This window comes from Bradyrhizobium sp. WSM471, from assembly GCF_000244915.1.
GTDB lineage: Bacteria > Pseudomonadota > Alphaproteobacteria > Rhizobiales > Xanthobacteraceae > Bradyrhizobium.
In genome coordinates this window covers 2,444,097-2,667,237 of the sequence record NZ_CM001442.1, presented here as the reverse complement: position 1 = coordinate 2,667,237, position 223,141 = coordinate 2,444,097, and the positions used below count along the sequence as shown (strand labels likewise).

Sequence of the window (223,141 nt, the reverse complement as noted above, 5' to 3'; positions counted from 1 at the left end):
GCTCCGACCAGGGCGGCACCATGACGAACAACAAAGGCGGCATGAGCAACACCAAGTAATCTACGCCGACATGTCGGACAAAAGCCCCGCGAACAACGCGGGGCTTTTCCGTCCGGGAGTCGCTGACTTCACGCTGCGCTGCGTTGAAGGTGCCGGCCTTCCTTCACTTCTTCGATGATTTTGGCGCTGAAGGCTTCGAGATCGCCGGGGTTGCGCGAGGTGATGACGCCCTGGTCAGCAACCACCTGCGAGTCTTCCCATGCCGCGCCGGCATTGATGACATCGGTCTTGATCGATTTGTATGAGGTCATCTTGCGGCCCCTGGCGATGCCTGTCTCAATCAGGAGCCAAGGCGCATGGCAGACTGCCGCAACGACCTTCTTCGCGTTGAAGATGTCCTTGACGAAGCTCAAAGCTTTCGGCTCGACCCGTAGGAGGTCAGGATTAATCTGCCCACCCGGCAGAACGATCGCATCGTAGTCGCTGCTCGATACCTGATCGAGCGTCTTGTCGACCTTCACGGGCCGACCCCAATCCTTCATGTCCCAGCCCTTGATCTCGCCGGGTGCAAGCGAGACCACATGGACCGTCGCGCCTGCCTGTTTCAAGCGGTCGCGCGGCACTTCCAGTTCCGATTGTTCAAAGCCGTGCGTGGCCAAGATCGCGATCGTCTTACCCTGAAGCTCCATGGAACACTCCGTTAATGTGAGAGGAGCCCGGTCAATCGGTCGAGCCGGCTTCCGTTCCGCGCGATTGCCGGCCTCACGCGGATGTGCGGCAGGTTATGTCGGCCACAGGAAGGTTCGCCGAAAAGATCGGTTGAACCGCATTCAATCCATCGAGGTGGCGAATGACGAACGTCCGGTCATTGCTCTCGCGCCGGGCGGCGCCGCTGCTCGGCGCAATCATGCTCATCTGCGGCATCATCATCGCGATCGGAGGCGCGTGGCTGATAGCCATGGGTGGCTCGTTCTAATATCTGCCGGCCGGCCTCGGCCTCTTGATCTCGGGCGTTCTATTGCTGGGCCGGCGCTCCGAAGGTGCCCTGATCTACCTGCCTTGACGTGACGAACTCGCTTAGCTGCGTCGGGCCTCAGGTGACGTTAAGGCGCGCTGCAGGATCTGACTTCACCAGATGATCGAGTCGTGCACGCTTGCGCGCGATCAAGAGCTGGGCGGCGGCGTCGTCGAGCCCCTCGCGTTGCAGCTGCCGGATGGCAGAGCCCAGTTCGAGAATCTCGGCGCGCAGCTTTAGAATCCGGTACGCATCCGGGTCTTCCTCCACCGTGCGCTCCCAAAGCTCTCAGCGGCGCGCGATCACGCGCAGAGGACTACCTGATGTCTTCGCGGAACGAAGGCGCATCCTATCGCGGACATTCGGCAGGACATCGCCGCCACCTGCAGCCTTCCATTCGCCGATCAGCAGATTGATTTTCCGGCGCAGATCCATCTGCGCCAGGGCCTTCTCTGTGCAGTCGCGATCGCGCTCGACGAGTTCGCGGACGGACACCTCAATATCGGCCATTTCCAGCCTCAAGGCGCTGATTTTACGTCGAATTTCATTAATTCTGTTGTCCATGGCTTGTTAGAACAAAATAAGAACATATAGTCAAGTCACGATTTCAGAAGGGAGAAGCGACATGCAGGTTCAAGGTAAATACGACGCCAAGGCCTTCCTCACCGCCAAGACTTTCCTCACCGAGCAGATGACGCGCGCGCAGGGCCTCCGGCTGAAACGGCTGAGCGAAGAGGCGTATCAACCCGCGCAATATGCGCGGGATCTGTCCTCCAGCGAGGCAGCGCGGCGCATTCAGGTGCTGGAAGCCGAGATCGAGCTGGCGGATTCGTTCTAGGCCAGCTCGCGTATCCCCGACGTTGCTTGCGCGCTTCGGAACCATGCCTGTCCCGGATGGTTTTCCCCTGCCAAGGGAGAACATGCATGGCACGCAAGGCAAAGAAGCGCCGCTACTCGCGCAGCTCCGGCAGCGATGTCGAAAGCGAGATGAAGCGCTACAAGAAGGGTACCGCGAAAAGCGGACCGGGCGGTCGAGGCGGACGCGTGAAGAGCCGCAAGCAGGCGATCGCGATCGGCCTGTCGAAAGCGCGCAAGAAGGGCAAGAAGGTCCCGAAGAAAGCCGCGAAGCGGAAGACGTCCAAGAAGACGTCAAAGAAAACGTCCAAGAAGACATCCAGGAAAACCAAGAAGACGTCGAAGAAGACGTCGAAGCGCAAATCCTCCAAACGGTCGCGCTGACCTCCGTCAGATCATGCTGCCGGGCATGAAGCAGCGGATCGAAACGCCGAACGCGGTCTTCACCGGCCACACCATGGTGCGGCCGGCCCGGTTCGGCTCGGTGATCACCGCTTCGTCCGGCACCTCGACCCATTCGCCGTCGAGCCGCACGCGATAATGTCCATTGTGCGAGTCCCAGTCGGGATCGGCGACGGCAAACCCATCCGCATCCGAGCAGCACGGACCGAGATGGCTGCGCAGGCCGTCGAACCACGGCTTGAGGGGTGAGTCCGCGTAGCGGCCATCGTCACGCCCGAGAGCGTTTCCACCCCACAGCACGAATGGCGCCACGAGCAGCGCAGTCCTCAGCGAGAGCTTCAATCGATCCATGTCGGCACCGATCAAATACGAATTGCCGGCCGGCTCAGCGGCGGCAAGTTCGAAGTTCCACGCTTGCAATCGTCGGCAGCGTCATTGCCGCCGAGTCCGTACGAGATTTGCAATGGTGATGAGCGAACACGGCTTTTTCGGACGAACCGGGTCATCCTCCCTGCCGTTAACGAGAATGTTATCGGCGATCTGCGGAAATCCTGAAGGCGAACAGGAAAGGCGGCCCAAAGGCCGCCTTTTGGAGTTGCGCCGATCGACGTTCGCCCTATGCGAGCGGCACCGCCACGAACCGGGTCGCCTGTGCGCTTCTGACCTGCAGCAGCACGCTGCGCTTGCCGGACGATTTCGCCTGCGCCAGCTCCGAACGGACATCGCCGATATTGGCGACGGCCTTGCCGCCCACGTTGAGGATGACGTCGCCGGTCTGGATGCCGCGTTGCGCGGCCGGACCTTGCGGATCGACTTCAGTGACGACGACGCCCTTCTGGCCGGCGCCCTGCACGTCGCCGGCCGGAGCCAGGCTGAGCCCGAGACGCGGCGGCATGCCGGCATCTGGCTGCGACTTGCCCTCGTCGGCTCTGGCCTGCCGCTCGTTCGGCAACTCGCCAAGCGCCAGTGTCACCGTCTTGCTGTCGCCCTTGTGGACGACATCGAGCTTCACGGACGTGCCCGGCGCCAGGGTGGCGATGGTGCGGGCGAGATCGCGGGAATCCTTGATCGCGGTGCCGTTGACGGCGGTGATGACGTCGCCCGCCTCGATGCCCGCCTTCGCCGCCGGGCTGCCGTCCTGCGGATTGTCGACGATCGCGCCGCGCGCCTCCTTGAGGCCGAGGCTGTCGGCGATATCCGACGTCACCGGCTGCACCTGCACGCCGAGCCAGCCGCGCGTGACCGCGCCCTTGTCCTTCAACTGTGCGACGACGAGCTTTGCGGTCGAGGCCGGAATGTCGAAGCCGATGCCGACCGAGCCGCCGGAGGGCGAGAAGATCGCAGTGTTCACACCGATCACGTTGCCGTTCATGTCGAAGGCCGGGCCGCCGGAATTGCCCTTGTTGATCGGCGCGTCGATCTGGATGAAGTCGTCATAGGGGCCGTTGCCGATGTCGCGGCCGCTGGCCGAGACGATGCCGGCGGTCACGGTGCCGCCGAGGCCGAAGGGATTGCCGACGGCGACCACCCAGTCGCCGATGCGCGGCTTCTGGTCGGAGAATTTGACGAACGGAAAATCCTTCTTGCCTTCGACCTTGATCAGCGCGAGATCGGTCTTCGGATCGGTGCCGACCACTTTCGCGCTGTAGGTCGTGCCGTCGTCCATCGTCACTTGCACAGACTCGGCGTGATCGACGACGTGGTTGTTGGTCACGGCATAGCCGTCGGCGGAGATGAAGAAGCCCGAGCCCTCACCCGTGATCATCTGCCGGCGGTGGCGCGGCATGCCCTCCATGCCACCCGGGCCGGGGAAGCCGAATTGCCGTGAAAATTGATCGAAGGGCGATGCTTCGTCTGAATCCATTCGGTTCTGTTGCAGCATCGCGCTCTTGTCGTTGTCCTGGTCGATCCTGACCCGCACCGAGATGACGGCGGGTTTGACCTTGCTGACGAGGTCGCCGAAGCCCGGCGGTGTCGCGGCGGTCTCTGCGGCCTGGGCGGGCGCAATGAAGGATGTCGCACTGAACGGCGAAGAGCCGGGGGCAGTCGCCAGTACGGCCAGGCCAAGCGCGGCGACGGTGCCGAGCAGCGCGAGCCGGCGCGGTCTCAGTATCTTGCGGGACGTTGTGGTGTCGGAATTGACGTGATCGTTCATGTCGATATGTCCATGTTGAGAAAGTCGCCCTGCACCCAACATGGTGGTCGCCACCTTACGGCGTCCCGTCCACGTCATTAAATCTTGGCAAAGTGGCCGGGGCCGGCGACAAAAAACGAGGGCTGCACATTTGATGCAGCTCAACGCGGGCCCCGGGCAGCGTGGAAGACTGCAGCCACCGGATGATGTCCATCGGAGGCGCGTCATGTACAAAGACATTCTCGTCCACATCCCTACCGAGCGCCCGATGCGCCCGGCGATCGACGGCTCGATCTCGCTCGCGGCCGGCCTCAACGCCCATCTGGACGCAGTCGCGGTGGGTTATGTGGCAACCAGCGCGGCCTACGTGATGGAGGGCGGCGCTGCCGTGGCGGCTGTGTTCGAGATGGAGCGCGAAAGCGCAGTGCAGCGCGCCGAGGCGGCGCTCGCGGTGTTCAAGAGCGAAGCGATGAACGCCGGCATTTCCTACACATGCCGCCCGCTCGGAGAGATGCCGGGGGATGCGGTCGGCTTGCTCGGCGAGATGGCGCGGCTGCACGATCTCAGCATCGTGCTCCAGCCGGATCCGGCGCAGGGATCACTCGACAACGATGTGCCCCGCGAGATCCTGTTCCAGGCGGGCGGCCCGGTGCTTTTCCTGCCCTACACCTTCCATGGAGCGTTCAAGGCGAAACGGATCGGCATCTGCTGGGATGGCAGCCGCCTCGCAGCGCGCGCCATGCGCGACGCCGCACCATTCCTGGCCCGCGCCGAGGAGATCGTGATCATTGCGATCAATGAAACAGATACGGTTCCCGACGAAGTCTCGACGCGCAATCTGGCAAGGCATCTCGGCCGGCGCGGCCTGTCGACCCGCACGGTCAACCTGTCGGCGGCGCGCTCTGACATTCAGCCGACCATGCTGTCGCTGGCAGCCGATGAGAACCTGGATCTTCTGGTCATGGGCGGCTACGGCCATTCGCGTTTGCAGGAGCGGTTCCTCGGCGGCGTCACCCGCGCCATGCTGGAAGCCATGACCGTCCCGACGCTGATGTCGCATTAATCGAGGGCTGATCCAGGTCGGGCCGGTCGCAAGCCTTGTCGTTCGGGCTGACAACCGCGTCCTTGAGCGGTGCCGGCGTCGGCAAGTTCAGGTCATGTTCGAACAATTTGGACCGTCACGCCGCGGCGGGCCTCTCCCACGCCGTGGCCTCGACGCCGCCCTCTTCGTGTGGCGCATTGCACGCGTCGAAATGCGCCTTGAGTTCGACTTCGGCGAGATATTCGAAATGTTCGGCCTGGCCGAGCAGTTCCCAGCTCTGGAGCGGCCGGTAGGCGGCCTGCTGACGACAGAGGGACGCTAGCGCGCGGTAGCGACGTACGTTATCCATGAGACCCTCCCTCGCATTCACAAAGCTTATTGGCCTTATTTGCGTCAGGGCGATGGCGGTTGTGCAAAAGATTTGCTGCGCCCGCCGCGCGCTTGACCCGCTTGATTCTAGGCAAACGCGTGTTGGGGCGAAAGTTCCAATCAGCGCGGACTCAATATGCCCGGTGGAAAGCGGCAGACCCTGGCACAGCCATTCGGGTACCGGCTCGCTCCGCCTGTCTTCCGTAGCCTACCGGATCAGCGCGGGCTCACCGGCTCGGATCGTCTGCGCCGAACTATGTTGCCGGTTCGGAACCCTGCCGGCCTCCGCAGCAGCGCGGATGGCCGCGATGTTGCCGGCATAGTCCGCGTTGCCCCTGCCGCGAAATACGGCGGACCCCGCCACAAGCGTATCGGCGCCCGCAGCGGTCACGGCCGCTGCATTATCGCGCGTGATGCCGCCGTCAACCTCGAGCCGGATCGGCCGGTCGCCGATCATGCTTCGAATCCGCCCGATCTTCTCGAGCTGGGACTCGAGGAACGACTGGCCGCCAAAGCCCGGATTGACCGTCATCACCAGGACGAGGTCGAGACGATCGAGCACATACTCGATCGCGCTTTCGGGAGTGGCGGGACACAGGCTGACACCGGCTTTCTTGCCGAGCGCGCGGATGGCCTGGAGCGATCGATCGAGGTGCGGACCGGCTTCGGCATGCACCGTGATGACATCCGCGCCGGCCTTCGCGAACGCTTCGAGATAGGGATCGGCCGGCGCGATCATGAGATGCACGTCGAAGACCTTCTTCGTCAGCGGCCGGATCGCCTTGATGATGTCGGCGCCATAACTGATGTTCGGGACGAAATGCCCGTCCATGACGTCGCAATGAATCCAGTCGGCGCCCGCCGCGTCGATCGCCGCAATCTCCTCGCCGAGGCGCGCGAAATCCGCAGCCAGGATCGACGGCGCGATCAGGATTTCTCTCGTCATGGCTTCGCACTCCGCTGCGCGTCCGCACCGCCGCTGAACACGCGGCTCGCCAGGACGTCCATGGGATCGATCGTTTCGAGGTCCGCGATCTCGAGCATGCGATCGAGATCGGATACCAGGCGATCGGCCTGCCGCAGGCGGATGCGGTCGACGGCGTTGCGGATCGAGCGCGCATTGGAGAAGAACGGTTGGGTCCGGCGCAGTGCGATATATTTCTCGAAAGCTTGGCGCGCCGCCGCCGAGAGGCGATAACCCCGTTCCTTCAGCATCAGTTCGGCGATGACGAGCAGCTCGGCTTCCGCATAGTCCGGAAAGTCGATGTGATGCGCGATGCGCGAGCGGAAGCCGGGGTTTGACGCGAAGAAGCTCGTCATCCGCTCGCCATAGCCGGCAAGGATCACGACGAGGTCCTCGCGCTGGTTCTCCATCACCTGGAGCAGAATCTCGATCGCCTCCTGGCCGTAGTCGCGCTCGTTGTCGGGACGGTGCAGATAATAGGCCTCGTCAATGAACAGCACGCCGCCCATCGCCTTCTTCAAAATCTCCTTGGTCTTCGGCGCGGTGTGGCCGATATACTGGCCGACGAGATCGTCGCGCGTCACCGAGATCACCTGCCCGCGCCGCACGAAACCGAGGCCGTGCAGGATCTTTGCCATGCGCAGCGCGACGGTCGTCTTGCCGGTGCCGGGATTGCCGGTAAACGACATGTGCAGCGTCGGCGGCGACGAAGCCAGTCCAGCACGCTGCCGGATACGTTCGATCAGCAAGAGCGACGCGATCTGGCGCACGCGATTCTTCACCGGTTTCAATCCGATCAGCTCCTGCTCGAGCTGCTGCAGCGTGCCGATGATTCCAGCCGCTTCGGCCTCCTTGCGGAGATCGAAACTGGTCTCGCCGGGCTCAGTGGTCATTGCGTGGGGAACATCCAGCATCGGCACCTCGAAGAAAAGGGCTTCGCCGCGGGGGAGCGGCGAAGCAGTGGTCCGCCAAGGAAACGGAGCAGGGAGTGCTCCGCGCGGAGGAGAATGAGTTAGGTTGGTGGGTGCGCGGGTTGCCGGCGCACGGTGGTGTAGCGGATCGCACGTCCGCCCACCTCCTGCCGCACCAGCTCGAACTCGGCTTCCTGCGGCGGGCGGTTGACGATGAACGAGATCCGCACCGATTCCCAGTCATGGCTGGAGTCGAAGCCGCTGAGGCGGATGTAACGGTCGCCATACACTCTGCGGCATTCGGCGAGCTCCATCATCACGCCCGCGGCGTCCTGGAGATCGAACATCGGCAGACCCCACATCTCCCAATAGGTGTTGCGGGGATGCGGATCGTCGGTGAACTCGATGTTCACGGCCCAACCGTTGGTCAGGCAATACTGCACCTGCTTGGTGATCTGATCGTCGGTCAGATCGGGCAGGAACGAGAAGCAGCCTTGGGTCAGCTTCATGTCAAATTTCCTCAAACGGTTTCGAGTGCGGTCGGCACGAAGTCCGGCGCGTCGGTGGATTCATAGTTGAAGGTGACGTCCTTCCAGACCTCGAGCGCGGCTTTCAGCGGCGTGCAGGTCTCAGCCGCCCTGGCCAGGATCTCCGGACCTTCGTGGACGTAGTCGCGCCCCTCGTTGCGGGCGAGGATCATCGCTTCCAGCGCCACACGATTGGCGATCGCGCCGGCCGCGATGCCCATGGGATGGCCGATGGTGCCGCCGCCGAACTGGAGCACGACGTCCTCGCCGAGCAGGTCGAGCAGCTGATGCATCTGCCCGGCATGGATGCCGCCGGAGGCGACCGGCATCATCTTGTTCAGGCTCGCCCAGGACTGGTCGAAGAACAGCCCGTGTTCGAGCTTGGTCGGGTTAAAGTCTTCGCGGCAGACATCGTAATAGCCGCGCGTGGTGTTCGGATCGCCTTCGAGCTTGCCGACCACCGTGCCGGCATGGATGTGGTCGACGCCGGCAAGGCGCATCCACTTGGCGATGACGCGGAACGACACGCCGTGGCTCTTCTGCCGCGTGTAGGTCGAGTGACCGGCGCGATGCAGATGCAGGATCATGTCGTTGCGCCGCGCCCATTTCGCCATCGACTGGATCGCGGTGTAGCCGATCACGAGGTCGATCATAACGATGCACGATCCGAGCTCCTTCGCGAACTCGGCGCGCTCGTACATGTCCTCCATCGTTCCCGCGGTGATGTTCAGGTAGGTGCCCTTGGCCTCGCCGGAGGCCGCCTGCGCGCGGTTCACCGCCTCCATGCAATAGAGGAAGCGGTCGCGCCAGTGCATGAAGGGCTGCGAGTTGATGTTCTCGTCATCCTTGGTGAAGTCGAGCCCGCCTTTCAGCGCCTCGTAGACCACGCGACCGTAATTGCGGCCCGAAAGCCCGAGCTTCGGCTTGACGGTCGCGCCGAGCAGCGGCCGGCCGAACTTGTCGAGTCGCTCGCGCTCGACCACGATGCCAGTTGCCGGTCCCTGGAACGTCTTCACATACGCGACCGGGAAGCGCATGTCCTCCAGCCGCAGCGCCTTCAGCGGCTTGAAGCCGAACACGTTGCCGATGATCGACGCCGAGAGGTTGGCGATCGAACCAGGCTCGAACAGGTCCAAGTCATAGGCAATGTAGGCGAAATACGAGCCAGGCGTGCCCGGCACCGGATCGACGCGGTAGCATTTTGCGCGATACTTCTCGGCGGCGGTCAGGCGATCGGTCCAAACCACCGTCCAGGTCGCGGTCGAGGATTCACCGGCGACAGCGGCCGACGCCTCGATCGGGTCGACGCCCTCTTGCGGCGTGACGCGGAACAGCGCGATGACATCGGTGTCCTTTGGCACATAATCAGGCTCCCAATAGCCCATGCGCTTGTATTCCATCACGCCCGAACGATATCTTTCCTTGCCGCGGACGGTTCCTGCATGTGCATTCATGGCTCTCTCCTGCTCTTTCTCTCAGAATGATTAGGCCGCGACGGGCTCGCGGGCGTCGACGCTGGGATCGAGTTCTCCGGCGCGGTAGCGCCGCGCCATCTCGCTCAAGGGAATGACCTTGATCTTGCCGGCGTGGCCAGCGGTGCCGAACTGCTCGAAGCGGTCCCGGCAGAGCTCGCGCATCGCATCCATCGCGGGCTTGAGGAATTTGCGCGGATCGAACTCGGAGCGCGTTTGCGCGGCGACCTTGCGGAACACCGCAGTCATTGCCAGCCGGCAGTCGGTATCGATATTGACCTTGCGCACGCCGCTCTTGATGCCGCGGACGATCTCCTCGACCGGCACGCCCCAGGTCTGCGGCATCTCGCCGCCGAACTGGTTGAACATGTCCTGGAGCGGCTGCGGCACCGAGGAAGAGCCGTGCATCACGAGATGCGTGTTCGGCAGCCGGCGATGAATCTCCTCGACCACCCGCATCGCCAGAATGTCGCCATCCGGCTTGCGACTGAACTTGTAGGCGCCGTGCGACGTGCCCATCGCGATCGCGAGCGCATCGACTTTGGTGGCGCGGACGAAGTCGACCGCCTGGTCGGGATCCGTCAGCAACTGATCATGGCCGACCGTGCCTTCGACGCCATGACCATCCTCCTGCTCGCCGCCGCCATGCTCGAGCGAGCCGAGCACGCCGAGCTCGCCTTCGACGGAGGCACCGACCCAATGGGCGAGATCGACGACGCGGCGGGTGATCGCAACGTTGTAGTCGTAATCGGCCGCGGTTTTGGCGTCGGCCTCAAGCGAGCCGTCCATCATCACCGAGGTGAACCCGTGGGCGATCGCGGACGCGCAGGTCGCTTCGTCGTTGCCATGGTCCTGGTGCATGCAGAGCGGGATGTCCGGATAGGTCCGCTCCAGCGCGTCGATCATGTGCGAGAGCATGAGGTCGCCGGCATAGCTGCGCGCGCCGCGCGAAGCCTGGATGATGACGGGCGCATCGACCTCGGCCGCCGCCTGCATGATCGCGATGCCCTGCTCCATGTTGTTGATGTTGAACGCCGGCACCGCGTAACCGTGACTGGCGGCGTGGTCGAGCAGCTGACGAAGGGTGATACGGGCCACGACAATTCCTCCTGTTATTGCTTGCCGGCGCGGGCCATCGCCCGCCGGGCGGCTTCCGCAACGCTTTGCGGCGTGATGCCGAATTCGCGGTAGAGCACGGGGGCCGGCGCCGAGGCACCGAAGCCGCGCATGCCGACGAATTCGCCGTCAGTGCCGATCCAGCGATGCCAATCGCCGGCGACTGCCGCCTCGATGCCGATCCGTGGCGCCGTGCCGAGCACAGCGGCTCGGTAATCCTCCGGCTGCTCCTCGAACAGCGCGAAGCAGGGCGCGGAGACCACGGCCGCGCGGACGTGCTCGGTGGCAAGCAGGCGAGCCGCTTCCAGCGCAATAGACACCTCCGAACCCGTTGCGACGAGCGTCACGTCTCGGCCGCCGTCCGGCGAAACGATGAGATAGGCGCCTCGTGCGACGCGGTTCCTACCGCGGACATCGCTGCGGAAGGCCGGCAGCCCCTGACGGGACAGGCACAGCACGGATGGGCGATTTTCAGCTTGTAGCGCGCAGTCCCATGCTTCCAGCGTCTCAACCGCGTCGGCCGGCCGGAACACAAGCAGGTTCGGAATGACGCGAAGCGCTGCGAGATGCTCGACCGGTTGGTGCGTGGGGCCGTCCTCACCGAGGCCAATGGAGTCATGGGTCATCACATGAATGACGCGGATCCGCATCAAGGCCGCAAGGCGGATCGCCGGCCGGCTGTAATCGGAGAACGCGAGGAAGGTGCCGCCATAGGGAATGAAGCCGCCGTGCAGCGCGAGGCCGTTCATCGCGGCCGCCATGCCATGCTCGCGGATGCCGTAATGGATGTAATCGCCGGCGAACGCGTCGCGCTTGACGGGGGTCTGCGCCTTGGCATGCGTCAGGTTCGAATGCGTGAGGTCCGCCGAGCCGCCGACAAATCCGGGAATCGTCCCTGCGATGCCGTCGAGCACCTGTTGCGAGGCCTGCCGCGTCGCGAGCTTCGGACGCTCGGTGGCAAAGCGCTCGCGCAATTTCGCCGAGGCCTGGGCATAGGCGGTCGGCAGGACAACCGCTTTGCCCTCGACAAACAAATCGCGCTGCTCGGGCGTCGCGCATTCATAGCGATCGAGCCAGGCGAGACGCGCGACCTGCCCGCGTTGTCCGATCATCCGCCATGCTTTCAGGATCGTGACAGGCACCACGAAGGGCTGGTAGTCCCAGCCGAGCGCTCGCCGCGCCGCCGCCGTCTGCTCGGTGCCGAGCGGCGCGCCATGCGCCTTCTCGGTGCCCTGACGATCCGGCGCGCCATAGCCGATGACGGTGCGGCAAGCGATCAGCGACGGTCTTGCGCTCTCACGCTCCTCGGCTATCGCCTGCGCAACCGCTTCGGCATCGTGCCCGTCGACACGGCGCACCGACCAGCCGGAGGCAGCGAAGCGCGCGAGCTGGTCGTCGGAGGTCGCAAGCGACGTCGGCCCGTCAATGGAGATGCCGTTGTCGTCGAACAGCACGATCAGGCGGCCGAGCCCGAGATGGCCGGCGAGCGAAATCGCTTCCTGGCTAATGCCTTCCATGAGACAGCCGTCGCCAACGATCACATAGGTGAAGTGATCGACGAGACCGTCGCCATGCCGCGCATTGGCCATGCGTTCGGCGAGTGCCATGCCCACCGCGGTCGCAATCCCCTGCCCCAGCGGACCGGTCGTCGTCTCGACGCCCGGCGTATGGCCATATTCCGGATGGCCCGGCGTCTTCGAGCCCCATTGCCGGAAGGCCTTGATGTCGTCGAGGCTGACATCGCCGCCGGTGAGATGGAGCAATGCATAGAGCAACATCGAGCCATGACCCGCCGACAGCACGAATCGATCTCGGTCCGGCCAATGGGGATGAGCCGAGTCGAATTTCAGGAAGCGCGAGAACAGCACGGTCGCGACATCGGCCATGCCCATGGGCAGGCCGGGATGGCCGGACTGCGAGGTCTCGATGGCATCGACCGCGAGGAAGCGGACGGCGTTGGCGAGATCGCTATGCGAGACCGGCGTGAGGTCGGCGTCGGCGTGGACGGAGATGTTCATCGGATCCTCCCCTCGTTCACTTCAGGTTTCGCTTGCGCTCGATCAGCTGCATGATCAGCGGCGTCAGGATGAGCTGCATCGCAAGATCGAGCTTCGCGCCGGGGCACACGATCGAATTGGCGCGGGACATCCAGCTTTGCGGCAGCATCGAGAGCAGATAGGGGAAGTCGATGCCGCGCGGGTTCTTGAAGCGGATCACGACCATCGATTCGTCCGGCGTCGGAATCCAGCGCGCGATGAACGGATTGGAGGTGTCCACCGTCGGCACCCGCTGGAAGTTGATATCGGTCTCGGAAAATTGCGGGCAGATGTAGTGGATGTAGTCAGGCATGCGCCGCAGAACGGTGTCGGTAACGGCCTCGGTCGAATAGCCTCGCGCACTGCGGTCGCGGTGCAGCTTCTGGATCCATTCGAGATTGATGACGGGCACGACGCCGATCTTGAGGTCGGCATAGCGCGCGACGTTGACCTTGTCGGTGACGACGGCGCCATGGAGGCCCTCGTAGAACAGCAGATCGGAGCTCTCCGGCAGCCGTTTCCATTCTGTGAAGGTGCCGGGTGCGGCGCCATGGAGCGTGGATTCTTCGGCGTCGTGGACGTAGTGCCGCGTCGTCGCCGTGCCGGTCTCGCCATAGTCGCGGAACGCTCGCTCCAGCTCCTCGAACAGGTTGGTCTCGGGGCTGAAATGGCTGAAATGCCTGTTGCCGCGATCGGCTTCCTTCGCCATCTGCGTGCGCATTTCCGCGCGATCGTAGCGATGGAAGGCGTCGCCTTCGACGTAGGCGGCGTTGACCTTCTCGCGGAAGAAGATCTGTTCGAACGTCTTCTTGACCGAGGTCGTACCTGCGCCGGAGGAGCCGGTGATGGAGATGATCGGATGCTTTCTGGACATGGGATCCCTCGCTTACAGCCGGAAGAAGCCGCGACGCGCGAACAGCGGTGCGGAGACGCTGGCGACCAGCAAGGGATCGCAATGCAGTTCCTCGACGCGCTGCACCTCGTTGCTCGAGCCCATGATCAGCGGCACGCGCTGGTGCAGGCTCTGCGCCGAGAGTTCGAGGATGCGTTCGCGCCCGGTCGAAGCCGAGCCGCCGGCCTGCTCGACGATGTAAGCCATCGGGTGCGCCTCGTAGACGAGGCGCAAGCGGCCGTCGCCGTAGCCCGGCCGTGCATCGGAGGGATAGAGGAACACGCCGCCGCGCGTGAGGATGCGATAGGCCTCGGCAACCAGCGAGCCGACCCAGCGCATGTTGAAATTGTGGTTGGCCTGCCCTTCCACACCGGCCAGGCATTCGTCGACGAAGGCGCGCACCGGCTGTTCCCAATGCCGGCGGTTCGAGGCGTTGATCGCGAACTCCTCGCAGGTCTCGGAGATCTGCACGGCGCTGCGGGCGAGACGGAAGCAACCGGACTTGCGGTCAAGTGTGAAGATGTCGACGCCCTCGCCAAGCGTCAGCACCAGCGAGGTCTGCGGGCCATAGGTAACGAACCCCGCCGCGAGTTGCGCCGAGCCGCGCTGATGGAAGGCGAGCGCGAGATCGTCAGGCGCCGGCAGGATCGAGAAGATCGTGCCCACGGTCATGTTGATATCGATGTTGGAGGAGCCGTCGAGCGGATCGATCGCGACGCAGATCTTGGCCTTGCTGTCGCCGATCTGGGGTTCGCGCATCTCCTCCGACGCCAGCGCCGCGATCGGCAGCTTGCCGAGACAGCGGCGCAGGATCGCATCCGCCTGCACGTCGAGATCGCGCTGGACATCACCGTCGCTGTTGCGGCCGGTGGTCAGGCCCGATGCGTCGGCGAGGTCTCCGGTGGCGATGAGATCGGCGATCTCGATCGCGGCCGCCGCGATGGCGTCGACCGCGGCCGCTATCGCCAGCGCACGCGGCGCCGTCTCGGAATACCGCTGAAGGTGGTCGTCCAGCCTGAGTTGCCCGGTCATCTGCGTCCATCCCCTTTGCTGGTGCCGTATCCAGTTCCCTCCTCGCTGGAGGTCGGTGCGGTCAGTGCCAACAACGATGAGATTGACAGGGGAGGCTTAATAAGGAAAATTTCTATTCATAATGAGCGCCAAAGAATTATCTTATAATGCCCACACGGCGGCACAGCTCCGGCATCTCACGATCCGACAGCTTCGCTCGCTCGCAGCGCTCGCGGCCAAGGGCAGCGTCACGGCCGCCTCGACCCAGCTCGGCCTGACGCAGCCGGCCGTGACCCAGCAGCTGCGCCAGCTTCAGGATCTCGCCGGCCTGCCGCTGCTGCAGCGGACCGGCGACGGCATGCTGCTGACGGAGGCGGGCAAGGAGGTGCTTAGCCTCGCCGAGCGCGTCGAAGCTGCGATCATGGACTGCCAGGGCGCGCTCGACCTGCTTGCGGGGCGGACCGGCGGCACGGTGCATCTCGGCGCGGTCTCGACCGCAAAATATTTCGTGCCGCACGCGATCGCGGCATTCTCGAAGCGGCATCCGAAGATCGAGCTCAAGCTCACGGTCGGCAATCGCGAGGAGATCCGCGAGGCGATGCACGGCTATGATCTCGACTTCGCGGTGATGGGTCGGCCACCGGCCGACGTCAGCGTCGACGTCCGTCAGCTCGGGCGTAATCCGCACATCATCGTCGCGCGCAAGGGGCACTGGCTGGAGAAGGATTCCGGCCTCAGCCTCACCGACCTCGTGCACGAGACTTTCCTCACCCGCGAGCCCGGCTCGGGCACGCGGACACTGATGGAAGGCATGTTCCAGAGGTCGGATCTCGAGCCGATCATCGGCATGGAGATGAGCAGCAACGAGACCATCAAGCAGGCGGTGATCGCCGGGCTCGGCATCGCCTTCATCTCCGCCCACACCGTGGCGCACGAGCTCACCGAGGGCCGGCTCGTCGTGCTCGACGTCGCGGGCCTGCCGATCGTGCGGCAATGGTACGTGATCCGCCGCAGCGACAAGGTGCTGTTGCCGCCCGCGCAGGCGATGTTCGATTTCTTGGGATCGGAGGGGTCGAACTATCTGCCCGAATTGCCCGAACTCGGCGCGCGATAGCCCGCCGGAATTCAGCCCATGAGCTTCATTGCGACCGTAGCCGCGAGAATGACGATGATCTGGAGCAGGCGCTCCGTCGTGAAGATGCGGTTGAAGGTGGTCATGGCTTGCCCCGGCCGAATTGGGATTTCTCGGTCGGGAGGTTGCTAGCACAGACGGGCGTCGAGAGAACTCCGTAATCGCCCCGGGCTTTCCGTGCGCGACCCGACGACCGACGCGGGCCTGCCCCAGGCCGCGCCGATGGTTAACGATCAGGCCGCACGCGTCGCAGCGTAATCCATTCGCGCGGCGAAATAGGCTTCCAGCTCCCGCAGCGCCCGCGCTTCCCAATCCCTCGCCTGCTCGAGCAGCGACCAGCTCTGGTCGGGGCGGAATGCAGCGGTCTGGCGATAGAGCGATGCGATCCCGCGGTAGCGGCGCACGTTCTCCAAGATGGCGTGACCGGTGATTTGGCCGTTCATGTCCGAAAACTCCCTCGTCATTCCCGGGGGAGAAATTGCGGCCAAATCTTTTTCGAAAAGTTAGCGCGGCGCGGCAAGCGCGCGAATGGTTTCCGGACTGTTGCCCGCGCGCAACGTGCGCGGCCCTACAAGGCCGTCTATTGCGAATTCGTTGCCGCGCTCTCGCTCCGCGGCTTCAACCCGCCGCGGCTGATGATTGCCATCGTCGCGCGGCAGAGATCGGCAAGGCCGATCACCAGCACGGCGAGCAGGCAGAACAGCTTGATGGAATCGGCATGCGCGCCGGTCAGCGAATTGAATTCGAAGAAGGGCGGCATGAACGCCCACCACACCAGCGGAATGGTGAGCACCGCGGCGAACGCCGCCGCCGGTGCGCCCACGACAATGCCGAGCACGAACAGGCTGGGCAGGAACGCCGCGAAATAGAGTTTTGCGCCGAGCGCGACACAGGCGCCCTGGAGCGCAGCCGACATTGCGACAACGACGAAACCAAGTAGAAACGCCTGCCACGACCAAGGTCGTATCCGCGCTACGCCAACCAGCTCCGCACGCCTCATCAGCCTCCCCCTGCCGCCCGTTAACCAGGCTCGCTTGCGACCAAAGTACTACAGCGGCAGGGAAACTGCGAGGTGGAAATTGCCGGCCGGACGGCCTTGGTAAACGGGCCGAATCGCACGACTTGGGCGATCCCGGCCGCTACTCGGTGGCCGCATAGACCAGACCCGCGACGGGCAGCGCGAGGCCAATGGCCGATGCGAGCATCCAGCCGCCTTGCGCAAACGCCCAGGCGCCGACCGCCGAGCCCGCCGCGCCCGCGGTGAAGAACGTCGCCATGTAGAGGCCGTTGAGGCGACTGCGGTGCTCATGCCCCAGCGCGAAGATCGCGCGGAAGCCGAGCACGACGTTGCCCTGCACGCCGATGTCGATCGCGATCGCGGCCACGACCAGGCAGGCGAGGTTCAGCACCGATCCGGCCGCGCCGACATGCGTGATCAGGAAGCCCACGGCCGCGAGCAGCAGCGCGACCAGTGTTGCCATGCGGCTATGGCCGCGATCGGCAAGACGCCCCGCGATCGGGGCCGCGAACACGCCGGCGACACCGGCAAGCGCGAACAGCGCGATGCCGCGCTGGGTGAAGCCGAATTCGCTCGCGAGCAACAGCGGCGTCACGGTCCAGAACAGGCTGAAGGCACCGAACAGGCTGGCCTGGTACAGCGCGCGGCGGCGCAGCAGCGGCGTACTCCGCACCAGATGCGGCATCGACAGCAGCAACGCGCCGTAATGCATGCGCGCGACCGGCTTGCGCTTCGGCAGCGTGATCCAGAGCACGGCTGCGAGCGCGATCATCAGCGCGGCCGAGCAGAAGAACACTGCGTGCCACGACAGCATCGCCGTGACGAAGCTCGAAACCGGCCGCGCCAGCATGATGCCGAGCATCAAGCCGGTCGAGACGTTGCCAACGACGCGACCGCGAATCGCTGCCGGCGCAAGGTGCGCCGCATAGGGAATGATGATCTGCACCGCGACCGAGCCGAGCCCGATGAACAGCGCGGCGATCAGGAACGGCAGCGCGTGGGACGCGAACCCCGCGGCGAGCAGGGCTGCGGCGCCGAGCGTGATGACGGAGCAGATCAGGGTACGGTTCTCGACGAGGTCGCCGAGCGGCACGATGAAGAGAAGCCCCACGCCGTAGCCGATCTGCGTCATGGTGACGATCAGCCCCGCCGCCGCGTGCGACAGGCCGAGCGCAGCGCTGATCGGCGCGATCAGCGGCTGGGCGTAATAGATGTTGGCGGCGACCATGCCACAGGCCGCGGCAAGCACGAAGGTCAGTCGCTGCGACACCGCATCCGGCCCGGGCGCGGTCTCGATCGTGGCATTCATCGTCATTCACACGGTCTCCAGATATAGGAAACGTTTGTTCCCTAATATGACAAAAAATTCAGGCGAGCAGCTTCATCGCCACGGCGACCAGGCGCTTGCCGTCGAGCGACAAGCGCGCCTTGCCGACGACGCGCAGACCCTGCGTGATGCAGATCATCAGCCGCGCGGTGTCGTCGGCGGCCACATGGCGGGGTATAGAGCCGTCGGCCTGCCCCTCGCGAATGAGGCCGGCGATGAAGCCTTCGTTGGTCTCGAGCCGCGCGCTGACGAGGGCGGCGACCACCGGATCGACCGCGGACAATTCGACCGCGCTGCCGACCACGAGACAGCCGCGCCGCCCCTCGCTGCCCTGGGAGTGCTCCACATACGACAGCAGCAGGTTGCGCAGTCGCTCGCGGCCATTGGCGCCTTGCGCCGCGGCGCTGCGCGTCTGCTCCTGGCGCAACGCGACGTAGCGCTCGAAGGCGGCGAGAAACACCGCATGCTTGTCGCGAAACGCCTTGTAGACGCTGCCGGTCGCCAGCCGCATCGCCGCGGTGAGATCGCCGATCGAGGTCGCATGATAACCGCGCTCGGAAAACACGCGGACGGCCCTGTCGAGCGCCGTGTCCATGTCGAATTCCCGGGGACGGCCGGACGGACGGGCAATGGAGCGGGATTTGCGGGCGGTCTTTTGCATTGCGGGATAATAGGGAATGATTGTTTCCGAATAAAGACACTTGAAGGACACTTGGTTGTGATGGAGGTGTAAAGGGAGTGAGTGCCGTGTCCCGGACGCGCTGCAACGCGCGAGCGTTGCTGCGCAGAGCCGGGACCCAGAGGGCGACACGGAGTAATACGGCGAGATGGGCCCCGGCTCTGCAGCGCACCGTCGAAGTGACGCTGCGCTGCGTCCGGGGCACGAGAGCGGATCTTCTTCGCGTTCATCTTCGACTTGCAGACACGCCTTCTCATCCTCGCGGCGCATTTCGCCCGAGCTCTGCTTGGTCGCTCCACCCTCAAATCCAAGAGGGCGCAGGGAAGGCCGGGTGCTGACCTCGCACCCGCGGTCCGCTGCGCGAAAAGCACACGCAGGAAAACCGCACAGCAGCATACAGGTGGTGCCAATCACTCGGCCTTCCCTGCGCGATGGTTGGACGGCTTATGCCGTGCTCTCCCGGGAGCCGAACTTTCCTTCTGGCCTCCCTCACTTCCGCGAATTGGATGATGCTGTCTGCCCGGTTGGGCTCGCACACACCTCCGCAAAAGCTTGACCGTAGCAACGACGGCCAGGACCACACGGTTTTGCCGTACGCGCATTCGCCATTTCGCCGCAGGGTTCGACGGCCTCGTGCACGTGGCCATCGAAATACCGACGAGACGAACTTCACAGCGCCGCTCGTCCGCACGTGGCCACGGGCTCACAGGGACTACCCGCCCTGCCCGCACCTCTCATGCCGACGCTGTCGCGTCCACCGCAAGCCCGGCTCGCAATCAAGACGACAACGAGATCGCCCCTCAAGGATGAGCCGGGATGGGCGACATATACGACAAAACCGAATTTCGGTAAAGTGGAATATTTTTGCGGGGAGGGGTTGACGGAGGGCGACACAGGAAGAGTCTCGTAGCCCGGATGGAGCGCAAGCGTAATCCGGGAAGGTGCCGAACGCCGGGCGAGCGGCCCCGGATTGCGCTGCGCTCCATCCGGGCTACGAAGCCTCACTCCTTCGTTCGCACCGGCGTTCCGTCGGCCATGAGTGTCACGCCCTTTCGTTCGACGATCATCCCGTAGGCCTGCGGCTGACGGTGAACGTCGAAATTGAAGGTGGTGCGCTTGTAGGAATTGCAGAGATCGAGATCGCAGCGGGCGAGCGCGATCTCGTCGCCCTTGGTCGTGCATCGCGCGATGATCTCGCCGGAGGGCGCGATGATGCAGCTTCCGCCGATGTGGTCGACGCCCTCCTCGACACCCGCTTTGGCGACGCCGACCACAAAGGTGCCGTTCTGATAGGCGCCGGCCTGCATCACCAGCTGATTGTGAAACAGCGAGAGATCGTCATGCTCGGGCGCGGGCGGATTGTGCACCGGCGTGTTGTAGCCGATCATCACCATCTCGACGCCCTGCAGGCCCATCACCCGATAGGTCTCGCTCCAGCGGCGGTCGTTGCAGATCGCCATCCCCATCACGCCGCCAAAGGCCTCGGTCACGCCGAAACTGCTGCCCGGATCGAAATAGCGCTTTTCCAGATGCTGGAATTCGCGCCAGGGCTCGTGCTCGGCATGACCGGGCAAATGTACCTTGCGATATCTGGCGACGATGGCGCCGCTTCGGTCGACCAGGATGGAGGTGTTGTAGCGCCTGACAAGCCCGGCCTCGACCGTCAGCTCGGCATAGCCAAGGCAAAATCCGATGCCGATCTCGCGCGCGAGATCGAACAGGGCTCTGGTCTCCGGCCCCGGCATCTCGCGCTCGAAGAAGCTGTCGATCTCGGCCTGATCCTCGAAATACCAGCGCGGAAAGAACGTGGTCAGCGCGAGCTCGGGATAGACGATCAGGTCGCAGCCGTTGGCGTGCGCCTGGCGCGTCAGGGCCATCAGGCGCGCCACGACCGCGGTTCTGGTCTCGGTCCGCGCCACAGGGCCGAGCTGGCCGGCCGCCACAGTCACAAATCTCGCCACAAATTTTCCCTCGTCCGCTTCCCGTCAGGTCGCGGCAGAGACTATCGTGCGATGCGTCGCGCGCACAGCCTCGCTGTCCGGCACGGTGCCCAACCGAGAGGCAGCCCGACCGTCACGTGGGACGCGCCGAGGATGAATTGCGATTGACCGCATCCAGGTCGCGCGAAAATACCCTCATGGAGCGCCGCTCACCATTCTGCGGCGACGGGCTCGTTGAAGAACTGACTGCGCGCCGCCATGCGCGAGGGCTGGCGGCGACGATGCCGCTCCGCGACGCGCTTGTTCCGTGCGGCCGCCTTGGCCTGCCTGGGCTCCGCGGCCTTGGCGTCCGAAGCCTTAACGTCCGAAGCCTTGAGCTCCGCGGCGGGCTGCGCCGCCATCGCAAGTGCCTGGCGCGTACCTTCCGGCGCGGCCGGCGGCGCCGCGTCTGATGTTGACGCCACGGTTTTGGTCAACGGAATCTGTCGCACGTTGGTGTCGAAGACGATCTTCTCCGGCCATGTCTGCGCAGAATGGATCCGGGCGATCGAGAGGTCCGGCCCGGTCTCTGCAGCCGCACTCACGGGGCCGGCCATGTAGTAGTCAGCAAGGTACAGGAGGGCGAGCAGAGCGCTGCCGGTGAAGACGAAATAGCGGATGAGCGGCATGGGTCCCTCGATCGCCTCATTGTCGAGGCCCCTGCAGCAACGGGAAAGAGTGGTAATCGTTCCGGCCCGACGCCGCAGCAATCGCGGGAGAGGAACTCGCTCAGCCGGGCACTGGCATTCCGCTTGCTGCACGGGAGTCAAATCTCACAGACCCGCAGTGGGTCTGTCTCATCGTGAGGCGATCATGCATCCGACGTCCCGTTTCGAAGCGACCATGCCGACCCAGCTCCACGCATTGATCTCCGATCTGCGCTGGCGCATGCAAATGATCGACGCCGACATTCTGGAGGAAGAGCGGAAGGCTGGAATCTCCGATCCCCAGAACGTGGCCTACCCCATGCTCGCGCAGAACCTGCGGGCCCGCCGCGACAATATCCGGGTGAGCATCGCCATCCTCGAAAGCCGGCTTGAAAAGCGATCGACCGAGTGGCCGCGCGCGGCCTGATGCGCGCGACGGCGGTAGCTCCCGGTCAACGCGAAGGAACTCGCGTTGCCAATCTGCAACGGTTCCCGTCCGTCTGAAGCCGGACAAAACTAATTCCCATTGCGGCCACGAACCCCTCTCACAACGCCGTGAGACGAGCAGGGGAACTACGATGCGTGCGCAACGAGTCTGGGTGGTGAATGGGGCCGCCAGCGTCGAACAATTGCAAACCAGGTTGGACGAGCTGAACAAGCGGCTCGCTCAACTGGAGACCCAGCACCCCGAGAGCTGGAAAGTCGAAGAGCTCAGATCGAGCGCGCTTAGCCTGTCGCGCGAGATCGACGAGATCCGCTGCGCCGAGGCGACGGCCGCGCTGAGCGAGTTGCTGCGGAAGTAGCCGGCGTTCGCGATTCGCCCGTCGCGCAAGGAACCAACGCCGCCTCCCCGCCATTGCCATGCCGAGCATGGAGCAAAATCATGACCAGGCACCTGACGCGGGCCGATCTCGCGCGCGGCGTGGCCGGCGCTGTATCCACGCTGGTCCTGTGCGCGACGATGGCATTCACCATCGCGCGCCACTTCGCGCTGTAAGGGATTTGGCGCTGTAGAGCATTTGGCGCTGGGAGGTATTTGCGATGACGTCCGACCCCGAGGAATCGGTCAGGCTGCAAGGCTACGGCGAGATGACCCTGCGTACGGCCGTCACGACGATGATGCTGCTTGCGCCGCGCGAGCGCACGGAAGCCGCCATCTTCCGCGTCCGCGACGGCGCGCGGCTCGCCTCAAGCGAGATCGCCGAGCTTGCCTCCGAATGGGGCATCAAGCCAGCGCCCGAGATCAGGTCTCCGAACCTCGTCCCGGAGCAGCATTGGACACAAATCGTTCGCGGCATGGTCCGCGAGGCGCCGCTGCCGGCGCTGATGATTGCGTTTATGATCGGTGTGCTGGTGGCGCGGCGATAGGCCTCTGACCGAGGCTTGCAACGCCGAATTATCGATATCGGCCAAACGCCGAGCCATGCCGCTCGCACACGCGGCCCTGTCCGGCCAAATCGGCCGTGGACCCGCCCTGAAAATCGTTGCAAGAAGACGCTCCCGGGCGTCCGGCGGCCGGTCCGCCAAGCCTTTGGGAACGAGCCTTTAGGAAAACGTCGACTTTTGGAAGAATGGTCGGAGTGGCAGGATTCGAACCTGCGACCCCTGCGTCCCGAACGCAGTGCTCTACCGGGCTGAGCCACACTCCGACAAGAGGCCGGCTTATAGCGTCGGGTTTGGCGCACCGCAAGCGGCCGAGCTGAGGAATCTTATCCCTGTGAAAACGGGTCTTGAAACGCTGATTTTACCGGCCGGTGCGGCCGGCGCGGAAGCTGCCGCCCGGACATTGGCCGCCGGCGGGCTGGTCGCGTTCCCGACCGAAACGGTGTACGGGCTCGGAGCGGACGCCGGAAATGCCGGCGCGATCGCCCATCTCTACGCAGCCAAGGGGCGGCCGGCCTTCAATCCGCTGATCGCGCACGTCGCCGACCTCGCGGCCGCGCGGAGGATCGGGCGATTCGACGCCTGCGCCTTGCGCCTCGCGGAGGCGTTCTGGCCGGGGCCGCTGACGCTGGTGGCGCCGAAAACGGAAAACTGCCCGGTGGCCGAGCTCGCCACCGCGGGCCTCGATACGGTCGCGATCCGCATTCCGGCCCATCCGGTGGCGCAGGCAATCCTGCGCGCCTTCGGCGGGGCGGTGGTGGCGCCGTCCGCCAACCTCTCCGGCCACGTCTCGCCGACGCTTGCAGCCCATGTCGAGGGCGACCTTGCGGGGCGGATCGACCTGATCGTCGACGGCGGGCCGGTTACGGTCGGCGTCGAATCGACGATCGTCGGCTGCTTCAATGCGCCGATGCTGCTGCGGCCCGGCGGGCTGTCACGCGAGCGGATCGAGGCCGTGCTCGGCGCAGCGCTGGCGCGACTGCCTGCGGAGGCCGACAGCGACGACAGCCAGCCGCTCGCCCCGGGCATGCTGGCCTCGCATTACGCGCCGCGTGCCCATGTACGGCTCAATGCGCAGGACGTGGCGCCGGGCGAAGCGCTGCTGGCGTTCGGCCCCGCGCGCCTGCCCGGCGTGGAGGCCGCCGCTGCCGTCATGAATTTGTCGCCCACCGGCGATCTCGATGAAGCCGCCGCCAATCTGTTCGGCTATCTTCGCGCCCTCGATGCCAGCGGGCCGCGGGCGATCGCGGTGATGGCGATCCCCGAACAAGATCTGGGCGAAGCGATCAATGACCGGCTGCGCCGGGCGGCTGTGGCGCGATAAGAGCGAAGCAAGAGAAGACAATGAACATCAATCATCCCGGCACCCCACCGCTAGCGCCCGAGCTGATCGAACAATTCCGCAAGATCGTCGGCGAGAGGCACGCCATCACCGATGCGGCCGACATCGAGGCCTATGTCACCGAGGAGCGCAATCTGTTCCACGGCCGCTCGCCGCTGGTGCTGCGCCCCGGCTCGACCGCCGAAGTCGCCGCTATCTGCAAGCTCGCCTCCGAGCACAAAATCGCGCTGGTGCCGCAGGGCGGCAATACCGGGCTGGTCGGCGGCCAGACCCCGCACAATGGTGAGGTGGTGGTGTCGCTGCGCCGGCTCGACAAGATCCGCGAGATCGACACTGCGTCGAACACCATGACCTGCGAGGCCGGCGTCGTGCTTCAGATCGCGCAGCAGAAGGCCGCCGAAATGGACCGGCTGTTTCCACTCTCGCTGGGCGCGGAAGGGAGCTGCACCATCGGCGGCAATCTCTCGACCAATGCCGGCGGCACCGCCGCGCTCGCCTATGGCGTCGCGCGCGAGATGGCGCTGGGGCTGGAAGTGGTGCTGGCGGACGGGCGTGTGCTCAACGTGCTGTCGAAGCTGAAGAAAGACAACACCGGCTACAATCTGCACAATCTCTTCATCGGTGCGGAAGGCACGCTCGGCATCATCACCGCGGCGACGCTAAAACTGTTTCCGAAGCCGCGGTCGATCGAGACCGCCTTCGTCGGGCTGAAGTCGCCGGACGCCGCGCTGAAGCTGCTGGCGATCGCGCAAAGCGAGGCCGCCAATGCGCTGACGAGTTTCGAGCTGCTCTCGGAGATGGCGGTCGATTTCTCGATCCGCCACGGCATCGACGTGCGCGATCCGCTCGCGCAAAAGCATGCCTGGTACGTGCTGATGGAATTGTCGTCGCCAGGCGACGACGCACGCACGCCGCTGGAAACGATTCTCGGCCGCGCCATGGAGGACGAGATCGTCGACGACGCGGTGATCGCGGCCAATCTGACCCAGCGCGCCGGCTTCTGGAAGCTGCGCGACGAGATGTCGTCGGCGCAGAAGCCGGAGGGCGGCTCGATCAAGCACGACATTTCCGTGCCGGTGGCCACCGTGCCCGCCTTCATCGCCGAGGCCAATGAAGCCGTGGTCAAACTGATCCCCGGCGCGCGACCGGTGCCGTTCGGCCATCTCGGCGACGGCAATCTGCACTACAATGTCAGCCAGCCCATCGGCGCCAACACCGCGGATTATCTGGCGCGCTGGCACGAGATGAACGCGGTCGTGTTCGCGATCGTACTGCGCATGGGCGGCTCGATCTCGGCCGAGCACGGCATCGGCGTGCTCAAGCGCGACGAGCTGCCCGACGTGAAGGACAAGACCGCAATCGAGCTGATGCGGCAGCTCAAGGCGATGCTCGATCCGCTTGGAATCATGAACCCGGGCAAAGTGCTGTGAGTGCTTTCGCGATCGACGCGATCACCGAGGCCGATGTCGAGCCGGTGGTCGCGCTGTGGCAGCGCTGCGGGTTGACGCGGCCGTGGAACGATCCGCATGCCGACATCGCGCTGGCGCGGCGGCGCGATAATTCCACGATCCTGCTCGGCCGCGAGGCCGGCGCCATCGTCGCCACCGTCATGGTCGGCCATGACGGCCATCGCGGCTGGGTCTATTACGTCGCCGTCGATCCGGATAGCCAGAAGCGTGGTTACGGCCGCGTCATCATGGCCGCGGCCGAAGACTGGCTGCGCCGGGCTGGAATTCTGAAGCTCCAGCTCCTGGTCCGGCGCGGGAATGAGCAGGCCAATGCGTTCTACCAGTCTCTGGGTTTCGAGGAATCGACCTCGGTGATGTTCCAGAAGTGGCTCGACGGCCGCACCACAACGCCAAGCAATTGAGATCGAAGCATGACGATTTCCGACCGCGTCCGCATCAAGGACGTCCGCGTGCTCTCGGACGGCTGGACAACCTTGAAGACCACGACGTTCGAGTACCGACGCGCCAATGGCGAATGGCAGACGCAGCACCGCGAGACCTATGAGCGCGACAACGCCGCGGCCGTGCTGCCGTATAATCTGGCACGCCGTACGGTGATCCTGGTGAAGCAATTCCGCCTGCCGGCGTTCATCCGCGGCTACGACGATCTGCTGATCGAGGCGGCCGCCGGCGTGCTGGACGACGCGTCGCCCGAAATGCGCATCCGCGCCGAGGCCGAGGAGGAAACCGGCTATCGCCTGCACCACGTCCACAAGGTGTTCGAGGCGTTCATGAGCCCCGGCGCCATCACCGAGAAGCTGCATTTCTTCGTCGCCGAATACGAACCGGAGATGCGGGTCAGCGACGGCGGCGGCCTCGAGCATGAAGGCGAGGACATCGAGGTGCTGGAGCTCGGCATCGACGAGGCGCTTTCGATGATCGCGGACGGCCGCATCATCGACGCCAAGGCAATCATGCTGCTGCAATACGCGGCGCTGCATGTGTTCAGGTAGGTGCCGAGCTGCTTTCTTCCTTCTCCCCTTGCGGGAGAAGGTGGCGCGAAGCTCCGGATGAGGGGTACGTTTCCACGAGCTCAGTTGCATGCGGATAGAGACCCCTCACCCGTCTCGCCGCTTCGCGGCGAGCCACCCTCTCCCGCAAGGGGAGAGGGAAAAAAGCGAGCCTGGCTCTATCAGTGCAATTCTGACCTGCGCCACCACTCTCCCCGTTGAGCAACACCAAAACTATCTCTAGTCTGTCGCCAACAAGAACCAGGAGACGCGCCCCATGTCCGCTTCGCGCGACGACGAATTCGGCTTTGCGCCCGACTATGACGCCCCCATTCCCTATATGCAGCGCACGCGGGACTATTACGCCGCGATCGGCTACACCACGGCGTATCGCTGGGCCCACTACACCGAGGCGCCGTTCCAGCCGCTGAAGAAGCCGCTGTCGCAATCGCGCGTCACCATCATCACGACCGCCGCGCCTTACGATCCCACCAAGGGCGACCAGGGGCCGGGCGCGGCGTATAATGGCGGCGCCAAATTCTACCAGGTCTATGACGGCGACACGGCGAAGCAGCACGACCTTCGCATCTCGCATATCGGCTACGACCGCAAGCACACCACGGCCACCGACAATGGCAGCTGGTTTCCGCTGCCGCAGCTTTTGAAGGCGAGCGCTGCGGAGCGCGTCGGCGAGGTGGCCCCGCGCTTCTTCGGCGCGCCGACCAACCGCAGCCATCGCGTCACCCTCGACACCGACGCGCCGGAGATCCTGGCGCGCTGCCTTGCCGACAAGGTCGATGTCGCGGTGCTGGTGCCGAACTGCCCGGTCTGCCACCAGACCACAGCGCTGGTGGCGCGGCATCTCGAGGCAAATGGCATTCCGACCGTGATCATGGGTTGCGCCAAGGACATCATCGAGCACGCCGCCGTGCCGCGCTTCCTGTTCTCGGATTTCCCACTCGGCAATTCCGCCGGCAAGCCGCACGACATCGCCTCGCAGGCGCAGACGCTGGAGCTGGCGCTGAAACTGCTGGAGACCGCGAGCGGCCCGCAGACCACGATGCAGTCGCCGCTGCGCTGGAGCGAGGACGCCTCCTGGAAGCTCGACTACAACAACGTCGCGCAGCTCTCAGCCGAAGAGCTGGCGCGCCGCCGTGCCGAATTCGACAAGCAGAAGGAGATCGCGCGCGGCAATCGCGCCGCCTGACGTCCTCCGACAACCAAAAGAAACAGGGAGAGCGACGTGACGCGACCGTTCGAGGGCGTGAAGATCCTGGACTTCACGCAAGTGCTGGCCGGCCCCTATGCGAGCTACCAGCTCGCGCTGCTGGGCGCCGACGTCATCAAGGTCGAGCGGCGCGAGGGCGAGGACATGCGCCGCACGCCGCTCTCGCGCGAATGGGCCGAGCGCGGCCTCGCGCCGGCGTTCCAGGCCATCAACGGCAACAAGCGCAGCCTGACGCTCGATCTGCAAAAGCCGGATGCGATCGCGATCGTGAAGAAGCTCGCGAGCCAGGTCGACGTGGTCATGGAGAATTTCCGCCCCGGCGTGATGGACAAGCTCGGCATCGGCTATGACGCGCTGTCCGCGATCAATCCGAAACTGATCTACTGCGCGGTATCAGGCTTCGGCCAGACCGGTCCGGACCGGCTTCGCCCCGGCTATGATGGCAAGATGCAGGCGCTGTCCGGCATCATGGCGATCACGGGTCATCCCGAAACCGGCCCGACGCGTGCGGGCTTTGCGGTGTGCGACGTGCTGTCGGGCGCCACGGCTGCGTTCGGCGTGTCGAGCGCGCTGTACCAGCGCGATCGCACCGGCAAGGGCCAGCTGATCGACGTCTCCATGCTGGAGGCGACGATGGCGTTTCTCTCGGGGCAGGTCGCGGACTGGTCGGTCGCCGGCCATCGCCAGCAGCTGTCGGGCAATCAGGCTGTCAGCCGCAGGACCACGGCGAATTTGTTTAGATGCGGCGACGGTCACATCCTGCTCGCCGTCAACAACGAGAAGCAATATCGCGCGCTGATGTCGGCGCTCGGCCGTGAGGACACGCTCAGCGATCCGCGCTTTGCCGACTGGTTTGCGCGCAACGAGAACGAGCCGGCGCTGCGCGCCATCATCGAACAGGCACTCGCGGCCAGGCCGGCGCGCGAATGGGAGACCATCCTGGAAGATGCCGGCGCGCCCTGCGCCAGCATCTGGAAGGTCGAGGAAGTCATCGACCATCCGCAGATCAAGGCGCGCGGCGCAATCCAGGAACTCGATACGCCCTACGGCCGCCTTCGTTTCGCCGGCAGCGGATTCAAGCTCGCGCATGGCGGCGGCAGGTTGGACCGCATGGCGCCGGAGCTGGGGGCGGATACGGACGCGGTGCTGGGCGAACTGGGGTTCGACGCGGCGGAGATCGCAGCGTTGCGGGCGAGGGAGATCGTGTAAGGGCGAAGCCGCCTAAAACAACGACCCCTGCCCGTCATCGGCCGACCCGGCCGCCGCTTTCCGCACCACCTTCTTCTTCGGAGCCTCCGCCTCCATCTCTTCCGCGCTGATCGGCAACAGCAACTGGTCGTCGTCGTTGACGACGCGGTTGACGCGGGTGGAGACCGGGTGCCAGGTGAATTCGCCGATTGGTGGCGCGGTCATCAGCGGCAACACGGCATCGACGTCATCGCTGCGGCTGTCGAGCCAGCGCTCGAAATCGCGCGGACTGATGGTGACGGGCACGCGATCATGCAGCGTGGCGAGATCCTCGCCTGCGGCCGCCGTGACGATCGCGACCGTGTCGAGTTCCTCGCCGTTCGGCCCGACCCAGGTCTCGAACAATGCGGCAAAGCCGAGCGGCGCGCCGTCGGCACGATGGATGAAGAATGGCTGCTTGCGGCCATCCTCCGTCTTCCATTCGTAATAGCCGTCGGCCGGAATCAGGCCGCGCCGCCGGCGAATCGCGCGTTTGAAGGCGGGCTTCTCCAGCACCGTCTCGGAACGCGCATTGATCAGGAGCGTAAACCCGCGGGGATCCTTGACCCAGCCCGGCAACAGGCCCCAGCGCATCAGGCGAAAATGGCGCGCGCCGTTCTCGGCCAGCACGACCGGAATCGGTTGTGTCGGGGCCACGTTGAACCGGGGCGGGAAGTTCGGCTGCTCGATGTAGCCGAACAGTTGCCGCAAAGCCGCGGGGGCCGAAGTTATGACGAAGCGTCCACACATCCTTGAGGGCCTATATAGGGTCCGTTCAGGTCCTTTTAACCCCGAACGTTAACACTGCGGCAGATGAGCTCAACGGTCTCCCAGCCGGCGCGAATGCATGGACAGACGGCGCCCGAGGCCGCGGCTTGGGCCGAGCGGCTGCGCGTGGCCAACATCAACCCGCGGACCGGGCTTGCCACCGACTATCTCAACCATTTCAATGAAGCCGTGATGCTACTGGAAATGGTGCCGGACATGCCGGAATGCGCGGAAGATTTTCTGACCTGGTCGCCGCTGTCCTATGCCGAGCATTTCACCGCCTCGAATTTCAAGGCCCGGGATCTGGCGATCGAGGCCTATGAAAAGGCCGACCCGAACGTGCGCGCCCAGTTCGACCACCTCACCGACACCATGACCTCGATCCTGACGGCGGTCGGCTCGGCCATGCGCGAGGTCGAGAAGGACACGACCCGCGTTCGCCTCGCCGAGCAGGCCGCCCAGTGGGTCAAGCCGCTGATCGCGGCCTGCGGCGGCATCATCAATGGCGGCGCGGAAGCCGACATCGACACCATCATGGCGAACTAGGCCCGAGCAGGTGAAGTCATGGCTGCGATCGTTCAGCCCTCCCGTCCCCAGATCGCGGTCAGTGCCGCGATTTTTCGAGACGGCAAGGTGCTTCTGACCCGTCGCGCACGCTCGCCGGCAAAGGGGTTCTATTCGCTGCCGGGCGGCCGGGTCGAATTCGGCGAATCGCTGCACCAGGCGCTGGCGCGCGAGATCGACGAGGAGACCGGGCTCGATATCGACATCGTTGGGCTCGCGGGCTGGCGCGAAGTGCTGCCGGCCGCGGCGGGCGCCGGCCACTATCTGATCATGTCCTTTGCCGCCCGCTGGGTGGCCCGGGAGCCGGTTCTCAACGACGAGCTCGACGACTACCGCTGGATCGCCCCGGAGGCCCTGGCGAGCCTTGGCGACCTCAAGCTGACCGGCGGGCTGGAAGAGGTCATCCAGTCCGCCCGCGGGCTGATCGGCCCCTGACGGCCCCGCCTTGCGTCCACGGCCCCGAGGAGGCATACACCCGGCCGATGTCGACGCGATTTTTGGCCATTTTTGCCCTGATTCTCGCCTGCGCCTCGGTGCCCACGAGGGCTCAGGACGGGGCAGCGCCGTTTGACGGCGATTTGCAGCGGCTGGCGGAGATCCTCGGCGGGCTGCACTATCTGCGCGGCATCTGCGGGTCCAACGAGGGCAACAAATGGCGCAGCGAGATGCAGGCGCTGATCGATGCCGAAACCCCCGCCGGCGAACGCCGCACCCGCATGATCGCCGGCTTCAACCGCGGCTATAACGGTTTCCAGCAGACCTACCGGAGCTGCACGCCGGCCGCGACGGTGGCGATCCGCCGCTACATCGAGGAAGGCGCGAAGATCTCGCGCGATCTCACGGCGCGTTACGCGAACTGAACTCTCCATTCGTCATTCCGGGGCGCGACAAAGTCGCGAGCCCGGAATCCATTCTTCCACCGTCTCTGCGACCAGATGGATTCCGGGCTCGCGCTGCGCGCGCCCCGGAATGACAGCGGCGGGAACCCTGTCATCGACTTTGTACACAGCCGTTAACCGTTCCTAAAGATGTGGCCTAGCGGGCGTTAACCCGCGTGCTACACCTCTCGCACAGCGCATCGCCGTGGATCGCGCCCCAGCCCCGACGAGTTTCATGAGCCATCCAGTGTCCTACGCCCCCGCACGCGCGCCGCTGCCCGATCACGAGCAGAAACAGGCCGCACTGAGCTATCTCAACGAGGCCTGGGCCGAAGCACGCCATGATGGCGTCGACGGCGACTGCCTGGCGCAGGCGAGCCTGTTCGCGGCCCTTGCCGAGCTCGTCGGCACCTATGGCGAGGACGCGGTGGCGAAGTTCGTCGAAGGCTTTCCCGGCCGAATCCGCAACGGCGAATTCTCGGTCGACATTTCCAGACAGTAAGTCTTTCTCCAGGCAGTAAGCCTTGCCGAAAATGACCCCGCCACGCGGGCGGGGCCAGTTTCCGCTGCAAACGGGGATGCGCCCCCAGCCCGCTAAGGCTCGATCTTGAGCGTCGCTTTCATGTTGGGATGAAAGCGGCAGTAATAATCGATCGTGCCCGCCTTCTTCAAAACCAACGTCCCTGATTTTTTCGCCGGCAGGTTGACGTCGAAATCGCCGTTCCTGGCCGTCGCAGTGTGGGCGAAGACGTCCTTGTTGATCCATTCAATGGTGTCGCCGACCTTCGCCGAAGCGTCTTTCGGCGACACTTCGAGATTCTCCATCGTGATCTCTATTGTCGCAGCGTGCGCCGGGACGGCCAACGCCACGAGCAGGACCGCTGTCGCGATCGCGGACAATCGTCCCGGCATCATCGCCTCCCTATTTCAGCTCCGCCGCGACATGCTCGGCGTGCTGCTGATGGCCCTGAAAGATTTTCAGGCCGGTCTGCAGCAGGCTCTTCAGTTCGGCATTGCTGGCGGATGGAATGAGCTGGGTTTCCAGCGCGCCGTTGACCGTCTTGTGGTAGGCGACCTCGTTCGCGACATAGGCCTTGTCGAACGCCGCACCGCTCAGCTTGTCCAATTCGGCGAGCTTCTCGCTTGCCTGCTTCGACAGCGCCTTGCTGGTGTCGTTGTCTTCAGGCGTGACGTTCAGCTTCTTGACCAGCGCGAGCGCCTGCTTGTTGACGGCCTCGTGGTCGCGCAGCATGTCCTCGGCAAACGCCTTCACGTCCTTGTTCCTGGCCTTCTTCTGCGCCTGCTTGGCTGCGTTGATATCGATCACGCCCGCGGTGTAGGCGATATGGGCGATCTGCGGATCGGTCGGCTTGTCGGCTGCTCTGGCGTCTTGCAGCAGCGCGGGGCTCGACAACAAGACTGCAGCGGCGATCGCCGCGCTCCAACGAACGAACATGGTTTGACACTCCTGTGGTGCCGGACGCTTTGCCGGCGCGTTGCTTCACAGGCGTTGGATGGGACTCTGGCGCGAACGTTCCCGAAAAACTTCAGCCGCCGATGCCGAGCCGCTTCAGCACTGACACAGTGAGCCGCTCGCAGCGCCACCCGGCGAACGGGAACGCATCCATCACCACCGGACCAATCTCCTTCTCGACGTTCTCGCGCAGCATGGTCCGCGCACGGTGCAGCCGCGTCTTCACGGTCTCGGGCTTGACGCCGAGCAGCTCGGCGGTCTCCTCGATGTTCATGCCTTCCATGACGCGTGCGACGAAGACCATGCGGAAGACATGCGGCAACTCATCGATGGCGCGCTCGACGACGCGCTGGATTTCACGTTGGGCCATGGTCCTTTCCGGATCGCCTGCGGAAGAAACGGGAAATTTGATGATCTGCGCCTCGAGCATCGCTTCGGGCACCGAGCCGAGCTCGACATGCGGCCTGGCGCTTCGCGCCCGGCCAAGCGCCTCGTTGATGGCGATGCGCGACAGCCAGGTCGACAGCCCGGACTCGCCGCGGAAGCCGTCGAGATGGGTGAAGGCGCGGACATAGGTTTCCTGAACGACATCCTCGGCTTCGCTGTCGCTGCGCAGAATTCCGCGCGCCAGACGATAGAGCCTGCGGTTGTTGGCCTGCATGATCTCGCGTAACGCGGCCTCGTCACGGCCCCGCGCCCGCTCGACCAGTTCGGCTTCCAGGGTCCGGATTTCCGATGTTTTGGCGCCGGCGGATAGGCCGGCTGCGGTCCGTGGCATGGCGGTCACCTGCTCGTTTGGCTTCGTCCGGACATTGGATGCCGCCCCAAGGGAAAGGTTCCCAACTTTCTGGCCTCCCCCGGAGGCCTAATCCGTCTCGATCGGCAGCGCCGGATCCCTCGCCCACTCGCCCATCGAGGCATCGTATAGCGTCAGCTTGTCGTAACCGAGCTGCGTCAGCAGCAGCAGGTCGATCGTCGCCGAGATGCCGCCACCGCAATAGCAGATCACATTCTTGTCACGGGTGACGCCTGCCGCAACGAATTTGGCTTCGGCATCGGCGAGCGTCGTCAGCGTCTTGTCGGAACTAGTGAGCGTTGCCGCGGGAACGTTCACGCTGCCGGGAACACGGCCGGGCCGCCCGTAGCGGCTCGGCTCGAGGCCGCGATGAAACTGCGGACCGAGCGCGTTGACGATAACAGTCGCGGGATCGCCGAGCCGCGCCTTCACTGCATTCTTGTCGACGAAGAAACCTGCGCGCGGCGTGGCCTTGAAGGTCGTGGCGGGATAACCCTTCGGCGCGCCTGTTACGATCGGGCGCCCCTCGTCCTTCCATTTGTCGAGGCCGCCATCGAGCACGCGCGCATCGACGCCGAGCGAGCGCAGCATCCACCAGAACCGCGTCGACCACATCATGGTGCCGATGCTGTAGAGCACGACGGACTTGGATGCATCGAGGCCGTGGCGGCCGAAGGCGGCCTCCAACTGGGCCACATCAGGCATCATGAAGAACTGCTGCGCGGAGGCGTCGGAGAACTCGCCTTGCAGGTCGAGAAAATCAGCGCCCGGGATGTGGCCCGCCTCGAACGTCTTGTCGCCGGGCACCGCGTGATAGGGCACATCGCTGCCTGGTGGCACCGGCTCGTTGTAGGTCGTGCAGTCGTAGAGGCGCAGGTTGGGATCGCCGAGCTGGGCTGCGAGTTGCTCGGTGGTGATGAGGGGTGTCGGTTGGGTCATTCACTCCTCCCTCAGCGTCGTCCTGGCGAAAGCCAGGACCCATTGCCACAGGATCAAGTTGTGGCGCACAAGCGTAGCCACCCATCTTCGCAACGAAATGCAGCCGGGGGAATGGGTCCTGGCTTTCGCCAGGACGACACCGGGTGTGCGGGACGTTTGTGTTACCTGCAATCCCTACGCCTTCAACGTCTCCAGAAACCGCACCGGCTCACCTTGCGAGGCCGTCACGAGCTCGCCCTGCCACATCACGCGGCGGCCGCGGATGAAGGTGCCTACGGGCCAGCCGGTGACGCGCAACCCGTCATAGGGGGTCCAGCCGGCCTTGGACGCGACCCATTTGTTGGTGATGGTCTCGCTGCGCTTGAGATCGACGACGGTGAAGTCGGCGTCGTAGCCGGCGGCGATGCGGCCCTTGCAGGCCATGTTGTAGAGGCGCGCGGGGCCGGCGCTGGTGAGATCGACGAAACGCGCCAGCGACAACCGCCCCGCATTGACGTGGTCGAGCATGAGCGGCACCAGCGTCTGCACGCCGGTCATGCCGGAGGGCGAGGCCGGATAGGTCTTCTGCTTCTCTTCGAGCGTATGCGGGGCGTGGTCCGAGCCGAGCACGTCGATGATGCCCTGCTCGATGCCGCGCCAGATCCCGGCGCGGTGATCGGCGCCGCGCACCGGCGGGTTCATCTGCGCCAGCGTGCCGAGCCGCTCGTAGCATTCAGGCGCAACCAGCGTGAGATGATGCGGCGTCGCCTCGCAGGAGGCGACGTCCTTGTGGTCGCGCAAAAATTCGATCTCTTCCTTGGTCGAGATATGCAGCACATGGATGCGCTTGCCCGTCTCGTGCGCGAGCTTCACCAGCCGCTGCGTCGCCATCAGCGCCGCAGTCTCGTCGCGCCACACCGGGTGCGAGCGCGTGTCGCCCTCGATACGCAGCGGCTTGCGCTCGTTGAGGCGGTACTCGTCCTCGGCATGGAACGCGGCGCGGCGGCGGATCACCTGGAAGATGCGGCGCAGGCTTTCGTCATCCTCCACCAAGAGCGCGCCGGTCGAGGAGCCGATGAAGACCTTGACGCCGGCGCAGCCGGGTGCACGCTCCAGCACCGGCAAGTCCTGCACATTCTCGCGGGTGCCGCCGATGAAGAATGCGAAGTCGCAATGCATGCGGTGATGAGCGCGCTTCACCTTGTCGGTGAAGGTGGCCTCGGTCACGGTCAATGGCGAGGTGTTCGGCATCTCGAACACGGCGGTGACGCCGCCCATCACGGCGCTGCGCGAGCCGGTCTCGAGGTCTTCCTTCTGCTCCAGCCCGGGCTCGCGGAAATGCACCTGCGTATCCATCACGCCGGGCAGGATGTGCAGGCCCTTGCAGTCGATCACCTCCGCGGCGGAAGCCTGCGACAGCGCGCCGATCTCGGCAATGCGGCCGTTGACGACGCCGATATCGCGGGCTCCCTCGCCGTCCTGGTTGACGACAGTGCCGCCCTTGAGGATCACGTCGAAACGCTGGGTCATGGCTGAAGGCCTCTCTCGTCCCCAAGCGCAGGGCTTGAGGTCTTGTCGTTTTTGCCTTGCGGGCTTACGTTCCGGAGCAACATGTCGCAAGAGATTTTCGTATGAAATCAGCGTTTCTTCCGGACCGGGGCGTGATCAAGGTCGCGGGCGAGGATGCGCGCAACTTCCTCAATGGCCTCGTCACGACCGATGTCGACAAGCTGAAGCCGGGCTTCGGCCGATTCGGCGCGCTGCTGACGCCGCAGGGCAAGATCATCGTGGATTTTCTGATCACGGAAGCGCCTGCCGGTCATGGCGGCGGGTTCCTGATCGATTGCCCGAAGCCGCTTGCCGACGGCCTCGCCACCAAGCTGAAATTCTACAAGCTGCGGGCCAAGGTCACGGTGGAAAACCTGTCCGAGGATCTCGGCGTGCTCGCGGCCTGGGACGGCAAGCCCGCGGCCCAGCCCGATCTCGCCTTCGCCGATCCACGCAATGAAGACCTCGGCTATCGCATCCTGATCCCTGAAGACCTCAAACAGAAGCTGTCCGATCTGATCGGCGCCGAGCTCGTCGACGCCGCCGCATACGAGGCCCACCGCATCGCGCTCGGCGTGCCGCGCGGCGGGCTCGATTTCACGTACAGCGATGCGTTCCCGCACGAGACCAACATGGACCGCCTTTCCGGCGTCGATTTCGACAAGGGCTGCTATGTCGGCCAGGAGGTCGTCTCGCGCATGCAGCATCGCGGCACTGCGCGCACCCGTAGCGTCAAGGTGCTGCTCGAGGACTCCTCGCCGGAGCCCGGCGTCAGCGTCATGGCCGGCGACAAGCCGGTCGGCACGATGGGCTCGTCGGCGCAGGGCAAGGGTATCGCGCTCGTGCGCATCGACCGCGTCGCCGATGCGCTCGATGCGGGACAGACGTTGACTGCCGGTGGCCTCGCTGTGAGGCTGGCGGAACCTGACATCGTCCGCATTCCAGCCAAGCAGCCCATCGCATGAGCCGCGCCCCTCGCCTGCATGCCGACGGAAAGACGCGGTGCCCCTGGCCCGGCGAAGATCCGCTCTACGTCGCCTATCACGACACCGAATGGGGCGTGCCGGAATATGACGACCGCGCGCTCTACGAGAAGCTGATCCTCGACGGTTTCCAGGCCGGCCTGTCCTGGATCACGATCCTGCGCAAGCGCGACAATTTTCGCAAAGCCTTCGACGATTTCCAGCCGGAAAAGATCGCACGCTACAACGAGAAGAAAGTTCACGCGCTGATGAACGACGCCGGAATCGTGCGCAACAAGGCCAAGATCGACGGCGCGATATCAAGCGCGAAATCCTATCTCGACATCATGGAGAAGGGCCCCGGCTTCTCGAAATTGCTGTGGGACTTCATGGACGGAAGGCCCAAGGTCAATCATTTCAAGACCACCGCGAGCGTGCCGGCCTCGACGCCGCTCTCCATGCAGATCTCCAAGGAGCTGTCCTCGCGCGGCTTCAAGTTCGTCGGCCCGACCATCGTCTATGCCTTCATGGAGGCGACCGGCATGGTCAACGATCATCTCGTCGACTGCCATTGTCACGCGAGCTGCGGCAAGACGCAGCGCAAGCCGCGCCTCAAGTCCAAATGACGGCCAGGAAGTCGTCACGCGATGTGGCGTCCCGCGCCTGGCAGCGCATGCTGTCGGGCCGGCGGCTCGATTTGCTCGATCCCTCCCCGCTCGACATCGAGATCGCCGACGTCGCGCATGGGCTGGCGCGTGTCGCCCGCTGGAACGGCCAGACCATCGGCGCACACATCTTCTCGGTCGCGCAGCATACGCTGCTGGTCGAAACCGTGATGCGGCACGAGAGCCCGCGCGTGGATCAGCGCATGCGGCTTGCCGCGCTGCTGCATGACGCGCCCGAATATGTGATCGGCGACATGATCTCGCCATTCAAGGCCGTGCTCGACGGTCATTACAAGGCGGTCGAGAAACGCCTGCTCGGCGCCATCCACATCCGCTTTGGCCTGCCGCCGGTACTGCCGGAGGAGATCACGCTGGCGATCAAGGCCGCCGATCGCGGCGCGGCCTATCTGGAGGCGACGACGCTCGCCGGCTTCAGCGAGAGCGAGGCCAGGCGCCTGTTCGGCAAGGATCCCGGCCTCTCCGACAACGTCCGGCGCGACTATCTCACCCCCTGGACGGCTGCCCGGGCTGAGAAGCAGTTTCTGGAGCGGTTTGCCGCAGTGTTTGCGTGATCGTTGTCGTGGGTTAGAGTCCTGCAGGGCGGGTAAAGGCGCCCTTGCGCCGTGCCCACCCATTTTTCGCAAATGAGACGAAAGTGGTGGGTGCGCTTCGCTTTGCCCACACCGCCAACGCTCGCTATAATCTGCGGAAAAAGGTCCGCCATGATCCACGTCTGTTCCCTCGCCGCCCTTCCCGAAACCGTCCGCCTCACCAAGGCCAGCCACGTGCTGACCGTGATGGCCAATGTCGAGCAGGTGGCCCGGCCGGTGTCGGTGCTGCCGGCCAACCATCTCAAGGTGTCGATGGACGACATCACCGAGGAGATGGACGGCTTCGTCGCGCCATCGGAAACGCATATCGAGCAGGTGCTGAACTTCGTGCGCGGCTGGGATCGCGACGCGCCGCTGGTGGTGCATTGCTATGCGGGCATCAGCCGCTCCACCGCGAGCGCCTTCGCCGCCGTGTGCGCACTCAATCCGAATCGCGACGAGACCGAGATCGCGAAGAAGATCCGGGCGGCTTCCCCGATCGCCTCGCCGAACCGCCGCATCGTCGGGCTTGCCGACCGTGCGCTGGGGCGCAACGGCCGCATGCTGCGCGCACTCGACGAGATGGGCCCGGGCGCGATGATGGTCGAGGGCCGCCCGTTCGTGATCGAGCTCGAATGATCGTTGCGCACGAAATCGTGGGTGTGCTCCCTCTCCCGCTTGCGGGAGAGGGGTGGGGAGAGGGTATCTCCGCATCGGGACAGTCCCCTCGAGGAGAAAGCCCTCACCCGGCGCTGCGCGCCGACCTCTCCCGCAAGCGGGAGAGGTTACAGCGAGCTCGCAGCGAGACCGGCCCAATCAATTGGCACACCTGTCTCATCACTCACGCGATCGCCGTCGCATGAGCGAAAAGCTGCTGACGCCGATCGAGATCGGCCTGACTGCCGCGATCGTCGCGATCGAGAATCATGAGCCGCTGATCCTCACCGCGCGCGACAGTGACGGGCTGGCCGGCCTGCCGTTCGGCCCGTTCGATGCGCCGAGCCATCGCACCTTCGAGATTGGCCTGCGGGCCTGGGTCGAGGAACAGACGGGCCTGCGGCTCGGCTATGTCGAACAGCTCTACACGTTCGGCGATCGCGGCCGGCATGCCGAGGCCGGCGACACCGGCGCGCACATGGTGTCGATCGGCTATCTCGCACTGACGCGCGCCATCGGCGGCGACCTCGCAGCCACGCGTGCGAGCTTCGCGCCATGGTATCGCTTCCTGCCTTGGGAGGACCGGCGCGAGGGGCCGCCCGCGATCATCGCGAACGACATCATCCCGGCATTGACCGAGTGGGCTGAAGTGGAGACGCCGGAGACGACGCGCGCATTGCCGCGCAAGGATCGGGTGCGGTTCTATTTCGGTCTCGAGGGCGCGGCCTGGGACGAGGAGCGCGTGCTCGACCGCTACGAGCTCCTGTACGAGGCCGGGCTGGTCGAGGAAGCGCGGCGCGACGGCCGTCCTGCGGCATTAGCGCGCAAGGCACCGTCCGCGCTCGGCACATCCATGCGCTTCGACCACCGCCGGATTCTTGCGACAGCGATCGCGCGACTGCGTGCAAAACTGAAGTATCGTCCTGTGGTCTTTGAACTTTTGCCCGCCGAGTTCACACTTACCGAATTGCAGTATACGGTGGAGGCGATCTCCGGCCGACACCTGCACAAACAAAATTTCCGCCGCCTGGTCGAAATGGAAGCCCTGGTCGAACCGACCGGGGTGATGTCGACACAGACGGGCGGACGTCCGGCGGCGCTCTACCGCTTCCGTCGCGACGTGCTCCAGGAGCGGCCCGCGCCGGGCTTGCGCGTACGCTCCCGGCGCTAACCCGAGATATGTGTGATCGGCCCCTGCCCGCCGATTGCCTGGAGGCTTTATGTCTGACGGCCCGTTTGACGTCTTCGCGCTGATCATTGCGGTCATCGCTTTCATCATCGCGATCAAGGCCTCCAGCCAGGCGGCTGAGCTGCGACGACGGCTGAGTTCGCTCGAAGCGACGTTCCACGCGCAACGGCCCGTGCAGCCGCCGCGGATCCCGGCAGATGTGTGGGCTGAAGCGTCCGCGACGACTTCCGCAGCGCCGCCGCCGCTTGTGCCCCAAGCCGAAGCGGAAGCCGAGGCGCCGCCCCCGCCGGTCACGGGGGATGTTTCACCGCCTCCGCTCGCAGCGAGCACCGGGGCCGACGCGACGCCGCCTCTGCCCGCACCCGCGCCCGGCTTCGAGGAACGGCTCGGCACGCGCTGGGTGGTGTGGATCGGCGGCCTTGCGCTCGCGCTCGGCGGCTTCTTCATGGTGCGCTATTCGATCGAGGCCGGCCTGGTCGGCCCCGGCGTGCGCGTGTTCCTTGGCGGCGCATTCGCGCTGGCGCTGCTTGGCGCCGGCGAATGGTCGCGGCGCAAGGAGAGCATCTCCAACATCGGCGCGCTGCCGATCGCCAACATTCCCGCGATCCTCACCGCGGCCGGCACGGCGGTGGCATTTGCGACCATCTACGCGGCTTACGCGCTCTATGGCTTCCTCGTCCCCGCGACCGCCTTCGTGCTGCTCGGCCTCGTCGCGCTCGGCACGCTGGCTGCAGCTCTCTTGCACGGGCCCGCGCTCGCCGGCCTCGGCGTGGTCGGCGCGTTCGTGACGCCGCTCCTCGTCTCCAGCGGCAAGCCGGACTATTGGGCGCTCTATATCTATCTCGCCATCGTCACCGCCGCGAGCTTCGGCCTCGCGCGTATCCGACTGTGGCGCTGGCTTGCGGTCACCACGATCGCCTTCGCCGTACTCTGGATCTTTCCGGGTCTCGATACCGGCGACTTGCAGGTTGCGCCGCACGCTTTCCATGTGATCGCAGGCTTCGTTCTTGCCGCTCTTCTCGTCGTCTGCGGCTTCATGTTCGGCCCGACGATCGAGGACGGTGAGATCGAGCCGGTCTCGTCGGGCTCGCTCGGTGCCTATCTGTTCGGCGCGATGCTGATCGTGCTGTCGAGCGCGCATGCGGACCTGGCGCTGATCGCCTTCGCGGTGCTCGTCGGCGCGACGTTGCTCGTCGCCTGGCGCGCGCCGGCGGCCACCGGCGCGCTCGGCGCAGCCGCCGCGACCGTCTTCGTCGTATTCGCCGAATGGGCGGTGCGCGCCAATCCCGACATGCTGGTGCTGCCGGGCGGCCCCATCGCCGGCATCGCACCGACGGCGATCGACAGCGCGGTGACGCTGCATCTGGTGATGGCGGCGATCTTCGCCGCCGGCTTCGGCATCGCGGGCTTCCTCGCGCAGGGCCGTTCGAACTCGGCGATCATTCCGGTGGTGTGGTCGGTCGCGGGTGTCGCGACGCCGATCGCGATCCTGGTCGCGCTCTACGCACGCATCGCGCATCTCGACCGCTCGATTCCGTTCGCCATCCTCGCGGTGCTGCTCGCCGCCGCCTTTGGCGCTGCGACCGAAGCGCTTGCGCGCCGCGAGACCCGGCCGGGCGCCATGATCTCCACGGCCTTGTTCGCGACCGGCACGCTCGGTGCGCTGGCGCTGGCGCTGACATTTGCCCTGGAGAAGGGCTGGCTCACGATCGCACTGGCGCTGATGTCGCTCGGCACCGCCTGGATCTCGATGCAGCGGCCGATCCCGTTCCTGCGCTGGCTGGCCGCGATCTTCGCAGGCCTCGTCACCGCTCGGATCGGCTATGATCCGCGCATCGTCGGCGACGCCGTCGGCACCACGCCGATCTTCAACTGGCTGTTGTGGGGCTACGGCCTGCCGGCGGCATCGTTCTGGGCGGCGAGCCTGTTCCTGCGCCGCCGCGCCGACGACGCGCCGCTGCGCATGGTCGAGAGCGCCGCGATCTTGTTCACCGCGCTGCTCGCCTTCATGGAGATCCGCCATTTTGCGACCGGCGGTAACATGACGGATGCACCGTCGCTGCTCGAATGCGCGCTGCAGGTCTGCGTCATGCTCGCCATGGCGATTGGGCTCGAGCGCCTGAGGCTGCGCAGCCGCAGCGTCGTGCACAATGTCGGCGCGGTCGTGCTCACGGCAATCGGCGGGCTCATCAGCGTGTTCGGCCTCTTGATCCTGGAGAACCCGCTGCTGTGGCGCACCGACATCGGCGGCGCCGTGTTCAACCTGCTGCTGCTCGGCTACGCGCTGCCGGCGGTGCTGATGCTGCTGCTGTCCTATGCCGTGGCTGGCGAGCGCGGCAAGGCCTACGCCAACACGATTGCGGGCGGCGCGCTCTTGTTCGCGCTGACCTATGTCACGCTGGAGATCCGCCGCTTCTATCACGGCCCGATTCTCTCCGCCGGGGCGACCACGGGCGCCGAGCAATACACCTATTCGATCGGCTGGCTCGGCTTCGGCGTGGTGCTGCTCGGCGTCGGCATTCTCGTCAATTCCGAGCGGGCGCGGTTGGCGTCGGCCGTCGTGATCGCGCTGACGATCCTGAAGGCTTTCGTCATCGACATGTCGACGCTGACGGGCGTCTACCGCGCGCTGTCATTCATGTGCCTCGGCATCGTGCTGGTCGCGATCGGCTGGCTCTACCAGCGCATCCTGTTCCGGCGGCAGGTCGCACCGCCGCCGGCTCCGCAGACGAGCATTTGAGGGTCACGCCGCGCGAACCGATTCCAGGAACTGCGCGACCTCGACCTTGAGCCGGGTGCTGTCGGTCGCCAGCGATTTCGCCGCCGACAGCACCTCGGTCGAAGCCTCACCGGTCTCGATCGCACCGCGCTGCACGTTGGTGATGTTCGACGAGACCTCCTGCGTGCCGACCGAGGCCTGCTGCACGTTGCGCGAAATTTCCTGCGTCGCCGCGCCCTGCTCCTCGACGGCGGCGGCGATGGCCGCAGCCACCTCGGACAGCCGCTCGATGGTGCCGCCGATCTCCTGGATCGCACTGACCGATTCCTGCGTCGCCGCCTGGATGCCGGACACCTGCGCCCCGATCTCACCGGTCGCTTTCGCGGTCTGCTCCGCCAGCGCCTTGACCTCCGAGGCGACGACCGCGAATCCGCGGCCCGCTTCGCCCGCACGCGCGGCCTCGATGGTCGCGTTCAGCGCCAGCAGATTGGTCTGGCCCGCGATGGTGTTGATGAGTTCGACGACGTCGCCGATGCGGGACGCCGCCTGCGACAGCGCGTTGACGCGGTCGTTGGTCCGGCTCGCCTGCTCGACGGCCTCCGCCGCCATCCGCGCCGAATCCTGCACGCGGCGGCTGATCTCGGTGATGGAGGACGACAGCTCCTCCGAAGCGGATGCCACCGCCTGGACGTTGGTCGAGGCTTCCTCGGAGGCGGCTGCAACGACGGTCGCGAGTTCCTGTCCGCGCTGCGCGGTGTTGGTCAGCGTCGAGGCGGAGGCCTCGAGCTCGGTCGAGGCCGAGGACACGGTCCCGACGACCTCGCCGATCATGGCTTCGAATTTGCGGGTGATGGCGTCGACACGGCGGCCGCGTTCGATCTTGGCTTCGGCGTCGCGCGCAGCGGCCTCGTCGGCCGCCTTCTTGGCGATCAGCGCCTCTTTGAAGATCTGCAGCGCATCCGCCATCGAGCCGATCTCAGTCTTCTCGCCGCGATGCGGCACCTCGGCCGAAAGGTCGCCCTCCCCGAGCGACTGCATCGGGCGGATGATCGAGGCAATGCCACGAGAAACGTCGCGCACGAGATAATAGGCCGCGCCGATCGCGATCACGACCGAGAGCACGATGATGCCGACCAGCACGCGGAAGATCATGGCGTAGCTGTCGGCGGCCTGCTTGGTCTCCAACTCGGCGCCGCGGTTGTTCATCTCGATGCCCTTCTGGAGCAGCGGGTCGGCGGCCTGGGCCATCTTCGCGACCTTGGTCTGCAGCAGCTCGTTGGCGTCGGCCGGGAAACGGCCAACGCCCTTGCGCGACAACGCCATCACGTCCTGCACGCCGTTCAGATACTCGGCCCACGCCGTGCTCCATTGCCCATAGAGCGAGCGCTCCTCGGCGGAGGTGATCAGCGGCTCGTAGACCTTGCGGGTCTGGTCGATGCGCGCGCGCAGCGAAGCCAAGCGCTTTTCGGCGGCGTCCTTGCCCTCAACGCTGTCCTGCATCAGATGCAGACGGAGCGCGACGCGCAGCTCGTTGATGTCGGCCCGAAGCGAGCCGAGCGCGCGCACGCTGGGCAGCCAGCTCTCCGCAATCTCGACCGTATGGGAATTGATGTTCTGCATGGTGCCGATCGCCGTCACGCCGACACCGGCGAGCGAAAGGACGAGGACCGACAGCACGGCCAGAAGCTTGAAGACGATGGACAATTTCGACATCACGACAAATCCCGATGTTACCTGGCAAAGCGCAAATCACCTGCGCCGCAAATCGCCATGAAGATGACGAGACGGAGGTCAGTTCAACAATGCTGGCTGGTTCTTATCCCGAGAGATTGCACACATAGTCGCAAGCAGGCGTTAACAGGGACCTACGTAAAATTACGGGACACTTCCGACAGACGCTATTTCTCCTGCAACCATCTGTTGCAGCTCACAGCCACCTCATGCTGCCACGCGCAGCCTGCCCGCTTGCGCCGCAGCATGCGACCGACGCGGCGGCTGTCACGCCGCCCGTACCGATTCCAGGAAGCGCGCAACCTCGCTCTTCAGCCGGTTGCTCTCCTGCGACAGCGATTGCGCTGCCGAATGCACCTGCGCCGAGGCAGCCCCCGTTTCGCCTGCGCCGCGCTGGACGTGGCCGATATTCGCCGAGACTTCCGAGGTGCCATTCGCGGCGTGCTGGATGTTGCGGGAGATCTCCTGTGTGGCAGCGCCCTGCTCCTCGACCGCGGCGGCGATGGTCGACGAGATCTCCGACATCCGCGCGATGGTGTCGCCGATCTCCTTGATCGCCCCAACCGAGTCTTGCGTTGCGGTCTGGATCGCACCGATGTGCTGGCTGATCTCTCCGGTCGCTTTCGCAGTCTGCTCGGCGAGCGCCTTCACTTCGGTCGCGACCACGGCAAAACCCTTGCCGGCCTCGCCCGCCCGTGCCGCTTCGATCGTGGCGTTGAGCGCCAGCAAATTGGTCTGGCTGGCGATGGTGTTGATCAGCTCGACCACATCGCCAATGCGGGAGGCGGCCTTGGTCAGCTCGGCGACGCGCGCATTGGTGCGCTGGGCCTGCTCGACCGCGACATCGGCGACACGCGCCGATTCCTGCACCTGACGGCTGATCTCGGAGATCGAGGAGGTCATTTCCTCGCTCGCCGAAGACACCGACTGCACGTTCGCGGAGGCCTCTTCGGAGGCGGCTGCCACGACGGTGGCAAGCCCGTTGCCGCGCTCGGCGGCCTGCGTCAGCGTGTTCGAGGACGCCTCGAGCTCGGTTGCAGCCGACGAAACGGTATCGATGATCTCGCCGACCGCGCCTTCGAAATTATCGGCGAGCCGATGCATGTCGGCCTTGCGCTGCTGGCGCCCGCGCGCATCGGCTTCGATCTGCTCGGTGCGCAGCCGCTCGGCCTCTGCCATATTGGTCCTGAACACCTCGACGGCACCGGCCATCTCGCCGATCTCGTCCCTGCGCCCGATGCCGGGAACGGAAATCGAGAGCTCGCCGCGCGCAAGCCGCGTCATCGCCCCGACCATGCCGGCAAGCGCCTTCGAGATCGAACGCCCCAGAAGGAAGCCGACTGCGGCGAGCACGACGACCGTGACGCCGAAGGCGACGGCCATCCACAGACGCACGGAATCGCGGGTCGCAGCCTCTGCAGTTTCGGCCTTCCTGTAGAGGTCTTCGACTGTGTTGCGCACCTCGATCATGCCTGGTTCCAGCCCACGGAAGGTTTTCATCATGCTGGCGTCGAGGGCAGCAGTTTGCTGCGCGGTCTCCACCCAGGCCGCGAACTCGGACTGGTATTTCTGCAGCTTGGCTGTGATGTCATTCATCACGGCCGTAGGGACTGCGACGACCTCGATCGCCTTGGAGAATTCGGCTGCGGCCTTCTTCATCTCGACGGTGTATTTTTGGTCGCGCCGCAGCATGAAGTCCTTCTCGTGCCGGCGCATCATCAGCATCCAGCTCGTGGACCTGGGATCGTCGATCTCCTTGAGCTTGGCCTCGATGTCGTGCACCGCGGCGCGGAGCGAGCCGGACAGGCCCAGCGTCTCGTTCAGGCCGAGCCGGGTCTCCGCGGCCACCAATTTGCCGAAGTCCGAGGCGTATCGCTTGAAGTCGTCCTGGGCCTGCTTCATCCGGTCGGACAGCGCGCTCATGCCGCCGGCCGCCATCAGCCGCTCGACCTCCTCGAAATCGCGGTTGATCGGCCCGATCAACTCCGCGTGGGCCTTGGCGTAGCTCTCCTTGCGGCGCTGCTGGAAGTTCTTCTCGTTGCGGCGCGCCTCCAGCATCTCGATCGAGAGCTGCTTGTCGAGGTCGGCAATCGCACGAGCGCGGTTGGCAACGTTGCGGGAGGTGTCCTGGGAGAGACTGCCGATCTCATAGATCGCGCCAAAGGCCACGAGACCCAACAATCCGAACAGTCCGATCGCCATGACCTTGTGGGTGAGGCGAATGGAAGGGCCACTCATGGGATGTGCTCCAATACGATCGATACGCAATGCAAGGAGGGCGACTCGGCACCCGGAATATTGCGGAGATCATGACTGCATCGGTTTTCCGGAAGGTTAACCCTACGCGATCTTCCTCGCGGCGCCGCAATATGCACGCGCGCAAACGCCCCGCTGCTACGCGCGGCGGTTGCAGCTCTCTCAGGACATGCGCCCGTCACGCCGCGCGCACGGTGTCGAGGAAATTGCCGACCTCGAGCTTGAGGCGATTGCTGTCGCCCGACAGCGACTGAGCCGCCGCCAGCACCTGCGATGACGCCGAGCCGGTCTCGCCCGCCCCGCGCTGCACATCGGTGATGTTGGCCGAGACCTGGTGGGTGCCTTCCGCCGCCTGTTGCACGTTGCGGGAGATTTCCTGTGTCGCCGCACCCTGCTCTTCCACGGCAGCCGCGATGGTGGAGGAAATCTCCGAGAGCTTCTCGATAGTGCCGCTGATGTCCTTGATTGCGCCGACCGAATGCTCGGTCGCGGTCTGGATGCTGGCGATCTGCTGCCCGATCTCGCCGGTGGCCTTCGCGGTCTGTTCGGCGAGTGCCTTGACCTCGGCGGCGACGACCGCAAAGCCGCGACCGGCTTCGCCGGCGCGCGCGGCCTCGATGGTCGCGTTGAGCGCCAGGAGATTGGTCTGACCTGCGATGGTGTTGATCAGCTCGACCACGTCGCCGATCCGCGTCGCCGCCCTGGACAATTCGCTGACACGCTCGGTGGTGACACGCGCCTGGCCGACAGCTTCGTTGGCCACGCGGGCCGATTCCTGCACCTGCCTGCTGATCTCGGTGATAGAGGACGACAGCTCCTCGGTCGCCGACGCCACCGCCTGCACGTTGGTGGACGCCTCCTCGGAGGCTGCAGCAACCATGGTCGTGAGCTGCTGCCCACGCTCCGCGGTCGATGTGAGCGTCGACGCCGAGGCTTCGAGCTCGGTCGCTGCCGAGGACACGGTATCGACGATCTCCCCGATCGCGGCTTCGAAGCCGTCGGCCAGCTTCCGCATCTCCACCTTGCGCTGCTCGGCTGCCCGCTTCTCGGCCGCAGCGTGATCGCCGCGCATGCGTTCGACTTCGAGGCCGTTTTGCTTGAAGACTTCAACGGTCCGCGCCATCTCGCCGACCTCGTCACCTCGGCGGGTGCCTGGCACGACCGTCGTGAAGTCGCCCTTGGCGAGCCCACCCATCGCAACCGAAATGGCTGAAAGCGGGTTGAGAATCCGGCCAAAGGTGATCCAGAAACTGAGGCCAGCGAGCATCACCGAGGCGCAGAGCAACACGACCGTGAAAGCGAAATTACGGGTGCTGACGTCTGCCTGCATCGTGGCTTCGCGGTCAGCGGCCGCGCCAATGGCTTCACCGAGCTTCAGCACCGCATTGATGCCGGCAGTGGCCCGCGTGAAGTACTCGGGTCCCGTGATCTTGTAGTCCCCGGCTTCGCCACCGGCGAGCACAAGCGCCCGCGTTTCACCGTAGGCGCCAAAATAGGATTTCTCGACCTCCGTCATCGCCTCGCCGATCTGCAGGGCGAGGTCCGAGCGCAGCCGCACCGGCAATACCGTGTCCCATGCGAGTTCGACCTTGGCCCGCAGCGCCGAAAGGCGCTCATAGCCCTCCGTCCCGAGCTTCGCGCGCGCACCGACGACACCGGCCAGCAGGGCCCGCTCCCTTCCGGCGTTCTCGGCCATCTGAGCTGTCAGATGTCGCAAGCCGATGAGCTGCGCCAGCCTTGCCACGGGCGGGCTGGTGAGCGTTTCGAGCGTCAGCCGCAAGCGGTTGCTCGCGACGTCGATCACCTCCGTAATTGTTGGCACGAAGCCATCTACGAGGTCAGGCTCGCGTTGGACGCGCGGGCGCGACATTCCCGCATCGGCCTTCTCACGCAAGAGACGCAGCGCCTCGAATTTCGCCGCGGCGTCCGCAATCTGTCTTTGCCCCGCCGTCATTTCGGGAATCGCGCTGATATCGAGGATGGCTTGGCGAAAGGCCTCGTCGGCCGTCGCGCGCGCCTTTGCGATTTCGGCGCGGCGCTCGGCGCTGACGACATCAGGAGACTTCAGCACGGCGTTGGTCAGCCCGCGTTCAATCGCCCAATGTCCTGCGCTGCGCAGCAGCAGTTGGGCAACTGCATTGACCTTCAGGAAAGCCTCGGACTCTCGCCGCTTGAGGACGGCCTCATAGGCGATGAATCCGGCCGAGGCCAACCCTAGCAAGACCAGGGCAGAGATGATGATCGGCAAGATCGTGCCGATCCGGACATGTCCGAGCCGACTCCACGCGCCGGCGGCCCGAGTTCGGGCCTGCTGATGATGAGCAGGGCTCAACATGCTACGTTTCCCCCCAAAGGAAACACGCAGCCAAGTCCTTGCCGGCTGCATGGACGTTGATCGCCCTTGCCGGAGAATCTAGTCCTCGAGTTTCGCGTTCTGGTTAACGGGAGGGTTCGGAGAAATACTGAGATTTCAGCCCAAATAGTTGAAATGGAAGAGGTAATTTCGCGAGCAAGTTGTAAATTTCAGCTTGAGGTCGCCGCTGTTGGTTTTTGCAGCCGACGTTCGTCGAAATCATGCGCGAGACGTTCGCGGCGACGATCAGGATGCAAAAACGCCCCGCCTGAGGAGGCAGGCGTCTTCCCGAACTGTCTGGAACGAGGTTCTTAGGCGGCGCGCACGGTGTCGAGGAATTTCCCGACCTCGAGTTTGAGGCGGTTGCTGTCGCTCGACAGCGACTGTGCCGCTGCCAGCACCTGCGACGATGCCGAGCCGGTTTCGCCCGCGCCGCGCTGCACGTCGGTGATGTTGGACGAGACCTGATGGGTGCCTTCCGCCGCCTGCTGCACGTTGCGGGAAATCTCCTGCGTCGCCGCGCCCTGCTCCTCGACGGCCGCGGCGATCGTGGACGATATCTCGGACAGCTTTTCAATGGTGTTGCTGATGGCGCTGATCGCGCTGACCGAGTCCTGCGTTGCCGCCTGAATGCCGGAAATCTGCTGACCGATCTCGCCGGTCGCCTTCGCGGTCTGCTCCGCGAGCGCCTTCACTTCGGAAGCCACCACGGCAAAGCCGCGACCGGCCTCCCCGGCGCGCGCTGCCTCGATGGTGGCATTGAGCGCCAGCAGGTTGGTCTGGCCGGCGATGGTGTTGATCAGCTCGACCACGTCGCCAATGCGAGCCGCCGCCTTGGACAATTCGCCGACCCGGTCGGTCGTGGTGCGGGCCTGGGTAACCGCCTCGCTCGCGACCCGCGCCGATTCCTGCACTTGGCGGCTGATCTCGGTGATCGAGGACGACAGCTCTTCGGTCGCAGAGGCAACCGACTGCACGTTGGTCGACGCCTCCTCGGAGGCCGCAGCCACCACTATCGTCAGTTCCTGTGCCCGCTCCGCCGTCGAGGTCAGCGTCGAGGCCGAAGCCTCGAGCTCCGTCGCGGCCGAGGAGACGGTATCGACGATCTCGCCGACGGCGCCTTCGAAACTGTCGGCAAGCCTGCGCATATCGGCCTTGCGCTGCTCGGCCGCCATCTGGTCCTGCCGCATCTTGGCTTCCGCTTCCTCGCGCGCCTTCTGCTCCGACACGATCTTGAATTTCTCGACAGCCGCGGCGACGCCGCCAACCTCGTCCTTGCGGCCGAGACCCGGCAGGACGACAGAGAAGTCACCAGCAGCGAGCTTGTCCATGGCAACCGTGAGCGCGCGGATCGGCCGCGCGATGGTCAGGAAGGACATCAGCCACGAACCGATGAGGACGAGCACGGCGCACGCGCCGACCACCATGCCGAGACGCTCGCTCGTGGCCATCTCCTGTTGCGCTGCAGCGATTTCTTCCTCGCTTTTATGCTTGGCGAAATCGGCAATCTCGCTGGTCAAATTATCCAGTTGCGTAGCGAGCGGCAGCGTCACCTCACGGACATGGCGCGCGCCTTCCTCGGAAATCTTGGCGGCGCGGGCGGGGTCCGTGGCCGCCACGGCCATGGCCTCGCTGCGAACGGAGGCGTTCTGCTGCGCACCCTTGAGGTAATCGGCGGACGTAGACTTGAGCTTCTCCATCCGCGCGCGATTTTCCGCGGAGTGCGTCAACCTAAGCATGGAATCGACGACGCCGTTCAGCGCTTTCGACCGCTCCAGCAGAAGCTCGCTCGCCTTTTGCAAGTCGCCCTGATTGTTGGCGAGACGCATGTCTCGAACAGCGAGCTGCATGCCGCGTATCCCAAGCTTGGCTTCGGTGGCCTCGCGGACCAATTCCTGCTGCGCAATCGCTGCTTGGTTGGAATGACGCACGGTGTTGTTGCCGATGACCTGGCTCGCGATCATCGCGCCGACCAGAATAACGCCGAACGCCGAAGCGAGCGCGAGCTTGGTACCGATTTGCAGATTCTGGATGAGTTTCGACATGGGCGCGTTTCCCGGGGATTACGCGGCCAAGTCATTGTCGGCCGCCCTCGGCGTTGATCGCCCTTGCCTAAAAACTGAGCTTCAGGTGTGGTTATCCGGTTAACGACCGCCCCCGGACAAATACCGGACTCGCTAGAAATCCCTTGAAAAACGGCACGGTCCGCGCGCTTAACAGGTTAACCACACGCGGCGGTAGGGTGCTCGATTTCTAGCCAGTGCGACCAAGGGCCTTCTGGCTCTCGCCGATCAGGCTGATCCGGAACACCGGCTCCTTGTTCTCGTCTAGCAGCTCCATGCGCCATTCCGCGTTCTGCTTCAAGCTGCGCGAGATGCCGCCGAGCAAATTGGCACAGACTTCGGTCATCTCGGCCCAAGCCGCAGCGCGATCCTCGAACTCATAGGGCTGGTCGGCAGCACCGGAATAGCGGCCGGTGCTGATACGGAAGAAGTACAGCGACATCGTTGAACCCTTTGATCGGGCCGCGCCCCCCGGCCGTACGCAAACTGAGACGCGAACAGCTACCAACGCATGAAAGCCGCCGTCCGTATGACTACGGCGCGGCGGCTTCGTGTTTGATGGCAGCTCTCAACGAAAAAGTGCGCGGAGTGTCCCGCGCAGCCAACTCACTGGGTCGAGCGGCGCAGCTCCAGCGGGGCGTCGTCCCTTGCGGACTCCGATTTGGCTTGCGGCTTTACCGGCTCGAGCCGGCTGCTCTCGACGCGCGGGGTCTCGACACGCGCGGCGACTTCGGTGTTGGTCGCGCCGACCGAACCCGTGTGTTCCGAGGTGCGCAGCGAGCGCGGCCGCGCGACGGCCCGCGCCATCAGCATCTGGTTGCCGCCTTGGTGATGGAAGTCGCAATAGGCGAAGCCCATTCCCGATACCGAGCCGCGGAAACTGCGATCGTCGGTCTTTTCAAGGTTGAAACAGGGCTCGAACGGAATACCCTTGATCGAGGCGCAGACGTTCTGGCCGCGGATCTGAAGGGTGTTGCCGGGCAGGCGGAGATGTTTCACCGGACCTGCACCCGAGAACTGCACAGCGCCGGCGGCGCCGAGGTCGTCCATGATGCGGCCCGCGCCGCGGGTGCCGTCAAAGCAGGTGAAAGCAAACACCTTCCCGGCGACGAAGCGGCGCGCCTCATCGGCGTTCATGCTTCCAGCAATGGCCGGCGCAATCGTCGCTACCGCCGTGACCGCCCCCAACACAATACGCGCAAGCATGCTCAACTCCGAACCAACCCCGCAGCGGGCTATGCCTTATCTCTTTACCCGCTGCTTACCATACTAACCATGGCGACATTGAAGCAGCATGGTTGGTAAAGTCTGAACGCTGTTAGACAATTTTTACCACGGTGCGACCGCGGACCTGGCCGGCCAGGATTTTCGCGCCCCATTCCGGCACGTCGGAAAGCGGAATTTCGTGAGTAATTTCAGCTAGTTTCGTCCGATCCAGATCGGACGCCAGGCGTTGCCAGGCGGCTTTCCGCGGCTCGATCGGGCACATCACGGAATCGATGCCGAGAAGGCACACCCCGCGCAAAATGAAAGGTGCGACGGAAGACGGCAGGTCCATGCCGCCGGCCAAGCCGCAGGCGGCGATCGCGCCGCCATACTTCGTCATCGACAGCAGGTTTGCGAGCGTGGTCGAGCCGACGCTATCGACACCACCCGCCCAGCGCTCCTTGGCAATGGGCTTGGCGGCCGCCGACAATTCGTTGCGGTCGATCACCTCAGTCGCGCCGATCTCTTTCAGATAGTCCGCTTCGGACGCACGGCCCGTGGACGCGATGACGTGATATCCGAGCTTCGAGAGCACGGCGGTCGCAACCGAGCCGACGCCGCCCGCCGCGCCCGTCACCACGACCGGACCGCTGTTTGGCGACAGTCCGTGCTTCTCCAGCGCCAGCACGGACAGCATCGCAGTGAAGCCGGCGGTGCCGATCGCCATGGCGTCGCGCGCCGACAGGCCCTGTGGAAGAGCGACCAGCCAGTCGCCTTTCACCCGCGCCTTCTCGGCATAGGCGCCGAGATGGGTTTCGCCCATGCCCCAGCCGGTGCAGACGACCTTGTCGCCCGCCCTCCATTGCGGATGCGAGGACTGCTCGACCGTACCGGCGAAATCGATGCCGGCAATCATCGGGAAGCGGCGCACCACCGGCGCCTTGCCGGTGAGCGCAAGGCCGTCCTTGTAGTTCAACGTCGACCATTCCACGCGGACGGTGACGTCGCCCTCCATCAGCTCGGCTTCGTCGAACTGCGTGAGCTGCGCGGTGGTGCCCTTGTCCGCCTTGTCGATCCGGATCGCCTTGAACGTCGCCACAGCAAAACTCCCTGACTTGTTTCAGGGGATGTTTAGCCGATCAGGCAGGCTGCGCAACCGCCCGCTGGACCGGTTTCTCCACGATTGGAAGATTGATCAGCGCCGAGACCACGCCGAACAGGATCGAGAGCCACCAGATCGGCATGTAGGAGCCGAACCGCTCGAACACGATGCCGCCGAGCCAGACACCGAGGAAGCCGCCGACCTGATGGCTGACGAAGGCGAAGCCATAGAGGGTGGCGAACCAGCGCGTGCCGAACATGATTGCGACTAGCGCCGAGGTCGGCGGCACGGTCGACAACCAGGTCAGGCCGGAGACCGCGCCGAACGCAATCGCCGAGAACGGGGTGATCGGGAACGAGATGAAGGCAAGCGTCGCAAGCGCGCGGGTGAAATAGATGGCCGAGAGGATGTAGCGCTTGGGCAGGCTGTTCTGGAGATACCCGACGCTCAGCGATCCCATGATGTTGAACAGACCGATCGCCGCGATCACCCAGCCGCCGATTTGCGTGGAGATGCCGCTATCGACCAGGAAGGCCGGCAGATGCACCGTGATGAAGGCAAGCTGGAAGCCGCAGGTGAAGAAGCCGAGCACCAGCAGCACGTAGGAGCGATGGCCGAAGGCTTCCGCGAGCGCTTTGGTGAAGGTCTGCTGGTCCGCAGGCGCCGCCTTTGCCGTGCTTGCGACCGGCGGCGTCGAGAGCGCCAGCGCCAGCGGGATGATCAGCAGCATCAGGAAGCCGAACACCGTGAGCGCCTGCTGCCAACCAAAATTGTCGATCAGAGCCACGCCGATGGGCGCGAACAGGAACTGCCCGAACGATCCCGCCGCAGTGCCGGCGCCGAGCGCAAGGCCGCGTTTCTCGGCCGGCAAGAGCTTGGTAAATGCCGACAGCACCAGATTGAACGAGCAGCCGGCGAGACCGAAGCCGACCATGACGCCGGCGCCGATGTTCAGCGATAGCGGCGTCGAGGAATAGCGCATCAGGAGCAGGCCGCCGGCATAGAGCAGAGCGCCGACGCACATCACCCGGAACAGGCCGAAGCGATCGGCGACCGCGCCGGCGACGGGTTGGCCCAATCCCCACAGCAAATTCTGAAACGCGATCGCGAGGCCGAACACATCGCGGCCCCAGGCATATTCATGGCTCATCGGCTGCACGAAGAAGCCCAGCGCCGAGCGCGGGCCGAAGCCGAGCATCCCGATCGCGCAGCCGCAGAGAATGATGATCGCCGGCGTGCGCCAGGAGGAGGAACGGGAGACCGAACCGAGCTCGCCCATCTGTGTCGACATGCTGTTCCTCGTGCATCGTCGCGGATTCGCAAATGGCAGCCGCGAGCCAGCTCGTTTAATGCATCTGCATGAAACCCCCAAGTCAAAAACGAATGCATTCCGTGAAGAGCTGGCGCGGGAGCATTGCATTTCCTCGCGGCCTCAGCCGACGCGCCGAAGGGGGCCGACTTGACGGAAATGTGTGCGGCGAGATCTAGCGGCTCCCAACGCGGCGTGTTATCTTCTATTTGCTCATATCGAGCATATTAAAATGATTTCCGGCCTGTCGGCCGGATTTCTCAGGCTCTGTATATGCTCAGAATGAGTATAAATGACATGCACGGGAGGCTTGGATGCCGCTAACTGGAATTTACGGCCCCGACGACTTTGCCAACCGGCCGCAGGGCCACGTCATCACGCCGGCACGGCCCGGGCAGGCGCGAACCGGACCTTCGCTGCCGATGCCTTCGCTGGAATGGACTCCGGAGGTCGAGCGAGCCACCGCACCGCTCTACGAGCGCGTGAAACACGTCATCCCGCCGATCGAATGGCCGCTGATGGCCCCGACGATCAAGGCGATCAACGAACTGAAGCAGGCCCGGGGCGCGGTGATCCTCGCGCACAATTACCAGGCGCCGGAGATCTTCCACTGCGTCGCCGACATCGGCGGTGATTCGCTCCAGCTCGCGGTCGAAGCCACCAGGGTGAAGGCCGGCATTATCGTCCAGTGCGGCGTGCACTTCATGGCGGAGACGTCGAAACTGCTCAATCCGGACAAGACGGTGCTGATTCCTGATACGCGTGCCGGCTGCTCGCTCGCCGCCAGCATCACCGGCGCGGACGTCCGCCTGCTCCGCGAAAAATTTCCCGGCGTGCCTGTCGTTGCCTATATCAACACCTCCGCGGAGGTGAAGGCCGAGGTCGATATCTGCTGCACCTCGTCGAACGCGGTCCAAGTGGTCGAAAGCCTCGGCGCACCAAGCGTGATCTTCCTGCCCGACCGCTATCTCGCCACTTACGTGGCCTCGAAGACCGACGTGAAGATCATCGCCTGGAAGGGCGCCTGCGAGGTGCACGAGCGCTTCACCGGCGCCGAGCTGCGCAGCTACCGCGAGGCCGATCCCTCCGTACAGATCATCGCCCATCCCGAATGCCCACCGGACGTGCTGGCCGAGGCCGACTTCACGGGCTCGACCGCGCACATGATCAACTGGGTGCGCGAGCGGCGGCCGCGGCGGCTGGTGATGATCACGGAATGCTCGATGGCCGACAATGTCCGCGCCGAGCTGCCCGATGTGGAGATGCTGCGCCCCTGCAACATCTGCCCGCACATGAAGCGCATCACGCTCGCCAACATTCTGGAGAGCCTGCTGACGCTTCGTGAAGAGGTGACGATCGATCCCACGCTCGCGGACCGCGCAAGGCGCTCGGTCGAGCGGATGATCAATTTGAAGAATTGAAGGCAACTCCCAACCACAAACACAATCGTCGTCCCGGACAAGCGAAGCGAAGCGGAGCGAAGATCCGGGACCCATAACCACAGGGCGTGGGTATTGGCAGGCTGGCAGCTCCAGCTTGCCGCAACAACCCGCAGTCGGGGTTATGGGTCCCGGCCTTCGCCGGGACGACAGTTGAGAGCCTGGAGAAAGCTATGACAACAAATACCATCCACACCCTCCCCCGCTCCGACGACGTCGTCATCGTCGGTGGCGGCCTTGCCGGATTGTTCTGCGCGCTCAAGCTCGCGCCGCGGCCCGTGACATTGATCTCGGCCGCGCCGCTCGGACAGGGCGCGTCGTCCGCATGGGCGCAAGGCGGCATCGCCGCGGCAATGGCTGAAGGCGATACGCCGGAAGCGCACGCCGCGGACACGGTTGCCGTTGGCGGCGGCATCGTCGACGAAGCTGTCGCACTCGGGATCGCGCGCGAGGCCGCGCCGCGGATTCACGACCTGCTCGCCTATGGCGTGCCGTTCGACCGCGATCTCGGAGGCAGGCTCGCAGTCGGGCGCGAAGCCGCACACTCGGCGCGGCGCATCGTGCATGTGCGCGGCGATGGCGCGGGCGCCGCCATCATCGCGGCGCTGGGCGATGCCGTGCGGCGCACACCGTCAATTCGACTGATCGAAGGTTTCGTCGCCGAAGCACTGCTGACCGACGACGGCGCCGTCACCGGCCTTCAATTGCGCGAAGCGGGCAATTTCGCCGCACGGCCGGTCCTGCTCGCCGCGCGCACCGTGGTGCTGGCCACGGGCGGCATCGGCCATCTCTATGCCGTCACCACCAATCCGCGCGAGGCCAGCGGATCCGGTCTTGCGATCGCCGCACGCGCGGGCGCGGTGATTGCAGATCCCGAGTTCGTGCAATTTCACCCGACCGCCATCATGGTCGGCCGCGATCCCGCGCCGCTCGCCACAGAAGCGTTGCGCGGCGAAGGCGCGACGCTGATCAACGGCCATGGCGAGCGCTTCATGGCCGCGCGCCATCCGCTCGCCGAGCTCGCACCGCGCGACATCGTGGCTCGCGGCGTGTTCGCGGAGATCTCGGCCGGACGCGGCGCCTTCCTCGATGCGCGGCAGGCGCTGGGCGGACGTTTTGCCGACAAATTCCCGACCGTTCATGCAAGCTGCATCGCCGCCGGCATCGACCCCGCCACGCAGGCCATCCCGATCGCACCGGCGGCGCACTATCACATGGGCGGCATCGCGGTGGACGATCGCGGCCGCAGCTCGATCGACGGGCTCTGGGCCGGCGGCGAAGTGTCGTCCACCGGCGCGCACGGCGCGAACCGGCTTGCTTCGAATTCGCTGCTGGAGGCCGTGGTCTACGCCGCGCGCATCGCCGACGACATCGCCGGCCGCACCATTGCCTCGCCCGCGCGCCTTGCGGACGGGCCGACGCCGCGGGACGGCGCGCCGGATGCTGCGGCCGTGAAGCGGCTGCGGATGCTGATGAGCACCCATGTCGGCGTGATCCGCGACGGTGACGGGCTTGCGGACGCAGTTCGCAACTTCGCCACGCTCGAACGCGAGGCCACGAGCATCGCGGTCAGCAACATGGCAACGGCAGCCCTGCTCGTGGCGGCGTCGGCCTGGAACCGGTGCGAGAGCCGCGGCGCGCATTTCCGCTCCGACCATGCCGCGGACGTGCCCGCCCTGGCGCAACGCACCATGACCATGCTCACGGCGGCACACGAGATCGCGGACAGCCTGACCGAACGCCAGATACCGCGAACCGCGCAACCCCTGATCGCCTGACGGAGTCTGCCATGATCACCCCGACCTCTCTGCTCTATCCCGACGCCTTCCTCTCCCCGCTCGCGCTCGACGAGGCCGTGCTGCGCGCGCTCGATGAGGATCTCGGCCGCGCCGGCGACATCACCTCGCTTGCGACGATTCCCGAATCAACGAAGGCGCAAGCGATCCTGGTCGCACGGCAATCCGGCGTGATCGCCGGCTTGCCGCTGGCGCTCGCCACCTTGCAAAAGCTTTCGCCCGACATCGAGATACGCGCGCATGTTCGCGACGCCGCGCGCGTCGCCCGCGGGCAGCAGGTGCTGACGATCTCGGGGCCGGCACGCGCCATCCTCACGGCGGAGCGGACCGCGCTGAATTTCGTCGGCCGCCTGTCGGGCGTCGCGACGCTCACGGCGGACTATGTTGCGCGCACCGAGGGCACCCGGATGCGGATCTGCTGCACGCGAAAGACCACGCCGGGCTTGCGCGCGTTGGAGAAATACGCGGTACGCTGCGGCGGCGGGTTCAATCACCGCTTCGGGCTCGACGACGCGATCCTGATCAAGGACAACCACATCGCGGTTGCCGGCGGCATCCGGCCCGTGCTGGAGCGCGCCCGCGCCCATGCCGGCCATCTCGTCAAGATCGAGATCGAGGTCGACACGCTGGCGCAGTTGCGCGAGGTGCTCGACACCGGCCTTGCCGACGCCGTGCTGCTCGACAACATGGACATTGCGACGTTGCGCGAAGCGGTCAGGCTCAACGAGGGACGCCTCGAACTGGAGGCATCCGGCGGCGTCACCCTGGACTCGATCGCAGCGATCGCGGCGACCGGCGTCGACTACGCCTCGTCCGGCGCGCTGACGCATTCGGCGCCGAATTTCGACTGCGCGCTGGATATCGAGGCGTGAGGGCTACCGCCGCTCGGTTGCGCCCATCTCGGCGGAGCTCTTGGCTTCCTGGATGAGCTCGGCGGATAGCGCAGCGGTCTGCGCTGGCGTCCCCCAACTCGGTTCCTCGCTGCCGTCGCCCCAGGCGCGTGGGCGATAGAAGGTGTGGACGCCGGTCTTGTACATCTTCTTCATCTCGGCGACCCAGGACGGGCGCACCCAATAGGCGTGGTAGTGCGTGGACTTGCCGACCTCGGGCAGCCAGATCTGGCCGTCGAGCATGGCCTTCGAGATCTTTTTCGCACGCTCCCACATCTCGGGCTCGCGGATCACGTCGGCATTGTTGTCGCAGGCAAAGGTGAACTGGCAGGCGAGATGGCGGTGCTTGTTCTGATAGACCGCGCCGCACACGGTGTCCGGATATTTACCGGAGAACACGCGGTTCATCACCACCTGCGCAACCGCCATCTGGCCGCGCACGGCCTCGCCGCGGGACTCGAAATAGACGGCTTCCGCGAGGCATTTTTCAGACTTCGCGCGCGACTTGTCGTCGAGTGCGAGCCGCTCCGCCGGCGATCGGGCGCGCTGGTTGTCGACGTTGACCTCGCCCTTCGACGCGACGCTCTCGCCGCTCTCGATATCCTTCGCAATATCCTCCGACGGCGGCGACAGCGAGGCCGTCACCTTCATGTCGGGGTCGGGCATCACGATCAGCGGCTCCGCACCGGGCTGCCAGCTCTCGATGCTCTCGACGTTGCCTCCGAGCGAGGAGCTGCCGAAGAACAGGTTCGAGGTTTTGACGCGGAATGGATCGCGTGGCGGTGCAGCCGGAATGGTGGCCTGCTTCAGGGCTTCGAGCGGCTGGAGCGCGAGCGAGCGCGCAGCGTCGCTGGGTTGTGGCGCACTGGTGTATTGCGGCAGCGGCGGCGCGCGCAGCGCTTCCGCAAGTTCGGGATCGAGCGCGGCCGCGGACTCCGGCGACATCGCCTGTGGCAACGCGACGGTCTTGGCGCCGAACACCGAGCTGTTCGACGTCGCGGGATCTTCCTGCGCGGGCGCTGCCGTCGGCGCGCCGGCTCCGGGGGCCTGCGTCGGTGTAATCGTTGCGAGCCGATCACCTTTCATGGAGCGATCGACCTTGGGAAAATCGGCGGCCTGGTAGCGCGGCGGCGCCTGGAGCGCCGGATTGCGGCTGATCGCGCCGGTGACGTCGCGACCGTCGAGGCTCGCGAGGCGAACCATCGCACTCAGCGGAACCGAAGTGCCGATCGGCCGGGAAAAACTGTAGGTGGCGAGTTGTATGGAGGACGCAGCAGAGAACACCTGCTTCTGCCAACGCTCCGCGACGCCGGGTTGGCGCGCCAGCAGCGAGGCAATGTCCTGATAGCCGGTCTCTCTCGGCATCAATGCGAAGATGCAGAGACCGATGCCGAAGGACGCGAACCGCGCGCCCTTCGGATGGGTACGCAACAAAAACATCGATACGCTCACGCTACGCTTACGCTAGAAAATCGAGCCGCAGTACATCCGTGCAATTCGATCTTTCTCGTGAGTATCTAATTTAGGTTGCCGGGGCGTTAATCGGCGTGGCGCATGCGGCACACGCAAGCAATCGCAGGTGTTTTCACGGGGGTGATTGCATGCGTGGTAAATGTCCGCTGACGGGACGCGGTAAATATCTGGTCAACGCGAATGGTGAAGGAACTCTTGCGCGCACGTGTCATTGCGGGACGCGCGGTTCGGTTCCATCGCTACATCAACACCCGCTGTTCTGCCCCGCGAAGGCGGGGCATCCAGTACGCCGCGGCTTCTGCGTTCAAGCACTCACGTCTCGGCGTACTGGATCGCCCGGTCGAGCCGGGCGATGACAGCGAGTGTGTGGTGATCGCAAATACGATGTGGCAGCCGTCAAGCCTCAAAATGAAAGAGGCGGGGTTTTGCCCCGCCTCTCTCGCTCTCAACATTTCAACTCGCCGCTCCGCTTATGCCTGGCTCGCGATCGCCTTGCCGAGCGCAGCTTGCGCGGCGGCGAGGCGGGCGATCGGGACGCGGTAGGGCGAGCAGGAGACGTAGTCGAGGCCGATCGCGTGGCAGAAGGCGACGGAGGCGGGATCGCCGCCGTGCTCGCCGCAGATGCCGACCTTGAGCGAGGCGCGCGTCTTACGACCGCGTGCGACGCCGATCTTGACGAGCTCGCCGACGCCTTCCTGGTCGAGCGCGACGAAGGGATCGATCGGCAGGATGCCCTTGGACACGTAGGTGCCGAGGAAGCTCGCGGCATCGTCACGGCTGATGCCGTACGTCGTCTGCGTGAGGTCGTTGGTGCCGAACGAGAAGAACTCGGCGCTCTCCGCGATCTCGGCCGCGAGCAGGCAGGCGCGCGGCAGCTCGATCATGGTGCCGACTTGATAGGTCAGCTTGGTGTTGGTGTCGCGCATCACCGCCTTCGCGGTGGAGTCGATGCGCGCCTTGACGAGGTCGAGCTCCATCTTGGTGGCGATCAGCGGCACCATCACCTCGAGGCCGACGGCCTTGCCGGTACGCTTCTCGGCCTCGACCGCCGCTTCGAAGATCGCGCGCGCCTGCATCTCGGCGATCTCGGGGTAGGCGATCGCGATACGGCAGCCGCGGAACCCGAGCATCGGATTGAACTCCGACAGCTCGCGCGCGCGGTCGGCCAGGCGCCGCGGGTCGGTGTTCATGGCGCGCGCCACTTCCTCGACCTCGGCATGGGTGTGCGGCAGGAACTCGTGCAGCGGCGGATCAAGCAAGCGGATCGTGACGGGCAGGCCCTTCATGATCTCGAACAGCTCGACGAAGTCGGCGCGCTGCATTGGCAGCAGCTTTGCCAGCGCAGCGCGTCGCGACTGCTCGTCCTCGGAGAGGATCATCTCGCGAACCGTCCGGATGCGCGTCTCCTCGAAGAACATGTGCTCGGTACGGCAGAGGCCGATGCCTTCCGCGCCGAACTTGATCGCGGTGTGCGCGTCCTCCGGCGTGTCCGCGTTGACGCGCACGCCGATCTTGCGGACCTGGTCGGCCCATTTCATCAGCGTGCCGAACTCGCCGGACAGCTCGGGCTCGATCATCGGCATGCGGCCGGCGAGCACCTGGCCGAGCGAGCCGTCGATGGTGATGACGTCGCCGGTCTTGAAGGTGCGCGAGCCGATGCTCATGGTGCCGCGGCCGTAATCGACCCGGATGGTGCCGCAACCGGAGACGCAGGGCTTGCCCATGCCGCGCGCGACCACCGCAGCATGCGAGGTCATGCCGCCGCGGGTGGTCAGGATGCCTTCGGCGGCGTGCATGCCGTGGATGTCTTCGGGGCTGGTCTCGATCCGGACCAGAATCACTTTGCGTCCGTCGGCCTGAAGCTTGGCCGCCTCGTCCGAGGAGAACACGATCTCGCCGGAGGCCGCACCCGGCGAGGCCGGCAGGCCGGTTGCGATCACGTCGCGCTTGGCGTTGGGATCGATGGTCGGATGCAGCAGCTGGTCGAGCGAGGCGGGGTCGATCCGCGTAACCGCTTCCTTCTTGGTAATCAGGCCTTCATTGGCGAGCTCGACCGCGATGCGCAGCGCCGCCTTGGCCGTGCGCTTGCCGCCGCGGGTCTGCAGCATCCAGAGCTTGCCCTGCTCGACCGTGAACTCCATGTCCTGCATGTCGCGATAGTGCTTCTCGAGCAGCGTGTAGATCCGCGTCAGCTCCTTGAAGGCCTCCGGCATCGCCGATTCCATCGACGCCTTGTCGGAGCCCGAATCCTTGCGTGCTTCCTCGGTGATGTCCTGCGGGGTGCGGATGCCCGCCACCACGTCCTCGCCTTGCGCGTTGATCAGGAACTCGCCGTAGAGCTTGCTCTCGCCGGTCGAGGGATTGCGCGTGAAGGCAACGCCGGTCGCCGAGGTCTCGCCCATGTTGCCGAACACCATGGCTTGCACATTGACCGCGGTGCCCCAGGATTCCGGGATGTCGTGCAGCCTGCGGTAGGTCACCGCGCGGGCGTTCATCCAGGATGAAAACACCGCGCCAATCGCGCCCCAGAGCTGGTCGTGCGGATCCTGCGGAAAATCCTTGCCGGTTTCGCGCGCGACCGCGTCCTTGTACTTGCCGACCAGATCGACCCAGTCGTCGGCGGTGAGATCCGTGTCGAGCGTGTAGCCCTGGCTGTCCTTGAAGGTGTCGAGGATCTCCTCGAAATGATGATGCTCGAAGCCGAGCACCACGTCCGAATACATGGTGATGAAGCGGCGATAGCTGTCATAGGCGAATCGGCGATCGCCCGACAGTTCCGACAGCGCTTCCACGGTCTCGTCGTTGAGGCCGAGATTGAGCACCGTGTCCATCATGCCCGGCATCGAGGCGCGGCCGCCGGAACGCACGGACACGAGCAGCGGGTTCCTGGAATCGCCGAAGATCTTGCCGGTCAACTTGCCGACATGGTCGAGCGCCTTCTCAACCTGCGACTTCAATTCCTTCGGGTAGGACTTGTCGTGCGCGTAGAAGTAGGTGCAGACCGAGGTCGGAATGGTGAAGCCCGGAGGCACCGGCAGGCCGAGATTGGCCATCTCGGCGAGGTTGGCGCCCTTGCCGCCGAGCAAATCGCGCATCTCCGCTTTGCCCTCGGCCTTACCGTCGCCGAACGTGAACACCCACTTGCCGGCCTTGGCCGCAACAGGCGCCGCCTTGCTCGGTGCCGGCTTCACGGCGACTTTCGGCGCAACCGGCTTCGTCGGTACCTTTGCAACAGCCTTGGAGACAGCCTTGGCGGCAGGCTTCACAGCCGGCTTGGCAGCAGCCTTGGCAGCGCCCTTGGCCACGGGCTTCGGGGCGCGCTTGGCAAGTGCCTTGCGGGCCGCCGGCGCGGCTTTCGCCTTTCCGGAGGACTTTGATTTCGCTGGCATTTTCGCTGGAGTTTTCGAGGCGGCTTTGGCCATAGCTTGCACACAACCTGCGAGAGGAATGGGTAATTGCGCGCCTTACACCACTTTGGGCAGGTCCGCGCAAGTCGAAGAGTTCCGTAGAATGAAGGCCTAGAGATGGAGCCACTTCAACAATCCGAGCCCGATCGCACCATTTACGATGAGAAAAATCGCGACGATCAGGTTCAGGAGGCGCGGCATGATCAGGATGAGCACACCCGCAAGCAGAGACAGGATCGGCGAGATGTGGGCGACGGTGATGTGCATGAATTTTCTTTCCGTGGGGTGGGGGCGAATCGCGGCGGGATCATAGCGGACTGGGTTCCGCGGGTAGAGACGCACTGAGCCCACGCGAGTTCCCGGCTTCGCGAAAACTGCCCGAAAATGCCGCGAATGCGGCGGGCATTGTCCGGAACATCGCGAAGACGCATGCATTGGCAACCGGTCGCGCCATTGGCGCTTCCCGAAAACCTTCTCGAAGGAGTTGCCCATGCGGAACAGGATTCTTGCTCTTGCAGCGCTCGCGGCCGCGATCGGCTCGCCCCTTGCGGCGCAGGCGCAAAGCAGCGTCACCGTGGGACGCGCGCCCGTCGTCGTCGACAGCGGCCCGACCATTGCGGTCGAGCAGCGGCCGGCTTTCCGCGACTATGTCGTCGAGCAACGGGTGCCGGCTTTCCGCATCCCGGATCGCGTGGTGGTCGGTGCCACCTTACCTGAAAGCGGCGTCACCTATTATGACGTGCCGCAACGTTTCGGCGCCACCACCTATCGCTACACCGTCGTGAACGGCGAGACCGTGCTGGTCGAGCCGCGCTCGCGGCGCATCGTCGAGGTGATGGACTAGCGTTTTCCGGAATCAACTAGGTGTCCGGCGCGTCACATCAATCAGGCTGACGCGAGCAATAGAGTCGGACATCAGGCCCCGCCCGGTCCTCCCCCCGCCGGGCGGGGCTTTTTGTGCTTTCGTCATTCCGGGGCGCGCGAAGCGCGAGCCCGGAATCCATCATGCGGCGCGTGATGTGGAGAAATGGATTCCGGGCTCGCGCCAAGTGGCGCGCCCCGGAATGACAGTGTTGGCGGCCGCAAGACCGCGCTCAATCCTGGATCTTTGAGAAATCCGCCACCGCGCGCGTGGCGCTGCGGATCTCGTTGAGCAGCTTCAACCGGTTCTCGCGCACCTTCGCATCCTCGTCGTTGACGCGAACTTTCTCGAAGAACGCATCGACCGGCGGGCGCAGCTTGGCCATCGCACTCATCGCAGCCGCGAAGTCTTCCTTGGCGACGGCAGCGCTGGCTTCCGCCTGCACTTCGCCGATCGCCTTGGCCAGCGCCTTTTCCTCGGCAAGGCCGTAGAGCGCAGCATCGGGCGCGCCTTCAAAGCTGCGCTTGTCCTTCTTCTCCTCGATGCCGAGGATGTTGCTGGCGCGCTTGATGCCGGCGAGCAAATTCTTGCCGTCCTCGGACTCGAGGAATTTGCCGAGCGCCTCGACGCGGCGAACGATCATCAGAAGATCGTCCTGGCCGCCGAGCGCGAACACGGCATCGACGAGATCGTGCCGCGCGCCCTGCTCACGGAGTTGGACTTTCAGACGGTCAGCGAAGAAGGCAAGCAGGTCGCTCGGAAGCTTCTGCGCATCGGCAGGCTTCAAGGACAAGCCGGCGAGCGCGGACGCCGCCACCTTCATGAGGGATAGACGCAGTCCGTTCTCGGTGATCAGCCTGATCACGCCCAGCGCCGCACGACGCAGTGCATATGGGTCCTTGCTTCCGGTCGGCTTCTCATCGATGGCCCAGAAGCCAATAAGCGTGTCGAGCTTGTCGGCGAGCGCCACTGCCACGCTGACCGGATCGGTCGGCACGCGATCGGCAGGCCCCTGCGGCTTGTAGTGCTCCTCGCAAGCCGCCGCGACGGAAGCATCCTCGCCCTGCGCCAGCGCGTAGTATTTGCCCATCAGGCCCTGCACCTCGGGAAACTCGCCGACGACTTCGGTCAGCAAATCCGCCTTCGCTAGATGCGCGGCGCGCGTCGCCTTGGCGACATCGGCGCCGACCAGGGGGGCGATCTCGGCAGCGAGGCGTTCGATCCGCTTGATGCGCGCGGCCTGGGTCCCGAGCTTCTCGTGAAACACGATCTGCTCGAATTTCGGCAGGCGGTCTTCCAGCTTCGTCTTCAGGTCCGTCTCATAGAAGAACTTCGCATCGGACAGGCGCGGACGGATCACGCGCTCGTTGCCGGCGACGATGGTCTTGCCGCCGTCGGGCGCCTCGATGTTCGCGGTGAGGACGAATTTGTTGGTTAGCTTGCCCGTCTTGGGATCTTTGACGACGAAGCATTTCTGGTTGTTGCGGATCGTGGCGCGGATCACCTCGTCGGGGATCGCGAGATATTCCGCTTCGAACGATCCCATCATGACGACCGGCCATTCGACCAGGCCCGAAACCTCATCCAGCAGCACCTGATCCTCGACCAGTTCGAACCCTTGCGCGAAGGTCAGCTCCTTGGCGTCGGCAAAGATGATGTCCTTGCGCGCCTGCGGATCGAGGATGACTTTTGCGGCCTTCAGCTTGGCTTCGTAATCCTCGAAGCGGCGCACGGAAATCGCGCTAGGCGCCATGAAACGATGACCGTAGGTGGTCTGGCCGGACTCGATGCCGTCCACCGAGAATTTGACGACATCGGGCTCTTCGGTCTCAGGCCCGAACGTCGCGGTGATCGCGTGCAGCGGGCGCACCCAGCTCAGCGAGCCTGGCTTGCCGGAGCGCGCGCCCCAGCGCATCGATTTCGGCCAGGGGAACGTGCGGATGATCACGGGGAGGATTTCCGCGAGCACGTCGATGGCGTCGCGGCCGGGCTTCTCGATCAGCGCGATGTAGAAGTCGCCCTTCGGGTCGCGCTGGATCTTGGCCTCGTCCAGCGACGTCAATCCCGTCGCTTTCAGAAACCCCTGCACGGCCGCATCGGCCGCGCCGATCTTCGGTCCGCGGCGTTCGGTCTTCAGGTCAGGCTGGCGCGCGGGGATGCCGTGCACGGTGAGAGCGAGGCGGCGCGGCGTCGCGAACGCCTTTGCGCCTTCGTAGACGAGACCTTCGGCGACGAGCTTGTCGGTGACCATGCGGCGCAGGTCTTCCGCCGCCTTGGCCTGCATGCGCGCGGGGATTTCTTCGGAGAACAGTTCAAGCAAAAGATCGGGCATCAGGCCGCTCCGCCCGCTTCAGTATGGATCCAGGCCTCGCCGCAAGCCTTTGCCAGTTCGCGCACGCGAAGAATGTAGCTCTGCCGCTCCGTCACCGAGATCACGCCGCGCGCGTCGAGCAGGTTGAAGACATGGCTCGCCTTGATGCACTGGTCATAGGCCGGCAGCGACATCAGATGCGCCTCGCGCTTGCCGTCCTTCCAGCCAGCTTCTAGGTACTTTCTGCACGCGCTTTCAGCCATCTTGAATTGCTCGAACAGCATCGCGGTGTCGGCGATCTCAAAATTGTGCTTCGAATATTCCCGCTCGGCCTGCAGGAAGACATCGCCATAGGTGACCTTGGCGTCACCGTCGCGGCCGTTGAAGTTGAGGTCGTAGACGCGATCGACGCCCTGCACGTACATCGCGAGCCGCTCGAGCCCGTAGGTGAGCTCGCCCGCGACCGGCGCGCATTCGACACCCGCGACCTGCTGGAAATAGGTGAACTGGCTGACTTCCATGCCGTCGCACCAGCACTCCCAGCCGAGGCCCCAGGCGCCCAGCGTCGGGCTCTCCCAATCGTCCTCGACGAAGCGAATGTCGTGCACGGCGGAATCGATACCGATCGCGGCAAGCGACTTCAGGTACAGCTCCTGAAGGTTCGGCGGCGACGGCTTCATGATCACCTGGAACTGGTAGTAGTGCTGCATCCGGTTCGGATTCTCGCCATAGCGGCCGTCCTTGGGCCGCCGCGAGGGCTGCACATAGGCCGCATTCCAGGGCTTTGGCCCGAGCGCGCGCAGCGTAGTCGCCGGATGGAAGGTACCCGCACCCATCTCCATGTCGTAAGGCTGCAGGATCACGCAGCCCTGCTCGGCCCAGAACCGCTGGAGCGCGAGGATAAAGCCCTGGAACGAGCGTTCCGGGCGCATATGGGCGGGCAAGGAGGCGTCCATCGTCAGATCGGGCTCTCGCGGGGGGTTGAATCGCGCGGGACCGTATCGACGGCAGGGGTGGGAATCAAGGCAAAGGGGGTGGAATGGCCGTCATTCCGGGGCGCCCGAAGGGCGAACCGGAATCTCGAGCTTCTCAGGTGCGCAACTGCGCACCCTAGTTCGATGCTTCGCATCGCCCCGGAATGACCGCGTATGAAAAGACGCCCGGCTAACCCGGCCGATAGGCTCCGGTCACGGGATCCTGCTTCAGCGTCTGGACGGCCCCCCTATGGGCGGCCTCAGCGACGCGCGAGAGGCGCATCTCCTCCAGCTCCTGGTTGATCCTGACAGCGGTCTTGTAGGCCCAGCGGACCACGGCAAGCCCGCCCAGGACGCCCGCGAATGCGACGAACGGCGGCATCGGTCGATCCTTGTCTATTGCTCAGCCCCCACGCGCATTCTTGCGCAGACCGGGCCGCGCCGCAATTGGCACGGCTTCAAGTCTGCTTGGGACCAAATGGCGCGGAGGGGCTCCGTCTAGAACCCGAATTTCGCCCAGATCGCGCGCGTCTCGACCGCCGAAATCAGGTCGTCCGGCAGGCCGGCCATTGATTCCAGGACCGAAAGCTGCCCCGCGCCGGGCGATTTCCGGCCCAAAAGGCTGGAGAGCAGACCGGTCGGCTGGGCAATCACGGGGGTGAGAACCTTGTCGCCAAAGCGGGCACGAAGAGTTGAGCGGAGATCGCCGATGCTGTCGGCAAGCCCCAGCGCGACAGAACTCTCGCCGGCCCAGTATTCGCCCGTGAACAGGGTGTCGTCGGAGCCCTTCAAGCGCGCGCCGCGGCTCTCCTTCACCAGCGCGATGAAGATCTGGTGGATCTCGCGCTGGAGCGCCTTCAGCTTGGCGACGTCGTCGGGGTTTTCAGGGAGAAACGGGTCGAGCATCGCCTTGTGTGCGCCGGCGGTGTAGAGGCGCCGCTCGATGCCGAGCCGCTTGATCGCCTCCTGGAAACCAAAGCTGCCGCCGACCACGCCGATCGAACCAAGGATCGAGGACGGATCGCAAATGATCTCGTCGCCGGCGCAGGCGATCATGTAGCCGCCGGAGGCCGCGACGTCCTCGACGAACACCAGCACCGGCAGCTTCTTCTCCGCCGCAAGCTGCTTGATGCGCAGGTAGATCTGGCGCGACTGCACCGGCGAGCCGCCGGGCGAATTGATGACCAGCGCCACCGCCTTGGCGTTGCGCATCGAAAACGCCCGCTCCAGCACCCGCGAAACGGTCGCAAGCGTCATGCCCGGGCGCAGCGGCGTCACTGCGCCGATCACACCGGACAGCCGCACCACCGGCACCACGGCCGTACCGGGACGGAAGCGCGCCGGCAGATATTGCATGAGCTTGTCGGCCAGGCCGGAACTCTCACGATCGTTCAATTGTTCGGCCATGCCGTTACCTCTGATTAACCATTTCTTATCACGCGACTGTCATTGGAAGGGCCCGGAACGTGTTTTGCAGAAACCCCGTTGAGAGGCTGCAATGGGCCGGCGGAGAACACCATGAAAATCTATCTGCTGATGCTGCTGATCGGTGCGCTGTTCATGGCGATCCGCCTGACGACACCGCAAGAGCAGCAGTCGGAATCGCTTCCGCAATAGCTCAGCACGGTTCCACCAGGGGTAGAACCGCCCTTCCCTCCAGAATATCCATCACCTCTTTTTTAGGCACGCGTGATTCCTCGTTGAGTATGAGGCCCGGCAACAATCGTGTCGGAGCCCTCCCGCCCTTGATCGCGCGCACCAGCACGCGGATCGCGGGCCGCCCGGCTTCACCGTGAACCGGCAGAATCGCGAGACTGCCGAAGCCGCGAGACAGCGCCGCCAAAACGTCCGCAATCCCATCTGCGCGCCAAATCAATGTCAGCGCGCCATTCGATCGGAGGATGCGCCGCGCCGCATGCGCCCAGCCATTCAGCGTCTCATCCCTCGCCACATGCGCGATCTGGCGCGCCTGGTCGGGCGAGCCGCGATGGCGGGCGGGATCGTTGAAGGGCGGGTTCATCAGCACCACGTCGACGCTGTCGGGCGCGAGCCCGCTGGCCGCGAAGGTCTGCGCGTCCGCGGTGACGTCGAGCACGATCGTCTCGGCGGCAATCGCATTCGCTGCCGCATTGGCGCGCGCAAGCTCCGCCAGTTCGGGATCGATCTCCACCAGGCCGAGCCTGATCCCGGCCACGCGCCGAGCCAATGCAAGCCCGGCCGTGCCGATGCCGGCGCCGAGATCGACGACACGGTCGCCCGCGCTCGCCTCCGTCGCCGCCGCGAGCAGAATGGCGTCGTGCCCGGCGCGATGGCCGGACCGCTTCTGCTTCAGCCGCAATTGTCCGCCGAGGAAGGCGTCCTCGGTGAGGTCTGCCAGGGCTTCACTCATCGCCGCGCAGTTCGTGGCTGAGGCCGGCCTCGGTCAGTAGCTGCCGGGCCTCGATGGCGTCGTCCTCGTGGACCAGGATCCGCCGCGGCAAAATGCCGAGCGAGCCCTCGATGATGCTCATGTTCTGGTCCAGCACCAGATGATGGATGTTGGCGCCGTCGAGCAGCGCGCCGATCGCCGACACCAGCACCATATCGTTGGTCCGAACCAGTTCTCGCAAAACACAGGCCTCCTGCCTGACGGGGATTAAGCGGCAAATGTCAATGGTTCCACGGCCCTTGCCGCATCCCCGTCCAGTTTCTATTGTCTTTCCATCAGAATAGCCCTTCCGGGGCAAATATTGGAGACCGGCGTGGCCGTCATCGTACCTTTCGAAACTCCCGGCGCGTCGATCGAAGAGCTGGTTGCCCTTGTCGCCGGTGACATGGAGCGCGTCAACGCCACGATCCTGTCGCGGACCGGTTCGGACGTGACCATGATCCCGGAGGTCGCCAACCATTTGATCTCCTCCGGGGGCAAGCGCCTGCGGCCGATGCTGACGCTGGCTATGGCCAACCTCGCCGGCTACACCGGCGACGGCCATATCAAGCTCGCCGCCAGCGTCGAGTTCATGCATACCGCCACCCTGCTCCATGACGACGTCGTCGACGAAAGCGAGATGCGCCGCGGCAAGCTGTCGGCGCGCATGCTCTGGGGCAATGAGGCGAGCGTGCTGGTCGGCGACTTCCTGCTCGGCCAGGCCTTCCGCATGATGGTCGAGGTCGGCTCGCTCCGTGCGCTCGACATTCTCTCCGCGGCCGCTGCCACCATCGCCGAGGGCGAGGTCATGCAGCTTGCCGCCGCCAAGAACACCGCGACCACCGAGGACGAATATCTCGCCGTGATCCGCGGCAAGACCGCCGAGCTGTTCGCGGCCGCCTGCGAGGTCGGCCCCGTGATCGCGAACCGTCCGAAGGCGGAGCAGACCGCCTGCCGCTCGGTCGGCATGAATCTCGGCATCGCCTTCCAGCTCGTCGACGACGTGCTCGACTATGGCGGCAAGAGCGCCAAGCTCGGCAAGAACACCGGCGACGATTTCCGCGAGGGCAAGATCACGCTGCCCGTCGTGCTCGCCTTCCGCCGCGGCAACGACACCGAGCGTGCCTTCTGGATCCGCGCGCTCGAGCGCGGCGAGATCGGCGACACCGACCTCGACCACGCCATCGGGCTGATGAACAAGCATCGTGCGCTCGAAGACACGCGCAGCCGCGCCCAGCACTACGGCGCCATGGCCGTGGACGCGCTGGCGCTGTTCCCGTCCTCGCCGATGAAGAGCGCGCTGGAGCAGGTCGTGGCGTTCTGCCTGGCTCGGTCGCATTAGCTTCTCGCATCCCTAGCGCTTGCTGGTAGCCACACCCTCAGTGTCGTCTCGGCGAAGGCCGGGACCCATTACCCCGGTCAGCGTTGTCTTAGCGGCTGTGGCCCCCATCGTGCATCACAACAACAGTCGTGGGTATGGGTCCCGGCCTTCGCCGGGACGACATCGTTGAGGTACGCGCCACCACTGCATCAACAGCGTCATTGCGAGCGCAGCGAACGCAGAAGGACTCTAGATTGCTTCGCTCCGCTCGCAATGACGGAGCAAGGAGCGCAGGCGTCGCTCGCCAACTCGCATCCCGGATCACAGAGACAGTTTTGCAGTCCCGCACATCGTCCTGCCGTGCGGGGAAGTCGCCCTTGTCACTTGCATTTTGAAAGTTACATCCCTACTTTCGAACCATGCAGCCCAAGTCCCCCTCCATTCAGGAATGTCCGGTCGGCCGCGCCGTGGAGACGGTCGGCGAATGGTGGAGCATTTTGATCCTGAGGGATGCGTTCCAGGGCGCAACGAAGTTCGACGAATTTTCGCAAAGCCTCGGGATCGCGCCGAACATCCTGTCGCGGCGGTTGGCCCATCTCACCGAAAGCGGCATGTTCGTCCGCCGCCGCTATCACGAACGGCCACCGCGCTACGAATATGTGCTGACGGACAAGGCCCGGGACTTCTTCCCCGTGGTCGCGACCCTGCTCGCCTGGGGCAACAAGCATCTCGCACCGAAGGGCGAAGCGATCCTGCTCGCGAACCGGCACGATCGTCGTCCGTTCAATCCGGTCGTGCTCGATGCCGCCGACATGCAGCCGATCACGCTCACCAATGCGGTCATCATCGCCGGTCCCCGCGCCAGCCGTCTCATGCGCAAACGGCTGACCTCGCTCAAAGCCATGAACCCGGCCGTCGCGCCGGCTGGAGACTGACATGCGTCGTATCGTCGTGACGGGAATGGGCGCGGTGTCGCCGCTTGGCTGCGGTGTCGAACTGTCCTGGCGCCGGCTGCTGGCGGGCCAAAGCGGGCTGCGCCCGCTGCCGGAATGGTCGCAGGCGCTGCCCGCACGCATCGCCGGCCTCGTGCCCGACAAGGCCGAGGACGCCGACGGTGGCTTCGATCCCGCGCAGGCCGCCGCGCCGAAAGACCAGCGCAAGATGGACCGCTTCATCCTGTTCGCGCTGCTCGCCACCGCAGAAGCGGTTGCGCAGGCCGGCTGGACGCCGCAGGACGCGGCGGCGCAGGAACGAACTGCGACGATCATCGCCTCCGGCGTCGGCGGTTTTCCGGCGATGGCGGAGGCGGTGCGCATCACCGAACAGCGCGGACCGCGCCGGCTGTCGCCGTTCACGATCCCCTCCTTCCTCGCCAATCTCGCCGCCGGCCACGTCTCGATCAAATACGGCTACAAGGGAGCGCTGGGCACACCGGTCACGGCGTGCGCCGCCGGCGTTCAGGCGATCGGCGATGCCGCGCGCATGATCCGCGCAAGCGAGGCTGATGTCGCGATCTGCGGCGGTACTGAAGCCTGCATCGACATCGTCAGCCTCGGCGGCTTTGCCGCGGCCCGCGCACTGTCGAGCGGGTTCAATGACGCGCGCGCCTCGCGCCCGTTCGATCGCGACCGCGACGGTTTTGTCATGGGCGAAGGCGCCGGCATCCTGGTGATCGAGGAGCTGGAGCATGCATTGGCGCGCGGCGCGACCCCGATCGCGGAGATCGTCGGATACGGCACGACCGCGGATGCCTATCACATGACATCGGGTCCGCCCGACGGCGACGGCGCCCGGCGCGCCATGGAGATCGCGCTCCGGCAGGCCAAGCTTGCGCCCGCGGATCTGCAGCACCTGAACGCGCATGCGACGTCGACGCCGGCCGGCGACGAGAGCGAGCTTGGCGCGATTGCCGCGCTGTTCGGCCGTCACCGCGGCATCGCCGTGAGCGCGACCAAATCGGCCACCGGACATCTGCTCGGCGCCGCCGGAGGGCTCGAGGCGATCTTCACCGTGCTCGCCCTGCGCGACCAGATCGCGCCGCCGACACTCAATCTCGAAAACCCCGATCCCGCCGCTGACGGCATCGACATCGTCGCCGGTGTGGCGCGCCCGACGCCGATGCAGCACGCGATCTCGAACGGGTTCGGCTTCGGCGGGGTGAATGCCAGCGTGATCTTCCGCCGGATGGGCTAAACGACGGGGCCTTAATCGACGGGCCTTGCAATCGCGGCAAGCATCGCTACCAAAGCAGGATGATCAACACGAATTTCTGGCTGTTCCTGGCCGCCGCTTGTCTCATCGCCGCCGTTCCCGGCCCCGGCATTTTCTACGTCGCGGCACGAACCTTGTCGGAAGGGCGCGGCAGCGGTTTTGCATCGACCGCAGGCACCGCGCTCGGCGGGCTGGTTCATGTGGTCGCGGGCAGCCTCGGCATCTCCGCGATCATCCTTGCCAGCGCCGAGCTGTTTGCCGCCGTGAAATTCGTCGGCGTACTCTATCTGGTCTGGCTCGGCATCAGGACTTTTCGCAGCGCCAGCCGCGCGCTGTCATTCGGCAACGAGCCCGTCGGCGACAAGCGCGCCTTTCGCGACGGCGTGCTGGTCGAGGCGCTGAACCCGAAGACCGCCGCATTCTTCCTCGCCTTCATTCCGCAGTTCCTTGACCCGGCGGGATCGAACCCGACGCTGCAGTTCATCACGTTGGGCGCGATCTCGGTAACGCTGAACACACTCGCCGACATCATGGTGGTGCTGATGGCCTCCGCGACACGCACGCAGTTGATCGGATGCCCGCACCTGATGCGACGCCTCACCCAGGGCTCCGGTGTCTTCATCGCAGGGCTCGGCCTGTCGCTCGCACTGGCGCGGCGGCCCGTGAATGGATAGCGCCGCCATGCTTGCCCCGCAAAGCCGCACTTACGAGTCTCACGGCCTGCGGCTGCACTATGTCGACTGGGGCAACGACGGCGCGCCGGTCACCATCCTGGTTCACGGCGGCCGCGATCATTGCCGGAGCTGGGACGTCATCGCCCGGTCGCTGCAGCCGCATTTTCACGTGCTCGCACCCGACCTGCGCGGTCACGGTGATTCCGACTGGACCAAAGGCGGCAGCTACGCGCTGACGGAGTATGTGTACGATCTGGCCCAGCTCGTCCGTGCCGTCGCGGCGCCTCAAATCACTCTCATCGGCCATTCCATGGGCGGCATGGTCAGCCTGATCTTTACAGGGTCATTCCCCGAACAGGTCTCGAAGCTGGTCGTGCTCGACGGCGTGACGATGTTGCCGGATACACCAAAACCGCCGGTGCATGAGCGGATCGGCAAATGGGTCGGTCAGCTCGACAAGCTGCACGACCGCGCACCGCGCCGCTATTCGACGCTCGAAGACGCGGCGGCGCAGATGGTGCTTCACAACAAGCGGCTGTCTCGCGACCTCGCGCTGCATCTCGCCACCCACGGCGCGCGGCAGAACGAGGACGGCACCTATAGCTGGAAGTTCGATCCCTACCAGCGCGCCTCCGCGCCGCACCGGCTCTGGCCGGACGATCACATCGCGCTGTGGTCGCGCATCACCTGTCCGACGCTGCTCTTGAATGCCGGCGAAAGCTTTCTGGCTGGCGCGAGGGCCGCGGGCCTGGAGCGCTATTTTCCGCAGGCGCGCGTCGAGACCATCGCCGGGGCTGGACACTGGCTGCAACATGACAAGCCGCTGGAGGTGTTGAGCGAGATTCGGCGGTTTCTCGGACTGGCTGAGAACTCGTAGCCCGCATGAGCGCAGCGACATGCGGGACGCGGCAAGCAAGGTCCCGGATATCGCTTCGCTCATCCGGGCTACGCAGCTTGGGCTGGCCGCGCTATCGTATGGCGGGCAAAGGCGCGACAGCGCCGTGCCCCCCATGCATCCGGTTGACTGAACAATTGGTGGGCACGCTTCGCTCTGCCCGCCCTATACGGCGGTCGTACCTAGCTCAACGTCCCCGAGTGCACCCACCAACCGGAATGATCCCTGCGGATCTTCTCAGCGGCGGCATGCGCCTCGGCAGATGCGCCATAGATCGCAAAGCACGTCGCACCCGAGCCGGACATGCGGGCTAGCTTTACGCCGGCGGAGCCACGCAAGGCTTCCAGCACGTCGCCGATGACAGGCTCGATGCGCATCGCCGGGGCTTCGAGATCGTTGGCGACGGTCTCGAGCGTGTCGACCCAATCGGCAATGGAGGCGGCCTCGCCCGGCCAGGCCGGGGCGTCGAGGACGGAGGTGGCGCCAACCAGAAGTTCGCCATTGCGCAGGCCCAGCGCCTGGAACACATCCTTGGTCGCGACCGGCACGCGCGGATTGACCATCACGCAGGGCATGCTCGGCAACGCGAGCGGCAGCAGCTGCTCCCCGACACCGGTCATGTCGCAGGCGCGCGAGAACAGGCACACCGGCACGTCGGCACCGGTCGCAAGCGCAACCTTCTGCAGCCGCGGGTCATCGAGCGACAGATCGTTGAGACGCGCCAGCAACCGCAGCGCCGCCGCGGCGTCGGCCGAGCCGCCGCCGATGCCGGCAGCGACCGGGAGCACCTTGTCGAGCGCAAAGACGCCCAGCTTCAGGTTCGGGACGGCTTCGGCCAGGAGCTTGGCCGCCTTGAACACGAGGTTGTCGGCCATATCGCCGCAGGCCGCCGCGAGCGGCCCCGTCGTGGTGAGCTTCAGCTCGCCGCCGGGCTCCAGGGTGAGCCGGTCGGCGCAGTCGGCAAACGCGACGACGCTTTCGAGATCATGATAGCCGTCGGTACGACGGCCGACCACGCGAAGGCTCAGATTGACCTTCGCGCGCCCTTCTTCAATCAACGCCGGCATTGACGACACGCCCCCAGAACTTAGTTCTTCCTACGCATGATCTTGCCGGAAAACCGCTACACACTCTTCCGGATCATGCGCTCAACTCAGCCGCCTTTGCCGTCGTCCTTCTTCTTCTCCTTCTCCGCCTGCGCAGCCGAGGAGTTCGAATTGTCTTCGGTCATACCGTTTGCAATCTTGGCCTCGATCTTCGGAAGCTCATCCGCTTCGGGCTTGAGATCGCGGGCGTGCGCCCACTGGAACTTGGCTTCCAGCGTGCGGCCGACGCGCCAATAGGCGTCGCCAAGGTGATCGTTGATGGTGGGATCTTCGGGCTTGAGATCAATGGCGCGCTCGAGGTTCTTCACCGCGTCCTCGTAATTGCCGATGCGGTAATAGGCCCAGCCAAGGGAGTCGACGATGTAGCCGTCATCCGGGCGCTGCTCGACCGCCCGCTTGATCATCTTCATGCCTTCGTCGAGATTGATGCCCTGGTCGATCCAGGAATAGCCGAGATAGTTCAGGACGTGCGGCTGGTCGGGCTGCAGCTCGAGCGCCTTCTTCATGTCGGCTTCGGCCTTGCCCCACTGCTTGGAGCGCTCCTCGCAGATGCCGCGATAATAATACCAGACGCTGTTGGCCTTGTCGATGCCGGCCGGCAGCACGTCGACGCCTTGCGAATAGGTCGCGCCGCATTCGCCGAACTTCTTGCGGCCGCGCTCGATGTTGCCGAGCGCCATGATGGCTTCGAGATCCTTGGGATCCTCAGTGGTGACGCCCTTGAGAATCTTGATCGCCTCGTCGGTGCGGTCGGCGGAATCCAGATCGATGGCGAGCTGAATCTGGGCGTTGCGCTTGAGCGGCGAGGACGACGGCACCCGTTCGTAGACCTTGATCGCCATCTGCGGCCGCTTCACCGATTCATAGAGATCGGCGAGCGAGAGCAGCGCCAGGGGATGGGTGGGCTGGAGGTAGAGCGAGAGCTGGAGATAGACCAGCGCCAGATCCTCGCCGCCGCGGCGGGTCAGTGTGGCGCCGATGCCGTAGAGTGCTTCTGCGGCGCCGGCTTGCGCGCTATCGACCAGCGGCGGCATCTTCTTGCCGGCCTTGGTGTCGCGCAACCCTTCCACGATCAGCGGATGGCGGGCGAGCTTCTTGTCGAAAGCCTGGTAGACCGTGGTCGCGGCGGCCGAGTCCTTGTTGCGCGACAGCCAGCGCGCATAGGCCTCGGTGACACGCAACATGGAATCGTCAAGCTTGTAGGCGCGCTCGAACCGGGTGCCGGCGTCTTTTTCCTTGCCGGCGAGCTCGAGGATCATGCCGGCGTGGAGGTCCTTGAAAAGCGGATACCATTCCGGACCGGCCAGCTTGTCGATGGTGGCGACGCCGCCCTTGGCATCGCCCGCACCATAGGCAGCCCAACCCGATAGCAGCGTGGCGACGAGATCGGTGATCGGACCGCGGATCGACTGGTTGATGTTGGTCTGCGCGGCCGCGTACTTCTTGAGCTTGAGATCGTGCACGCCGACGACGAGGCGCGCAACGCGGTTGGTCTTGTCGATGGTCAGGATGCGCTCAGCAAGCTTGACGGCTTCGTCGATGTCACCGTCGGCAACCGAGGAGATGAAGGCGCGGTCGAGCAGCTCGTTGTTCTTGGGATCGGTGCGCAGGGCCGAGCGATAGAACGCGGCAGCGGAGGCCGCGTCGCGCTCGACGCTGGCGTGGCGGGCGGCGAGATAGCTGCCGGAGGTGGTCAGCGCCTTCAGATCGTTTCGGGTCGGAAACTGCGCCGCGGTGTCGGACGGATGGTCCGGCGTCTGCGCCCGGACCGCGCCGGGGACCGTCGCCATCGCTGAGCCCATGAGGGCAATGGCGGCAACAGTCCAACGGTTGAAACGATTTGAAAGCATCAGGGCTCGCCTTGAGTTGGTAGTGCCTGGGTTTGCAGAAGGCCGTATCGCATGCGAACGCGGCCGGTGGCATGGGGACCCGGAACCGTCAGGCCGACAATGCCGCTTTTGGCGCTTCACCGCAAGGATTCGGGCCGGGCGATCCCCTCCGCACGGCCCAAATCGACCAAGTGACCGGTCAAGAGCGCCCCAAGACGCCGCCAGTATGGCCTTATCGTGACCACGACCCGCGAAGGCGGCCGGGTTCTCACGCGAACGTGCGTCACAGGGCGAAGATCACGCAACTTTGGTCACATTGGGCCTTGGTCACATGGATCGTGGCTTACTGACCCCAGCCTACATCGCCTCGTAGTTCGGACCGCCGCCGCCCTCCGGGGGAACCCAGGTGATATTGCCGTTGGGGTCCTTCACGTCGCAGGTTTTGCAGTGAACGCAGTTCTGGGCATTGATCTGGAAGCGCGGGCCCGAACCTTCCTCGATCCACTCATAGACGCCGGCCGGGCAATAGCGATTCGAGGGACCGGCGAACACGTCATGCTCGGAGCTCTTCTGGAGGTTCATGTCCGTGACCTTGAGATGGACCGGCTGGTCCTCCTCATGATTGGTATTGGACAGGAACACCGACGAGAGCTTGTCGAAGGAAATCTTGCCGTCCGGCTTCGGGTAGGTCCTCGGCGCGTGGGTCTTGGCCGGATCGAGCGTCGCGCGATCGGGCTTCGCGTGCGACTGGGTGCCAAACAGCGAGCCGCCGAACAGCGTGTTGCACCACATGTCGAAGATGCCGAGCCCGGCGCCGATGAAGGTGCCGAACTTCGACAACAACGGCTTGGCGTTGCGGACAGGATAGAGGTCCTTACCGACGACGGAATCGCGCCAAGCGTTCTCGTATTCGACCAGCTCATCATTGGCGCGGCCCGCAGCGAGAGCTGCGTTAACATGTTCTGCCGCGAGCATGCCGGTGCCCATGGCATTGTGCACGCCCTTGATCCGGGGCACGTTGACGAAGCCGGCCGCGCAGCCGATCAGCGCACCGCCCGGGAAGCTCAGCCGCGGCACCGACTGGTACCCGCCTTCGGTGATGGCGCGCGCGCCGTAAGCCAGCCGCTTGCCGCCTTCAAGCGTCGCGCGGACCGCCGGATGGTTCTTGACGCGCTGGAATTCGTCGAATGGCGACAAATAGGGGTCGTTGTAGTTGAGATGAACGACGAAACCGATCGACACCAGGTTCTCGTCATAATGGTAGAAGAACAGGCCGCCGCCGGTGTTGTTGTTCAAGGGCCAGCCAACGGCGTGCTGCACGAGGCCCTTCTGATGCTTGGCCGGATCGATCTGCCAGACTTCCTTCAGCCCGATGCCAAATTTCGGCGGCTCACTTTTGGTGTCGAGCGCGTATTTCGAGATCAGCTGCTTGGTCAGGCTGCCGCGCGCACCTTCGGCGAACAGCGTGTACTTGCCGAGCAATTCCATGCCACGGGTAAAGGAGTCCTTCGGCTTGCCGTCCCGGCCGATCCCCATGTCGCCGGTGGCGATACCGCGCACTGCGCCATTGTCGTCATAGAGCACTTCGGCCGCTGCAAAGCCGGGATAGATCTCGACGCCTAGCGCTTCCGCTTTGCGCGCCAGCCAGCGGCAGACATTGCCGAGCGAGCCGATATAGCAGTGATGGTTGTCCATCAGCGGCGGCATGATGAAGTTCGGCAGCTTGATCGCGCTGGTCTCGGTGAACCAGAAGAAGCGGTCGTCCTTGACCTGCGTCTTGAGCGGACAATCGGAATCCTCGCGCCAGTCCGGGATCAGCTTGTCGAGCCCGGCCGGGTCGATCACGGCGCCGGAGAGAATATGCGCACCGACTTCGGAGCCCTTCTCCACCACGACGACATTGAGATCGGCATTGATCTGCTTCAGCCGGATCGCCGCAGCCAGGCCCGAGGGACCGGCGCCGACGATGACGACGTCGAATTCCATGGATTCGCGCGGGGGAAGTTCTTCGGTGCTCATCTGATCTCAGCCCTTGAGACGGTCCTTGGTCGATTGCGCCCTCTTGTTTCCGATTTTTCCGGGTAGGACAACCTCGGAAATGCGTTTCGCCGGGGTGCAAGGCACCCCAAACTGGACTAATAGTCGGACTTTCCGATGATCCCAGAACCCGCACCCACCGTCCGAGAGCTTCTCGCCTTCTATCTGGAGGCCGGAGTCGATTGCACGCTCGCGGAGGAACCGATCGACCGCCTGGCGGAATTGGATGTTCCACCTCCGGCCCCGCGCGCGCCGCCTCCCGTCGAGGCCCCACGGCCGGCCGCCGCGCCCGCGGTGTTGCGCGGCGAGGCGGCACCGGCGCCCGACGTCGCAATCGCCTCGGCGCGCGAGGCCGCACGCACCGCGCCGACGCTCGAGGCGCTGCGCGAGTTGATGCAGAGCTTTGAGGGCTGCGCGCTGAAGCACACGGCGACACGGTTGGTTTTCGCCGACGGTAATCCGCAGGCGCGCATCATGTTCGTCGGCGAGGCACCGGGCCGCGACGAGGACATCGAGGGGCTGCCCTTCGTCGGGCGCAGCGGCAAGCTGCTCGATTTGATGATGGGAGCCATAGGCCTCAACCGCACCACCGCCTACATCGCCAACGTGATCCCCTGGCGGCCGCCCGGCAACCGCACGCCGACGCCGCAGGAGACGCAAATCTGCCTGCCCTTCATCCAGCGCCAGATCGAGCTGGTGAATCCGGATGTGCTGGTGACGCTCGGCAATCCCTCCACGCAGACGCTGCTGTCGACCCGCGAAGGTATCATGCGTACCCGCGGCCGCTGGTTCGACTACGAGACGGGCGGGCGCACCATCCGCGCGCTGCCGACCTTCCACCCCGCCTATCTGCTGCGCTCGCCGTCGTACAAGCGGCTGGCCTGGCAGGATCTGCGCGCGATCGCGAAGGTGCTGGCAGGCGCGTGAGGAGCCGTACGGCCTCTCCCCGTCATTGCGAGTTGGGACCAGTCTTGAGGGTCTGACGCGCGCTGGATGAAACTTTTCGCGGGTTGGCAAGAGCGGTAAACTGAGGTGCCGTCGGCAAAGAGGTCGATTGCTCACTGGTGCGTGAGAGCCCGGTTGCGAGTTGGACCCGGGTTGCCTGGATGACCCACACTGGCGCGGAGGGGCAGTATGGCCCTAGAGCACGCTTCCTAGCATTCTTTTTTGACAGGCGCCCTATGCCGCCGGCGCGAACTGTTGAGGAGAGGAGCATGGATATTCTGTACGAGCGGGTGGCGGGCCTGGATGTGCATAAGGACACAGTTGTGGCCTGCCTGCGGATCATGGTCGAGGGGAAGGCGCAGCGAGAGTGCCGGACCTTTGCGGCCACGACTGAGCAGCTTGCAGAGCTGCGACGATGGCTGGAGGAAAGCCGGTGCACGCATGTGGCGATGGAGGCGACGGGCGTCTACTGGATGCCGGTGTTCCGGATTCTGGGCGAAGGCGCTTTTGAACTGATCGTCGCCAATGCGGCGCACATCAAGAATGTTCCGGGACGCAAGACCGACATGAACGATGCGATGTGGATCGCCGACCTGTTGGCCTGCGGGCTGATCAAGGGCAGCTTCATTCCGGAAGAGCGGGTGCAGGAGCTGCGTGCCCTGACGCGAACACGCAAGCAACTGGTGCGCGAACAGACGCGGCACGTTCAGCGGATCGACAAGACGCTGGCAGAAGCCAACATCAAGCTCGGCTCGGTCATCTCCGACATCATGGGCGCGAGCGGCCGGCGGATCATCCAGGCGATGATCAACGGCGAGCGGCAGCCGAACAAGCTGGCCGAGCTTGCCGGCAAGCAGATCAAGGCGTCGCCGAAGGAGCTTTACGATGCGTTGCACGGCCGCCTGACGGATCACCATCGCTTTCTACTCGCGCTTCATCTGCAGCAATGGGATGTTCTGGATGAGACGATTCGCCGGCTTGATGCCGAAATCGCCGAGCGGATCGAACGTATGGAAGCGGAGGCGGACGGTCGCAAGATCCCCTTTCGCCACCTGATCGGGTTGCTGACCACGGTCCCCGGCGTCAGCGCGGTCGCAGCGCCGGCAATTTTGTCCGAGATCGGCGCTGACATGAGCCGCTTCCGGACTGCTGGCCATCTCGTCGCCTGGACCGGCCTGTGCCCCGGGCAAAACGAGAGCGCCGGCAAGCGCAAATCCTCGCGCCTGCGCAAGGGGGCACCGTGGCTCAAGACCATGCTCGTCCAATGTGCTTGGGCCGCCAAGCGTAGCAAAAACAGCTATTACCGAACTCAGTTCTTCCGATTGCAGGCCAAGCGCGGGCCGCAAAAAGCCATCTGTGCTGTCGCCGCTTCGATCCTCACCGCTATCTACCACATACTCAAAGACGGCACCGAGCACCGCGATCTCGGTGCCGCCTACTTCGATCGCCGGCCCATGGAGGTCCAAGCAAACCGCCTCGTCGCGCGCCTCAAGAAGCTCGGCTTCACTGTCCAACTCCAGCCCACGGCGGAGGCAGCCTGACGCCAAACACCTAACCGTTTCTTCCTAGCGCAGCGAAGCAATCCAGAATCTTGCCGCGGAGGGACTCTGGATTGCTTCGTCGCTTCGCTCCTCGCAATGACGATGGAAAGAAGGACTACGTCCCCTTCGGCCGCACGATGGCCCAGCCGATACGCAGGAGTTGCTGGCGTCCAGTCACCAGCCATTCGAAGGCGCGCGGAACTTCCGGGACGATGCCGGGAAAGCGCGCGAGAATGTCTGGCGGCGGGGTGCCGGCGGTATCGGAGGCGCGCCAGACCACGACGCCGCCGGTCTCGCTGAACTTGGCCTGATTGATCCACGGCGTACGCGCAGGCTCGGCATCGATGAAGAGATGCGGCCGGCCGGAATGCAGCGTGATCAAGCTCGCAAGCTGGGTCTCGCCGGCGACCGCGCGCAGGCGATGATTGGTGCGGCGGGCAAAGCTCTCGTCGAAGAAGTCCGAAATCGCGCGCGCCGGCATCGACGTCGCGATCTCATTGGCACCGGTCCACGGTAGGAGCAGGACGGCGAGCACGACGCCGATTGCGGGCGCGATGACGGCGGCCGCCCAGACCATCCGCAGCATCCTCGCGCGGCGCATCGCGATGAGATCGCCGGCCCCCACGACCACGGCAAGTCCCGACAACACCAGCACGACGCCGGCGCCGCCGACGACGGCGTCGAGGCCCAGCAGACCCGAGATCAGCACCGCGCCGAGCGCCGGCGCCAGCGCGAAGAAATAGACGAAATTGCGCGCGAGCGGCTCGACCGGCGGGCGGTAGATGATCGGCGCCTCCTCGCTCTTGGGAACGAACAGGCCGGTGTTGAGGACGGTCAGCGCCGGGATCGCCGCCGCACCGAACAGGAGCCCCCCGAGCAGCCAGGCCGCGTGCAGCGCGCGGGCATTGAGCTGGGCCACCTCAGGCAAGGCCGGCAGGACGAGCACCTCTGCGCGCATCAGCCAGACGGCATAGGGCAACGCCAGCACGGCGACGACCACCAGCGCAAACAGCGGGTCGAATGCGCGCAACGTGCGGCGGCCGTCCGCGGTTGCGAGCGCGAAGACGACGATCAGCAGCAGCAGGAAGATCGCAGCCGGGGTCGTCAGCAGCAAGAGGCCGGCCTCGATCGACCAGGCGAACCAGGCGTTGCCGCGGCGCTGCCCGATGATCTGCCAGGAATGCAGCAGCAGCAGCGCCCAGAGCGGCCGCGCCAGCACTAGGGGGCCGAAGTCGAGTGCGGGCGAGGAGAAGGCCAGCAGTGTCATGGTCAGCAGCACGGCCAGCACTGCCTGCTGGGGGCCGACCACCGCGCGGGACAGGTGATAGAGCGTGATCAGCGTCGCGATCCCGCAGAGCTCGGCCAGCACGTAGACGCCGAACACGTGACCGCCGGCGGCGCGATAGGCGATGTCGGCGAGCCAGACCGGCAAGGGCGGGCCGAGATCGGTCCCGACCTGGTATTCGCGGCCGAAGGCCAGCAGCGTCGCGAGGCTGCCGGGCGGGCTGCGATAAAACACCAGCGCCACGAACAGCCACATCGCCGCCTGGAGCAGCACGGCGATCCAGACGATCAGCCGCGGCCGCGCGCGAATGAGCTCGATGACCAGGGAGGTAAACCGCATGCAACGTCCGAAAGATGCAGCCAACCCGTGCAGCCGGCCCTATTCGCTCACGACTATTTTGATAGAGGGCGCGGCGCGTCGTGGCAACCGAGTCTCGTCTAGAGATTTGCCGACGCGTCGACTTCCAGGCTCGTGTCCACCTGCAGCTCGATCTCGGTCACTGCAAACAGGTCCTGTGCCGGCTCGACCGTCCAGGGCATGTGCTTGGCACGGGCGGCAGCGACGGGAGCGAAAAAGCTGCGGTGGTGGACGGTGGGGCCGAGGCGGTTGAGCGCCTCGAGATGCTCGGGAACGGCGTAGCCCTTGTGCTGCTCGAAACCGTAGCCGGGACAGTCCTGAGCCAGCGCGCACATCAGGCGGTCCCGCGTTACCTTGGCAACGATCGAGGCCGCTGCGATCGACAGGACGATGCCGTCGCCGCCGATCACGGCCTCGCAATCGCATGCCGTGTCGAGCCGGTCGCGGCCGTCGACGAAGACGTGCCGGGGCTGCTCGGGCAGCGCCACCACGGCGCGCTTCAGCGCCCATAGCGAGGCGCGCAGGATGTTGTCGCGGTCGATGCGGGCGCGCGAGGCGACGGCCACCGAGACCTGGGCGGTGGCGCAGATCTTGTCGAACAGCCTTTCGCGCTCCTCGGCCGTCAGTCGCTTGGAATCGTCGATGCCGCGCGGGATGCGGTCGGGATCGAGAATCACCGCCGCCGCCACCACAGGACCGGCCAGCGGCCCGCGGCCGGCCTCATCGCAGCCCGCCACCGGCCAGACGCCGCGCTTGATCAGCGCGCGCTCGCGACGGAAGCTCGGGGCGACCATGATGGCGCCCTTGGCGCCGGCCAGCGCCTTGACGATTTTATTGGGCGCAGCCCTCCCGTTCTTAGGCGCAGCCTTCCCGTTCTTGGGCGCAGCCTTCTTGGGCGCGCCTTTGGCCGGCTTCTTGGCGGATTGATCCCGAATCATGGCCGGGATCGTGCGCAAGCGGCATGGCCTGCGCAACCGGGAACCTCGGACAATTCCCGTTATTCAAGTCAGCTGCCCTATTCCGCCAGATGCACCCGCCGGTCCTCGCCGACTTCAATGCCGGGCGCGACCACGACTTCCCAGGGATGGCCGTCAGGATCGGCGAAATAGCCGGAATAGCCGCCGTAGTCGGTCTCATGCGCGGCCTTCAGCAGCGCGGCTCCCTTGGCGACGGCGAACGCCAGCACCGCATCCACCTCCTCACGCGCGCGACAGTTCCAAGCGAGCGTCATGCCGCCAAACGTCGATGGCCTCGGATGATCAGGCAATTTGGCGTCGACCGCGAGCTGATCCCAGGGAAACAGCGCGAGCACCGGACCGCCGGTGTCATAGAACGCCACGGCCTCGCCGGTCACCTTGAGCCGGCGCGAGAAACCAAGCGCGTCGTAAAAGGCAATACTGGTGCGGATGTCGTTCACGCCCAGCGTGATGACGGTAAGTCGCGGGATTGGAGCCGGCAGTTCCTGACTCATGCGACGCCTCTCTCACTTCGTCCCTCAGAACAGGCTGAGCTGATCGCCGTTCCGCTTTGGCTTGGCAAAATGATCCGTCGTCAGCTTGGAGCGCCGCTTGTTCAGCCCGAGCCTGTCGCAGGCGATCTCGAAGCGGCGTCCGATGGTCCAGGCCATCGGGCCGGTGCCCTTCATGCGCTCGCCCCATTTCGGGTCGTAGTCACGGCCGCCGCGCATGTCGCGGATCAGCGTGAAGACGTGACGATAGCGGTCCGGATAGTTCGCCATCAGCCATTCCCGAAAGAGATCGCGCACCTCGAGCGGCAATCGCAGCAATACATAGGAGGCCTCCTTGGCGCCGGCATGGGCGGCGGCATCCAGGATGCGCTCGATCTCGGAATCGTTCAGCGCGGGGATGACGGGCGCGACCATGACGGTGGTCGGAATGCCGGCCTCGGAAAGCTGCTTCAGCGCCTCCAGCCGCTTCGACGGAGTGGACGCCCGCGGCTCCATGGTGCGCGCCAGTTTCGGATCGAGCGAGGTCACGGAGATCCCGACCTTGGCGAGATTGCGCTTGGCCATGCGCGCAAGAATGTCGATATCGCGGGTCACCAGCGCCGACTTGGTGACGATCCCGACGGGATGGCCGGCGCGCTCCAGCACCTCCAGAATGCCGCGCATGATTTTGCGCTCGCGCTCGATCGGCTGATAGGGATCGGTGTTGGTGCCGATCGCGATCATCCGCGGCTCGTAGCCCGGCGCCGCAAGCTCTTTCTCGAGCAGCGCCGGCGCCTCGGGCTTCACGAACAGCTTCGACTCGAAGTCGAGCCCCGGTGACAGGCCGAGATAGGCATGCGTCGGCCGCGCGAAGCAATAGACGCAGCCGTGCTCGCAGCCGCGGTAGGGATTGATCGAGCGATCGAAGCCGATGTCGGGAGATTCGTTGCGGGTGATCACCTTGCGCGAGGTGTCGATCCCGACCGTGGTCTTGAACGGAGGCAGTTCTTCAAGGCTCTGCCAGCCATCGTCGAATGTGACGCGCGCCTCGGCCTCAAACCGGCCGCTGGCGTTGGACTGCGCGCCCCGGCCTCGCCTGCGCTGGCGGTCGATGGCGACCGCCAGCTCAGGGAAGTCAGAAGGCGCACCCGCCGGCTCGGAGGGCGCCGTGACCGGCGGGTGCTTGAGAGCATGAGAGGATGCTGGACTCATGAACACAAGATAGCACGCCAAAGGAACAAATCAAGAACGCAAACAAAAAACGTGAAAACAACCCCATGCACAGTAGATCTGCCCAAACTTCGCGCGCCCGCTTTTGACCTCACGCAACAGTGCCGTCACGGCGATCCCGTTTGATGCTGCCGAGGATCGATCTCGCCGGAACTCGGTTGGTGACGATCCCGGGTGAAGGTCGGCAGGAACATGACAAATCAACAACAATTGGCCGCAGCGAGCAGCGACCTCGATCTGCTCGATCGCTATTGGCGCGCCGCGAACTATCTCTCCGTCGGGCAGATCTACCTTCTCGACAACCCGCTGCTGCGCGAGCCGTTGCGGCCCGAGCACATCAAGCCGCGTTTGCTCGGCCATTGGGGTACGACGCCCGGTTTGAATTTCATTTATGCCCATCTCAACCGCGTCATCCGCGCGCTGGACCTGAGCGTGATCTATGTCTGCGGTCCCGGCCACGGCGGTCCCGGCATGGTCGCCAACACCTATCTCGAAGGCAGCTACAGCGAGATCTATCCCGATATCGCGCGCGATACCGAGGGCTTGCGCAAGCTGTTCAGGCAATTCTCCTTCCCCGGCGGCATCCCGAGTCACGCGGCGCCGGAAACGCCGGGCTCGATCCACGAAGGCGGCGAGCTCGGTTACGCGCTGGTGCATGCCTATGGCGCGGCCTTCGACAATCCCGACCTGATCGTCGCCTGTGTCGTCGGCGACGGCGAGGCCGAGACCGGCCCGCTCGCGGCGTCCTGGCACTCCAACAAGTTCCTCAATCCCGCGCATGACGGCGCGGTGCTGCCGATCCTGCATCTCAACGGATACAAGATTGCCAATCCGACCGTGCTCGGGCGGATGCGCGACGACGAGATCCGCGATCTCTTCCGCGGGCTCGGCCACGAGCCGCTGTTCGTCGAGGGCGACGATCCCAAATTGATGCACCGGACCATGGCAGACGCGCTCGACGTCGCGCTCGTCAGCATCCGGTCGATCCAGCAGCACGCCCGCGACGGCCGCAAGAGCGTCGAACGCCCGCGCTGGCCGATGATCGTGCTGCGCAGCCCGAAGGGCTGGACCGGCCCCAAGGAAGTCGACGGCAAGAAGGTGGAGGGATTTTGGCGTGCGCATCAGGTACCTGTCGCGAACTGTCGCGAGAACCCGGCGCATCTGAAGATTCTCGAAGACTGGATGCGCAGCTACGAGCCGGAAAGGCTGTTCGACGCGAACGGCGCGCTCGTTGCCGAGCTGCAGGCGCTCGCGCCCGAAGGCCATCGCCGCATGGGCGCCAATCCGCACGCCAATGGCGGCCTTCTGAAGAAGGAGCTGAAGCTGCCGGACTTCTGCAGCTTCGCCGTCGAGGTCCCTCAGCCGGGCGGCGTCGTGGCGGAGGCAACCCGCGAGCTCGGCAAATTCCTGCGCGACGTCATCCGCCTCAACGCCGGGGCCCGCAACTTCCGCATCATGGGCCCGGACGAGACCGCGTCAAACCGGCTCGATGCGGTGTTCGAGGCCACCGAACGCGTCTGGATGGAGCCGACAGAACCTTACGACGTGCACCTCGCCCAGGATGGACGCGTGATGGAAGTCCTGAGCGAGCACCTCTGCCAGGGCTGGCTGGAGGGCTACCTGCTCACGGGCCGGCACGGCTTCTTCTCCTGCTACGAGGCGTTCATCCACATCGTGGATTCCATGTTCAACCAGCACGCCAAATGGCTGAAGGTGACGCGGCATCTGCCGTGGCGGCGCCCGATTGCCTCGCTCAACTATCTGCTGACGTCGCATGTCTGGCGTCAGGACCACAACGGTTTCAGCCATCAGGATCCCGGTTTCGTTGATCTCGTCGCCAACAAGAAAGCGGACATCGTCCGCATCTACTTCCCGCCAGACGCCAACACGCTGCTGTGGATCGCCGACCACTGCCTGCGGACGTACAATCGCATCAACGTGATCGTCGCCGGCAAGCAGCCGGCGCCGCAATGGCTGTCGATGCAGGAGGCAGCCACGCATTGCGACGCCGGCATCGGCATCTGGAGCTGGGCCGGCACGGAAGATGCGAATGGCGAGCCCGATGTCGTGATGGCCTGCGCCGGCGACGTGCCGACACTGGAAACGCTCGCCGCCGTCGACCTGCTGCGCAAGGCGCTGCCCGAGCTCAAGATCCGCGTCGTCAACATCGTCGACCTCATGACGCTGCAACCCAGGGAGCAGCACCCGCACGGCTTGTCGGACCGCGACTTCGACGGCCTGTTCACGCGCGACAAGCCGGTGATCTTCGCCTATCACGGCTATCCCTATCTGATCCACCGGCTGACCTATAACCGCACCAACCACGCCGGCATGCACGTCCGCGGCTTTGCCGAGGAAGGCACCACGACGACGCCGTTCGACATGGTCGTGCTCAACGAGCTCGACCGCTATCACCTCGCGATCGAGGTGATCGAGCGCGTGCAGGGGCTCGCGACCAGGGCGGCGCAGGTGAAGCAGCAATTCCGTGACAAGCTGATCGAGCATTCGCGTTATGTACGCGAATACGGCGAGGACATGCCGGAAATCCAGGAATGGGTCTGGCAGAACAGCGCCGGCGGCAACACGCCGGCAGAGGCAGGCGACTGACAGCAGCCATGTTGAACATGGTTCTCGTTCTCAACTCGGGATCGTCGAGCATCAAATTCGGCCTGTTCGAAATCTCGGCGGCCGAGCCCACCCTGCTCTGCAAGGGCCTGCTCGACGAGCACGAGACGAAGCCGCGGCTCGTCGTGAAGAGCCCCGCGGGCGAAGACCTGTTCGAGAAACGGAGGGAAGCATCGGATGCGGCCAGCGATCATCTGTTCGCCGACGTGCTCGGCTTGATCGAGGATCGCTTCGGCGACCATCGCTTGCGCGCCGTCGGCCATCGGGTCGTCCATGGCGGTCCGGATTATTCCGCTCCGGTCGAGCTGACGGAGGATGTCACCGCAAAGCTGGAGGCGTTGACGCCGCTGGCGCCGCTGCACCAGCCACGCTGCCTGGCTCCGGTCCGCACTATCACGGCGATAAGGCCCGACCTGACGCAGCTCGCCTGCTTCGACACCGCTTTCCATCACGGCATTGCGCCGCCCGCCAGCCGCTTCGCCATTCCGCGACGTTATGAAGAGCGCGGCATCCGGCGCTACGGATTTCACGGCCTCTCGTTCGAATATGTCGCGGGACGGCTCGCCCGAATCGCGCCGCAGCTCGTGGCGAAGCGCACTGTGATCGCGCATCTCGGCAACGGCGCGAGCCTGTGCGGCTTGCGCGACGGCCGCAGCATCGACACCACGATGGGACTGACGCCGCTCGACGGGCTGGTGATGGGCACGCGCTGCGGCAGGATCGACCCGGGCGTGCTGCTCTATCTGCAACAGCACGAGAAGATGTCGGTCGAAGATGTCCAGCACCTGCTCTATCACGAATCCGGCCTGCTCGGCGTCTCCCGCATCGCTTCGGACATGCGCACGCTGCTTGCAAGCAGCGAAGCTGCGGCGCGGGAGGCGGTCGAGCTCTTCACCTTCCGCGCCGCGCAGGAGGTGGCGGCGATGGCGACAACGCTTGCCGGGCTGGACTGCCTGGTCTTCACCGGCGGCATCGGCGAGCATGCCAGCGAAATCCGCAGCGCGATCGGTGAGCGTCTCGACTGGCTCGGCGTGCGCATCGATGCCGCGGCGAATGATGCGGCGCGCGAGCGTATCAACGGGGGCGATAGCGCAGTCGATGTCTTTGTCATTCCAACGAATGAGGAACTGATGATCGCACGACATTGTGCGGCGGTGCTGCGAACGATTTGAGCACGATGGCAATCTTACTTCCCTTCTCCCCTTGCGGGAGAAGGTGGCGCGAAGTGCCGGATGAGGGGTTTTGTCGTCGCTCACGTATGCATGTGAGTATGCGGAGACATACCCCTCACCCTGTGAGTTTGTGTCTCCTCGCGGTGCTGCCCTCTCCCGCAAGGGGCGAGGGCGCAGTCACGAGCATCTCAACTGCAGGGTAAATTGATCCAGTGGCCCGCGCATTCTAATGCGTCCCCGACCAAATCTGGAAACACCCGATCGCGACCTCGATCACGATCAGCACCACCACCGCGATTTCGAGCCGGAGCGAGCGCTGGGTATCGATGATGTCGGTGAGCGCGTTGGCGGTCGCGGACACGGCGGTGAGCTTGCGCTCGAGCGTGTCCAGGCGCTCCTTCAGTTCGTACTCGTCTTCAAGGCGGGCATAGAGCCGGTCGAGTTCGGGTTTCTCCCAGAGCACGTCGGGTTTCTCGGCCACCGCAACACGACCGGCGACGCGCTGCTGGACGAGAAGCGCATTGCCGATCAGTTGCAAGATGCCCTTGCGCCGGGGCGGCGTGCGGCCCTGCTCGGCGAGCTTGCGCGCAAATGGCTCGATCACGTCGAAGACCGCGGCGACGCGGCGCTCGTCACGTGCGAGCGAGGTGCTCTTGGCCAGCGCGTCCGCGATCAGCAGCAGCCGGTCGTCGGAGAATTTGGCGAGGCAGATCGGGCCGCCCGGCTGGATAGCCTCGGCGCTTTCGTCCTTGCAGAGTTGCGCATGTGCGATCTCCTCCTCGTAGGGGCTGAACTCGCCGATCACGCGGGTCTTCAGGCTGTCGATCAGCACCTTCTCCTCCGAAGGGAGGAGACCGATCAGCACCACGACGCCGTAGCGGAAGATGACCGCAAGGCCGGCATGGACGCGGAAGGCGGCCGGCGTCGAGGAGACTGTCGCGCCCATTTCGAGTCCGGAGGGATTGATGCGTTCACCCAGCATCAGGGCGCGGATCCGCAAGGTCGGCGCGCCGTCCGGCCTGGGAGATGTTGCGGGCGAGTTAACAGCAAGTTGATCGGCGTTCATTCGAAGCCTCTTCAGCAGCACCATTGCACGGTTTTCCCGTTCTCGCGCTCGTCCGCTATCGCATCCTCCTCTTGCAAGGTTGCGAACGGCCGGCGCGCCGCGCAATGTTGCGGCTCATCTCCGGACTAATACGGACAGGACAGGCTTGGGGCGACACATTGGCAATATCGCGGCCCCGTACGCGACATATTTGGATGAGAGAGCCGCAGCGGTTTACCATCGTATACCGAAGCGCGGCCGGAAAGTTGCACTCGGCAGCGCCACATGTTTTATGACGCCCTCATAATGAGCTACGCTTCTCCCGAAGTGTGGACAGTGAAGCTTCAATCATGCTGAGCGTCATCATTCCGACCGAAGGCGTCGAGCAGACGGCGGTCGCAACTCTGGCCGCGCTGGTACCCGGTGCTGCCGCAGGCATCATCCGGGAAGTGCTCCTGGTCGACGGCACCCGCAATGGCGTCATCGAGCGCGTTGCCGACGTCGCGGGCTGCCGATTCATCGGCTTCGAGGGATCAACGCAAGGCGCCGCGCTTGCCGCCGGCGCACTCCAGGCCCGTTCGTCTTGGCTGATGTTCCTCCCTGCGGGCGCCGTTCTGGAAACCGGGTGGATCGAGGAAACCACCCAGTTCATCCAGTCGGTCTCGACCAGCGGCCGGGATCGTGCGGCCGTCTTCCGCTATGCCCGCTCGCCCTACGCCGATGCCGGCTTCCGCGATATCCTCCGGGCCCTGATGCGCAAGCTCGTCGGTCCCTTCGGCGATCAGGGACTTTTGATCGCGCGTGATCACTACGACCGCATCGGCGGCTACCCGCCCCAAGCCCGCCGCTCCGAGGCGCGGCTGCTCCGGCGGCTCGGCCGCTCGTCGCGGATCATGCTGCGCAGCCGGATCGTCATGGTCGGCTGAGGCACCTCGATACTTGCCAAAGTCAAATAAGTATTTGACAATGGCAAATATCGAGGTGACCCATGTCGTTCAATCCTACCGACGACCACATCGCAGCGGTCCGCGCCTTCAACCGCTTCTACACCCGCAAGCTTGGCGTGCTCGACCAGCACCTCGGAAAAAGCCCGTTCTCGCTCAGCGAGGCCCGCGTACTCTACGAGCTCGCGCAACGGGATGACCTTGCCGCAAAGGAGATCGGCAACGAGCTTGGCCTCGATCCCGGCTATCTCAGCCGGATCGTGCAAAGCTTCGACGAAAAGGGCCTGATCACCCGCAGGCCCCTGCCCGTGGATCGCAGGCAATACCAGCTCAGCCTCACCGCCAAGGGGCGCCAGACCTTTGCCAAGCTGAACCTGGGCTCGCAAAATGAGGTCGCCGCAATGCTGGCTCAGCTTTCGGCCAGCGATGCAACGCGGCTCACGCAGGCTATGGCGACCATCGAGGCTGTGCTGGAGCGTCGAAGCCAGCCCGCGGCTTTCATGCTGCGCAGCCATCGCGTTGGCGACATGGGCTGGGTCATCTCCCGGCAGGCCGCCGCCTATGCGGCCGACTACAACTGGGATATCAGCTACGAGGCCCTGGTCGCCGAGATCTGCGCACAGTTCATCAAGAATTATGACGCCGCGCGCGAGCACTGCTGGATTGCGGAAGTGGGCGGCGAGCCGGTCGGCTCGATCTTTCTGGTCAAGGCCACGGACGAGATCGCCAAGCTGCGCCTGTTGCAGGTGGAAAAGAAAGCGCGGGGATTCGGTGTCGGCCGCGCGCTGGTCGACCAATGCATCCAGGGCGCACGCGAGAGGGGCTACGGCAAGATGACGCTGTGGACGCAGAGCATCCTGGTCGCCGCACGCGGCATCTATCAAAGTGCAGGCTTCAAGCTCGTGAAGACCGAGCCGCATCACAGCTTCGGGCAGGATCTGATTGGGGAAACGTGGGAGCGGGATCTCTGATGCTGCAACAGCGGGCGAGATGCGCATGAATGTGCCCTCGCCCCCTGCGGGAGAGGGCAGCGACGCTGCTAGACATAAGCTCACTTGGGTGAGGGGTCGACTTCGGCACATTCCGTGCCGATAGATACCCCTCATCCGGCGCCATAGCCGAAGCTTCGCTTCGGCGTTCTTTAAGAACGGCGGCCCAAGGCCGCCTATGCCACCTTCCCCCGCAAGGGGGGAAGGGGAAGCAAGCGCTCACACCGTCGCGCCCTGGGCCTTCGGCCGGCGCAGGTGCTCGTCCAGCCGTGGCATGATCTCGACGAAATTGCAGGGCCGCGTGCGGTAGTCGAGCTGGGCTTTGAGGATGCCGTCCCAGCCGTCGCGGCAGGCACCGGGCGAACCTGGGAGGCAGAAGATGTAGGTTGCGCCCGCGACGCCGGCGGTGGCGCGGCTCTGGATCGTCGACGTGCCGATCTTGGCATGGCTCAGCATGTGGAATGCGATCGAGAAACCGTCCATGCGCTTCTCGAACAAGGGCTCGATCGCCTCCGGCGTGACGTCGCGCCCCGTGAAGCCGGTGCCGCCGGTGGTGATGACGACGTCGACGCCCGCGTCCGCAATCCAGCGGCGGATGACGGTGCGGATCGCCTCGACGTCGTCGGTGACGATCTCGCGCGCGGCGAGATGATGGCCGGCCGCAAGGAGACCGTCGGCGAGCGTCTGGCCGGATTTATCATCCGCCAGCGCGCGCGTGTCAGACACGGTGAGCACCGCGATGTTGAGCGGGACGAACTGTTTTGCTTCGTCGATGGAGGTCATTGCAACACACCTTCTTCACAGACCACTGACGTCATCCTGAGGTGCGCGCACTTGCGCGCCTCGAAGGATGCGCCACGGGCTCGCCATCCTTCGAAGCTCGCCAATCGGCGAGCACCTCAGGATGACGGATAACCCCTACTGTCCGCCACCAAACGTGTTGCAGGCCTGGACGGTGCCCTGCTGGTAGCCGGTCATGAACCACTGTTTGCGTTGCGCCGCCGAGCCGTGGGTGAAGGAATCCGGCACGACCCGGCCAGTCGACTGGCGCTGCAGCGTGTCGTCGCCGATCGCGCTCGCCGTGGTGAGTGCGGCGTCGATGTCGCCCGGCTCCAGGAAGTTCGGCCGCTTCTTCGCCTCGCGATTGACCCAGACACCGGACAGGCAGTCGGCCTGCAATTCGACCTTCACCTGGAGCGCATTCGATTCCGCCTTGCTGCCGGCCTGCTGCTGCAGCCGCGTCACGCGCGGAATGATGCCGAGCAGGTTCTGGATGTGATGGCCGGCCTCGTGGGCGATGATGTAGGCGGTGGTGAAGTTACAGGCGGACTTGCCGGAGCAGCCGCGAAAACGCGTCTCGACCTCGCGGAAGAAACCGGTGTCGAGAAAGATCGTCTTGTCGGGCGGACAATAGAACGGTCCCATCGCCGACTCCGCCCGGCCGCAGCGCCCGCCATTGGTGACGTTGCGGAACAGCACGACTTTCGGACCGGTAAAGGACTGGCCCGAGGCCTGGAAGATCTCGCTCCAGCGATCGTCGATCTCGCCGAGGATGCCGGAGATCATGCTGCCCATCTCGTCGGTCGGCGCGCCGCGCTTGGCGTTGGAGGACGATTGGCGATCGCTCTGGTAGGACGGCGCCTGGCCGCCACCGGTGAGGATCTCGGCGCCGCCGATCAGGATGCGCGGATCGATGCCGAAGGCGTAGCCGACCAGGCCGAGCACGATGATGGTGCCGATCCCGAGCCCGCCGCCGCCCATGGGGAGGCCGAACCCGCCTCCTCCACCGCCGCCGCCACCATCGTCGCGACGATCCTCGATGTCGTCGCTGCGGCGGAAATCATCGTAGCGCATGGCGGCTTCCCTCGGTCCTGGCTCAACTCGGCGCAAGAGCGCGAAAGCTCAACGCGCCACATACCTAAAATTTCCATTGCGTTAATCAATATCCCGCTCGGCAATTATTGCCTAGTGCGGCAGCATGGCAATGCCAGCAATTTTTTCCGGGCATCGAGCAATTTTTTCCGAGAGGAATTTCGATTCTTTTTGCGCTCCGATCACAGCCGCAACGCGAAGAAACACGAAATACACTGCAAAACATGGAGAATGCGCGGAGCGAACCGCGTGCAAGGTGCGACGTGAGGGCTGCTCACGAAAGCGGCGGGTTAAGTCGATTTTTACTTTGCCGCTTCAATGTAACGGTCAGTCGGTTGTTTGGTCCCGCGTCGCCGACAGCGTCGCCTGAGTCAGAGTTCTTGAGTCATGGTAGAGTCGCGTCGCGGGGCGTCTGCAAGGGCGCCCCGCACAAATTTTGAGTCTCCTTCGCACAGCATCGTCCTTGGCGATTGCGTCGCCGAGATGTCGAAGCTTCAGGCTGGTTCGGTCGACCTAGTGTTCGCCGATCCACCCTACAATCTTCAGCTCAAGGGCGATCTCAAGCGCCCCGACGAATCCCATGTCGACGCGGTCGACGACGATTGGGACAAGTTCGATTCGTTCTCCGCCTACGATGATTTCACCCGCGCCTGGCTGCTTGCCGCCCGCCGCGCGATGAAGCCGTCGGCGACGATCTGGGTGATCGGCTCCTATCACAACATCTTCCGCGTCGGCGCGATCATGCAGGACCTCGGCTTCTGGCTCCTGAACGACATCGTCTGGCGCAAGACCAATCCGATGCCGAATTTCCGCGGCCGCCGCTTCACCAACGCGCACGAGACCATGATCTGGGCCGCGCGCGACGAAAAGGCCAAGGGCTACACCTTCAACTACGAAGCCTTGAAGGCCGCCAACGAGGACGTGCAGGCACGGTCCGACTGGCTGATCCCGCTCTGCACCGGCGAGGAGCGCCTCAAGGGCGCCGACGGCAAGAAAGTGCACCCGACGCAGAAGCCGGAAGGCCTGCTCGCGCGCGTGCTGCTGTCGTCCTCCAAACCCGGCGACCTCGTGATCGATCCCTTCAACGGCACCGGCACCACCGGCGCGGTCGCAAAGCGCCTCGGCCGCTCCTATATCGGCTTCGAGCGCGACAAGACCTATGCGAAAGCGGCACAAGCGCGCATCGCCGCGGTCGAGCCGTTGCCGGAGGCAAGCCTCGCCCCGTTCATGACGGCGCGCGAGGCGCCGCGGGTTGCGTTCTCGGAATTGATCGAGCGTGGCATGATCATGCCCGGCACCAAGCTGTTCGACGCCAAGAAGAAGCTCGGCGCGCTGGTCCGCGCCGACGGGGCCATCATGTTCGGCGACAAGGTCGGCTCCATCCACCGCATGGGCGCGGTGGCGCAAGGCGCGCAAGCCTGCAACGGATGGACCTTCTGGCACATCGAGACCAAGAAGGGTCTCAAGCTGATCGACGAGCTCCGCGCCGAGATTCGCGCCGGCATGGCGGCGGGGTAGCCGCCCTGTCATTTCAGACGCGCCTCCTGGCGCGACCCCGGAATGACGAGACTGGTTGAACACAGCGGCCGGCGGGACTAGATTGACCGCCTACGCCCCGTCTTGACCGGTCGAGCCATGCGACGACAGTCCGAGACATTGCTGCTGGTGCCGCTGCTGCCGATCTTCCTGGTCGGCATGTTTCCGATGTTCCTGATCGCGCTGCTGGGATTTTTCGGCCTCGCCTTGTTCGGCGTGCTCGTCGTCTGTGTCGGGCTCGCCAGCAGCAACGAGGCCCATGACAGCTTCAATCACGACGTCATCGTTCACGGCTACGCGCGCGGATCGGAGCGCGCGGCGCGGGCCTCCGACATGCATATCGCCACCCGGCTCGGGCTGCGCCTGGAGCTCGTGGGCGCGGCCATGGTCATTACGGCGGCGATCGGCCTTTGTTACGCCGGCTGATCTGCGTGACGCGCAGATACCGCCCGGCAAACTCGCCGGTTGCCCTCCCCGATAAGGTTCAGGCAAGACAAGGCCGCTTGCGGACATGTTGCTGCCTCCACTTTCAGCCAACAAACACAGGGGAGATGCCCGATGCTCAAATTCTATTTCAACGGTTCGCCGAACCCGACCAAGGTCGCGCTTTATCTCGAAGAGGCCGGCCTGCCCTTCGAGCCGGTGAAGATCGACACCCGCAAGGGGGAGCAGTTCACGCCGGACTATCTGAAGATCAATCCGAACGGAAAGGTGCCGGCGATCGACGACAACGGCACCATCGTGTTCGATTCCAACGCCATCCTGCTGTATCTTGCCGAGAAGACCGGCAAATTCCTGCCCGCCGGCAATGTTCGCGGCGAGATGCTGTCATGGCTGATGTTCGTCGCCACCGGCGTTGGGCCGTATTCGGGTCAGGCCGTGCACTTCAAGCACTTTGCGCCGAAAGACCAGAACCACGACTACGCGCATAACCGCTACCAGTTCGAGACCGATCGCCATTACAGGATTCTCGACGGTCACCTCGAAGGCCGTCGCTACATGGTCGGCGACAGCTATTCGATCGTCGACATGGCGCTGTGGGGTTGGGCCCGGATGGTGCCGTTCAAGCTTGGCGACGACGCCTTCGCGCGATATCCGAACGTGAAGCGGCTGGTGGACGAGATCTCGGCGCGGCCCGCGGCGGCGCGCGCGATCGCGCTGAAGGACAAGTTCACCTTCAAGGCGGAGATGGACGACGAGGCCCGCAGCAACATGTTCAGGCACATGACGACGAAAGTCGCCTGACGGCGTCAGGTCACAACGCAAGGCCACGCGCATGCGCGTGGCCTTTTGCTTTCGAGGCTCAGGCGGCGTGGACCGAGCTCAGGAAGTTGGCGACTTCCTGCTTCAGGCGGTGGCTGTCGGCCGACAGCGAGCGTGCCGCCGAGAGCACCTGCGAGGAGGCCGAGCCGGTCTCGGACGCCCCGCGCTGCACGTCGCCGATGTTGGACGACACAAGCTGCGTTCCCTGGGCGGCCTGCTGCACGTTGCGGGAGATCTCCTGCGTCGCCGCACCCTGCTCCTCCACGGCAGCGGCGACCGTCGACGAGATCTCCGACAGCCGCTCGATGGTGCCGCTGATCTCCCTGATCGAGCCGACCGACTCCTCCGTCGCAGCCTGGATACCCGAGACCTGCTGGGCGATCTCACCGGTGGCCCGCGCGGTCTGCTCGGCGAGCGCCTTGACCTCCGAGGCCACCACGGCAAAGCCGCGGCCGGCTTCACCCGCGCGCGCCGCCTCGATGGTGGCGTTCAGCGCCAGGAGGTTGGTCTGGCCGGCGATGGTGCTGATCAACTCGACCACGTCGCCGATGCGGGCAGCAGCCTTGGAGAGCTCGCTGACGCGCGCGTTGGTCTTGCTCACCTGACCGACGGCTTCGCCCGCGATGCGCGCCGATTCCTGCACCTGGCGCGCGATCTCCGTCACCGAGGAGGACAGCTCCTCGGTCGCGGAGGCGACCGCCTGCACATTGGCCGAGGCTTCCTGGGAGGCGGATTGCACTTCGGTGGAGAGATCCTGAGCGCGCCTCGCGGTCGCGGTCAGGGTGCCGGCCGAGCCCTCGAGCTCGTGCGATGCCGAGGATACGGTGTCGACGATCTCGCCCACCGCCTGCTCGAACTGGCTGGCGAGCCGGGCCATGTCGGCCTTGCGGCTCTCGGCCTGCCGGGCCTCGGTTGCGGTCTGCTCATGGCGCAGCCTTTCGGTGTCAATCATGTTGGTCTTGAAGACGTCGATCGCCTTGGCCATGTCGCCGATCTCGTCGGCTTTGCCGCGCGAGGGTATCTCGACGGCCAGATTGCCCCCGGCAAGCAACCCCATTGCGCGCGTCATCGAGGTCAGCGGCCCCACGATGCTGCGGGCGGTCAGGAAGGCGACGATCAGTCCGAACAGGACGGCGAGGCCGCCCGCGATACCCTGTAGCGACGTCGTGCCGTCGATCACAACATCGGCCGCGGTGCGCGAATCCTTGTAATCCGTCTTCAAGGCGGTTTCCGCGACCTTGAGCTTGGCGATGCTCGCGGAGATGAGCGGTGCGAGATCCTTGTGGTAGATCTCGTCGGACCGCAGCATCGCGGCGGAGGTCGTTTCGAACGCGGATTTGTAGATGCCGAGGGCGGTCTTCACAGGCGTCAGAGACGAGCGAAGGTCCGCCGCCTGCGGGCTCCTTTCGACGGCCGCCAGGCGCTGCACCGCCCTGTCGACATTGGTTCTGAAGGCGGTGGGCCCGTTGGTGTCGCGCAGGGCGAGGAAGCGCCAGTTCGCGATTCGAACCAGCAGGACCCGGGACTCGAGGTCCGCGACGAGCGACACCGTGTCGTCGTCGGCGGCGGCGCGGGCCACATCGACCAGCTTGGCCATCTTGACGGTCAGCTCTTCGCCACTCGGCAACAGCGTCGCCTTGCCGGTCCGCGCCTCGTTGACGGCGTCGCCGAGACTGTCACGCAGGCTTTTCATTTTGGCGATGTCGGCGATCAGATCGTTGTAGAGCTTCCGCCGCTCCTCCGAGAGGGTGCCTTTTGCTCCGAGTTGCAACAGCCCGGTCGCCGCGGTCTCTCGCTCGGCAGCCTCCCGCATCGCAGGCTCGTTGGCGTCGTAAATGTAGCGCAGATTGGCCCGCTGGATGGCCTGAAGATGGGTCGATATTTCCAGGACGCGCGCCGTGCTGTCCGACAATTTGGAGAGTTTTGCGACCTGATCCTGGACGGACCGCAAATTCCAGATGGCCACCACCGCCATCACAAGACCAACCGCCACCAAGGCCATGAAACCTGCGTACAGGCGTCCCCTGATCCGCAAACGAAAACTCGGCATTCCCACTGTCCACCCAGATGCATGTCAATTCGAGCGGCCGGCCTAATCCGGCGATCGTCACCGGCCACCCTGGCAGCCGCGCGTCGCGTTGTTCGCGACCCACGCTGCACCGCGACACAATGGGGGACACTCGTTAATTGAACCTTCAAATTGTTCGCGCGCGCACGCGTCAGATGGCACAACATCTGCTGATTTTATCGGCAGGTGAACAAGGTTTTGGCGCTAAGCCCGCAGCGCCATGCAGGCCGCTGCAGCTTGTCCGGCCAGCGCCACCGACACGACCATCGCCGGCCGCGGCGGACGGCACCGGTCGACGGACGCGACCTCGCTCGATCCGCTCAGCTCGCGGCCCTCACGAGCGTTTGCGGAAACGGACCGAGGGCCTTCTCGGTCAGCACCGAGTCGCAATATTCCCGGATCTCCTTGATCTTGCCGTCCTCGAGACGAAACACGAGACAATAGTCGTTATCGTAGCGCACGCCTTCTGGCGTGACGTTGTCGCCCTTCGCTTCGACGACGACGACATCGCCGTCGGCAATGAAGCGATGGGCGACCGTCCGCGTCCGATCGACAAGGCGGGTCCGCACATAGCCGTGCAGATCGTTGAGGATCGCATGTTTGCCCGAAAACGTGCGCGACCAGGAGTACTGGCCGGTCACGATCCATTTGGCGTCGTCGGCAAGACTTTCGGTGAACAAGGCGCGGTCGCGCACAGCCGGATCGGGACTGGCGGCGGCTGCAAAGATATCCTGCATCAGCTTCTTGTTGGCGCTCGCGTTCATGGCGGCATCTCCCTTGGTGAGAACATCGAGATCATCGCCGCCGGCTCTAAATTCTTCAAATCGATAGTGGGTATGATATCTATTCGCCTCATGAATTTGAATTCGCTCGACCTCAATCTCCTGACCGCGCTCGACGCACTGTTGCGCGAGGTCAGCGTCAGCCGCGCCGCCTTGCGGATCGGGCTGTCGCAGCCGGCGGCCAGTCATGCGCTCCAGCGTCTGCGCGACATCCTTGGCGATCCGCTCTTGGTACGCACTGGCGCGCGGATGGAGCTGACGCCGCGGGCGCAAGCCTTGCGCGCGCCGTTGGCGCAGGCGCTCGATCAGGTGCGCGGGCTGTTCCTATCGGATGAATTCGACGCGGCGCGCAGCGAGCGGCAATTCCGCCTGATGATGCCGGATCTCGCGGTCGAGCTGTTGATGCCGCCCTTGATGGAAAAGGTGACGCAGGCCGCGCCCAATGTCCGAATCGACGTGGTGCCGTGGCGGGGACCGGCGATCTTCCACGCCGAGTTCGCCCGCACAATCGATCTCGTGATCTCGATCGGCAACGCCTTCAAGGGGTTTCACCGCCAGTTGCTCTACACCGACAGCGACGCGCTGGCCGTGCGGCGCGACCACCCCATGGCTACGAAGCTGAAGCAGCGCGAGACGTTCCTGGCCGCACGCCATGTCGGCGTCATCATCCGCGGCCAGCCGGAGGACCTGATCGACACCTGGCTACGCACCAAGGGCATCGACCGGCACCTCGCTCTCGTCGTCCCGGGTTATCTCGAAGCGCTGCACGTCGCCGCCCGCACCGACCTCGTCGCCTTCGTGCCGCGCCGGCTGATCGCGGCGCTGTCCAAGCAGCTCGGCCTCGTCACGGTGACGCCACCGCTCGCCCCCGGCATCGACGAGCAGTTCATGTTCTACCCGACCCGCGCACAGATGGATCCGGGCTCGATCTGGCTCAGGCGGCTGATGCTGGAGACGGGACGGCAATTGGAGAAGAAAGGGCGCGCTGGGTAGGACGCCGCTTCAAAACAAACGGGTCGTCCCGGCCTTCGCCAGGCGAAGGCCGGGACCCATAACCACAGCACGTGGTTTGGCGAAGGCTCGCGATTGTCAGCTTGCGTCACAACTTCCCCCTGTGGTTACGGGTCCCGGGTCTGCGCTGACGCTTGCCCGGGACAACAGGGGAATATGTTGCCGCGCTCCTACGCCTTCTGCGCGTCCATCACCTTGCGCACGGCGGGGCGGTCGGACATGCGCTTGAAATGATCAGCGATTTTTGGCGTCGCGTTGATGTCGACGCTGTCGCCGTCGAGCCAAGTCGACAGGGTGTAGAGATAAGGATCGCAGATTGTGAACTGCTCGCCCATCACCCAGGGCCCCTTGTACATCTTCTGCTCGATCAGGGCGAAGCAGGCGCCCATGGTCTTCGGGATCATCGCCTTCATGTCGGCAAACGAGCTCTCTTCGCTCGCCCAGCGCGCGCCGCGCATCTTGTGGGCATGGTTGATGTGCACGGTCGAACAGAGATAGGAGTTGAACGACTGCACCTGGGCGAAGTCGAAGGGATCGTCGAGCGGCGCGAGCTTCGCCTTGGGGAAGGTCTGCGCGAGATAGGCAAGCATCGCCGGGGTCTCGGTCAGGACGCCGCGATCGGTCACCAGCGCGGGCACGCGGCCTTTCGGGTTGATCGCGAGATACTCCGCGCTGTTCTGCTGGTTGGTCTTGAAGCTCAGCCGCTCGGCCGCGTAGTCGGCGCCGGCTTCTTCCAGGGTGATGTAGGTGGCGAGCGCGCAGGTGCCGGTGGCGTAGTAGAGCTTGAGCATGTCGGACCTCATGGGAAAGCCGGAAGGTAACGGTTGCGGGCCCCGAGGTCCATAGCACGGCCTTCCCAGTGCTCTTGCTCTTCGCAGTTGCCCACCGGCGCCCGGCTGTGCCAAGACGCCCTAGTTGGAGGGGCTTTCCCATGACCGTACTCATCGCCGGTGGCGGCATCGGCGGGCTGACGCTTGCGCTCAGCCTGCACGGAATCGGCATTCCCGTGAAAGTGTTCGAGAGCGTCGCCGAACTGCGGCCGCTCGGTGTCGGCATCAACGTGCTGCCGCATGCGGTGCGCGAGCTGATCGAGCTCGGGCTGATGGACAAGCTCGATGCCGCCGGCGTGCGCACCCGCGAGCTTGCCTATTTCTCCAAGCACGGCAAACCGATCTGGAGCGAGCCGCGCGGGCTGGAGGCCGGCTATAAATGGCCGCAGTTTTCGATCCATCGCGGCACGCTCCAGCAATTGCTGCTCGACACCGCGATCGAACGCCTCGGCCGCGACAACATCCTCACCAGCCATCATCTGACCGGCTGGAGCGAAACCGTTGACGGCGTGCGCGCCGATTTCATCGACAAGGCCACCGGCAAGGCCGCGGGGACTTACGAAGGCGCGCTCCTCATCGCCGCCGACGGCATCCATTCCGCGGCGCGAGAAAAACTTTATCCCGACGAAGGCCCGCCGATCTGGAACGGCCGCATCCTCTGGCGCGGCGTCACGCCTGCAAAGGCGTTCCTCACCGGCCGCACCATGATCATGGCCGGCCACGAGATCCTGAAATTCGTCTGCTATCCGATCTCGAAGGAACCGGACGCCGCGGGCAACCATCTGATCAACTGGGTTGCCGAGCGCCACATGCCGCCGACCTATCAATGGCGGCGCGAGGACTATAACCGCACCGCCCGGCTGGAAGAGTTCTTGCCCTGGTTCGAGAGCTGGCAGTTCGACTGGCTCGACGTGCCCGGCCTGATCAAGAACTGCCCGCACGCCTATGAATATCCGCTGGTCGATCGCGATCCGGTGTCACAATGGACTTTCGGCCGCGTCACGCTAATGGGCGACGCCGCACATCCGATGTACCCGATCGGGTCCAACGGCGCCTCGCAGGCGATCCTCGATGCCCGCACCATCACCCGCGAGATCCTGGCGAACGGCCCGACGCAAGCGGCCCTGCTCGCCTATGAGGCGGAGCGGCGGCCTGCAACCACCAGTCTCGTCCTGCTCAACCGAAAGAACGGCCCCGAGCAGGTGATGCAGCTGGTCGAGGAGCGCGCGCCCGACGGCTACAAGGTCGTCACTGACGTGCTGTCGCAACAGGAGCTCGAGGATGTTGCCGCCAACTACAAGCGCGTCGCCGGCTTCCAGGTGGAAGCGCTGAACGCGAAGCCGCCGATCGTGAGCGCGGGTGCGCGCGCGACGAAATGAGTATTCGCACGAAGCGAGACGCACGTTGATGGGCCCTCGCCCCTTGCGGGAGAGGACAGCGACGCCGGTAGACGCGGACTCACTCAGGTGAGGGGTCTGTCTCCGCGAAACCAACTCGCATTAGAACTCGCTGAACCAACCCCTCATCCGGCGCTTCGCGCCACCTTCTCCCACAAGGGGAGAAGGAAGGAAGAGTGCGCGGCAGCTATTTGCCCACCACCCTCGTCGCTTCGAGCAGCCGCTCGCTCGCGCTTGCCGTCGCCAGCAGCGTCCCGTCTTCCGCCGTCAGCCTGGCCTCGACGAACGCAATCGTCCTGCCGAGCTGCGTCACCTTGGCCTCGCCGATGATCGGTCCGGGCTTTGCGGGAGCCAGGAAATTCACGGTCATGCTGATGGTGGTGGTGTAGAGCCGGCCCTCGCTCATCACCAGCACGGCGGGGCCCATCGTGTCGTCGAGCATGGCCGATAGCATGCCGCCCTGGATGAAGCCGGCCGGATTGCAGAACTCCGGCTTGCCGTCGAAGGCGAGCTTGATCCAGCCTTCCCCGGGCCGGGCGTCGAGCAGGCGCCACCCGAGCAGCTCGGCACAGGGTGGCCTTGGAAAGTTGTCGAGCGCGGTCTTGATCATGCGACCCTCCGTTGCCAGCCACAGCTAACGCAGGCCTGCTGCCAGCATGTTGTCAGCAGGATGGGCTGCTAGCGGTCCAATCCATGCGCAATGACCTTACGCATGACGTTGGGCAATGCTTCGTCGGCGAGCGTGGCGATGGGCACCCAGCGCATGCCGGCGGGTGCCCGCGTCCGCGCCCCCACCCTCGCCGTGTAGACCACCAGTTCCAACGGGAAATGCGTGAAGACGTGGGCGACCACGCCGACCTTGCGTTGCCAGCGCGACAGCCCCTTCAACTCGGGCGCCTGCTGTTTGGCCTTGGCATCGTCCTGTCCGGCCAGCCAGTCCGAGCCCGGCACCTCGGTCATGCCGCCGAGCAGACCCTTTTCGGGGCGGCTGCGGACGAGAAGCTCGTCGCCGCGCGTGACGACGAAGGCGGCGCCGTGCCGTAGCGCGCCGCTCTTCTTCGGCGCCTTGCGCGGAAACGTGTCCTGCGTTCCCAGCGCGCGCCCCGTGCAATCCTCGTTCAGCGGGCATAGCGAGCAGGCCGGCTTCTTCGGCGTGCAGATCGAGGCACCCAGATCCATCAGCGCCTGCGCGCTATCGCCAGCGCGGGAGTCCGCGAGCAGCGTCGCCGCCAATTGCTGGATCAGCGGTTTTGCCTGTGGGAGCTCTTCTTCAACTGCAAAGAGCCGCGAGACCACGCGTTCGATATTGCCGTCGACCGGCATGGTGCGGCGGTCGAACGCGATCGCGGCGATCGCTGCCGCCGTATAGGGCCCGATGCCCGGCAGCGCGCGCAGGCCCGCTTCGGTGTCCGGAAAGGTGCCGCCATGCTCGTGCGTCACCGCGACCGCGCAGGCATGGAGATTACGGGCGCGAGAATAATAGCCGAGCCCGGCCCACATCCGCAGCACGTCCTCCTGCGAGGCCCGCCCGAGCGCGGTGACGTCAGACCAGCGCGAGACGAATTTTTCGAAATAGGGCCCGACCGCCTTCACCGTGGTCTGCTGCAGCATGATCTCGGACAGCCAGACGCGGTAAGGGTCGGATGCCGCGCCGGGCGCAGCGCGCCAGGGCAATCGGCGGCGATGGCGGTCGTACCAATCGAGCAGCGCGAGCGGGCGCGACGAGGTCTCCGGCGGAACTGGTTCCGATTTCGCCCTGAGGGCGGATTTGGGGCTCATGCTCGCACTGTAGCGGCAATGCACCGATCTCTCCACGTCATGCCCACGCTGGGCGCGGGCGTCCACGTCTTTCTTCGCGGCCAAGAGCCTGTGGCCGACGCTCCGGAGTGCTATAAGGTCCCATGTCCAAGCTTCGCCCCATCAAACCCGGTCCCATCAGCGCCAAGCCGCTGTCGCTCCTGCTCAACGACGTCTTTGCCGAGGCCTACGCCAAGCAGGGTTTTGCCGCGCGCGAGCTGGTAACGCGGTGGGCGCAGATTGCCGGGCCGGAGATCGCGGCCCATGCCGAGCCGCTCAAGATGCAATGGCCGCGGCCGGTCGAGGGTCAGCCGCAGGAGCCGGCCACGCTGGTGCTGCGGGTCGAAGGTCCGATGGCGCTGGAGATCCAGCACTCCGCCGATGTGATCCTGCAACGGGTCAACCGCTTCTTCGGATGGAGCGCGGTCGGCAAGCTGGCCTTCCGCCAGGCTCCGCTGTCGCGCGCCCGACGGCCAACCCGGCCCAGCCCGCCGGACGCCAAATCGGTGGCCGAGGTGGCTGAGCGCCTGGGCGACATCGAAGATGAACAATTGAAGTCGGCGCTGGCGCGCCTCGGGGCCGCCATCAAGCGAAATTGAGCCTTATTCTGCGGCCAAACTGGACCTGTCCTTGCCGCTCGCCATTGCCTCAAACGACGTTTCAAGCTAGCGACAGGCCGTCTGAATAGGAATTTCGGGCGACACCACGCCAATCCGGGAGCCGACCTTGATCATCACCCGCCGCGCCTTCAACACGATGCTGTCGCTGACCGGGCTTGCCGCGGTCGCCGGGCTCTCACCGCTGCGGTTCATCTCGGAAGCTATCGCGCAGGCCGCTGGCGACGTCGCCAAGCCGGTGTCGCTGCCCGACATGGCGCTGGGCCCGAAGGACGCCGCCGTCACCATCACCGAATACGCCTCGATGACCTGCCCACATTGCGCGGCCTTCAACGAGCAGGTGTTTCCCAAGATCAAGTCGGAATACATCGACACCGGCAAGGTACGTTACGTCTTCCGCGAGTTCCCGCTCGACATCAAAGCCGCCGCCGGCTCCATGCTGTCGCGCTGCATCGCCAATGGCGACGCGCCGAAATACTTTGCCGTCACCGACATGCTGTTCCGCCAACAGAACGACTGGGTAGTGAAGAACACCACGGAGACCCTGACCCGGATCGGCAAGCAGGCCGGTCTCACCCAGCAGCAGGTCGAGGCTTGCCTGAAGGACCAGGCGCTGCTCGACAAGATCGCCGCCGACCAGAAATATGCCAGCGACGTTCTGAAGGTCGATTCGACGCCGACGTTCTTCGTCAACGGCGAGAAGATCAAGGGCGAGACCTCGTTCGAGGAATTCGCCAAGAAGATCAATCCGCTGCTCAAGAGCTGATTTGCACGGCACAATCCTGATTCGCATCTCGATAACCGTATCTTTCCCGGCATAAATCCCTTGGGAAAAGCGGCTTTCGCCGGTTGCCCTCGCGGCGCACCGCGGCCATTGTCCGACCGCATGAGGCGCCTCGCGCGACTCGCCCGGATAGCGACATTGCCTTTCATGGTATTGTCCCGGCAGGGGGATTCGCGCCTGCCAACAGAGATGCGTGCTTATGAAAATCACCCGCCTGCGCCTTCACGGCTTCAAATCCTTCGTTGAGGCCACCGACTTCGTCATCGAGCCCGGCCTGACCGGCGTGGTCGGCCCCAACGGCTGCGGCAAGTCGAATCTCGTCGAGGCGCTGCGCTGGGCAATGGGCGAGACCTCCTACAAATCGCTGCGCGCCGCCGACATGGATGCGGTGATCTTCGCCGGCTCCGGCAATCGCCCCGCGCGCAACCACGCCGAAGTGACGATGACGATCGACAATTCCGATCGCACCGCGCCGGCGGCAATGAACGACAGCCAGCTGCTTGAAATCTCCCGCCGCATCGAGCGCGAGGCCGGCTCGGTCTACCGCATCAACGGCCGCGATGTGCGCGCCCGCGACGTGCAGATTCTGTTCGCCGACGCTGCCACCGGCGCGCGCTCGCCGGCCCTCGTCCACCAGGGCAAGATCGGCGAGATCATTCAGGCCAAGCCCGAGCAGCGCCGCCGCGTGCTGGAAGACGCCGCCGGCGTCGCCGGCCTGCACGCCCGACGCCACGAAGCCGAGCTGCGGCTCAAGGCGGCCGAAACCAATCTCACCCGCGTCGAGGACGTGATCGGCCAGCTCGCAGGGCAGATGGAAGGCCTGAAGAAGCAGGCCCGCCAGGCCGTGCGCTATCGCGAAGTTGCGGCCAAGGTGCGCAAGGCCGAAGCGACCTTGTTTCATCTGCGCTGGATCGGCGCCCATGCCGACGTCAACGAATCCGGCCACACCCACGATCTCGCCGTCCGCGAGATGGCTGAGCGTACTCAGCACCAGGCCGAAGCCGCACGCATCCAGGCGATTCGCGCTGCCGAAATGCCGGCGCTGCGCGATGCCGAAGCGCGCGCCGCGGCGGGGCTGCAGCGCCTGACCAACGCCCGCGAGCTGCTCGATCGCGAGGAAGAGCGCGCCAAGGAGCGCGTCGCGGAACTCGAGCGGCGCCTCGCCCAGTTCGAAGGCGACATCTCGCGTGCCCAGCAGCAGACCATGGACGCCGATGTCGCGCTGCAGCGCCTCGACGCCGAAGATGCCGAGCTGAGGGAAGAGATCAAGTCGCGCGTCGAGAAGCGCTCCGGCGTCGACGAGCGTGTCGCCGAAGCCGAGGCGGTTCTGACCGAGACCGAGCAGCAGTTCGCCGAGCTCACCACCGCGCTCGCCGACCTCACCGCCAAGCGCAATCAACTCGAAGCCAACGTTCGGACCCACCGCGACAAGCTCGCCCGGCTCGACCAGGAGATTTCGAATGTCGCGGCGGAAGAGCAGAAGCTCACCCAGGAGACCGGCGGCTTCGGCGATCTCGACGAGCTGACCGCGACGGTCGAGAACGCCGAGCAGACGCTGGCAGCCTCGGAAGCCGCCGCTCAGGCCAGCGAAGCCGCGCACGTCGCCGCGCGGCAGACGCTGGAATCCTCGCGCTCGCCGCTCGTCGAAGCCGACAAGCGCGTGCAGCGGCTCGATACCGAGGCGCGCACGATCTCCAAGATCCTCAACGGCGAGACCAAGAATCTGTGGCCTCCGATCATCGACGGCATCACGGTCGACAAGGGGTTTGAAAAGGCGATCGGCGCAGCCCTCGGCGACGATCTCGACGCGCCGGTCGATCCGTCCGCGCCGATGCGCTGGACCAACGCTGGCGTCACCGACGGTGATCCGGAACTGCCCGAAGGCGTCGTGCCGCTCGCCAGCCACGTGCAGGCTCCGGCCGAGCTGAGCCGCCGCTTGGCGCAGATCGGCGTGGTGCCGCGTGAGCGCGGCGCCGAGCTGATCTCGCAGCTCAAGACCGGCCAGCGGCTGGTCTCGCCCGAAGGCGACGTCTGGCGCTGGGACGGTTTTGTCGCAGCCGCCCATGCGCCGACCGGCGCAGCAAGGCGGCTTGCCGAGCGCGCCCGCCTGATCGACATCGAGAACGAGCTGGAGCAGGCCCGCATCGACGCGCAGATCAAGCGTCAGGCGCTGGAGAACGCCGAGGCCGAGCTGCAGATGGCCGCCAGCACCGAAGGCGCGAGCCGCGAAGCCTGGCGCGCCGCGCAGCGCGAGCTCAACGTCGCGCGCGAGCGCCACGCCACGGTCGAGCGCGAGATCAGCCGCCACGCCGCGCGCAAGGCGACGCTGTCGGAAGCGCACAGCCGTCTGGCCGCCGACCGCGCCGAGGCCGAAGCCGCCTACGAATACGCCGAAGCCGGGATCTCCGAGTTGCCGTCGAGCGAGGACACCGAAACCCGTCTCGCCGCCGTCCGCAGCGATATCGAAGGCCATCGCCGCATGGCCGCCCAGGTCCGCGCCGAGGCCCAGGCGCTGGCGCGCGAAGCCGAGCTGGCCGACCGCCGCGTGCAGGCGATCCTCGCCGAACGCACCGAGTGGCAGAACCGCAAGGAGAGCGCGGCGTCCCACATCGACACCATCCAGGCGCGCATCGCCGAAGTCTCGATCGAGCGCAGCGATCTCGAGAACGCGCCGGCCGTGTTCGCGGAGAAGCGCAGCGCGCTGATCACCGAGATCGAGTACGCCGAAAACGACCGCCGCATGGCCGCCGACGCGCTCGCCAGCGCGGAGACCGCGATGGCCGAAACCGATCGCGTCGCCAAGCTGACGCTGGAGGCGCTCTCGAGCTCGCGCGAGGCCACCGCCCGCGCCGAGGAGCGCATGGAGGGCGCGCGACGCCGGCTCGAGGACATCGAGCGCGAGATCCGCGACATGCTGGAAGTCGAACCGCAGGCCGTTGCCGGCCTCGCCGAGATTGAACCCGGCACGGAGCTGCCGCCGCTGCACGATATCGAGGAAGACCTCGAAAAAATGCGCCGCGATCGCGAGCGCCTGGGTGCGGTCAATTTGCGCGCCGAGGAAGAGCTGCGCGAGGTCGAGACCCAGCACAACGGCCTGGTTACCGAGCGCGATGACCTCGTCGAAGCCATCAAGCGGCTGCGCCAGGGCATCCAGAGCCTCAACAAGGAGGCGCGCGAGCGGCTCCTGACCTCGTTCGAGGTCGTCAACAACCACTTCAAGCGCCTGTTCGTCGAGCTGTTCGGCGGCGGCGAAGCCGCGCTGCATTTGATCGAGAGCGATGATCCGCTCGAAGCCGGCCTCGAAATCATCGCCAAGCCACCGGGCAAGAAGCCGCAGACGCTGTCGCTGCTCTCGGGGGGTGAGCAGGCGCTGACGGCGATGGCGCTGATCTTCGCGGTGTTCCTCACCAATCCCTCGCCGATCTGTGTGCTGGACGAAGTCGACGCGCCACTCGACGACCACAACGTCGAGCGCTATTGCAACCTGTTGCACGAGATGACCGCCTCGACCGACACGCGCTTCATCATCATCACCCACAACCCGATCACGATGGCGCGGATGAACCGCCTGTTCGGCGTCACCATGGCCGAACGCGGCGTCTCGCAACTGGTGTCGGTGAACCTGCAAGAGGCAGTGGACATTCTCGACCAGAACGTGGCGTGATTTTTTTGGCCGTCATTCCGGGGCGGTGCGCAGCATCGAACCCGGAATCTCGCGCCACCATTTCGAGATTCCGGGTTCGCGCTACGCGCGCCCGGAATGACGGCGAACTAAGATGATCTCGCCCACGCTTCCCGCTGAGCTAAAGGCCGCCCTCGACGGCAAGCTCCAGGGCTTCTCGCGCACCGACGCTGCGCAGCGATCGCAGAAAATCTCGACCACCTATCGCGCAGGCGGCGGCTCCGGCACGATCAAGTCCGATGCCGATGCGCTCGCCTATGCGTTCGCGCGCATGCCGGCGACCTACGCGGCGGTGGCGGCAAGTCTGAATGCGCTGACCGAGATCGCACCGGACCTCGCTCCAGAAACACTGCTCGACGTCGGCGCAGGTCCGGGCACCGCGAGCTGGGCCGCGGCAGAGGCGTTTTCATCGCTGCAAGATTTCACCCTGCTCGACGCCAACGCCACGCTGAGCCGTCTCGCGCTCGACCTGGCGCGCGACAGCACGCGTCTGGCGGATTGCCGCTACCTGCCGGGCGATGCCGGCGCGAATCTCGCCGAACTTTCGCCAGCCGATCTCGTCGTCGCGAGTTATGTCATTGGCGAGCTCAGCGACGGCGATCAACGCAAGCTCGCGGAAACGATGTGGGCGAAAGCGCGCCACGCGCTGGTCGTGATCGAGCCCGGCACGCCCGCCGGCTACGCGCGCATCCTCGCTTTGCGCCAGCAACTGATCGCGGCGGGGGCCTATGTCGCCGCACCCTGCCCACACGAAAAGCCGTGTCCGCTGGCGGCGCCCGACTGGTGCCATTTCTCCCAGCGCTTGCCGCGCTCGCAGGCTCATCGCCAGATCAAGGGCGCCGAGGTGCCGTTCGAGGACGAGCGATTCATCTATGTGGCGCTGACCCGTACGCCGCCCGCAACCCGCGCCGCGCGCGTGCTGGCGCCGCCGGAGGTCGGCAAGGCCGAGATCACGGCAAAGCTCTGCAGCGAGCAAGGCGTCGAATTCGCCAAGGTCCCACGTCGCGACAAGGCCGCCTATGCAAGCGCCCGCCGCTGGCGCTGGGGTGATGCCGACCTGTCCGAAAGTTAACCTCCTCCGGGACTTTCGCCTTGAACTCGGATAGTCCCTCATCCGACCAATCCTAGCTCCCCTCTGCGCCGGGCTCTCGCTCCGCGCCAATTTGGTCTAGGCTGCGCCCGCCTTCTTCCCCCTTCAGGAGTTCTCCATGTCGACCGGCTGGATCGTTCTCGGCGTTATCGTCGTCCTCGTGTTCTTTGCCTTCGCCGCCTACAACCGGCTGGTGGCGCTGGGCCAGCGCGTCGGCCAGGCCTTTGCCGATATCGACGTGCAGCTCAAGCAGCGCCACGATCTGATCCCGAACCTGGTCGAGACGGTGAAGGGCTATGCCTCGCATGAGCGCGGCACACTCGACGACGTCATCAAGGCGCGCAATTCGGCGATGTCGGCGCAGGGACCGGCGCAGGTGTCCGCGGCCGAGAACCAGCTCTCCGGCGCGCTCGGCCGCCTGATCGCGCTGTCGGAGGCCTATCCCGACCTCAAGGCCAACGCCAATTTCCAGCAACTCGCCAGCGAGCTGTCCGACCTCGAGAACAAGATCGCGGCCAGCCGCCGCTTCTTCAACAGCGCGGTCCAGGAATACAACACCGGCATCCAGCAGATGCCGGCCGCCCTGTTCGCCGGCATGTTCGGCTTCACCAGGAAGGACTTCTTCGATCTCGGCGCCAGCCGTACCGAGGTCGAGGCCACGCCACAGGTGAAGTTCTGAGTTGAGCCGATAGGCCGGCAGGGCATCGCGTCATGGCCGCGTATGGTCTCTACACGCACATCGCCTCGAACAAGTTGCGTTCGATGCTGCTGCTCGCCGGCCTGTTCGCGCTGGTGTATGTGCTGGTCTATGCCGGCGCGCTGATCGCCGAAGTCGTCATCAATGGCGACGAGACCGTCGTCCATTATCTGAGACGCGCCTTCTATGATCTGAAAGTCGCCGCACCGGTTGCGACCGTCGTGGCAGCGGCCTGGATCGTGATCGCCTATTTCTTCCACCAGTCGATGATCGATGCGGTGACCGGCGGCCACGACGTCACGCGGCAGGAGGAGCCGCGGCTCTATAATCTGCTCGAAAATCTCTGCATCTCGCGCGGCATCACGATGCCGAAGCTGAAGATCATGGAGAGCCCGGCGCTGAATGCGTTCGCGACCGGCCTCAACCCGCGGCAATATTCGGTCACCGTCACCACCGGTCTTCTCAATGCGCTTGATGACAAGGAGATCGAGGCGGTGCTCGGCCACGAGCTGACCCACATCAAGAATGGCGATGTACAGCTCATGGTGGTCGCCGTCATCATCGCGGGCGTGGTCGGGTTCTTCGGCGAATTGTTCTTCCGCCTGTTCACGAATTTCAGCTGGAGCTCCGGCGGCTCGTGGTCGTCGGGCTCCTCCTCGTCGTCACGATCGTCCTCGTCGTCGAGCGACAGCAAGAGTTCCGGGGGCGGCGCGGTGATCGTGATCATCATCGCGGTCGTGCTGATCGTGGTGGCCTGGCTGTTGTCGCAGGTGGTGAAGCTCGCGCTGTCGCGCTCTCGCGAATATCTTGCGGACGCGGGCTCCGTCGAGCTGACGAAAAACCCGGACGCCATGATCTCGGCGCTGCGTAAGATCGAGAACCACGGCGAGCTGCCGGGCGCAACCTCGGCGGTGATGGAGCTCTGCGTCGACAATCCGCGCGAGGGTTTTGCCGATTTGTTCGCGACCCACCCCTCGGTGCAGTCGCGGGTCGACGCGTTGGTCAAGTTCGCCGGCGGCCATGATCCTGGCCCGCTGCCGCCTTCCGCCGACGAGACCGAGGAGGCCGAGGAGCCGGACACGCAAGCCGAACGGCAGAACACCCCACCGCCGCTGCGCCAGGGTCCCCGGCAAGGTCCTTGGAGCGACGCAGGCGGCACGGCCAGTCCGCCACCCGTGCCGGCACCCAGCTCCGCCGGAACGGCCGGCAGCAATCCTATGGGTCCTTGGGGCCGCCATTGAGGCGATTTGACGCCACGCGCGGCAGGATTCGTGGCGATTGGGAAAAACCTCGGGAATTGCCGTAACTGGGGCCTGCGGAATTGAATTCTCCCTTGTTTCTGCCATGTTCGCGCCCAACAGCAGACTTGGGACATCTTTGCGACATCGATTTGGGGCCCGGCCGATTGCGACTTCGCGATCGGGGGGCGCGTTAGGGGACAGCAATGGCAAAGCCGGCAGTGGTTGTGGTGGGCGCGGACAAGGGCGGGGTCGGCAAGACCACCGTGTCGCGCACCTTGCTCGATTATTTTTCCGCCAACAACGTGCCGACGCGTGCCTTCGACACCGAATCGCCGCGCGGAACCCTGAAGCGCTTCCACCCTGACATCACCGAGATCGTCGACATGACGACGACGTCGGATCAGATGAAGATCTTCGATACGCTCAACGCGACGAGCCCGTCGGTCACCGTGATCGACGTCCGCGCCGGCCTGCTCTCGCCGGCGCTCGCCTCCTTGCGCGACATCGGTTTCCTCGACGCCGCCAAGGCCGGCCAGATCACCTTTGCCGTGTTCCACATCCTCGGACCCTCGATCGCCTCTCTGGACGAAATCGCCGAGACCGCGGGCTTCATGGGGGGCGCCAAATACTTCCTGGTGAAGAACTTCATCAACGATACCCAGTTCTTCCAGTGGGATCAGGCGACCTACCAATCGTATTTCAACCGCATCAAGGACGCGACCGAGCTGACCATCCCCAAGCTCAACGAAATGGCCTATGAGCAGGTCGAGGTGTCCTCCGTCCCATTCCTGAAATTCGTCGCCAACAAGGGCATCAACGACGAGGCCGCGAACTACTCGTTCGTGCTGCGCGGCTATGTCCGACACTGGCTTGCGAACGTCTGGAGTGAGTTCGACCGGATCCGGCTGACCGATATCGTCGGCTCGACGAAATCCGGGGCCCGCAACAGCGAAAAATAGTTGCGCAAGCCGGGCGGATACGGCTGGATTGGTCGCCGAGTTCGACTGATATAGCTATCGATGTCCGCGACGCCCCTCTACATCATTTGCTCGCCCCGCCCGCAGGTCGGCAAGACCCTGCTGGCGCGGCTTTTGAGCGAATTTTTGCTGCTCAAGAACGGCAACGTCGTGGCCTTCGACGTCAACCTGAAGGAGCCGTCGCTGCTCGACTATCTGCCGAAGATCACGGAGACCGCCGACGTGATCGACACCTATGGCAAGATGCAGCTGATGGATCGCGTCATCGTCGATGACGGGGTTGCCAAGGTGATCGACCTCGGCTTCCATGCCTTTGACGAGTTCTTCAAGATGACGGAGGAGATCGGCCTGTTGAAAGAGGCGGCGCGTCGCCACGTCGCGCCGATGATCCTGTTCGTCGCCGACACCGACCGCGTCTCGGCCCGCGCCCACGAGATGCTGCGCGAACAGATCCCGCGGATCAACCTGATCACGGTGGACAACGAGCACATCGTGCGCGGTGAACTACCGGCCGCGATGGCTGCCGGACGGGTATTCCGACTGCCCGCGCTGCCCGGGTTCCTGAAGACCTATATCGGCCGCCTGAACTTCTCCTTCACCGGCTACCTGCGCCAGGAGAAGGATGCCTCGACCGAGCTGCACCAGTGGACCCGGCGGAACTATCTCGCCTTCCGCGAGCTCGAGCTCAGCCTGATCCTGCAACGGTCCTGAATATTTTACCCGGATATTATTGACGCGGAGAGGCTCTGCGGTTACGGAGTTGACGCACCAGCGTCCTCAGCAAGGCCTCTTCACCGTGACCATCGACCGGAAAGCAGCGATCGCCGCCTACAAGGAGCGGAAGACCGTTGCAGGCATCTACGTCGTCCGCTGCGCGGCCTCGGGCGAGGCCCGGATCGGCCAAGCCCCAAACCTCGAGACAATCCAGAACCGCATCTGGTTCTCGCTGCGCCAGGGTAGCCACACCTGCCGTAGCCTCCAGGCTGCCTGGAACAGGCATGGCGAGGCAGGCCTGACGTTTGGCGAATGTGAGCGTCTGGAGGATGAGGAGACCGCCTATGTCAGGAATGCGCTGCTCAAAGAGCGCACGCTGCATTGGCTGTCGGAGCTGAAGGCCGAGCCGATCTGAACGTCGCCAGCGGCGACCGCTCAGTGCCCCTCGAACGTCATCAGCGTGCGCACCGGCACGTCCATCGCGCGCAGCTTGGCGGCGCCGCCGAGGTCCGGCAGGTCGATGATGAAGCAGGCGGCGACCACATTGGCTCCGATCTGGCGCAGCAATTTCACCGCGCCTTCCGCGGTGCCGCCGGTGGCGATGAGGTCGTCGACCAGGATCACGCGCTCGCCGGGCTGGATGGCGTCGACATGCATCTCCATCTCGTCGATGCCGTATTCGAGAGAGTAAGCGATGCGCACGGTGGTGTGTGGCAGCTTGCCTTTTTTCCGGATCGGCACGAAACCGGCCGAAACCTGGTGCGCCACCGCGCCGCCGATGATGAAGCCGCGCGCTTCCATGCCGGCGACCTTGTCGATCTTGTTGCCGGCCCAGGGATTGACGAGTTCGTCGACCGCGCGGCGGAACGCACGCGCATCTGCGAGCAGCGTGGTGATGTCGCGGAACAAGATCCCGGGTTTCGGGTAGTCCGGGATGGTGCGGACGCTCGCCTTCAGATCGTGGTCAAAAGTCATGGTGCCTCTCAATCAGCGCGCGCATCCAGGCGGAACGCGTTCTCGACAATTCGTAAGCCCACCTCGCCGCTGAGCGACATCAGCGATTCCGGATGGAATTGCACGCCGGCGACCGGCAGGGTCTTGTGCTCCAGCGCCATGGCGACGCCGTCCTCGGTGCTGGCGGTGACGGATAGCACCTCCGGCATGCTGTCGCGCTCGACGTAGAGCGAGTGATAGCGGCCGATGATGATCTCGTTCGGCAGATTGCGCATCAGCCGCCCGCCGCGCACCTGCACCCGCGAGGGCCGGCCGTGGGCGGGATGCGTGAGCTGCCCGAGCTCGCCGCCGAAATATTCGCCGATCGCCTGGACGCCGAGACAGACGCCGAACACCGGCAGCTTGTTCTCTAGCGCCGCGTCGATGGTCTTCTTGATCCCGAAATCCTCAGGCCTGCCGGGGCCGGGCGACAGCACCAGCAAATCCCATCGCTTCTGCTTGAGCATGTCGAGCGCATGCACATGTCGGACCACGGTGACGTCGGCACCGACCTGGCGGAAGTAATCGGCCAGCATATGCACAAAGCTGTCGTCATGGTCGATCAGCAGCACCCGCTTGCCGCTTCCGGTGGCATCGGGCGCGAAGGCCGACAGCGGCTTCGGCGGATCACCGCGCAACGCCTGGAACAGGGCCGCGGCCTTGACCTGGCATTCGCGGTCCTCGGCGGCGGGATCGGAGTCGAACAAACAGGTGGCGCCGACACGCACTTCCGCGAGGCCTTCCTTCATCCGGATGGTGCGGATGGTGAGGCCGGTGTTGATGCTGCCGTCGAAATTCACCGCCCCGATCGCGCCGGCATACCAGCGACGCGGCGAGCGCTCGTGATCCTCGACGAACTGCATCGCCCAGAGTTTTGGTGCGCCGGTGACGGTGACGGCCCAGGCATGGGTGAGGAAGGCATCGAGCGCATCGAAGCCGGGACGCAGCATGCCTTCGACATGGTCGACGGTGTGGAAGAGCTTTGAATAGGTCTCGATCTGCCGGCGCGCCAGCACCTTGATCGTGCCGGGAACGCAGACGCGCGCCTTGTCGTTGCGGTCCACGTCGGTGCACATGTTGAGCTCGAACTCGTCCTTCTCTGAGTTCAGGAGCTGGCGGATCTGCTCGGCATCGCCGATCGCATCGGTACCGCGCGCGATGGTGCCCGAGATCGGGCAGGTCTCGACCCGGCGTCCGTCCGAGCGCACGAACATTTCCGGTGAGGCCGAGACGAGAAATTCGCCCTCGCCGAGATTCATCAGCGCGCCGTACGGCGACGGGTTGATGACGCAGAGCCGCTGGAACACTTCCGCCGGCGAGCGGTCGCAGGGCTCGGCGAAGAGCTGCCCCGGCACCGCCTCGAACAGATCGCCACGCGCAAAGGCGGCGCGCGCGGTCTCGACCGTAGCCTGATATTCGCCGGGCGCGTGATCGGCAAAACCCTGGCGCGGTGTCTTGAGATACGGGCTCTCGGCAGTCTCGTGCGGCAGGCCCGCGGTGGACTTGCCCTTCCAGGCGAAATCGTAAGTGAGCACGACGCCGCGGCCCGTGGCGCGGTCATAGGCGAGCAGGCGGTCGGGGACGTAGAGCACGATGTCGCGCTGGTCGCTCTCGCGCGCGCGCTTCTGTACGAGATCCTCGATCTGGAACACGAGGTCGTAGGCGAAGGCGCCGAACAGACCCAGCACCCCGTCGTCATTAGCGGAGAAAGCGGCGACGAGATCGCGCACCAGCGACATCACGCTGGCGCGCCGCGTGCGCTGGTCTTCGTCGATCGGGGCGTCGCCGCGGATGATATGACCGGCAAGGCGCGTGGGCGTCTTCTCGGAGATCACGACGCAGGGTTCGCGCAAGACGTCGGCCAGGAAGGAAATCAGGACCTCCCCGCGCGCGTTCAGCGCTTCCAGCTTGAAATTGACGCCGGTGGTCTCGAGCTTGAGCGGCGGATCGGAGAAGCCGAGGTCAAAACTCTCGTAACGGCCGGGCACGGTCGTACCCGACGACAGCACCACGCCGCGGCGACGGTCGAGCAGGTTGACGAGATCGTCGAGCCGGTTGGCGCCGCCGGAAAACTGCTCCGCCACGCGCGTGACCGCAAGCCTCGCGCGGGTCACATAGTCGCTTCGAGCCGGAAGGGCAAAGACGGTCCTGTTCATGGGGTCCTCTTACGAAACTTGTCGAGGGAACGCCACACAGGACAAACGATCAGGCCGCCGCACTGCGTGGGCGACCTCAGACGATTTTGGGAGAATAAATCGCACCGGCCACCTCTCAGGAGGTGCGCCACCAAAGACGGGCTGGGCGGACGGCGGTGCTCATCGGCGGATACTCACCATGGCGCGGGAACGACGTCAAGAGCCGCTGGGCAGGCTCGACCGGCAAAATGGCGCAAATCGCAACGAGCGTTATCGCCGGTCTTGCAGGCTGGCGCGCCCCACGGCCGCGTCGCCGGCATGACGCTCGATTGCGTCTCGCATGACCGTGAGCACGAGCTCGCCGTCAGATCCGATGACCTGGGCGCGGTCGCCAAAGGTTTCGACCAAAACGCTGGTCTCTCCTGTGACCGCACACCAACTCGCTCGATCGTCGCTCACACTCAAGGCCGTGATCACCGCGGCGGGATCCAGACTTAACTTCCGCAACAGCAGGTCGATCGCTTCGGCCGCAAGGTTTTGCTCGGCAATTCTCAAGAAATTCTGGATCGTGTCAGTCCCCACAGTCGACAGCCGCGCGCCCACTATCGTAGGGGGCGTCGCAAGTTCATAAAGTCGTCCACCCGCCTCGTCAAAGACGCATAGCCGCGAGCCCTTGTTGGTCCTTACGCCGAACGCCGTGCATTGCTGCCCCTCCACATCCGTGTCGAATCCTGGAAGCACCATGACCTTGAGCTCCGGGTCAGGCCTCACCGCCCCGCAGGCCGCCGCGACCGTGATCTGCAAATCGTCAGTCATCTGGAAGCTGATGTGGCGAACGCTTTGCCAGATCCGGCGGTGGGACAGATGTGGGTTAAGCTGCGCAAGCCGCTCGATTTCGGAAGCATACTGCTCCTGCGCGACGGCGTGCAATTCGGGCCAGCTCGCGATCCATCGGGCCGCGAGCGGTATCATTGGTTGCTCTCGTTCTACCGCATAGAAGCGCTTATCAAGCGCGCTGAGCGCCGCGGCGCGGTTTTCGAATCCGGTCTGCAGCGCAGCCTCGTCGGGATGTGCCTCTACCCAGGCGATCATCTCCTGCAAGATCTGGTGTTGCGCGCTCGCTCCCATCGCCTCCAATCCAGCGAGTGCGTCGCCGGACGTCGTTGGGAGCATCGCGAGCCCTGTGTTGCCGATGAACTGGCTGTGACCGCCGTTGCAGACCTGAGCGAGATAGAAGTCGGCATGATAGGCCTGTATGGCCACGGCCGGGAGTTCACCTCTCGTGTAGACGCCGAAATGCTGAATTCGGCTGACATAGTCGACCACAGCGCCAGTGAGATAATGGGCCTTCTGGGGGTCCCGAGCCGCCTCCAGCGCTTCGCGGGACACCACAACCTTGGTCAAGCGGCCGTCCACAATCATCGTGCTCTCCTGCAGTCGCATGGTGGAAACCTCTGCGACTGCACTCTATGATTGCAGTGATCGATTTTCAAACGCGATGCGGCGCTAGCGCAGATCGCGGCGCGCCGCCGCACAGCCTACCCCAGATGCTTCCGGAAAAATTCCGTCGCCCTGCCCCAGGCGAGCTCGGCGGCTTCGCGATCGTGGACGGCCTGGCGTTGCTCGTTGACGAAAGCGTGCTCGGCGTCATAGCGGAACAGCTCCAGCGACTTGCCGGCGGCCTTCATGGCCTTTTCGAAGCCGTTGACCAGTTCCGGCGTGCACCAATCGTCCTTGTTGGCGAAATGGGCCTGGAGCGGGATCTTGACGTCGGCGGGCTTGGCCGCCTGCTCGGGCGGGATGCCGTAGAACACCACGCCGGCGGCGAGCTCCGGCACATGCACCGAGCCGATGATGGTGACGGCGCCGCCGAGGCAGAAGCCTGTTAGCCCCACCTTGGCGCCGTTGCGCGACAGATATTGCGTGGCGCCGCGCACCGTCTGCGTGGTGGCGTCCATGAAGTCGAGCGAGTTCATCTCTTTGCCGGCGGCGTCGGTGTCGTGATACGGCACCACCTTGCCCTTGTAGAGATCGGGCGCCAGCGCATCGAACCCGGCCAGCGCGAAGCGGTCGCACAGGCCCTTGATCTGGTCCGACAGACCCCACCATTCCTGGATGACCACCACGCCCGGCGCGTTGCCGCGCGCGGCATTGGCGAGATAGCCCGATGCGTCCTTGCCGTCCGGGCGCTTGAAGGTGATGGCGGTTCCCATGGTGTCCTCCGACGAGTTTTTGGATTCGCGGCATTTTGGCGTTTGAGCGCGCGATAGGCAATCGCGCCTGACAACACACTCTCGTGCCCAACAAAAAAGCCCCCTTGCGGGGGCCTCTTCATTCTCGGCTCGGGCCGCTCAGTGCGAGTCGGCCCACACCTTCTTCTTGGTGAAGTACATCAGGCCGGCGAAGATGATCAGGAAGATGAACACTTGGAAGCCGAGGCGCTTGCGCGCTTCCATGTGCGGTTCGGCGGTCCACATCAGGAACGTGGTGACGTCCTTGGCGTACTGCGCGACCGTGGTCGGCGAGCCGTCGTCATAGGTCACCTGGCCGTCGCTGAGCGGCTTCGGCATCTTGATGGCGTGGCCCGGGAAGTACTTGTTGTAGTAGGACCCCTCGGGGATGGTAACGCCTTCGGGCGCCTTGTCCTCAAACCCCTGGAGCAGCGCCGAGACGTAGTCCGGGCCCTGCTCCTGATACTGGGTGAAGAAGTCGACGATGAACCAGGGGAAGCCGCGACCGTAGGAACGCGCCTTGGTGATCAGCGACAGATCCGGCGGCGCCGCGCCACCATTCGCGGCACGCGCGGCCTGCTCGTTCGGGAATGGCGAGGGGAAATAATCCGCCGGCCGGCCCGCGCGTTCGAACATATCACCGGCGTCGTTTGGGCCATCCTTGACCTTGTAGTCGGAGGCGAAGGCAGCAGCCTGCGCGACCGAATAGCCGGGACCGCCGGCTTCCGCGAGGTTGCGGAAGGCGACGTAGGACAGGCCGTGGCAGTTGGCACAGACTTCCTTGTAGACCTTCAGGCCGCGCTGCAATGCGCCGCGGTCGTACTTGCCGAACGGACCGGCGAACGACCATTTGTTGCCCGGCGGCTTGTCGCTGCCTTCGGAGGCACGCGCGCTGTCGGCTGAGCCCGCAAACAACGCGCCCGCCAGCGCAAGCACGATCGCGCTCGACACCATCGGCGTCGACCTGCTCCCGGTCTTGGCCAGGACGGCGTCCGAGATCGAGTTCGGCACCGGCCGCGGCTTCTCGATGCGCGAGAGCAGCGGCAGCACGATCAGGAAGTAGGCGAAGTAGCAGAACGTCAGGACCCGGCCGGCGATCACATAGATGCCTTCCGGCGGCTGCGCGCCGAGATAGCCGAGCAGGATGCAGACCGCGACGAAGATCCAGAAGAACTGCTTGGCCAGCGGACGGTACTTCGACGACTTCGTCCTGGCGGCGTCGAGCCAGGGCAGGAAGCACAGGATGATGATCGCCGAGAACATCCCGATCACGCCCGCGAGCTTGTTCGGGATCGAACGCAGGATCGCGTAGAACGGCAGGTAATACCATTCCGGCACGATGTGCGGCGGCGTCACGCCCGGGTTCGCCGGAATGTAATTGTCGGCGTCGCCGAGATAGTTCGGCATGTAGAAGATGAACCAGGCGTAGAGCAGCATGAAGCAGGAGACGCCGAACATATCCTTGATGGTCGCATGCGGCGTGAACGGAACAGTGTCCTTTTCCGTCTTGGGCTCGACGCCATCAGGGTTGTTCTGGCCGGAGACATGCAGCGCCCAGACGTGGAGCACGACGACGCCCGCGATCAGGAACGGCAGCAGATAGTGCAGCGAGAAGAAGCGGTTCAGCGTCGGATTGCCGACCGAATAGCCGCCCCACAAGAGCGTCACGATGCTCTCGCCGACATAGGGAATGGCGGAGAACAGATTGGTGATGACGGTGGCGCCCCAGAAGCTCATCTGGCCCCACGGCAGCACGTAGCCCATGAAGCCGGTCGCCATCATCAGCAGGTAGATGATGACGCCGAGGATCCACAGCACCTCGCGCGGCTCCTTGTAGGAGCCGTAATAGAGGCCGCGCAGCATGTGGACGTAGACGGCGACGAAGAACATCGAGGCGCCGACGGCATGCATGTTGCGCAGCAGCCAGCCGTAATTGACGTCACGGACGAGCAGCTCGACCGACTTGAAGGCGAGGTCGGCATGCGGCGTGTAGTGCATCGCCAGGATCACGCCGGTCAGGATCTGGATCCCCAGCATGAAGGAGAGGATGGCGCCGAAGGTCCACCAATAGTTCAGGTTGCGCGGGGTGGGATAGACCACGAAGGAGGAGTGCATGAGGCCGAGGATCGGCAGACGTCGCTCGATCCATTGCAGGGCCGGATTGCTCGGCTGGTAGTCGGATGGTCCGCTCATGATGCGATCCTGAGGAAATAGTACGACGAGACGGCGCGAAGCTTCGGACGAGGGCCCGAAGCTCAGCCGATCTGGATTTTGGTGTCGGAAACGAACTGGTACGGCGGCACCGGCAGGTTCGCGGGCGCGGGCCCCTGGCGGATGCGGCCGGACGAATCGTACTGCGAACCATGGCAGGGGCAGAAGAACCCGTCGTAATTGCCTTCATGGGCGATCGGGATGCAGCCGAGATGGGTGCAGATGCCGATCACGACCAGCCACTGATCATGGCCGGACTTGACCCGGGCCTCGTCGGACTGCGGATCGGGCAGGCTCGCCACGTTGACGGCGCGCGCCTCGTCGATCTGCTTCTTGGTGCGGTGGCTGATATAGATCGGCTTGCCGCGCCAGAACACCTTGATGTCCTGCCCCTCGGCGACCGGGCTGAGATCGACCTCGATCGGCGCACCGGCGGCGATGGTCGACGCATCAGGATTCATTTGGGAGATAAAGGGCCAGAGCGCAGCTGCGCCCCCTACTGCTGCAGCTGCCCCCGTTGCAACGAATAAGAAATCACGGCGTGTCGGATGGTCCGCCGAAGACGCTGTCGTCACGATTCCAACCCTTTCTTCTTATGCAGCCGGCGGAACCGCTCCAGGAGCCCCCAAGGTCCCCAGAACAGCCTGCCGGCGCCCGCGGCCCCCCGCGGCGGCAGAACTTCACGTGCCCCCACCAAAACAAGGCGAAAACAGCAGTCCAGAATCGTTCTATTGGCACCCTTGCCGGGCGAGCGCAAGCCCGCTATCGGCGCGGGAGCGTGCAATGCACGAATTCCGCGGCCAGCGATGTTTTATTGAGACATTTCCGGCCCGCACCGAACCCAATCTAGGCCTTGCACAGCCCATGCAGATCGCACTTTTCCAACCCGACATCCCCCAGAACACCGGTACGATTCTCAGGCTCTGCGCCTGTCTGGACGTGGCCGCCCATATCATCGAACCGGCGGGCTTCCCGGTCTCGGACCGGCATTTCCGCCGGGCGGGAATGGACTACCTCGATCAGGTCAGCATCGTCAGGCACGACTCCTGGTCGAAATTCGAGCAATGGCGGGCGGCGCAGGGCGCCCGCCTGCTGCTGTTCACCACCAAAGGCGCGACCGACTACCGCGATTTCCGTTACCAGACGGCGGACATCCTGCTATTCGGGCGCGAGAGCGCCGGCGTCACCGAGGCGGTGGTCGACGCCGCGGACGCGCGGCTGGTGATCCCGATCGCTCCGGGGCTGCGGTCGCTCAATGTCGCCATGACCGCGGCGATGGCCGCAGGCGAAGCGCTGCGGCAGCTCCGGAACCCGCAAGTTTGATATGTTGAGGAGAGACGGTTGAGTTACGCGGTCAAGGAAATCTTCCTGACCCTGCAAGGCGAAGGCGCCCATGCCGGGCGCGCGTCCGTATTTTGCCGTTTTGCCGGCTGCAACCTCTGGAGCGGGCGCGAGGCGGATCGCAGCGCGGCCACCTGCAAATTCTGCGACACCGATTTCGTCGGCACCGACGGCACGCTCGGCGGGCGCTATGGCTCGGCCGCGGAACTCGCCGACACCATCGCCGCGCAATGGACAGCTTCCACCGACAACCGCTATGTGGTGCTCACCGGCGGCGAGCCGTTGCTTCAGGTCGATACCGCGCTGGTCGACGCGCTCCATGCCCGCGGCTTCGAGATCGGGGTCGAGACCAACGGCACCATCGCCCCGCCCGAGGGGCTCGACTGGATCTGCGTCAGTCCGAAGGGCGGCAGCGATCTGGTGATCGGGCGCGGCCACGAGCTGAAGCTGGTCTATCCGCAGCCGCTCGCCATGCCGGAGGCCTTCGCGAGCCTCGCCTTCGAGCGCTTCTCGCTGCAGCCGATGGACGGGCCCGAGGTCGCCCAAAACACCGCGGGCGCAATCGACTATTGCCTCAATCATCCGCAATGGCGGCTCAGCGTCCAGACGCATAAGTCGCTCGGTATCAGATAGGATTGGTTTTCGAACAGATGTGGGAATTGACGAAATCGTTTCGCTTCGAGGCGGCGCACTCATTGTCGGGAACGACGTTCGGCGCGGCCAGCGAAGAGATCCACGGCCACTCCTTCCGCGCCGAGGTGACGCTGCGCGGCACGCCCGATCCCAAAACCGGCATGGTGGTCGACCTCGGCCTGGTCCAGCGCGCCATCGAAGACGTGCGCATGATTCTGGACCATAAGTATCTCAACAAGATCGAGGCACTGGGCACACCGACGCTGGAAAACCTCTCGCGCTTCGTCTGGGAGCGGCTGGCCCCTATCGGCAAGCTCACCCGCGTCAGCATCCACCGCGACAGTTGCAACGAGAGCTGCACCTATTATGGGCCGCAAGGCTGACGACAAGGCTGACGGAATGACATTCACATTGGACCCGAGCTTGATCGAAGACCGCAAGACGCGCGCACGCGCCTGGTTCGAATCCTTGCGCGACGACATCTGCGCGAGCTTCGAGCGGCTGGAGGACGATGCCCCGCAGAGCCTGTATCCGGGCGAGCCGGGCCGCTTCAAGCGCACGCCGTGGCAGCGCACCGATCATACCGGCGCGGCCGGCGGCGGCGGCGTGATGTCGATGATGTCCGGCCGCCTGTTCGAGAAGGTCGGCGTGCATTGCTCCACCGTGCACGGCGAATTCGCGCCCGAGTTTCGCGCGCAGATTCCCGGTGCGGCGGACGACCCGAAATTCTGGGCCTCCGGCATCTCGCTGATCGCTCACTTACGCAATCCGCACGTGCCGGCGGTGCACATGAACACGCGCTTCGTCGTCACCACAAAGGCCTGGTTCGGCGGCGGCGCCGATCTCACGCCGGTGCTCGACCGCCGGCGCACGCAGGACGATGCCGACAGCATCGCCTTCCACGCCGCGATGAAGCAAACCTGCACGCAGCCGAACGGCATCGCCGATTACGACAAGTACAAGAAGTGGTGCGACGAGTATTTCTATCTGCCGCACCGCAAGGAGGCGCGCGGCATCGGCGGCATCTTCTACGACTGGCATGACAGCGGCGACTGGGACGCCGACCTCGCCTTCACCCGCGATGTCGGCCGCGCCTTCCTGAAGATCTATCCCGACATCGTGCGGCGCAATTTCGCGACAAGCTGGACCGCGGAGGATCGCGAGGAGCAATTGATCCGGCGCGGCCGCTATGTCGAGTTCAACCTGCTATATGACCGCGGCACCATCTTCGGTCTCAAGACCGGCGGCAATGTGGATTCGATCCTGTCGTCGCTGCCGCCGGAGGTAAAGTGGCCATGACGACGATGAAGCCCGCAACGAGGCCGCTGCCGCGCGCCATGCTGATCGACATGGACGACACCATCCTGTCGGCCTATGCGCGGCCCGAGATCGCCTGGAACACGATCACAGCGGAGTTCGCGGAGGAGCTCGCGCCGCTGCCACCACAACTGGTCGCAAGCACCGTGCTCGCTTTCGCGAAAAACTTCTGGGCCAATGCGGACGCTTCGTGGCGGCTCAAGCTCGCCGAGGCTCGGCACCTCACCGTCAAGGGCGGTTTCGCCGCGCTCGCGGCCGCGGGTCACCGCGCCCTGCCCGACGAGCTCGCCATTCGTCTCGCCGACCGCTTCACCAGCTATCGCGAGGAGGAGATGTTCGTCTTCCCCGGCGCGCATGACGCCATCGACAGGCTCAAGGCGCTCGGCATCAAGCTGGCGCTGGTGACCAACGGCGCCGCCGACACCCAGCGCGCCAAGGTCGAGCGCTTCGAGCTGGCGCATCGCTTCCACCACATCCAGATCGAGGGCGAGCACGGTTTCGGCAAGCCCGAGGAGCGCGCCTATCTGCACGCGATGGACGCGCTCGGCGTCACCGCCGAGGATACCTGGATGATCGGCGACAATCTGGAATGGGAAGTGGTGACTCCGCAGCGTCTCGGCATCTACTCGATCTGGATCGACGTGCATGGCGACGGCCTGCCCGAAGGCTCGATCGTCAAGCCCGACCGCATTATCCGCTCGCTGACAGAACTGGTGCCGGGCTGACTGCAATCGGGGTGCACAAGCAAAAACGTCGAAAACAACCCCATGCACAGTAGACGGCCGCAGCAAAATCAAAGACTTGCGGCAAACGCAAACTGCGGATCTGACAAAATCGGTTGCTCCGTCGGGCAAAACAGGCGCATGGTGTCATGGTCGCGACGCACGGGACGGAAGAGCCCTTGCGCCATCCATCGAACAGGCGCCATTGCCTCTCGTGATGGGATCGCTCCGGCCTAAAGCTCTCTGATCGATTCAGCAGCCCGGCCGGCGCATACGCGCTACCGCAACACATCCACTGACCGAGTAGCCCGTGATCGGCATGTCATGCCGGTTTGCTAGCTTCACCGTCAATCAACCGAAAGGACCATCCATGGAACTAAAAGCCGGCGATATCGTCATGCTGAAATCCGGCGGGCAGCCGCTCACCGTCGCTGACGTGAAGGGCGACGAGGTGATCTGTCTCTGGATGGGCGCGGAAGGCGATCTGTTTCGCGAGACGCTGCCGCTCGCGGTGCTCGATCGACTGGAAGAACTCGACGACGAAGACGAGGATGAAGACGAAGACGAAGAGTAGCCCCTGGGTCGGAGTGCTCGGCTCAGTCCAACCTGATGTCCGCTCCTCTGCCCATAGCGGCACAAGAGCGGACATCGCTAGATGCTTCGAACGTCAATCCAACGGGACGTTCAAACTGGTATCTTTGGTGATAATGCCGCCGCGGTTACCGATCTCAATCGAGCCATAGCGCTGCTTGAAACAATCGGGCAGCGGCCGGTCGCCTTCCATGCTGAGCCAAAGGCGCAACAGATGACGCTTTTGGCTAGCAATGGGCCAATCGCGGAATCCGGTCCGGTCATGCAACAAAGCATGATTGTAGACGAACTGCATGTCACCCGGCTGAAGTCGCATGCCGAAATGCAGCGCGGGATCATTTGCGAGCGCGTCGAAGAGATCGAGCGCCTCGACGTGAGCCGGCATCAGTCTCGGCGCATCGGGAAAACGCTGCGCACTATCGATATACTGGCGCTGATAGAACCCGGTCAGGAACCCCGTATGCCAATTCAGCACCGGGATTTCAAGATATGGCTTTTCGTTCTCCGGCACCTCGCCTCGCCGGTCCGTCGCGATCGGATCAAACAAGAGAGCCGCAAGGTCGGGACGCCTGTCAAACATCTCGTTGTAGATTGTCGTCGTACTGACCAGGAGAGAATCCCCTCCCTCCATCGCCTCGCGAATGCATAACAATCCAACCACGTCGGACGAATCCGTGTGAAATGTCTGCCGTTCCGAAGTTTGATAAATTCGGGTGTTCGGGTCCTTCGCATCGGCGCCGGTGTCACGGACGTGACCGAGAATGTGCCCCGCTGCATTCTGGGATCGCGCCGATCCAAGGTGCGCGCCCACTCCGCAAAATATCGTAGCGGCAAACTCCTGACTGTATTTTTCCACCGGGAGGCCGCGGATGACCTCGAAACCAAGGCCAGCCAGGAGCGTTGTCTTAAGCTCTTCCAAATGCGCGCCGAAGCGGGGAAGCGGAAAGCTTTCCTTCGTGATCTCGGCGATTTTCTTGTATCTGCCAAGATATGTTTCAGCTGCGTTCTCGAGCTCGGCGATCTCGCCGGCCGCAAGCGATATCAACCATCGATCAGGATTGGCTTTCATCTCAGCGCCCTGCCAGGCGGACGGGATGTCGACCTTCCCTGGAGGGTGATGAATCCCGCCGGGCATTGAGACCATATTCATGGTGTTGGCTCCTGGGGATGGACGTCAGAAATAGGGAGGCCGGATCGACGATATTGTGCCGACCGCTTGTTTGCAACTTGGCTAAAGCGCGCCTGGGAAAAAATGGCATCAGCCGGAACGTTCGCGAAGCTGGTTGAGTTGAAAGTCATGTGCCTCACGTTGCGGACAAGGCCGCACCGCGCGGTCCTGATAAGGCTCTGCAAGAGGCGAAAGCTACTCTGCGGCGTGCTTGGCAGCACGGCCGCGCGAGGATCGCGATGTACACGACGGCGATATACGATGAGCTGAGCCAGATCGAGCGCGACGTCGTCGAAGGAGAGCGGCGGCTCGCAGAGCAAGAGGCGCTGATCATTGAAATGAAGCGCCAGAACGAGGACACAGCCAAAGCGGAAGGCGAACTCGAACGGATGCGGATCGAGCAGCGACGTCGCGATCAGGATCGGCAACGTCTGCTCTCACGGCTGCAACCCTGAAACAATTCCGCCCAATGAGGCTGATCCGCCGAAGGCGTCGCCTTTTCTGAGACGAGACACCGAGTTAGGTGCGAGAGTCCGGCAGGGGTTTACACCCTTTGTATCGCCGGATCGATGTCCGAGGACTGGTAAGCCATGGAATGGCCAAGCAGGCAAACGAGACAGTCCCACCTTCTTCGCTGTTCCAAGTAGGATTCGCACGAATGCGGAAGATCGTCGGTGACACTGACCCCAGCTTGCCGCAGCCGCCGTCGTGCGTTGTCGAACCGGACCTGCCAGAGCTGCCGATCCCCGTCGTCGGCTTCAGCCGATGCTTTCTCGTGCAGGAACACGTTATTGAGGGTCGAAAGGAGTAGCAACGCGGAGGACCATAGTTGGGTGACTGCGCCGGATTGCTTGAGCCAATCGGCGTTTTTTGGCAACGCACTTCTGATCAGCGAGACGGCATCGAGGACGATGAGTGACGACCGGGAGACGGAGTAGAACGGTTCAGGGAAGCGGAAGTAGAACAGAACGGGATAGAAGTGGTGAGCTTCTTTGGTATCGGTGACCTCTGCGGCCAACTCGGACAAATTGTTGTAGCCCGCACTCAACTGGTTATTTGCGAACAGATGCGCGAGCAGGTCCGCGGCATCGCCGGTCTCGCCGCAAAGCGCGTGAATCTTGAGGCAAAGCGAGTTCCTGCTCCTGAGCGCGCCGTAGATCTGCATCAGGTAAGTGATGGTGAGCGATATGACTGACGTACCGATCACCGAATTCAGAAGAAACAGCAATTTCGCTCCGGTGCTTTGCGGACCGAAGTTGCTGCCGCCTACGATCGAGAGGCTGCTTCCGGCGACGTAGAGCGCGGTCACGAAGTCGGTTGGGGTCTCCTGGTTGCTGCTTGTAATGCTGGTCCCGAGCTGAGGGTGCACAATCAGTGCAGCCCCAAGCGCGAGCAAAATCGACCAGGTGAAGAGCAAGGCGACCAGGATCAACGGGCCGCAGAATGAAAGCAGATGGTTGCCGTTGCCCGCCGAGGAAAGCCGGCGCAGTGCAAGCCAAACCAGTCTGGCCAGGCGGTCGCTGAGAATTCCGGTGCCGGCGCGTGCGTAGAGAACCGTGAGGAATACGTCGGCAAGGACCAGTGCCATCAGCAGCGTGCCGGCTACAGGCTCAACCCAATGGGCCATTTGTGCTCCTCGTCCTAAGCCGCCTCCCGAGCCGTGGTGCGCTTACTGCCGGTTCGGCTCGCGACTTGACCCGACGGTGTTCGCATCGCTTGGCATGAACTTGAACAGCGTGAAGTTCTTGTCCGTCCAAGCCATGTGGAACCAGGGCGAATCCTGGATGTGCGACGCGGTGACATAGATTGCGCCATCAGGACCTTGCGCGAAGGTGTCCGGCCAGCGCAGGCGCGAATCCGTCAACAGCTGTCGCACGGTACCGTCGCTGGGGTTGAGGACCTTGACGGCATTGTCGGCGATCGAGCTCAGATAGATTTCGTCATGTTCGCCGGTCCAGAGCCCATCGACGGGCTCCGTCGTTGCCACTGTTTCCGGGCGAGCGTGAGCTGCCGCGTCAGCACTCTGGATGCTGGACGTGGCGATCCGGTAGAGAGTCTTTCCGGTCAGGGCCTGCCAATAGAGGGTGTTGCCGTCCTTTGTGAGCGCCAGACTATCGGCATTGAACAAGGGCTGCCGTCCGTCCGGCCGTCGCAAAGGCTGGCCATCTGACATCACAGTGACACTCGGATCGAATTGGGTCGAAGGATCGTCGCTGAGGACACGCCAAGCCCGCCCGGACTCGATGTTGAGAACAATCAGGCCGCCGGGCGAACCGGAATCGGTCAGATAGGCGAATTTTCCGTCGGGGGCGATACGGATGTCGTTGAGATAGCTGGCCGGACCAGCGACATCCGCCGCGATCGGAAAGATCCGCTTCACAACGTTCGACTTCAGATCGACCTCGACGATCTTGGGTCCACCCTTCACGGTCTTCTCGGCATTGGGAGCCGCGGGATCGACGACCCAAAGCGATCCGCGCCGGTCCGCAACGACGCTTTGAACGCAAACGAAGTGATCATTGGGCGATACCTCGGACATTCGCGCGTTGCGCCAGCCGTTCCATTCCTCATTGGGATATGGCTTGGTCGAGCCGTCCGGCATGAGTTCGGCCACCGAAACCGGCGTATCCTCTGTCCAGCGCGGGAAGTTGACGAATATGCGGCCGTCCGGGGCGACCGTAACCCCGGTCACCTGATGCTCGAAGGTTGCGACCGATCGCAGCCGACTGTCGCGACTTTCGACAAGAGGCGCGACAAGCCGCTGGGCCTTGGACTTGATATCCTCTGTTGCGGATTGCGCATGAACCGCGGACGAGATGGATAGCACGACTGCTACGCAGGAGCTGAACGCGATTGGACGCATGAGAGGCCCTTTCCAAAAAGTTTAGGGCCCAATCCGGCTTTGCTTCGATCGTTCCTAGCGCTCGCATCGTCAACGTTGGTTCTTGAGAGCAGGCGCAGCCCATTGCTTTCGGCGCGTCCGGCCTTCAGGGAGGTTCCAGTTTCAGAACCGCGCATCCAGCCGCAGGACCGTGGGGGGTAACAGATTGACGCCTGCCTCACTTTTGCGACGAGACCGCGCAATCTCTGCTATCCCCACCTTCACTGTTCGCGACCTTCAGGTTCGTGCGCGCAAGTATTGGCAGACCGGCTATGAACATCTCGATCGCGCTCTCGTAACACTCGTCGTAGGAAGGTGTGTCGAAGAACGAGTCCATGACTTCATGCAGGACGAATCCGCGAACGAGGCTGCGGAGGATTCGCAGAGCATCGTCTGCCGCCGTGCCGCGCAATCCGCACTCGGACAGGATTTGAGTCATAAACATCCGCAAGCTCTCCAATGCCTCTCGCCATTCAGCAGTATCTGTCGTGGGAGTCCGAAACGTTGCAGCGGACATTGCCGGGCGCTCGAGCGCATACCATCGCATCGCGTGTGCTGCCGCCCTCAACGCCTCGAAAGATCGCTTGCCTTCGCACGCAGCCTGCAATCGGCCGAGCAGATCGCGATAGCCTTTTATAGCCAGGAATCGGCGCATTTCGTCAATGCTGGACCGCTTCTCACCTGAGCAGCGTTCGAGTTCGGCGACAATGTCGTTTGCGAGCTTTCGCTCCCACGGGCTCGAGAACAAGTGCCCGACGTTGATGTCTGTATTCATCGCTGATCATCCTTCATGGAATAGCACGGGGGCTGCTTGATGTATTCGACCCAGACCTCCTCGCCGTTGCAGCGGGTGCGCCTGCACAACCGCGCAACGACGGTTGGTGCCCATGCGAACTGCAGGACGAATTGGGCGGGCGGCGGATCCTTCACACGCAACTGCGCGCCGGCGTCCCAAACCGTCGTGACTTCGCATTCAGTGCTCTGGCCTTCGTCCGGGCCGACAAGTCGCGCACGTAGTGGCGGATCGAAATGCACTCTCTTTGGTTCGTGTTTTACCTGAGCCGGGAAGCCGATTGTCACCGATCTCAAGGCATCGCCTCTGACAAGTGGTTGCTGCTTCGCCGGCAAGAAAGATTTGGTTTTTAGCTGCCGCTGAACTGGTTGGTTGTGCATCGGAACCCCTCGACTTCGATGTTCGTCCTTCCGTACTTTCACGGTTTCGCGCGAGCTCTCTTTCCTTTCACGCGAGAGCCTGCAATACGAGGCTCCTGGTGCAGTCGCGAAGCTATCCGTTCCGGGGCGGCTTTGCTCGGCCAGGTTGGAACTTCTGTTCGGCTGCCGCACCGTTAAGGAAGGGTGAATTGCAAACCATCTTCACGACCAGGGACGTGCATCCTCGTGATCGCTTCGACTATTGGCACAGCGTGGCGTGCAAGGAGATCGTCGAGCACGAGTCTTTCCCCGACTCGCGGGCTCACTTCGAAGCGGAGATCGAGGTCGGATCGGTAGGGGCACTGGATCTAGTCGCCTTCCAGAATTCTCCGCTCAAGGTGGAGCACGCGCAGGCCCATATTTCCCGGATGAGTTCCGACCAATTGCTTTTCTGTCGAGAAACAAGCGGTCTTGTGAGCGTGGAGCAAGACGGACGGCAAATCACTCTGCATCCCGGCGACATGACGCTGCTCGACCCGGCTCTCCCCTATTCAGCAAAGTTCTCCGAGGATTCGAGGACCTTGGTCCTAAAGCTACCTCGACGTGAACTGCAGGCGCGGGTAGGAAAGACCCGCGGCATGCTCGCACGACAAATTCCGGTGGGCGCAACCGATGACACTCTGATCTCATCTTTCAGCGCAGCGCTGCCAAGTCTGGCCGGACAGGTGCGCCCCGTTTGCGGACGATTGGCTGCTGATTTCATGCTGGATTTGATTGCGTTCTCGCTCGCCAAAGCCGTCGAGAGCACCACGCTCCGCATCTCCTCGACCAAAGCAATGGCAATCCTGGAAATCCGCGCCACGATTAAATCGAGGTTAGCGGATCCCGACCTCGATCCTCAGTCGGTCGCCGATGCCGTGGGCCTTAGTGTCCGTTACGCAAACAACATTCTCGCTTCGCAGGATACTTCCATAGGGCGCCTGATCTTGCGGGAGAGGCTTGAAAAGTGTCGGCAGGCTCTCGAAGAACCTGTTCAATTGCGGCGTAGCGTGAGCGAGGTTGCATTCGGGTGGGGGTTCTCCGACCTGACGCACTTCGGCCGATGCTTCAAGAAAGTCTATGGAATGTCGCCCAGCGACTACCAGCTTTCTCACCGAAAAGGGTAGACAAGCTTTCGCTCAGCTTGCGGCACGAGGCCGGAGCAGAGCGAGATCATCGCCTCCGTCGCGGTCACAGTTCAAATCAGCAAATCATGATGCGCAGGTACAATGGCTTGGTGCGCGCCGTTATTGCCGTGATCGTCCGCGTGTCCGCTCAGTGCATGAGGGACGATCTTGACGAGGTCCTCCGCTTGACCAGGTGGAACGTGCGGATCGAGCAGATTATTGAGCTGTTTCAGCTCAACGACCGCAACGAGAGCAGAAGGAGTTGCGCCGCTATCGAAGCGGAACACCGGTCCTTGGTCCAGGCTGCCGGTCCCCAACGCAGCTTTGGCGGGGTGTGCGTCTTCTGATGCGATTGCAGCGGATTGCGCGGCGTGCTGCGAGTTACCGTGTGCGGGGTTACCGCCGCTTGCGACGCTTGGCTCTCCGATATCGGCTGCTTGCGATGCGTTTGCAGAGGTTGAGTGTAACTCGTTCTCCGAGTTGCCGTGGTCCACGGTGGCTGGTTCTGCCGTCTTCACTGCCCCCGCAGGCTCCGAAGCCGAAGCGTGATGCTCGGCGCCGTGGCCGACGCCGTTGCCCGGCTTGGAGCCAGCTTCAGTCGATTCTGTGGATGCCACCTTTGCAGAGCCCGGCTCCGAAGCGTGCTGCGAGTTGCCTTTGCCTGCGCTGGCGGCCGTTACGACGCCCGGATCGGTCTCAGTTGCGTCCGGTGCGTTTGCAGCGCTCGAGTGCCCGGATTTGCCGTGTTCCGTGCCGCCTGGTTCTGCCGTCTTCGCAGGTCCGTGCGCAGCATCAGAAGCCGAAGCGTGATGATGATCGGCGCCATTGCCGGCGCCGTTGTCCGATTTGGAGCCAGCTTCAGTTGATTCGCTGGCTGCCGCCTTTGCAGACTCTGGCTTCGAAGCGTGCTGCGAGTTGCCGTGGCCTGCGCTGGCAGCCGCTGCGGCGCCCGGATCCATATCGGCTGCGTCCGGTGCGGTTGAGTGCCCGGGTTTGCCGTGTTCCGCGCCCGCTGGCTCTTCCTTCTTCGCTGCCCCGCCCGCAGGGTCCGAGGCCTTATCGTGATGCTCGGCGCCATTGCCGACGCCCTTGCCCGGTTTGGAGCCAGCTTCAGTCGATTCGTCGGCTGCCGCCTTTGCAGACCCCGGCTCCGAAGCGTGCTTTGAGTTGCCATGACCCGCGCTGGCTGCGGCTGCGGCGCCCGGATCGATATCGGCTGCGTCCGGTGCGTTTGAGTGCCCCGCTTTGCCGTGTTCCGCGCCGTCTGGTTCTGCCTTCTTCGCTGGCTCTCCCGGAGCCTCCGAGGCCTTATCGTGATGCTCGCCACCATTGCCGGCGCCGTTGCCCGGTTTGGAGCCAGCTTCAGTCGATGGCTCCGAAGTGTGCTGCGAGTTGCCGTGGCCGGCGTTGTCTGCCGTTACGACGCTGGGTTGGCCGATCTCGTTCGGTGCAGTCGATGAAAAGCCCGTATTGGCCGGACCACTGTTGGATGTGACATTTGCGGCTGCCGGGGCTGTCGCGCTATGAGCAGGCTCGATGGATGATGCGTGCGCCGACGCGGCAGACGCACCATCGCTCTCCTCTGTTGCATCCGCCGACGCGTCGGTGGAGCTCCCGAGGCTCGTCGGCGTTCCCAAGCCGGTCCGATGCCCGAACTGGAAACCCGAGCCGTTGTTGGCAAGTATAGCCCAAGCTCCAGCCGTCCCGAGCGAGCTCTCGCTCCCCTCGATAGTGGTTTGGACATGGTCCTTGCTCGAAGCAGCCTCATCGGTTTCGGTCGCGGATATCAGCACTGCTTCGAGCTGCTCCAAGGTAGTCGCGACAGCGGCGCCATCTGACTCGGAGGCGACGTCCGCCTCCGCAATGGATACAATCCCCTCCAGATGGATTTCCAGCAGGCCGCGATCGCCGATATCGAGGATACGATCGGTCGCATTCACATAGACGATCGTTTCGTTGCTTGCGGAGTCGTAGACCCAGGCGAGTGTATGTGGCGGTATAGACCTGGCTGCCGCCGTCATATGCAGCCAGGCAAGCGCTCCGAAAGCCGCAAGATTGATCCTGCCCGGCCCAGATGCGAAGTCGAACACGGTGTCGGAAGCTGTCGACTTGGAGTCGATCGGGGAACGATAAACTACGTTTTCAACGTTGCCGCCTACGCCGATACTGGCATCGTGACCAAGGTCCGCGCCAACAGGCATGTGGAGATTGTCACCCGCATCGCCCGCGCCCCTTTGGCCCGGAGCGCCTTCGTGAGCGGCGTTGTCGTGTCCAGTGGTCACACCGGCGGAAGACGGATGGACATCGTGCGAAAGGAAACTTGGGGCTGAATGGTCGTCATCATTGGCGGCAGCATGAGTGATCGCAGCCAGTTTTGTGGTCGCACTCTCTTGGGTGGCGGCCAGGATGCTGTCGATCGAGGCTTCACGGAGGTCATGCGCGTGGGCGGCGAGATGGGGGTCCTGCAGTGCGTAGATCAACGCACCGGTGAGAATAGCAAAGTTGCCAGATCCTCCGTGCATCGACATCGCATTGGAAAGAAGCCGCGGGAATTGATGTTCCGGGGCCGGGTCGTCACCGATCTGGATGTCGATTGCTCCTCGCAGCAAGCGCGCAGGAAGATCGGGCGCGCTCGATCCAGCAGGAGCGTGGTGTGTCCACGGTGTCGCGCCTCCGGATTGCTCGGCCGTGCGCAGCGCTTCCATTGCCGCCGCCGGGTTCGTGATCTGGGCGGCCTTGGCGAACAAGTCTCTCTGGGCTTGCGTGGGCGTCTCGCCGGATTCCCAGACGACGAGGTGCCGGAGAATTCCTTTTTTCCAGGGCTCATACGCGGCGTGCTCGTACCCGGCGTGCTCGCCCGTGTGGCCGACGCCGTTGTCATCCGGGAAGATGTCGTTCGCTTCCGACGCCTTGAGTTCGTCCGCAATTGCGAGCGCCAGAAAGGCCAGGGAGAGCGCGGCCAGGCCGGAGGGGCGTTGCAGCAATGCGATGGTCGCGAGCACGGTTCTGTTGGTGATCTCAAGCTTCTGGAAAATATTGTACAGGTGGACCTTGACCGTGCCGTCGGAAACGTTGAGCTGACGCGCGATCTCCTTGTTCGACAGTCCTTCCGCCACGAGTCGTGCAATTTGGCGTTCGCGTTGCGTCAACAGCTCCAGCATCTTTTCGACTTTGCCGTCGCCCTCCGCTTCCTTACCGGTTGCCGAGAGATCGGACTTCGCCAGTGCCACACCGCTCTTCGTCATCAGCCGCAGTGATCGCAGCATCGTGGCGGGAGAGGCATATTTGGAAATTGCGCTGCAGGCGCCGGCTGCGATAGCGGAAGCCAGATCGTGGTCGGTGTCGGACTCGGTGAAGAACACCAGGCGCGTGGAGAGCTTCTCAGCTTTCACGATCGCGAGGATCTCGGAGACCGTCAGATCCGGCACCCTGTCGGCAAGAAGCGCGACGTCGGGTGTCAAATTCCGAATTGCTTCGAGGCAACCTGTCCCATCGCCGGACGTTGCGACGACCTCGAAGTCCGGCTGCGTCCCGAGAACCGACCTCAGTCCCTGCAAAACGATCGGCTGCGGATCGACGAGCACAAGCCGGATGGGCTTGAGTATCCCCTGCCTGGCGGATGCGTCCAACATCGATCTTGCCCTCGGCCCGGTCCTCTATGTCCTTCGGCATATGGCCGTGGCCGGGTGGGATACTAAAATCATAGGAGGCTCGGCGGTTCCCGAGCCCACACCAGATTTGGACGCATGTGAGTGAAAAATATGTCCTTTGACCCCATGGCCGTTGCTGTCGACTGGCTAGATGCCTATCGCGCGGGCGATATAGAGGCGATCCTGGAGCTCCATGCCGACAATGCCGTTGTGCACTGCGGCTGTGCCGGCCGCCAAACCATCACCGGGCGCGAGGCACTGCGTGCCTATTGGGTCGATCACCTCCGAAAATATCCGGCAGGCACGTTGGATGATCTCAATCCTTGGCACAACGACGGCACCATTATCTCGTACATCACCAGTGCCGGCGTGATGAGTGCACTTTTGGCGTTTGATGCCGCCGGCAGGATCAAGGAACTGGAGTGCAGTCCCTCACACCAGGCCTGAGGCGTGATTCAAGCCGCCAGCGGGACGCGACTTGATTAGATGAGCTGCCTCGCCGCGGCCGAGATCATCACCAGCCCGCCGGTGATCACGGCGACGTCGAGGATCGCGGTGTGGATGTGCACCGGCATCCGCTCGACGAAGGCCTTGGCCAGGAACGCGCCGGGAATCGCGATGGCGCCGATCAGCAATGCAAAGGCGAGCACCTGTGCGGTCACGGCGCCGGCAAGGCCGAACACCGAGATCTTGATAAGGCCGGTGCCGAGCGAGATCATCGCGTCGGTCGCGATCACGGCGGCGCCCTCGAGCCCCGCGGCCATCAGCAGCGACAGCAGGATCACGCCGGAGCCGGAGGTGCCGCCGACCAGCACGCCATAGCCGACCGAGCCGGCCGCAAGCCCAGTGTCGCCGATCTTGACCTGGCGGCGGCGGAGCACACGGCGCAGCGGCACGCTCAGGATCAGCATGGAGCCGATCACCAGTGCCGCGCCGGCATTGGTCAGCCGTGTATAGCCGTAGGCGCCGAGGGCGGTCGTAACCGCTGCACAGGCCAGCACGATCAGCGCGCGGCGGCGATCGGCGTAACGCAGATAGGCGATCGCGCGGCTGGAATTGGTGAAGATCGCGGAGATCGCGATGATCGGCACCACGGGCTCGGCGCCAACGAGAGGCACCAGCACCAGCGGCATCAGGGCGCCGGTGCCGTAGCCGGCGAGACCCCCGATGATCGAAGCAAACAACGCCATCAACGCGACCAGCAGAAGCTGAAAGATCGAGATGTCGGCGAAGCCTGAGACGATGGTCACGTTCTCTCGTCGCGGCTGATTCGTGCCGCAGCTTGATCGGCGATGGAAGCGATTGCGGCCTCCTCTAGGGGAAAATCCGCCGCAAGCCAAGCGTCCTCCGCGAGCGTCAAGACATGTCCGAGCGCGGGTCCTTCCGCCATGCCACGCGCGATGAAGTCGGCGGCGCGCAGCGGAAATTTCGGCGCAGTCCAGCGCTGCGGCAACTCGGCGAGCGCACGCCATCGCGACGAGCCGACGTCGCCGCCCGCTCGCGCCCAGCCCAGCACCACGCGATCGTGATAGCGCTCCGCACCGAGCCGGTAGAGCAGCCGCCGCGCATCGGCCTCGCCCTTGGTGGCCAGGCGCCACCAGCGGTGCCCCATCGAATCCAGCGCCTTGGTTTCCGCATTGGAGAGCCTCAGGCGCGTGGCGACGCGCTTGGCGTCTTCGGTCACCGCGACCGTCAGCGCGGCGAGCCGCCGCGTGCTGCTTGCGGTGAGGCCAAGCTCGCGCTCGATCGCGATCATCGCCGAGAGCGGCCCGGTGTAGACCACGCCGCCGGTCAGCGCTTGCAGCAATCCACCGTCCGCCATGGCGAGCGCGGCGGCAGAAGCGCCCTGAGCGACGAGCAGCTTCAGCATCTCCATCCGCAGCCGCTCGGCTGACAGGCTCGCCAGGCCCGCGCGTCCCCGGATGCAGGCGAGGTAGCCGTCGCGGTCGGGATCGCCGGCGCCAAAGGCGGCGTGGATGCGGAAGAAGCGCAGGATGCGCAGGAAATCCTCGGCAATGCGCTGGTCGGGATCACCGATGAAGCGCACGCGCCGCGCAGCCGCATCCGCGATGCCTCCGACATAATCGTGGACGACGCCGTCAGAATCGACCGAGAGGCCGTTCATGGTGAAGTCACGGCGTTCGGCGTCCTTCACCCAGTCGCGGCCGAACGCGACCTTGGCTTTGCGGCCGAAGGTCTCGGTATCCTCGCGCAGCGTCGTGACTTCGTACGGTTGCCCGTCGATGACGAGGGTGACGGTGCCGTGGTCGATGCCGGTCGGCACGGCCTTGATGCCGGCGCTCTTGGCGCGCCGCATTACCTCGTGCGGGAGCGCCGTGGTCGCGATGTCGATGTCCCCAGGCACGAGGCCGAGCAGCGCGTTGCGCACGGCGCCGCCGACCACCCGCGCCTCCTCGCCATCCGCGTTGAGCAATTGCAGGACGCGCGCGGTCCCGCCCGAAATCAGCCAGGGCGCATCGGCGAGCATGGGCACCGCGCTCATCGGCCGGTCCTATCTTTCCACGCCCGGCACGAGCTTGCCGTTCTCGACATGGGCGGGGACATAGGTGGAATCCGGCGCAGCGCCGGAGAAATGCGCAAAGCCGATCAGGCCCGCGATCACCAGCACGAGCGCCGCCAGCATCAGGCGCGCGACGATGATGGTCGGCCAGGACGATTGCACGAACAGGCCGGAGCGCGTGGCGGCGAGGAACAGCGCATAGACGGCAAAGGGAACGAGGAAGATTCCGATCTCGGTCAGGATCGGTCTGATCATGATGAATAGATCCGCTCGTAGAGCACACGCAGCATGCCGGCCGTCGCGCCCCAGATGTAGCGTTCCGCAAACGGCATCGCGTAGTAGGACCGCTCCATGCCGCGGAATTCCTTGCTATGCACCTGGTGGTTGGCCGGGTTCATCAGGAAGGATAGCGGCACTTCGAACGCATCATCAACCTCGGAATGGTTGATCGTCAGCTCAAAACCCGGGCGCACCCTGGCAACCGTCGGCAGGATGCGGAAGCCGAAGCCGGTGCCGTAGAGATCGAGATAGCCGATCGGCTCGACGAAGTCTCTGGACAGCCCGACCTCCTCCTCGGCCTCGCGCAGCGCCGCATCGAGCGGCGAGCGGTCGATCGCGTCGATCTTGCCGCCGGGAAAGGCGATCTGGCCGGCATGGTCGTTCAGATGCGCCGACCGCTGCGTCAGAAGGATGGTCGGCTCGGGATGATCGACCACCGCGATCAACACCGCCGCCGGCCGCACCGGCTGCTCGCGCGCGATGATCTCGAGCATCTTGTCGGTGCCGGGATCGCCCGAGGCCGGAATGATGTTGGGATCGTAGAGACCGGGCGGAACGTCGAAGCCGAGCCGCGCCGTGGAGCGGGCGAAGAAATCGGCCGCACCGATCACGGCGGGATCGTTCCTGGAGATAGGCTTGTTCAAAGCGCGGCCCTCACCTGCTCCGCATCGGCCATGGCGAAGAATTCGCCGGCCGATTCGACACCGAACATCGGCTGGCCATCGACCATCCGCTCCTCACCCATGTCAACCAGATCGTAATAGAGCGCGCGGGTGACCTTGGCCCAGAGCTCGGCGCGGACATGCAGATAGGGCGTCAGCCCGCCGTCTTTGGCCTGCTCGAAGCGCAGCCGGTGCGCCGCATCGCAGGTGACCCAGTCGTCGACATTGGTGCGGAAGCGGAGCACGCGGTGGTTGTCCTCGCCGTCCTTCTGCATCTCGACCGCCATGAACGGCGCGTCGTCGACGCGAATGCCGACCTTCTCCACCGGCGTGACGAGGAAATGCTTGTCGCCTTCACGCTTGAGGATGGTCGAGAACAGGCGAACCAAGGCATGACGGCCGATTGGCGTCCCCAAATAGAACCAAGTACCATCGGAGGCGATTCGAATGTCGAGATCGCCGCAGAACGGCGGATTCCACAAATGCACCGGAGGCAGGCCCTTTTTGGCACCTTCGGCATCGGCAGCAGTTTTGGCAGCGGCAGTCAGCCCCTCGAGACCGCGATCGGCGCTCTGCCCTTGGTTCGCCATGGTTTGCCCTGACTTTGTCATTTGGCACGATCGGTCATTTGGCACGATTGGTGCAGGTTTACGTTGTATCCGGGTGCTCGGTTCCACCCCGCATTTGTCCGGTGTGGAGGTCGCCACTTCGTGATGCCCTACATATCCCTAAGCCGATAAGGTGGGGATAGGTTAATTCAACGAATACATGGCCTTCCTGCAAGTCTAGCATAGGGCCCGCGTCTTGAGTTGAGGACGTGATGACATGACGACGCAAGCGAGCCGCATGGCAGGCTGAAGGAGCTAACGGATGGCGGAGAGTGTCGAGAAGCTCGAAGACGGTGTCGTCCGTTCGGCCGAGCAGGTGTCGAGCCAGATTCGCGCGGCAAAGGATGCGATTGCGTCCGTCATCTTCGGTCAGGATCGCGTGATCGAGAACACGCTGGTCACCATCCTCTCCGGCGGCCATGCGCTGTTGATCGGCGTCCCCGGCCTCGCCAAGACCAAGCTGGTCGAGACGCTCGGCGTCACGCTCGGCCTCGATGCCAAGCGCATCCAGTTCACGCCCGATCTGATGCCTTCGGACATTCTCGGCGCCGAGGTGCTCGACGAGAGCACCTCCGGCAAGCGTGCCTTCCGCTTCATCTCCGGCCCCGTGTTCGCGCAACTGCTGATGGCCGACGAGATCAACCGCGCCAGCCCGCGCACGCAGTCGGCGCTGCTGCAGGCGATGCAGGAGCAGCACATCACCGTTGCCGGCGCGCGTCACGATCTGCCGAAGCCGTTCCACGTGCTCGCCACGCAAAACCCGCTGGAGCAGGAAGGCACCTATCCGCTGCCTGAAGCCCAGCTCGACCGTTTCCTGATGGAGATCGACGTCGACTATCCCGATCGCGACGCCGAGCGCCGCATCCTGTTCGAAACCACCGGCGCCGACGAAACGCTGGCGAAGGGCGCCATGACACCTGACGCACTCATCACCGCGCAGCGGCTGATCCGGCGCCTGCCGGTCGGCGATTCCGTGGTCGAGGCGATCCTGTCGCTGGTGCGGTCGGCCCGTCCGGGTCCGGACGGCGGCGACACCAGCAAGTTCATCGCCTGGGGACCGGGCCCGCGCGCCAGCCAATCGCTGATGCTCGCGGTGCGCGCACGCGCGCTGATCGACGGCCGCCTCGCGCCCTCGATCGACGACGTGCTCGACCTCGCCGAGCCCGTGCTGAAGCACCGCATGGCGCTGACGTTCCAGGCGCGCGCCGAAGGCCGCACGATTCCGGACGTCATCAAGCAGCTCAAGACACGGATCGGTTGATGGCCGCAGAGAACGGGCGCGCAGCGAAGGAGATCATCGCGATCCGACGTGCCGATGGCGAAAGCCGCACGCTCGCCGCTTCGCTGCCGCGCCTGGTGCTCGAGGCCCGCCGTATCGCCGCCAACGTCATCCACGGTTTGCACGGCCGCCGTCGCGCCGGCTCCGGCGAAAATTTCTGGCAGTACCGCCGCTTCGTCTCCGGCGAGCCGTCGCAGAACGTCGACTGGCGGCGCTCGGCGCGTGACGATCTTCTCTATGTCCGCGAGCTCGAATGGGAAGCCTCGCACACGGTCTGGATCTGGCCCGACCGCTCGCCCTCGATGGCGTTCGCTTCGAAGCAGGCGCGCGAATCCAAGCTCGAGCGGACGCTGATCGTCGCCTTCGCGCTGGCCGAGCTGCTCGTCTCCGGCGGCGAACGCGTCGGCATTCCCGGGCTGATGGCACCGACCGCGAGCCGCAGCGTCATCGACAAGATGGCGCAGGCGATGCTGCATGACGATGCCGACCGCCTGAGCCTGCCACCATCCTTCGTGCCCGCGGCGCTGGCCGAGACGATCGTGCTGTCGGACTTCTGGTCGCCGATCTCCGAGATCAGGACCACGCTCGCCGGCCTGTCCGGCTCCGGTGCGCATGGCACGCTGGTGCAAATCGTCGATCCCGCCGAGGAATCATTCCCGTATTCCGGCCGCGTCGAGTTCGTCGAGCCCGAGGGATTCGGCGTGATCACCGCCGGCCGCGCCGAGAGCTGGGCGCAGGATTACACCACGCGGCTCGCGCTGCACCGCGACCAGATCCGCGCCGAGACCAACAAGCTCGACTGGCTGTTCACGACGCATGCGACCGACCGCTCGGCCGCTGAGCTCTTGCTGTTCCTGCATGCCGGCATGCAGGTGAGCAAATCGGGCGCCCGCACCACGACCATCAAGGCGGGGCCGGCCGCATGATGGGACTGCCGCTCGCCTTCACCGAACCGCTGCTCCTGATCGGCCTCGTCAGCCTGCCGGTGCTGTGGTGGCTGTTGCGCGTGATGCCGCCGCGGCCACGCCGCATCGAGTTTCCGCCGACGCGCCTGCTGTTCGACATCGCACCGCGCGAAGAGACCCCGTCGCGGACGCCGTGGTGGCTGACCGCATTGCGGCTCATGGCTGCGGCGCTGGTCATTTTCGCCGCCGCCGGCCCGATCTGGAATCCGCAAACGGGCGCGGCCACGAGCAAGGCGCCGCTGATGATCATGTTCGACGACGGCTGGAGCGCGGCATCGAACTGGGACATCCGGATCAGGGCCGCCGACGAGTTGATCGCCAGTGCCGAGAACGACCGCCGTGCGATTGCGCTGGTGCCGCTGTCCGAGCCGAACCGCGATATCACCCTGATGCCGGCGGGCGCCGCGCGCGTCGCGCTGCGGCAGCTGACGCCAAAGCCGTATTCGATCGAGCGCGTCGAGACCCTGACCGCCATCGATCGCTTCCTGAAAGCGACCGGCGACTGCGAGATCGCCTGGCTCTCCGACAGCGTCGACACCGGTCGCGGCGAGGAATTCGTGACGGGCCTCGGCAAGACCATCGGCGATCGCAGCCTGACCGTGTTCGAAGGCGGCACCTCGTCGCCGCTGGCCCTGGTCGCGGCCGAGAACGCCGCAGCCAAAATGACGGTGAAGGTGCTGCGCACCGACAGCGGCATTGCCATCGGCACCGTGCGCGCGCTGGACCAGAAGGCCTCGCCGATCGGCGAGGCCCGTTATTCGTTCGGCCCGCAGGACAAGGAAGTTGAAGCTTCGTTCGATCTGCCGGTCGAGCTGCGCAACGACATCACGCGGCTGGAAATTGCCGGCGAGCGCTCCGCAGGCGCGGTGCAGCTGCTCGACAAGCGCTGGCGCCGCCGCGCCATCGGCATCGTCTCGGGCTCCACCAGCGAGACCGCGCAGCCGCTGTTGGCGCCGACCTTCTATCTCACCCGCGCGCTGGCGCCGTTCGCCGACGTGCGGCTCGCCGACAAGGGCTCGCCGCAGCAGGGCATTACTCAGTTCCTCGACCAGAAGCTGCCGATGATCATCCTTGCCGATGTCGGCACCATCGCGCCTGAAATCCGCGAGCGTCTCAATGCCTGGATCGACCAGGGCGGCGTGCTGGTGCGGTTCGCCGGTCCGCGGCTGGCGCAGGCCGAGGACGATCTCGTCCCGGTCAAGCTGCGCAAGGGCGGCCGGACGCTCGGCGGCAGCCTGACCTGGGAAAAGCCGCAACATCTGGCCTCCTTTGCCGCCGACGGTCCGTTTGCCGGAGTCGTGGTCCCCAAGGACGTCACCATCAGCCGCCAGGTGCTGGCCGAGCCCGACGCCGTGCTCGCCACCAAGAGCTGGGCGTCGCTGGAAGACGGCACGCCGCTGGTAACCGGCGAGCATCGCGGCAAGGGCGTGGTCAGCCTGTTCCACGTCAGCGCCGACATGCGCTGGTCGGATCTGCCGATGTCGGGCACCTTCGTTGAAATCCTGCGGCGCGTCGTCGACATGTCCGGCTATACCGCCAAGCCGGGGGCAGGCGTTGCCACTGAAGGGACCGCCGAGACGGTGGCGCCGCTGCATATCCTCGACGGCTTCGGCGCATTCGGTCCGCCGCCGGCCGCCGCAAAGCCGCTGCCCGCGGATTATCGCGACCGCGCCACACCCGATCATCCGCCAGGCTTCTATGGTCCGGCAGAAGGACCGCTCGCCGTGAACACGCTTGCCAGCGCCGACCGTATCGCAGCCCTGAACACCGCGAGCCTGCGCGCCCGCCGCGCCACTTACACCAATGCCGAACCGCAGGATTTGCGCGGCTGGCTGCTGTCGACGGCGCTCGCGCTGTTCCTGATCGACGCCATCATCGTCGCGGTGCTCGGCGGCGGCCTTGCCGCGCTGCTGCGCCGCCGCGCCGCGCCCGCGATGATCGTCGTTGGGTTGGCTCTCGCGGGCCTCGCCTCGTTCGTGCCGACGCCGTCGCACGCGGACAGCGCGTCCGACGAGTTCGCGATGAAGGCGGTGTCGCAGACCCGCCTCGCTTATGTCGTGACCGGCAATGCCGACGTTGATTCCATCGTCAGGGCTGGGCTATCGGGACTGACGCTGTTCCTGGCCCAGCGCACCGCGCTCGAGGCCGGCGACCCCGTCGGCATCGATCCGGCGCGCGACGAGCTCGCCTTCTTCCCGCTGATCTACTGGCCGATCGTGCCGGGCGCGCCCAAGCCGTCGCGGGACGCCATCAACAAGATCGACGTCTACATGAAGCAGGGCGGCACCGTGCTGTTCGACACCCGCGACGCGGTCGAAGCGCCGCCCGGCGCGAACGGCGCCGCGCAGACCCCCGCCATGCAGACGCTCCGCGAGATCCTGTCCTCGCTCGATGTGCCCGAGCTGGAGCCGGTGCCGCGCGAGCACGTGCTGACCAAGACCTTCTTTCTCCTGCGCGACTTCCCCGGCCGCTTCACCACCGGCCAGACCTGGGTCGAGACCTTGCCGCGTGAAGACGATGACGACGGCGCGCAACGGCCGGCGCGCGGCGGCGACGGCGTCTCGCCGATCATCATCACCTCGAACGACCTGGCCGGCGCATGGGCCGTGCGGCCCGACGGCCAGTCCATGCTGCCGGTGACCGGCGGCGACCCCCGCCAGCGCGAATTCGCCTATCGCGCTGGCGCCAACATCGTGATGTACACGCTGACCGGCAACTACAAGGCCGATCAGGTGCACGCGCCGGCCCTGATCGAACGGCTGGGGCAGTAGGATCTATATGAATTACGGCATCGCATTCACGCCGCTTGTTCCCACGATCGTCCTGTGGCTCGCGCTGGCCGCGATCATCGTCATCGCGCTCGTGCTGCTGCTGGCACGTGCGCGCGGCGCTGCCGTGCGCGTGGCCGCGTTGGCGCTGTTCCTGCTGGCGCTCGCCAATCCCTCCTTCACCCGCGAGGACCGCGATCCCCTCACCTCTGTCGCCGCGATCGTCGTCGACAAGAGCCCGAGCCAGAATTTCGGCAATCGCAATCGCGAGGCCGCTCAGGCGCAGGAAGCGCTGGTCGACAGCCTGAAGAAGATCAAGGGGCTCGAGGTCCGCGTCGTCGATGCCGGACAGGCCGACGGCGAGACCGACGGCACCAAGCTGTTCGGCGCGCTGGCCTCGGCCTTGTCGGACGTGCCTGTCGACCGCGTCGCCGGCGCCTTCCTGATCACCGACGGCCGCGTTCACGACATTCCGGCCAACGCCGCCGGGCTCGGCTTCCAGGCGCCGGTGCACGCGCTGATCACCGGGCAAAAAGACGAGCGCGACCGCCGTATCGCGGTCATCGCGGCGCCGCGCTTCGGCATCGTCGGGCAGCCCCAGACCATCACCTACCGCCTCGATGACCAGGGCGTCAGCGGCGAGCGCGCCAAGGTCACGGTCCGCAGGGACGGCGAGGTCATCAACGAGCGCACGCTGGGAAGCGGCCAGAGCGCAAGCGTCGATGTCGACATCAAGCATTCCGGGCCGAACATCGTCGAGATCGAGGCCTCGCCGCTCGAGCGGGAACTGACGCCGGTGAACAACCGTGCCGTCGTCGCCATCGACGGTGTGCGCGACAAGCTGCGCGTGCTGCTGGTCTCGGGCGAGCCGCATTCCGGCGAGCGCACCTGGCGCAACCTGCTCAAGTCCGATGCCAGCGTCGATCTCGTCCACTTCACCATTCTGCGGCCGCCGGAGAAGCAGGACGGCACGCCGATCAATGAATTGTCGCTGATCGCATTTCCGACCCGCGAGCTGTTCCAGCAGAAGATCAACGAATTCCAGCTGATCATCTTCGACCGCTATGCGCGCCAGGGCGTGCTGCCGATCGCCTATTTCGACAACATCGCACGCTACGTGCGGTCCGGCGGCGCAGTGCTGGTCTCGGCCGGCCCTGATTACGCCTCCAACACCAGCATCTGGCGCACGCCGCTGGATTCGGTGCTGCCGGCCGAACCCGTCGGGGTGACGGAAAAGCCGTTCTACGCGCATCTGTCCGACGTCGGCAAACGCCATCCCGTCACGCGGGGCCTCGAGGGTTCGGCCTCCGAGCCGCCGCGCTGGAGCAGGTTCTTCCGCACCGTCGATACCCGCAATGCAGTCAACCCGCCCGTCATGACGGGCGTCGACGGCAAGCCGCTGCTGTTCCTGTCCCGCTTCGGCGAAGGCCGCGTCGCGCTGCTGCTCTCCGACCACATCTGGCTGTGGGCGCGCGGCTATGAAGGCGGCGGCCCGCATCTCGACCTGTTGCGGCGGATGTCGCACTGGCTGATGAAGCAGCCCGATCTGGACGAGGAAGCGTTGCGCCTGCAGGTGCAGGGCAAGAATCTCGTGGTGGTGCGCCAGACCATGGCGGACAGCGTTCAGCCGGTGAGCGTGACCTCGCCGTCGGGCGTGTCGCGCGACCTGACGCTTGCGGCCGGCGATCCCGGCGAATGGCGCGCCAGCCTGCCGGCGAGCGAGCTCGGCCTGTGGCAAGCCACCGACGGCACGCTGAAGGCGCTGATCAATGTCGGCCCGACCAATCCGAAGGAGTTTTCGGAAGTCACCTCCACCACCGAGACGTTGAAGCCCCTGACCCAGGCCACCGGCGGTGACGCCGTGCGGGTGGTCGACGGCGCCAGCGTCGAGCTGCCGCGCATCCTGCCGGTCCGCTCGGCGAGCGTCTTCCACGGTGACGGCTGGATGGGCGTGCGGATGCGCGACGCCAGCGTCGTGAAGGGCGTCGGCGTGCTGCCGATCTTTGCCGGCCTGATCGGGTTGCTGCTGCTGCTTGGCGCGTTTGCCGCGACCTGGATCCGCGAAGGGCGCTAGGCGGCTCACGCGCCTCCCTTCGCTTCAAGCGGAGTTTCTCGACCATGACAGACCCACTTCAACCGATCGGTTCTGGAGCCGAACGAACGCTCGACCAGCGCACGTTCAGCTCGCCTCGTCAGACAACGCGCTACATCCAGTGCGGGCCGGCGGACGGACCATTGATGATCTTCGTCCATGGCTGGCCGAGCATCAGTTTGATGTGGCGCGCGCAGATGGGCGCGTTTGCCGCCGACGGTTGGCACTGCGTCGCTCCCGATCTGCGCGGCTACGGCGGCTCTTCCACCCCTGCAGCCAACGACGCCTATACCATCGAGAAAATCGTGACGGACATGGCCGAACTCCATGATCACCTTGGCGGCAAGCCTGCGATCTGGGTTGGCCACGACTGGGGCTGTGTTGTGGTCGGTGAGTTGGTCGCGCATCAGCCCAAGCGCAGCCGCGGAGTCGTGCTGACCTCGCTGGCGTATCAACCCGACGGGCACGCCCTGCGCACAGTCGTCCCGCTGGTCGACCGAACGATTTATCCGGCTGACCAATATCCGGACGGCCAATGGGATTACTACCGTTACTACACCACGCACTTCGAGGCGGCAGTCGCCGATCTCGATGCAGAATTGGCAGCATCGCTGGCGTCGATCTTTCGGCCAGGCGACCCCGCCGGCATCGGCAAGGTTTCGCCGAATGCGATGGTCACGCGCAATGGAGGGCGCTTTGGCGCCGCGCACCGCGCCCCGCTGATTGAGCCCGATCCGGCTCTCTGGCCGCCGGCGGACTTCGACGTGCTGGTGCAGACGTTCAAGACTCATGGCTTCCGCCCATCCTGCGCGTGGTACCTGAACGACGACGCCAACATCGCCTATGCGCGCAAGGCACCCAGTGGCGGCCGCCTGTCGCAGCCGGTGCTGTTCGTTAACGGCGACTTTGATCAGATCTGCAGCATCACCGGAAATCGCCAAGGTGACCCGATGCGGGCCGCCTGCCCGGACCTGACCGTGACGAGCCTGCCCGCGGGGCATTGGCTGCCGCTGGAGCGCAAGGCAGAACTCATCGAGGCCATCCGCACCTGGCTCCAGAGCAAAAAGCTCTGATGCCGTAGGCGTTCAGTTGCCCGCACGACACAGCGAGGAGCCGGCCCGCTCGGGTCGGCTCGACAGCGGTTGACATCCACTGACCGATCGGGCGATGTTACATTATAACGTCGCGGGATCAGGGATGGTCCCTCGCGATGTGGGGTGGCGTTTCCAGATGAAGTGGTTTCGGTCGAATATCAGGCACGGCGCCCGGCTCGCGATCTTCGCGATGCTGGTGCAGTTCGCGCTGACGTTCGGCCACAGCCATTGGTTCGCCCAGGCCGCTCCCCTCGCCCAGTCCTCGCTGCAGCAGACCGACAGCAACCACGGACTCGCTTCGATCGACCGCGCCGCGGTCGAGCGGCAATCGCCGGTGGCTCCCGACCGGGAGCACCCGGGCGAGGACAATTGCGCGATCTGCGCATTGGTCGCGATGGCCGGCACCGTCATGTTTGCGGCGCCGCCTGTGTTGTTGCTGCCGCAGGCGATCGAGCTGCTCTACCGCACCACCGACGCCGAATTCGTCCACCTGAAATCGGCCGGCACGGCATTCCAGCCCCGCGCCCCTCCCGCGTCCTGACTTCCAACAACGCTTGATCACGCCCGGGCTCGCCGCTTTCAGGCGCGTACCCGGGAGCAGTTGAAGTCGAATTCCGTCGTGCAGCGACGGCAGGCCGCCGCCGATCAGCAGACCATCATGCGGACGGCGCCTGACTGGAATCAAGACCATGTCATTTGAATTGCGACGCGTGCAGCATCTCGCCGGAGCAAGCCTGCTCCTGCTCGGCGCCGCCGCCACATCCGCGCTCGCCCAAGAACCTGTACAACAGCCTTCGCAGGATAAGTCGTCGACGGAAATCCCTGCCGTCACCGTGACGGCGCCAAGCCCGATCGTGCGTAGAGCCGTGGTGCCGACCCGCAGCCCGGTCCGCGTCGCCCACACCGGACGATCGCGCAGCCGCCAGCCCGCGGCGGAAGCCACGCCGGCGGCAGCGGCTACCGCCGCCGCACCTCAGCAGGGCGTGCTGCCCATCGTGACCAACCAGTTCGCGACGGTCACGGTGGTGCCGAACGAGGAGATCCGCCGCGAGGGCGGCGGCCAGCTCGGCGACCTCCTGTTCTCGAAACCCGGCATCACCGGATCGAGCTTCGCGCCCGGCGCCTCCAGCCGGCCGATCATCCGGGGGGTCGACGTCAACCGCGTCGGCATCGTCGAGAACGGCACCAATGCCGGCGGCGCCTCCGATCTCGGCGAGGACCATTTCGTCCCGATCGATCCGCTCGCGACCAACCAGGTCGAAGTGGTGCGCGGGCCGGCTGCGCTGCGCTACGGCTCGACCTCGATCGGCGGCGTCGTCAGCGCCACCAACAACCGCATTCCGGACGCGCTGCCCTCCTGCGCGCCATCGTTCCAGGCCTACGGCATGCCCACCAAGGCGCCGCTCGCGAGCGCCGCGACGTCGCCTTGCGTCACCGCCGAAACGCGCAGCGCGTTCAGCTCGGTCGATCGCGGCGTCGAAAGCGGCGTGCTGCTCGACACCGGCGGCGGCAATTTTGCCTTCCATGCCGACGTCTACGGCCGCAACACCACCGATTACAGCATTCCGAGCTACCCGTATCTGAATGATCAGACGCGGACCGTCGCCAACGGCCGCCAGCCCAATTCGGCGACGCGCTCGGACGGCGCCTCGATCGGCGGCTCCTACTTTTTCCAGGGAGGCTATATCGGTGCGGCGATCACGCAGAACGACGCGCTCTACCACATCCCCGGCATCGACGGCGCCGACCACAACACGCGGATCGACGGCCACCAGACCAAGATCAACGTCAAGGGCGAGTACCATCCCGACGCCGCCGCGATCGATGCGGTCCGTTTCTGGGCCGGCGCGACGGACTACAGGCACAACGAGATCGGGCTCGCGGACACGACCGACCCGACGACGGATGGCGTGCGGCAGACCTTCACCAACAAGGAGCAGGAGCTCCGCACCGAAGTGCAGCTGATGCCGTTCAACGCGCGCTTCGCCGAGGTGACGACGGCGTTCGGCTTCCAGGCGGGCCACCAGGAGCTGACCGCGCCAAGCCCGGATGATCCCGGCGCGCTATTCAATGGATTGTGGGACCCGAACCGGAACTACCGGGTCGCGGGTTACGTCTTCAACGAGTTCAAATTCACCGAACAGACCAAGGCGCAGATCGCGGGCCGGATCGAACATGTCGAACTGCACGGGTCGACGCCCGATTTCCCCGCAGACTTCCTGCCCGACGGGACGCCGCAAACGAGCACCGTCCGCAATCCGTCTTTCACGCCGAAGAGCGGCAGCATCGGCTTGCTGCAAGACCTGCCGGGCGGCATGGTCGGCAGCATCACCGCGCAATATGTCGAGCGTGCGCCCAAGCCCGCCGAACTGTTCTCGCGCGGCGGCCATGATGCGACCGCGACCTTCGACATCGGCAATCCGAACCTCACCATCGAGACCGCGAAGTCGGTCGAAATCGGCTTGCGCAAAGCGACCGGACCATTCCGGTTCGAGGCGACCGCCTATTACACGCACTTCGACAATTTCATCTATCGCCGCCTTACCGGCGTGATGTGCGACGGCGATTTTGCCTCCTGCGGCGCGCCCGATGCAGAGCTGAACCAGGCGGTCTACTCACAACGCAATGCCAACTTCCGCGGCGGCGAATTCCAGTCGCAGCTCGACGTCGGTGCATTCCAGGGCGGCATCTGGGGCATCGAGAACCAGTTCGACGTGGTCCGGGCCACCTTCACCGACGGCACCAATGTGCCGCGCATTCCGCCGGTGCGGCTGGGCGGCGGCGTGTTCTGGCGCGACGACAACTGGCTTGCCCGCATCAACCTGTTGCACGCATTCGCGCAGAACAACGTCGCCGTGATCGCGGAGACGCCGACGGCAGGCTACAATTTGCTGAAGGCCGAGGTCAGCTACAAGACCAAGCTCAACCCGAATGCATTCGGCGCGCGCGAGATGCTGCTCGGCCTCGTCGGCAACAATCTGTTGAACGAAAACATCCGCAATTCGGTGTCGTACACCAAGGACGAGGTGTTGATGCCCGGCATCGGCGTGCGGGCCTTTGCGAACTTCAAGTTCTGAAAGCGCGATAGCTGGCCGAACTTCATCGCGCATTGGCCAAAGCTGCTGCTTCAGGGGCGTCCTCTGCCGCCTCCTGAAACAGCACGGCAAACAGCAGGGTCCACAATGTCAGGAGAGAAATGGGGATCGTGTAATATGGCGTCGCGATCGGATAGGTGAAGAAGAAGGCGAGGTTGAGCGCCAGATTGGCCATCGTGAGCAGCGCGACGCGACGCGTGCCGTTCGCCTGCCGCAACAGCCAGATCGAGCCTGCAATTCCGACCACGATCAGCAGGGTCTGGAGCGGGTCGGCGAGATAGTCCCGGACCACCACGAACGAAAAATCCAGCGGCCTGACATCGGGGTTGTTGCCGTAGGTCGACGCGAACGGACTGCCGGCGTTGACGGCGTAAGAGACGATGGTCGGCATCACGCCGGCCAGCAATGCGACGCCGAACACGGCCCCCTGCAAGAACCGGGACATCGTCCGTTCCGCAAGGAACGCGACGAGGAGAAGCACGCCGTAGCCGGACGCCAGGAAGAGATTTGCCAACCGAAAATCGACGGTCAATCCGAGCAGAAAACCGATCGGCGCCAGCAGCCAGATATTCGGTTGAAATCGTGGGCCCGCCAGCCATCGCGCCGTGAGACATCCAGCGAGCGCGCACACGACGACGGTCGGGGCCATCGAATAGCTCGCCTTGACCGGATTGACCATCAGGTAGATCGCAAGACAGCCGAAAGTCCCGGCCATCAAGACCGACCTCATGCTGCGCGCGAGAGAAAGCGCAAACAGCGCCAAGCCGAGGACGACAACGGTCGCCAGCATGTACATGGGCACCACCTGGTGACCCGGCGGAAACAACGCCAACACAAGGCCGACACCCGGCGGGTATTGAATGACGACCTTCCCCGTGGCCGGCATCAGATTGTGACAGGGCGCAGCACTCGTATCGTTCCAGTCCGGGTAGCCGATCTCCTTCAGCTTTGCTTTCTGATAGCCATCGTCGTCGCGGGTGAGGCTGGTGTCGAAGCCCTCCACCGGTCCGAACCGCTGGAACAGATGCGCCTGCCTGAGGTAGCAGATGTCGTCATAGACGCCGCGAGCCTCGTTCCATCGCATCATGGTCCAGAAATGGCCGACCAGCACCGCGAGAAACAACACGGCGAATACGGCTTTGCTGGTGTGGATTTTCTTCATCGGGATCATGCTGGGGCGGGAGGTCGCTGCTTCAGCGGAATGCAAGATAGAGATTGGACGATAGCGGGCCGAGCGACAAACCGGTGTAGCCCACCGTCGCTGACTTAGAGATGGAAGACTTGGCGGCGAGCCCCAGCAGCCGTTTTCGCGTCATGAGGATCAGGTTCTGCTCGTCGGTCCATTCCGACTTGCCGGCGATCGTGCAGGCGATCCTGAAGGTGCCGTCCAGATAATGCGCCAGCGGGATGGCCGTGTGGTGCTCGACCGGAAAGAACCTGTTGGGCACCGTGATGAACACCCGCCGCGCGACGCGGCAAAGCTCCTCGACCAGGAGCACCTGGTTTCCGTGGCTGCCGGCATGTTCGAGCACGGCATTGGACGTCGCGACGTCGAACGCATTGTCGTCAAACGGCAGCCGCGTATTCGGTTCGATCTGCACGTAACGGCAACGCGGAAAAGCCGCCTTGAATCCTATTCCTTCGCCGAGCCCGCAGGCCGTGATCTTGTGCTGATGCGGGTAGCTTCGCTCCAGCACGTTTGCGCCGTCGTTAATCACGTCGGACACGCCGACATCCAGGATCTCGTCCGCCGCAGACGGCTGCATCCGGGCGATGAAATCCTGGAAAATGCGGTCGCGCGCCGCGATCAACAGCTTTTCCGCCGTGCTCCCGGACGCCACTTCCCGATAATATTGCTGATCGACCGGCACTGCCCTACCTTCATGTGAGCTTCGAAGCGATGGCGCGTCAGGTTCGCGTCTTGCTCCAGTCGGGACCGACCGGCCCCGACACACCTTCGAACGCGCCCTCGACCAGCTCGATGACGAGGAGCCGGTTGTAGTCAACCGGGCCTGGCATCGTGACGCGGCCCTTGGCGACCTGCTTGAAGCCGACGCGGCTGTAATAGGGCTCGTCGCCGACCAGCAGCACCAAGCGATGGCCCTGCGCCTTCGCATCCTTCAGCGCGCGCTCGAGCAGCAACCGGCCGACGCCGCGGCTGCGGAACGGAGGCTCGACCGTCAGGGGTCCCAGCAGCAGTGCCGGCGTGTCGCCGACGCAGATCGGCAATTGCCGGACGGATCCGATCAGCAACGTGCCGACGCGGGCGGTGAAGGAGAGATCGAGCACATGATCCACATGCTCGCGGATGCGGTACGCGCTGAGCACGAAGCGGCCGGGTCCGAAGGTGCGCTCGTGCAGCCGCTCGATTGCCTGAGCATCGCCGGCGGCTTCCGACCGGATGGTGAGGGAGAGATCGTTCATCGCGTCGGCGGGATATCACCTTGGAGGGCAGCGGTCCATACGATTGCGCCCGGCCCCGGAGGCAATTTCAGGTCCGCCCGAGCGGCGGTTGGGACAGGTAGGCGAGCATCTTCATTTCCCGCCGGCCGCGCGTCACGGTGTCGAGCACGAGCCCCGACGAAGCCGAAAGCAGCGCCATGATCATCAGCCCCATGGAGAGCACGGCGGTCGGCAGGCGCGGGACGAGGCCGGTCTCGAGGAAGGTGATCACCACGGGCAATCCGAAAGCGATCGACAGCAGTGCGAGGACGATGCCGATCGCCGAAAAGAAGCGCAGCGGCCGCTCCGACCGATTAAGCTTCAGCATCGTGTTGAAAATGCGCAACCCGTCCTGCCAGGTATTGAGCTTGGAGAAGGAGCCTTCCGGGCGCGCGTAATAGGGCGTCTCGACCTCGGCGACCGGCAGCGCCAATTCCAGCGCATAGACCGCAAACTCGGTCTCGATCTCGAAGCCGCCGGACAGGACCGGAAAGGATTTGACGAAGCGGCGCGAGAACACGCGGTACCCGGACAGGATATCCTTGAAGGCGTGGCCGAAGGTTGATGCCAGGAAACCGGTGAACAGCCGATTGCCGATGCGATGACCGCGCCGGTAGGCGGCTTGCGATTGATCGATACGCAGACCGACAACCATATCCAGATGCTCATCGATGAGCTGATCGATCATGCGCGATGCGCTCGGCGCGTCGTAGGTCGCATCGCCATCGACGAGCACGTAGATGTCCGCCTCGATGTCCGCGAACATGCGGCGCACGACGTGACCTTTGCCCTGGCGCCGTTCGCTGCGCACGATCGCTCCCGCCTCGCGCGCGACCGCCGCGGTGCGGTCGGTCGAGTTGTTGTCGTACACGTAGACCTCGGCCGCAGGCAGTGCCTTGCGGAAATCGGCGACGACCGTCGCGACGGCGGCTTCCTCATTGTAGCAGGGCACCAGCACGGCGACCCGAAATGGCCATGACCTCGTCGATTGAGACAATCTTCATCCCTCGTCCATGCGCCGACACCGCAAGCGCGGCGATTTACTAGCACAGGCAGCCATCATCGCCACGTCGCAATCCGCGGCCTGTCGTGAAGGACTTCCGCGATCCGCAACCGCGTGCCGGGCGTGGTCCCCTCGGGCAGCGCGGTGACCGCGAAGAACCCGCACTCGGCGATCTCGCGGTTGGGCGCGGGCAGGCGATCCTGCTTGAACTGCCTGACGACGTAGACCGCGACATGGTCGCGGCGGGACACGTGACTGTTGAGGAAGATGCCGTGCAGCACGGCGTCGCCGGTGAGATCGATATCCCCCTCCTCCTTGAGCTCGCGCCGCAGCGCCTGCTCCATGGTCTCGCCGAGATCGACGCCGCCGCCGGGCAGATACCAGCCCGTGACGTAGCTGTGCCTGACCAGGAACACCCTGGTGTCGGCATCCAGCACCACGGCGCGGACGCCGAGAGTCATGCCGCGGACCAGCAGGAAATAGGCGTGGAAAATTCGCCGCAGCAGCGGCTCGAATCTCCGTCGGACGCTGTTCAGACCTTCCGCCATCGGGCTCCCTTGATGCCCCGCTTGCACCTGGCCTGCGACCTTGCCATTACAGCGGGCGAATAGCGAGGCAATCGCCCCCCATGGCCCCCTTCACGCTCGCCCATCTGTCCGACCCGCATCTGCCGCCGCTGCCGAAGCCGCGGTGGATCGAGCTCGCGGGCAAGCGCGCGTTCGGCTATGTCAACTGGACGCGCAACCGTCACAAGTACCAGCGCCGCGAGGTGCTCGACGCACTCGTGGCCGACGTGAAGGCGCAAGCTCCCGACCACATCGCGGTCACAGGCGATCTCGTCAATCTGGCGCTGGAGGCGGAGTTCGCGCCGGCGCGCGCCTGGCTGGACGGCGTCGGCCCGCCCGATCGCGTCACCACCATTCCCGGCAATCACGACGCTTATGTTCGCGCCACCTCTCATCGCTTCGGCGAAACCTTCGCGCCCTATCTTGCAGGGGACGACGGCCGTATCGGCTTTCCGAGCCTGCGCCGGCGCGGGCCGCTCGCGCTGATCAGCCTGTCCACGGCGGTGCCCACCTTGCCGTTGATGGCGACAGGTACGCTCGGAGGCGAGCAGCTCGCGTCGCTCGAAGACGTGCTCAAACGGCTCGCAGCCGAGGACGTCTTTCGCGTGCTGCTGGTGCATCATCCGCTGAAGTCCGGCGCGCGCCACAAGCGGATGACCGACTCCGCCGGGCTGCTGACGATTTTGAAACGCCACGGCGTCGAGCTGATCCTGCACGGGCACGACCACATTCATTCGACAATGTGGTTCGACGGGCCCAACGGCAACATTCCCGCAATCGGCGTGCCCTCGGCCTCGTCGCTCGCGCACGGGCACACCCCGGCTGCGGCCTACAATCTGTTCACGATCGAAAAGGACAACACCGGCTGGCGTTGCGAGCAGACGGTGCGGAGCGTGGGGACTGGACTTCAGATCGGGCAGATCAAGCATGTGAGGTTGATCTAATTTAGTTCGCCGTCATTGCGGGCGTGATCCGTAGCCCGGATGGAGCGGAGCGTAATCCGGGGCGGTGCAATCTGGAGCGAGAGGTGTCCCGGATTGCGCTGCGCTCCATCCGGGCTACGAGAGGTCACCAGCTCCGCAGGGCCGCGAGCACGGCAACGCCGAACAGCGCGGCGGCGCCGAGCACGAACCCCAGCACGAACGGCCAGAGGCGCGAGCGGCGCCGCGGCGGTGCGACCTCGGGCTTCGGCTCGGGCGGGACCACCATCGCATGCTCGCGCTCGATCATGCGGCGCGCGACGTAATCGGTCACGGCCTCGACGATGATAGCGGTGTCGTGCGATTCGGCGAGCACGATGCGGCCGAAGCGGGTGTCCTGCACGAAGCGGTACATCCGCTTGTCGCGCCCCATCACGATGTGCGCGACGACATCGATCCAGAGCCTGGGCGTATCGCCCTGACTGATGCCGCGGTCGAACAGGTCGATCTGCTCCGGCACCTGCGCGAACAGGGGATCGAGCGAATCGTTGAGGATCTCGAGCCGCGCTACCTCGGCATCGCGCAAATCGACGACGACGCCGGTCCGGTCGGCGGCCTCGATCCGCGCGCGCAACAACGCATCGCGCAGCCGCACCGGGCGCGGCTGGCTGGGATGGATCCCGCTGGTCTCGGGCTCTGACATTGGCGGCCTCGTCCTCACTTGGCGGGATTAACCTATCAGCAACCAAAGTGTCCGCAAAGGGCCTACAATTCCAGTGACTTACGGCGCCCACAAATCTTTCACCTGTGCCAAAAACAGACGGTCCCACCCGGCTTGCGCCGGATGGGACCCTCCGTCCTTGGACGTCTTCTTATTCAGATTGGCATGTTAGTCAGATTTCACGCCGAGACCCGCGACGGCTCTTCCACGATCGAGAAGCGGACGCCGGCCTTGTGGCGGTTCTCTTCCGAGACCGAGCGCCAGGCGTCCTCGGCTTCCTTGCGGGTCTTGAACGGACCCTGCACCTGGGCCGAACCTTCCACCAGCTTGTGGAAGTTCATCGAACCGAACTCGCCACCGATCACCCAGAAATTGCTGTTGGTCATTGTCAGTCTCCTGTCGATTAGCGTGATGCGTTAGCCGAACTGGTTCATCGTGTTGTGGGCGCCGCCCGCCTTCAGGGCAGCCTCGCCGGCGAAGTATTCCTTGTGGTCGTCGCCGATGTCGGAGCCCGCCATGTTCTGATGCTTGGCGCAGGCGATACCCTGACGGATCTCGGCGCGCTGGACGTTCTTGACGTAACCGAGCATGCCCTGGTCGCCGAAATATTCCTTCGCAAGATTGTCGGTCGAGAGCGCCGCCGTGTGATAGGTCGGCAACGTGATCAGGTGGTGGAAGATGCCGGCACGCTTGGCCGAATCCGCCTGGAAGGTACGGATGCGCTCGTCGGCTTCCTGCGCCAGCGGCGTATCGTCGTATTCCGGCTTCATCAGCTCGGCACGATTGTACTTGCTGACGTCCTTGCCCGCTTCCTTCATCGCGTCGTAGACCTGCCAACGGAAGTTGAGCGTCCAGTTGAACGAGGGCGAGTTGTTGTAGGCGAGCTTGGCGTTCGGAACCACCTTGCGGATCCGGTCGACCATCTTGGCGATCTGCTCGATATGCGGCTTCTCGGTCTCGATCCAGAGCAGGTCGGCGCCGTTCTGCAGCGAGGTGATGCAGTCCAGCACGCAACGGTCTTCGCCGGTGCCCGGGCGGAACTGATACAGATTGGAGGGCAGCCGCTTCGGACGCATCATCTTGCCGTTGCGGTTGATGATGACGTCGCCATTGCGGGCGTTCTCTGCCGTCACTTCCTCGCAATCCAGGAAGCTGTTGTACTGGTCACCGAGGTCGCCGGGCTTGTGGCTGACCGCGATCTGCTGGGTCAGGCCGGCACCGAGCGAGTCGGTGCGGGTCACGACGATGCCGTCTTCGACGCCGAGTTCGAGGAAAGCGTGGCGGCAGGCCCGGATCTTGGCCAGGAACACCTCGTGCGGCACGGTCACCTTGCCGTCCTGGTGGCCGCACTGCTTCTCGTCCGAGACCTGGTTCTCGATCTGGAGCGCGCAGGCACCCGCCTCGATCATCTTCTTGGCGAGCAGATAGGTCGCCTCCGCATTGCCGAAGCCGGCGTCGATGTCGGCGATGACGGGCACGACATGGGTCTGGAAGTTGTCGATCTTCTCGATCAACTCCTTCTCTCGGGTCTTGTCGCCTTCCTTGCGGGCCTTATCGAGGTTGCGGAAGATATCGTTCAGCTCGCGCGAGTCGGCCTGACGCAGGAAGGTGTAGAGTTCTTCGATCAGCGCCGGCACCGAGGTCTTCTCGTGCATCGACTGGTCGGGCAGCGGACCGAACTCGGAGCGCAACGCCGCGATCATCCAGCCGGACAGGTACAAATAGGTGCGATCGGTCTTGCCAAAGTGCTTCTTGACCGAGATCAGCTTCTGCTGGGCGATGAAGCCGTGCCAGCAGCCCAGCGACTGCGTGTACTTGGTGGGATCGCCGTCATAGGCGGCCATGTCGGCCCGCATCAGCGCCGCGGTGTAGCGGGCGACGTCGAGGCCGGTCTTGAAGCGGTTCTGCAGGCGCATGCGGGCGACGGCCTCGGCCGACACCCCGTTCCAGGTCGGCTGGGTCTCCAGGAGCGACCGGGCCGCCTCGACCTCACTTTGATACGAGGCGGGGGCCTGGAGGGTGCTGATGCCGCGGGGCTGGTAATTCATGTGCCTGATCCTTTCACCGGCGATGGCGACCAGCCATCGACATTCTTGACAATGCATTGCGAGATGCGTGTCAGAAGCTAAACGCGAGAAAGCTCAGCTCGTACAGTAGGCTTGTATTTGAATGGTGATGTCATGTAACATCGGTACTTGTAATAGATGTCACTTTGTAACTCTTGTAAATTAAACAGGTCAGCAAGGCTGTCCTTGATGCCCTCTTCTGGAGACCTGAAAATGCCCGCCGGTTCCAGCAAGAAGCTCTTTGTCGGCCCGCGCTTCCGGCGCATCCGACAGCAATTGGGGCTGTCGCAGACCCAGATCGCCGAGGGGCTCGGGATCTCGCCGAGCTATGTCAATCTGATCGAGCGCAACCAGCGTCCGGTGACCGCGCAGATCCTGCTGCGGCTGGCCGAAACCTACGACCTCGACCTGCGCGACCTCGCGACCGCTGACGAGGACCGCTTCTTCGCCGAACTCAACGAGATTTTCTCCGACCCGCTGTTCCGCCAGATCGACGTTCCCAAGCAGGAACTGCGCGACCTCGCCGAGCTCTGCCCGGGCGTCACCCACGCGCTGCAACGGCTCTATGCGGCCTATACCGAGGCGCGGCAGGGCGAGACGCTGGCCGCGGCACAAATGGCCGATCGCGACGTCGGCACCCGCTATGAGGCCAATCCGGTCGAGCGCGTCCGCGAGCTGATCGAGGCCAACCGCAACTACTTTCCGGAACTCGAGCAGGCCGCGGAGACTCTGCGCGACGAACTGAACGTGCCGGCCGAAGAGCTTTACGCGGCTCTCGCGGCACGGCTGCGCGAAAAGCATTCGATCCAGACCCGCATCATGCCGGTGGACGTGATGCGCGAAACGCTGAGGCGCTTCGACCGCCACCGCCGCCAGCTCCTGATCTCCGAGCTGGTCGACCCGCCCGGCCGCGCGTTCCAGCTCGCCTTTCAGCTGGGCCTGGTTGAATGCGCACAGCATCTGGAGACCATCATCGGCCGCGCCGGCCCGCTCGACGACACACCGCGCCGCCTGTTCCGGATCACGCTCGGCAACTACTTTGCGGCCGCCGTGATGATGCCCTACCCGGCTTTCCTGGCCGCGGCGGAAGCGCTGAATTACGACATCCATCTGCTGGCGCAGCGCTTCAATTCCGGCTTCGAGCAGGTCTGCCATCGGCTCACCACCCTGCAGCGGCCGAACGCGCGCGGCATCCCGTTCTTCCTGCTTCGTGTCGACAATGCGGGCAACGTCTCGAAGCGATTTTCATCGGGCACATTCCCGTTCTCGAAATTCGGCGGCACTTGTCCGTTGTGGAACGTGCACTCGACCTTCGACACGCCTGATCGCCTGCTGAAGCAGGTGATCGAGCTGCCGGACGGCACGCGCTATTTCTCGATCGCGCAGATGGTACGCCGCCCCGTCGCGCCGCACCCGCTGCCGCAGCCGCGCTTCGCCATCGGCCTCGGCTGCGAGATCCGCCACGCCGCGCGCCTCGTCTACGCTGCCGGGCTCGATCTGGAGAAAACGGAGGGCACGCCGATCGGCGTCAACTGCCGTCTCTGCGAGCGCGAAAACTGCGCCCAGCGCGCCGAGCCGCCGATCACGCGCACGCTGATCCTGGACGAGACGACGCGGCGCGTGAGCTCGTTCGCGTTCTCGAATGCACGGGAGTTGTGAGGGGACGGCTGCGCGCTGAGTGGCAAGCGCACGCCACTCACTCCGCTGTCGTCCTGGACAAGCGAAGCGCAGATCCAGGACCCATATGTGGACGGCCCCCGTGGCACAAGAGCTTAGTGAGGTTTGATCGGATCGCTTGCATCCATATGTCCGGCCTGTTGATGCGGCTTTGTCGGACCGCTGGCCAAGATGGTTTTCGCGACACGAGTTCCAATCACCCATGCGACCTTATTCGGCCAATGGGTCCTACGGATTTGCTCGCATCTCGAACGATCGATCGCACCATCTCCTCTGCTCTTGCAGCTCCGGTTCGGCCGGTGGGGCTAACCCGCCGGTCGGCCGAATCTTTCGATCACACGGCAGCGGCCGTTTGGGCCTCGTTTTGCGCCCCTAGCCGCGCGCGATCGTATTGCTCTCCCGTCGTCATCAGCTTCCAGGCGATGCGGGCCATCTTGTTGGCCAGCGCCACCGCCGCCAGCTTCGGTGTTTTGCGCTTCAAAAGCTCGATCAGCCAGCTCGGCCCACGAGCTTTCGATTTGGCGATCTTGACCACCGAAGTTGCCCCAAGCACCAGCAGCTGACGCAAGGTCTCATCGCCTGCACGGGTTATCTTGCCGAGCCTGGTCTTTCCCGCGGTGGAATGGTCCTTTGGGGTCAGGCCGAGCCAGGCGGCAAACAGCCGTCCCGAGCGGAAGGCGTGAGGATCGGGTGCCTTCATCACCAGTGCTGCGGCGGTGACCGGACCGATCCCCGGGATCTGAGCCAAACGACGGCTCAAGGCATTGGCACGGTGCCAGGCGAGAAGCTTCGCCTCCACTGCCTTCAGCTCGACCTGCACCTGATCATATTGGCGGGCAAGCGTCGCAAACAGTTCGCGGGCCAGCGTCGGCACCCTTTCATCGTGCTCGATTGCGGCCAGGAACGAGACCAGCTTGTCCAGCCCCTTGGCCTCGATCAGACCGAACTCCGCCGCATAGCCGCGGATCATGTTGGAAAGTTGAGTGCGTCGCACGACCAGTTGTTCGCGGATGCCCAGCAGCATCAGCGCGGCCTGTTGCTCGGCGGTTTTCACCGGCACATAGCGCATCCGCGGCCGGCTCGCCGCCTCGCACAGCCCCTCTGCATCGCGCCCATCGTTCTTATTGCGCGCCACGTAGGGTTTCACCAGCTGCGGAGCGATCAGCTTGGCTGTGTGTCCCAGCTTACCTAGCTCTCGCGCCAGGACGTGAGCCGCCCCACACGCCTCGATCACCACCACCGTCGGCGGCAGCTTGGCAAAGAACTCCAGCATCCCCTTGCGGCCAAGCCGTTTGCGCAGCACGACCTGCTCCGAGGCATCCACCCCATGCAGTTGAAAGATATACTTCGACGTATCCATCCCAATGCGGATAATCTGGCTCACGGACGGCTCCTGTGAATGAGTTTCTGACAACCTCATTCTGGCACACTGATGCCGTAGGGGGCCGTCCACACCATCACCCCGGAAGCGAGTTTGGCGAAGATTCGTAACTACGATCTCGTGCCACAACGACTCGCTGGGGTAATGGGTCCTGGCTTTCGCCAGGACGACATCGGGGAAGCAGCAATCCGCCCAATCCCTACGCCAGCGTATGCACGATCACCGGCCCCGCGGCGGCGCGGGCGTCGCCTGCAAGCAGCGCGCCCAGATCCTTCTCGATCCAGGCGATCGCACGCCTGTTCGCCTCCTCCGCCTGCTCGAACTTGTCGAAAATCGAAATCGCCGTGACCGTGTCGTCGCCGGCGTAGACGACGTAATAGGCGCGGAAGCCGTCGACGTCGCTGATGATCGGAACGGCGCCTTCCTTGATACGGCGCGCCAGCTCTTCGGCGCTCCCGCTTTTCGCCTTGGCCTGACGGATGGCGGCATACATGGCATCCTCCCTTCCGGCTATCTGGTGTGGGGCCTGGTACCCGGATCGCATGCTACGCCGAAGCGCGCGGACAATCCACGCTTGGTTAACCCGGCACTAATTCACTTCCGCGATCTGCAACCATCGATTAAGCACGCCTCAACATCGCTGCCTTAGTCTCGCCCCACTCACTTTTCGCAAACAACGGCGGCTTATTCTGCCGCGTGAAGTGACATCAGGGGGTTCATCATGCGCATTGCGTTGCTGCTGACCGCGACCGTTGTCGGCGCGCTCTTTGCCAATCCGTCCCATGCCGGGCCGCTTGATGCGTCCGCCGGCGCAGCGCAGGCGTTACCGCCGGGCTTCCAGAGCTACCGCGGCTACATGTTCGACCTCTCGGAGAATTCCGACCGCAAGGATGTCGACAAGCTCACCGAGAATGTGAAGAGCCAGATCGACGTGGTCGAGGCTGCCGGCCTCTCGCCGCGCGTGCTGCGCTTCTTTCGCACCGTCCCGATCATCGCCAGCGAGCTGGCCTGCCTCGACGAAGGCGCCGCGACCGCGTGCTACGGCCGGGTCACGCCTGATATCCAGCGCACCGCTCCCCGCACGCTGACGGTCTGGGACCCCAACAAGCAGCGCTGGAGCAATCCGAACGCCGTCGACCTCGCGGTCGATTCCGGCCTCGGCGTGATCATGCTGCGGCCGGACATGATGCGGTACGAAAAGGAAGCCGTGCTGCTGCACGAGCTCCTGCACGCCTACCACGCGCGGCTGTTGCCGGACGGCTACGCCAACAAGGGCGTGATCGGCTATTACGCCTACGCCAAGTCCAAGGATCTCCTGCCCAAGGAATCCTATGCGCTGAAGAATCACATGGAATTCTTTGCGGTGACCGCCAGCATCTTCCTGGCCGGGAAGAGCGAATTCCACGACCCGAAGTCGCGCGAGGCGCTCAAGGAGAAGTTGCCGGATTATTACAAATATCTGGTCGGCGTGTTCGGCTTCGACCCCGATCCGGCAGCGTCGAGCGGCCCGGTCGCCTCGCTGAAGTAAGACAGACAAAGCGCGCCTGCGCCCAACACACCAGGGCCGCGTCAACAACGCGGCCCGTTTTCTTTTCAAGCTGAGAGTTGTCTTTTCGAGCTGAGAATTGGCAGGCCGTGTGACAGACGGCACAGTCGCTCGATGACGTATCTGGCATCGTCAAGTTCATGAGGGCTGCATCAGGCAGCCTCAAGTGGAAAGATGCCATCATGACAAAGCTCGCCTTCTCCGCTATCGGCGCTCTTGTAACCGTCACGACGCTCGTGGGCTCCGCCCAGATCTCCCCCGCTGCCGCCGGTAGCCTGGACTGGCTCGGTAACGACAATTACGTGCGCTGCCTGAAATATGTCAGCTCGCTCGCCCATGGCGATGCCGCTGCCTACGACCGCGGCCGCAGGGCCTGCAATCGGCAATACTATCCCGGCCATCCCGGCTACGACTACTGAACGGCCAGGACCGACTGACAAAGAGCCGCGCAAACAGCGCGGCTCTGTTTTGGTCACCGGAAGCTGCGGATGACGCATGGCCGGGAATTGCCAAGGTGGGGCCCGATCTGCATAGTCCGCCCGCATCGATACTGTTTTCGAAGAGGATAGAACAACATGGCGGACGCCGACCTGGATGTCGTGATCCGGCAACTGGCCAGACAGCTGCATACGGGCCTGATGTCCCGCGCCAAGGAGCGGCGGGATCGATTCAACGGCCTTGCGGCCAAGGCCAAGGGCAAGGAGACCGGCGACCGCTTCAAGATGATGGCCAAGGCCACCATGGAGCAGGCCATTGCCGCCGCCAAGCGCCTGCAGATGTCCGCCGACAACGTCGCCGACAGCTACGCGCGCTCGATGCGGATCGCCGCCAGCACGCCGGTCGCAGTGAAGGTGGAGAAGAAGGCTGCCAAGGAGAAGCCGGTGAAGAAGGCCAAGAAGGCCAAAGCCAAGAAGGCGAAGTAGGCGCGCACTTTCTTCCTTCTCCCCTTGTGGGAGAAGGTGGCGCGAAGCGCCGGATGAGGGGTTGTTTCCGCGAATCCAACTGCAGCAGACTCACGCGCGGAGAGATACCCCTCACCCGTCTCGCCGCTTCGCGGCGAGCCACCCTCTCCCACAAGGGGAGAGGGTTGCAGCGGCGCACGCAGCTCTAGATATCTCTACCGCCCTGGCGCGGCGAGCCGGGTCGGCTCGGCGCGCGCCAGTTCGGCGAGTTTTGCGCGCGCCGCATCGCGGGTGTGGGCGTCCTTGCCGGCAGGCAGCGCCAGCGCGGCCTCGAAATCGGCGCGCGCCTCGTTCGCCTGGCCGCGGGCGAGGAAGGCGAGGCCGCGGTCGAGCCGAGGCTGGGCATCCGAGGGGTCGAGGCGGACCGCGGTGTTGTAGCTCAGAATCGCGCGATCGAGATCGCCGGCGGCCGCGAGCGCGAGACCGCGCTGGTGATAGGGCGCGGCGTGCCTGGGATCATGCGCGATCGCCTCGTCGTAATCCTCGATGGCAAGTTCGAGATCGCCGTTCTGCCGGCGCGCCAGCGCCCGATCGCGATAGAGCGAGGCGCGGTTGGGATTGAGATGGATGGCCTCGTCGAAATCCGCGATCGCCCGCCGCCAGTCGCCGTGGCGCAGCGCGATCCGTCCGCGCCCCTCAAAGGCGAAAGCGATCAGCGAGCCGCGCAGCGGCGAGAAGCCGATCACCGCCGAACAGATGTCGGGCTCGTCCTCGTCCCCGCAATTGACGACAGTGTGCGTGGACAGGCCAATCAACACGCCCAGGACAATCAACAATGGTACCGCAGCTTTGGTCATCTTCGACGGCGGCAGGCAAAGGGCCGGCCACGCATCCCCTTTCGCAGGAACTGTCACGGCAGGGTGTTAACACCGGCCGAGACCGTCCTGTGTGCGGCAGGTCACAAAGCGCGCAAATTCGGGCGGCTTCAGCGTCGGCCCCAAGGGCCGCGTGAAGACGAGCGGCCCCACGGGCTTCGCGGCGGGTAGTTCTCATTGGCGCCGACCGACGGCGACGCCTGCGCGCCGAGCTCGGCTGCGAGCTGCTGAAGCGCCGCGATGCGATTCTGCGTCGAGGGATGGGTGGCGAACAGATTGTCCACGCCGTGGCCCGACAGCGGGTTGATGATGAACATGTGCGCGGTGGCGGGATTTCGCTCCGCCTCCAAATTCGGGACCTGATGCGCCGCGCCTTCGATCTTCACCAGCGCCGATGCCAGCCACATCGGCTGACCGGCGATGCGAGCGCCGAGATTGTCCGCGGCGTATTCGCGGGTGCGGCTGATCGCCATCTGCACCAGCATGGCGCCGATCGGGGCGAGGATCATCATCAGGATCGAACCGACGATGCCCGGACCATTGTTGTCGCGGTTGCCTCCGAAGAACATGCCGAACTGCGCCAGCATCGAGATTGCACCCGCAATGGTCGCGGTCACGGTCATCAGCAGCGTGTCGTGGTGCTTGATATGCGCGAGCTCGTGCGCGATCACGCCGGCGAGCTCCTCGCGGCTGAGTTGGCGCATCAGCCCGGTGGTGACCGCAACCGCGGCATTCTCGGGATTGCGCCCGGTGGCAAACGCGTTGGGCTGCGGCTCGTCCATCAGGAACACGCGCGGCATCGGCAAGCCGGCGCGGCCCGCAAGCTCGGCAACGAGCCCGACCAGCTCCGGCGCGCTGCTGCGGTCGACCTCATGGGCGCCATACATCGACAGCACCATGCGGTCGGAGTTCCAGTAGGTGAAGAGATTGGTCGCCGCGGCAATGACGAGCGCAATCATGGCGCCGCCGGCACCACCAATCAGATAGCCGACACCCATGAACAGGGCGGTGAGGCCTGCGAGCAGCATTGCGGTACGAAGATAGTTCATGGCCGTCTCCCGGGCCGGCCGTGGCCGCTGGAGGCGCTGCGGGCCGGCAAGCATGAGGTAGGGATGACCCCGGCCCGCCCGCAAGGTTTCCGGGTGCGTCGCGGAGCCGCGGCTATTGACCCAGGCAGGGACCCAAGGGCACGATCGAAGCCATGCACTTCGAGATTCTCGGCGAGATTACCGAGATCGAAACCTTCGCCAGCGGCTCCGGCATCCGCGAGGTCGCCCGGCTGCGCCGAATCTATGGGCGAGGACGTTGGCGAAAGCGCAAGGGCATTGCCCCGGTGCGATTATCCGATGGCTCTACCCACATCGCTGAGATACATTGGTATGAGGCTGCCGGCATCGGCCGCAAGGAATTCAAGCTCAAGGGCCTGCTCTGAAAATCATGACGAAGTCGCGAAGCAAGCAATTGGTGATCTGTGTGGACAATGAGGGGTATGCGGCCTCTCTCGAGAAGCGCAAGATCTATGAGGCGTTGCGCGACCCCGCGGCCGACAAGCATGGCATGCTGCGCATCATCGATGAGTCAGGCGAAGATTATTTGTATCCGAAGACGTTGTTCCGCTCCATCGCGTTGCCACTCGCCGTCAAGCGCGCCGTATTAGCGGCCTAGCGCTCATCCACCCAGTATCAGAGATATCGATGCCGACGAACTGCCTTGGTTCTCGCCTTGCGGTCGCAACGATCGCGGCCGCCGCCCTGCTCACACTCGCCCTTCCCGCCTCCGCCCAGCTTGCACCGCCGTCCGCAAAACCTGCAGCCCCCAGGGCCACTGCGCCCTCGCCGCGCGCGGCGTCGTGCCATAACGGGGCGAATTTCGATCGGTTTCTGGCCGACGTGAAACAACAGGCCGTTGCCGCCGGCGTGTCGCAGCGGACGATCGCGGCGACCTCGCCTTACCTCGTCTACGACCAGGGCATCGTCAATCGGGACCGCGGCCAGCGCGTGTTCGGCCAGCTCTTCACCGAATTTGCCGGCCGCATGGCCGCGCCCTATCGCATGCAGAACGGCCAGCAGCACATCAAGCAACATGCGGCGGCGTTCGCGCGCGCCGAAAAGGAATACGGCGTGCCGCCGGCGGTGATCGCCGCGTTCTGGGGACTGGAGAGCGATTTCGGCGTCAACATGGGCAATCTGCCGACACTGAAATCCCTGGTGTCGCTGGCCTATGATTGCCGCCGCTCGGAGATGTTCGTGAACGAGACCATCGCGGCGCTGAAGATCATCGACCGCGGCGATTTGCATCCCGACGAGATGGTCGGCTCCTGGGCCGGCGAGCTCGGACAGACCCAGTTCCTGCCCGTGCATTACGTCAACTATGCCGTCGACTATGACGGCGACGGACGACGCGATCTGCTGCGCAGCGAGGACGACGTGATCGGCTCCACCGCGAACTACATCGCCAACGGATTGAAGTGGCGGCGCGGTGAGCCGTGGCTGGAGGAGATCAAGGTGCCGCAAAACCTGCCATGGGATCAGACCGACCTCACGGTGCAACTGCCGCGCTCGAAATGGGCGCAGTTCGGCGTGACCTATCCCGACGGCCGGCCGCTGCCGAACGACAATCTCGCGGCCTCCGTGCTGCTGCCGATGGGGCGCTTTGGTCCGGCCTTCATGGCGTACCCGAATTTCGCGGCCTACACGGAGTGGAATAACTCGCTGATCTATTCGACCACCGCGGGTTATCTCGCTACTCGCATCGCGGGCGCGGCTCCGATGCGAAAGCCGTCCACACCGGTCGCGCAGCTGCCGTTCAACGAGCTCAAGCAATTGCAGCAGCTTCTGGTCCAGGCGGGTTTCAACGTCGGCAAGGTCGACGGCGTGCTGGGCCAGCAGAGCCGCGCCGCGGTGAAGGCGATGCAGATCAAATACGGTCTGCCGGCGGATTCCTGGCCGACCGCGGAGCTTTTGGCCCGGATGCGCGGTGGCACGGCGCAGGCGCAGCCGGCGGGGGTGGTGCGGTAGAATTTTCGCACCGCACAAGCCGCTCCCGCGATTGTAATTTTCCATGAGGTTCCCATGTGAGTGGCTCAGGTTTCTCCTGAGATTCCCACCACAGAGCGAGCATCACATGTCCTTCCACGACGCCGTCGTTCCCGCCTATTTGCAAATGCTGAACAGCCTGACCGGCCTGCTCACGAAAGCCGAGGCACATTGTGCGGCCAAGAAGGTCGACCCGAGCGTCCTGCTGGGCTCCCGCCTGTTCCCCGACATGCTGCCGCTCTCGAAGCAGATCCAGCTGGTCAGCGATTTCGCAGCCAAAGGTTGCGCCCGGCTGACCCATAGCGACGTGCCCTCCACACCGGACACCGAGACCAGCTTTGCCGAGTTGAAGCAGCGCCTGGCGAAGACCATCGACTACGTAAAATCGTTCAAGCCGGAGCAGTTCGAAGGCGCTGATACCAAAGACGTCACCTTCCCGGCCGGCCCCGACAAGTCCATCACCATGAAGGGTCAGCAATTCCTGAGCGCGTTCTCGCTGCCGAACTTCTATTTCCACGCCGCGACTGCTCACGGCATCCTGCGTCACAACGGCGTCGAGATCGGCAAGCGCGATTTCATGGGCCTGAACTGAGTTCGTGGGGCGCGCGGCCGGAATCGGCTGCCGCCGCCCAAATTGCACATGATTTATGCTGCGCGGGCCCTGCCGCGCAGCTCGCCTGCAGTTTCCGTATGGCTCCTCCCTTGCGCTGATTGCCGCGATGCACAAGTGTTCCGGACCTCTCACCTCCTGGAAGCATTCCCATGAGCCGTTCGACCAAATTGTTTGAGACCTACAAGCTCGGCCCGATCACGCTGGCCAACCGTTTCGTGATGGCGCCGTTGACGCGTAACCGCGCCGTTCCCGGCACTTTCGTACCCGGCGCGCTCGCCGCCGACTATTACGCCCAGCGCGCGTCCGCAGGCCTCCTGATCACCGAAGCAAGCCAGGTCTCGCAGCAGGGCCAGGGCTATCAGGACACCCCCGGCATCTACACCAAGGAGCAGGTCGCCGGCTGGCGCAAGGTCACCGATCAGGTGCACCAGCGCGGCGGCAAGATCTTCATCCAGCTCTGGCATGTCGGCCGCATCTCGCACGTCGACCTTCAGGCCAATGGCGCAGCCCCGGTGGCGCCGAGCGCGGTCCGCGCCAAGGGCAAGACCTTCGTCAACGGCGGCTTCGCCGACGTCTCCGAGCCCCGTGCGCTCGAGCTTTCCGAAATTCCGGGCATCATCGACGATTTCAAGCGCGCCACGAAGAACGCACTCGAGGCCGGCTTCGACGGCGTCGAGATCCACGGCGCCAACGGCTATCTGCTCGAGCAGTTCGCCAAGGACGGCACCAACAAGCGGACCGATGCCTATGGCGGCTCCATCGAGAACCGCGCGCGGCTGATGCTGGAAGTCTCCAGGGCCGTCGCGGCGGAGGCCGGCGCCGATCGCACCGGCATCCGCATCTCGCCGGTGACGCCGGCCAACGACATCACGGATTCGAACCCGCAAGCCTTGTACGACCATATCGTCGACGGTCTCGCCGCGCTGAAGCTCGTCTATCTCCACGTCGTCGAAGGTGCCACCGGCGGTCCGCGCGACATCGCGCCGTTCGACTATGCGGGCCTGCGCAAGCGCTTCGCTGGCGCCTACATCGCCAACAACGGCTATGATTTCGATCTTGCCACCAAGGTGCTGGACGCGAACGCGGCCGATCTCATCGCCTTCGGCAAGCCTTTCATTTCCAACCCCGATCTGGTCGAGCGGCTGAAGACGGGCGCGACGCTGAACGATTGGGACAAGAACACGTTCTACGGCGGCGGCGCGAAGGGATACACGGACTATCCGACGCTTGCGGCTGAGCCGGCGGAGTAAGCGGGCACAGCTGTCATGCCCGCGAAGGCGGGCATCCAGTACGCCGCGGCTTCTCGATTCGATCACGACCGCCTCTGGAATACTGGATCGTCCGCCTTCGCGGACGATGACAGCGGAGAATAATCGAGAGAGTACTACGTCACGCAAAGCAAGAAAAAGGCCGGGATTGCTCCCGGCCTTTCGTCGTTATGAGACGTGCCTTACTGCAGCGAGGCGCGCTTCGGGGGCTGGGCCGGCCACGACTTGATCAGGGTGTCGTAGTCGACCGTTTCGCCCTTCGGCTTCTCGTTGGCGAGCTTGCGCTGCGGAGCAATCGTGCCGTCCTTCTGGGCCTTGGCGAACCAGAACTCGGCCGTTTCCTTCTTGTGCAGCTTCGGACCGCAGGCACCCTGCACGCCCGACTTCTCCAGACGCTCCATCACGGAGTCCTGGGCCGCGGCGAGCGAGTCCATCGCGGCTTGCGGCGTCTTGGCACCGGACGACGCATCGCCGATGTTCTGCCACCACAGCTGTGCCAGCTTCGGATAGTCGGGCACGTTGTTGCCGGTCGGGGTCCACTGCACGCGCGCGGGCGAGCGGTAGAACTCGATCAGGCCGCCGAGCTTCGGCGCACGCTCCGTGAACGACTTGTCCCAGATGTCGGATTCACGGATGAAGGTGAGACCGACATGGCTCTTCTTCAGCGACACCGTCTTGGAGACGATGAACTGGAGATAGAGCCAGGCCGCCTTGCGGCGATCCGCCGGAGTCGACTTCAGCAGCGTCGCCGAACCCGCGTCCTGGTAGCCGAGCTTCATGCCTTCCTTCCAGTACGAACCGTGCGGGGACGGAGCCATGCGCCATTTCGGCGTACCGTCCGCGTTCATCACGGCGATGCCCGGCTTCACCATGTCGGCGGTGAAGGCGGTGTACCAGAACATCTGCTGGGCGATGTTGCCCTGCGCCGGCACCGGACCCGACTCGGAGAAGGTCATGCCCTGGGCCTGCGGCGGAGCATACTTCTTCATCCACTCGAGGTACTTGGTGATCGAGTAGACCGCGGCCGGACCGTTGGTGTCGCCACCACGCTCGACCGAGGAGCCGACCGGACGGCAGCCTTCCATGCGGATGCCCCATTCGTCGACCGGCAGACCGTTCGGGATGCCCTTGTCGCCGTTACCGGCCATCGAGAGCCAGGCATCGGTGAAACGCCAGCCGAGCGAGGGGTCCTTCTTGCCATAGTCCATATGGCCGTAGACCTTGACGCCGTTGATCTCCTTGATGTCGTTGGTGAAGAACTCGGCGATGTCTTCATAGGCCGACCAGTTCACGGGCACGCCGAGTTCGTAACCATACTTGGCCTTGAACTTCGCCTTGTAGTCGGCGTTGGTGAACCAGTCGTAGCGGAACCAGTACAGGTTGGCGAACTGCTGGTCGGGCAGCTGGTAGAGCTTGCCGTCCGGCGCGGTGCCGAACGACTTGCCGATGAAGTCGTTGACGTCGAGCATGGGATCGGTGACGTCCTTGCCCTCGCCGGTCATGTAGTCCGACAGCGCGATGGTCTGGCCGTAGCGGAAGTGAGTGCCGATCAGGTCGGAATCGTTGATCCAGCCGTCGTACACGTTCTTGCCGGACTGCATCTGGGTCTGCAGCTTCTCGACGACGTCACCTTCCTGGATGAGGTCGTGCTTGAGCTTGATGCCGGTGAGTTCGGAGAACGCCTTGGCCAGCGTCTGCGACTCGTATTCGTGGGTCGTGATGGTCTCGGAGACCACGTTGATCTCCATGCCCTTGAAGGGCTCGGCGGCCTTGGCAAACCACTCCAGCTCCTTCTTCTGGTCTTCCTTCGACAGCGTCGAGGGCTGGAATTCCGCGATCCACTTCTGGATCGCAGCGTCGTCGGCGGCGCGCACCGGCGCCGAGACGGCCAGCGACACCGCGACGATGGCGGCGACGCTGGACATCGTCAGAAAGCTATTCTTGGTCAATGAACGTTCCCTTCTCCTAAACTGCCGCATGTTATTCCTCCATTGCAGCGACAAACTTTTTACAGACCCGGGTTGGTCCCGGATCTGGCCGTTCCTTCGCGGGCTAGACCGTGCGAAAAATGAGCACGGCCGTGGCCAACGAAATTCCTGATGCGATCCAAAGCCGCGAAATTTCAACTCCGTCCTCGCCGATCGGCAGCGTGGCGAGGGCGTCAGTGCCGGCGAAAGCGATCCAGAGCAGATGGATGACCGCTGCCGTGATCAGGGAGATGAACAGGCGGTCGCCGCGCGTGGTCGGGATGCGCAGCACGCCGACGCGTTCGGCTTCGGGATAAGCCATCCCGAGCCAGGTCATCACGGCAAGCGTGCAGGCGAGCGCGACAAAGAAGATCGCGGTCGGCGGCGTCCAGGCCATCCATGCAATCCATTCCATTGATGCCCCCTACACCCGACCGAGCGCGAAACCGCTCGCGATATAATTGCGGACGAACCAGATCACGAGCGCGCCCGGGATGATGGTCAGCACGCCGGCCGCAGCCAGCAGGCCCCAGTCCATGCCCGCAGCCGACACCGTGCGCGTCATGATCGCCGCGATCGGCTTGGCCTGCACCGAGGTCAGCGTGCGCGCGAGCAGCAGCTCGACCCAGGAGAACATGAAACAGAAGAAGGCGGCGACGCCGATGCCGCTCGCAATCAGCGGCACCAGGATCTTGATGAAGAAGCGCGGGAAGGAATAGCCGTCGAGGAAGGCGGTCTCGTCGATCTCGCGCGGCACGCCGGAGACGAAGCCTTCCAGGATCCACACCGCCAGCGGGACGTTGAAGATGCAGTGCGCCAGCGCGACCGCCCAGGGCGTATCGAACAGCCCGATCGCCGAATAGAGGTTGAAGAACGGCAGTGCATAGACCGCGGCCGGCGCCATGCGGTTCGACAGCAGCCAGAAGAACAGATGCTTGTCGCCGAGGAAACGGTAGCGCGAGAACGCGTAGGCCGCCGGCAGCGCCACCGAGATCGAGATGATGGTGTTGAGGACGACATATTCCAGCGAGTTGATATAGCCGGAATACCAGCTCTCGTCGGTGAAGATGCGCTTGTAGTGCTGGAGCGTCGGGGCGTGCGGCCACAGCGTCATCGTCGAGACGATCTCGGCATTGGTCTTGAAGCTCATGTTGACGAGCCAGTAGATCGGCAACAGCAGGAAGATCAAGAACAGCGCCATGATGAGGCGACGGCCGGGGATCGAATGCATCACGCGGCTCCTTCCTGCGGCTTCCGCTCGGCGCCGGCATTGGTCATGACGGTGTAGAAGATCCAGCAGACGATCAGGATGATGAGGTTGTAGACCAGCGACAGTGCGGCGGCCTTGCCGAGGTCGAACTGGCCCAGCGCGATCTTGACCAGTTCGATCGACACGAAGGTCGTCGAATTGCCGGGCCCGCCACCCGTCACCACGAACGGCTCGGTGTAGATCATGAAACTGTCCATGAAACGCAGCAGCACGGCGATCAGCAGCACGCGGTTCATCTTCGGCAGCTGGATCGCCTTGAACACCGCCCAGCGCGAGGCGCCATCGATCTGCGCCGCCTGATAATAGGCTTCGGGAATCGACTTCAGGCCGGCGTAGCAGAGCAGCGCGACCAGGCTGGTCCAGTGCCAGACGTCCATCACGATGACAGTGACCCAGGCGTCGATGTCGTTGGAGACGTAATTGTAGTCGATGCCGATGGCATTGAGGACATAGCCGAGCAGGCCGATGTCGGGGCGGCCAAAGATCTGCCAGATCGTGCCGACCACGTTCCACGGGATCAGCAGCGGCAACGCGAGGATGACGAGGCAGGCCGCGACCGTCCAACCCTGGCGCGGCATCGACAGCGCGACGACGATGCCGAGCGGCACCTCAATTGCAAGGATCACCAGCGAGAAGAACAGATTGCGGCCGAGCGAGGCCAGGAAGCGGCCGCCGAGATCGCTCGAGGGATCGAGCAATTCCTTGAACCAGCCGACACCATTCCAGAAGAACTGGTTGTTGCCGAAGGTGTCTTGCATTGAATAGTTCACCACCGTCATCAACGGCAGCACCGCCGAGAAGGCGACGACCAGGAACACTGGCAGCACCAGGAACCACGCTTTTTGGTTGACGGTCTTGTCCATCAGGCGGCTCCCTCCACCAGAAGGCTGTCGGCATAGACGTGGACGTGCGACGGGTCGAATTTCAGGCCGGCCGTGCCGTCCGGACTGATGAAGCCGGCCGGCGCGCGCGCTGCGAGTTTTGCGTCACCGAGGCGCGCGCGCGCGAAGCGGATACGGCCGAGGTCGTCGACGCGTTCAATCTTCGCACTGAGCAGGCCGGGCGCAGGCGCGACGGCCTCAACGAATTCCGGACGGACGCCGATCTCGATCTTCGCGCCATCAGGCAGCTTGTCGTAGCTGCGGTTGAGCGTGATCACGTGATCGCCGATCTTGGCCTCGCGGCCCCTCACCTCGGCCGGCAGGACGTTCATGCCGGGCGAGCCGATGAAATAGCCGACGAAGGTGTGCGCGGGCTTGTCGAACAGCTCGGCCGGCGTGCCGCTCTGCACCACGCGGCCGTCATGCATGACCACCACGGTGTCGGCAAAGGTCAGCGCTTCGGTCTGGTCGTGGGTGACGTAGATCATCGTCAGGTCGAGCTCGCGATGCAGCGCCTTGAGCTTGGAGCGGAGCTGCCATTTCAGCTCGGGGTCGATCACGGTGAGCGGCTCGTCGAACAGCACGGCGGCGACGTCGGAGCGGACGAGGCCGCGGCCGAGCGAGATCTTCTGCTTTGCATCGGCGGTGAGCCGCGTCGCCTTGCGGTTCAGATAGGGCTCGAGGTCGAGCAGGCGGCCGATCTCGGCGACGCGCTTGTCGATCTCGGCCTTCGGCACGCCGCGGTTCTTCAAAGGGAACGCCAGATTTTGCCCCACCGTCATGGTGTCGTAGATCACCGGAAACTGGAACACCTGGGCGATGTTGCGCTTCTGGGTTGACAGCGGTGTGATGTCCTCGCCGTCGAACAGGATTTTTCCCCGCGACGGCGTGATGATGCCGGAGATGACGTTGAGCAGCGTGGTCTTGCCGCAGCCGGACGGCCCGAGCAGCGCGTAGGCGCCACCCTGCCGCCAGGTCATGGTGACAGGCTTGAGAGCAAAGCTGTCCTGCGGCGCGTCATTGCCGCCGTAGGAGTGCGCGAGATCGACGAGGTCAATGCGGGCCATGTCGCATCTCCCTCAGGCTTTTTTCTTTGACGCGTTTTCTTCACGCGAACCGCTCGGCACTTCGCTTGAAAACGCTATGGGACCGGGAGCGGCGACCAAACGGTCTGCCGCATCGAAAACGAAGACGTCGTTGGGATCGAGCACGGCATCGAGTGTCTGGCCGGGCTCGAACTCGTGCACGCCGTGCAGCACGGCCACCCAGTTCGATCCGTCGCGGGTCAGATGCACGAAACTCTCCGAACCGGTGATCTCGGTCACCGTTACCGTGGCATGGAAGGCGTGGCGGTCAGTCTCGCCATTGGCAAGCGCGAGCTGATGGGCGCGAAATCCGACGCGATAAGCGCCGTCCGCGAGCGAGGAATAGAGACCAGACGCCGGCGCGGCAATGCCACCCGCATATTGCACGGAGCCGTTCTTCTTCTCGATGCCGACGAGATTGAGCGGCGGATCAGAGAATACCTGCGCGACCCGCAAGGTCTGCGGCCGCCGGTAAACGCTCGGCGTCTCGCCGATCTGGAGCGCCTTCCCCTCCCACATGCACACCGTGTTGCCGCCGAGCAGCAGCGCCTCGGTCGGCTCGGTGGTTGCATAAACGAAGATCGCGCCGGACGCCTCGAAGATGCGCGGCAATTCGGTGCGCAGCTCCTCGCGCAGCTTGTAGTCGAGATTGGCGAGCGGCTCGTCGAGCAGCACGAGGTCAGCGCCCTTCACCAGCGCGCGCGCCATAGCGGTTCGCTGCTGCTGGCCGCCGGAAAGCTGGAGCGGCGTGCGCTTCAGGAACGGCTCGAGCCGGAGCAGCCGGGCGGCTTCCGCGACCCGCGCCTCGATCTCGGCGCGCGGCTTGCCCTGCACGCGCAAGGGCGAAGCGATGTTCTCGTAGACCGACAGCGAGGGGTAGTTGATGAACTGCTGATAGACCATGGCGACCGAGCGCTGGCGCACGTCAACACCGGTGACGTCCTTGCCATTGACCAGCAGCTTGCCCGATGTCGGCTTGTCGAGGCCAGCGAGCAGCCGCATGATCGAGGTCTTGCCCGACAGCGTCGGCCCGAGCAGCACGTTGAGCGTGCCGCTCTCGAGCGTCAGCGAGACGTCGCGGATGTGTGGGATGCCGTCGACAGTCCGGGTCACGTGATCGAGTGTCACGGTCATGAGCGTCCTCCTGCTTCCAGCAGGGGACTTTGCTGCACGGCGTGGGTCCTGATCCAGTCGTCAAGCGCCGCGATCTCGTCGGCACTTAGTCGCAGGCCGAGCTTGGAACGGCGCCAGACGACGTCGTCGGCGGTGACGGCCCATTCGTTGGCCATGAGATAGCGGACTTCGCGCTCGGTCAGCGTCGCGCCGAAGGCCTGGCCGAGATCGGCCGCCGATTTAGCATCCCCAAGCAGCTTGATCGCCCTCGTGCCATAGGCGCGCGCGAGGCGCCGCGCATGCTCGTGGCTGAGGAAGGGATAACCGCGCTGAAGCTCCGCGATCAGGCCGTCGACATCGGACACGCTCATGTCGCCGCCGGGCAGCGGCCATTTGCCGGTCCAGCCTTCGCGCGCTTTCGCACTGCGAAGATAGGGCGCGAGCCGCTCCAGCGCCTCCTCGGCGAGACGGCGGTAGGTCGTGATCTTGCCGCCGTAGATCGACAGCAGCGGCACGCCGCCGGGCGTGTCGAGCTCGAACACATAGTCGCGCGTCGCGGCCTTGGCTTCGCTGGCGCCGTCGTCATAGAGCGGACGCACGCCGGAATAGGTCCAGACCACGTCATCGGGCGTGACAGGCTTGGCCAGATATTCGCTTGCCGCCGTACAGAGATACTGGATCTCCTCGGCCGTCGCCTTCACCTTGGCGGGATCGCCGTCATAGTCGCGATCGGTGGTGCCGATCAGCGTGAAATCGTCCTGGTAGGGGATCACGAAGATGATGCGGCCGTCGGCGTTCTGGAACATGTAGGCGCGGTCGTGGTCATAGAGTTTTTTCACGACGATGTGCGAGCCCTGCACCAGGCGTACCTTGGCTTTCGCGTTGACGCCGGCGCCGCGGCCGAGCACATCCTCGACCCAGGGCCCGCCGGCATTGACCAGCGCACGGGCCTGGATCGACGAGCGCGCGCCTGTCAGCGTGTCGATCATGCCGACGGTCCAGATGCCGTCTGATTGTTTGATATCCGTTGCGCGCGTGCGGGTGCGGATCTCGGCGCCCTTGTCGGCGGCATCGCGCGCGTTGAGCACGACGAGACGGGCGTCGTCGACGAAGCAGTCGGAATATTCGAATGCGCGGCCGTAGCGGTTGGGGATCAGCGGCCGGCCGACCTCGTCACGCCCAAGGTCGACCGAGCGCGTCGCCGGCAACAGATGACGGCCGCCGATGTGGTCATAGAGGAAGAGGCCGAGGCGCAGCAGCCAGGCTGGCCTTAAGCCCGCATGGTGCGGCAAGACGAAACGCAGGGGGCGGATGATGTGGGGCGCGATGCCCCAGAGAATCTCGCGCTCGATCAGCGCCTCGCGGACCAGCCGAAACTCGTAATATTCGAGATAGCGCAGGCCGCCATGCACCAGCTTGGTCGACCAGGACGAGGTCCCGCTCGCCAGATCGTTCATTTCGCACAGGAAAACCGTGTTGCCGCGGCCCACCGCGTCGCGCGCGATGCCACAGCCGTTAACACCGCCTCCAATAATGGCGAGGTCAAAAATACGCTCCAACAGACGCATCCCCCGGCGACCGCCCGTTCAATCGAGCGGTTACTTTCGTTTTTGATTAGATCACACCGGAAAACGAAAGCAAGATGAAAGAGAGGCGAAAGGAAGTGAAAGCGGAACTTTTAAGTGGGCAAATGAGGTGGAGAAATTGGCAGGCCGAGCGCCGCGATTAAGGGCAAAGGCTCGATCGAATGGCATGGGGCATGACTCGCATCAACCAGAGCGCTCGATCCCTTGAATGTAGCAACATGCCTACATATACTTGGCGGACGTATGGCACTGCTACGGCGAGGAGGCGCTGACGATGGTGACAACGCTAACCAGTCGAGAATTCAATCAGGACACCAGCGGCGCGAAAAAGGCCGCATCGCAGGGCCCCGTCTTTATTACGGACCGCGGCCGTCCGGCCCACGTCCTGCTGTCAATCGAGGATTATTTGCGTCTGAGCGGCGGGCACATGAGCCTTGCCGAAGCTCTTGCGCAAGCGAGCGCGGACTTCGATTTCGATCCGCCTCGCATGGCAGGTGAGATTAGGGCTGCCGATCTCGACTGATGTTTCTGCTGGACACCAATGTCATTTCCGAACTGAGGCGGCCAGATAAAGCTGATCGCAACGTCGTCGCATGGGCCAATGCAATTCCCGCGGCGAATTTTTTCATGTCCGCCATCTCTATCCTTGAAGTTGAACTGGGCGCGCGCTTGATCGAGCGCAAAGACGCGGCGCAAGGTGCCGTCCTGCGCACCTGGATCGATGGCCAAATTCTGGTTCGCTTTGAGGGGCGGATCCTGGCCATCGATACGGCCGTGGCGCAGCGCTGTGCGCAACTCCACGTTCCCAATCCTCGGGCGGAACGCGATGCTCTCATCGCAGCGACCGCGCTTGTTCACGGCTTAACGGTTGTCACGCGCAATGTGGGGGATTTCGAACCAACGGGCGTCCCGCTACTCAATCCATGGGACGCCGCATGAATTCTACCTCAGCCGCACCACCGGCGCGCCCTCGGGCGCTTCTTGTGCCTCGCCTTGAGCCTCATCAACATCGGCTCCCTTCGGCATCGCCGCCATCACCTCGATGCCCTTGCCGTGGCAGATGGTGGCGAGGCGCTCGGGCAATTCCTGGTCGGTGACGAAGGTCTGGATCTGGCTGATATGGGCGATGCGCACCGGCGCGCTGCGCCGGAGTTTTGTGGAATCGGCGACCAGCATGACGCTGCGGGCATTGGCGATGATGGCCTGCGCCACCTGCACCTCGCGATAGTCGAAGTCGAGCAGCGCGCCCTCCTCGTCGATCGCTGACGCGCCGATGATGGCGTAGTCGACCTTGAACTGGCCGATCAGCTGCGTCGCGGTCGAGCCGACCACGGCGCCGTCGGCGCGTCGTACCGTGCCGCCGGCGACCACCACCTCGATGCGGGGATGGCGGTAGAGCAGCATGGCAACGTTCAGATTGTTGGTGATGACGAGGAGGTCCTCGTGCGAGGTCAGCGCGCTCGCGACCTCCTCGGTCGTGGTGCCGATATTGATGAAGAGCGAGCAGCCGTTCGGGATCAGCGATGCGGCCGCGGCTCCAATCGCCTTCTTCTCGTCGGCGGCGACGAAACGCCGTGCCTCATAGGCGAGGTTTTCGACGCCGGAGGCGATGATGGCGCCGCCATGGATGCGGGTCAGCGAGCGGCGCTCGCAGAGGTCGTTGAGATCCTTGCGGATGGTCTGCGCCGAGACCTCGAACCGGCGCGCCAACTCCTCGACCATGACGCGGCCCGAGGCTCGCGCGATGTTGAGGATTTCGGCTTGGCGATGGGTCAGTCCGGTCACGGCGATGGCCTCAAGTCAGGAAGCTGCATGGTGCGGCGGTTCGCGCGCTCGGTCAATGCGCGCGCCGATCACGGTTAACGGACGAAGGTTCTCACCACGCCATTGCGGCAGCGAGGCGCGCGAGCAGGTCCGGATCGTCGAAGGCGCTGGCGGAAGCGATAGCCCCGGCGGCGACGAGATCAGCATGGCTGAGGCTGGTCCTGATGCCAATTGTCGGAATACCGGCCGCTGCGGCCGATTGCACACCGGTGCGGGAGTCCTCGAACGCGATCGAGGCCATCGCGCTGGCGCCGGCAAAGCGCAACCCTTCCTGATAAGGCAGCGGATGCGGCTTGCCGTGCGACAGCTCGGCGCCGATCACGAGCGCCTTGAAGCGGTGCGTGATGCCGAGGCCGGACAGCAGCAGCTCCGCATTGAGTCGCGGGGCGTTGGTCACGGCCACCATGGGAATACCGGCCGCATCCGCCCTGTCGAGCAGCGCCATCAGGCCCGGCAGCGGCTCGATCTGCCCGGCGACAAGTGTGCGGAAGACTTCCTCCTTCTCATCGAGGATCATGGCACGCCGTTCGGGCGCCTCGTCGGGCAGAAAGCGCTCGCCGATCGATACATTCGCGAAGCCTTGCAGCTCTCGGGAGAAGCGCGCGTGATCGAAGACGTGGCCGCGAGGGCCGAGCACCTGATTGAAGGCCTTCAGGTGCAGCGGATCGGTGTTGGCGAGCGTACCGTCGATGTCGAACAGCAACGCCCTGCCGATAGCCTCAATCATGTCCGTACTTTCCCGAATATATGACGCATCAATACGAAAGCCGTATCAATACAGCGCCAATCGCGCAATGACGCACGTGCATGACCAATACGCGACACTCGACAAAGTCGCACGTGGCTGCAACACTCCGTGCAAGATCAAAAAGGAGGAAACGATGACGATCAACCGACGCGATCTGGCTCTTTCGACTCTTGCAGTCCCAGCTCTTGCCGTCTCCACTCTTGCAGTTTCAGCGCTCACGACACCGGTGCTGGCGGCCTCGGCGGACGAGGAAGCCGTGGCGAAGAAGGTCGAGGCGTTCCGTCTCGCGCAGATCGCGGCCGATCCCAAGGCGCTCGGCGCCCTCTGCGCCGACGAGGTGAGCTACAGCCATTCCAGCGGCAAGGTCGAGGACAAGGCGACCTTCGTCGCCAACGCCACCGACGGCAAATCCAAATTCCTGTCGATCGAGTACAAGGACCCGACCATCAAGGTCGTCGGCCCCGCCGCGATCGTGCGCTTCCACTGGGTGGCGGAACAGGAGATGGCGGCCGATGGGAAAAAAGTGCCGACCAACCTTCACATCCTGATGAACTGGCAGAAGCAGGGCGACGATTGGAAGCTGCTCTCGCGGTCTGCGACGAAGTTGTGATTCGAGTTCTTACCCTCTCCCCTTGCGGGAGAGGGTGGCTCGCCGCGTAGCGGCGAGACGGGTGAGGGGTCTCTCTCAGCGAGTGAACCTCTCACAGTTGAATTTTCTGAAACAACCCCTCATCCGGCGCTGCGCGCCACCTTCTCCCACAAGGGGAGAAGGGATAACGGTGTTCGCGGCTACTACGCCGCTTCCTTCACATCACCGTTAAGCAGCTTGCGCGCGGCGCGCTCGGCTTCGCGGGCGTTGCGGAAGAGCTGGCCTTCGAGACGGTTGAATTGGTGGGACGATGCGAAGAAGCAATAACCGCCCTGGCCACGAACAACGATTCCCGCGGTCTCTGAATTAACTTCGATGATGTAGCTGTCCGGCATGGCCCGTAGATTCCTCAGTGCGGGCAAATAACCGGATCCCCGCCCGAAAGTTCCTCGGGCAAATCAGCCGGTTTCCACCCCGAATCGACAGGCAATTGGGTACGCTGGGACCTCATCCGTTTTATGACTGGTTCTTGGCAATGCCGCGACGCCGTGTCTTAGTCGCGCCGCGTTTGGTGGCGCCGCATGCGTCGGATGATGAGACGCAACGCCGCGCGCGATTAGGTCGCGATCGCAGTGTCCGTCGGGCGAACCGGTTGCGGACGACCGTGCTCGTCGATCGACACGTAGGTGAAGTTGCCGTCGGTGACGAGGAACGGTTGCTGCTCGCCGCGGCGCAGCGCCCACGCTTCCAGATGCACGGTGATGGAGGTGCGCCCGACGCGAACGAGGTTGGCGTGAACCGAAACGAGATCGCCGACATAGACGGCCTTGCGGAAATTCATCGCCTCGATGGCGACGGTCACCGTGCGCGACTTTGCGACCTTTGACGCAAACACGCCGCCGCCGACGTCCATCTGGCTGAGCAGCCAGCCGCCGAAGATGTCGCCGTTTGCGTTGGTGTCGGCAGGCATCGCCAGCGTGCGGATGCAGAGATCGCCGCTCGGCCCGGCATTGGCTTGCTCGTTCATGCCGCTCTCGCTTGAAGATTGCTCACTTGAAATTATCCCAGCCCGGATCCGGTGCAAAGCGCTCGCCGAATCTTCCGGCCAGCGCGCGCAAGGTGGATACGACATGATCGACACCACGCGTGCGCGCATAGTTCAACGGGCCGCCGCGGAACGGTGCATAACCGGTGCCGAAGATCATGGCGCCGTCGACCATGTTGGCATCATCGACGATACCCTCGCGAAGCGCCGCAACGCAGACGTTGGACATCGGCAGCACCAGGCGGTCGATCATCTGGTCAGTGACGCGCGGACCGGTTTCGGGCAACGGCGCCTTCTCGGCCTTGCCGTCGCGCCAGACATAAAAGCCCTTGCCGGTCTTGCGGCCGAGATCGCCCTTGGCGACCTTCTCGCGCAGCCAAGCCGGCGTCGGCGGCAGCAGATCGCCGAACTTGGTGCGCAGCATGTCGCCGACATCGAGACAAATATCGAGCCCGACCTGGTCGGCCAGTTCGATCGGTCCCATCGGCATGCCGAACTGCTCCGCGGCGGCGTCGATCAGGCGCTGGTCGATCTTCTCGTCCAGCATCACCATCGCTTCCAGCATGTAAGGCGTCAGCGCGCGGTTGACGAGGAATCCCGGCGAGCTCTTCACCGGCAAAGGCAGCCGATCGATCGCGCCGACGAAGGCGAGTGCCTCCTTCAGCACCTGCGCATCGTTGCCGTCATGGCTGACGACTTCGACCAGTTGCAACCGCGACACCGGGTTGAAGAAGTGGAGGCCGACCAGCCGCTCCGGCCGCGCCAGCGTGGTGCGCAAATCCTGGAGTGGAATGCTCGACGTGTTGGTCGCGAGAATCGCGCCCGGCTTCATCCGCGGCTCGAGCCCGGCATAGACCTTCTGCTTCAGCTCGAGCTTCTCCGGGACCGCCTCGATGATGAGATCTGCGTTGCGGACGCCGTCCCCGTCCATGTCGGGGATCAGGCGATCGAGCGCGTCGCGCACCTCGGTCGGCTTGCGGATGATCTTGGTGTAGAGCTCGGCGGCGCGCTTGACCGCGCCCGCAATCGGCTCCGCCTTCATGTCGGCGAGCGAGATGCGCAGCCCCTGCCCCGCGCACCAGGCCGCGATATCCCCGCCCATGGCGCCGGCGCCGATGACGTGGACATGCTTGATCGTGTTGCCGGAGCCTGCCGCCTTCTTCATCTGCTCCCGGAGGAAGAACACGCGGATCAAATTCTGCGCGGTCGGCGTCACCATCAGCTTGGCGAACGAGGCCTGCTCTGCCCTGAGCATCGCGGCCTTGCTGCCGCCATGAGTCTCCCAGAGATCGATCAAGGCATAGGGCGCCGGATAATGCTCGCGGGACGCGGCCTTCGCCGCCTCCGAGCGCATCCGCCTGGCCAGCAGCCCGCGCACCGGGCCGAAATTAGCCGCACGCGTCAGAAAGCCCGGCCGCGCCCGCTTGAGGCGGCCGAACAGCGCATCCTTGACGGCATTGCGAACGTGGCGTTCCTGCGTCACGGTGTCGAGGAGGCCGAGCGATTTGGCACGGCGGGCATCGATGGTGCGGCCGGTCAACATCAAGGCCATGGATTGGGTCGGATTGACCAGCGCGGTGAAACGCGCGGTGCCGCCGAGCCCGGGATGCAGGCCCAGCATCACCTCGGGGAAGCCGAAGCGCGCGCCGTCGATCGCGATGCGCGATTGGCAGGCGAGCGCGACTTCGAGCCCGCCGCCGAGGCAGAAGCCGTGGATCACCGCGACCGTCGGCAACTTCAGCGCTTCCAGATGGTCGACCACGGCATGGGCGGCGCGGATCCGCGTCTCCACCATCCCGGCATCATCGGCGCCGCGAAATTCGTTGACGTCGGCGCCCGCGATGAAGCCGGACGGCTTTGCGGAGCGGATCACGAGGCCGGCAGGACGCTCGGTCTCGATCGCCGCAAGCACGGCGTCGAACTCCTCCATCACGTCCGAGGATAGCGTATTGGCGCTGGCGTCAGCGCGATCGAACAGCAGCCAGGCAACGCCGTCGGCGTCGCGCGTCAGCTTGAAGTGCTTGTAGGGACCATCGGCAGCGAGCTTGGGCCCGAGCTCCAGCACGCGGTCGCCGAGCGCGGTCATGATCCTGGAATCCATGATCACACCGCCTCGATCAGCATGGCGCCGCCGAGCCCGCCGCCAATGCATTCGGTGGCAACCCCGCGCCGCGTGCCGAGCCGCTTCATCGTATTGACGAGATGCAGCACGATACGATTGCCGGAGGTGCCGACGGGATGCCCGAGCGAGATTGCGCCGCCATCGACATTGAGTTTTTCGCGGTCGATCTCGCCGGCCGCGCCGTCCAGCCCCAAGATCTCGCGGCAGAACTTGTCGTCATTCCAGGCGGCGAGGCAGCCGAGCACCTGGGTGGCAAACGCTTCGTTGAGCTCCCAGGTCTCGACGTCCTGGATGGTGAGATCGTTGCGCTTCAGCAGCGGCGTCGCCGACATCACGGGACCGAGACCCATGATGCTTGGATCAAGTGCGGCCCAGTTGCTGTCGACGATGACGGCCTTCGGCGTCAGCTTGTGCCTGGCGACCGCTTCGTCAGACGCCAGGATCACCCAGGACGCGCCGTCGGTGATCTGCGAGGAATTGCCGGCAGTGACCTGGCCCCAGGGACGCTCGAACACCGGCCTCAGCTTGGCGAGCGTCTCGGCCGTCGAGTCCGGACGCACGCCATCATCATGGTCGAAGAATTTTCCGTCGCGGGAGAACGCAGTCTCGACCTCGCCCTTGAGAAAACCTTCTGCCTGCGCATGCGCGAGCCGGCGATGGCTCTCGGCGGCATAGGCATCGGACTGCGCGCGGGTGATGCCGAAAAGATGGCCAACGAGTTCGGCCGTCTGGCCCATGTTCAGGTCGGTAATGGGATCGGTCAGCCCGCGTTCCAGGCCGATGATCGGCTTGAGATAGCGCGGCCGCAGCTTGAAGGCTTCGGCAAGCTTCGCGGCGACGCCCTTGGCGGTGGCGAGGCCGGCGAACCAGCGCACGCCGGAATTGGGCCAGACCAGCGGCGCGTGGCTCAAGGCCTCGGTGCCGCCGGCGAGGATCATGTCGGCATGGCCCTCGCGGATGTAGCGGTAGGCGGTGTCGATCGACTGCATGCCCGAGCCGCAATTGATCTGCACGGTGAAGGCGACCATGTCTTCGCCCATGCCGAGCCGAAGCGCGGCCACGCGAGCAGGGTTCATCTCGTCCGCGATCACGTTGACGCAGCCGAGGATGACCTGGTCGAAGGTATCAGGCGAAAACGGCTGGCGCGCCAGCAGCGGCCGGCCGCATTGCACGGCGAGGTCGACCGGCGTGAACGGCCCCGGCCCCGAACGCGCCTTCAAAAACGGCGTCCGGCTGCCGTCGACGATGAAAACCGGTCGTGCCATCAGCTCGCCGCCCTCTGTTCACCGAGTTCCTGGAAGAACTGATGCACGTCGCCGGATTTCTTGTAAATCGGCGACAGTGCCTCCGGCGCAAAATCGTCGACCTCGATCACTTCAGTGACGGCTTCGCGGGCCGCGGCCAGCTGCTCGCCCTCCGCCTGCGTGATCACGCCCTTGGCCACCGCATCCTTCCATTCGCTCATATGAGCCGCGCGCATGCGCCTGGCGATGGCGTCCGTGCCTGCGACCAGGTTGAACGCGCGCTCCAGCCGGGCGAAGCCGCCATCGTCGTCGACATAAGCGAGATCGGGCGTGAGGCGGTCGCGCGCGGCCGACGGCTCCAGCACGAGGCTCGCGCATTGATGCACGACCCGGTCGGAGGGACCCAGCACGCGGGCACCGAAGGGCTGGACCACGAATTTGAGAATGCCTGCGACGAAGCGGTTCGGCAGATTGGCGAGAATTTCCGCAAGCCGGTTCTCGATGGTCCGGAAGCCCGTCGCCATGCACCATTCGAGCGCGGCAAAGTCCTCCTTCTGCCGGCCCTCGTCCTGCCAGCGTTTCAGCGCGGCCGAGAGCAGATACAGCTCGGACAGGATGTCGCCGAAGCGCGCCGACAGCATCTCCTTGCGCTTGAGCGCGCCGCCGAGCGTCAGCAGCGCCATATCGGCGCAGAGGGCAAACGCCGCGGAGTAGCGCGAGAGTTGACGATAGAATGGCCTGGCGTCGCCGGCGTCGGGTGCAAGTGCGAAGATACCAAAGCTCCAGCTCCGGCCGAACGCGCGCAAGAGTGTCTCGAAGCTGTGGCCGACATGCTTCCAGAACGCCTTGTCGAAGGCGGTGAGCCCGCGCTCGCGATCGGCATCCGCGAGCGCATTCATCTCGTCGAGCAGATAGGGATGGGCGCGGATGGCACCCTGCCCGAACACGATGAGATTGCGGGTGAGGATATTGGCGCCCTCGACGGTGATGCCGACAGGGACGGCGCGGTGGAGATTGCCGAGATAGTTTTGCGGACCGTCGATCACGGCCTTGCCGCCATGAATGTCCATGGCATCGTCGACCGCGGTGCGCATCCGCTCGGTCGCGTGCAGCTTCATGATACCGGAGATGACGGCGGGATGGATGCCGGCATTCAGCGCGGCGCAAGTGAGCCGTCGCGCCGCGTCGAGCTGATAGGCGGTCGCGACGATGCGGGCGAGCGGCTCCTCGACGCCCTCGAATTTTGAGATGGAGATGCCGAACTGCTCGCGGATGCGGGCATAGGCGCCGGTGGTGCGGGCGGCATAGGCGGCGCCGGCGGCGGAGAGCGACGGCAACGAGATGCCGCGGCCGGCGGCGAGCGCCGTCATCAGCATCTTCCAGCCCTGCCCCAGCCGCGCCTGGCCGCCGATGACGTAGTCGAGCGGAATGAAGACGTCGCGGCCCCAATTCGGGCCGTTCTGGAACACCTGCATCGACGGCAGATGGCGTTTGCCGATTTCGACGCCGGGAAGGTTGGTCGGGATCAGCGCCACGCTGATGCCGAGCTCTTCCTGGCTCCCCACCAGATGATCGGGGTCATAGGCCTTGAAGGCGAGGCCAAGCAGCGTCGCGACGGGACCGAGCGTGATGTAGCGCTTGTGCCAGTTGAGCTTCAGACCCAGCACCTCCTGGCCCTCGAAGGTGCCCTTGCAGATGATGCCGGTGTCGACCATTGAGGCGGCATCAGAGCCGGCCTCGGGGCTGGTGAGGCCGAAGCAGGGAATGTCGCGGCCATCGGCAAGTCGCGGCAGCCAGCGCTGCTGCTGCTCCTTCGTGCCGAAGTGCATCAGGAGCTCACCCGGGCCCAACGAGTTCGGCACCATCACCGTCACCGCGGCGGCGATCGAGCGGGTCGAGATCTTGCGTACCACTTCCGAATGCGCATAGGGCGAGAAGCCGAGGCCGCCGAACTCCTTCGGAATGATCATGCCGAAGAATTTTTCGCGCTTGATGAAGTGCCAGACATCGGGTGGCAGGTCGCGCCATTCCCAAAAGATCTTCCACTCGTCGAGCATGGCGCAGAGCTCGTCGACGGGGCCGTTGAGGAAGGCCCGCTCCTCTTCGGTCAGCGTTGCCTGCGGGACCTTCAGCAGCTTCGACCAATCAGGGTTGCCGGTGAAGAGATCGGCGTCCCACCAGACGTCGCCGGCCTCCAGCGCCTCGCGCTCGGTGTCCGACATCGCCGGCAGCACGCCGCGCGCCCAGGAGAAAATCGGCTTTGTCAGGGTGTCGCGGCGGAAGCTCATGGCGGACCTCATGCATCGGCGCGGTGATGGGGCATTTTAGCGGAAAGTGGCCGGCGGAGGTGAACACTTCACCTGCGAAAAGACGCGAATTGACGCGGCTGGGCGGCCGCCCAGGGCCATAACGGCCGAGGCGTGGTGGCAGTTCCGGGAGAGGGCCTGGCCGCGCCAGTCCTCACGTCATTCCGGGGCGCGCGAAGCGCGAGCCTGGAATCCATGGTGCGGCAGCGTCGGTCGATGAATGGATTCCGGGTTCGCGCCTAGCGGCGCGCCCCGGAATGACGGGATGGAGAGAGAGGCGCCTAATCCGGCCGCACCATCTCGAACATGTTTTCCGGCTTGATCTCGAAATAATCACCGCTGCGGCCGGCCCGGACAATCGGGCGGGCGGCGGCGGTCTGGTAGACGCCGTCCTTGATCATGGCCTTGTCGATGTGGACGGCGACGACCTCGCCGAGCGTCAGCCAGGCATTGGCCTCCTTGCCGTCGGCGCCCTTGAGCCGGACGATATCGGACACCTTGCATTCGAAGGCGACGGGACTCTCGCCGACGCGCGGCACGTTGACGAGCCTGCCGGGCGCGGCGGTGAGGCCGGCAACCTCGAACTCGTCGACCTCAGGCCCGACGTGCGCCGCGGTCGCGTTCATGTGCCTGGCCAGGTCCATGGTGGCCAGATTCCAGACGAACTCGCCGGTCTGCTGGATGTTCTCGACCGTGTCCTTCCAGTTGGTGGAGGAGAAGCCGATGATTGGCGGGACGTAGCAGAACGCGTTGAAGAAGCTGTAGGGTGCGAGGTTGACGTGGCCCTTGGTGTCGCGCGAGGAAATCCAGCCGATCGGCCGCGGCGCGACGATGGCGTTGAAGGGATCGTGCTTGAGGCCGTGGCCCTTGGCGGGCTCGTAGAAGTGCAGGTCTTTGTCGGTCACGGGCGCTTTTCCTGGTCCTTGTAGCCCGGATGGAGCGAAGCGTAATCCGGGGCCGCAGCACAACGCTCAACCATCCCGGATTGCGCTTTGCTCCATCCGGGCTACGTCGGCCTGCTTATAGGAGGAAACCCGTCGCCGCGTCAGTGCCGCGGGGACAATCCCGCGATGACGAAATCGATCATCTGGTCGATGGTCGGGCCCGGCTTGGTAGCGCACTGGGCGATCATCTGGGGGTGGAAAAACCGCATCATCGCGGTGCAGGCGCAGAGCGCGGCCAGTTGCAGGTCCGGCGCCTCGAACTCGCCGGAAGCCACACCTTGCGCGATCATCTGGCCGACGACCCCGCCAATGCACTCCATGTGGTTGACGCAGACGTCCCAGTCCTCCTGCATCGCGATCTCGACCATCTCGTGCAATTTGGAATCGCCGACATAGCGCTCGGTGTTCATGCGATGGATGGTGGTGAGCAGTTCGCGGAAGCGCGGCAGTACCGGACCCGGCCTGGCCACGATCCGCTGTGCTTCCAGCTCGACCTCGCCCATCAGCGAACGGGCCACCGCCTGATGAATCGCCTTCTTCGATTCGAAGAAGCGATAGACGTTGGCGGGGCTCATCTTGAGCTCCTTGGCGATGTCGCCGACCGTGGTCTTGAGATAACCGATCTGGCGGAACAGCCGCTCGGCCACCTCGAGAATACGATCCCGGGTGTCGCCTTCGATATGTTCCGAAACCAGTGTCATCTGTCAGGACTCGCCAATCAGCAGTTTATCTTCACTTATTCAGCCGCCTCAGCAAGCGGAATTGCGTGCTGGTCATCGCTCCCATGCTGCGGCGCGGCAGGCTGCTCGGGCGTGCCCGCCTCGTCCAGGCTCTTGCGGAACCAGAGGGCGTAGAGACCCGGCAGGTACAGTAGCGTGAGGAAGGTCGCAACGAACAATCCGCCCATGATGGTGATCGCCATCGGCCCCCAGAACGCCGAGCGCGACAGCGGGATCATGGCGAGGATGGCGGCAAGCGCCGTCAGCACCACCGGACGGGCGCGGCGGACGGTGGCCTCGACGATCGCCTCGCGGCGGGTCAGGCCGTGCGAGACGTCGGTCTCGATCTGATCGACCAGGATGACCGCGTTGCGCATGATCATGCCGGCGAGCGCGATCAGGCCGAGCAGCGCCACGAAGCCGAACGGCGCGTTGGCGATATTGAGCCCGAAGGAGGCGCCGACGATGCCGAGCGGCGCGGTCAGGAACACCAGGATCAGGCGCGAGAAGCTCTGCAGCTGGAACATCAGCAGCGTCAGCATCACCATGACCATCAGCGGGAAGAGAATGAAGATCGAGGCGTTGCCCTTGGCGGATTCCTCGAACGCGCCGCCCGCCTCGATGCGGTAGGCCGGCTCGAGGTTGTCCTTGATTGCCTTCAGCTTCGGCGCGATCTGGCCGGTGACGTCGGGCGCCTGCACGCCGTCGACGACGTCGGAACGCACGGTGATCGCCATGTCGCGGTTACGCCGCCACATGATCGGCTCCTCGTGGGCATACTCGATCTTGGCGATCTGCTGCAGCGGCACGGCCACGCCGTTACGCGAGGTGATGGTGAGATCGCCGACTGCGCCGAGGTCGAGCCGTTCGGACGATACGGCGCGCGCGATCACGCCGACCTTCTCGATGCCGTCGCGCACGGTCGTCACCTGTGAGCCCGAGATCAGCATCGACAGCGCCTGCGACACGTCCTGCGGGGTCAGGCCCATGGCGCGGGCGCGGTCCTGGTCGACGACGAGCTTGAGGTAAGGCGACTGCTCGTTCCAGTCGAGCTGGACGTCCTTGACGCTCTTGTTCTGCCGCATGACGTCGCGGACCTGATAGGCGATCTCGCGCACCTTGTTGGCGTCGGGGCCGATGACGCGAAACTGCACGGGAAAACCAACGGGAGGACCGAAATTGAAGCGGTCGACGCGCACGCGGGCCTCGTTGAGCGCGCCGTCGGCAACGGCGTTTTCAAGCTTGGCCTTGATGCGCTCGCGCGCCTCGACGCCCTTTGCGACGATGACGATTTCGGCAAACGCCTCGTTCGGAAGCTGCGGATTGAGGCCGAGCCAGAAGCGCGGCGAACCCTGCCCGACATAGGCCGTGTAGGTCTCGATGTCCTTGTCGTCCTTGAGCATGGTCTCGGCCTTCTTCACCGCCTTTTCCGTGACGTTGAAGGCGGTACCCTCGGGCAGGCGCAGCTGGAGGAACAGCTCCGGGCGCTCGGACAGCGGGAAGAACTGCTGCTGGACGTGGCCGAAGCCGACGATCGAGGCGATGAAGACGCCGACGGTCGCGGCCACCACGGTGATGCGGTGGTTGACGCACCACTGCACGATGGCGCGCAGGCCCCGATACATGCGGGTCTCGTAGACCGCGTGCGGATCGTGATTGTGGTGCACCTTGATGTTGGGCAGCAGCATGACGCCGATATAGGGCGTGAAGATCACCGCCACGAACCAGGACGCGACCAGCGCGATCGCCACGATCCAGAAGATGCTGCCGGCATATTCGCCGACCGCGGAATTGGCAAAGCCGATGGGGAGGAAGCCAGCGGCCGTGACCAGCGTTCCCGTGAGCATCGGAAACGCAGTTGATTCCCAGGCAAAGGACGCCGCACGCATGCGGTCCCAGCCCTGCTCCATTTTCACCACCATCATCTCGACGGCGATGATGGCGTCATCCACCAAGAGGCCGAGCGCGATGATCAGCGCACCGAGCGTGATGCGGTGCAGGTCGAGCGACATCGTGTTCATGACGACGAAGACGATGCCGAGCACCAGAGGCACCGACAGCGCGACCACGATGCCGGTACGCCAGCCCAGCGCCAGGAACGACACGAACAGCACAATGACGAGGGCTTCCATGAAGGAGTGCACAAACTCGCTGACGGCGTGCTCGACCACCTTGGGCTGGTCGGCGATCAGCTTGACGTCGACGCCCTGCGGCACCGCCTTCATGAATTCAGCCGTCGCCTTCTCGACCTCCTTGCCGAGATCGAGGATGTTGGCGCCCTTGGCGGTGACGACGCCGATGCCGATCGCGGCCTTGCCTTCCTGGCGCACGATGAAGCTCGGTGGGTCGACATAGCCGTGGGTGACTGTGGCGATGTCGCCGAGGCGGAACACGCGACCGTTGCTCTCGACCGGGGTTTCGGCGACGGCCTTGGCGCCGTCGAGCGCACCGGTGACGCGCAACGGCACCCGCTGCGACGAGGTCTCGACCGTGCCGGCCGGCGTCACGTTGTTCTGCTTGGCGAGCGAATCGAACAGCGCCTGCGGCGTGATGCCGAGCGTGGCGAGCTTGGCATGGCTGAACTCGACGAAGATGCGCTCATCCTGGTTGCCGTAGACGTCGACCTTGGTTACGCCCGGCACCTTCAGAAGGCGCTGACGGAAACCCTCCGAGACCTTCTTGAGCTGGGCGTAGTCGGCGCCGTCGCCGGTCATCATGTAGAGGATGGAATCGACGTCGGAGAACTCGTCGTTGACGACGGGTCCCAAAATCCCCGAAGGCAATTGGCCCTGCACGTCGGCCAGCTTCTTGCGCAGGAGATAAAAGAGATACGGCACGTCCTTCGGCGGCGTGGAATCGCGGAAGGTGACCTGGAGCGCGGTGAAGCCGGGCTTGGAATAGGTCTGCACCTTCTCGAAGTAAGGCAGCTCCTGGATTTTCTTCTCGATGGGATCGGCGACCTGCGCCTGCATCTCCTGCGCGGTCGCGCCCGGCCATAGCACGGAGACGTTGACCACTTTCACCGTGAAGAACGGATCCTCGGCACGTCCGAGCTTCTGATAGGAGAAGAACCCGGCGACGCCGAGAATGAGCATCAGGAACAGGATCAGCGTCGGATGGCTGACGGCCCAGGCCGAAAGATTGAAGCGCTTCATCGCACTCTCCAAAGATGATCCGGTTACAAAAAACGACAGCCACTCTGTTCAACGCGTCGTCGCGAGGCAGCGAAGCAATCCAGGGGGCTGGGCAGGTTCTGGATCGCTTCGCCGCTTCAGCCAAAGCATTTGCGCTTGGGCCGAAACTCACCTCACACGACGTAACTTGTAAGCGAGACTTAAAAGGACAGTGACGAGACGATCCGCACCCTCTGGCCCGGATCGAGCTTCTGCACACCGAGGGCGACGATCTTGGCGCCCTCTTCGACGCCACCGGCGATGACGACGTCGTTGCTCTCATAGGACTTCACCACGACCGGCTTCAGCGTGACCGCGCCGTTGTCGTCGACGACGTAGAAGGACGGCTTGCCGCCTTCGTTGAACAGCGCCGACAGCGGCAGCCGCGCGACGCGCTCGGTCGCAGCGTCCGACAGCGTCAGCGTCGCAGTCATGCCGAGCGAGACCTTGTCGTCGGCCTCGGGCAGCGAAAACTTGGCGAGATAAGTGCGCGTCGCTGGATCCGCGGTTGGCGCGATCTCGCGCAGCCTGGCCGTATATTTCTTGCCCGGCTCGGACCAAAGAGTGACGCTGGCGGCGCCCGATTTGGCACGTCCGACCAGCGTCTCAGGGATCGCGACGACCGCTTCCTTTTCGGCAAAGCGGGCGACACGGATCGAGGTCTGGCCTGCGGCAACCACCTGGCCGGGCTCGATCAGCGTTGCGGTGACGACGCCACGGGCGTCGGCGTTGAGCGTCGCGTAGGAAAGGGAATTGTTGGTCAGCTCGACCGAGCGCTCGGCCCGGTTGAGGCGGGCACGGGCCTCGTCGGCGGCGGCGCGGCTCGAATCCAGCTGCGCGTCGGTGGTCCAGCCCTTGGCCTTCAAATCCTTGGCGCGCTGCTCGGCGGCGGCGGCCTGGGCCAGCACGCCGGTCGCAGCGGTCTGCTCGGCAACGGCTTGCTCGGCCTGGAGCTTCAGATCGACCTCATCGAGGACCGCGAGCGGCTGGCCGATCTCGACGGTCTGGCCGACTTCGACCAGACGCTTGGCGACCTTGCCGGCGACCCGAAAGCCCAGATCGCTCTCGATCCGCGGCTTGATGGTGCCGACGAAGCTGCGCTCGGGCTTTTCGGCATCATAATGGGCGGTGGCGACGAGAACCGGCCGCGGCGGCTCGGCCTTTTCAGCGACGGTGTCATTGCACCCCGCGAGGGCGGCAGCCATCAGCGCCAGCGAAATACCCGCCAAGAGCCTCGAATAGCTGGACAAAACGGATCGGACGAACATCGGAGGACACTCCCTCGGCTGCAATGAGAGGAATGTCGACTAATCACTGATGAAAGTCAATATTCGTCAGTCATCAGGAAAGCGTGATCGTTAAGAGCTGATGAAGCCGCAATTTGCGCAGCAGCTGACACCCAAAATTCGCAAAACCAGGCTGGCCAGCGTGGCCGGGATCACATGCCCCGCATGACGCAGGCATTCACCCGGCTGAAAGTCCGGTTATTCCGCCCGGTGTGGCCATTGTTGGAGCATTTCGCCCAGAGCGCTTCGACTTCCTTCACACTGCGCTTCTGCCCGGGCGTGCCTGACGGCGCCGGCTCGGTCGCAGCGGGGCGTTCGGCGGGTGGTTTTGCGGCGACAGGCGGGGCCTCGCGCCGCGCCGGGCGCTTCGGCCGGACGCGCTCGCAGGTGTTGTCGTCGCCGAGCTCGTAATTGGCCTCGCAACTGATCCTGACGCAGTCCTCGCCGCTCGGCCGGAAGCCATGCTCGCAGATCAGCGGGCAAACCCGTGCAGGACGCACGCGAATGGACTCCAGCGCATCGACGCTCGCAAGCTTCACATCGAATTTGGTGCCGGCGTTCTTGTTGAAAAGCTGGAGTGACTTTTGCGCTGCCTCATTCCAGGAGCCGCTGATCTCGCCTTTCAGGCAGCCGACCCGGCGCAGTTCGCCTTGCAGCAGACGAGGAATATCGGACGCAGCCTGCTGTGCCGGCTTGGCTGCACTCTCGACATCGGGAGACAAAGCAGCGAGCTGGGTCGCGGCCTTCGGATCGCGCGCCTTGCCGTCGTCCGTGCCAGGCTTCGCCTGCTCCGCAAGCTTGCGCTGAGCCTCCGCAGCCTCTTCGCGTGCCCGCTGCTCGGCCGCAAGGCGCGCCTGTTCGGCCGCCCTTTCAGCAATCTTGGCTTCTTCGGATGCCTTCGCCTTCGCAGCCTGCTCGGCCGCGAGCCTCACCTGCTCCTGCGCCTTTGCCGCAGCCACCTGCCGTGCGCGCTCAGCCTCGGCAGCCTTCTGCTCTGCGGCCTTGGCTTCTGCAGCCTTGGCTTCTGCAGCCCTGGCTTCTGCAGCCCTGGCTTCCGCAGCCCTCGCTTCTGCAGCCCTGGCTTCCGCAGCCTTGGCTTCCGCAGCCTTGACCTCCGCAGCCTTGGCGGCGTCCTCGCGCACCCTCTTCTCTGCCGCAAGACGCGCCTGTTCGGCTGCCTTGGCTTCTTCGGCCGCCTTGGCCTTTGCTGCCTGCTCAGCCACGCGCCGTGCCTGTTCCTGCGCCTTGGCCTCGACGAGCTGCCGCGCGCGCTCGACCTCCGCCGCCTTCTGCTCGGCCGCCCTGGCCTCGGCCGCCTTTGCGGCCTCCTCCTCGCGCGCCTTCTTGCTGGCTATGAGACGCGCTTGCTCGGCGACCCTCGCTTCCTCCGCAGCCTTGGCCTTCGCAGCCAGATCGGCGGCGAGCCGGGCCTGCTCTTGCGCCTTTGCCTCGGCAATCTGCCGGGCGCGCTCGACCTCCGCCGCCTTCTGCTCGGCTGCTTTCGCCTCCGCGTCCCTGGCGGCATCCTCACGCCTCTTCTTTTCGGCCGCAAGGCGCGTCTGTTCGGCGGCCCTGGCCGCTTCCGCAGTCCTGGCCGCTGCAGCCTTGTCGGCCGCGATCCTTAGCTGCTCCTGCGCGATCGCGGACCGCGCGGCGTCTTCCATCAGCTTGCGGTGCTGCGCCTTGGCCAGTTCGGAGTAGAAGCTGTGAGGATAGGTCGCAATGAAGGAGGCCCATACATCCGGCGTGCTGATCTGAAGCGCCAACTCATAGGCGCGGCGGATCTCGGGTTCGGCATCCTTGACCGGGGCTGCGGCCTCAACGAGCGCAAGATCTTCACCGCCGAGGGAGCCATACAGGAACGGCTCCTGCCTGTTGTTGGTCGCCTTCAACACGTCGTCGCGCACGAAGCCGAACGCCTTGCGCAGATCGAGCCCGGGCCGCGGCAGATACTTGATCAGCGCGGTCGTGAACGGACTGTTCTTGCTGTCGCCATCGGCCGCGGTCGAGCCGGCCTTGGCGGCAAAGGCAACCAGGGTGTTGGATCCGGCCGGCTCGACCCGCGCGAGCCCGCGCTCGATCGAGCGCGACACCACGGTGCGCTTCATGTTCTTCTTGAAAGGATTGTCCCGGCAGGCGTCGAGAATGACCAGCCGCAGCCGCTTCGCGGGCTCGATCACCGTGAGCAGCCGGTCGAGCGGTATCGCCTCATCATAGGCGTCGATATCGCGCTCCAGCAGCGCATCCGTCGGGATGATGTAGTTGGTGCCGTCGATCTCGATGCCGTGCCCGGCGAAATAGAGCACCGCGATATCGGCGTCGCGACTGCGGTCGGAGAAGTCGCGTAGCGCCCGCCGCATCTCGACAGCCTTGAGGTCGCGCCTGAGATCGACCACGTCGAAGCCGGCGCCTTTCAACGTTGCCGCCATCGCCTCGGCATCGTTGGACGGGTTCGTGAGCTTGACGACGTTCTGGTAGGTGGAATTACCGATCACGAGCGCAACGCGTTTCGCCGCCAGCGCCGGTTGGGCCAAAAGCATCAGAGCGCAAAGCGCCGACGCGAATGTGCTCACGGCCCACATCAAAAAAGGAATCCCTCAGACAGGCAATTTGGAACCGTAACATCGAATGGTTGAGAAGGCGACACGACCCTCCGAAGAAATGTGAGCGCCGTCACACTTCACAGTGCGGCGCTCACCCCCAATCCGACGAAAACGGTACAATTGACGCCGAGGGGCGCCAACGCGCGTCATCGCCCCTGTTCGGCGAACTCGTGCTTGCTGTCGTGGCCGCCGATGAAGACTAGGATGCCGGCGATCAGCGGCAGCACCGCAAGCACGAGCAGTCCGCTCGAGGTCTGGCCGGTGGCTTCCTTGACCCAGCCGATCAGATACGGACCGCCGAAGCCGGCGAGATTGCCGACCGAGTTGATCAGGGCGATGGCGCCGGCCGCCGCCGGGCCGGAGAGCCACGCGGTCGGCAGGGTCCAGAACACGCCGAAGCAGCAGAACACGCCGATCGCGGCGACCGTCAGCACGATCATCGTCAGGGTGGGGTCGGTGAGATAGCTGGAGACGCAGAGCGCGACGGCAGTGAGCAGCAACGGCGCGCCGACATGCATCACGCGCTCGCGCGTCGCATCGGAATGCCTCGCCCACAGGATCATCGCGATGGTGCCGAACAGATACGGGATGGCGGTGACGAAACCGGTCTGGGCGTTGGTGAGGCCGAACGCCTTGACGATCTGCGGCAGCCAGAACTGCATGCCATACAGCGCGCCGACGAAGCCGAAATAGACCAGGCTCAGCATGATCACCTTTGGTGAGGATAGCGCCTCACCGAGCGACAAATGCTTCACCGCCTGCTTGGCCGCGATCTCGGCATCGAGCTTGGTCTTGAGCCAGGCTTTCTGCTCGGCCGTGAGCCAATCCGCCTTCTCCGGCCTGTCGGTGAGATAGAACCAGGTGACGATGCCGAGCAGCACCGAGGGAATGCCCTCGATGATGAACAGCCACTGCCAACCCTTCAGGCCCATCGCGCCGTCCAGCCCGAGCAGCAGGCCCGAGACCGGGGCGCCGATTACGGTGGAGACCGGCACGGCAATGGCGAAAGCCGCGAGGAAGCGGGCGCGATATTCGGCCGGATACCAATAGGTGAGATAGAGGATGATGCCGGGGAAGAAGCCGGCTTCGGCGACGCCGAGCAGGAAGCGCAGCACGTAGAAGCTCGTGACGCCGCTCGTGAGCGCCATCAGCGCCGAGATGATGCCCCAGGTCACCATGATGCGGGCGATCCAGCGGCTGGCGCCGAACTTTTCCAGCGCCAGATTGCTCGGCACCTCGAAGATGAAATAACCGATGAAGAAGATGCCGGCGCCCCAGGAGAAGATCAGCGGCGTGAATTTCAGCTCGGCATTCATAGTCAGCGCGGCGAAGCCGAGATTGACGCGGTCGAGATAGGAGAAGAAGTAGGCCAGCACCAGGAACGGGATCAGGCGCCAGGAGATGGCGCGGATCGTCGAGATCTCGATTTCCGACTTGGCTGCGCCGGCGGAACCGGCATAGGTCGTGGTCTGGCTCATGGCTTCCCCCATGGTTGTTGCTTTTATGGGCTGAAAGCCGGTTTTGAATATCGCGGGCGAAGAGTCAATGGAGCAAGCAATGCAGTGGGCGCAGCGGGCCACCACGTTGCGCTACGACAGAGATCGGTGATCCACGCCGCGCACAACTACTCCGCCAATTGAAACTTCTCAAAACGATCGAGCTCCTCCTCGATCTTCCGTTTGAGCTCCTTGCGCCCTGCGGTTTTCTTTCCCTCACCGGCCCAGGTCCATTTCTGCATCAGCAGCTTCTTCGCCTGCCGGTCGGTCTTCAGATCGAGCGCGGCGACGATCTCGTCGCCGACCAGCACGGGCAGCGCGAAATAGCCGAGCTTGCGCTTGGCCTTCGGCACATAGGCCTCGAACAAATGGTTGTAGCCGAAGATGAGATTGGTGCGCTTGCGCTGGATGATCAGTGGATCGAACGGCGACAGGATATGGACGAGATCAGGTGGCGCGCGCTCGCCCGGCTCGAGCGCCACCGGCAGTGCCCAGTGCTCCTGGTTGCCGGCACCCTCGATGGCGACAGGCACGAGCTCGCCACGGCGGACGCGCGAGCCGATCAGGGCAGCCACCGCCGGCTTGCGCGGCGCGTCGAGATGGCAGACCGAATCGAGGCTCACGACACCTTGCGATCGCAGCGCGCGATCGAGCAGATAGGCCGTGATGTCCTTTGCCGACGCCGGCTTCGGCAGCTTGTCCCAGCCGAAATGGCGCGTCATCAGCTCATAGGTCTTGAGCATGCCCTGGCGCTCGCTGATGGTCACGGCACCCGTATAGAAGGCGAGCTGCAACGCCCGCTTCGAGGGTTTTCGACTTTGCCAGAGATGCTCCTTCTCGGTGAGCACGTCGTCCTCGATGTCGCGGATCGTCAGCGGGCCGGCGCGCACCAGCCGCATCACCTTGCGCGTGTCGGCAGGCTTCACCGAGGCGAACCATTTGTGCCCCTCACGGCGGTGCTCGCGCATCGCCGGCAGAAAGAAGCGGAAGTCGCCGGCCGGCACGTAGGAGAGCGCATGCGTCCAATATTCAAAGACGCTCTTGTCGACGCTCTGGGCGTGGCGCAGGTCGGCGCGGCGGTAGGACGGGATCCGGCTGAACAGGATGTGGTGATGGCAGCGCTCGATCACGTTGATGGTGTCGATCTGCACATAGCCGAGATGGGCGACCGCGTCGGAGACGGCTTGCGCGCCGTCACCGAACGGCGCGCGGTCGTCCAGCCGCTGGGCATGAAGCCAGATTTGCCGGGCCTGTTTCGTGGTGAGTGGAATCGGTTTGGGCGCGCGGGACATTGCGGAATGCAGTGTAGCGGGATTCGCATCCAGGCAAGAAGCCGATCCAGGAGCGACAAGGAAAAACCGCGCTGCCATCTACTGACAGCGCGGTCGGAAGGTACGCTACCCGCGCCTACTTCATCGACATCGCCTTCTGCGCCTTCATGTAATGCATGCAGGCGCTTTTCATCTTGCCGTTGCTCATGTCGGTGTTGGCCATGGCCATTTCCTTGTTCATGGCCGTCTTGGCCGGCGTATCCGCCGTGCCGCTCATCATGGCGGCGGACTTCATCATATTATCGCTGGTGCATGCCATCATGGCGGCGGATGCCGGTGAAAGGGAAAGGGTGAGCGCGACAAAAGCGGCGGCTGTGAGCAAGATCTTCATCGAAATGTCTCCTCCGTAAAACGAAACCGGCGTCATGCCGGCCTTCGCAATACGTATTCTCCGGCGAAGACGTTTCGTAGAGAAGACAATTTTCTTGCTGCGGTGCGAAGGCGGGGGCTCAGCGGCCGGCTTTCGGGGCTTTGGACCGGTCGCCCACGCTGCCTGTTGCGACATCTGGTTCGCACGAGGCCTTGCCGCGCTCCTCCGCCTGGCAGCGATAGACACTGCCGGTGAGACGATCGACCAGCCACATGTTCTCGTCGGTCGGCGCTTGAAGCCCGACATAGCGGGAGGTCAGCCCCGTGATCAGCGTCGACAGCAGGATCGCCACCGCGATCATCGCTGCCCCGATGTAGATGGGCATGGAACTCAGGGACACGGTCCGATCCGGCGGGCCACTGCGATAGAACTGGTAATCACTTGGCCTCGCCACTGGGTGGAACTCGGCTCCCTTCGTTTGCGCCTGTCGGAGGCTGTGCCCTGCTAGGCGTCCATCTGGCCGAAAAATTGTTCGCAGACAGGCCAACACGCGACGGCTTTGCGACAATCGGTGACCATGGGTTTCCCTGAGTGAACCGGCCCCGGCCCCCGAGCCGGCACCTGGGCGCGGCGGCCCTCAGTGATGCGGATCACGACGGGACTGCGAAGGCTCGAACGCTCGCCGGGCAGCGTGCGACCACTCTCTTCACGCGTCTGCGTCCGTCCTCCAAATGGACCGCGGGTCGGCCATCCATGAACCCGAAACCGCTTGAAATTCCCTGACATGACCCCGGACGGCCCCGTTTCCAGCGTGACCAAGATCACACCAGGGGTTTTGAACCTGCCCTATGCTTGCAGCATCAAATAGCCATCAGGCGTCACAACGAGGATACGACAATGACTGGTTTTAATAAGTCTTTTGCACTGAAGGCGATAACCCTCTCGGCAGTTCTCTCGATGACGGCCGGCCTGGCCATGGCCGGCGACGGCAATGTCTCGACCAACCAGATCCTGGATGCACTGAAGCCGAAGGCGGCGACCCGCGGTCTGTCCGCAGGTCCGCAGGTGGATCCGGCGGTGCAGGCCAAGGAATCGACCTTCCTGAACACCGTGCGCAACCGCTCGACCCGGTCGCTGTCGACGGGCGAGCGCGAGCAGATTGCCGAGCTCGCCGCGACCAAGCCGAAGATCGATCTGGAGATCCAGTTCGACTACAACTCGGCCGACATTGCCAAGACGTCGGTGCCGTCGGTCCAGGCGCTCGGAAAGGCGCTGTCCGATCCCTCGCTGAAGGGCTCGACCTTCGTGGTCGCCGGCCATACCGATGCGGTCGGCACCGAGGCCTACAATCAGGGACTCTCCGAGCGGCGAGCCGACACCATCAAGAAATATTTGGTGCAGAACTACGGCCTCACCGGCACCGATCTCGTCACCGTCGGCTACGGCAAGACCAAGCTGAAGGACGCCGCCAACGGCGCCGACCCGATCAACCGCCGCGTCCAGGTCGTGAACATGGACACCAAGACCGCGTCAAAGTAATTCACAGGTCATCGCCCATAAAGGCGCCGCCTGCCGTTCCCCGGCAGGCGGCGATATCATATCCAGCTTTGGAAGAGCATCAGCCGGTTGAAGCTCTGCATCGACGTGCCGACGAAGGCCGCCGAGATCGGCAGCATGGCGGCAAAGCCCGCTGCCGCGATCGCGACATAAGCCCACAACAGCCAGCGTGGCAGACCGTCCCGGCGCAGCACGTAGACCAGCGCGAGTGACGCCACGGTCGCGGCCGGCAGATAGTAATAAATGAAGGCCAGCGTACGCGGCAGCAACGCCCAGGCGAGCCAGGACCCGAAATAGAACACCGCGATCAGGAACGCATCCCGGCGACGCGCGACGACGAAGTCGCGCAGCACGACGGCGAGCGCGGGCAGCGCCGGCCACAGCACCAGGGGATTCCCGAGGAATACGATCGCGGAGACATTGTCGCCCGCGGTCTTGTCGAACAGGAACCACACCGGGCGCGCGAGCAGCGGCCATGACGGCCAGGCGCTCATATAAGTATGGCCGGCGATGGCAGTGGTGGTGTTGTCGGCGAAGATCCGGCGCTGCGCCTCGAGCAAATCCGGCAGCGACATGCCGTAGAGCGGGACGAAGGCCGCAAGATATGTCATCGCGGGCAGGACAATGAAGCAGAGCACGACCTGATGTAATCTGAAGGCGGGCCAGAGATCGGGCCGGTACCAATCCTCTGGCTTCGCGTCGGCAAACAGGGTGTGCCAGCCCTGCATCAGGCGGATCACCGCGACGATGGCGATGCAGATTCCGAGCGGAAAAAGGCCGCTCCATTTGCAGGCGACAGCACAGCCGAACAGGCTGCCGGCAGCCGCGAACAATGCATGGGGACGATCCTTTCGAAAACCGTGCATGAAGGCGGCAATCGCGAGCAGGCCGAAGCCGAGTGCAAAAATGTCGAGCATCGCGACGCGCGCCTGCACGTACAGCATCTGGTTGCAGCCGGCGATCAGCGCGGCGGCGATCGCAGGCCCTTGCGCGGCGAACAGCGCGAGGCCGCACAGATAGATCGCGACGATCGCGAGCGCGCCGAACAATGTCGCGGGATAGCGCCAGCCCAGCGCGGTGTCGCCGAAGGCCGCGATCGATAGCGCGATCAGCTCTTTCGCCAATGGCGGATGCATCGGATTGAGCATCGGTTGCGACATCGATGGTGCCAGCATCTGCCGCGCTGCCGGCACGTAATGCACTTCGTCGAAGACGAACTTCTCCGGCGTCGTCAAGCCGATCAGCAGGGCAAGATGCGCGACCAGGAAAATCGCGACAGCAATCACTGCGCTCCGCGACACCTTCGGAACCGCGGCCAAGTCGCGCGGCACTTGTGGGGAAGTTTTGCGTGGCAAATTTGCGTCACCGCCGAGAATAATTGAGATCGCGGTTTTCATTGAACGCATTCTGCCGCAACTGTCACTAAGCATAACGCAGGTCTCGCGCTGCTTGTGATAATTCCGCCACATCGCAAGCGCGCGTGATCCGGTACGATCAGGGACACATCGATCGGTTGCGAAATGAATTTGCGTTTCTGGCTTTTCTCCACGTTGTTGTCGACGGTCTTGTGCGCGGCGTCTTGCGCCCAAGCGCAGACGCGCGTCGGTGAAGCCGTCGTGATTCAGAATGAAGTCGTTCGCGTGGCCACAACCACGACGCCGATCAGCGTCGGCGACAGCATGCTGCGGGACGAAACCGTGCGCACCGGCGCCGGCAGCGCGGCGCGCTTCGTGATGGCCGACAGCACCAATCTGTCGCTCGGTCCGAGCGCGACGCTCAAGCTCGACCGCACCGTCTTCAACGACGAGCACAGCTATCGTGACGTCGCGATCCGCATGACGACCGGCGCATTCCGTTTCGTCACCGGACATTCCGAGAAGACCGCCTACAAGATCACCACACCGCTCGCGACCATCGGCGTGCGCGGTACCACTCTCGATATCCTGTCCCAGCGCGGCCGCTCGGTCGTCGTGCTGCAGGACGGCGCCGCCAGTGTCTGCACGACGAGCCAACAGTGCGTCCAGCTCACCCAGCCCGGCGACACCGCAATCATCACCTCGACCGGCGGCAAGGTCTCTATCAATAAGACCAATACGCCGCCCTGGACCTTTGCCGCGACCTGCGCCGCGAGCGCGGGACTGTGCGCGGTCAACCAATATGCGGACGCGTCGCCGACCATCACGCCCGCCGCCCATGACGACGGCATGCTGTGCGGGCGCTGACGATGGAAGTATTCAACGTCAGGCGCTTCATGCTCGCGAGCGTGCTGACCGCCGTGGCTGCGTTTGCGTTGATCGCGGTCGATGCCCGTCCGGCGGCAGCCGCCACGGCGTGCGAGTCCGAGTGCGGAGGTCCGACGCCCACCCCGGCGCCGAGCTATTCACCCTCGCCGTCGCCGACCCACAGCCCCTCGCCCTCGCCCAGCCCCAACCCGTCATCGTCGCCGAGCCCTTATCCGTCATCCTCGCCGAGCCCGACGCCGACTGGCGCGGATTCCAGCGGCGGCTCGATCGGCGGCCTTGCCAACCAGCGCTTCAACCAGATGATCACCAACCGGGTGCTCGGCACGGTGCTGCTCGGCGTCAACGAGCAGGTCAATTGCAGCAACTGCGTCAGCGCATTCGGCTCCGCCGGCTCGTTCTCGGCGGGCATTCATGGCCGCAAGGAGCTGACCAACAATCTGTCGCTGCTCGCCGGCATCGCCTACACGCAGTACAGCGAGGGCGGCTACAACATCACCAGCGCGCCGATCGGCGCCTTCGCGCTGCGTTATGACTTCACCGACTGGGGCTCGTCGCGTCCGTTCTTCGACGTCGGCACGATCCTGACGCCGTGGGAGAAGGCGCGCTACACCCGCAGCTACAACACGAGCCTCGGACCGGTGAGCGTCACGAGTTCGACCAACGCCGCGAACTACGCCGTCTATGGCCGTGCCGGCTGGATGAGCCGCGTGTCGCCTCGCGACGAGGTCGCCGCCTCGATCGAGGTCTGGCAGCTCTGGCAGCGCGTCTCGGGCTATACGGACAGCGCAGTGGCGTTCAATCCGTTCGACGCCAGCATCGCGACCGGCACCGACCGCACCAGCCTGGTCAAGATCGGCGGCCAGTGGACGCATCTCTACGGCAGCAATATTGAGGCCAACATCAATGGCGGCTGGGTGCAGTCATTCGCTGGCCATAGCGGCATCGTCGCCACCGTGACCGGCGACGGCGTGGTGGTGCCGACCATGGGCAACCAGGGCTGGTTCGAATATGGCGGCCGGCTCGGCTTCCGCGTGCAGAAGGGCTGGATCGTCGACCTGTTCGCCAACGGCACGCTCGGCCCGCAGCCGGTGGGTAACACCATCCATGGCGGCGTGGGGCTGCGGATCAATTATTAGCGGCGGACCTCGCCTCAAATTCCGCTGTCATGCCCCGGCTCGACCGGGGCAATCCAGTACGCCGCGGCCTATGGATTGACCCACGACCGTCTCGGCGTACTGGATCGCCCGGTCGAGCCGGGCGATGACAGTGAGTATGTGGCAAGGGCACGCGCTTCACGCCGCCGACTTGCCCTCGAACGCCCGCCGCAGCGCCTCCACATCCAGCTTGACCATCTTCATCATGGCCTGCATTGCGCGTGCGGCAGCCGCCTTTTCGGGGCTCGAGAGGAATTCGAACATCACCTTCGGCACCACCTGCCAGGCCACGCCCCAGCGATCCCTGAGCCAGCCGCACTGCTCTTCCTTGCTGCCATGGGCCAGGAACGCATTCCAGACGCTGTCGACCTGGGCCTGATCGTCGCAATGGATCATCAGCGAGATCGCGTGGGTGTATTCCATTTTCATGCCGCCGTTGAGCGCGACCAAAGGCTGTCCCGCCACAGAGAATTCGACGACGAGCACGGAGCCTTCCTTGCCGGACGGGCCATCTGAAACATTGCGCCGAACATGCGTGATCGCCGAATTCGGCACGAGCGAGACGTAGAATTTCGCGGCTTCCTCGGCGTCGCCGTTGAACCACATGCAGGGAACGACCTTGGACATCGTGAATGCTCCTCTTCGGCTTCTTGCTGTCGTGGGCTTAGATCAGGGGTTCGCCATCTCGGACTGCGCGGCGAAGGCTGCCATGTCCATCCAGTTCACACCCCACATGTGGCCGTCCGGATCCTCGAAGCTGCGGCCGTACATGAAACTGTATTCATCCTTCGGGCTGGGATCGGCGACCCCGCCTGCAGCCGCGGCCCTGCTGACGATATCGTCGACCTCGGTCCGGCTGTCCGCGGACAGGCAGAACAGCGCCTGGTTTGAGGTCTTTGCATCCGCGATCGGCTTCGGCGTGAACTGACGGAATTTTTGGTGGGTCGTCAGCATCGCGTAGATGGTCTCGGAAAAGACCATGCAGCTCGCTGTTTCGTCGCTGAATTGCGGGTTCCTCGTCGCACCGACCGCCTCGTAAAACGCAGTGGCGCGCTTGAGGTCGGTCACGGGCAGATTGACGAAAATCATCCTGGGCATCGGAGCTCCTTGGGCGGGGTTCTGCCCAAGGACGGACGGCTGGGCTGCCACCCGACAGCGCTTCCGGATATTTCTCGCTCTCTAACCTGCGGGGTTCTGTCGCATCGCCCGACGCGGTCTTGGGCCAGCCCTACTTCTTCTCGTTCGGATCGCGGTGAATGGGATCGACCCACAGCACGGTCTCGGGCTTCTCGACCGGCTCGATGTCGAGGTTGATCGCGACCGCCTCGCCGTCGCTGCGCACCAGCACGCATTCCAGCACCTCGTCCGGGCTGGCGTTGATTTCCTGATGGGGCACGTAGGGCGGGACGAAAATGAAGTCGCCGGGGCCAGCCTCTGCGGTGAATTGGAGGCTCTCGCCCCAGCGCATCCGCGCCTTGCCCTTCACCACGTAGATGACGCTTTCGAGATGGCCGTGGTGATGCGCGCCGGTCTTGGCGTCGGGCTTGATGCTGACGGTGCCCGCCCACAATTTCTGCGCACCGACGCGCGCGAAATTGATCGCGGCCGCGCGGTCCATGCCCGCCGTCGACGGCACGTTGGTATCGAGCTGGTTGCCGGGAATGACGCGCACGCCGTCATGCTTCCAGCGATCGTCGTGATCGTGGTCATGGTGCGAATGCGAATGGTCATGGCCGGTCATGGGACTTGCTTTCTATTGGTTCCGTGTGCGGCAAACTAACCCAAAGCCGCGACATCGAGCCATAACAAAAACGGAACCCCCGTAACCGTCGGACGTTGTCCCAGCGAGCAAACCGCAGGAGAGTTTCATGGGTAGCACGACCGACAAGATCAAGGGCACCGCAAACGAGGCAATGGGCAAGGCCAAGCAGGGCGTCGGTGAAGCCACCGGATCCGAACGCCTGAAGGGTGAAGGTGCGGTCCAGGAAGTGAAGGGCAAGGGCCAGCAGGCCATGGGCGACGCCAAGGATGCCGCGAAGGACGCGGTCGATCGCGCCGCGGCCGCAGCCAAGCGCGCGACGGAATAAGACGAGATAACACCGTCGCACTGAAAGCGAAAAGACCGGCCGAGAGGCCGGTCTTTTTGTTTACGGGCTCACTTCACCCCGAGCAATTCCACGTCGAACATCAGCGTCGCGTTTGGCGGGATCACGCCGCCTGCGCCGCGGGCGCCATAGCCGAGCTGCGGCGGAATGATCAGCGTGCGCTTGCCGCCGACCTTCATGGAGGCAACACCCTCATCCCAGCCGGCGATGACGCGGCCCTTGCCGATCGGGAATTCGAACGGCTCGTTGCGGTCGACCGACGAGTCGAATTTCTTGCCCTTCTGGCCGTTCTCGTAGAGCCAGCCGGTGTAGTGCATCACGCAGATCTGGCCGGGCTTCGGCGAAGCGCCGGTGCCGGCGACGCTGTCGGTGATCTGCAAACCTGAAGCTGTGGTCATGGTCTTCCCTGCGGTCTGGGCCGAGGCCGTGGTGGAAACGAAATCGGACACGCCGGCGATCACGGTGATCGCGAGTGCCGACATGATGGCGAGGAGCACGCGCTGTAAACGCTGCATAAGAGACCTTCCGTTTGAGGCGCAAGGTGTCTAGCGCAACGCCGACGCCGTTGCCACCCCTCACACCTCGATATTTTCGAGCCGCACGGGCAGCTTGCGGATACGCTGGCCCGCGGCGTGATAGATCGCATTGCAGATGGCCGCATTGGTGCCGACATTGGCGAGCTCGCCGAGGCCCTTCACGCCTGCCGGGTTGATGTGATCGTCCTGCTCGGAAAGCAGCATCACCTCGACACCGGGCACGTCGGCATTCACGGGCACCAGATAATCGGCAAGATTGTCGTTGACGTAGCGCGCATTGCGCTCGTCGATCTCGGTGGCTTCCAGCAGCGCCGAGGACATGCCCCAGATCAGGCCGCCCATGAGCTGGCTGCGCGCCGTGCGCGGATTCATGATGCGGCCCGCCGCGAACGCTCCCACCAGCCGCGGCGCACGAATTTCATGGGTAAAGCGGTTGACGCGGACCTCGACGAACTCGGCACCGAAGGCATAGGCGATCTTGTCCTTCATCTGATGGCCCCCGACGAGCCGCGCGTGCCCGCTGTGCATCGCCGTGAACGAATCCAGCGGCGCCCCCTCGGGCTTCCACTCGCCGTATTCTTCGACGATGCCGACACCGAGTGCGTCGAAGGCCTTATCGAGATCGAGTGGACGATCGCTCTGCGCCGCCTGCGTGCTCGGCGCCTGGCTGATGCCGACAGTCTCCTTGGCCTTGTCGGCAAGGCTGTCGCTCGGCATCACGGCCTTGAACAGCCTTTGACGAATCCGGTCGCACACCATCATCACCGCCGAGCAGGTGCTGGCAGTCGAGTTCGAACCGCCGGCAACAGGCGCCGGCGGCAGATCGCTGTCACCCAGGAAGACCGCGACCTTCTCCAGGGGCACGCCGAGCCGCTCGGCCGCGGTCTGGGCGATGACGGTATAGGCACCGGTGCCGATCTCGTGACCGGCGATCTCGACCCGGGTACGGCCGTCGCGCTGGAGGCGGACGCGCGCGGCAGACGGCGCCATCTGCGTCGGATAGCAGGTGGCGGCACAGCCATAGCCGATCAGCCAGTCGCCGTCCGACATCGATTTCGGCTGCGGCGAACGCTGCGACCAGCCGAACGCCTTGGCGGCCTCGTCGAAGCACGCCATCAACGACCGTGACGTATAGGGCTTGCCGCCGATCGGCTCCACGTTGGTGTCGTTGATGCGGCGGAGCTCGACCGGGTCCATGTTCAGCTTCACCGCAAGCTCGTCCATCGCGCTCTCCAGCGCGAAGAGATACGGCACCTCCGGCGGCGAGCGCATGAAGCCCGGCGTGTTGCGGTCGGCACGCACGATCGACACCAGACTGGCGACGTTCGGGCAGGCATAGAGCCGTGTCGTCGTCTTGGTGCCGCCGACGCAGTAAGCATCCGGCCGCGACGAAACCTCCGCGCCGTCATGCCTCAAAGCCACCAGCTTGCCGTCCCGACCCGCACCAAGCCTGATCTCATGGCGCGTCTCGGCGCGGTAGGTCGCGATGGTGAAACCCTGGTCGCGGGTCGGCACCAGCTTGATCGGCCGGTTCAGGCGTTTGGCAATGCCGGCGATGATGGCGGTGCGGGGTGTCATCGAGCCGCGCGAACCAAAGCCGCCGCCGACATAGGGATTGACGACACGGACCTTGTCGGCGTCGATGCCGAGCTGCTCGGCGACGCCGTTCTTCAGGCCATAGACATACTGGCTGCCCTCGTAGATGACGAGCTCGTCGCCCATCCAGGCGCAGCTCGTCGTAAACAGTTCCATCGGATTGTGGTGCTGGGTCGGCGTTTCATAGGAGGCGGTGAGCTTGACCTCGGCCGCGTCGAACGCCTTGGCGAAATCGCCGACCTCCGGGTCTTCCTTGAACTGCGCGTTCTGTCCCTTTGCCGCTGCCGTGGTGATCCCCGGCGAGTCGAAGCTCGCACTCGGTGCCACGGCCGTGTAGCTGACCTTGACGCGATTGGCGGCCTCGCGCGCCGCCTCGTAACTCTCGGCGATGACGACGGCGATGATCTGGCCGTCATGGGCGATGTCGGCCGATTTCAGCGGCTGGATCGTGGTGCCGGCATAGCCGCCATTGCTGAACAGTTTCGATTCCTTCAGCTTGGGAGCGTTCTCGTGCGTGACGATGTCGATCACGCCACGGACCCGTCTGGCATCATCGAGATCGAAATTGTCGATGCGGCCCTTGGCGATGCCGCTGGTGACCAGGAATGCGTAGGCCGGATTGTCGAGCGGCATGTCTGACGCATATGTCGCCCGTCCGGTGACCTTTGCGGCCGCGTCATAGCGCGGCACCGGCTTGCCCATGTTCGCTTTCGGCTCGGGAGCTGCAGCGGTCATGATCAGATCTCCATCGTTACGGCCTGCTGGAGCGCGCGCGCCACCACGCGCTTGCCGAGCGCGATCTTGAAGCTGTTGTGCTGGCGGCCCCTGGCGTCGGCAAACGCGACGTCGGCCACGCGTTGCGCCAGACCATCGTCGAATGTCTGTCCCTTCAGCAGCGCTTCCGCCTCGCGCGCTCGCCACGGCACGGTGGCAACGCCGCCGAGCGCGACACGCGCGTCCCTGATCGTGCCATCCTGCACGTCGAGCGCGACCGCAGCCGACGACAGCGCGAACTCGTAGGACTGACGGTCGCGCGCCTTGAGATACACCGAGCGCGGCCAGCGGCCGTGAACGGAGAACGCAGAGATCAGCTCACCGGGCCGAAGCGTCGTCTCGATGTCAGGCGTCCTGCCGGGCGACTTGTGCAACTCTGCGAACGGCAGGTTGCGCGTGCCGGACCTGCCGTTGATCTCGATCATCGCATCGAGCGCGATCAATGCCTGGGCAAAATCGCCGGGATAGGTGGCGATGCACTGATCGGACGTACCTAGCACCGCATGCATACGATTGACGCCGTCCATGGCGGCACAGCCCGAGCCGGGATTGCGTTTGTTGCAATTCTCATAAGAGACGTCGCGGAAATAGCCGCAACGCGTTCGCTGCATCACGTTGCCGCCGAGCGTCGCCATGTTGCGCAGCTGGGCGCTGGCGGCGAGCTTCAGGGAATTCGCGATCACCGGATAATTGCGCTGGATCTCGGCATGGGCGGCCACGTCGGACATCTTGGCGAGCGCGCCGAGCCGCAAGCCGTCACTGCCGGGCTCGATCGCCGACCAGCTGCGCGCCAGCGGATTGATATCGACGATCGCGGCGGGCCGCATCACGTCCAGCTTCATCAGGTCGATCAGCGTGGTGCCGCCCGCGAGCGGCTGCGCCGTAGCCTTGGTCAGCGGATTGTTCGCAGCCGCGGCAGCGCTGAGCGCCTGCACGGCCATGTCAGGGTCTGTTGCCCTTTGATACGAAAACGATCGCATGCCCCTAGCCTTTCATGATCTCGGGCGCCGCCTGCTTCACGGCGGCGACGATGTTGGGATAGGCGGCGCAGCGGCAGATGTTGCCGCTCATGTATTCGCGGATATCGGCCTCGCTGCCCGCGTGTCCCTCCTTGACGCAGGCCACGGCGGACATGATCTGGCCCGGCGTACAATAGCCGCATTGAAACGCGTCGTTGTCGACGAAGGCCTGCTGCATCGGATGCAAATGATCGTCGGTGGCAAGGCCTTCGATCGTCGTGATTTCCTGCCCCTCGGCCGCGAGCGCGAGCGTCAGACACGACACCACGCGCCGGTCGTCGATCAGGACCGTGCAGGCACCACATTGGCCGTGGTCGCAGCCCTTTTTGCTGCCGGTGAGCTTGAGATGCTCCCGCAGCGCGTCGAGCACCGTCGTGCGCGCGTCGATGCGCAGGCGCTTGTCCTTGCCATTGACCCGCAGCGTGACATCGACAGGAAGTGCCGGATCCTGGGCGGTCGACACGCTCGCATCCTGCGCGGCCGCACGCGCGGTCATAGGGACCAGCGCACTGCCGGCGGCGCCCGCCATGAAGGCGCGCCGATCGAATCCGGATGGTCCGGAACCTGGCTTTTCGGACATGGAGGGCCTCCGCCGCTTCGAGCAAGCAGCGCACGCCGGCACCGCTCATCGGCCCTTAACCTGAAGCAATGAACTCCGTTCCGAACGACAAAGGGCGACGCAGCAAATGCCGCGCCGCCCTTCGTCAACTTTTCCTGATCTTGCGCGGGGAACCCCGCACGCGGCGATCAGTATCCCAGCGCGCAACCGTCCTTGCGCGGATCGGAACCGCCGGTGAGCGTGCCCTTGTCCCAGTCGATCCAGATCGCCTGCGCGCCGCCGAGCGGACCGACGACGCTGGCGGTCTTGTGACCGAGCTTCTTCAGGCCTTCGACGATATCGGCCGGCACGCTGTCCTCGAGCTGGTACTGGCCTTCGTAATGCAGGCCGCGCGGCATATCGATCGCCTCCTGCACGTCGCAGCCGTAATCGAGAATGTTGGTCACCACATGAGTCTGGCCAACCGGCTGATACTGTCCGCCCATCACCGCAAACGGCATCACGGAACGCCCGCCCTTGGTGAGCAGGCTCGGCATGATCGTGTGCAGCGGACGCTTGCCGCCGGCGATGCAATTGGGGTGGCCGGGCTGAATGCGGAAGCCACCGGCGCGGTTCTGGAGCAAAACGCCGGTCTTGTTCGAGACGATCGCCGAGCCGAAGGAATGCGCGACCGAGTTGATGAACGAGCAGACGTTGCGGTCCTTGTCCACGACGGTGATGTAGATGGTCGAGGGGTTCATCGGTGGCGCGACGTTCGGCAGGTCGAGCATGCCGTCCATGCGGATCTTGTCGATGTGCTCGTTGCAGTATTCCTTGGCGAGGATCCTGGCGACCTCGACCTGCATATGCTCGGGATCGGCGACATGCAGCTCGCGATGCATGTAGGCGATGCGCGCGGCCTCGGCTTCGAGGTGGAAACGCTCGACGCTGAGCGGCGCGTATTTCGTCAGGTCGAACCGCGACAGGATGTTCAACATCAGCAGCATGGTGAGGCCGGGTCCGTTCGGCGGGCACTGCCAGACGTCATAGCCCTTGTACATGGTGCCGATCGGCGTCGTCGTCTCGGTGGTATGCGCGGCGAAATCGTCGAGCGTGTGCAGGCCGCCGATTCCGCGCAGGGTCTCCACCATGTCTTCCGCGATCGGGCCCTTGTAGAAGGCGTCGCGGCCGTCCTTGGCGATCGCCCGCAGCGTCTTGCCGAGCTCGGCCTGGCGAATGACGTCGCCGGCCACCGGCGGCTTGCCGTCCGGCAGCAGATAGCGCTCCGTGTTGGTGCCGGCCTTCAGCTTCTCGAACTGGTTCTTCCAGTCGAAGGCGATGCGGGGGGCAACGACGTAGCCTTCCTCGGCGGCCTTGATCGCGGGCTGAAGCAGCCGGTCGAAGCCGAACTTGCCGTGATCGCGCAAAACGGTCGCAAAGGCGTCGATCACGCCGGGGATCGAGACCGCATGCGCGGAGGTCAGCGGCACGGAGTTGATCTTGCGTTCGAGATACCAGTCGGCGTTCGCCGCCTTCGGGGCGCGGCCGGAGCCGTTATAGGCGATGATCTTGCCCTCGCCGCGCGGCTGGATCAGCGCAAAGCAGTCGCCGCCGATGCCGGTCGATTGCGGCTCGATCACCCCGAGAATGGCCGAGCCCGCGACGGCCGCGTCCACCGCCGTGCCGCCCTCGCGCAGCACCTCGATCGCGGCGAGCGACGCCTGCGGATGCGAGGTCGCCACCATCGCGTTGGTGGCGTGGACCGTGGACCTGCCGGGGAAATGGAAGTTTCTCATCGAATTCTTGCTCTCATTGGCGTCTGGCGCGGATGGCGTGTCGTTTCGGAAAAAGCCGGGCCTACATGACACATTCCGGCCCGCCGGGGCAATGCTGGCATGCCAGGGAAATGGCTGCCATCCGTTGGGAATAGAGCTGCTCCTTGCGGGTTTTCCGGGCGGGCTGCGCCTGCTAAACGGGCGCCATGATTTACAAGGTCGCCGCCTTCTACCAATTCGCCGCCCTGCCCGATTACCGCGAGCTGCGCGAGCCGCTGCGCGCGTTCTGCGCCGGCCTGGCGCTGAAGGGCAGCGTGCTGCTCGCGCAGGAGGGCATCAACGGCACGGTCGCGGGCCCGGGCGAGGCGATCGACGCGCTCGCCCATGAGCTCGCGCACGGCGATATGTTCGGCGGTAGGTTGAACAATCTCGAACTGAAGTTCTCGACCGCCGAGACGATGCCATTCGGCCGGCTCAAGGTGCGGCTGAAGAAGGAGATCGTCACGCTCGGCGACGAAGCCGCCGATCCGACGCGGCAGGTCGGTATCTATGTCGATGCGGCCGAATGGAACGCGCTCATCGCGGCGCCCGACACGCTGGTGCTCGACACCAGGAACGCCTTCGAGGTGGCGATGGGAACGTTCGAGGGCGCGCTCGATCCAGGCATCAGGAGTTTTGGTCAGTTCAAGGATTTTGCGGCCGACCAGCTCGATTCCGCCAAACACCGCAAAATCGCGATGTTCTGTACCGGCGGCATCCGGTGCGAGAAGGCGAGCGCGCACCTGCTCGCGCGCGGCTTTGCCGAGGTCTATCACCTCAAGGGCGGCATTCTCAAATATCTGGAAGAGGTGCCCGAGGCTCAGAGTCGCTGGCGCGGCGAATGCTTCGTGTTCGACGAGCGCGTCGCGCTCGGCCATGGTTTGCAAGAATTTGGATTACGAGAACCTGGCTCGCGAGAACGGGACAAGGACGCGGCACGTGACGAATGAGATCAAGACGCTCGGCGAGCGCATCGACACGCTGGAGACCCGCCTCGCCTATCAGGACGACGCGATCGAGACGCTGAACCAGACCATCACCGCGCAGTGGAAGCAGATCGACGCGCTGACGCGGAGAATCGCAGAGCTCGGCGAGCGGCTGCAGGAGGCCGAGGCGAATGCGCCGGGAGCCGCCAATGAGCGCCCCCCGCATTATTGAGGCTACTGACCGGACGCCTTGAGCAGGAGGTTGCTCACCTCGCCCGACATCATCAGCCGGTTGCGCCCGGCCTCCTTGGCGGCATAGAGCGCCTGGTCGGCGGCCTCGATCAGCGAGACCACGCCGGCCGTGCGCTCCAGCGCCGGCCGGCACGCAGCACCGCCGAGCGAAGCGGTCACGCAGCCGGCCGCATGGTTGCTGGTGTGGACGAGGCCCGCATCGCGGATCGCCCGTCGGATCCGGTCGCCGATCAGGGCGCAGCCGGCAGCGTCGGTGTTCGGCAGCAGCATGGCGAACTCCTCACCGCCGTAACGCGCCGCCAGATCGCCGGAACGATGCATCTCGGCGGCGATGATCTGCGCCACCTGCCGGAGGCAGGCATCGCCCGCGGGATGGCCGTATTCGTCGTTGTACGACTTGAAGTGATCGACGTCGATCATCAGCAAAGAGAGGCTGGAGCGCTCGCGATAGGCACGCGCCCACTCCTCCTTCAATCGTTCATCGAAGCGGCGGCGATTGGCAAGCCCGGTGAGGCTGTCCTCGATCGCGAGCGTTTCGAGCCGGGTCTCGAGCTTCTTCTGCTCGGTGATGTCGCGCGAGATCGCGACCACGCCGTCGACGCTGCCATTCTCCTTGCGGGTCACCCGCATGGTCGATTCGAGCCAGACTTCGGCATTCTGCCGGTGCGCGTTGCGATAGGTGACGCGCACCTCCTCCTTCTCGCCGCGCTTCATGGCATCGACGAGAGCCTGGACCTGCGGCCGGTCGTCGGCGTGAACGCCGGCGAGCGCGAGGGTACCGATCAGCTGATTGGCGCGCCAGCCGACGACGCCAATCGACGACGGCGAGACATAGCGCAGCCGCTCGTCGAGCCCGATACGCGTCACCATGTCGCTGGAGCCTTCGGCAAGCAGTCGGAAATGCGCTTCCTTCTCGACCAGCGCGGCCGCCATACTCTGGCCCCGCTGCAACTGCCGCACCAGCACAGCACCGATGATCGCGAGCAGCATGACCAGCGCGAGCACGTAGAGCATGCGAGAGATCGCCGCAGCACGCCAAGGCGCCAGCAGTTCGTCCTTGTCGACGGTTGCAAGCAGGATCAGCGGATAACGGCCAGAGCGCTTGAAGAAGCTGACGCGTTCGGCGCCGTCGAGCGGCGACTTGAAATGATAGACGCCACCCGGCCGCTGCAGGGCGGCGTCGCGGAACAGCGGCGTATTGGCAACGCTGCGGCCGATGAATTTCTCATTGCTCGGGTAGCGCGCGATGATCAGGCCGTCGCCGTGTGTCAACGCCACCGAGCTGTTGCGGCCGATCTCGAACTGTTCGTAGAAATGCGAGAGATATCCCGAGCTGATGGTCGCGAGCACCACGCCGCCGAAGCTGCCGTCCGGCTTGTTGAAACGGCGCGACAGGGTGACGACCCACTCGCCGTCGAGCAGGCTCTTCACGGGCCGGCCGACATGGGGCTCCCGTTTCGGCGAGAGCTGGTGATAACGGAAGAACGCGTCGTCGTTGAGCGTCGAGCCGATCGTGCCGGGCGAGGTCAACCAGTTGCCGTGGTCGTCGATGATGGCGAGGTTGTGGATGCGCTCTATCGCCTTCTTGCGCGCCTCCAGCAGGGTTCGAAGCTTGGCGATCGTGGCCGGCTCGGTGCCGTCCATCTCCAGCCGGCTGACGACGCCGACGACGCCTGAATCCAGCAGATCGAGGCTGTCCTCGGCATGCTGCGTCAACGAGCGCGCAACATTCGCCATCTCTGCCTCGGCGCTCTTGAGCACCGCGTCGCGGGCCGCCCATTCCCGCCAGCCGCTGACGCCGAGGATGGCCACGCAGGTCAGCGCGACGAACGCAGCCGCCCGCAGCGGCAGGCGGCTCCATCCGGCTCTTTTGGTCACAGCACTCATGCGGCAGAATTCTCCGAAGATCGGAAACTCTGCTGCTTCTGTTAGTGAAACCTGAAAGGCCGGGAGAAATATGCAACGATGTCCCCGGTTTCCCGTAGTCGTACGGACGCCGGAATCAGCGCATCGCTAACAAGGCTTTAGCAAACCTATCGGAATCCGGCGCACCCGCGGTTAGCTGAAGATGGCCTTAACCTTGTCCCAGAGCGAGGGATTGTCGGCCTCCGCATCGGCCTTCGAGGGCGTTGGCTGGGCGGCGCTCACGGGATCGGAAGCGGGGAAGGTATCCTTCAGGCCAGCGTCGAGCTTGGCGTGGCGGTCGGCGGCGAGCGCTTCGTGCAGATCGTCGGCGTGCTTGTCATGCGGCGCGGGGTTGAATGTCTCAGCCATGGTCTCGTCCTCCGTTGGCTGGTCAACGCGGCCCAATTGCGCTTGGTTCCCCTGTTCCGCTCAGGGCCACGGCGGTGTATCAGGAGCCGTAACCATCTCAGGACCGTTCGTGCCCCAATCTGCGACAAAACCCTTCATCGACGTCCTCTCCGGCCAGCGGCAGGTCATTCCGCCGGTCTGGATGATGCGGCAGGCCGGCCGTTACCTGCCGGAATATCGCGAGGTGCGCGCCAAGGCCGGCGGCTTCCTCGATCTCTGCTTCAACCCCGAGCTTGCCGCCGAGGTGACGCTGCAACCGATCCGGAGGTTCGGCTTCGATGCGGCGATCATCTTCTCCGACATCCTGGTGATCCCCTATGCGCTCGGACGTTCCGTGCGCTTCGAGGTCGGCGAAGGTCCGCGGCTCGAGCCGCTGGATGATCCCGCCAAGGTCGCGACGCTGGCGAAGCACGCCGATTTCGGCAAGCTCGCACCGGTCTTCGAGGCCCTCAAGATCGTGCGCGGTGCGCTCGATCCCAAGATCGCGCTGATCGGCTTCTGCGGCGCTCCGTGGACGGTGGCGACCTACATGGTTGCCGGCCAGGGTACGCCCGACCAGGCGCCGGCGCGGATGATGGCCTACCGGCATCCGGAGGCGTTCGCAGAGATCATCGACGTGCTGGTCGAGAACTCGATTGAATATCTGCTGACCCAGCTTGCCGCCGGCGCCAACGCCTTGCAGATCTTCGACACCTGGGCCGGCGTGCTGCCGCCCGCCGAATTTGCGCGCTGGTCGGTCGAGCCGACGCGGCGCATCGTCGATGGCGTGCGCGCCAAGGTGCCGGACGCCAAGATCATCGGCTTTCCGCGCGGTGCCGGTGCGCAATTGCCCGGTTTCGTCGAGGCGACCGGTGTCAACGCGGTCAGCATCGACTGGACCGCGGAGCCGGCCTTCATCCGCGAGCGTGTGCAGAGCAAGGTTGCGGTTCAGGGCAATCTCGATCCGCTGGTGCTGATCACGGGCGGCGCCGCGCTCGACCGCGCGGTCGACAACACGCTAGCGAATTTCGCGCAAGGGCGGTTCATCTTCAATCTCGGCCACGGCATCCAGCCGGAAACGCCGATCGCCCATGTCGAGCAGATGCTGAAGCGGGTTCGGGGCTGATTTATTTTGTGCCTGGGAGCGCGGAAAAACAAAAAACGCGAAAACAACCCCATGCACAGTAGAGAGATCACGCCCGATCAATGACTTAGGGCGGACGGAAATCAGGCGCGCCGTCATCGCATCAGATCGCGCCAACATTTGACCCGTCGGGCAAAACAGGCGCATGATGTCATCATCGCACCCATGCCAAGCCACGCGGCCGACTTACCGCGGCCGGCTGCGCTCGATGATCTCGGCGGCGCCCTTGGCCAGCAGATCCAGTCCCACCGCACGGCCGAGTTCGCGGGGACGATTGGCGGGGCCCGAACGCAAGGCTTCGATGATGGTGTTGCCGGAGAGATCGAGCACGGACGCGGTGAGCGACATCTGATCGCCGGCGATGGTCGAAAAGCCCGCCACCGGCGAATTGCAATGGCCGTTCAGCACCCACAGCACCTCGCGCTCGGCATCGGCGCAGGCGTGCGCGGAGGGATCGTCGATCGATGCGAGGATGCGACGCGTCTGCCAGTCCTGTGCCGCGCATTCGACGGCGACGATGCCCTGCCCCGCTGCCGGGAGCATTTCCGCTGCGGTAAACTCGTAGGCGATGCGCTGTGACAGGCCGACGCGGTCGAGGCCGGACCGCGCCATGATGAGCGCATCCGCAGGCCCCACCGCGCCGCCATCCGGCAGGCGCTGCTTCTCGGCATTGTCGAGTTTTCGCACCCGCGTGTCGGCGGCGCCGCGGAAGTGGATGATCTCGACGTCGGGAAACAATCGCCGCGCATAGGCGGCGCGGCGGACGGCGTTGGTGCCGATCTTGAAACCCTTGCCACGTGATTGGCGCAGCGCCTCCAGCGTCACGCCGTCACGCAGCACCAGCGCATCGTTGGGAGGATCGCGCGAGAGCGTGGCGCCGATCACGAGGCCGGGCGTGTCTTCGTTGCCGGGCATGTCCTTGAGCGAATGCATCGCCGCCTGGAGTTCGCCCGACAGCACGGCGGCGCGGATCTGCGCCACGAAGGCACCGCCCTTGCCGCCATGGGGCAGCAGCTTGCTGGTCTGGTCGAGATCGCCCGTGGTGTCGAACTTGACGATCTCGACGTCGAGATCGGGCATGGCAGCGGTCAGGCGGCGCGCGATCTCTTCCGTCTGTGCCAGCGCCATCGCGCTCTTGCGCGTGCCGATCTTGAATCGCTTAGCCAAGCCCTGGTCCCTTTCCGTGCGCGGATTTACCGCGCATCCTCCAATATCATGTCGGAGGCCTTTTCGGCGATCATGATGATCGGCGCGTTGGTGTTCCCCGATACCAGATCGGGCATGATCGAGCCGTCGACGATTCGAAGGCCTTCCAGGCCCCTCACCTTCAGCCGCTGATCGACCACCGCGAGCGCATCATTGCCCATACGACAAGTCGAGGTCGGATGGTAGATGGTGCTGCCTCGCTCACGGCAATAATCCAACAGCTCGGCATCCGTGGCGACCTTCGCTCCGGGATCGTATTCGTCGACCACGAACGGCTTCAGCGCCGGTGCATGCAATATCTTGCGCAGGATCTTCAGACCTTCCACGTTGGTGGTGCGGTCGGTCTCGGTCGACATGTAGTTGATGCGGATCTCCGGCGGCACTGTCGGGTCGGCGCTTTTGATGCGCAAGGACCCGCGGCTTTCGGGACGCAGTTGGCATACCGACGCCGTGAAGCCGGAGAAATCATGCAGCTTCTCGCCCATCTTGTCGGTCGAGAACGGCAGGAAGTGGACCTGGATGTCCGGCGAGGCCAGCCGCGGACTGGTCTTGAAGAAGGCGCCCGCCGTGCCGGCCGCAATCGTCAGCCACCCCTTGCGGAACAGCGCATAGCGCGCGCCGGCCATCGTGCGGCGGAGCGGATGATTGACGGTGTCGTTCAGCGTGATCTTCTGCGAGCAGCGCATGACGATGCGGACCTGCATGTGGTCCTGGAGATCGTGCCCGACGCCCGGCGCGTCCAGCACGACATCGATGCCGTGCTTGCGCAGGAGGTCGCCGGGTCCGACCCCGGAGAGCTGGAGCAGTTGCGGCGAGTTGTAGGCGCCGCTCGACAGCACGACCTCCTTGCGCGCGCGGGCGCGGCGCAAATTGGCGCCCTGACGGTATTCAACACCGACCGCACGGCGGCCCTCGAACAGCACGCGCTGGCCGAGCGCACCAGTTTCGATCTTGAGATTGCCGCGGGCCTTGGCGGGGCCGAGATAGGCCACCGCCGTCGAGGCGCGGCGGCCGTTACGGGTCGTGGTCTGGAACAGGCCGACGCCTTCCTGGGTGGCGCCATTGAAATCAGGATTGTAGGGCAGACCGGTCTCGACCGCGGCATCGATGAATGCCTTCGACAGCGGGTCCGTCACGACCATGTTGGACACCGACAACGGGCCGCCGCTGCCGTGATATTGATCGGCGCCGCGCGACTGGTTCTCGGCCTTCTTGAAATAGGGCAGCACGTCGTCATAGCCCCAGCCGGCGTTGCCGCGCTGACGCCATCTGTCGTAATCCTCGTGCTGG

Annotated in this window: 213 protein-coding genes and 1 tRNA gene (2 of these 214 only partly in view); 88 read left to right on the top strand and 126 right to left on the bottom strand. The window is 64.6% G+C overall.

Translation table 11 applies throughout. From position 1 onward, the window contains the following. Nucleotides 1–59, top strand: the 3' end of a protein-coding gene (locus BRA471DRAFT_RS11530; protein ID WP_007607286.1) for a hypothetical protein. It extends 187 nt beyond the left edge of the window; the window shows 59 of its 246 coding nt (coding positions 188–246); the start codon falls outside the window, past its left edge; it ends in the stop codon at nt 57–59. A gap of 69 nt (nt 60–128) precedes the next feature. On the opposite strand, the gene BRA471DRAFT_RS11525 is transcribed toward BRA471DRAFT_RS11530, so the two are convergent. The 4 genes from BRA471DRAFT_RS11525 to BRA471DRAFT_RS11520 form a co-directional block, all read right to left on the bottom strand. Next, the gene (locus tag BRA471DRAFT_RS11525; protein ID WP_007607285.1) at nt 129–689 is read right to left on the bottom strand and encodes a type 1 glutamine amidotransferase domain-containing protein; all 561 of its coding nucleotides are present in this window, start codon (nt 687–689) and stop codon (nt 129–131) included. A gap of 73 nt (nt 690–762) precedes the next feature. Continuing rightward, nucleotides 763–960, bottom strand: a complete 198-nt coding sequence (locus BRA471DRAFT_RS38305) for a hypothetical protein (RefSeq protein ID WP_157234068.1) — start codon at nt 958–960, stop codon at nt 763–765. 133 nt (nt 961–1,093) lie between these two features. Then, nucleotides 1,094–1,285: a hypothetical protein gene (locus BRA471DRAFT_RS36790; RefSeq protein ID WP_083843219.1), complete on the bottom strand. Its 192-nt coding sequence runs from the start codon at nt 1,283–1,285 to the stop codon at nt 1,094–1,096. A gap of 18 nt (nt 1,286–1,303) precedes the next feature. After that, nucleotides 1,304–1,525 (bottom strand): hypothetical protein, encoded by a 222-nt coding sequence (locus BRA471DRAFT_RS11520; RefSeq protein ID WP_035973863.1) that lies wholly within the window; start codon nt 1,523–1,525, stop codon nt 1,304–1,306. A 115-nt stretch (nt 1,526–1,640) separates the two neighbouring features. Between BRA471DRAFT_RS11520 and BRA471DRAFT_RS11515 the strand changes: the two genes are divergently transcribed. Beyond that, nucleotides 1,641–1,853, top strand: a complete 213-nt coding sequence (locus tag BRA471DRAFT_RS11515) for a DUF3072 domain-containing protein (RefSeq protein ID WP_007607283.1) — start codon at nt 1,641–1,643, stop codon at nt 1,851–1,853. Nucleotides 1,854–1,939: 86 nt separating this feature from the next. Continuing rightward, the gene (locus BRA471DRAFT_RS11510) at nt 1,940–2,254 is read left to right on the top strand and encodes a DUF6496 domain-containing protein (RefSeq protein ID WP_007607281.1); all 315 of its coding nucleotides are present in this window, start codon (nt 1,940–1,942) and stop codon (nt 2,252–2,254) included. Nucleotides 2,255–2,260: 6 nt separating this feature from the next. Here BRA471DRAFT_RS11510 and BRA471DRAFT_RS11505 read toward each other — a convergent pair whose 3' ends face one another. Both BRA471DRAFT_RS11505 and BRA471DRAFT_RS11500 read right to left on the bottom strand, forming a co-directional pair. Continuing rightward, nucleotides 2,261–2,623, bottom strand: a complete 363-nt coding sequence (locus tag BRA471DRAFT_RS11505; protein WP_007607279.1) for a hypothetical protein — start codon at nt 2,621–2,623, stop codon at nt 2,261–2,263. 265 nt (nt 2,624–2,888) lie between these two features. After that, the gene (locus tag BRA471DRAFT_RS11500; protein ID WP_007607278.1) at nt 2,889–4,427 is read right to left on the bottom strand and encodes a Do family serine endopeptidase; all 1,539 of its coding nucleotides are present in this window, start codon (nt 4,425–4,427) and stop codon (nt 2,889–2,891) included. Nucleotides 4,428–4,632: 205 nt separating this feature from the next. Between BRA471DRAFT_RS11500 and BRA471DRAFT_RS11495 the strand changes: the two genes are divergently transcribed. After that, nucleotides 4,633–5,469 (top strand): universal stress protein, encoded by an 837-nt coding sequence (locus BRA471DRAFT_RS11495; RefSeq protein ID WP_007607275.1) that lies wholly within the window; start codon nt 4,633–4,635, stop codon nt 5,467–5,469. 115 nt (nt 5,470–5,584) lie between these two features. On the opposite strand, the gene BRA471DRAFT_RS11490 is transcribed toward BRA471DRAFT_RS11495, so the two are convergent. The 9 genes from BRA471DRAFT_RS11490 to BRA471DRAFT_RS11450 form a co-directional block, all read right to left on the bottom strand. Next, on the bottom strand, nt 5,585–5,797 hold the full coding sequence (locus BRA471DRAFT_RS11490) for a hypothetical protein (protein ID WP_007607274.1): 213 nt from the start codon (nt 5,795–5,797) through the stop codon (nt 5,585–5,587). Nucleotides 5,798–6,025: 228 nt separating this feature from the next. Beyond that, on the bottom strand, nt 6,026–6,763 hold the full coding sequence (gene rpe / locus BRA471DRAFT_RS11485) for a ribulose-phosphate 3-epimerase (RefSeq protein ID WP_007607273.1): 738 nt from the start codon (nt 6,761–6,763) through the stop codon (nt 6,026–6,028). After that, the gene (gene cbbX / locus BRA471DRAFT_RS11480) at nt 6,760–7,695 is read right to left on the bottom strand and encodes a CbbX protein (RefSeq protein WP_007607272.1); all 936 of its coding nucleotides are present in this window, start codon (nt 7,693–7,695) and stop codon (nt 6,760–6,762) included. Before cbbX ends, rpe begins: the two co-directional genes overlap by 4 nt. A gap of 98 nt (nt 7,696–7,793) precedes the next feature. Further along, entirely contained in the window at nt 7,794–8,201 is a 408-nt protein-coding gene (locus BRA471DRAFT_RS11475) for a ribulose bisphosphate carboxylase small subunit (RefSeq protein WP_007607271.1), read from the bottom strand. 11 nt (nt 8,202–8,212) lie between these two features. Then, nucleotides 8,213–9,673: a form I ribulose bisphosphate carboxylase large subunit gene (locus tag BRA471DRAFT_RS11470; RefSeq protein WP_007607267.1), complete on the bottom strand. Its 1,461-nt coding sequence runs from the start codon at nt 9,671–9,673 to the stop codon at nt 8,213–8,215. 30 nt (nt 9,674–9,703) lie between these two features. Beyond that, complete coding sequence (fba, locus tag BRA471DRAFT_RS11465; protein ID WP_007607265.1) at nt 9,704–10,789, bottom strand: class II fructose-bisphosphate aldolase; 1,086 nt, start codon at nt 10,787–10,789, stop codon at nt 9,704–9,706. Between the two features lie 14 nt (nt 10,790–10,803). Next, nucleotides 10,804–12,825 carry a transketolase gene (gene tkt / locus BRA471DRAFT_RS11460; RefSeq protein WP_007607263.1) on the bottom strand — a complete coding sequence of 674 codons (2,022 nt, stop codon included), beginning with the start codon at nt 12,823–12,825 and terminating at the stop codon, nt 10,804–10,806. Nucleotides 12,826–12,841: 16 nt separating this feature from the next. Further along, nucleotides 12,842–13,717: a phosphoribulokinase gene (locus BRA471DRAFT_RS11455; RefSeq protein ID WP_007607262.1), complete on the bottom strand. Its 876-nt coding sequence runs from the start codon at nt 13,715–13,717 to the stop codon at nt 12,842–12,844. A gap of 12 nt (nt 13,718–13,729) precedes the next feature. Next, nucleotides 13,730–14,767 carry a class 1 fructose-bisphosphatase gene (locus BRA471DRAFT_RS11450; protein WP_007607261.1) on the bottom strand — a complete coding sequence of 346 codons (1,038 nt, stop codon included), beginning with the start codon at nt 14,765–14,767 and terminating at the stop codon, nt 13,730–13,732. Between the two features lie 121 nt (nt 14,768–14,888). On the opposite strand from BRA471DRAFT_RS11450, the gene BRA471DRAFT_RS11445 reads away from it, so the two are divergent. Continuing rightward, the gene (locus tag BRA471DRAFT_RS11445; RefSeq protein ID WP_007607260.1) at nt 14,889–15,860 is read left to right on the top strand and encodes a LysR family transcriptional regulator; all 972 of its coding nucleotides are present in this window, start codon (nt 14,889–14,891) and stop codon (nt 15,858–15,860) included. Nucleotides 15,861–16,111: 251 nt separating this feature from the next. On the opposite strand, the gene BRA471DRAFT_RS11440 is transcribed toward BRA471DRAFT_RS11445, so the two are convergent. The 6 genes from BRA471DRAFT_RS11440 to BRA471DRAFT_RS11415 all read right to left on the bottom strand — a co-directional run bounded on the left by BRA471DRAFT_RS11440 (nt 16,112) and on the right by BRA471DRAFT_RS11415 (nt 21,510). Further along, entirely contained in the window at nt 16,112–16,321 is a 210-nt protein-coding gene (locus BRA471DRAFT_RS11440; protein ID WP_007607259.1) for a hypothetical protein, read from the bottom strand. Nucleotides 16,322–16,458: 137 nt separating this feature from the next. Further along, nucleotides 16,459–16,878, bottom strand: coding sequence for a hypothetical protein (locus tag BRA471DRAFT_RS11435; protein ID WP_007607258.1), 420 nt, complete (start codon nt 16,876–16,878; stop codon nt 16,459–16,461). 139 nt (nt 16,879–17,017) lie between these two features. Further along, nucleotides 17,018–18,211 carry an MFS transporter gene (locus BRA471DRAFT_RS11430; protein WP_007607256.1) on the bottom strand — a complete coding sequence of 398 codons (1,194 nt, stop codon included), beginning with the start codon at nt 18,209–18,211 and terminating at the stop codon, nt 17,018–17,020. 52 nt (nt 18,212–18,263) lie between these two features. Continuing rightward, nucleotides 18,264–18,884 (bottom strand): TetR/AcrR family transcriptional regulator, encoded by a 621-nt coding sequence (locus BRA471DRAFT_RS11425; protein WP_035973860.1) that lies wholly within the window; start codon nt 18,882–18,884, stop codon nt 18,264–18,266. A gap of 1,019 nt (nt 18,885–19,903) precedes the next feature. Then, on the bottom strand, nt 19,904–20,863 hold the full coding sequence (locus BRA471DRAFT_RS11420; RefSeq protein ID WP_007607249.1) for an N-carbamoyl-D-amino-acid hydrolase: 960 nt from the start codon (nt 20,861–20,863) through the stop codon (nt 19,904–19,906). Nucleotides 20,864–21,051: 188 nt separating this feature from the next. Beyond that, entirely contained in the window at nt 21,052–21,510 is a 459-nt protein-coding gene (locus tag BRA471DRAFT_RS11415) for a hypothetical protein (RefSeq protein ID WP_007607247.1), read from the bottom strand. 214 nt (nt 21,511–21,724) lie between these two features. On the opposite strand from BRA471DRAFT_RS11415, the gene BRA471DRAFT_RS11410 reads away from it, so the two are divergent. From BRA471DRAFT_RS11410 to BRA471DRAFT_RS11400, 3 genes are all read left to right on the top strand, one after another. Next, nucleotides 21,725–21,955 carry a hypothetical protein gene (locus tag BRA471DRAFT_RS11410; RefSeq protein ID WP_371258310.1) on the top strand — a complete coding sequence of 77 codons (231 nt, stop codon included), beginning with the start codon at nt 21,725–21,727 and terminating at the stop codon, nt 21,953–21,955. A gap of 151 nt (nt 21,956–22,106) precedes the next feature. Further along, the gene (locus BRA471DRAFT_RS11405) at nt 22,107–22,331 is read left to right on the top strand and encodes a hypothetical protein (protein ID WP_007607243.1); all 225 of its coding nucleotides are present in this window, start codon (nt 22,107–22,109) and stop codon (nt 22,329–22,331) included. Nucleotides 22,332–22,569: 238 nt separating this feature from the next. Next, the gene (locus BRA471DRAFT_RS11400) at nt 22,570–22,896 is read left to right on the top strand and encodes a hypothetical protein (protein WP_007607239.1); all 327 of its coding nucleotides are present in this window, start codon (nt 22,570–22,572) and stop codon (nt 22,894–22,896) included. A gap of 204 nt (nt 22,897–23,100) precedes the next feature. Here BRA471DRAFT_RS11400 and BRA471DRAFT_RS11395 read toward each other — a convergent pair. Beyond that, nucleotides 23,101–23,177 (bottom strand) — tRNA-Pro (locus tag BRA471DRAFT_RS11395). A gap of 68 nt (nt 23,178–23,245) precedes the next feature. Between BRA471DRAFT_RS11395 and BRA471DRAFT_RS11390 the strand changes: the two genes are divergently transcribed. The 6 genes from BRA471DRAFT_RS11390 to BRA471DRAFT_RS11365 all read left to right on the top strand — a co-directional run bounded on the left by BRA471DRAFT_RS11390 (nt 23,246) and on the right by BRA471DRAFT_RS11365 (nt 29,148). Continuing rightward, on the top strand, nt 23,246–24,235 hold the full coding sequence (locus BRA471DRAFT_RS11390) for an L-threonylcarbamoyladenylate synthase (RefSeq protein ID WP_007607238.1): 990 nt from the start codon (nt 23,246–23,248) through the stop codon (nt 24,233–24,235). Between the two features lie 20 nt (nt 24,236–24,255). Beyond that, nucleotides 24,256–25,683 (top strand): FAD-binding oxidoreductase, encoded by a 1,428-nt coding sequence (locus BRA471DRAFT_RS11385; RefSeq protein WP_007607237.1) that lies wholly within the window; start codon nt 24,256–24,258, stop codon nt 25,681–25,683. Continuing rightward, the gene (locus tag BRA471DRAFT_RS11380) at nt 25,680–26,123 is read left to right on the top strand and encodes a GNAT family acetyltransferase (RefSeq protein ID WP_007607235.1); all 444 of its coding nucleotides are present in this window, start codon (nt 25,680–25,682) and stop codon (nt 26,121–26,123) included. Before BRA471DRAFT_RS11385 ends, BRA471DRAFT_RS11380 begins: the two co-directional genes overlap by 4 nt. A 9-nt stretch (nt 26,124–26,132) precedes the next feature. Beyond that, nucleotides 26,133–26,714 (top strand): hypothetical protein, encoded by a 582-nt coding sequence (locus tag BRA471DRAFT_RS11375; RefSeq protein WP_007607233.1) that lies wholly within the window; start codon nt 26,133–26,135, stop codon nt 26,712–26,714. Nucleotides 26,715–26,988: 274 nt separating this feature from the next. Next, nucleotides 26,989–27,918 (top strand): hypothetical protein, encoded by a 930-nt coding sequence (locus tag BRA471DRAFT_RS11370; RefSeq protein ID WP_007607231.1) that lies wholly within the window; start codon nt 26,989–26,991, stop codon nt 27,916–27,918. A gap of 36 nt (nt 27,919–27,954) precedes the next feature. After that, a complete protein-coding gene (locus BRA471DRAFT_RS11365; protein WP_007607229.1) occupies nt 27,955–29,148 on the top strand; it encodes a CaiB/BaiF CoA-transferase family protein in 1,194 nt (397 codons plus the stop codon). A 12-nt stretch (nt 29,149–29,160) separates the two neighbouring features. Here BRA471DRAFT_RS11365 and BRA471DRAFT_RS11360 read toward each other — a convergent pair whose 3' ends face one another. Then, nucleotides 29,161–29,916, bottom strand: a complete 756-nt coding sequence (locus tag BRA471DRAFT_RS11360) for an SOS response-associated peptidase (RefSeq protein ID WP_007607227.1) — start codon at nt 29,914–29,916, stop codon at nt 29,161–29,163. Between the two features lie 63 nt (nt 29,917–29,979). Here BRA471DRAFT_RS11360 and BRA471DRAFT_RS11355 point away from each other — a divergent pair, with 63 nt between their 5' ends. From BRA471DRAFT_RS11355 to BRA471DRAFT_RS11340, 4 genes are all read left to right on the top strand, one after another. Continuing rightward, nucleotides 29,980–30,480 carry a hypothetical protein gene (locus tag BRA471DRAFT_RS11355; protein ID WP_007607223.1) on the top strand — a complete coding sequence of 167 codons (501 nt, stop codon included), beginning with the start codon at nt 29,980–29,982 and terminating at the stop codon, nt 30,478–30,480. Between the two features lie 18 nt (nt 30,481–30,498). Continuing rightward, entirely contained in the window at nt 30,499–30,933 is a 435-nt protein-coding gene (locus BRA471DRAFT_RS11350) for an NUDIX hydrolase (protein ID WP_007607221.1), read from the top strand. 47 nt (nt 30,934–30,980) lie between these two features. Then, the gene (locus tag BRA471DRAFT_RS11345; protein ID WP_007607220.1) at nt 30,981–31,358 is read left to right on the top strand and encodes a TIGR02301 family protein; all 378 of its coding nucleotides are present in this window, start codon (nt 30,981–30,983) and stop codon (nt 31,356–31,358) included. A 253-nt stretch (nt 31,359–31,611) separates the two neighbouring features. Further along, on the top strand, nt 31,612–31,878 hold the full coding sequence (locus tag BRA471DRAFT_RS11340; protein WP_007594892.1) for a hypothetical protein: 267 nt from the start codon (nt 31,612–31,614) through the stop codon (nt 31,876–31,878). A gap of 92 nt (nt 31,879–31,970) precedes the next feature. Here BRA471DRAFT_RS11340 and BRA471DRAFT_RS11335 read toward each other — a convergent pair whose 3' ends face one another. The 5 genes from BRA471DRAFT_RS11335 to BRA471DRAFT_RS11315 all read right to left on the bottom strand — a co-directional run bounded on the left by BRA471DRAFT_RS11335 (nt 31,971) and on the right by BRA471DRAFT_RS11315 (nt 36,094). Continuing rightward, nucleotides 31,971–32,288, bottom strand: a complete 318-nt coding sequence (locus BRA471DRAFT_RS11335) for a cupredoxin domain-containing protein (protein ID WP_007607219.1) — start codon at nt 32,286–32,288, stop codon at nt 31,971–31,973. Between the two features lie 10 nt (nt 32,289–32,298). Next, entirely contained in the window at nt 32,299–32,832 is a 534-nt protein-coding gene (locus BRA471DRAFT_RS11330; protein ID WP_007607218.1) for a DUF4142 domain-containing protein, read from the bottom strand. Nucleotides 32,833–32,923: 91 nt separating this feature from the next. Next, entirely contained in the window at nt 32,924–33,628 is a 705-nt protein-coding gene (locus BRA471DRAFT_RS11325; protein WP_007607217.1) for an RNA polymerase sigma factor, read from the bottom strand. 87 nt (nt 33,629–33,715) lie between these two features. Next, nucleotides 33,716–34,585 (bottom strand): sulfurtransferase, encoded by an 870-nt coding sequence (locus BRA471DRAFT_RS11320; RefSeq protein ID WP_007607214.1) that lies wholly within the window; start codon nt 34,583–34,585, stop codon nt 33,716–33,718. Nucleotides 34,586–34,759: 174 nt separating this feature from the next. Further along, nucleotides 34,760–36,094, bottom strand: a complete 1,335-nt coding sequence (locus tag BRA471DRAFT_RS11315; RefSeq protein WP_007607213.1) for a dihydroorotase — start codon at nt 36,092–36,094, stop codon at nt 34,760–34,762. Between the two features lie 101 nt (nt 36,095–36,195). Between BRA471DRAFT_RS11315 and BRA471DRAFT_RS11310 the strand changes: the two genes are divergently transcribed. The 6 genes from BRA471DRAFT_RS11310 (at nt 36,196) to BRA471DRAFT_RS11285 (ending at nt 42,915) form a co-directional block, all read left to right on the top strand. Next, nucleotides 36,196–37,077: a folate-binding protein YgfZ gene (locus BRA471DRAFT_RS11310; RefSeq protein WP_007607211.1), complete on the top strand. Its 882-nt coding sequence runs from the start codon at nt 36,196–36,198 to the stop codon at nt 37,075–37,077. Continuing rightward, nucleotides 37,074–37,700, top strand: coding sequence for a DNA-3-methyladenine glycosylase I (locus BRA471DRAFT_RS11305; RefSeq protein WP_007607210.1), 627 nt, complete (start codon nt 37,074–37,076; stop codon nt 37,698–37,700). The genes BRA471DRAFT_RS11310 and BRA471DRAFT_RS11305 overlap by 4 nt, the downstream gene beginning before the upstream one ends. Further along, nucleotides 37,697–38,311 carry a YfbR-like 5'-deoxynucleotidase gene (locus tag BRA471DRAFT_RS11300; protein ID WP_007607208.1) on the top strand — a complete coding sequence of 205 codons (615 nt, stop codon included), beginning with the start codon at nt 37,697–37,699 and terminating at the stop codon, nt 38,309–38,311. Before BRA471DRAFT_RS11305 ends, BRA471DRAFT_RS11300 begins: the two co-directional genes overlap by 4 nt. A 150-nt stretch (nt 38,312–38,461) precedes the next feature. Next, on the top strand, nt 38,462–38,968 hold the full coding sequence (locus tag BRA471DRAFT_RS11295; protein ID WP_007607206.1) for a tyrosine phosphatase family protein: 507 nt from the start codon (nt 38,462–38,464) through the stop codon (nt 38,966–38,968). A 220-nt stretch (nt 38,969–39,188) separates the two neighbouring features. Beyond that, complete coding sequence (locus tag BRA471DRAFT_RS11290) at nt 39,189–40,157, top strand: hypothetical protein (RefSeq protein ID WP_007607203.1); 969 nt, start codon at nt 39,189–39,191, stop codon at nt 40,155–40,157. A gap of 49 nt (nt 40,158–40,206) precedes the next feature. Next, nucleotides 40,207–42,915: a DUF2339 domain-containing protein gene (locus BRA471DRAFT_RS11285; RefSeq protein ID WP_007607201.1), complete on the top strand. Its 2,709-nt coding sequence runs from the start codon at nt 40,207–40,209 to the stop codon at nt 42,913–42,915. Nucleotides 42,916–42,918: 3 nt separating this feature from the next. Here BRA471DRAFT_RS11285 and BRA471DRAFT_RS11280 read toward each other — a convergent pair whose 3' ends face one another. From BRA471DRAFT_RS11280 to BRA471DRAFT_RS11245, 8 genes are all read right to left on the bottom strand, one after another. Beyond that, complete coding sequence (locus BRA471DRAFT_RS11280; protein ID WP_007607199.1) at nt 42,919–44,607, bottom strand: methyl-accepting chemotaxis protein; 1,689 nt, start codon at nt 44,605–44,607, stop codon at nt 42,919–42,921. Nucleotides 44,608–44,892: 285 nt separating this feature from the next. Beyond that, nucleotides 44,893–46,863 carry a methyl-accepting chemotaxis protein gene (locus BRA471DRAFT_RS11275; RefSeq protein WP_007607197.1) on the bottom strand — a complete coding sequence of 657 codons (1,971 nt, stop codon included), beginning with the start codon at nt 46,861–46,863 and terminating at the stop codon, nt 44,893–44,895. A 196-nt stretch (nt 46,864–47,059) separates the two neighbouring features. Then, complete coding sequence (locus BRA471DRAFT_RS11270) at nt 47,060–49,216, bottom strand: methyl-accepting chemotaxis protein (protein ID WP_007607194.1); 2,157 nt, start codon at nt 49,214–49,216, stop codon at nt 47,060–47,062. Between the two features lie 329 nt (nt 49,217–49,545). Next, nucleotides 49,546–51,279 (bottom strand): methyl-accepting chemotaxis protein, encoded by a 1,734-nt coding sequence (locus BRA471DRAFT_RS11265; RefSeq protein WP_007607191.1) that lies wholly within the window; start codon nt 51,277–51,279, stop codon nt 49,546–49,548. Nucleotides 51,280–51,487: 208 nt separating this feature from the next. Further along, entirely contained in the window at nt 51,488–51,739 is a 252-nt protein-coding gene (locus tag BRA471DRAFT_RS11260) for a hypothetical protein (protein ID WP_007607190.1), read from the bottom strand. 164 nt (nt 51,740–51,903) lie between these two features. Next, complete coding sequence (locus BRA471DRAFT_RS11255) at nt 51,904–52,503, bottom strand: hypothetical protein (RefSeq protein ID WP_007607188.1); 600 nt, start codon at nt 52,501–52,503, stop codon at nt 51,904–51,906. 112 nt (nt 52,504–52,615) lie between these two features. After that, nucleotides 52,616–53,602 carry an MDR family oxidoreductase gene (locus BRA471DRAFT_RS11250; protein WP_007607187.1) on the bottom strand — a complete coding sequence of 329 codons (987 nt, stop codon included), beginning with the start codon at nt 53,600–53,602 and terminating at the stop codon, nt 52,616–52,618. A gap of 40 nt (nt 53,603–53,642) precedes the next feature. Then, on the bottom strand, nt 53,643–54,896 hold the full coding sequence (locus BRA471DRAFT_RS11245) for an MFS transporter (RefSeq protein WP_007607185.1): 1,254 nt from the start codon (nt 54,894–54,896) through the stop codon (nt 53,643–53,645). A 332-nt stretch (nt 54,897–55,228) separates the two neighbouring features. Between BRA471DRAFT_RS11245 and nadA the strand changes: the two genes are divergently transcribed. From nadA to nadC, 3 genes are all read left to right on the top strand, one after another. Continuing rightward, nucleotides 55,229–56,335: a quinolinate synthase NadA gene (gene nadA, locus BRA471DRAFT_RS11240; RefSeq protein WP_007607183.1), complete on the top strand. Its 1,107-nt coding sequence runs from the start codon at nt 55,229–55,231 to the stop codon at nt 56,333–56,335. Nucleotides 56,336–56,526: 191 nt separating this feature from the next. Then, the gene (locus tag BRA471DRAFT_RS11235; RefSeq protein ID WP_007607181.1) at nt 56,527–58,131 is read left to right on the top strand and encodes an L-aspartate oxidase; all 1,605 of its coding nucleotides are present in this window, start codon (nt 56,527–56,529) and stop codon (nt 58,129–58,131) included. Between the two features lie 11 nt (nt 58,132–58,142). Beyond that, a complete protein-coding gene (gene nadC / locus BRA471DRAFT_RS11230; RefSeq protein WP_007607180.1) occupies nt 58,143–59,021 on the top strand; it encodes a carboxylating nicotinate-nucleotide diphosphorylase in 879 nt (292 codons plus the stop codon). Between the two features lie 3 nt (nt 59,022–59,024). Here nadC and BRA471DRAFT_RS11225 read toward each other — a convergent pair whose 3' ends face one another. The 3 genes from BRA471DRAFT_RS11225 to BRA471DRAFT_RS36775 form a co-directional block, all read right to left on the bottom strand. Next, complete coding sequence (locus BRA471DRAFT_RS11225; protein WP_007607179.1) at nt 59,025–60,479, bottom strand: cell wall hydrolase; 1,455 nt, start codon at nt 60,477–60,479, stop codon at nt 59,025–59,027. A gap of 503 nt (nt 60,480–60,982) precedes the next feature. Then, a complete protein-coding gene (gene ppdK / locus BRA471DRAFT_RS11220) occupies nt 60,983–63,934 on the bottom strand; it encodes a pyruvate, phosphate dikinase (protein ID WP_035973855.1) in 2,952 nt (983 codons plus the stop codon). Between the two features lie 96 nt (nt 63,935–64,030). Beyond that, nucleotides 64,031–64,186, bottom strand: coding sequence for a DUF3096 domain-containing protein (locus BRA471DRAFT_RS36775; protein WP_007607177.1), 156 nt, complete (start codon nt 64,184–64,186; stop codon nt 64,031–64,033). 223 nt (nt 64,187–64,409) lie between these two features. Between BRA471DRAFT_RS36775 and BRA471DRAFT_RS11215 the strand changes: the two genes are divergently transcribed. Then, entirely contained in the window at nt 64,410–64,763 is a 354-nt protein-coding gene (locus BRA471DRAFT_RS11215; protein ID WP_007594952.1) for a DUF1236 domain-containing protein, read from the top strand. A 250-nt stretch (nt 64,764–65,013) separates the two neighbouring features. Here BRA471DRAFT_RS11215 and glyS read toward each other — a convergent pair whose 3' ends face one another. The 6 genes from glyS to BRA471DRAFT_RS11185 all read right to left on the bottom strand — a co-directional run bounded on the left by glyS (nt 65,014) and on the right by BRA471DRAFT_RS11185 (nt 70,675). After that, nucleotides 65,014–67,113, bottom strand: a complete 2,100-nt coding sequence (gene glyS, locus BRA471DRAFT_RS11210) for a glycine--tRNA ligase subunit beta (RefSeq protein ID WP_007607176.1) — start codon at nt 67,111–67,113, stop codon at nt 65,014–65,016. After that, entirely contained in the window at nt 67,113–68,048 is a 936-nt protein-coding gene (locus BRA471DRAFT_RS11205) for a glycine--tRNA ligase subunit alpha (protein WP_007607175.1), read from the bottom strand. Before BRA471DRAFT_RS11205 ends, glyS begins: the two co-directional genes overlap by 1 nt. Nucleotides 68,049–68,256: 208 nt before the next feature. Continuing rightward, complete coding sequence (locus tag BRA471DRAFT_RS11200) at nt 68,257–68,448, bottom strand: hypothetical protein (protein WP_007607173.1); 192 nt, start codon at nt 68,446–68,448, stop codon at nt 68,257–68,259. Nucleotides 68,449–68,564: 116 nt separating this feature from the next. Continuing rightward, a complete protein-coding gene (locus BRA471DRAFT_RS11195) occupies nt 68,565–69,473 on the bottom strand; it encodes a S49 family peptidase (RefSeq protein WP_007607165.1) in 909 nt (302 codons plus the stop codon). Between the two features lie 211 nt (nt 69,474–69,684). Next, nucleotides 69,685–70,455, bottom strand: coding sequence for a tRNA1(Val) (adenine(37)-N6)-methyltransferase (locus tag BRA471DRAFT_RS11190; RefSeq protein WP_007607163.1), 771 nt, complete (start codon nt 70,453–70,455; stop codon nt 69,685–69,687). Then, nucleotides 70,448–70,675 carry a DUF2007 domain-containing protein gene (locus BRA471DRAFT_RS11185; RefSeq protein WP_007607161.1) on the bottom strand — a complete coding sequence of 76 codons (228 nt, stop codon included), beginning with the start codon at nt 70,673–70,675 and terminating at the stop codon, nt 70,448–70,450. The genes BRA471DRAFT_RS11190 and BRA471DRAFT_RS11185 overlap by 8 nt, the downstream gene beginning before the upstream one ends. Before the next feature lie 132 nt (nt 70,676–70,807). On the opposite strand from BRA471DRAFT_RS11185, the gene BRA471DRAFT_RS11180 reads away from it, so the two are divergent. The 5 genes from BRA471DRAFT_RS11180 (at nt 70,808) to BRA471DRAFT_RS11160 (ending at nt 75,556) form a co-directional block, all read left to right on the top strand. Next, on the top strand, nt 70,808–71,815 hold the full coding sequence (locus tag BRA471DRAFT_RS11180) for a polyprenyl synthetase family protein (protein ID WP_007594965.1): 1,008 nt from the start codon (nt 70,808–70,810) through the stop codon (nt 71,813–71,815). A gap of 398 nt (nt 71,816–72,213) precedes the next feature. Further along, complete coding sequence (locus BRA471DRAFT_RS11175; RefSeq protein ID WP_007607159.1) at nt 72,214–72,729, top strand: helix-turn-helix domain-containing protein; 516 nt, start codon at nt 72,214–72,216, stop codon at nt 72,727–72,729. Nucleotide 72,730: 1 nt separating this feature from the next. Continuing rightward, nucleotides 72,731–73,987 carry a beta-ketoacyl-ACP synthase II gene (gene fabF, locus BRA471DRAFT_RS11170; RefSeq protein WP_007607158.1) on the top strand — a complete coding sequence of 419 codons (1,257 nt, stop codon included), beginning with the start codon at nt 72,731–72,733 and terminating at the stop codon, nt 73,985–73,987. Nucleotides 73,988–74,046: 59 nt separating this feature from the next. Then, nucleotides 74,047–74,679: a LysE family translocator gene (locus tag BRA471DRAFT_RS11165; protein WP_007607156.1), complete on the top strand. Its 633-nt coding sequence runs from the start codon at nt 74,047–74,049 to the stop codon at nt 74,677–74,679. 7 nt (nt 74,680–74,686) lie between these two features. Beyond that, nucleotides 74,687–75,556 (top strand): alpha/beta fold hydrolase, encoded by an 870-nt coding sequence (locus tag BRA471DRAFT_RS11160; protein ID WP_007607155.1) that lies wholly within the window; start codon nt 74,687–74,689, stop codon nt 75,554–75,556. Between the two features lie 200 nt (nt 75,557–75,756). Here BRA471DRAFT_RS11160 and BRA471DRAFT_RS11155 read toward each other — a convergent pair whose 3' ends face one another. From BRA471DRAFT_RS11155 to BRA471DRAFT_RS11145, 3 genes are all read right to left on the bottom strand, one after another. Further along, nucleotides 75,757–76,641: a 4-(cytidine 5'-diphospho)-2-C-methyl-D-erythritol kinase gene (locus tag BRA471DRAFT_RS11155; protein ID WP_007607151.1), complete on the bottom strand. Its 885-nt coding sequence runs from the start codon at nt 76,639–76,641 to the stop codon at nt 75,757–75,759. An 86-nt stretch (nt 76,642–76,727) separates the two neighbouring features. Then, nucleotides 76,728–78,530, bottom strand: a complete 1,803-nt coding sequence (locus tag BRA471DRAFT_RS11150) for a tetratricopeptide repeat protein (RefSeq protein ID WP_007607144.1) — start codon at nt 78,528–78,530, stop codon at nt 76,728–76,730. Nucleotides 78,531–78,866: 336 nt separating this feature from the next. Beyond that, a complete protein-coding gene (locus tag BRA471DRAFT_RS11145; protein WP_007607142.1) occupies nt 78,867–80,528 on the bottom strand; it encodes an electron transfer flavoprotein-ubiquinone oxidoreductase in 1,662 nt (553 codons plus the stop codon). Nucleotides 80,529–80,663: 135 nt separating this feature from the next. Here BRA471DRAFT_RS11145 and BRA471DRAFT_RS11140 point away from each other — a divergent pair, with 135 nt between their 5' ends. Both BRA471DRAFT_RS11140 and BRA471DRAFT_RS11135 read left to right on the top strand, forming a co-directional pair. After that, nucleotides 80,664–81,473, top strand: coding sequence for a uracil-DNA glycosylase family protein (locus BRA471DRAFT_RS11140; protein ID WP_007607140.1), 810 nt, complete (start codon nt 80,664–80,666; stop codon nt 81,471–81,473). A 287-nt stretch (nt 81,474–81,760) separates the two neighbouring features. After that, nucleotides 81,761–83,032 carry an IS110 family transposase gene (locus BRA471DRAFT_RS11135; RefSeq protein WP_007604171.1) on the top strand — a complete coding sequence of 424 codons (1,272 nt, stop codon included), beginning with the start codon at nt 81,761–81,763 and terminating at the stop codon, nt 83,030–83,032. Between the two features lie 115 nt (nt 83,033–83,147). Here BRA471DRAFT_RS11135 and BRA471DRAFT_RS11130 read toward each other — a convergent pair whose 3' ends face one another. The 4 genes from BRA471DRAFT_RS11130 to BRA471DRAFT_RS11115 all read right to left on the bottom strand — a co-directional run bounded on the left by BRA471DRAFT_RS11130 (nt 83,148) and on the right by BRA471DRAFT_RS11115 (nt 87,333). Next, nucleotides 83,148–84,656 carry a glycosyltransferase family 39 protein gene (locus BRA471DRAFT_RS11130; protein WP_007607138.1) on the bottom strand — a complete coding sequence of 503 codons (1,509 nt, stop codon included), beginning with the start codon at nt 84,654–84,656 and terminating at the stop codon, nt 83,148–83,150. A gap of 98 nt (nt 84,657–84,754) precedes the next feature. Then, nucleotides 84,755–85,612, bottom strand: a complete 858-nt coding sequence (locus BRA471DRAFT_RS11125; protein ID WP_035974874.1) for a ribonuclease HII — start codon at nt 85,610–85,612, stop codon at nt 84,755–84,757. 77 nt (nt 85,613–85,689) lie between these two features. Next, on the bottom strand, nt 85,690–86,145 hold the full coding sequence (locus tag BRA471DRAFT_RS11120; protein ID WP_007607134.1) for a VOC family protein: 456 nt from the start codon (nt 86,143–86,145) through the stop codon (nt 85,690–85,692). A 24-nt stretch (nt 86,146–86,169) separates the two neighbouring features. Further along, entirely contained in the window at nt 86,170–87,333 is a 1,164-nt protein-coding gene (locus BRA471DRAFT_RS11115; protein ID WP_007607120.1) for a PA0069 family radical SAM protein, read from the bottom strand. A 210-nt stretch (nt 87,334–87,543) separates the two neighbouring features. On the opposite strand from BRA471DRAFT_RS11115, the gene BRA471DRAFT_RS11110 reads away from it, so the two are divergent. Both BRA471DRAFT_RS11110 and BRA471DRAFT_RS11105 read left to right on the top strand, forming a co-directional pair. Then, nucleotides 87,544–89,958 (top strand): phosphoketolase, encoded by a 2,415-nt coding sequence (locus tag BRA471DRAFT_RS11110; protein WP_007607118.1) that lies wholly within the window; start codon nt 87,544–87,546, stop codon nt 89,956–89,958. A gap of 8 nt (nt 89,959–89,966) precedes the next feature. After that, nucleotides 89,967–91,148 (top strand): acetate/propionate family kinase, encoded by a 1,182-nt coding sequence (locus BRA471DRAFT_RS11105; RefSeq protein ID WP_035973852.1) that lies wholly within the window; start codon nt 89,967–89,969, stop codon nt 91,146–91,148. A gap of 226 nt (nt 91,149–91,374) precedes the next feature. On the opposite strand, the gene BRA471DRAFT_RS11100 is transcribed toward BRA471DRAFT_RS11105, so the two are convergent. After that, nucleotides 91,375–92,214 carry an RMD1 family protein gene (locus tag BRA471DRAFT_RS11100; RefSeq protein ID WP_035973851.1) on the bottom strand — a complete coding sequence of 280 codons (840 nt, stop codon included), beginning with the start codon at nt 92,212–92,214 and terminating at the stop codon, nt 91,375–91,377. A 329-nt stretch (nt 92,215–92,543) separates the two neighbouring features. Here BRA471DRAFT_RS11100 and BRA471DRAFT_RS11095 point away from each other — a divergent pair, with 329 nt between their 5' ends. Both BRA471DRAFT_RS11095 and BRA471DRAFT_RS11090 read left to right on the top strand, forming a co-directional pair. Then, nucleotides 92,544–93,119, top strand: coding sequence for a hypothetical protein (locus BRA471DRAFT_RS11095; protein ID WP_007607113.1), 576 nt, complete (start codon nt 92,544–92,546; stop codon nt 93,117–93,119). A gap of 62 nt (nt 93,120–93,181) precedes the next feature. After that, complete coding sequence (locus BRA471DRAFT_RS11090) at nt 93,182–94,108, top strand: helix-turn-helix domain-containing GNAT family N-acetyltransferase (protein WP_007607111.1); 927 nt, start codon at nt 93,182–93,184, stop codon at nt 94,106–94,108. A 237-nt stretch (nt 94,109–94,345) separates the two neighbouring features. Here BRA471DRAFT_RS11090 and moaB read toward each other — a convergent pair whose 3' ends face one another. Beyond that, nucleotides 94,346–94,909 carry a molybdenum cofactor biosynthesis protein B gene (gene moaB / locus BRA471DRAFT_RS11085; protein ID WP_007607110.1) on the bottom strand — a complete coding sequence of 188 codons (564 nt, stop codon included), beginning with the start codon at nt 94,907–94,909 and terminating at the stop codon, nt 94,346–94,348. A gap of 135 nt (nt 94,910–95,044) precedes the next feature. After that, complete coding sequence (locus tag BRA471DRAFT_RS11080) at nt 95,045–95,980, bottom strand: neutral zinc metallopeptidase (protein ID WP_007607108.1); 936 nt, start codon at nt 95,978–95,980, stop codon at nt 95,045–95,047. 405 nt (nt 95,981–96,385) lie between these two features. On the opposite strand from BRA471DRAFT_RS11080, the gene BRA471DRAFT_RS11075 reads away from it, so the two are divergent. The 3 genes from BRA471DRAFT_RS11075 (at nt 96,386) to BRA471DRAFT_RS11065 (ending at nt 98,779) form a co-directional block, all read left to right on the top strand. After that, entirely contained in the window at nt 96,386–97,516 is a 1,131-nt protein-coding gene (locus tag BRA471DRAFT_RS11075; RefSeq protein ID WP_007607106.1) for a site-specific DNA-methyltransferase, read from the top strand. Between the two features lie 117 nt (nt 97,517–97,633). Next, entirely contained in the window at nt 97,634–97,960 is a 327-nt protein-coding gene (locus tag BRA471DRAFT_RS11070) for a hypothetical protein (RefSeq protein WP_007607104.1), read from the top strand. A gap of 132 nt (nt 97,961–98,092) precedes the next feature. Next, nucleotides 98,093–98,779, top strand: coding sequence for a glutathione S-transferase family protein (locus BRA471DRAFT_RS11065; protein ID WP_007607102.1), 687 nt, complete (start codon nt 98,093–98,095; stop codon nt 98,777–98,779). Between the two features lie 58 nt (nt 98,780–98,837). On the opposite strand, the gene BRA471DRAFT_RS11060 is transcribed toward BRA471DRAFT_RS11065, so the two are convergent. Together BRA471DRAFT_RS11060 and BRA471DRAFT_RS11055 are read right to left on the bottom strand one after the other, a co-directional pair. Continuing rightward, complete coding sequence (locus tag BRA471DRAFT_RS11060; RefSeq protein WP_007607100.1) at nt 98,838–100,847, bottom strand: methyl-accepting chemotaxis protein; 2,010 nt, start codon at nt 100,845–100,847, stop codon at nt 98,838–98,840. A gap of 338 nt (nt 100,848–101,185) precedes the next feature. Beyond that, nucleotides 101,186–101,629, bottom strand: a complete 444-nt coding sequence (locus BRA471DRAFT_RS11055; RefSeq protein ID WP_007607098.1) for a nuclear transport factor 2 family protein — start codon at nt 101,627–101,629, stop codon at nt 101,186–101,188. Between the two features lie 90 nt (nt 101,630–101,719). Here BRA471DRAFT_RS11055 and BRA471DRAFT_RS11050 point away from each other — a divergent pair, with 90 nt between their 5' ends. Next, nucleotides 101,720–102,640 (top strand): LysR family transcriptional regulator, encoded by a 921-nt coding sequence (locus BRA471DRAFT_RS11050; protein WP_007607096.1) that lies wholly within the window; start codon nt 101,720–101,722, stop codon nt 102,638–102,640. Between the two features lie 188 nt (nt 102,641–102,828). Here the strand turns inward: BRA471DRAFT_RS11050 and BRA471DRAFT_RS11045 are convergent, their stop codons facing one another. Beyond that, nucleotides 102,829–103,449: a glutathione S-transferase family protein gene (locus BRA471DRAFT_RS11045; RefSeq protein ID WP_007607095.1), complete on the bottom strand. Its 621-nt coding sequence runs from the start codon at nt 103,447–103,449 to the stop codon at nt 102,829–102,831. Nucleotides 103,450–103,589: 140 nt separating this feature from the next. On the opposite strand from BRA471DRAFT_RS11045, the gene BRA471DRAFT_RS11040 reads away from it, so the two are divergent. Next, a complete protein-coding gene (locus BRA471DRAFT_RS11040) occupies nt 103,590–104,867 on the top strand; it encodes a flavin-dependent oxidoreductase (RefSeq protein ID WP_007607094.1) in 1,278 nt (425 codons plus the stop codon). Nucleotides 104,868–105,072: 205 nt separating this feature from the next. Here BRA471DRAFT_RS11040 and BRA471DRAFT_RS11035 read toward each other — a convergent pair whose 3' ends face one another. Together BRA471DRAFT_RS11035 and mutY are read right to left on the bottom strand one after the other, a co-directional pair. Next, nucleotides 105,073–105,495 (bottom strand): PaaI family thioesterase, encoded by a 423-nt coding sequence (locus BRA471DRAFT_RS11035; protein ID WP_007607093.1) that lies wholly within the window; start codon nt 105,493–105,495, stop codon nt 105,073–105,075. 68 nt (nt 105,496–105,563) lie between these two features. Then, nucleotides 105,564–106,664, bottom strand: coding sequence for an A/G-specific adenine glycosylase (gene mutY, locus BRA471DRAFT_RS11030; protein WP_035973850.1), 1,101 nt, complete (start codon nt 106,662–106,664; stop codon nt 105,564–105,566). Nucleotides 106,665–106,786: 122 nt separating this feature from the next. Here mutY and BRA471DRAFT_RS11025 point away from each other — a divergent pair, with 122 nt between their 5' ends. The 9 genes from BRA471DRAFT_RS11025 (at nt 106,787) to BRA471DRAFT_RS10985 (ending at nt 116,899) form a co-directional block, all read left to right on the top strand. Then, complete coding sequence (locus BRA471DRAFT_RS11025; protein WP_007607090.1) at nt 106,787–107,281, top strand: DUF721 domain-containing protein; 495 nt, start codon at nt 106,787–106,789, stop codon at nt 107,279–107,281. A gap of 127 nt (nt 107,282–107,408) precedes the next feature. Continuing rightward, the gene (locus BRA471DRAFT_RS11020; protein ID WP_007607089.1) at nt 107,409–108,065 is read left to right on the top strand and encodes a DsbA family protein; all 657 of its coding nucleotides are present in this window, start codon (nt 107,409–107,411) and stop codon (nt 108,063–108,065) included. A gap of 217 nt (nt 108,066–108,282) precedes the next feature. Continuing rightward, complete coding sequence (gene smc, locus BRA471DRAFT_RS11015; protein WP_007607088.1) at nt 108,283–111,747, top strand: chromosome segregation protein SMC; 3,465 nt, start codon at nt 108,283–108,285, stop codon at nt 111,745–111,747. A gap of 112 nt (nt 111,748–111,859) precedes the next feature. Then, entirely contained in the window at nt 111,860–112,837 is a 978-nt protein-coding gene (locus BRA471DRAFT_RS11010) for a small ribosomal subunit Rsm22 family protein (RefSeq protein WP_007607087.1), read from the top strand. Between the two features lie 136 nt (nt 112,838–112,973). Beyond that, nucleotides 112,974–113,534 (top strand): LemA family protein, encoded by a 561-nt coding sequence (locus BRA471DRAFT_RS11005; RefSeq protein ID WP_007607086.1) that lies wholly within the window; start codon nt 112,974–112,976, stop codon nt 113,532–113,534. 32 nt (nt 113,535–113,566) lie between these two features. Then, entirely contained in the window at nt 113,567–114,793 is a 1,227-nt protein-coding gene (locus BRA471DRAFT_RS11000) for a M48 family metallopeptidase (protein WP_007607085.1), read from the top strand. A 203-nt stretch (nt 114,794–114,996) separates the two neighbouring features. Further along, nucleotides 114,997–115,752, top strand: a complete 756-nt coding sequence (locus BRA471DRAFT_RS10995; RefSeq protein ID WP_007607084.1) for a hypothetical protein — start codon at nt 114,997–114,999, stop codon at nt 115,750–115,752. Between the two features lie 60 nt (nt 115,753–115,812). Further along, nucleotides 115,813–116,481, top strand: coding sequence for a hypothetical protein (locus BRA471DRAFT_RS10990; RefSeq protein ID WP_007607083.1), 669 nt, complete (start codon nt 115,813–115,815; stop codon nt 116,479–116,481). 85 nt (nt 116,482–116,566) lie between these two features. After that, nucleotides 116,567–116,899 (top strand): GIY-YIG nuclease family protein, encoded by a 333-nt coding sequence (locus BRA471DRAFT_RS10985; RefSeq protein WP_007607082.1) that lies wholly within the window; start codon nt 116,567–116,569, stop codon nt 116,897–116,899. Between the two features lie 20 nt (nt 116,900–116,919). Here the strand turns inward: BRA471DRAFT_RS10985 and BRA471DRAFT_RS10980 are convergent, their stop codons facing one another. The 6 genes from BRA471DRAFT_RS10980 to petA all read right to left on the bottom strand — a co-directional run bounded on the left by BRA471DRAFT_RS10980 (nt 116,920) and on the right by petA (nt 124,629). Further along, nucleotides 116,920–117,459, bottom strand: coding sequence for an adenine phosphoribosyltransferase (locus BRA471DRAFT_RS10980; protein ID WP_007595035.1), 540 nt, complete (start codon nt 117,457–117,459; stop codon nt 116,920–116,922). 8 nt (nt 117,460–117,467) lie between these two features. Further along, a complete protein-coding gene (locus tag BRA471DRAFT_RS10975; RefSeq protein WP_007607081.1) occupies nt 117,468–119,633 on the bottom strand; it encodes an anthranilate synthase component I in 2,166 nt (721 codons plus the stop codon). Between the two features lie 249 nt (nt 119,634–119,882). Then, the gene (locus BRA471DRAFT_RS10970) at nt 119,883–121,034 is read right to left on the bottom strand and encodes a DUF4375 domain-containing protein (RefSeq protein WP_231171096.1); all 1,152 of its coding nucleotides are present in this window, start codon (nt 121,032–121,034) and stop codon (nt 119,883–119,885) included. A 116-nt stretch (nt 121,035–121,150) separates the two neighbouring features. Continuing rightward, nucleotides 121,151–121,825: a dienelactone hydrolase family protein gene (locus tag BRA471DRAFT_RS10965; protein ID WP_007607077.1), complete on the bottom strand. Its 675-nt coding sequence runs from the start codon at nt 121,823–121,825 to the stop codon at nt 121,151–121,153. Nucleotides 121,826–121,963: 138 nt separating this feature from the next. Then, nucleotides 121,964–124,036 carry a cytochrome b/c1 gene (fbcH, locus tag BRA471DRAFT_RS10960; RefSeq protein ID WP_007607075.1) on the bottom strand — a complete coding sequence of 691 codons (2,073 nt, stop codon included), beginning with the start codon at nt 124,034–124,036 and terminating at the stop codon, nt 121,964–121,966. A 62-nt stretch (nt 124,037–124,098) separates the two neighbouring features. Beyond that, entirely contained in the window at nt 124,099–124,629 is a 531-nt protein-coding gene (petA, locus tag BRA471DRAFT_RS10955; protein ID WP_007595042.1) for a ubiquinol-cytochrome c reductase iron-sulfur subunit, read from the bottom strand. Nucleotides 124,630–124,918: 289 nt separating this feature from the next. Here petA and BRA471DRAFT_RS10950 point away from each other — a divergent pair, with 289 nt between their 5' ends. The 6 genes from BRA471DRAFT_RS10950 to BRA471DRAFT_RS10925 all read left to right on the top strand — a co-directional run bounded on the left by BRA471DRAFT_RS10950 (nt 124,919) and on the right by BRA471DRAFT_RS10925 (nt 128,641). Further along, a complete protein-coding gene (locus tag BRA471DRAFT_RS10950) occupies nt 124,919–125,377 on the top strand; it encodes a tRNA (cytidine(34)-2'-O)-methyltransferase (protein WP_007607073.1) in 459 nt (152 codons plus the stop codon). A gap of 18 nt (nt 125,378–125,395) precedes the next feature. After that, on the top strand, nt 125,396–126,028 hold the full coding sequence (queE, locus tag BRA471DRAFT_RS10945) for a 7-carboxy-7-deazaguanine synthase (protein ID WP_007607072.1): 633 nt from the start codon (nt 125,396–125,398) through the stop codon (nt 126,026–126,028). Nucleotides 126,029–126,045: 17 nt separating this feature from the next. Further along, nucleotides 126,046–126,411 (top strand): 6-carboxytetrahydropterin synthase, encoded by a 366-nt coding sequence (locus BRA471DRAFT_RS10940; RefSeq protein WP_007607071.1) that lies wholly within the window; start codon nt 126,046–126,048, stop codon nt 126,409–126,411. Nucleotides 126,412–126,427: 16 nt separating this feature from the next. Further along, entirely contained in the window at nt 126,428–127,327 is a 900-nt protein-coding gene (gene hemF / locus BRA471DRAFT_RS10935) for an oxygen-dependent coproporphyrinogen oxidase (RefSeq protein WP_198287881.1), read from the top strand. After that, nucleotides 127,324–128,070, top strand: a complete 747-nt coding sequence (locus tag BRA471DRAFT_RS10930) for an HAD family hydrolase (protein WP_007607069.1) — start codon at nt 127,324–127,326, stop codon at nt 128,068–128,070. Before hemF ends, BRA471DRAFT_RS10930 begins: the two co-directional genes overlap by 4 nt. Before the next feature lie 367 nt (nt 128,071–128,437). Further along, entirely contained in the window at nt 128,438–128,641 is a 204-nt protein-coding gene (locus tag BRA471DRAFT_RS10925; RefSeq protein ID WP_007607068.1) for a YodC family protein, read from the top strand. A 93-nt stretch (nt 128,642–128,734) separates the two neighbouring features. Here the strand turns inward: BRA471DRAFT_RS10925 and BRA471DRAFT_RS10920 are convergent, their stop codons facing one another. The 6 genes from BRA471DRAFT_RS10920 to BRA471DRAFT_RS10895 form a co-directional block, all read right to left on the bottom strand. Continuing rightward, nucleotides 128,735–129,808, bottom strand: a complete 1,074-nt coding sequence (locus BRA471DRAFT_RS10920) for a TauD/TfdA family dioxygenase (protein WP_007607067.1) — start codon at nt 129,806–129,808, stop codon at nt 128,735–128,737. Further along, a complete protein-coding gene (locus BRA471DRAFT_RS38825) occupies nt 129,805–130,254 on the bottom strand; it encodes a hypothetical protein (protein ID WP_198287880.1) in 450 nt (149 codons plus the stop codon). The genes BRA471DRAFT_RS10920 and BRA471DRAFT_RS38825 overlap by 4 nt, the downstream gene beginning before the upstream one ends. Nucleotides 130,255–130,370: 116 nt before the next feature. Beyond that, the gene (locus BRA471DRAFT_RS10910) at nt 130,371–131,453 is read right to left on the bottom strand and encodes a hypothetical protein (protein WP_007607065.1); all 1,083 of its coding nucleotides are present in this window, start codon (nt 131,451–131,453) and stop codon (nt 130,371–130,373) included. A gap of 42 nt (nt 131,454–131,495) precedes the next feature. After that, nucleotides 131,496–132,518: a major royal jelly family protein gene (locus BRA471DRAFT_RS10905; protein ID WP_231171095.1), complete on the bottom strand. Its 1,023-nt coding sequence runs from the start codon at nt 132,516–132,518 to the stop codon at nt 131,496–131,498. Between the two features lie 367 nt (nt 132,519–132,885). Next, nucleotides 132,886–133,482: a TetR-like C-terminal domain-containing protein gene (locus tag BRA471DRAFT_RS10900; RefSeq protein ID WP_007607062.1), complete on the bottom strand. Its 597-nt coding sequence runs from the start codon at nt 133,480–133,482 to the stop codon at nt 132,886–132,888. Then, entirely contained in the window at nt 133,479–133,880 is a 402-nt protein-coding gene (locus tag BRA471DRAFT_RS10895; protein ID WP_007607051.1) for a hypothetical protein, read from the bottom strand. Before BRA471DRAFT_RS10895 ends, BRA471DRAFT_RS10900 begins: the two co-directional genes overlap by 4 nt. A gap of 188 nt (nt 133,881–134,068) precedes the next feature. Here BRA471DRAFT_RS10895 and BRA471DRAFT_RS10890 point away from each other — a divergent pair, with 188 nt between their 5' ends. Continuing rightward, on the top strand, nt 134,069–135,025 hold the full coding sequence (locus BRA471DRAFT_RS10890; protein ID WP_156526791.1) for a helix-turn-helix domain-containing protein: 957 nt from the start codon (nt 134,069–134,071) through the stop codon (nt 135,023–135,025). A gap of 71 nt (nt 135,026–135,096) precedes the next feature. Here the strand turns inward: BRA471DRAFT_RS10890 and BRA471DRAFT_RS10885 are convergent, their stop codons facing one another. Further along, complete coding sequence (locus BRA471DRAFT_RS10885; protein WP_007607049.1) at nt 135,097–138,657, bottom strand: LuxR C-terminal-related transcriptional regulator; 3,561 nt, start codon at nt 138,655–138,657, stop codon at nt 135,097–135,099. A 129-nt stretch (nt 138,658–138,786) separates the two neighbouring features. Between BRA471DRAFT_RS10885 and BRA471DRAFT_RS10880 the strand changes: the two genes are divergently transcribed. Further along, the gene (locus BRA471DRAFT_RS10880) at nt 138,787–139,122 is read left to right on the top strand and encodes a nuclear transport factor 2 family protein (protein ID WP_007607048.1); all 336 of its coding nucleotides are present in this window, start codon (nt 138,787–138,789) and stop codon (nt 139,120–139,122) included. A 35-nt stretch (nt 139,123–139,157) separates the two neighbouring features. On the opposite strand, the gene BRA471DRAFT_RS10875 is transcribed toward BRA471DRAFT_RS10880, so the two are convergent. The 5 genes from BRA471DRAFT_RS10875 to BRA471DRAFT_RS10855 are packed head-to-tail and all read right to left on the bottom strand — an operon-like array spanning nt 139,158 to nt 142,727. Further along, complete coding sequence (locus tag BRA471DRAFT_RS10875) at nt 139,158–139,925, bottom strand: sulfite exporter TauE/SafE family protein (RefSeq protein ID WP_007607047.1); 768 nt, start codon at nt 139,923–139,925, stop codon at nt 139,158–139,160. Further along, nucleotides 139,922–141,178, bottom strand: a complete 1,257-nt coding sequence (locus BRA471DRAFT_RS10870) for a CCA tRNA nucleotidyltransferase (RefSeq protein ID WP_007607046.1) — start codon at nt 141,176–141,178, stop codon at nt 139,922–139,924. Before BRA471DRAFT_RS10870 ends, BRA471DRAFT_RS10875 begins: the two co-directional genes overlap by 4 nt. A gap of 9 nt (nt 141,179–141,187) precedes the next feature. Then, nucleotides 141,188–141,451: a DUF6111 family protein gene (locus tag BRA471DRAFT_RS10865; protein ID WP_007607045.1), complete on the bottom strand. Its 264-nt coding sequence runs from the start codon at nt 141,449–141,451 to the stop codon at nt 141,188–141,190. Continuing rightward, nucleotides 141,448–142,119 (bottom strand): CoA pyrophosphatase, encoded by a 672-nt coding sequence (locus tag BRA471DRAFT_RS10860; protein WP_007607044.1) that lies wholly within the window; start codon nt 142,117–142,119, stop codon nt 141,448–141,450. The genes BRA471DRAFT_RS10865 and BRA471DRAFT_RS10860 overlap by 4 nt, the downstream gene beginning before the upstream one ends. Continuing rightward, the gene (locus BRA471DRAFT_RS10855) at nt 142,116–142,727 is read right to left on the bottom strand and encodes a DUF1285 domain-containing protein (protein ID WP_007607043.1); all 612 of its coding nucleotides are present in this window, start codon (nt 142,725–142,727) and stop codon (nt 142,116–142,118) included. The genes BRA471DRAFT_RS10860 and BRA471DRAFT_RS10855 overlap by 4 nt, the downstream gene beginning before the upstream one ends. 280 nt (nt 142,728–143,007) lie before the next feature. Between BRA471DRAFT_RS10855 and BRA471DRAFT_RS10850 the strand changes: the two genes are divergently transcribed. The 7 genes from BRA471DRAFT_RS10850 (at nt 143,008) to BRA471DRAFT_RS10820 (ending at nt 154,020) form a co-directional block, all read left to right on the top strand. After that, nucleotides 143,008–144,006 (top strand): MoxR family ATPase, encoded by a 999-nt coding sequence (locus BRA471DRAFT_RS10850; protein ID WP_007607042.1) that lies wholly within the window; start codon nt 143,008–143,010, stop codon nt 144,004–144,006. After that, nucleotides 144,006–144,950 (top strand): DUF58 domain-containing protein, encoded by a 945-nt coding sequence (locus BRA471DRAFT_RS10845; protein ID WP_007607041.1) that lies wholly within the window; start codon nt 144,006–144,008, stop codon nt 144,948–144,950. The genes BRA471DRAFT_RS10850 and BRA471DRAFT_RS10845 overlap by 1 nt, the downstream gene beginning before the upstream one ends. Next, complete coding sequence (locus BRA471DRAFT_RS10840) at nt 144,947–147,760, top strand: DUF4159 domain-containing protein (protein WP_007607040.1); 2,814 nt, start codon at nt 144,947–144,949, stop codon at nt 147,758–147,760. The genes BRA471DRAFT_RS10845 and BRA471DRAFT_RS10840 overlap by 4 nt, the downstream gene beginning before the upstream one ends. 7 nt (nt 147,761–147,767) lie before the next feature. After that, nucleotides 147,768–149,831 (top strand): hypothetical protein, encoded by a 2,064-nt coding sequence (locus BRA471DRAFT_RS10835; RefSeq protein ID WP_007607039.1) that lies wholly within the window; start codon nt 147,768–147,770, stop codon nt 149,829–149,831. Between the two features lie 44 nt (nt 149,832–149,875). Then, nucleotides 149,876–150,922, top strand: a complete 1,047-nt coding sequence (locus BRA471DRAFT_RS10830; RefSeq protein WP_007607038.1) for an alpha/beta fold hydrolase — start codon at nt 149,876–149,878, stop codon at nt 150,920–150,922. Between the two features lie 157 nt (nt 150,923–151,079). After that, entirely contained in the window at nt 151,080–151,484 is a 405-nt protein-coding gene (locus BRA471DRAFT_RS10825; protein ID WP_035973847.1) for a DUF2946 domain-containing protein, read from the top strand. A 148-nt stretch (nt 151,485–151,632) separates the two neighbouring features. Beyond that, a complete protein-coding gene (locus BRA471DRAFT_RS10820) occupies nt 151,633–154,020 on the top strand; it encodes a TonB-dependent receptor (RefSeq protein ID WP_007607035.1) in 2,388 nt (795 codons plus the stop codon). Nucleotides 154,021–154,042: 22 nt separating this feature from the next. On the opposite strand, the gene BRA471DRAFT_RS10815 is transcribed toward BRA471DRAFT_RS10820, so the two are convergent. From BRA471DRAFT_RS10815 to BRA471DRAFT_RS10795, 5 genes are all read right to left on the bottom strand, one after another. Beyond that, the gene (locus tag BRA471DRAFT_RS10815; RefSeq protein WP_231171094.1) at nt 154,043–155,200 is read right to left on the bottom strand and encodes a hypothetical protein; all 1,158 of its coding nucleotides are present in this window, start codon (nt 155,198–155,200) and stop codon (nt 154,043–154,045) included. A gap of 31 nt (nt 155,201–155,231) precedes the next feature. Beyond that, a complete protein-coding gene (locus BRA471DRAFT_RS10810) occupies nt 155,232–155,909 on the bottom strand; it encodes a class I SAM-dependent methyltransferase (RefSeq protein WP_007607032.1) in 678 nt (225 codons plus the stop codon). Nucleotides 155,910–155,946: 37 nt separating this feature from the next. Beyond that, nucleotides 155,947–156,462: a GNAT family N-acetyltransferase gene (locus tag BRA471DRAFT_RS10805; RefSeq protein WP_007607031.1), complete on the bottom strand. Its 516-nt coding sequence runs from the start codon at nt 156,460–156,462 to the stop codon at nt 155,947–155,949. A 67-nt stretch (nt 156,463–156,529) separates the two neighbouring features. Beyond that, on the bottom strand, nt 156,530–157,477 hold the full coding sequence (locus BRA471DRAFT_RS10800; protein WP_007607030.1) for a glycosyltransferase family 2 protein: 948 nt from the start codon (nt 157,475–157,477) through the stop codon (nt 156,530–156,532). 62 nt (nt 157,478–157,539) lie between these two features. Further along, entirely contained in the window at nt 157,540–158,031 is a 492-nt protein-coding gene (locus BRA471DRAFT_RS10795; RefSeq protein ID WP_007607028.1) for an NUDIX domain-containing protein, read from the bottom strand. 80 nt (nt 158,032–158,111) lie between these two features. Here BRA471DRAFT_RS10795 and BRA471DRAFT_RS10790 point away from each other — a divergent pair, with 80 nt between their 5' ends. Next, nucleotides 158,112–158,993: a metallophosphoesterase gene (locus tag BRA471DRAFT_RS10790; RefSeq protein WP_007607026.1), complete on the top strand. Its 882-nt coding sequence runs from the start codon at nt 158,112–158,114 to the stop codon at nt 158,991–158,993. A 124-nt stretch (nt 158,994–159,117) separates the two neighbouring features. Here the strand turns inward: BRA471DRAFT_RS10790 and BRA471DRAFT_RS10785 are convergent, their stop codons facing one another. The 3 genes from BRA471DRAFT_RS10785 to BRA471DRAFT_RS10775 form a co-directional block, all read right to left on the bottom strand. Beyond that, complete coding sequence (locus BRA471DRAFT_RS10785) at nt 159,118–159,672, bottom strand: hypothetical protein (RefSeq protein WP_007607024.1); 555 nt, start codon at nt 159,670–159,672, stop codon at nt 159,118–159,120. Nucleotides 159,673–159,869: 197 nt separating this feature from the next. After that, a complete protein-coding gene (locus BRA471DRAFT_RS10780; RefSeq protein ID WP_007595122.1) occupies nt 159,870–160,076 on the bottom strand; it encodes a hypothetical protein in 207 nt (68 codons plus the stop codon). Nucleotides 160,077–160,106: 30 nt separating this feature from the next. Next, nucleotides 160,107–161,738: an isocitrate lyase gene (locus BRA471DRAFT_RS10775; protein WP_007607021.1), complete on the bottom strand. Its 1,632-nt coding sequence runs from the start codon at nt 161,736–161,738 to the stop codon at nt 160,107–160,109. A 231-nt stretch (nt 161,739–161,969) separates the two neighbouring features. Between BRA471DRAFT_RS10775 and BRA471DRAFT_RS10770 the strand changes: the two genes are divergently transcribed. After that, entirely contained in the window at nt 161,970–163,415 is a 1,446-nt protein-coding gene (locus BRA471DRAFT_RS10770) for a short-chain fatty acyl-CoA regulator family protein (RefSeq protein WP_007607019.1), read from the top strand. Between the two features lie 352 nt (nt 163,416–163,767). On the opposite strand, the gene BRA471DRAFT_RS10765 is transcribed toward BRA471DRAFT_RS10770, so the two are convergent. Continuing rightward, complete coding sequence (locus BRA471DRAFT_RS10765) at nt 163,768–164,817, bottom strand: IS110 family transposase (protein WP_007604958.1); 1,050 nt, start codon at nt 164,815–164,817, stop codon at nt 163,768–163,770. Between the two features lie 196 nt (nt 164,818–165,013). After that, entirely contained in the window at nt 165,014–165,307 is a 294-nt protein-coding gene (locus tag BRA471DRAFT_RS10760; RefSeq protein WP_007607017.1) for an antibiotic biosynthesis monooxygenase, read from the bottom strand. A gap of 228 nt (nt 165,308–165,535) precedes the next feature. Between BRA471DRAFT_RS10760 and BRA471DRAFT_RS10755 the strand changes: the two genes are divergently transcribed. The 3 genes from BRA471DRAFT_RS10755 to BRA471DRAFT_RS10745 all read left to right on the top strand — a co-directional run bounded on the left by BRA471DRAFT_RS10755 (nt 165,536) and on the right by BRA471DRAFT_RS10745 (nt 167,283). Then, entirely contained in the window at nt 165,536–166,342 is an 807-nt protein-coding gene (locus tag BRA471DRAFT_RS10755) for a hypothetical protein (RefSeq protein WP_007607015.1), read from the top strand. Nucleotides 166,343–166,542: 200 nt separating this feature from the next. Continuing rightward, the gene (locus BRA471DRAFT_RS10750; protein WP_007607014.1) at nt 166,543–166,779 is read left to right on the top strand and encodes a hypothetical protein; all 237 of its coding nucleotides are present in this window, start codon (nt 166,543–166,545) and stop codon (nt 166,777–166,779) included. 156 nt (nt 166,780–166,935) lie between these two features. After that, nucleotides 166,936–167,283, top strand: coding sequence for a hypothetical protein (locus BRA471DRAFT_RS10745; RefSeq protein WP_007607013.1), 348 nt, complete (start codon nt 166,936–166,938; stop codon nt 167,281–167,283). A gap of 194 nt (nt 167,284–167,477) precedes the next feature. Here BRA471DRAFT_RS10745 and BRA471DRAFT_RS10740 read toward each other — a convergent pair whose 3' ends face one another. Together BRA471DRAFT_RS10740 and htpX are read right to left on the bottom strand one after the other, a co-directional pair. Beyond that, complete coding sequence (locus BRA471DRAFT_RS10740) at nt 167,478–168,119, bottom strand: tetratricopeptide repeat protein (protein ID WP_007607012.1); 642 nt, start codon at nt 168,117–168,119, stop codon at nt 167,478–167,480. 128 nt (nt 168,120–168,247) lie between these two features. Next, on the bottom strand, nt 168,248–169,186 hold the full coding sequence (htpX, locus tag BRA471DRAFT_RS10735) for a zinc metalloprotease HtpX (RefSeq protein ID WP_007607011.1): 939 nt from the start codon (nt 169,184–169,186) through the stop codon (nt 168,248–168,250). Between the two features lie 152 nt (nt 169,187–169,338). Here htpX and BRA471DRAFT_RS10730 point away from each other — a divergent pair, with 152 nt between their 5' ends. The 5 genes from BRA471DRAFT_RS10730 (at nt 169,339) to BRA471DRAFT_RS10710 (ending at nt 173,035) form a co-directional block, all read left to right on the top strand. After that, a complete protein-coding gene (locus BRA471DRAFT_RS10730) occupies nt 169,339–169,569 on the top strand; it encodes a hypothetical protein (RefSeq protein WP_007607010.1) in 231 nt (76 codons plus the stop codon). Nucleotides 169,570–169,574: 5 nt separating this feature from the next. Continuing rightward, nucleotides 169,575–169,802 (top strand): hypothetical protein, encoded by a 228-nt coding sequence (locus tag BRA471DRAFT_RS10725; protein ID WP_007607009.1) that lies wholly within the window; start codon nt 169,575–169,577, stop codon nt 169,800–169,802. Between the two features lie 29 nt (nt 169,803–169,831). After that, nucleotides 169,832–171,154: a lytic murein transglycosylase gene (locus BRA471DRAFT_RS10720; protein WP_007607007.1), complete on the top strand. Its 1,323-nt coding sequence runs from the start codon at nt 169,832–169,834 to the stop codon at nt 171,152–171,154. A gap of 106 nt (nt 171,155–171,260) precedes the next feature. Next, the gene (locus BRA471DRAFT_RS10715; RefSeq protein ID WP_007607005.1) at nt 171,261–171,764 is read left to right on the top strand and encodes a DUF1993 family protein; all 504 of its coding nucleotides are present in this window, start codon (nt 171,261–171,263) and stop codon (nt 171,762–171,764) included. Nucleotides 171,765–171,934: 170 nt separating this feature from the next. Then, nucleotides 171,935–173,035, top strand: a complete 1,101-nt coding sequence (locus tag BRA471DRAFT_RS10710; RefSeq protein WP_007607003.1) for an alkene reductase — start codon at nt 171,935–171,937, stop codon at nt 173,033–173,035. A 200-nt stretch (nt 173,036–173,235) separates the two neighbouring features. Here BRA471DRAFT_RS10710 and BRA471DRAFT_RS10705 read toward each other — a convergent pair whose 3' ends face one another. From BRA471DRAFT_RS10705 to glpD, 7 genes are all read right to left on the bottom strand, one after another. Further along, nucleotides 173,236–174,978 (bottom strand): ABC transporter substrate-binding protein, encoded by a 1,743-nt coding sequence (locus tag BRA471DRAFT_RS10705; protein WP_035974864.1) that lies wholly within the window; start codon nt 174,976–174,978, stop codon nt 173,236–173,238. A gap of 127 nt (nt 174,979–175,105) precedes the next feature. Continuing rightward, nucleotides 175,106–175,435 (bottom strand): DUF2160 domain-containing protein, encoded by a 330-nt coding sequence (locus BRA471DRAFT_RS10700; protein ID WP_007606998.1) that lies wholly within the window; start codon nt 175,433–175,435, stop codon nt 175,106–175,108. Between the two features lie 9 nt (nt 175,436–175,444). Continuing rightward, entirely contained in the window at nt 175,445–176,251 is an 807-nt protein-coding gene (locus tag BRA471DRAFT_RS10695) for a carbohydrate ABC transporter permease (RefSeq protein ID WP_007606994.1), read from the bottom strand. Continuing rightward, on the bottom strand, nt 176,251–177,153 hold the full coding sequence (locus BRA471DRAFT_RS10690) for a carbohydrate ABC transporter permease (protein ID WP_007606992.1): 903 nt from the start codon (nt 177,151–177,153) through the stop codon (nt 176,251–176,253). The genes BRA471DRAFT_RS10695 and BRA471DRAFT_RS10690 overlap by 1 nt, the downstream gene beginning before the upstream one ends. Beyond that, the gene (locus tag BRA471DRAFT_RS10685) at nt 177,153–178,238 is read right to left on the bottom strand and encodes an ABC transporter ATP-binding protein (protein WP_007606990.1); all 1,086 of its coding nucleotides are present in this window, start codon (nt 178,236–178,238) and stop codon (nt 177,153–177,155) included. The genes BRA471DRAFT_RS10690 and BRA471DRAFT_RS10685 overlap by 1 nt, the downstream gene beginning before the upstream one ends. A gap of 12 nt (nt 178,239–178,250) precedes the next feature. After that, on the bottom strand, nt 178,251–179,390 hold the full coding sequence (locus BRA471DRAFT_RS10680) for an ABC transporter ATP-binding protein (RefSeq protein WP_007606989.1): 1,140 nt from the start codon (nt 179,388–179,390) through the stop codon (nt 178,251–178,253). After that, nucleotides 179,387–180,937 carry a glycerol-3-phosphate dehydrogenase gene (gene glpD, locus BRA471DRAFT_RS10675; protein WP_007606986.1) on the bottom strand — a complete coding sequence of 517 codons (1,551 nt, stop codon included), beginning with the start codon at nt 180,935–180,937 and terminating at the stop codon, nt 179,387–179,389. The genes BRA471DRAFT_RS10680 and glpD overlap by 4 nt, the downstream gene beginning before the upstream one ends. A gap of 292 nt (nt 180,938–181,229) precedes the next feature. Here glpD and BRA471DRAFT_RS10670 point away from each other — a divergent pair, with 292 nt between their 5' ends. Both BRA471DRAFT_RS10670 and BRA471DRAFT_RS10665 read left to right on the top strand, forming a co-directional pair. Next, nucleotides 181,230–181,478, top strand: coding sequence for a type II toxin-antitoxin system Phd/YefM family antitoxin (locus BRA471DRAFT_RS10670; RefSeq protein ID WP_007606985.1), 249 nt, complete (start codon nt 181,230–181,232; stop codon nt 181,476–181,478). After that, a complete protein-coding gene (locus tag BRA471DRAFT_RS10665; RefSeq protein WP_007606984.1) occupies nt 181,478–181,894 on the top strand; it encodes a type II toxin-antitoxin system VapC family toxin in 417 nt (138 codons plus the stop codon). The genes BRA471DRAFT_RS10670 and BRA471DRAFT_RS10665 overlap by 1 nt, the downstream gene beginning before the upstream one ends. Nucleotides 181,895–181,897: 3 nt before the next feature. Here BRA471DRAFT_RS10665 and BRA471DRAFT_RS10660 read toward each other — a convergent pair whose 3' ends face one another. Both BRA471DRAFT_RS10660 and BRA471DRAFT_RS10655 read right to left on the bottom strand, forming a co-directional pair. Continuing rightward, the gene (locus tag BRA471DRAFT_RS10660) at nt 181,898–182,740 is read right to left on the bottom strand and encodes a DeoR/GlpR family DNA-binding transcription regulator (RefSeq protein WP_007606983.1); all 843 of its coding nucleotides are present in this window, start codon (nt 182,738–182,740) and stop codon (nt 181,898–181,900) included. Between the two features lie 91 nt (nt 182,741–182,831). Continuing rightward, nucleotides 182,832–183,506: an HAD family phosphatase gene (locus BRA471DRAFT_RS10655; RefSeq protein WP_007606981.1), complete on the bottom strand. Its 675-nt coding sequence runs from the start codon at nt 183,504–183,506 to the stop codon at nt 182,832–182,834. A 154-nt stretch (nt 183,507–183,660) separates the two neighbouring features. Between BRA471DRAFT_RS10655 and BRA471DRAFT_RS10650 the strand changes: the two genes are divergently transcribed. Beyond that, on the top strand, nt 183,661–184,137 hold the full coding sequence (locus BRA471DRAFT_RS10650; RefSeq protein WP_007606980.1) for a nuclear transport factor 2 family protein: 477 nt from the start codon (nt 183,661–183,663) through the stop codon (nt 184,135–184,137). A gap of 182 nt (nt 184,138–184,319) precedes the next feature. Here the strand turns inward: BRA471DRAFT_RS10650 and BRA471DRAFT_RS10645 are convergent, their stop codons facing one another. The 14 genes from BRA471DRAFT_RS10645 to BRA471DRAFT_RS10575 all read right to left on the bottom strand — a co-directional run bounded on the left by BRA471DRAFT_RS10645 (nt 184,320) and on the right by BRA471DRAFT_RS10575 (nt 203,080). After that, nucleotides 184,320–184,511 (bottom strand): hypothetical protein, encoded by a 192-nt coding sequence (locus BRA471DRAFT_RS10645; protein WP_007606979.1) that lies wholly within the window; start codon nt 184,509–184,511, stop codon nt 184,320–184,322. A gap of 221 nt (nt 184,512–184,732) precedes the next feature. Further along, the gene (locus BRA471DRAFT_RS10640; protein ID WP_007606978.1) at nt 184,733–185,143 is read right to left on the bottom strand and encodes an acyl-CoA thioesterase; all 411 of its coding nucleotides are present in this window, start codon (nt 185,141–185,143) and stop codon (nt 184,733–184,735) included. Between the two features lie 22 nt (nt 185,144–185,165). After that, nucleotides 185,166–187,262: a 3-hydroxyacyl-CoA dehydrogenase NAD-binding domain-containing protein gene (locus BRA471DRAFT_RS10635; protein ID WP_007606976.1), complete on the bottom strand. Its 2,097-nt coding sequence runs from the start codon at nt 187,260–187,262 to the stop codon at nt 185,166–185,168. 2 nt (nt 187,263–187,264) lie between these two features. Continuing rightward, nucleotides 187,265–188,548, bottom strand: coding sequence for an acetyl-CoA C-acetyltransferase (locus BRA471DRAFT_RS10630; RefSeq protein ID WP_007606974.1), 1,284 nt, complete (start codon nt 188,546–188,548; stop codon nt 187,265–187,267). Further along, nucleotides 188,548–190,815, bottom strand: coding sequence for an acyl-CoA dehydrogenase (locus BRA471DRAFT_RS10625; RefSeq protein WP_007606972.1), 2,268 nt, complete (start codon nt 190,813–190,815; stop codon nt 188,548–188,550). Before BRA471DRAFT_RS10625 ends, BRA471DRAFT_RS10630 begins: the two co-directional genes overlap by 1 nt. 299 nt (nt 190,816–191,114) lie before the next feature. Next, nucleotides 191,115–191,738, bottom strand: a complete 624-nt coding sequence (locus tag BRA471DRAFT_RS10620; RefSeq protein ID WP_007606970.1) for a flavin reductase family protein — start codon at nt 191,736–191,738, stop codon at nt 191,115–191,117. Nucleotides 191,739–191,878: 140 nt separating this feature from the next. Then, the gene (locus BRA471DRAFT_RS10615) at nt 191,879–192,478 is read right to left on the bottom strand and encodes a TetR/AcrR family transcriptional regulator (protein ID WP_007606969.1); all 600 of its coding nucleotides are present in this window, start codon (nt 192,476–192,478) and stop codon (nt 191,879–191,881) included. A gap of 35 nt (nt 192,479–192,513) precedes the next feature. Next, entirely contained in the window at nt 192,514–195,651 is a 3,138-nt protein-coding gene (locus BRA471DRAFT_RS10610; protein WP_007606967.1) for an efflux RND transporter permease subunit, read from the bottom strand. Between the two features lie 179 nt (nt 195,652–195,830). After that, the gene (locus tag BRA471DRAFT_RS10605; RefSeq protein WP_007606965.1) at nt 195,831–196,937 is read right to left on the bottom strand and encodes an efflux RND transporter periplasmic adaptor subunit; all 1,107 of its coding nucleotides are present in this window, start codon (nt 196,935–196,937) and stop codon (nt 195,831–195,833) included. Between the two features lie 170 nt (nt 196,938–197,107). After that, a complete protein-coding gene (locus BRA471DRAFT_RS35770; RefSeq protein WP_231171093.1) occupies nt 197,108–199,495 on the bottom strand; it encodes a caspase family protein in 2,388 nt (795 codons plus the stop codon). A gap of 209 nt (nt 199,496–199,704) precedes the next feature. Further along, nucleotides 199,705–201,036 (bottom strand): MFS transporter, encoded by a 1,332-nt coding sequence (locus tag BRA471DRAFT_RS10590; RefSeq protein WP_007606962.1) that lies wholly within the window; start codon nt 201,034–201,036, stop codon nt 199,705–199,707. 146 nt (nt 201,037–201,182) lie between these two features. Then, on the bottom strand, nt 201,183–202,346 hold the full coding sequence (locus BRA471DRAFT_RS10585; RefSeq protein WP_007606956.1) for a winged helix-turn-helix domain-containing protein: 1,164 nt from the start codon (nt 202,344–202,346) through the stop codon (nt 201,183–201,185). Between the two features lie 115 nt (nt 202,347–202,461). Then, nucleotides 202,462–202,716, bottom strand: coding sequence for a hypothetical protein (locus BRA471DRAFT_RS10580; protein ID WP_007606954.1), 255 nt, complete (start codon nt 202,714–202,716; stop codon nt 202,462–202,464). A 118-nt stretch (nt 202,717–202,834) separates the two neighbouring features. Further along, on the bottom strand, nt 202,835–203,080 hold the full coding sequence (locus tag BRA471DRAFT_RS10575) for a hypothetical protein (RefSeq protein ID WP_007606950.1): 246 nt from the start codon (nt 203,078–203,080) through the stop codon (nt 202,835–202,837). A gap of 512 nt (nt 203,081–203,592) precedes the next feature. Here BRA471DRAFT_RS10575 and BRA471DRAFT_RS10570 point away from each other — a divergent pair. Further along, nucleotides 203,593–204,234: an OmpA family protein gene (locus BRA471DRAFT_RS10570; RefSeq protein WP_007606948.1), complete on the top strand. Its 642-nt coding sequence runs from the start codon at nt 203,593–203,595 to the stop codon at nt 204,232–204,234. Nucleotides 204,235–204,290: 56 nt separating this feature from the next. Here BRA471DRAFT_RS10570 and BRA471DRAFT_RS10565 read toward each other — a convergent pair whose 3' ends face one another. Continuing rightward, nucleotides 204,291–205,721, bottom strand: coding sequence for a phospholipid carrier-dependent glycosyltransferase (locus tag BRA471DRAFT_RS10565; protein ID WP_007606943.1), 1,431 nt, complete (start codon nt 205,719–205,721; stop codon nt 204,291–204,293). A 51-nt stretch (nt 205,722–205,772) separates the two neighbouring features. On the opposite strand from BRA471DRAFT_RS10565, the gene BRA471DRAFT_RS10560 reads away from it, so the two are divergent. Beyond that, entirely contained in the window at nt 205,773–206,474 is a 702-nt protein-coding gene (locus BRA471DRAFT_RS10560; protein WP_007606937.1) for a FecR domain-containing protein, read from the top strand. Between the two features lie 2 nt (nt 206,475–206,476). Further along, a complete protein-coding gene (locus tag BRA471DRAFT_RS10555; protein WP_035974858.1) occupies nt 206,477–207,631 on the top strand; it encodes a hypothetical protein in 1,155 nt (384 codons plus the stop codon). Nucleotides 207,632–207,787: 156 nt separating this feature from the next. Here BRA471DRAFT_RS10555 and BRA471DRAFT_RS10550 read toward each other — a convergent pair whose 3' ends face one another. The 3 genes from BRA471DRAFT_RS10550 to BRA471DRAFT_RS10540 all read right to left on the bottom strand — a co-directional run bounded on the left by BRA471DRAFT_RS10550 (nt 207,788) and on the right by BRA471DRAFT_RS10540 (nt 209,390). Further along, the gene (locus tag BRA471DRAFT_RS10550; protein WP_007606933.1) at nt 207,788–208,276 is read right to left on the bottom strand and encodes a VOC family protein; all 489 of its coding nucleotides are present in this window, start codon (nt 208,274–208,276) and stop codon (nt 207,788–207,790) included. Nucleotides 208,277–208,318: 42 nt separating this feature from the next. Continuing rightward, nucleotides 208,319–208,747, bottom strand: coding sequence for a VOC family protein (locus BRA471DRAFT_RS10545; protein WP_007606931.1), 429 nt, complete (start codon nt 208,745–208,747; stop codon nt 208,319–208,321). A 130-nt stretch (nt 208,748–208,877) separates the two neighbouring features. Further along, nucleotides 208,878–209,390, bottom strand: a complete 513-nt coding sequence (locus BRA471DRAFT_RS10540) for a cupin domain-containing protein (RefSeq protein WP_007606929.1) — start codon at nt 209,388–209,390, stop codon at nt 208,878–208,880. A 127-nt stretch (nt 209,391–209,517) separates the two neighbouring features. On the opposite strand from BRA471DRAFT_RS10540, the gene BRA471DRAFT_RS10535 reads away from it, so the two are divergent. Then, nucleotides 209,518–209,736: a CsbD family protein gene (locus tag BRA471DRAFT_RS10535; protein ID WP_007606928.1), complete on the top strand. Its 219-nt coding sequence runs from the start codon at nt 209,518–209,520 to the stop codon at nt 209,734–209,736. Nucleotides 209,737–209,804: 68 nt separating this feature from the next. On the opposite strand, the gene BRA471DRAFT_RS10530 is transcribed toward BRA471DRAFT_RS10535, so the two are convergent. The 5 genes from BRA471DRAFT_RS10530 to ggt form a co-directional block, all read right to left on the bottom strand. Next, the gene (locus tag BRA471DRAFT_RS10530; protein WP_007606926.1) at nt 209,805–210,269 is read right to left on the bottom strand and encodes an FKBP-type peptidyl-prolyl cis-trans isomerase; all 465 of its coding nucleotides are present in this window, start codon (nt 210,267–210,269) and stop codon (nt 209,805–209,807) included. Between the two features lie 60 nt (nt 210,270–210,329). Further along, the gene (locus BRA471DRAFT_RS10525) at nt 210,330–212,621 is read right to left on the bottom strand and encodes a xanthine dehydrogenase family protein molybdopterin-binding subunit (protein ID WP_007606925.1); all 2,292 of its coding nucleotides are present in this window, start codon (nt 212,619–212,621) and stop codon (nt 210,330–210,332) included. 2 nt (nt 212,622–212,623) lie between these two features. Continuing rightward, entirely contained in the window at nt 212,624–213,640 is a 1,017-nt protein-coding gene (locus tag BRA471DRAFT_RS10520) for a xanthine dehydrogenase family protein subunit M (protein ID WP_007606923.1), read from the bottom strand. 4 nt (nt 213,641–213,644) lie between these two features. Then, complete coding sequence (locus BRA471DRAFT_RS10515) at nt 213,645–214,208, bottom strand: (2Fe-2S)-binding protein (protein WP_231171091.1); 564 nt, start codon at nt 214,206–214,208, stop codon at nt 213,645–213,647. Nucleotides 214,209–214,426: 218 nt separating this feature from the next. After that, nucleotides 214,427–216,013, bottom strand: a complete 1,587-nt coding sequence (ggt, locus tag BRA471DRAFT_RS10510) for a gamma-glutamyltransferase (RefSeq protein ID WP_007606921.1) — start codon at nt 216,011–216,013, stop codon at nt 214,427–214,429. A gap of 185 nt (nt 216,014–216,198) precedes the next feature. Here ggt and BRA471DRAFT_RS10505 point away from each other — a divergent pair, with 185 nt between their 5' ends. Both BRA471DRAFT_RS10505 and BRA471DRAFT_RS10500 read left to right on the top strand, forming a co-directional pair. Then, nucleotides 216,199–216,981, top strand: coding sequence for a rhodanese-related sulfurtransferase (locus BRA471DRAFT_RS10505; RefSeq protein WP_007606918.1), 783 nt, complete (start codon nt 216,199–216,201; stop codon nt 216,979–216,981). Then, entirely contained in the window at nt 216,971–217,189 is a 219-nt protein-coding gene (locus tag BRA471DRAFT_RS10500) for a SlyX family protein (protein WP_007606917.1), read from the top strand. Before BRA471DRAFT_RS10505 ends, BRA471DRAFT_RS10500 begins: the two co-directional genes overlap by 11 nt. Before the next feature lie 2 nt (nt 217,190–217,191). On the opposite strand, the gene BRA471DRAFT_RS10495 is transcribed toward BRA471DRAFT_RS10500, so the two are convergent. Together BRA471DRAFT_RS10495 and BRA471DRAFT_RS10490 are read right to left on the bottom strand one after the other, a co-directional pair. Beyond that, on the bottom strand, nt 217,192–219,096 hold the full coding sequence (locus tag BRA471DRAFT_RS10495; protein WP_007606910.1) for a diguanylate cyclase: 1,905 nt from the start codon (nt 219,094–219,096) through the stop codon (nt 217,192–217,194). A 171-nt stretch (nt 219,097–219,267) separates the two neighbouring features. Beyond that, nucleotides 219,268–219,483 (bottom strand): hypothetical protein, encoded by a 216-nt coding sequence (locus BRA471DRAFT_RS10490; RefSeq protein ID WP_007595236.1) that lies wholly within the window; start codon nt 219,481–219,483, stop codon nt 219,268–219,270. A gap of 109 nt (nt 219,484–219,592) precedes the next feature. Between BRA471DRAFT_RS10490 and hemE the strand changes: the two genes are divergently transcribed. Continuing rightward, nucleotides 219,593–220,627, top strand: a complete 1,035-nt coding sequence (hemE, locus tag BRA471DRAFT_RS10485) for a uroporphyrinogen decarboxylase (protein ID WP_007606909.1) — start codon at nt 219,593–219,595, stop codon at nt 220,625–220,627. 204 nt (nt 220,628–220,831) lie between these two features. Here the strand turns inward: hemE and hemC are convergent, their stop codons facing one another. Beyond that, a complete protein-coding gene (gene hemC, locus BRA471DRAFT_RS10480) occupies nt 220,832–221,812 on the bottom strand; it encodes a hydroxymethylbilane synthase (protein ID WP_007606908.1) in 981 nt (326 codons plus the stop codon). Nucleotides 221,813–221,838: 26 nt separating this feature from the next. Next, nucleotides 221,839–223,141, bottom strand: the 3' portion of a protein-coding gene (locus BRA471DRAFT_RS10475; protein ID WP_007606907.1) for a GMC family oxidoreductase. It continues 323 nt past the right edge of the window; the window shows 1,303 of its 1,626 coding nt (coding positions 324–1,626); the start codon falls outside the window, past its right edge; it ends in the stop codon at nt 221,839–221,841.

Coding starts and splice junctions, on each gene's coding strand:
- BRA471DRAFT_RS11145 (WP_007607142.1), bottom strand. CDS start 80,528: ATGAGCACCGAAGAACTTCCCCCGCGCGAATCCATGGAATTCGACGTC.
- BRA471DRAFT_RS11005 (WP_007607086.1), top strand. CDS start 112,974: ATGTCGACCGGCTGGATCGTTCTCGGCGTTATCGTCGTCCTCGTGTTC.
- glyS (WP_007607176.1), bottom strand. CDS start 67,113: ATGCCCGATCTTTTGCTTGAACTGTTCTCCGAAGAAATCCCCGCGCGC.
- BRA471DRAFT_RS10685 (WP_007606990.1), bottom strand. CDS start 178,238: ATGGCCCGCATTGACCTCGTCGATCTCGCGCACTCCTACGGCGGCAAT.
- BRA471DRAFT_RS10705 (WP_035974864.1), bottom strand. CDS start 174,978: ATGTCCAGCGTCGCCGCCATCGTCGCGGTGTCGCTGGCCGTCTCGGCG.
- BRA471DRAFT_RS10665 (WP_007606984.1), top strand. CDS start 181,478: ATGTTTCTGCTGGACACCAATGTCATTTCCGAACTGAGGCGGCCAGAT.
- BRA471DRAFT_RS10645 (WP_007606979.1), bottom strand. CDS start 184,511: ATGCCGGACAGCTACATCATCGAAGTTAATTCAGAGACCGCGGGAATC.
- BRA471DRAFT_RS10490 (WP_007595236.1), bottom strand. CDS start 219,483: ATGGCTGAGACATTCAACCCCGCGCCGCATGACAAGCACGCCGACGAT.
- BRA471DRAFT_RS10640 (WP_007606978.1), bottom strand. CDS start 185,143: ATGAACGAGCAAGCCAATGCCGGGCCGAGCGGCGATCTCTGCATCCGC.
- BRA471DRAFT_RS10795 (WP_007607028.1), bottom strand. CDS start 158,031: ATGGCGGAAGGTCTGAACAGCGTCCGACGGAGATTCGAGCCGCTGCTG.
- BRA471DRAFT_RS10590 (WP_007606962.1), bottom strand. CDS start 201,036: ATGAGCCAGACCACGACCTATGCCGGTTCCGCCGGCGCAGCCAAGTCG.
- BRA471DRAFT_RS10695 (WP_007606994.1), bottom strand. CDS start 176,251: ATGCATTCGATCCCCGGCCGTCGCCTCATCATGGCGCTGTTCTTGATC.
- BRA471DRAFT_RS11270 (WP_007607194.1), bottom strand. CDS start 49,216: ATGTTGAGCCCTGCTCATCATCAGCAGGCCCGAACTCGGGCCGCCGGC.
- fbcH (WP_007607075.1), bottom strand. CDS start 124,036: ATGAGCGGACCATCCGACTACCAGCCGAGCAATCCGGCCCTGCAATGG.
- BRA471DRAFT_RS10565 (WP_007606943.1), bottom strand. CDS start 205,721: ATGTGGCGGAATTATCACAAGCAGCGCGAGACCTGCGTTATGCTTAGT.
- BRA471DRAFT_RS11195 (WP_007607165.1), bottom strand. CDS start 69,473: ATGGCCGAACAATTGAACGATCGTGAGAGTTCCGGCCTGGCCGACAAG.
- BRA471DRAFT_RS11045 (WP_007607095.1), bottom strand. CDS start 103,449: ATGCTCAAGCTCTACTACGCCACCGGCACCTGCGCGCTCGCCACCTAC.
- BRA471DRAFT_RS11410 (WP_371258310.1), top strand. CDS start 21,725: ATGCCGACCCAGCTCCACGCATTGATCTCCGATCTGCGCTGGCGCATG.
- BRA471DRAFT_RS11255 (WP_007607188.1), bottom strand. CDS start 52,503: ATGCTTGCGCGTATTGTGTTGGGGGCGGTCACGGCGGTAGCGACGATT.
- BRA471DRAFT_RS10845 (WP_007607041.1), top strand. CDS start 144,006: ATGGCCGCAGAGAACGGGCGCGCAGCGAAGGAGATCATCGCGATCCGA.
- BRA471DRAFT_RS11125 (WP_035974874.1), bottom strand. CDS start 85,612: ATGATTCGGGATCAATCCGCCAAGAAGCCGGCCAAAGGCGCGCCCAAG.
- BRA471DRAFT_RS11205 (WP_007607175.1), bottom strand. CDS start 68,048: ATGGACGCCTCCTTGCCCGCCCATATGCGCCCGGAACGCTCGTTCCAG.
- rpe (WP_007607273.1), bottom strand. CDS start 6,763: ATGACGAGAGAAATCCTGATCGCGCCGTCGATCCTGGCTGCGGATTTC.
- BRA471DRAFT_RS11305 (WP_007607210.1), top strand. CDS start 37,074: ATGAGCCGCGCCCCTCGCCTGCATGCCGACGGAAAGACGCGGTGCCCC.
- BRA471DRAFT_RS10580 (WP_007606954.1), bottom strand. CDS start 202,716: ATGAAGATCTTGCTCACAGCCGCCGCTTTTGTCGCGCTCACCCTTTCC.
- BRA471DRAFT_RS11060 (WP_007607100.1), bottom strand. CDS start 100,847: ATGCCGAGTTTTCGTTTGCGGATCAGGGGACGCCTGTACGCAGGTTTC.
- BRA471DRAFT_RS11445 (WP_007607260.1), top strand. CDS start 14,889: ATGAGCGCCAAAGAATTATCTTATAATGCCCACACGGCGGCACAGCTC.
- BRA471DRAFT_RS10615 (WP_007606969.1), bottom strand. CDS start 192,478: ATGACACTGGTTTCGGAACATATCGAAGGCGACACCCGGGATCGTATT.
- BRA471DRAFT_RS10975 (WP_007607081.1), bottom strand. CDS start 119,633: ATGAACAGGACCGTCTTTGCCCTTCCGGCTCGAAGCGACTATGTGACC.
- BRA471DRAFT_RS10540 (WP_007606929.1), bottom strand. CDS start 209,390: ATGACCGGCCATGACCATTCGCATTCGCACCATGACCACGATCACGAC.
- BRA471DRAFT_RS10940 (WP_007607071.1), top strand. CDS start 126,046: ATGTGGGAATTGACGAAATCGTTTCGCTTCGAGGCGGCGCACTCATTG.
- BRA471DRAFT_RS10530 (WP_007606926.1), bottom strand. CDS start 210,269: ATGCAGCGTTTACAGCGCGTGCTCCTCGCCATCATGTCGGCACTCGCG.
- BRA471DRAFT_RS11010 (WP_007607087.1), top strand. CDS start 111,860: ATGATCTCGCCCACGCTTCCCGCTGAGCTAAAGGCCGCCCTCGACGGC.
- BRA471DRAFT_RS11290 (WP_007607203.1), top strand. CDS start 39,189: ATGAGCGAAAAGCTGCTGACGCCGATCGAGATCGGCCTGACTGCCGCG.
- BRA471DRAFT_RS11275 (WP_007607197.1), bottom strand. CDS start 46,863: ATGAGTGGCCCTTCCATTCGCCTCACCCACAAGGTCATGGCGATCGGA.
- BRA471DRAFT_RS11345 (WP_007607220.1), top strand. CDS start 30,981: ATGTCGACGCGATTTTTGGCCATTTTTGCCCTGATTCTCGCCTGCGCC.
- nadA (WP_007607183.1), top strand. CDS start 55,229: ATGCCGCTAACTGGAATTTACGGCCCCGACGACTTTGCCAACCGGCCG.
- ppdK (WP_035973855.1), bottom strand. CDS start 63,934: ATGGCCAAAGCCGCCTCGAAAACTCCAGCGAAAATGCCAGCGAAATCA.
- BRA471DRAFT_RS10715 (WP_007607005.1), top strand. CDS start 171,261: ATGTCCTTCCACGACGCCGTCGTTCCCGCCTATTTGCAAATGCTGAAC.
- BRA471DRAFT_RS11425 (WP_035973860.1), bottom strand. CDS start 18,884: ATGCAAAAGACCGCCCGCAAATCCCGCTCCATTGCCCGTCCGTCCGGC.
- moaB (WP_007607110.1), bottom strand. CDS start 94,909: ATGACCTCCATCGACGAAGCAAAACAGTTCGTCCCGCTCAACATCGCG.
- BRA471DRAFT_RS11350 (WP_007607221.1), top strand. CDS start 30,499: ATGGCTGCGATCGTTCAGCCCTCCCGTCCCCAGATCGCGGTCAGTGCC.
- BRA471DRAFT_RS11515 (WP_007607283.1), top strand. CDS start 1,641: ATGCAGGTTCAAGGTAAATACGACGCCAAGGCCTTCCTCACCGCCAAG.
- BRA471DRAFT_RS11455 (WP_007607262.1), bottom strand. CDS start 13,717: ATGTCCAGAAAGCATCCGATCATCTCCATCACCGGCTCCTCCGGCGCA.
- BRA471DRAFT_RS11440 (WP_007607259.1), bottom strand. CDS start 16,321: ATGAACGGCCAAATCACCGGTCACGCCATCTTGGAGAACGTGCGCCGC.
- BRA471DRAFT_RS10730 (WP_007607010.1), top strand. CDS start 169,339: ATGCACTTCGAGATTCTCGGCGAGATTACCGAGATCGAAACCTTCGCC.
- BRA471DRAFT_RS11130 (WP_007607138.1), bottom strand. CDS start 84,656: ATGCGGTTTACCTCCCTGGTCATCGAGCTCATTCGCGCGCGGCCGCGG.
- BRA471DRAFT_RS10700 (WP_007606998.1), bottom strand. CDS start 175,435: ATGGAATGGATTGCATGGATGGCCTGGACGCCGCCGACCGCGATCTTC.
- BRA471DRAFT_RS11505 (WP_007607279.1), bottom strand. CDS start 2,623: ATGGATCGATTGAAGCTCTCGCTGAGGACTGCGCTGCTCGTGGCGCCA.
- BRA471DRAFT_RS11160 (WP_007607155.1), top strand. CDS start 74,687: ATGCTTGCCCCGCAAAGCCGCACTTACGAGTCTCACGGCCTGCGGCTG.
- BRA471DRAFT_RS11435 (WP_007607258.1), bottom strand. CDS start 16,878: ATGAGGCGTGCGGAGCTGGTTGGCGTAGCGCGGATACGACCTTGGTCG.
- BRA471DRAFT_RS10550 (WP_007606933.1), bottom strand. CDS start 208,276: ATGTCCAAGGTCGTTCCCTGCATGTGGTTCAACGGCGACGCCGAGGAA.
- BRA471DRAFT_RS10970 (WP_231171096.1), bottom strand. CDS start 121,034: ATGATTGTGGACGGCCGCTTGACCAAGGTTGTGGTGTCCCGCGAAGCG.
- BRA471DRAFT_RS11430 (WP_007607256.1), bottom strand. CDS start 18,211: ATGACGATGAATGCCACGATCGAGACCGCGCCCGGGCCGGATGCGGTG.
- BRA471DRAFT_RS10925 (WP_007607068.1), top strand. CDS start 128,438: ATGGAACTAAAAGCCGGCGATATCGTCATGCTGAAATCCGGCGGGCAG.
- BRA471DRAFT_RS11300 (WP_007607208.1), top strand. CDS start 37,697: ATGACGGCCAGGAAGTCGTCACGCGATGTGGCGTCCCGCGCCTGGCAG.
- BRA471DRAFT_RS10635 (WP_007606976.1), bottom strand. CDS start 187,262: ATGGATTCCAGGATCATGACCGCGCTCGGCGACCGCGTGCTGGAGCTC.
- BRA471DRAFT_RS11325 (WP_007607217.1), bottom strand. CDS start 33,628: ATGCCACGGACCGCAGCCGGCCTATCCGCCGGCGCCAAAACATCGGAA.
- BRA471DRAFT_RS10515 (WP_231171091.1), bottom strand. CDS start 214,208: ATGGCGGGCGCCGCCGGCAGTGCGCTGGTCCCTATGACCGCGCGTGCG.
- BRA471DRAFT_RS10900 (WP_007607062.1), bottom strand. CDS start 133,482: ATGAATACAGACATCAACGTCGGGCACTTGTTCTCGAGCCCGTGGGAG.
- BRA471DRAFT_RS10570 (WP_007606948.1), top strand. CDS start 203,593: ATGACTGGTTTTAATAAGTCTTTTGCACTGAAGGCGATAACCCTCTCG.
- BRA471DRAFT_RS10880 (WP_007607048.1), top strand. CDS start 138,787: ATGTCCTTTGACCCCATGGCCGTTGCTGTCGACTGGCTAGATGCCTAT.
- BRA471DRAFT_RS11450 (WP_007607261.1), bottom strand. CDS start 14,767: ATGACCGGGCAACTCAGGCTGGACGACCACCTTCAGCGGTATTCCGAG.
- BRA471DRAFT_RS10720 (WP_007607007.1), top strand. CDS start 169,832: ATGCCGACGAACTGCCTTGGTTCTCGCCTTGCGGTCGCAACGATCGCG.
- BRA471DRAFT_RS11245 (WP_007607185.1), bottom strand. CDS start 54,896: ATGTCGACACAGATGGGCGAGCTCGGTTCGGTCTCCCGTTCCTCCTCC.
- BRA471DRAFT_RS11265 (WP_007607191.1), bottom strand. CDS start 51,279: ATGTCGAAACTCATCCAGAATCTGCAAATCGGTACCAAGCTCGCGCTC.
- BRA471DRAFT_RS10965 (WP_007607077.1), bottom strand. CDS start 121,825: ATGGGAACCGCCATCACCTTCAAGCGCCCGGACGGCAAGGACGCATCG.
- BRA471DRAFT_RS11415 (WP_007607247.1), bottom strand. CDS start 21,510: ATGCCGCTCATCCGCTATTTCGTCTTCACCGGCAGCGCTCTGCTCGCC.
- BRA471DRAFT_RS10650 (WP_007606980.1), top strand. CDS start 183,661: ATGACGATCAACCGACGCGATCTGGCTCTTTCGACTCTTGCAGTCCCA.
- BRA471DRAFT_RS10605 (WP_007606965.1), bottom strand. CDS start 196,937: ATGTTCGTCCGATCCGTTTTGTCCAGCTATTCGAGGCTCTTGGCGGGT.
- BRA471DRAFT_RS38305 (WP_157234068.1), bottom strand. CDS start 960: ATGGCTATCAGCCACGCGCCTCCGATCGCGATGATGATGCCGCAGATG.
- BRA471DRAFT_RS11040 (WP_007607094.1), top strand. CDS start 103,590: ATGACCGTACTCATCGCCGGTGGCGGCATCGGCGGGCTGACGCTTGCG.
- BRA471DRAFT_RS10835 (WP_007607039.1), top strand. CDS start 147,768: ATGAATTACGGCATCGCATTCACGCCGCTTGTTCCCACGATCGTCCTG.
- BRA471DRAFT_RS10495 (WP_007606910.1), bottom strand. CDS start 219,096: ATGAGTGCTGTGACCAAAAGAGCCGGATGGAGCCGCCTGCCGCTGCGG.
- BRA471DRAFT_RS10840 (WP_007607040.1), top strand. CDS start 144,947: ATGATGGGACTGCCGCTCGCCTTCACCGAACCGCTGCTCCTGATCGGC.
- BRA471DRAFT_RS10545 (WP_007606931.1), bottom strand. CDS start 208,747: ATGCCCAGGATGATTTTCGTCAATCTGCCCGTGACCGACCTCAAGCGC.
- glpD (WP_007606986.1), bottom strand. CDS start 180,937: ATGCGTCTGTTGGAGCGTATTTTTGACCTCGCCATTATTGGAGGCGGT.
- BRA471DRAFT_RS10750 (WP_007607014.1), top strand. CDS start 166,543: ATGACAAAGCTCGCCTTCTCCGCTATCGGCGCTCTTGTAACCGTCACG.
- BRA471DRAFT_RS11360 (WP_007607227.1), bottom strand. CDS start 29,916: ATGTGTGGACGCTTCGTCATAACTTCGGCCCCCGCGGCTTTGCGGCAA.
- BRA471DRAFT_RS10870 (WP_007607046.1), bottom strand. CDS start 141,178: ATGAGCGCGGTGCCCATGCTCGCCGATGCGCCCTGGCTGATTTCGGGC.
- BRA471DRAFT_RS35770 (WP_231171093.1), bottom strand. CDS start 199,495: ATGCTTTTGGCCCAACCGGCGCTGGCGGCGAAACGCGTTGCGCTCGTG.
- cbbX (WP_007607272.1), bottom strand. CDS start 7,695: ATGCTGGATGTTCCCCACGCAATGACCACTGAGCCCGGCGAGACCAGT.
- BRA471DRAFT_RS11105 (WP_035973852.1), top strand. CDS start 89,967: ATGTTGAACATGGTTCTCGTTCTCAACTCGGGATCGTCGAGCATCAAA.
- BRA471DRAFT_RS11385 (WP_007607237.1), top strand. CDS start 24,256: ATGAACATCAATCATCCCGGCACCCCACCGCTAGCGCCCGAGCTGATC.
- BRA471DRAFT_RS10790 (WP_007607026.1), top strand. CDS start 158,112: ATGGCCCCCTTCACGCTCGCCCATCTGTCCGACCCGCATCTGCCGCCG.
- BRA471DRAFT_RS11025 (WP_007607090.1), top strand. CDS start 106,787: ATGTCCAAGCTTCGCCCCATCAAACCCGGTCCCATCAGCGCCAAGCCG.
- BRA471DRAFT_RS10820 (WP_007607035.1), top strand. CDS start 151,633: ATGTCATTTGAATTGCGACGCGTGCAGCATCTCGCCGGAGCAAGCCTG.
- BRA471DRAFT_RS10520 (WP_007606923.1), bottom strand. CDS start 213,640: ATGCGATCGTTTTCGTATCAAAGGGCAACAGACCCTGACATGGCCGTG.
- BRA471DRAFT_RS10555 (WP_035974858.1), top strand. CDS start 206,477: ATGGAAGTATTCAACGTCAGGCGCTTCATGCTCGCGAGCGTGCTGACC.
- BRA471DRAFT_RS10950 (WP_007607073.1), top strand. CDS start 124,919: ATGCAGATCGCACTTTTCCAACCCGACATCCCCCAGAACACCGGTACG.
- smc (WP_007607088.1), top strand. CDS start 108,283: ATGAAAATCACCCGCCTGCGCCTTCACGGCTTCAAATCCTTCGTTGAG.
- BRA471DRAFT_RS10755 (WP_007607015.1), top strand. CDS start 165,536: ATGCGCATTGCGTTGCTGCTGACCGCGACCGTTGTCGGCGCGCTCTTT.
- BRA471DRAFT_RS11090 (WP_007607111.1), top strand. CDS start 93,182: ATGTCGTTCAATCCTACCGACGACCACATCGCAGCGGTCCGCGCCTTC.
- BRA471DRAFT_RS10910 (WP_007607065.1), bottom strand. CDS start 131,453: ATGGCCCATTGGGTTGAGCCTGTAGCCGGCACGCTGCTGATGGCACTG.
- BRA471DRAFT_RS11070 (WP_007607104.1), top strand. CDS start 97,634: ATGCGACGACAGTCCGAGACATTGCTGCTGGTGCCGCTGCTGCCGATC.
- BRA471DRAFT_RS10505 (WP_007606918.1), top strand. CDS start 216,199: ATGATTTACAAGGTCGCCGCCTTCTACCAATTCGCCGCCCTGCCCGAT.
- BRA471DRAFT_RS10805 (WP_007607031.1), bottom strand. CDS start 156,462: ATGAACGATCTCTCCCTCACCATCCGGTCGGAAGCCGCCGGCGATGCT.
- BRA471DRAFT_RS10725 (WP_007607009.1), top strand. CDS start 169,575: ATGACGAAGTCGCGAAGCAAGCAATTGGTGATCTGTGTGGACAATGAG.
- BRA471DRAFT_RS10575 (WP_007606950.1), bottom strand. CDS start 203,080: ATGCCCATCTACATCGGGGCAGCGATGATCGCGGTGGCGATCCTGCTG.
- BRA471DRAFT_RS10850 (WP_007607042.1), top strand. CDS start 143,008: ATGGCGGAGAGTGTCGAGAAGCTCGAAGACGGTGTCGTCCGTTCGGCC.
- BRA471DRAFT_RS10825 (WP_035973847.1), top strand. CDS start 151,080: ATGAAGTGGTTTCGGTCGAATATCAGGCACGGCGCCCGGCTCGCGATC.
- BRA471DRAFT_RS11295 (WP_007607206.1), top strand. CDS start 38,462: ATGATCCACGTCTGTTCCCTCGCCGCCCTTCCCGAAACCGTCCGCCTC.
- BRA471DRAFT_RS11075 (WP_007607106.1), top strand. CDS start 96,386: ATGGTAGAGTCGCGTCGCGGGGCGTCTGCAAGGGCGCCCCGCACAAAT.
- BRA471DRAFT_RS11285 (WP_007607201.1), top strand. CDS start 40,207: ATGTCTGACGGCCCGTTTGACGTCTTCGCGCTGATCATTGCGGTCATC.
- BRA471DRAFT_RS10815 (WP_231171094.1), bottom strand. CDS start 155,200: ATGAAGAAAATCCACACCAGCAAAGCCGTATTCGCCGTGTTGTTTCTC.
- BRA471DRAFT_RS11355 (WP_007607223.1), top strand. CDS start 29,980: ATGAGCTCAACGGTCTCCCAGCCGGCGCGAATGCATGGACAGACGGCG.
- BRA471DRAFT_RS10625 (WP_007606972.1), bottom strand. CDS start 190,815: ATGAGCTTCCGCCGCGACACCCTGACAAAGCCGATTTTCTCCTGGGCG.
- tkt (WP_007607263.1), bottom strand. CDS start 12,825: ATGAACATCTCCGTCCACGCCGACGCCGACCTCACGCCGGTCTCGCAT.
- BRA471DRAFT_RS11035 (WP_007607093.1), bottom strand. CDS start 105,495: ATGATCAAGACCGCGCTCGACAACTTTCCAAGGCCACCCTGTGCCGAG.
- BRA471DRAFT_RS11495 (WP_007607275.1), top strand. CDS start 4,633: ATGTACAAAGACATTCTCGTCCACATCCCTACCGAGCGCCCGATGCGC.
- BRA471DRAFT_RS11175 (WP_007607159.1), top strand. CDS start 72,214: ATGCAGCCCAAGTCCCCCTCCATTCAGGAATGTCCGGTCGGCCGCGCC.
- BRA471DRAFT_RS10690 (WP_007606992.1), bottom strand. CDS start 177,153: ATGGACAAGACCGTCAACCAAAAAGCGTGGTTCCTGGTGCTGCCAGTG.
- BRA471DRAFT_RS10885 (WP_007607049.1), bottom strand. CDS start 138,657: ATGTTGGACGCATCCGCCAGGCAGGGGATACTCAAGCCCATCCGGCTT.
- BRA471DRAFT_RS11150 (WP_007607144.1), bottom strand. CDS start 78,530: ATGCTTTCAAATCGTTTCAACCGTTGGACTGTTGCCGCCATTGCCCTC.
- BRA471DRAFT_RS10785 (WP_007607024.1), bottom strand. CDS start 159,672: ATGTCAGAGCCCGAGACCAGCGGGATCCATCCCAGCCAGCCGCGCCCG.
- BRA471DRAFT_RS11235 (WP_007607181.1), top strand. CDS start 56,527: ATGACAACAAATACCATCCACACCCTCCCCCGCTCCGACGACGTCGTC.
- BRA471DRAFT_RS11335 (WP_007607219.1), bottom strand. CDS start 32,288: ATGCCGGGACGATTGTCCGCGATCGCGACAGCGGTCCTGCTCGTGGCG.
- BRA471DRAFT_RS10770 (WP_007607019.1), top strand. CDS start 161,970: ATGCCCGCCGGTTCCAGCAAGAAGCTCTTTGTCGGCCCGCGCTTCCGG.
- BRA471DRAFT_RS10740 (WP_007607012.1), bottom strand. CDS start 168,119: ATGACCAAAGCTGCGGTACCATTGTTGATTGTCCTGGGCGTGTTGATT.
- BRA471DRAFT_RS11405 (WP_007607243.1), top strand. CDS start 22,107: ATGCGTGCGCAACGAGTCTGGGTGGTGAATGGGGCCGCCAGCGTCGAA.
- BRA471DRAFT_RS11215 (WP_007594952.1), top strand. CDS start 64,410: ATGCGGAACAGGATTCTTGCTCTTGCAGCGCTCGCGGCCGCGATCGGC.
- BRA471DRAFT_RS11475 (WP_007607271.1), bottom strand. CDS start 8,201: ATGAAGCTGACCCAAGGCTGCTTCTCGTTCCTGCCCGATCTGACCGAC.
- BRA471DRAFT_RS11055 (WP_007607098.1), bottom strand. CDS start 101,629: ATGAACGCGAGCGCCAACAAGAAGCTGATGCAGGATATCTTTGCAGCC.
- BRA471DRAFT_RS10895 (WP_007607051.1), bottom strand. CDS start 133,880: ATGCACAACCAACCAGTTCAGCGGCAGCTAAAAACCAAATCTTTCTTG.
- BRA471DRAFT_RS11120 (WP_007607134.1), bottom strand. CDS start 86,145: ATGAGTCAGGAACTGCCGGCTCCAATCCCGCGACTTACCGTCATCACG.
- BRA471DRAFT_RS11330 (WP_007607218.1), bottom strand. CDS start 32,832: ATGTTCGTTCGTTGGAGCGCGGCGATCGCCGCTGCAGTCTTGTTGTCG.
- BRA471DRAFT_RS11400 (WP_007607239.1), top strand. CDS start 22,570: ATGACGTCCGACCCCGAGGAATCGGTCAGGCTGCAAGGCTACGGCGAG.
- BRA471DRAFT_RS11115 (WP_007607120.1), bottom strand. CDS start 87,333: ATGAGTCCAGCATCCTCTCATGCTCTCAAGCACCCGCCGGTCACGGCG.
- nadC (WP_007607180.1), top strand. CDS start 58,143: ATGATCACCCCGACCTCTCTGCTCTATCCCGACGCCTTCCTCTCCCCG.
- BRA471DRAFT_RS10630 (WP_007606974.1), bottom strand. CDS start 188,548: ATGGCACGACCGGTTTTCATCGTCGACGGCAGCCGGACGCCGTTTTTG.
- BRA471DRAFT_RS11155 (WP_007607151.1), bottom strand. CDS start 76,641: ATGCCGGCGTTGATTGAAGAAGGGCGCGCGAAGGTCAATCTGAGCCTT.
- BRA471DRAFT_RS11000 (WP_007607085.1), top strand. CDS start 113,567: ATGGCCGCGTATGGTCTCTACACGCACATCGCCTCGAACAAGTTGCGT.
- BRA471DRAFT_RS10920 (WP_007607067.1), bottom strand. CDS start 129,808: ATGAATATGGTCTCAATGCCCGGCGGGATTCATCACCCTCCAGGGAAG.
- BRA471DRAFT_RS11110 (WP_007607118.1), top strand. CDS start 87,544: ATGACAAATCAACAACAATTGGCCGCAGCGAGCAGCGACCTCGATCTG.
- BRA471DRAFT_RS10670 (WP_007606985.1), top strand. CDS start 181,230: ATGGTGACAACGCTAACCAGTCGAGAATTCAATCAGGACACCAGCGGC.
- BRA471DRAFT_RS11280 (WP_007607199.1), bottom strand. CDS start 44,607: ATGTCGAAATTGTCCATCGTCTTCAAGCTTCTGGCCGTGCTGTCGGTC.
- BRA471DRAFT_RS11190 (WP_007607163.1), bottom strand. CDS start 70,455: ATGAGTGAAGCCCTGGCAGACCTCACCGAGGACGCCTTCCTCGGCGGA.
- BRA471DRAFT_RS11310 (WP_007607211.1), top strand. CDS start 36,196: ATGAAATCAGCGTTTCTTCCGGACCGGGGCGTGATCAAGGTCGCGGGC.
- BRA471DRAFT_RS10830 (WP_007607038.1), top strand. CDS start 149,876: ATGACAGACCCACTTCAACCGATCGGTTCTGGAGCCGAACGAACGCTC.
- BRA471DRAFT_RS10560 (WP_007606937.1), top strand. CDS start 205,773: ATGAATTTGCGTTTCTGGCTTTTCTCCACGTTGTTGTCGACGGTCTTG.
- BRA471DRAFT_RS11260 (WP_007607190.1), bottom strand. CDS start 51,739: ATGTCGCTGTACTTCTTCCGTATCAGCACCGGCCGCTATTCCGGTGCT.
- BRA471DRAFT_RS10655 (WP_007606981.1), bottom strand. CDS start 183,506: ATGATTGAGGCTATCGGCAGGGCGTTGCTGTTCGACATCGACGGTACG.
- BRA471DRAFT_RS11370 (WP_007607231.1), top strand. CDS start 26,989: ATGTCCGCTTCGCGCGACGACGAATTCGGCTTTGCGCCCGACTATGAC.
- BRA471DRAFT_RS11490 (WP_007607274.1), bottom strand. CDS start 5,797: ATGGATAACGTACGTCGCTACCGCGCGCTAGCGTCCCTCTGTCGTCAG.
- BRA471DRAFT_RS10680 (WP_007606989.1), bottom strand. CDS start 179,390: ATGACCGTGACACTCGATCACGTGACCCGGACTGTCGACGGCATCCCA.
- BRA471DRAFT_RS11065 (WP_007607102.1), top strand. CDS start 98,093: ATGCTCAAATTCTATTTCAACGGTTCGCCGAACCCGACCAAGGTCGCG.
- BRA471DRAFT_RS11200 (WP_007607173.1), bottom strand. CDS start 68,448: ATGCCGCCGTTCGTCGCATTCGCGGGCGTCCTGGGCGGGCTTGCCGTG.
- BRA471DRAFT_RS10610 (WP_007606967.1), bottom strand. CDS start 195,651: ATGAAGCGCTTCAATCTTTCGGCCTGGGCCGTCAGCCATCCGACGCTG.
- ggt (WP_007606921.1), bottom strand. CDS start 216,013: ATGAGAAACTTCCATTTCCCCGGCAGGTCCACGGTCCACGCCACCAAC.
- BRA471DRAFT_RS10745 (WP_007607013.1), top strand. CDS start 166,936: ATGGCGGACGCCGACCTGGATGTCGTGATCCGGCAACTGGCCAGACAG.
- fabF (WP_007607158.1), top strand. CDS start 72,731: ATGCGTCGTATCGTCGTGACGGGAATGGGCGCGGTGTCGCCGCTTGGC.
- BRA471DRAFT_RS10585 (WP_007606956.1), bottom strand. CDS start 202,346: ATGTCCCGCGCGCCCAAACCGATTCCACTCACCACGAAACAGGCCCGG.
- BRA471DRAFT_RS36775 (WP_007607177.1), bottom strand. CDS start 64,186: ATGCACATCACCGTCGCCCACATCTCGCCGATCCTGTCTCTGCTTGCG.
- BRA471DRAFT_RS11520 (WP_035973863.1), bottom strand. CDS start 1,525: ATGGCCGATATTGAGGTGTCCGTCCGCGAACTCGTCGAGCGCGATCGC.
- BRA471DRAFT_RS11525 (WP_007607285.1), bottom strand. CDS start 689: ATGGAGCTTCAGGGTAAGACGATCGCGATCTTGGCCACGCACGGCTTT.
- BRA471DRAFT_RS11100 (WP_035973851.1), bottom strand. CDS start 92,214: ATGAACGCCGATCAACTTGCTGTTAACTCGCCCGCAACATCTCCCAGG.
- BRA471DRAFT_RS10525 (WP_007606925.1), bottom strand. CDS start 212,621: ATGACCGCTGCAGCTCCCGAGCCGAAAGCGAACATGGGCAAGCCGGTG.
- BRA471DRAFT_RS11135 (WP_007604171.1), top strand. CDS start 81,761: ATGGATATTCTGTACGAGCGGGTGGCGGGCCTGGATGTGCATAAGGAC.
- BRA471DRAFT_RS11050 (WP_007607096.1), top strand. CDS start 101,720: ATGAATTTGAATTCGCTCGACCTCAATCTCCTGACCGCGCTCGACGCA.
- BRA471DRAFT_RS11225 (WP_007607179.1), bottom strand. CDS start 60,479: ATGTTTTTGTTGCGTACCCATCCGAAGGGCGCGCGGTTCGCGTCCTTC.
- BRA471DRAFT_RS10990 (WP_007607083.1), top strand. CDS start 115,813: ATGTCCGCGACGCCCCTCTACATCATTTGCTCGCCCCGCCCGCAGGTC.
- BRA471DRAFT_RS11375 (WP_007607233.1), top strand. CDS start 26,133: ATGACGATTTCCGACCGCGTCCGCATCAAGGACGTCCGCGTGCTCTCG.
- BRA471DRAFT_RS11320 (WP_007607214.1), bottom strand. CDS start 34,585: ATGACCCAACCGACACCCCTCATCACCACCGAGCAACTCGCAGCCCAG.
- BRA471DRAFT_RS11510 (WP_007607281.1), top strand. CDS start 1,940: ATGGCACGCAAGGCAAAGAAGCGCCGCTACTCGCGCAGCTCCGGCAGC.
- BRA471DRAFT_RS10980 (WP_007595035.1), bottom strand. CDS start 117,459: ATGACTTTTGACCACGATCTGAAGGCGAGCGTCCGCACCATCCCGGAC.
- BRA471DRAFT_RS11470 (WP_007607267.1), bottom strand. CDS start 9,673: ATGAATGCACATGCAGGAACCGTCCGCGGCAAGGAAAGATATCGTTCG.
- BRA471DRAFT_RS11095 (WP_007607113.1), top strand. CDS start 92,544: ATGCTGAGCGTCATCATTCCGACCGAAGGCGTCGAGCAGACGGCGGTC.
- mutY (WP_035973850.1), bottom strand. CDS start 106,664: ATGAGCCCCAAATCCGCCCTCAGGGCGAAATCGGAACCAGTTCCGCCG.
- BRA471DRAFT_RS10760 (WP_007607017.1), bottom strand. CDS start 165,307: ATGTATGCCGCCATCCGTCAGGCCAAGGCGAAAAGCGGGAGCGCCGAA.
- BRA471DRAFT_RS10780 (WP_007595122.1), bottom strand. CDS start 160,076: ATGACCAACAGCAATTTCTGGGTGATCGGTGGCGAGTTCGGTTCGATG.
- BRA471DRAFT_RS11140 (WP_007607140.1), top strand. CDS start 80,664: ATGATCCCAGAACCCGCACCCACCGTCCGAGAGCTTCTCGCCTTCTAT.
- BRA471DRAFT_RS10995 (WP_007607084.1), top strand. CDS start 114,997: ATGGCAAAGCCGGCAGTGGTTGTGGTGGGCGCGGACAAGGGCGGGGTC.
- BRA471DRAFT_RS11080 (WP_007607108.1), bottom strand. CDS start 95,980: ATGCGCTACGATGATTTCCGCCGCAGCGACGACATCGAGGATCGTCGC.
- BRA471DRAFT_RS10775 (WP_007607021.1), bottom strand. CDS start 161,738: ATGAATTACCAGCCCCGCGGCATCAGCACCCTCCAGGCCCCCGCCTCG.
- BRA471DRAFT_RS11340 (WP_007594892.1), top strand. CDS start 31,612: ATGAGCCATCCAGTGTCCTACGCCCCCGCACGCGCGCCGCTGCCCGAT.
- BRA471DRAFT_RS11315 (WP_007607213.1), bottom strand. CDS start 36,094: ATGACCCAGCGTTTCGACGTGATCCTCAAGGGCGGCACTGTCGTCAAC.
- BRA471DRAFT_RS11500 (WP_007607278.1), bottom strand. CDS start 4,427: ATGAACGATCACGTCAATTCCGACACCACAACGTCCCGCAAGATACTG.
- BRA471DRAFT_RS10710 (WP_007607003.1), top strand. CDS start 171,935: ATGAGCCGTTCGACCAAATTGTTTGAGACCTACAAGCTCGGCCCGATC.
- BRA471DRAFT_RS10855 (WP_007607043.1), bottom strand. CDS start 142,727: ATGGCGAACCAAGGGCAGAGCGCCGATCGCGGTCTCGAGGGGCTGACT.
- BRA471DRAFT_RS10930 (WP_007607069.1), top strand. CDS start 127,324: ATGACGACGATGAAGCCCGCAACGAGGCCGCTGCCGCGCGCCATGCTG.
- htpX (WP_007607011.1), bottom strand. CDS start 169,186: ATGAACTATCTTCGTACCGCAATGCTGCTCGCAGGCCTCACCGCCCTG.
- BRA471DRAFT_RS10865 (WP_007607045.1), bottom strand. CDS start 141,451: ATGATCAGACCGATCCTGACCGAGATCGGAATCTTCCTCGTTCCCTTT.
- BRA471DRAFT_RS10535 (WP_007606928.1), top strand. CDS start 209,518: ATGGGTAGCACGACCGACAAGATCAAGGGCACCGCAAACGAGGCAATG.
- hemF (WP_198287881.1), top strand. CDS start 126,428: ATGACATTCACATTGGACCCGAGCTTGATCGAAGACCGCAAGACGCGC.
- BRA471DRAFT_RS11165 (WP_007607156.1), top strand. CDS start 74,047: ATGATCAACACGAATTTCTGGCTGTTCCTGGCCGCCGCTTGTCTCATC.